Below are 206,603 nucleotides of genomic sequence, written 5' to 3' on the forward strand. Positions count from 1 at the left end.
CGTGCGGTTTCGTTCTTTCAAACTTTTCTTTTGCCATGATGCAAACTCCGTTAAGCAGCTTCCAGCCCGTTAAGACAAAGAACCACTTTGGTTAAAAAATGGAGCTTCCAACCAGGATCGAACTGGTGACCTCATCCTTACCATGGATGCGCTCTACCTACTGAGCTATGGAAGCGGTAACTAATATTAAAAAGGCCCTCCCATCAACCTGCAATTTGCAAATCAACCAAGAGAGCCTCTTTAAGAATTGGAGCGGGTAGGGGGAATCGAACCCCCCTCATCGGCTTGGAAGGCCGAGGTAATAGCCAATATACGATACCCGCAAAAACTGGTGGAGGGTGGTGGATTCGAACCACCGAAGGCTGAGCCAGCAGATTTACAGTCTGCCCCCTTTGGCCGCTCGGGAAACCCTCCGAATTGTGAGTGCGTATTTTATAGATTATTTAACGCCTGTCAATAACAAATTCCAGAAAAGTTCATTATTTTGTTTTTTTGTACTTTAGGCACTAACTTACNAAAACTGGTGGAGGGTGGTGGATTCGAACCACCGAAGGCTGAGCCAGCAGATTTACAGTCTGCCCCCTTTGGCCGCTCGGGAAACCCTCCGAATTGTGAGTGCGTATTTTATAGATTATTTAACGCCTGTCAATAACAAATTCCAGAAAAGTTCATTATTTTGTTTTTTTGTACTTTAGGCACTAACTTACCCACATTTTCACTGTTTTTATTTGCCCTTTAAACCCGTCTTGTTAAACTTCACGAACAATACAATATACTCAAAACAAAGGCATTAAATTGCAAACCCAGCTTGATTTAGACGCATTTAAAATCGTTTACCAAGACAGCCACCTTGTCGCAATACACAAACCGGCTGGCCTTTTGGTCCATCGTTCGCCTATCGACAAACACGAGACTTTGTTTGCAGTACAACTGACCCGGGACACTGTCGGACAAATGGTCTACCCGATCCATCGCCTCGATAAAGCCACATCCGGCCTACTCCTATTTGCACTCGATTCAAATACCGCTAGACAACTTGGACAACAGTTCACGGAGCACACCATTGAAAAGACCTATCTGGCCATCTGCCGCGGCTGGACAGAACCAACAGGACTGATTGACAAACCCCTTAAATATCAGAAGGACCGGATTGCGGACAAGTTAAAAAAAGAACAGCTTGAACCACAAACTGCAATTACCGCCTATAAAACATTGGCACACACCACAGTCGACCACACTATCGGTAAATTCGATCAGCAACGCTACTCTTTAGTCGAACTTAAACCCAAAACCGGCCGTAAGCACCAAATTCGCCGACATCTTAATCACATTAGCCACCCAATCATCGGTGACGTCAAATACGGTGATCGCCATCACAATCATTTCTTCAACGAATGGTTAGAGCAACACCGCCTATACCTTGCGGCCACCTCTTTACAATTCATCCATCCCAGCACAAAAGAAACCGTCACGATCGAAGCGCCTCTGGAAAAGTCATTTCAATATGCAATCGACCGCCTCGACTTCACTCAGCAGGAACAGAAAGAATCACAATAGTATCTATCACGCCTACCAAACGGCTGCCGGAAACACAAAATTCAGACATAAAAAAAGCCCAGCCTTCCCTGGCCGGGCTTTAAAACATTACCTCAACAAAAACATCCTATTTAAATGCTGAGGTAAAATAAACCATCAGATTCCACTGACTTTGGTCAACCCCATCCTTATCCAAACCAACGGACATATTCCAAGTCCGCCCCTCGGATAACAACATGGTTCTTTCTTGTAGACCGGGCTCCGCACGGTTAAGATGAGAATACCCGTTCATCCCTGAACCGGCATAACCATCCCGATACAAAGCACCGCTCTCGACACGATCAACTGCGTAATCCGCAGCCAACGCATCTGGCGCCATCAAGAGCAAACAACTGACGATCAACTCGATCAGATAGGTTTGCCCTATTTCCAATTTCTGGACTAACATTCACAGCCTCCTCGAGATAGACTCAAGCGAAACATGTAAAGAAGTCTGGTTCGAAATATCAAGCGTACCTACGCTTTTGCAACCTGGCGATCTCACATCCACACTGAGACCCATGGCTTTCCGTCCCTGCTTCACAACAAGTTTGGCAAATAAAGCGTTTATAAAAAAATAGAAATTTAGTTTACCGGTCAAACAAAACGGAAGGGATTGACACACCGTCAGAAAACATTGAGCATGCTAGAGCACCCAACATTTAGAGAAGAGTTCAATTTGGCAACCTGGCGATCTCACATCCACATTGAGACCCATGGCTTTCCGTCCTTGCTTCACAACAAGTTTGGCACAACAAATTTTCTACTTAGAACAGTCTTCGCAGTGCAACATCCATGGAACATCGCAAAGACTCAAACTTCATTCTACAAAAAAAACCCCATTTTTCAAGTTACTAATACAATTATTTTCTTATGGGCTCATAACTTCATCTATTGACGGATTGTTATCACTAACAATCAAATCAAGTGCAATATGAAATAACCGCCCGCGTTCTGTATCATATAGCAACCTATATCCCTATAAGACAATCCATAATAGCAAACAGGTAACCACCATGAGCAACTGGAAATCACTCCTTGAATTCGACCGCAATCACATTTGGCATCCTTATGCAAAAATGCCGGGACAAACACCTGCGATAGGAGTGGCTAAAACTCAAGGTTCAATCATCACGCTGGCAGATGGTCGTGATTTGGTTGACGGGATGAGTTCCTGGTGGGCCACCCTACATGGCTACAATCATCCTAAAATTCAGGAAGCGATGCACCGACAGATCGACACCATGCCGCACATCATGTTCGGAGGCTTAACACACGAACCAGCCATTGAGCTTAGTAAACGCTTAGTCGAACTCACCCCGAAAGGATTGGACAAGGTATTCATCTGCGACTCGGGTTCTGTAGCGGTCGAAGTGGCCATCAAAATGGCAATGCAATACTGGATCAGTCTCGACAGGCCTGGCAAAAATCGATTATTGACCGTTAAAAACGGTTATCACGGTGACACCTTCGCGACCATGGCGGTCTGCGACCCCGTCAACGGCATGCACAGTCTGTTTTCACAAATCCTGACCCAACACTTCTTTGCCGAAGCCCCTCAAATGGGCTTCGACATCAAAAGCGACGACACCGACATTGCATCAGTCCGCACCATGCTCGAAACCCACATCGAACAAATCGCCGCCGTCATCATCGAACCCATCGTTCAAGGTGCCGGCGGCATGCGCTTTTATCGACCCGACTACTTGAGACAGCTACGCCAACTCTGTGACGAATTCGATGTTCTATTGATTGTCGACGAGATTGCAACCGGATTCGGGCGCACCGGCAAGCTCTTCGCCAGCGAATGGGCCGGCATCAGCCCGGACATCATTACTCTTGGAAAAACTCTGACGGGCGGACACATCAGTCTGGCCGCCACACTTGCCACCAAAAAAATCAGCGAAACGCTCAACCAAGGTGATCCTGGCATCCTGGCACACGGCCCGACCTTTATGGCCAACCCACTTGCCTGTGCCGCAGCCATCGCCAATATTGACGTACTGCTTGAGTCGGACTGGCAGGCAAACATTCGACACATCGAAACCCACTTCAAGAAAACGCTATTGCCGTTAAAAGAACTGAATGGTGTAGCAGACACCCGCGTTCTGGGAGCAATCGGTGTAGTGGAATTAGAGAGAGATGATCTAGGCCCGCAAGTACAAGCCGCCGCCATTGAAAACGGAATCTGGCTGAGACCATTCGGTAAATTAATCTACAGCATGCCGGCCTATAACATCAGCGATCAAAACCTGGAAACATTAAGTAGCGGCATTACAGCATCCGTCACTTCGGTGCTCTAGACTGTTTTGAACAGGCCTGTTCAGAATTCCGGACAGGCTAAAATGCTTCAAACAGACTTCGTGGCAATCGCCACATAGGAATCCAAAGGTTCGGCGGACTGATGAATAATCGCCACATCCGAAAATCCAACCCGTTTCAATAAGGATTCAAGCTCCTCATCGCTATAACGGGCAAACACTTCATTATCCAATTGCATAGCATTGATTTGATCGGCACTGCGAAAACCCATCACTAACTGTCCGCCAGGTTGAAGACAACGCAGTATTTCGGACAAATGCGGTTCCGGTGGCTGCCAGAAATACAAAATGTTAGAACAACAAATTTTACTGAAGTAGCTTTCCGTATAAGGCATGTTTGAGGAAGAACCCTGCTGTAGATGCAAAAGACCGCTTTCGATGAGGTTGCGATTACGCCTTTGCGCTTCCGCAAGCATGGTCGGTGAAAAATCCAGACCAAACACATTATTGGATCGGTTAACTTTTTCGGCAATTTGTCCCAAAAGCGCGCCAGGACCGAAACCGACCTCAAGCACAACGTCATTGGAAGATAAGTCCAGCTTATTGAAAATAAGCTGGTTAAGAGCAGCGTTGCCGCTAAGGAACATCGGCTGGGCAATATATTTACCGTACCAGCCTGAAGGTTTACGCGCCTGTTTAGCCAGGCCTTTCGGGGTCATCACCATTCGCAAAAAAGACATGCTGAACTTTAACAACCAACCTGGCATAAGACGCGCTCCCTTAAATCATAGGAAAGGAATATTAGGCTTCGATGATTTCAAAATCGTGGGACATCTCCACCGTAGCTTCCAACATTTTAGAAACCGAACAATACTTCTCTGCAGACAGACCAACGGCACGTGCGACTTTTTTCTCGTTAAGGCCCTGTCCATATACTTTGAAAAGTACATGGATTTTGGTGAATACCTTAGGAATCGAATCGGCACGCTCGGCAGTGACTTCAACCTGGCAATCTTTGACCAGACCCGGTTGGCTCTTGTTCAACATCATAATGATATCGATACTGGTGCAGCCACCCAAGCCCAGCAAGACCATCTCCATCGGGCGCGGGCCGCGGTTTTCACCGCCTACTTGAGGCGCTGCATCCATCAATACCGAATGCCCGCTCTCCGTTGACCCTTCAAACGCCATACCACCTTGCCATTTAATCTCTGTCTTCATCACTTATCCTTTACTCATCATCGGTATGGTCGATCAAATCTTCGACCACTACTACTTTGGGCTTAGGATAATAGTTAAATTCGGAAGCAGAAGCAATGGTGTATGCCCCCATTTGTTTGGCAATTAGGATATCGCCAATCGCCAGATCCGGCAACTCGATGTCTTCATCCACCACGTCAATGCTGTCACATGTCGGGCCAGCCAAAACACTCGGGAAAAAGTCCCCCATCGGGTCAAACGGTTTCAAAGGCGCAATCGGATATTTGGCATGATCGTACATCTGGCCACTCAAAGCACCATATACTCCGTCATCCAGATAATACCAGGTACGCGCCCCGCGCTTAGCCTTACCGACGATCTTGATGACTTCGATCATCGACGGCGCCGAAATGAAACGGCCCGGCTCGGCAAAGACACGGATCGATTCCGGCAGATCCGCCAAAGCTTCAACGATCGGCGCACAGAAATCCTCTATCGGCATCACAGGACCCTGGTAAGAAACCGGGAAACTGCCACCGATATCCAGCCACTTCCAATCGACGTGACTCATCTCTTTCATCGCCGCAATCGAAGCCTGTACCGCGTTCACCTGCGCAAACGGCGACAAAGACTGAGAGCCGACATGGAAAGACAAGCCGGAAACGGTCAAACCGTTTTCCACAGCCAAATTCACCAATCCAGGCAACTCTTCCAAAGCCGAACCGAATTTACGTGACAAATCCACAATCGCATCCTGACTACGGAAGCTGACGCGAATCATCAACTCGACCTGGTCCTTGTACGGAATGAACTTCAAGACTTCATCCGGGTTGTCCACGACGAAACGCGTACAGCCGAACTCCAGTGCATGACGGATTTCCTTATCTTTCTTGATTGGATGGGTATGGATACATTGTGATCCTTCGACACCCAATCCTTTCACAAGATCCACTTCCCCGGAGGTGGCCAAGTCGAAACTGCCACCCAATTTTTTCAAACGTCGAATCACTGCCGGGTGAGCCAGTGACTTGATCGCATAAAACAACTCAACACCAGGCAACGCATTTTTCAAAGCGTTGTACTGATATTCAACTTCTTGTAAATCCAAAACCAGAAAAGGCGTCTCATGCTGCTTAAGCAACTCCCTTAACGTCGAGCGGTCAAACTGCTCAAGTTCGTCAGGGTGCGTCTGTTCCGCAAAATGTTGGACAAGTTCTTCGTTGTTCAATTTCTCTCATTCTCCAAAAGGCCGTCGGGCCTGATTATGCCATTGCATCTTGGACGTATTGTGGCAATGCAAAAGATCCCACATGCAATTCAGGCGTGTAGAAGCGGGTTTGAATGCCCGAAGCTTCAAAACGACCACGAATCACATCTACGCTCTGTAGTTTCAAAGACAGATCATCCGTTGCCCAAGCAAACGTCATGATTCCGCCCACATAAGTTGGTACTGCGCCCGAGTAAAAACTCGCCTCTTCAAACAAAGGAGACAAACGCTTGAAGGTGGTGGTCACTTCATCAGTTTGCATAAAGCTCACCCCGTTCTGCGCCACAAACACGCCGCCTTCGTTCAAACAGTTTTTAATCCCCTGATAGAAACGCGAGGTAAACAACACCTCTCCCGGCCCCATCGGGTCAGTGGAATCCGAAATAATGACATCGAATTTCTCTGTACATTCATTTACAAAATCCACTCCGTCGGCAATTACGATGTTCGCTTTCGGATTATCGTAAGCACCGGCGGAGTGGTTCGGCAAATACTGCACGCACATGTCGATTACCTGCTGGTCGATTTCAACCTGAGTCACCGATTCGACACCTTCGTGCTTCAAGACTTCACGCAAAATACCGCCATCACCGCCACCGATGATCAATACTTTCTTGGCATTACCATGTGCCAGCATCGGCACATGCGTCATCATTTCATGGTAGATGAACTCATCTTTTTCCGTGGTCTGAATGACGCCGTCCAGCGCCATCACCGTACCCCATTGTCCATTCTTGAAAATGATCAGGTGCTGGTGGCCGGTATCGACCTCAAACAGCACTTCATCCATCACGAATTGCTGTCCCCAGGTCGGGTAAAGCGTTTCTAAATACGTATCAGCCATTATTTCTCTACCTCTCCACGCAAGATGGTATCGACTTTAACATCCGTCGGTGTGAATGCGGCTTTCAATACCTCGATCGCCTTCTCAGGTTCGGAGTCGCCACACATAAACACGTCAAATGCCGCATAATTTCTTTCCGGCCAAGAATGCACACTGATGTGAGATTCCGCCAATACCGCAACACCGGAGATTCCGCCGTTCGGAGTGAAGTGGTGCAAATGGATGTGCAACAACGTCGCTTTTGCTTTTTCCACGCCTTCACGTAGGGCGCTTTCCATTAATTGCAGATCGTCCAAACGATCCGCGCCCCAAAAATCCGCAATCAGGTGCGTTCCGGCGAACGTTTTACCATCGCGACAAATAAAATGATCCAGAGTTTGATCTTCTACTGCCTGATCGTGTGTCGGCCAGGTGTCGTCGATAATGGTGGTTTTTTCAATAACTTCAAAGTGTTCGTTCCCGGTGACCAGGATATTTTCTGAGTTTGGCATTTGTAGTGAGTACCTTACTAAAACACCCGCATGAAAAAGGATTGAATGCGGATGAATGATTAATGAAAATTCGACAAGACAAGGCTAGCTTGCCGAACCCCAGCCACGTTAATTTTTAACGTGAGGTTTAACCATTTTTCTTTTGGAAAAAAGGAGAAGCGTATTATTCTCCTTTTGTACAGATTTGCAAGCGTTTTTTGTCGCTTTTTAAACGTTTTTTATTACTTCGAAATCAACAGGTTATTGGAACAATTCCGCCAACTTTTCTCCCGGGTTCTCAGCGCGCATGAACGCTTCGCCCACCAAGAAGCTATTGACCTTGTGTTCACGCATTTTTTTAACGTCTTCCGGCCCTAAAATCCCGCTTTCGGTAATCACGATTCGATCATCCGGAATTTTATCCAACATGCGGATTGTGGTTTCCAATGATACGTCAAAGGTATGCAGGTCACGATTATTGATTCCGATCATCGGCAGCGGCAACTGCAACGCGCGTTCCAGCTCTTCTTCGTTATGGACTTCGATCAGAACGTCCATACCTAATTGCATGGCCGTTTGGGTCAACTCATACATCTGAGCATCACCAATCGCTGCCGCAATCAATAGAATGCAATCTGCCCCAATCGCGCGTGCTTCATAGACTTGATAGTCGTCAACGATAAAATCTTTACGGATAATCGGCAGATCGACCGCTTCACGCACCTGCTGTAGATATTCGTTCGAACCCTGAAAAAAATCACGATCCGTCAACACCGACAAACAGGCCGCGCCATTTTCCGCATAACTTTTGGCGATTTCGACCGGATCAAACGGATCACGCAAAATGCCCTTACTTGGAGAGGCTTTCTTAATTTCTGCAATCACGGCAGACTTACCTTCATCAAGTTTCGCCTGTAACGCATCCGCAAACCCTTTGGCCGGAGGGGCCATGATGGCCTTTTGCTTCATCTCTCGCAACGAGATCTTTTCACAACCTTCCTGAATCTCTTCCAGCTTACGGAAAATAATTTTTTTCAAAATGGTAGGTGTACCACTCATATTGTTATCCCTTTATTTGCGCAGCCATCCCACACGGAATGTTGCACATCCTATATCAAACATTTAATTCTTTTGTTTCAGCAGAAGCCTGTTCCTTTACCCGCCACAGGAAAAATAGCAGGACACCGGCTATCGCCACGAGCATGAGTTGCAACCAGGGCTTATCCGCAAGAACAGCAATGGAAATCGAAAACATCACGACAATGACCCAAGTCGCTTTCTTTTTGGTCGAGCGTAACATGGTTCGCTCCTGTTCCCAACGCCGAAGATCGGCGCCGATCCAACGGTTGTTCAATAAAGCCTGGTGGAAACGTGGGGAACTTTTGGCAAAACACCCTGCCGCCAAAATCATAAACGGGGTGGTCGGCAAGACCGGCAAAACAACTCCCAACAGGCCTGTCAGAAAAAACACACCGCCGGCCACAAAATAAAAGTGTCTTTTCAATACCGCCGTCATCTAATAAAACCAACCGGCCTGTTCAAAACTGAATCAGCTGAAAGACTGGGTCTTTGCGATAAATTCGTTGAATTTCTGATGCGCCAAACCGTCGGCAATTACTTTGCGTGCCAGATTGACGCCATCGGAAAACGTATCGGCCAAACCGCAAACGTAAATCGAAGCACCGGCATTCAAACAGACGATGTCTTTCGCTGCGCTGTCGCTATTAGCAAAAACAGAACGGATGATATTCAAACTTTCCTGAGCGGATTCCACTTTCAGTTCACTCAAATCCGGATGATCCATATCGTAATCGGAAGGGTCGATTTTCCACTGACTGATTGTGTCGTCTTTCAATTCCGCCACATAGGTTTCGCTGGCGATTGAAATCTCGTCCAATCCGTCTTCAGCAGCCACCACCATGACATGCTTCGAACCTAGGCGTTGCAACACTTCCGCAAACACCGGACCCAAATCTTTATTGAACACGCCGATTACCTGATATGGCGCACCAGCCGGATTCGTCAAGGGCCCCAACATATTGAAAATCGTACGGACCCCCATCTCTTTGCGGGCGCCTATCACATGCTTCATGGCACTGTGGTGTGCAGGTGCAAACATGAACCCCACACCCAGTTCGTTGACACATTCGGCGACCTGTTCCGGCGTCAATGCCAGATTCACTCCGGCCGCTTCCAGCACATCTGCACTGCCTGACTTGCTCGAAAAGGAACGGTTACCATGCTTGGCGACACGTCCGCCAGCGGCAGCTACCACAAACGCGCTGGCCGTTGAAATATTGAAGGTGCTGGCACCGTCACCGCCGGTTCCGCAGGTATCAACCAAGTGCGACTTGTCATCAACCGACACCGGAGCCGCCAACTCACGCATGACCTTGACGGCAGAGGTGATCTCCGTGACGGATTCGCTCTTCATACGCAAAGCGGCTAGAATCGCGCCGATCTGAGCTTCCGAGGCCTCGCCCGACATCAGCTTACGCATCACGGATTCCATCTGTTCTTCCTGCAAATCCTGTCGGTTCAACAACTGCTCTAAAGCGACGTTCAATTCCATAATCTTTTCCGTCTTTTACTTCTGATCCAAAAAGTTCTGTAACATCTGGTGCCCCTGCTCGGTCAGAATCGACTCAGGGTGGAACTGCACACCTTCAATCGGTAGCGTTTTATGACGCACACCCATAATTTCATCCATATTCCCTTGTTCGTCCTGAGTCCAGGCAGTCACTTCAAGGCAGTCCGGCAGAGAGGCCTGCTCAATTACCAACGAATGATATCGGGTTGTCTGAACAGGATTCGGTAGACCTGTGAACATACCGATGTCTTTATGATAAACCGGCGAAGTCTTACCGTGCATAACCTGTTTCGCGCGAACGATCTTACCGCCGAACGCCTGACCGATCGACTGGTGTCCAAGACAAACACCCATAATCGGAATCTTCCCGGCGAAATGTTTGATCGCCTCGACCGAAATTCCGGCTTCGGTCGGTGTACACGGGCCAGGCGAAATCACCAGAAACTCGGGATTTATAGTCTGGATCTCTTCGATCGTAATCTGATCGTTACGATACACCTCTACGTGCTGACCCAACTCGCCAAAATACTGAACGATGTTATAGGTAAACGAGTCGTAGTTATCAATCATCAACAACATATCTTTTAATGTCCTTTACTCGTTTATCGATGTCCCGCATCGGGGTTTTTGGTCTGCAAGCCTTCGGCGACGAATTCCGCCGCACGGAAAACCGCACGTCCTTTGTTCATGGTCTCGTCCCATTCCGACTGCGGGACGGAATCGGCAACGATTCCCGCACCGGCTTGCACAAACAAACGTTTATCTTTAATGACCGCTGTACGGATTGCAATCGCCGTATCCATATTGCCGTGCCAACCCAGATATCCAACCGCACCGGAGTAGATACCTCGTTTAACAGGTTCGAATTCGTCGATGATTTCCATCGCGCGAATCTTCGGTGCACCTGAAACCGTTCCGGCCGGGAAAGTCGCACGCAACACATCCATGGCGGACATGCCTGGCTTTGCGATACCGTTGACGTTGGAAACAATATGCATGACGTGCGAATAACGCTCGACCACCATCTTCTCGGTCAATTCCACAGAACCGACTTGAGCGATGCGACCCACATCGTTACGCCCAAGATCAATCAGCATCAAGTGCTCCGCGATCTCTTTCGGGTCGTTAAGCAGGTCTTCTTCGAGCGCGCGGTCCTTTTCGGGTGTCAAGCCACGACGACGGGTACCGGCAATCGGGCGAACCGTCACCTGGTTATCCTCCAGGCGGACCAAAATCTCCGGCGACGAGCCAACAACTTGCAAGTCGCCCATATCCATGAAGAACATATACGGTGAAGGGTTCAGATAACGCAATGCACGGTAAAGGTCAATCGGTGCCTCTTCATACGGAAGAGACATCTGCTGGGAAATGACCACTTGCATGGCATCACCAGCGAAAATATATTCTTTGATTTTGGCGACTGCGTCCTTAAAGGCTTCCTCACCAAAACTGGAGACGAAGTCTTCCTCTTCAACAGTACGATCGCTCGGTTTATCTTCCGGCAACGGCATCGGCTGACTCAACAAGCCCTGTAGTTCGTCCAATCGAACTTGTGCTTGAGAATACCCGTTAGGCTTTGAAAGGTCCGCATGTACAATCACATGCACCTGACCACTCAAATTATCGAACACCACCAACTCTTCAGAAACCAACAGTTCGATATCCGGAGCGCCGATATCGTCACGCTGAGGAGCGGTCTTCTGTAATCGTTTTTCCACATAACGGATAGTATCGTAACCGAAATAACCGACCAATCCGCCGCTGAAAGCTGGCAGGCCCGGCTGATCATAAACCTTGAACTGATTCTGGTAGGCTTCGATCCATGCCAACGGATCGTCGGCGACCTGCTTCTGTACCAGCTCGGAACCGTTCCATTCCTCAATCTGGTTACCGCGGATCAATAAGCGACGCTGACAAGGCAAACCGATGATAGAGTAGCGACCCCACTTGTCCCCGCCTTGAACTGATTCGAACAGGTAGGAATATGGGGCTTTGGCTAGTTTATGATAAACGCTTAAAGGAGTATCGTAGTCAGATAGAACCGTACGCATTACCGGTGCGCGGTTATAGCCCTGTTTTGCTAAATTTGCAAAGTGAGCATCACTCATGGTTTTGTTTTGCCTTTGTCAATTTTCTAAACAACAATGCCCGGCGGATACCGGACAACGCACAAATCAGTGGACGAAAAATCTCTAGTAACAGCGCTTTTAAAAAAGCCATTTAAGTCATCACCTGTTAATACAGATCTCTCAACCGGAAAGATATCGTTTATATAAAATGAAAATGAGCAGGCCTGCTCATTTTCATTTCCACTATTCCCGGCCGCCTGCAACACAGACGCCCATAGGAATATTAAGGCTAATTAGGCCTTGGCTTCAAGATAATTCGGTAACTCTGCAAAAGAGTCCATCACGACATCCGGCTCATAATCACGGATATCTTCCCCATGGTTGTAGCCGTAAGTCATACAGAAGATGTGGAATCCAGCCGCACGAGCCGCTTTCACATCCGACTTGGAATCACCGATCATCAAAGCGTTTTCAGGCTCAACACCCAACTGCTTCGCTGCGTGCAGCAACGGCATTGGATGTGGCTTCTTCTCGGCACACGTGTCACCACTGACAATCACTTCAAAGTAATCGTGCAGACCTTTATCCTTCAATAACGGAACCGTAAAGGCTTCTGCCTTGTTTGTGACACAAGCCACACGGTAGCCTTGAGCGATCATCCATTCGATCCCTTCGACGACGCCGTCGTAAACACGACTACGCTGGGAAGTATTATCTTTATACAGTTCCAGAAAAATCGGGTAGGCTTTTGCCATCAATTCAGGATCCGGCTCACCGTCAACAGCGTTGATCAAAGCACGTTCGGTCAAACGCTCAACACCGTTACCGACCCAGTTGCGTACTGCGTCTTCGCCACGAACTGGCATATCCAGTTTCTTCATCATTTCGTCTACGCAGTAGGCCAAATCCGGCACACTGTCAATCAAAGTACCGTCCAAATCGATCAGCACAAATCCTGGCTTAAACTTTTCCATAATAATCTCTTTAATTCTTATTTACCGTCACCCTAATACAACAAAACGCCGAGGTTCACACCTCAGCGTTTCGCATTAGGCCGTGATTAATTCTCTGTGTAATTAAGCTTTAGCCAGCTCTTCACGCATTTGTTTGATGATGCTGTCGTAACGGTTAGGATCGGAAGCATTCGCCTTACCGAAGATACCTGAACCGGATACGAAAGTGTCACAACCCGCGGCTGCGACTTCAGCGATGTTCTCAGCCTTGACGCCACCATCGATCTCCAAACGGACGTCGCAACCTGACTCGTCAATCATCTTACGAGCTGCACGCAATTTGTTTAAGGCTTCATCGATAAACGCCTGACCACCGAAGCCAGGGTTAACGGACATAATCAGAATCATATCGATCTTATCCATCACGTGCTCAAGGTAGCTTAAAGGCGTTGCAGGGTTGAACACCAAACCGGCTTTACAACCTTCTGCCTTAATCAACTGCAAAGAACGGTCGATGTGCTCGGAAGCTTCCGGGTGGAAAGTAATGATGTCTGCACCGGCAGAAGCGAAATCACCGATTAGACGATCAACCGGCTTCACCATCAAGTGAACGTCGATCGGCGCTTTAATGTCTTCTTTAACCATGAAGTTCTTCAAAGACTCACAAACCAAAGGCCCGATTGTCAAGTTAGGCACATAATGGTTATCCATTACATCAAAATGCACCACATCAGCACCCGCTGCAATCACATCTTTAACATCTTTACCCAATTGCGCGAAATCTGCTGATAGAATTGACGGGGCAATCCAGTTTTCTTGCTTAGCCATGCTACTTCTTTCCTTAATTAAATTTTTGAAAAATTAATTCGTGCATTTTAACAGTATCCTTTAAAATGGGCAAAAAAAACGATGGGGAGAAACGCCCTCATCTAGAGAGCTCTGATCGAGCCCTTTTTATATAACCGTATGATTTTCAATCATCATGAGCGAGTCCAATGAGCACTGAAACGACAGACACCTCTTTGAACACCACTCCCGCGAGAACTCCAAACAAGGCGGAAAGCCTACTCGGAAAAATGATTCATTTCTTCGAGTTCGTGGGATTGACCGTGATTGCCATTGCCACCATCTACGCCGGTGGTCAGGAAGTCATGCATATGATCAATAACGCAAAAGTAACTCTGGGCGACCTGTTATTGCTGTTCCTCTACCTTGAGGTTCTGGCCATGATCGCAATCTATCTGGATTCCGGTAAACTGCCGATCCGATTCCCACTCTATATTGCCATCGTCGCCTTGGCGCGTTACCTGATCCTAGAACTAAAAGGCCTGTCGGAGTGGGAGATGATTGCCATCGGTGTCACAATCACCTTGATCACGATTGCAACACTGATCTTACGTTACGGACACATCAAATATCCGTACGGCAACACAAATACTGCCGCACAACGCCGTCCAAAAGACTGAACCGAATTATTACGTTAGGAAAGCTTTATGCACCCACTATATGAGTCAAATCTAACCAGCTTGCCTTTGATCAACAAAGGTAAGGTACGTGACATTTACGATATAGATGAAAAACATCTGTTAATTGTAACGACGGACCGAATCTCGGCGTTCGACGTCATACTGCCGACGCCAATTCCTGGCAAAGGGCGCATCCTGACGGAAACTGCACAGTTCTGGATGAAAAAAACGGCGGACATCATTCCTAACCAACTCGTCACCGACATCAGTCTTGCGGACTATCTGACGCCTGAGGAACTCAAACAACTTGACGGCCGAGGCATGGTCGTTCGCAAATTGAAACCATTACCGGTCGAAGCCATTGTTCGTGGCTATCTGGTTGGTTCCGGCTGGAAAGAGTACAAAAAGACCCAAAGCGTCTGTGGAATCCCGCTTCCTTCCGGTTTGAAAAAGGCTCAACAACTGCCTGAACCACTATTCACCCCTTCCACCAAAGCGGAAGTTGGCGATCATGACGAGAACATCAGCTTTGAACAACTGGTGGAAATCATGGGGCGTGAAAAATCAGAAAAAGTACGCGACTTCAGTCTGCAGCTATATCAGTTTGCTGCCGATTTTGCTCTTGAACGCGGAATCATCATAGCCGACACTAAATTCGAATTTGGTGAAGATGAAAACGGCACCATCCACCTGATCGATGAAGCCTTGACGCCAGACAGCTCACGCTTCTGGCCTGCAGCTCAATACGTGGTCGGAAAAAACCCGGAAAGCTTCGACAAACAGTACATTCGTGACTATCTGGAGTCGCTTGACTGGGACAAAAACTCTCCTGCACCTGAACTGCCGGAAGAAGTCGTTCTCAAGACACTGGAAAAATACCAGGAAGCTCAGGCTCGTCTAACCGAGAACATGTAATTCCGATGAAATACCGCCTTGAAAAACTCAACAGGCCTGCCTGGAGATCATTTTGAAGGTTGGTTTCTTCGTTACAGGTACCGATACAGACGTCGGCAAGACCTATGTCAGCGGCTGCATCGGCAACACCCTTACTCAACTTGGTATTCCAGTCAGCCCTCGCAAACCGATCGCCTCTGGGTGCATACCTCAAGCAGACAATTCCTTATATTGCGAAGATGCGACGTTTCTGAAACTGGCTTGCCATTCCGATGAGCCGATCGAGCGAATCTGTCCACATCAATTCATACCGCCCGTTTCACCACAACGCGCATTGCAGCAGGCTGGAATCACATTAAAAACCGAGGATTTGGCAGAGGCCTGTCAAGTTGATGACGAGAAGATTGCTTTAGTGGAAGGCGCCGGTGGATTCTATTCCCCCTTGTCCAGCGATGGTTTGAATTCCGACCTTGCCAAACAGTTACGATATCCGGTTATTCTCGTAGTCGGAAACCGCCTCGGCTGCCTCAATCACGCCCTCTTGACCATTGATGCGATTGAACATGCCGGGCTAAGTTTGCACTGCGTCATTGTCAACGACATTGCTCCCGAAGCCGATCAGGCCAACTTCGAAGACCTTAAACGCCTACTGGCCGATAAGAATGTGGAATGTTATCACTTGGCATTCAATCCGGCTAAGCAACCGGTCACCATAGAAAAGTTCAGAATCTAACTATTTTCCTGCTTTCTGCGCCGTCTCTCATGCCACATTGACCTGAACCTGAAAAACAACAATATAAAGAAAATCCCAAGCAGGAAAAACAACAGTAAAAGAGGCCAGATCTCAAGTGCGATCTCCCATCCTTGTGCGATGAAAACATCCTGCTGCTCAATACTTTCCGCCAGTTTAAGCACAACCATCGTCGCAAAGGAGTAATACAGCAAAACCAAAATGAGACCGAGAATAATCACGCACATACCAAACCCACCTATCACTCGTTATCAATGAACAACGATACGCCGATTATCAAATTTTTTCCAATCCGCGTTTATCGGGTATCCGTCATCGCCAACAACTTATTGATATCTACCGAATTCAGGAAGTTCAAAAAAGCTTCGGCCGCTGGCGTCGTGGATTTGCTGGATAACTTGGCGACATACCAGTGACGCGTAATCGGAAAACCTTGCACATCGAGAACGTCCATATGCCTATAACGGGTCTCCAGACGGATAGACTGCTTCGGCAACACCGAAATCCCCAAACCGGCCATGACTGCCTGTTTGATACTTTCCGTACTACCCAATTCCATATAAGGTTCGACTTCAATCCCGTTTTCGATAAAACGTTCTTCCACAGAATCGCGTATCCCGGAACCCTTTTCACGCATTAAGAAACGTTCATTGGCCAACTCTGTGATGGGTATATTCTTTTCTTTTGATAATCGATGTTTAGGCGGCGCAGCAACCACAAGTTCATTTTCAAAAAACGGAAACGCTTCCATTTTCCGTTCTTCTGGAACACGCCCCATAATAGACAGATCGTATTGATTCTGCTTAATTTCATCCAAAATGCGACGTCGGTTGATAACCGTAATCAATGGTTTCACATCCGGATAGCGATTGAGAAACGCCTTCAATATATATGGCATGAAATATTTCGCGGGTGTCACCACCGCAATACGCAACTCACCTTCGACTCTTTCCTGACCGGATTTTATATCAACATTGAGCTCTTTTAACTCATCCAAAATCTTCTGACAGCTCTTAAACATCCGCTCACCGGCACGAGTCAAGTAGAGTTTTTTACCGACAACTTCGATTAATTTAACGTCATTATTCTCTTCCAAACGCTTCACTTGAATCGACACGGCAGGCTGGGAAAGGTTCAATTCTTCAGCCGCTTTGGTATAACTCAAATTGCGCCCAACCGCCTCAAATATGCGGATTTGCTGGGATGTTATGTGCAACTTATGCATGATTTTTCCCCTCATCACGACCTAAAAAGATGTACAAAGCCTTTCAGGATGTATAAACAAATGTATATAAACAGTATAACCAACGTTGTCTTGTATGCCACGTTATTTCTTCATTAAGATAGCCTCCAATGAAACGAGCGAGGTTTGAAACAAAGTTTTCGAACCGAGGATTTTCAGAAACTCTTTACTTAATATCCTTCAAAATGAAAAGAGGTAAAAACATGGCTAAGACTTACAATGCCGGTGTTAAAGAATACCGCGAAACATATTGGATGCCAGATTACGAGCCAAAAGACTCAGATTTTCTAGCATGTTTTAAAGTTACTCCACAGCCAGGAGTTCCACGTGAAGAAATCGCTGCTGCGGTAGCTGCAGAATCTTCAACTGGTACCTGGACTACTGTTTGGACTGACCTATTGACTGACCTTGACTACTACAAAGGTCGTGCTTACAGAATCGAAGACGTTCCTGGTGACGATTCTTGTTTCTACGCATTCATCGCATACCCGATCGATCTTTTCGAAGAAGGTTCCGTTGTATCTGTTATGACATCTTTGGTTGGTAACGTATTCGGATTTAAAGCACTACGTGCTTGTCGTCTTGAAGATATCCGTTTCCCACTAGCTTACGTTATGACTTGTGGTGGACCTCCACACGGTATCCAGGTTGAGCGTGACAAGATGGATAAGTACGGTCGTCCGATGTTGGGTTGTACTATCAAGCCAAAGCTTGGTCTATCTGCTAAGAACTACGGTCGTGCAGTATATGAGTGTCTTCGTGGTGGTCTTGACTTCACTAAAGATGATGAAAACGTAACTTCTCAGCCATTCATGCGCTGGAGAGACCGTTTCCTATTCTGTCAGGATGCAATCGAAAAAGCACAAGCAGAAACCGGTGAGCGTAAAGGTCACTACTTGAACTGTACTGCTGGTACTCCTGAAGAAATGTACGAGCGTGCTGAGTTCGCTAAAGAGATCGGTACTCCGATCATCATGCACGATTACCTAACTGGTGGTTTCACTGCGAACACTGGTCTTGCTAACTACTGCCGTAAGAACGGTCTGTTGTTGCACATTCACCGCGCAATGCACGGTGTAATCGACCGTAACCCACACCACGGTATCCACTTCCGTGTATTGACGAAAGCTCTTCGTCTATCTGGTGGTGACCACCTACACTCTGGTACGGTTGTTGGTAAGTTGGAAGGTGACCGTGAAGCGACTCTAGGTTGGATCGACATCATGCGCGACAGCTTCATCCCAGAAGATCGTTCACGCGGAATCATGTTCGACCAAGACTTCGGTGCGATGCCTGGTGTTATGCCGGTTGCATCTGGTGGTATCCACGTATGGCACATGCCTGCACTTGTTACTATCTTCGGTGATGACTCTGTTCTTCAGTTCGGTGGTGGTACGCTAGGTCACCCATGGGGTAACGCTGCTGGTGCAGCTGCAAACCGTGTTGCTCTTGAAGCGTGTGTACAAGCACGTAACGAAGGTCGCGAAGTTGAGAAAGAAGGTAAGGACATTCTTACTAACGCTGCTAAATCTAGCCCAGAACTTAAGATCGCAATGGAAACTTGGAAAGAAATCAAGTTCGAATTCGACACAGTTGACAAGCTTGACGTTAAGCATAAGTAATTGATGAAATTAGGAGAATATAACAATGAGTATTCAAGATTACCCATCTCGTCTTTCAGATCCACAATCTCGTAAGGCTGAGACGTTCTCTTACCTTCCGAAGATGACTGATGATCAAATCAAAGCTCAAGTTGAGTACATCATCAGCAAAGGTTGGAACCCTGCGATCGAGCACACTGAGCCAGAGAACGCTTTCTCTTACTACTGGTATATGTGGAAGCTTCCAATGTTCGGTGAAACTGATGCAGACGCAGTACTTACGGAAGTAAACAACTGTATCGCAGCTAACCCAAACAACCACGTTCGTTTGATTGGTTACGATAACTTTGCACAGTCTCAAGGTGCAAACATGCTTATCAAGCGTGGTGACATGTAAGAGAGCATAGATCGGCTTAGGTGATTCCTTGGCCCGTAATCCGGCCGGGCCTGGTCGGATTATGTTGGAATCACTTTAAACAGATCAGGTTGGAAATTCGTTTCCAGCCGACCCAAATTCTGAAAATGCCTGAGCCAATGGGCTTAAGGGGTTTTTAACCAGGTTTACTGAATCGATTCTTACCTCTCGGTTTAGTGACGCGGTCAGTCAGCCCCGAAACTGACTGGCCTTTTTTTTATCTTCTTTAGATTTGCTTGCTTCGAGCCAAGTAAATAAATCTAAAGATTTTAAATTCCCTTTTGAATATGAGCTGTTAACGGAGAAACGATCATGTCAGAAATCAACGCGTTAGACCCAACACAATATATTATTAAAGAAGAACCTTTTTATCAGCCGGTCGCTGATGAGGTTGAACTGTTCGAATCCGGTTACGAGTCACGCATGCCGATCATGCTTAAAGGACCTACCGGGTGTGGTAAGTCTCGTTTCGTAGAGTACATGGCCCACAAACTTGGCAAGCCATTGATCACTGTTGCATGTAACGAAGATATGACCGCTTCGGATTTGGTCGGACGTTACCTGATCGACATCAACGGTACGCGTTGGCAGGATGGTCCTTTGACCGTTGCGGCTCGTATCGGTGCGATCTGTTATCTGGATGAGGTGGTTGAAGCTCGTCAGGATACCACGGTTGTTATTCACCCGTTGACTGACCACCGTCGAGTTCTGCCTTTGGATAAGAAAGGTGAATTGGTTGAAGCTCATCCTGACTTCCAGTTGGTTATTTCCTACAACCCGGGTTACCAGTCGATGATGAAAGACTTGAAGCAATCCACCAAGCAGCGTTTTGGTGGTTTCAAGTTCGACTATCCTGCTGAAGAGATCGAAGCGGAAATCGTAGCAAAAGAAGCGAACATCGATAAAGCAACCGCAGAGAAGCTGGTTCAAGTCGCTCAACGTTCACGTAACCTGAAAGGTCACGGTCTAGATGAAGGTATCTCTACCCGTCTATTGGTCTATGCAGGACAGTTAATCAATAAAGGTGTTCCGGCTAAGAAAGCTTGCACGATGGCATTAATTACACCTTTGACTGATGACGACGACATCCTTGACACCCTACTTACCACGGTCGATACATTTTTTGAATAAGTAGCCTGGCCTGGTGAGTGTCGCCAGGACCCGACCAATATAAAAATGTATAGGATAATGTTATGAGTTTTGATCTAGAAGAAATCAAGGCATCGTTGATCAAAAGCGTTCCTCAACTGGAGGACATGTTTGATTCGCTGGTGCAGGAAGCTTCTCATTCTATGAATGAGGCTTCTCGTGAAACTTGGTTAGAAAATGCCAATGCCATTGCGTACCTTGGTAAAGGGCAAAATGTGGTCGTGAGCTATCTAGAAGCGATTCCGCAGGTCATCGCCTTAATTGACGATGACATTCTGGATGACATCCATGAAAACGTCATGAAGCTCTCTTCGGTAACGTCCGGGGATGTTGTTGCGTTGGTTTTGGATTCATTACCGACCGTAGCGGATAAAACTCGCGACATTGATTTGATGCGCCAATATTTAGCACTGATCTATCAAATCGGCTCCAAGACCCCTCGCGGTATGCGCCCGATGTTGGCCAACATGGATTACATGATGTCCAAGCTGACCGTTTCAGGTCTTAGACGTTGGGCCCAATGGGGTGCGCAGGCACACGCCCGTGATTTTGCTGTCCAAATTAAATACTTCGCCTTGGAATCAGAAGACTCTAAGGCCGTATTCCAGCAGCAGCGTAAAGGTTCTTTGTTCATCGATTACCATCGACCAATCAACTTTTACCTTCGCGCCTTCTGGGCACGTGATTTTTTTATTCGTCCGGCTGCGGCCGACTTTGAAGATTTCAAGCCGTATTTTGAGAATCTTGCGATGCACCTACCGGATGCATTGAATGATTTGGGCGAAAACGTAAAAGGGGCGGAACTTTACCGTGCGATGGCGGCTCACATGGCTTCCCACCTTGCTTATACCAAGGCGGCTATCTCAATGGAACAGCTGACACCTCAGCAAATGTTCTTTATTGAGATCATGGAAGACGCGCGTGTTGAATACAATGCGGTCAAGAACTTCCCTGGGTTGAAGAACCTGTGGATGAAGGTCATTCGCGCCAGTCAGGAAGCTACCGATCTGTCCGAAAAAACGACAGCTTATCGTTTGGAACAATTAATGATTAAGCTTTTGGATAAGGACTTTGAACTTCAAGACGATCAAATGAACTTCATTGCCGATCGTTTCTATGAAGAAATCGAAGACAACCTGGACAATGAACAATGGTCTTGGACAATGGGAATTCTCCTGTTCAACACCATGAACATTGCTACTAACAAGTGGGTTTCCTTAACCGAACTTCGTCAACAACGTTTCGGCTATCGTGACGACAACCGTCTGATCTGGGCATCTGACGAATGGGCAGATATGGAAGCCGGCTCGACCGGTTACAAAGAGACCGTGCGTAAACACGTGTCGGTTATGGAAATGATCAATGAACTCGATTCCGAATTAGTTGACGTAGACCATGATGAAGTCTGGGTACTGGGCTCCGAATTGTACCCTTATGAAGACAATGGTGTCTCCTACAATGAAATGGAAGGAATCGAACCTATTTCCGATCCGTTCCATTATCCGGAATGGGACTACCGTGTGCAACTGCACCGTCCGAGCTGGGTTACCCTTTACGAGCACCGGGCCAAGAAAGGTGATCCGGAGCTTTACGACAGTATTTTAGATGCCAATAAGGGCATCGCGCACCGCATCAAACAAATCGTCGATAAGCTACAGGCCGTCGGCCTGCAGCGTATCCGCCGAATTGAAGACGGTGACGAGTTGGATCTAAACGCCTGCGTTGAAGCGATCACTTCCCTGAGAATGGGACAGGAACCGGATCCGCGCATTACGATGAAAAACGTTATCCGTTCGCGTGAGGTTTCGGTAGTCATCCTGCTGGATCTGTCCGAGTCGACCAACGAATTGGTAACTGGCGAAGACAAGACGATCTTACAGGTGACTCAGGAAGCCGCAATTCTGGTATCCCATGCCATCAACGGTATCGGTGACCAGTTTGCAGTCCACGGCTTCTCATCGGATGGTCGTCATGATGTTCAGTACACCCGCTTCAAGCAGTTCGACGAACCGTTTGACGCTGAGGTACACGCTAAATTGGCAGGTATGCAAGGTGGTTTGTCTACCCGTATGGGTGCGGCTATGCGTCACGCAGGTGCTTACTTGGATAGACAAGCCAGCAAGCAAAAACTATTGTTGGTTATCACCGATGGAGAACCGGCGGATATCGATGAACAAGACAGTCAGTATCTGAAGCAAGATGCTAAGAAAGCAGTCGAAGAACTACAAACCAAAGGTATCTATTCGTACTGTTTGACGATCGACCAATTTGCCGATAAATACGTGCAGAACATTTTCGGTCAAAACCGCTATGCGATTGTCGACAACGTCATGCGCCTGCCTGAGAAACTGCCGACACTGTTTGCGAATTTGACGACTTAACATTCGTTGACGCTTTTACCGCATTTCGGTTTAATGAGCCTTAGTCGGTTAGCTGACTAAGGCTTTTTTTATCTTTACTGATAATTATGCCGGTCATATGATATTTAAAATTAGGAACCTACTATGAATGCAGAACAATTCAAACAAGCCCTTAATGATTATTCCGACGAGCAATACCAAGCTATCTTGGATGGTGCTTCCATGGTGCTCTTTCAAGACCGTGAGTTAACGGTAGGTAAATCGGAAGATGCTTACGTTATCTTTGAGCTAGGGGACGAATCTTTCGATTCGATCAATGACCTGAAATCTTCATTATTGGATCGCGCGGATGATCTTATCCAGGAGTACTATCAATACAATCCTGTTAGCCGACAGGCATTCGACAGTGCCTTATCCGCACTGATCGCAGAACATGGAAACGAAGCCTTTGTGGCCATGCCTGGTAAAGAGGCTGAGCTCAAGATCTTCGTAGACAACGACCAAGTGATTTGTGAAGGTCCTGACAGCCCACGTTTCAAATATGGCATTGAATTACATCTAGAAGATAAGATGCCACCTTTGGCTATTTCGAACAAGGTCAAGAACTGGATCCAATCCGGTAGCGCCTACGGCGACTATATCAGTGTCAACGTCTGCCGTTTCAGTAGCACGGACATGGAAAACATCAGTCAGAGTGAATACATTTAATTTCTGCTCTGACAGTTTTTGAACTGTTTTATTTCTGGCAGGCCGGTTAAACCTGTCATTTTAAAGACAAAAAAAGCCCGCATAAGCGGGCTTTTTTATCTCTAAATGAAACTGTCGATTAACGTACAGTCTGATCTAGTGAACCTGAAGCGTAACGAGCTTGCATCTCTTCAAGACCAACAGACTTGATCTTAGAAGCGTGACCAGCACAACCGAATGCTTCGAAACGTGCTTTACAGATTTCCATCATCGCGTTTTCAGCAGCGTTGAAGAACTTACGAGGGTCGAAGTTAGCTGGGTTGTCGTGCAAGTGCTTACGGATAGCACCAGTAGACGCCATACGTAGATCAGTATCGATGTTTACTTTACGAACACCGTACTTGATACCTTCAACGATTGCTTCAACAGGAACACCGTAAGTTTGACCCATATCACCACCGTAGTTGTTGATGATTTCTAGCCATTCTTCAGGAACAGAAGAAGAACCGTGCATTACGATGTGAGTATCAGGGATACGAGCGTGAATCTTAGCGATCTGGTCGATCTTAAGAACGTCGTCAGAAGGCTTGGAAGTGAACTTGTAAGCACCGTGAGAAGTACCTACCGCTACCGCTAGAGCGTCAACGTTAGTGTCTTTTACGAACTGAGCCGCTTCTTCAGGATCAGTCAAAAGCATTGAATGATCTAGTTCTTCGTCAGAACCGTGACCATCTTCTTCACCCATCTTACCAGTTTCAAGAGAACCTAGGCACCCTAGCTCACCTTCAACAGAAACACCGCCAGCGTGTGCAATCTTAACAACTTCAGCGGTGATTCCAGCGTTATACTCGTAAGAAGCTGGTGTTTTCATATCTGATTCTAGAGAACCATCCATCATGACCGACGTGAACCCAGACTGGATAGCACGCAAACATACACCTACATCAGAACCGTGGTCTTGGTGCATAACAACTGGGATGTGTGGGTACATTTCAACCGCAGCCGCAACCATGTGACGAAGCATTGGCTCACCAGCGTACTTACGAGCACCAGCAGAACCCTGAAGGATTACAGGAGAATCACAAGCATCAGCAGCACGCATGATCGCACGAACCTGTTCCATGTTGTTTACGTTAAACGCAGGCATACCAAAACTGTTTTCTGCTGCGTAGTCCATTAATTCACGAAGTGTAATCATCGCCATGTGCGTGACTCCTCTAGTTAGTTTTCAAAAAATATCTAGCTATTTTAACAACCTTTTAAAGGCTATCCAAATAATAATTCAATCCTCAAATCCTTTAGATTCAAGGAACTTTAACGATTTCCATTCGGTTGGTTCCGCCCATTAATCCACGTGACTCACCACGGGTTAACAGGACAAGGTCACCCTCTTTAGCAATACCAAACTCTTTGATACGGTTCAGAATCATGTCCTGAATTTCTTCATCGTTTAAACCGGTGTAATCGATCGAAGTCGGATAAACACCACGATAGATAGTTACCTTACGGCGAGTGTTCAAATGCGGCGTCAATGCGATAATCGGCATACCGGAACTGATACGAGACATCAGAAGTGGTGTATTACCGGATTCCGTCAAGGTCGCGATACATTTCACGCCGAAGTGGTTGGCTGAATACATAGCAGCCATCGCAATAGTCTCATCCACAGCAGTGAACGATTCATCAATACGGTGAGTAGATTCACGAGTCGAACGTGCTTTTTCAGCTTCACGACAGATACGGCCCATGGTTTCGATAACCAAACTCGGAGACTTACCGGTTGCAGTTTCACCAGACAACATAACCGCGTCAGTTCCATCCATTACCGCGTTAGCAACGTCGAATACTTCTGCACGTGTCGGAATCGCATTTTCGATCATGGTTTCCATCATCTGGGTTGCAGTGATCGTAACACGGTTCAACTGACGAGAACGCTTGATCATTTTCTTCTGCAATGCAGGTAATTGAGCATCACCGACTTCAACACCCAAATCACCACGGGCGATCATAATTACGTCAGAAGCCAAAATGATTCCATCCAATGTCTCGTCATCGGCTACCGCTTCCGCTCGTTCGACTTTCGACACGATGCTACAATTCAAACCGGCTTGCTGCGCCAAAGAACGACAATACTCGACGTCTTCGGCAGTACGAGGGAAAGACAATGCAAGGTAATCCGCATTCATTTCCGCTGCCGTGATAATGTCTTCCTTATCTTTATCGGTCAAAGCCGCAGCTGAAAGTCCGCCGCCCTGAAGGTTAATACCTTTGTTGTTAGACAAGGTTCCACCAACTATAACCGTACAGTTAACGCGTTCTCCATCGACATTATCCACTTCGAAGACCAAGCGACCGTCATCCAATAACAACTTGTCACCCGCTTTCACGTCATAAGGAAGGTTCTTGTAGGTCAAACCAACTTCGTGTTGGTTACCTTCATTTTTGCCGACATTGTTATCAAGTGCGAACTTATCACCCTTTTCAAGGAAGATTTTATCTTCCGCAAAACGCGCAATACGGATTTTCGGTCCTTGAAGGTCAACCAAAACACCGACTTCATGGTCGTATTTTTCAGCCAAGTCACGAACAGCCTGTGCACGAGCCTTATGCTCTTCGGCACTACCGTGTGACATATTGATACGAACAACGTCGACGCCAGCCTTGATAATGCGTTCCAATTCGCCTTCGCGATCGGTAGCAGGACCCAAGGTTGCAACAATTTTTGTTCTTCTTAAACCAGATGGCATAATTTTTATTTACCTTTTCTTGAACTTATCTTGTTTATACATGAAAAGATGTCTCGCAAAATAAACTGCCTACCAACACCGAAGACAGCCAATTCTTTTTGGCTGCTGTGTACAGAAGAGTTTACTTACCGAGGCACCCTTTGGTGATTATCACTTTTTACAAGTATAAATAAGATGAAACATTAAAAATTAAACTTGCCCCATCATCACAGATGATCGGGCAAGTCGTGAAAATAAATCGTCAGACTTATTTTGCTGCTGCTTTTTCCAGCATTTCAACTGCAGGCAGCTTCTTCCCTTCAAGGAACTCAAGGAAAGCACCACCACCGGTAGAGATGTAAGAAACCTTGTCAGCGATGTCGTACTTATCGATTGCAGCCAAAGTATCACCACCACCAGCAATTGAGAATGCAGATGATTCAGCGATAGCCATAGAGATTGCTTTCGTACCTTCACCAAACTGATCGAATTCGAAAACACCTACTGGACCGTTCCATACAACAGTACCTGCATTTTTGATGATCTCTGCCAATTCTGCTGCAGAATCAGGACCGATATCAAAAATCATATCGTCATCTGCTACATCTGCAACATTCTTTGTTTCCGCCGCTGCTGTTTCAGAAAATTCTTTACCGCAAACAACATCTGAAGCCAAAGGAATCGCCGCTCCGCGAGCTTCCATGATTTCATTCAACTTCTTACAGGTAGGAACCAAGTCAGTTTCAGATAGAGACTTACCAACGTTATAACCTGCTGCTTCGATGAAAGTGTTAGCGATACCACCACCAACAACCAACTGGTCAACTTTCTCAGACAGAGACTCAAGAACAGTCAATTTAGTTGATACTTTTGAACCACCAACGATTGCAACCATTGGGCGTGCCGGGTTATTCAAAGCCTTACCTAGCGCATCCAACTCAGCTGCTAGAAGAGGACCTGCACACGCAGTATCAGCGAATGCACCTGCACCGTGTGTAGAAGCCTGTGCACGGTGAGCCGTACCAAAAGCATCCATTACATAAACGTCACAAAGAGCTGCATACTGCTTTGATAGCGCTTCATCGTTTTTCTTCTCACCTACGTTGAAACGTACGTTTTCAAGAAGAACAACTTCACCTTCTTCGATATCGAAATTTCCGTCTAGGTAATCTTTAACAAGACGAACTTCTTTACCCAACTTGGCAGACAAATCAGCTGCTACTGGCGCCAAAGAGAACTCTTCTTCGTATTCACCTTCAGTCGGACGACCCAAGTGAGACATAAGCATAACCTTAGCTCCTGCTTCCGCAGCCATTTTAATGGTAGGAAGTGAAGCACGGATACGTGCATCTGAAGTTACTTTACCGTCTTTAACTGGTACGTTTAAGTCTTCGCGAATCAATACGCGCTTACCAGCTAGGTCTAGATCAGACATCTTGATAACAGACATAATTAGTCCTCTTTCTTAAGGTTTAAAAGCCACCTCCAAGAATCGGAAGGGCATTAGATTTAAAGTAATTAAATTTGCTTTTCGATACTCACAACCTAATTCGGCCACAAATACGGAGAAGGAAATTTAATTTGAAGGGGCGCGAACCGCCCCTTCAAACATAAGAACCGATAAAGCCCACTTACTAAGTGGGCAGACGATTACTTACCTACGTGCTCAACAACACGCATCATGTTACAAGTGTAACCGTACTCGTTGTCGTACCAAGCAACTACTTTAACGAAAGTTGTATCTAGAGCGATACCTGCTTTAGCGTCGAAGATAGATGGGTGAGAATCACCACGGAAGTCAGTAGAAACGTTCGCTTCTTCAGTGTAACCCAATACACCAGCCAACTCGCCTTCAGAAGCTTTCTTCATAGCGGCACAAATGTCGTCGTATGAAGCTTCTTTTTCCAACTCAACAGTCAAGTCAACAACAGAAACGTCAGAAGTTGGGACGCGGAAAGCCATACCAGTCAACTTACCGTTAAGAGCCGGAAGAACTTTACCTACCGCTTTAGCAGCACCAGTTGAAGATGGGATGATATTCTCAAGAATACCACGACCACCGCGCCAGTCTTTCATAGAAGGACCGTCAACAGTTTTCTGAGTAGCCGTTGCTGCGTGAACAGTAGACATCAAACCACGCTTGATACCGAAGTTGTCGTTCAATACTTTAGCAACCGGAGCCAAACCGTTAGTAGTACAAGAAGCTGCAGAAACGATTGCCTGACCAGCGTACTCTTCGTGGTTAACACCGTATACGAACATTGGAGTGTGGTCTTTAGAAGGTGCAGACTGAACAACCTTCTTAGCACCTGCTTCCAAGTGAGCCTGACAAGATTCTTCAGTTAGGAAGAAACCAGTACATTCGATAACTAGGTCTGCACCTACTTCGTCCCACTTAAGGTCAGCTGGGTTGCGCTCTGCAGTAATACGGATAGTTTTACCGTTTACAACTAGGTTTCCGCCTTCAACAGAAACTTCACCGTCGAAACGACCGTGAACAGAATCATACTTAAGCATGTACGCTAGGTATTCAGGATCTAGAAGATCGTTAATTGCAACAACTTCGATGTTTTTGAAGTCTTTCGCTGCAGCGCGGAAAGCCATACGACCGATACGGCCGAAACCATTGATACCAACTTTAATTGTCATCTTTTTTACTCCTAAAATGATCAGGCCTGCCAAGTTCCAGGCCCGACAAACTAAAATCTATTACTTAGCTAAAACCGCGTTTGCAGTCGCAACAACGTTTTCTACTGTGAAGCCGAACTCTTTGAATAGTTCACCAGCTGGAGCTGATTCACCGAAAGACTTCATACAAACAACGTCGCCTTCTAGACCAACGTACTTGTACCATGACTCGGCAACACCGGCTTCAATCGCTACACGCTTAACACCAGGAGTCAACACAGAATCCTTGTATGCTTGATCTTGAGCGTCGAATGCACAAGTAGATGGCATAGAAACAACACGGACGTTCGCATCCATTGCTTCAGCCGCTTCTACCGCTAGACCTACTTCAGAACCGGTTGCGATGAAAATGATGTCTGCTGTACCTTCACAATCTTTTAGTACATAACCACCTTTCTCGATGTTCTTAACCTGCTCGGCAGTACGTGCCATAGGTGTTAGGTTCTGACGTGAGAACACCAATGCAGTCGGAGCATTGCCACGCATCATAGCCATCTTCCAAGAAACCGCAGATTCAACCGCGTCACAAGCACGCCAAGTTTGGAAGTTAGGGATAACACGCATTGTCGCCAACTGTTCAACCGGCTGGTGAGTAGGACCATCTTCACCCAAACCGATTGAGTCGTGAGTGAATACATAAATCGTACCGATCTTCATCAATGCAGACATACGCAAAGCGTTACGCATGAATTCCATGAACATGAAGAAAGTACCGCCGTAAACTTTAAATCCACCGTGAAGAACCATACCGTTCATCATGTGAGCCATACCGAATTCACGTACACCCCACGATAGGTAGTTACCGTTCGCGTTTTCATGATTTACCTTAACCGTACCAGACCAGTTAGTCAGGTTAGAACCTGTCAAGTCAGCAGAACCACCGAACATTTCAGGTAGCAATGGACCCATTGCTTCGATTGCGTTCTGAGATGCTTTACGAGAAGCGATGTTTGGCATTTCTTCTTGCGTGTGAGCAATGAACTTATCCATTTCAACTTCGAAGTTAGCTGGTAGATCACCTGCCATACGACGTTCGAATTCAGCAGCCAATTCTGGGTGCTCTGCACGGTATGCTTCAAAACGTGCATTCCATTCCGCTTCGTCTTTAGCACCCTGTTCTTTGTGGTCCCAACCAGCATAAATGTCATCTGGAACTTCAAACGGTGCATGTGGCCAGTTCAAGAATTCACGTGCCGCCGCGATCTCTTTATCTCCAAGAGGCGCACCGTGACAATCGTGAGAACCACATAGGTTCGGAGAACCGAAACCGATAATAGTACGAGTACAGATCAAAGTAGGCTTATCAGTAACGGCTTTCGCTTCTTCGATCGCTTTGTTGACAGCTTCTGCATCGTGACCGTCTACGTTGCGGATAACGTGCCAGTTATAAGACTCGAAACGGCCTGCAACATCACGCTCCATCCAATCACCGATGTGACCGTCGATAGAGATGTCGTTGTCATCCCAGAATGCGATCAACTTGCCTAGACCCAAAGCACCGGCCATAGCGCCCGCTTCGTGAGATAGACCTTCCATCAAACAACCGTCACCCATGAATACATAAGTGTGGTGGTCAACGATGTCGTGACCTGGACGGTTGAACTGAGCCGCCAAAGTACGCTCGGCAATCGCCATACCTACGGCGTTGGTGATACCTTGACCTAGAGGACCGGTTGTTGTTTCGATACCATCTGCATAACCATACTCAGGGTGACCTGCTGTCTTAGCGTGCAACTGACGGAACTGCTTGATATCTTCGATGCTTAGGTCAAAACCTGTAAGATGCAACAAAGAATAGATAAGCATAGAACCATGACCGTTAGACAATACGAAACGATCACGATCTGCCCAGTTGGCATTGGTTGGGTTAAATTTCATGTGGCTGTTCCACAGAACTTCAGCGATATCCGCCATACCCATTGGTGCACCTGGGTGACCAGAATTTGCTTTTTGAACAGCATCCATGCTCAAAGCACGAATCGCGTTTGCAAGATCTCTACGAGTTGTCATACAACTTCCTCAACTTTGTAAAAAATTCGGTTTCTGTGGGGCTCAAACAGGGTCTAAACAAGGCCTTAAACACCCTTAAATCAGGCTTAAAATTCAACCTAAAATAGCCCCACAATATAAATTTGGACGATTATTCTCTCCTAAAACTGTAAATTCATCAAGTTTTCTTATGTAAATATTAGCCCTGGATATCCTTTCGGAAACCACTCTCCGTCCGCAGAAGCCATTGTAATACGGGGAGTTTTTCAATTCCGATCAAGAGAGCTCAAGCCTTTCGGCCTCGTTCAAATGAGCCCGGCGAATGCAAATCCGCCGAGAATTGTATTCTCGTATTCAAGAATGATTACCCAAATACAAATTTATGAAGATTTTGTGACAAGCTTTTCCTTCCGCGAACTGAATCGTTCATAACTGAGCTCATAGAAAGAAAGCAGGGCCGGAATGACCAACAAAATCAGGAAAGTCGAGAACATCAAACCGAATGCGATCGCGGTTGCCATCGGAATCAAGAACTGAGCCTGCAATGAAGTCTCAAATAACAACGGAGTCAATCCTGCAATGGTCGTCAAAGACGTCAACATAACGGCACGCACCCTCTGCACAGCCGCCTCCTCAAGCGACTCGTTGACACCCAACCCGGATTCGCGGAGACGCTTATAGAAACTGACCAAGATGATTGAATCGTTTACCACGATACCCGACAAACCGAAGAACCCGAATAGCGAAAGGATCGTCATGTCCAGCCCCATCCACCAGTGCCCCATGATCGCCCCAACCAGTCCGAACGGAATCGCCATCATCACCACCAGCGGCCAACCGTAGGAACCGAACACCCAGGCCAACACAATATAGATAATTGACAAGCCCAACAAAAGGCCAATCTTCATATCTGCCATCGTCTCTGCCTGACGTGCATTTTGCCCTTCAAGCGAATAACTCAAACCGTATTTCTGCACCAACTCCGCCAAAGTGCTTTGCTGAAGCTGAGCCAAAATTCGGTTGGCGTTATTCACAGTCTTATCCACTTCGGCAACCACTGTTACCGCCAAACGACCGTCCACATGGCGCATCACATCAAAACCGCGCTGGGTATGCCAGGCTGCGACGGAACTTAAAGCCACACGTTCTCCCGAAGGCACAACCACCTGCATCCGATTAATGGTGGCCAAAGTAGCCTGCTCCGCTCTAGGGAACTGAACACGGACTTCGACTTCATCCTCGTCGTCGGTAAATATCTGCACCAGGCGTCCTGAAAACGCATCCGATAACTGTCGACCCAAAGAGACATAGGTCAGACCCAAAGCCTTCCCTTGAGGGGTCAACTGATAAACCAACTGATCACGACCATACGGCAGATCATCCCGGATCCCACTGACCCCCGGAATCTGATTCAACACTTCCTGAAGATCGACCGAAGCCTGCTTTAACTTCATAGGCTCCGCGCCGAACAAGCGGATATCGACATCACTTCCCGGCGGCCCCATTCTTGGAGCCTCCATGGTCAAAACATCCATGCCAGGCACTGTGCCCGCCTTTTCTTTCCATACCCGAATGAATTCTGTATTACGAGTGTGCCTCTGATCCGGTTCCGCCAACTCGATATTAATGCCACCGAAATTCGGACCTTTTTCACGGCTAGTCTCGTTGAAGTGAACAACGGCCGTTTTCAGAATACCTGGCTCCAGCTCCTTCTCGGTTTCCAACAGGGCTTCATACAAATGCTGAACATATTGACCTGTCACGTCCGCAGGCGTTCCGGCGACAAACCGCACATCCGCATTGATCTTGGTCGACTCAGGGGAAGGGAAGAACACAAATCCGAGGCGTCCGCCGGCCAACAAGCCAATCACAAATATCATCAGCGCCAACGCACTTGCCAACGTTGCAGCCCGGTTTCTCAAAACCCAGCGTATCATCATTCGGAACTGATGATGACGAAGATGATCGATACCGCGTTCCAAACGGTCACGTAAAGAACCTTTCACCGTCGGCTTCACTTTGGCTAACGCATGTCGCAAGTGCCCTGGAAGAATAGTGAAACTTTCGATCAGTGATGCAAAAATGACCGCAATAATCACCAGTGGAATCGCAAACAGAATATTCCCCATCTCTCCGCCGATCATCATCAACGGCAAGAAAGCGGCCACAGTCGTCAAGGAAGAAGCGGTCACAGGCCAGAACATTCGGTGAGCACCCCCTTCGGCCGCATGCAAATGACTCTCCCCCATCTCATGATGCGCCAACGCATCTTCACCGACCACTATGGCATCATCGACGATGATCCCCAGCGCCATGATCAGTCCGAACAGACTGACCATATTGATACTGCCGCCCGCCAGATACATGATCATCAAGGTCGTCATGAATGAAACCGGAATCCCGATGGCAATCCAAAAAGCCACGCGGCCGTTCAAGAAAATATAGAGAATCAACACAACCAAAATCAGACCGCCGACCCCGTTATTCACCAACAGCATGATACGTTGATTTACCAGCGACCAAGTTTCGTCATAGACTTTCAGACTGATGCCTTGAGGCAACTGCGGGATTGTCTCCTGCAACCACTCATCCATAATCTTGGATGACTTCAAGGTATCGCCGCTTTCTGCCCGCATCAACTGCAGTTCGATCGTCGGCTTTCCATCCACTTCCAGATAGGGCGAATCTTTTGTCGCGCGGCGCTCGATATGACCGATGTCACCCAACGCAATATTTTCAGAAGTATTCACCACCAACGGCATCTGTGCGAACTGCGTTTCGGTACGCTTCTGCTCCAGTGCCCGGATATCGCGAATACTGTCCTGATCCCCTACCGAACCGGCCGGATAATCACGACTCATTCCTGCAACCTGATTACCGACCTGCTCCAATGAAAGTCCGTAATGCTCCAATGCTTGCTGAGGCACCTCAACCGCCATCTCCTGAGTCGGCAGCCCCTTGAAATTAATCTTGTCGATTCCTCGATCCAGCAACTGACGCTCAAACTCCCTCGCCAAAGGGCGTAGCTCAGCCGCCGAACCGTCTTCACTCATCAACAAAATGCGAGCAATCGATTCATAGCGGATCACCCGCTCCACAATCGGCCTTTCCGAATCCTGGGGAAGGTTGCGCAATTCACTTATCCGCTGATTGATCTGATTCTGCGCCTCAATCATGTCGGTGCCTTCATTGAACTTCAATGAGATCGAGGACAGCCCCAAGGCTGAAGTTGACGTCATCTCATCCAGCCCATCCAGGTTTCGTAAAACCCGTTCGATCGGATCGGTAATGCTTGTCTCCACATCCTCTGCGTTGGCTCCCGGCCAAACCACCCTGACAGTAGCGTAATCCAACTCGAAATTAGGAAAGAACTGCACATTCAGCTTCAACAAAGCCACGATGCCCATCAGAATCATGATCAACATAAGCAGATTGGGAGCAACCTTGTGGCGTGCAAACAGACCGATCAAACCATGTGATTTGAACTTTTTTTCATTGATGTGGTAATCCTGATCCAGATCACCACTTTGAGAAGGGCTGGAGGCCATAGAGGCCTGTTCATTCACTTCCGACGAACTCATTCGGTCACCTCTGCCACTTTCAGGCCGCTCACCGCATTCGGTAGATGGGTAATACTGATTTTGCTACCTTCCGGGAAGTTCGGTTCGATCAACGCCCACAAAGCACCATTCACCGTCAAATCGCCCAAAAGTTTCACCTTAACCACTTTGAGTCGGCCGTCCTCAACCAGATAAACCCGGTCATTGCCATATATCGCAGAATATGGAACCGCCACCACACCATCGCGCTCGGAACCTTGTAACTCGACATCTAAAAGATCGCCAGGACGTGAAGACTTCATTTGCTCAGGCAATTCAAAGAACAGGTCGACGCCACTGGTCGTCGCCTCCCCTGCCATTCGATCCACTCTCAAGACAACCGGCTCCGCAGAGGAAGACTCGTGGTAAAGCGCAGTCACTTTCTCACCACTGTTTAAACGTCGATTAATTTCATGAAATTCGGAGACGGGCAGCTTGGCTCGTAACTCCATACTGTCTAGAGAATAATATTCGACTAATACCGCCCCCGCATTAACGTGATTTCCGGCACTAACCTTGACGCTGGCGATACGGCCATCATATGGCGCCACAACCGTGCCGCGCTTCAAATTCAATTTCGCCTGCTCCAATGCCGCTTTCGCCTTATCCAGGCGGGCTTGGTTCTGCATGGATTTCAACTTATGCTCTTCAACTGCCAACTGGGCGCCGACCACGGTATATTCCTGCCTGGCCAACGCCTCTTTGGATTGCTCCAAAGCCGTTGTCGAGGTCAGATCCTTCTTCAGCAACTGCTCGGTACGCGTCACATCCGATCTCTTGAACGCCAGCACTTTCTTCTCATGAGCCAAACGCTCGACATTCGCCTGATAGGCCAATTTCTCCAAACGCAATTGGGCCTCGGCATCCGCCACTTCCGCCTTAGCCTGCTCCAATGGAATCTGCAAATCCTGCACGTTCATCGCCACCAGCTTATCACCGGCTTTTACAGTTTGACCTTCCTTAACCCAAACCTCATCAACCACACCGGAAATGGGCGCTGAGGCAGAAACCATCGAATTAGATTCAACCTGCCCGTATAACCTCAACATCGGAGCCAGTCTTTCAGGCTTGGCTTCAATCACCTGCACCATCCAAACTTTTTCTTTTACCTGAACCGGAGGCTGCTCTGGCTTGGTCGACTTCATATAAACAAACACAACAATCGCCAAAACAATGATCCCGATTGGAAGTAGCGCCCGCTTGATTTTTGTCATCCACATGTTTTCGTTATCCGGTTATTTACTGAGTGACTCATCATTCTAAATGAATTTAAGGAAATTTCACCCCTTAATGAACCGCTCTTCATCCGGCGATTCAAGACTAAAAGAGTCTTATTATCAAAACAGATAAATCAGCAGGTGAACTAAATCCACTTACGCAATAATTACCACGACTATTTTAATGTTGTTATACCCCATCCAAGTTGCTATATTTCAAGACATAAAATCAAGTCATAAGCCTATCAACAGGAACAAACTCTAACCAACAGAAGGAAACAACATGAAAAAGCTTATTATTGCCGTCGTGCTTGGGGCCGTCTCTCTTAGCGCCGCCGCTCAAGACAATTCCATTTCCGAAAAACAACTGGAAGCACGCCAGATTGCCAAACAATTCTTGGGCTCATTGAAACCCGAACTCGGCAAGGCGATGAAAAGTGGCGGCCCGGTTTTTGCTGTCGGAAAGTGCCATAAGATTTCACCTGAAATCGCACAAAAACTGACGGAAAGCACCGGTTGGAACGTAAAACGAGTCAGCCTTAAACCACGCGCCACTACGGCTAACCCTGACAACTGGGAAACCAGCACTTTGAAATGGTTCAATGAACAGGCCGCTTCAGGAAAGGATGTGACCAAACTGGAAAAATTCGAAATCGTAAAAGTGGATGGACAGGACACTTACCGCTACATGAAAGCAATCCCGACTGGAGACATCTGCTTGACCTGCCACGGAACCGCGGTACCGGCCAATGTCACTCAAAAACTGCAGGAACTTTATCCTTCAGACAAAGCCACCGGCTATCATAAGGGCGAGATCCGCGGAGCTTTCAGCTTTAAACAGCCTAAACTATAAACCGCTCAACCCCTTAAGATAAAAAAACCGCCTTCCGGCGGTTTTTGTTTAATAACACCTTTTTAAGAGTACGACACTCAATAAGACTTTAAGAAATCGGAAATCAACTGCAATCGTTTTCGCTCTATCGCCTCCGCGATTTCCGCCCCCTGAAACCCCTGTTCTATAATCTCACGGTTATTCACCTTATTAGCCGCATTCGCAAGTGCCATCCAAAATTCTGCTTGAGGGTAAACAGCATTTTCAAATCCCGTGCGACCTCTTGCGTCGGCCTCGCAAGCGAGCAATACCAACTGCAATATTTCAGGATTTTTAAAAAATGAACAGGCCTGTACCACTTTAAGATAGGTCTTAGGTTTAAGGGCTGGTCGCCCGTCGGAATCCAATCCCTTATGAACCAGACCGTGCCACTCCGTCACCTTCTCAGATAACTGTTGGATTTTCTTCGGAACACGATAACGCTGACACAATTTCGCCACAATCGGCACGCCCGCCGCTTCATGTCCATGATGCTTCGGCCACAACTCCTTCGGCGTCACCCCTTTACCTAAATCGTGCACCAAGGCTGCAAACCGCACATCCAAACTCTCCGACAATTCGGCTGCGGCATCCAACACCATCATGGTATGAGTGCCCACATCACCTTCAGGATGGTATTGCGGTGGCTGGGCCACTTCATACAAACAATCCAATTCCGGAAACAACACCTTCAAAGCCCCGACTTCCCGCAACACGGTAAAGAAAACACTCGGCTTGTCGCAACCGAGCGCCTTAACCACCTCTTGCCAGACACGTTCCGGAGTCAAACTCTCCAACTCACCCGATGCCGCCATACGAGACATCAACAACCGCGTATCTTCATGCAATTTGAACCCGAACCGGTTTAATTTGGCAGCAAACCGAGCCACTCTCAACACTCGCAAAGGATCTTCTGAAAACGCTGGAGACACATGGCGCAACACCCTATTTTTCAGATCTTCCAAACCACCATAAGGATCGACAATATCACCCGAATCATTCTGAGCCATCGCATTAATGGTCAGGTCACGACGCAACAGATCCTCTTCAAGAGATACCTCAGGAGAAGCACTGACTTCAAACCCGTGATAGCCGACCCCTGCTTTACGCTCGGTTCGGGCCAGCGCATACTCTTCCTTGGTTTTAGGGTGCAAAAATACCGGAAAGTCTTTCCCCACCTGCTCGTAACCTGCGTCAAGCATCGCCTGAGGTGTCGAACCGACCACCACCCAGTCACGATCGTAAACGTCGACGCCCAACAGGGCATCCCGCACAGCACCACCAACCAAATAGGCCTGAAATTCCATTAACCGTTTTCCTTAACGCTCTATACAAGCTACACAAACAAAAAAGCCGTCATATTCGACGGCTTTCATTCTTAATATTCATCGAATCGATTCGATTACTTTACACCAATTCGTCAGCGTTGCGTTTCGCCTCTTTACGGAAGAAGTTATAACGGTCACGAATGTTATGCGGTACTGCATAATTCGAAACCACCCACTCCAAGCTTGCCGGTACAAAACCAAACTGAGTCGAAAAGTCTTCGTCGGACACCATATCCTGTTCCAACATCAACAACTGAGCTTTTGAAACCGAAGCCACCGGTGCAAACGCCCCCATCATCGACATGATCTTAGCATTCATGCGACACATCGGGAACACCACAGCATCTTTCTGCATCAAATCGGAAACCAGTTCGCCCAATTCCTTCAAGGTCAAACGTTCTTCGCCCGCCACATCCAGTTTTTGACCGAACGTAGCAGAATTCTTGACCGACGCCACAAATGCCGCGGCAAAATCTCTTACCCAAACCGGCTGCACAACCGTTTCACCCTGGGCAACCATCAACAAACCGAAACGGTTCAACTGATTAACATAACGCTGAGTGGTATCGTCATTTTCACCAATCAACAGACTAGCTTTAAAAATCGTCACATCCGCGCTGGCTGTCGTATGCATCAATGCATCCGCTTCACCCAACTTGCACAGATAATCGTTTTCTTCCTGATTGGAAGATGCGCCGATCTGCGAAAGACTCAACACGCGCTTAACTCCGGTATGCTCCATAGCCGACTTGATTTTTTGATTGACGTGCACCAAGTCATCCAGGGCCACCATCTCGGTTCCGTTCAAGCGATCTGCGGTCAAATTGACAACAATATCCGCACCGTCAAGCACCGCATCCAACTGCTCGGCGTCATCGTAAGAGGCCAACATGGCAACTTTCGTGTTCGCAAACAATGCAAAATCGCGGTAACGCTCTGGTCGACGCGCACAAACGGTGATTTCATAACCCGCTTTCGACATCGCATTAACGATCTCACGACCGATATAGCCAGTACCACTAAAGACGGTAACTTTGTTTCCTAACATCATGCCCGAATCCAATTTCATTAATCAAAACCTGACAAGGATAAGGAATCACTGATTTAAGGTCAAGTTTTTAACGCTCGGTTTTTTGTTACAATACGCGCAATTTATTGCATTCAAATTTAAGGGAAACCTATGACCACGATTAACGTATCCGTCTTCAAAAGCCCCAAAAAAGAGGAACTTTACCTCTATGTTCCACAAGACGACGGTTTGGAAAAACTGCCTAAGGAACTATTAGTCATGTTCGGTGAGCCTGCACACGTCATCGACTTCGAATTGACTCCGGAACGCAAACTGGCCCGTGAAGACACTGCGTCAGTGATAGATTCTCTACAGAAAAAAGGGTATTTCATGCAAATGCCGCCGAATGAAGTCGAAAAGTTCAGCGACATCGCTCCACCTCCGGAAAGACTCGACAACATCTGCTAAACGTTTTCGGATAAAAAGCCTCACGTGCCGGTTTTTCAATACCGGCACTTAATACCCGATAAAATGACTCAACTATTTACAATCCAACAGGGTTGACTACAATATCAACGTCTACGAATTAAAACTTTCCAAATACTTATTACAACTTAAAAGGAATTTAACATGGCCTTTACACTTCCTGATCTACCATACGATTACGATGCGCTTGAAGTTTCCATTGATGCTCGCACTATGGAAATCCACCATACCAAGCACCACAACACCTACATCACTAACCTGAACAACGCAATTGCTGGTACTGAAAACGAAGACAAGTCTTTGGAAGAATTGATTGCTAACGCTGGTTCTATCTCACCTGCAGTACGTAACAACGGTGGTGGTCACTGGAACCACTCTTTCTTCTGGGAAGTCATGACTGGTGACAGCATGGGCGCACCAACCGGTGCATTGGCGGATGACATCAACGCAACCTTCGGTGGTCTAGATGCAATGAAAGAAAAGTTCAATACAGCCGGTGCTACCCGTTTCGGTTCAGGCTGGGCTTGGTTGACAGTTTCTGCCGACGGTAAGCTGGAAATCTCTTCAACACCTAACCAGGACAACCCATTGATGGACGTAGCCGAAGTAAAAGGGACGCCAATTCTTGGTTTGGACGTTTGGGAACACGCTTACTACCTACGTTACCAGAACCTTCGCCCAGCTTACATGCAAGCTTGGTGGGACGTGGTTAACTGGAATAAAGTTTCCGAACTATACTCTGCTGCAAAAGCTTAATCAGCGAACCGCAAGCACAAAAAAACCGGGCTTGTTCCCGGTTTTTTTATATCCTAAATAAACGAATTCCAATTTTAACCATTACGGCAATGTCTTAATCAGAACCTTATTTCCATTAAACGACGGAATCAACAAACGGTTGCGCTTGGTGTCGATATCGATATCCGCAGGCGAATCCAAACCGGAAAAGACCACTTCGGGCTCATCATCACCCTTCATCTTCAAAATCGCTTTCGCCGTCCAACTTGAGAAAATCAGATCGCCTTCCTTATCCACAACCAATCCATCAAGATTGTTGCTTTCCAACAGCATGCTATCGATCACTTTCCCATTCAAGTCAAAACGATAAACTTCACCGCTGGCAAACGACACCATGACCAATTGCTTGTCCGCTGTCTCCACAATGCCGTTTGGACGTCCCAAATCCTGCCCTTTTGTCAACGTCGTGACTTTACCGGATTCCGACACATGATAGATGGCGTCCTTACCGTTCGCGGCAAATCCAGCTCCCATACCGCTGTCGGTTACCCAAACACCGCCTAATGAAGAAGCACTAATGCCATTCAGAAATGAACTGCCCTCGATTTTATAATTCGCAACAGGCTTTCCGGAAGGCAAGCTGAAGACGCGTACCGTATCAATATCCGCCACATAAAGACGATCCTTGATCGACACCATGCCTTTTGGCGCATTCAACGTCACGCCATTTTGGCCGCCGGCAATCCACTTAAGCTGCAACACTTCGCTACTCGGTGACAAACGGGAAATAAAGCCGTTATTGTCTTCATCAAAAGGACTTCCGTTGATATTGGTTACCAGATACTCGTCCTGAGCCGCCGCATACTCGACCGATTCCGGCGTTGCGAATCCAACATTCTGAACCACCAAATCGTCCGCATAGACAGCCGAAGCCGATAAACTCGCCAGCCATAAAACCGAAGCTTTCAGCCCGTTATTATTCAAACACCACTTTTTCAAACCCATGACCTTCTCCTTTGATGATCGACAACATGAGAAGTCAAATTATACGAAAAATTACACATCAAGAATCAAGCAAGTTCACACATTCTCTAAAAATGAACAGGCCTGTTCAAAACAAAAGATGTCGCTCGAAACAAAAAAACCCGCAAAGCGGGGTTTTTCTATCTAAAATCTGAATCAACAAAAGCCAACCGGCCTGCCAATCCTTTTCATCAAACTTAGTCGATACGGCAAGGTTCTTTCAGCGTGATCGTCATATTCTCGTCGGAAGGCGCGACCATAGGGAACCCTTGAGACTGCCATGCATCCATTCCGCCAAGCAAGTTCGACACGTTATTGAATCCCATCTCTTTCAAGGTCTTTGTCGCCAGAGCGGCACGACCGCCGGAACGACAAACAATCAACCACTCTTCATCACGACCGTCGCGCAATTCAGGATTCGCCCCCGGATAATTGAAATCCGCCGCCGGCTCCAAGATGCCTCTCGGCACGTTGATCGCACCGGAGATCGCGCCAGACAAGTATTCTCCCGGTTCACGAACATCCAAAATCTTCACGCCTTTTTCAACCAAGTCACGCCCCTCTTCCAGAGACACTTCTTTAATTTCCTGCTTGGCTTCACCGATATAATCCATCAAACTTTTCAACGTTTTTCTCCCAATGGTTCTTTAAATCTTTAAAGTTATCGTTTCATTTCTATAAAATGCTAGATGAACGCATTTTAACTCCCTGAACAAAAAAAATAAGGAAAAATCATGGTAAGTTTGACCACTCCGGTTTGCGATTTCGACCAACCGGCCATCGACTTCGACCTTCCCGGCGTAGACGGACAAAACTGGACAATAGAAAAAGCAAAAGGCGAAAATGGTTTGCTGGTGATGTTTATCTGTAATCACTGCCCTTACGTCAAAGCGATTCATAAACGTCTTGTCGAAGACACCCGTATCCTGCGCGATGAGTTCGGCGTCAACAGCATCGCCATCATGTCCAACGACCCAAATGAATACTCGGAAGACTCCTTTGAAAACATGAAAAAGGTGTCCGACCTATGGCAGTTCCCGTTCCCTTATGTCATCGACGAAAGCCAAGCCGTCGCTAAAGCCTACGGTGCAGTCTGTACGCCGGACTTCTTCGGCTACAACGCCGATTTGAAACTGCAATACCGTGGCCGTCTGGATGAATCGCGTAAGGAAACCGCCCCAGAAGGCGTCCGTAGAGACCTGCTCGAAGCCATGAAACTGGTCGCACAAACCGGAAAAGGACCGTTGGAACAAATTCCCAGCATGGGCTGCTCCATCAAATGGAAAAACGACTGATTTTTACAAAATAGGCTTGTTCAGTTCCGAGCATCGGCAACTGAAGAGCCATTCCCTTTTTAGACAAAAGATTACAACCTCTTTTTAAATTCATCGACAGACCTTTTGCCCGAACGGAATTTATATTGACTTAAGGCCAAGGATAAGGCGCGACCGGCAACCCCTGTTCTTTTAGCTCCTTTGCTACTTTACGGCGGTATGCGACCACATCTCCAACATCATATTGTTTCAACTTATTCACCTCTTCTTCGGTAAATGGTTGATAAGTCTTAGGCAACGATTCCCCTCCCCATTTTTTCATGACGTAGTTCATAACCTCTGAGATTTCACTGTTCGACAAATTAGATCCAACAACTCCTGGAACATTCATCAAATACTTACGACCTGATTCAAGCGTTGAAAAAGACCCAACAAAATCTTGAAAGTTTGGAATACCGCCCTTTTCAGTACCTATACCTGCAGGACCATGGCATCCCGAACACCTTAAGGCATAGTTGGTTTCAGGCGAATATTTCACTGCCAAAGCTTCACCACTAGCCAGCAAAAACAACATGCCGACAATCAAATTTCGATATTTCATTCGACTTCTCTAAAAGTAATAGATTTTGAAAGGCATCACCCCATCCCATTAACCAAGAAATGGAGCGATGCCAATTACATGATGATTAACAATCGGTGGAAGATTAAGCGCCTTCCGCCAAACCAATCAACACAGCCACCGTACAGTGATAACCCTGTGATGTGTTAGCCATACACCAGTTAATATCGTTATGTAATCCCATCTGATAACCTGGGCGTTCACGCTCGCTCTTAAGACAGTATGTCCCGTTACACATGGCGCGACCACAGCAGTCGTTATATGAAACCAAATAGTCCTTGCCATCACTTGGATTGTGACAAGTTCCCACCCATGAAACTTTTGACGCTTCAGCCCCAGGAGGACAACTCGTTAGGGTTCCCCCACAGTCACTACATAGGTTCCCGTCAATCGCGCAATAGCGCCAATAGCTACAACTATTAGGATCCATAGGGTTTTCTTCCTCTTCGGAAGCATAGGCCCGACCGGCCTGCTCAAATGGCAACAGAGGCAACATGGCGCTACCAATCACCGCCGCACCGGCTTTTGCCAAAAAGCTTCTGCGTCCATGATTGTGAGCCATGTTGCGCGACATGCTTTCAGTTCGCTTATCAAACAAGGCAAACATTTGATCAATTAAATTTCTCATAAAGTAATCCTTTTAATTATGATTGCTGTAAATCAATATAGTTTTGAATGGACGAAACATTGTTATCGTGTGCATTAAACAGGCTTTCCAATTGCTCTCGGCTATTGATCAAACCTTTTGCACGAATGGTTCCATCCTGACCAATCAAAACAGCGAACGGCAATCTGGAAACACGGTAGGCAAGCCCAAGTTCGGTAGAAACAACATACGGAAACGATTTCAAATCCGCGTGCTCTATAAAACGTAAATGCTTATCGACTTCGCCATCACTGGCTAAGACAACATCTACCCAATCTTCACTGCTTTGAGTAGAACGAAGGATCGGTAACATTTTTTTACAAATCGGGCATGTCGGGGACAAAAAGAAAACTAATTTAGCTTTCTCCTGTTGATCCCCAATTTCAACATTCCCTCCAGTTAGGCTGGTCAGGCTAAATTTAGGGGTCTTTTCGCCCACTTTTGGTCCTGACTCATTCACCAAAGCTCCCATAGGAGCTATCCTTTCGAAAAGAATGCCGATCTGTCTAGAAAGCATAAAAAATGCGAATCCCAGCAGGATGACCGCAACAAAAAGAAAAATTACTGCAAAATATAAGGCAGTCATGAATTCAAGTTCCTATAGTTGTTTAGTTTTAATAAAAATCATATTGGCATTTGTCTGTTCAAAAAATTGGTAGAACACCCACAAAAATACACCGGCAGCCATCGCCAATAATGTTTCCATGAATGCGAACTCCTCTGGAAGACCGGAAAGAGGAAGCAGAGCAAAAACAATTAAAACAATATTGCGAAGAATCAATGTATAAGAGAGGGGTTGAGGTGTTCCCCCACAGCCACATTCAATACTGGTTTTTCCCCTAACTAAATTGACACCCATACTGAGGGCGTAAATTGAGAGTAGAACGATGGTTAACATCAACCCAAACTCTCTTAAAGTAGGCACCAGCATTAAAACGACCGCGCCGATCTCAACTGCAACAATGGCATACGACACGGGTTTTACCAGGCTTTCAGGAAGCACTTCATAGTCAGCAACAAACCCTTGAAATTCATGAATATCAAAAGCTTTATGCATCGATGCTCTTACCATTACTAAAATGATAAAGACAAAACTTGCCAGACTAACTAATGGGAGGATGTCATTCATTGGTCCACCTGCAGATTAGTCGACCATCCCGTCTTGTCATCACTTCCTGCTTTAGTGAATGTAAAGGCTTTTGCATCAGCAAGTGTATACTGATCAACCGTTTCATCCTCTTCGTTGGAACCGAATAGAATCGGGGTTTTACCCTGTGAAACAGCAAGGGCGACTAAGTTTTCTGCTGGCGAACGACTGATAATTTTTTTCTTATCCATGCTATACGCCCAGATTTCGCTGGAAGCATCTTTATGACTGCCCTCGTAAGCATCCGGATGCATCAATACAAAAATCATATCCAGTGATTTGTTGTAAGACATCACTTGGTAACCACCTGGCGCCCAATTCCCCTCAGTCCCCTTAGTGATTGAAATCTTTTCTACCAGCTTCGGTGCTTTGCCACTGTCATCCACCATATAAATATTTCCATTAAAGGATGGGATCATCAGTAGTCCATTTACATTTCTAATCGCTTGGACGTATAGGGCATCTTTTTTGACATCAAACAAACCTGATTTAGATTCGCTGATTTCATATTTGTTTCCATTAAAGGTAACTGACTTAATTGCTCCCGTTCCGCACAAAGTCGAAAACTTATTCGAATCCTTTGCCGGGAAAATCCCAAAACACCCTGGAACCGCGACTTCGTTGATCACTTTTCCTAGTTTTTTATCTACAACCGTGACAGACGTTGCCGGTGTAGCGTTTTGTACATAGATCCAACTATCATCATAGTTTCTTTCCAACAGACCCGGCATACCGATAGCATGCGCAGCCTTATTCGGAACAATGATCTCTTTCGCTTCAGTCAAAGTATTAATATCAAAAATCTGAACCGCAGACTCAACTGGTCCGTAGGTATATCGCTTCATATAATGAGAAAGCACATAAAGCTGTTTACCATCTTTGGAAGGCAAAGTCTGGGATACTAACCCAGCAGAAACACTGCCTTGATAGTTAAGCTCTTCCTGCCCGTAAATATGAATTTTACTGGCACCGTCCCAACTAGCACCATTTACGATAACATTCGGACCAGGCTTAATTGTTTGTTCAACAGTAAACTTCTCAGGAACAAACTTAGTTTCAGCCTGTGCAGATGAAAACATAAGAGTCCCGACGAGACACTGAAGTATTGCGGAATACATAACGCTCTTTTTAAAAGACATAAAATAATCTCACGTTGTTAAAATAGTGCACATTGCCTCAATTTGAAACAAGGCCACTGTGCATAGCAGAACACGTACCATAATAAGCACAATTCACCACAACGCCGTAAACACCGCCTCATACGAAAAGAACAAACCTTGATACGACATCCCGGAAACTGAATACGCACTTTTTTGGTGCCCGTGGGTTATTTATGTGCAAACCCCTTACCGTAAATAAAACATATAGTTAAGCTTTTCATTTAATGTCTTTAAGAAACATCTCTACACAAGAAAAACAAAATAACTGAAACCAGGCGGTCAAAAGAATGAGAACGTATTTGAGAATATGAAAAGACGGATCAAGCATAAACTGTTCAATCGAATGGAGAGCCATCGGTCACCCCCTGCTTCAATCGGGGCGCAATACCTGGCCCTCAGCCAATAAAATCAAACTGCCTTTCACCAGCTCGCTTTGATAAGATAGAATCTAACAAAAAATGGTAAGAACGGCGCAACGCTGCAACCATCGAACCGTTAAACCGTACAGCTCCCATCGCAACGTCGCGCGCTGACCCAATGTTTATACCATGCATTCAACAAGGATAACTCATGAACAAAGCGTTTAACGTTCTGCTTGCGCCGGACAGTTTCAAAGGTTCCCTTAGTGCGATCCAGTTTTGTGAAATCGCCACCCAGGTCATTCAGAGCATCCATCCGGACTCTCAAGTCATCTCTCGCCCAATGTCAGACGGCGGCGAAGGTTTCGTTGACAGTTTTGTGTTTGCGGGGCTGGCCGAAAAACAAACACTCTGGGCATCGAACGCCTTGGGACGAAAGACCAAAGCCCAGTTTGCTTGGCAGCCGGAAACCCAAACGGCGATGATTGAAATGGCTCAGGCATCAGGCCTGCCGGGAATCCGCCACGAAGAACGCAACCCTTTACAGACCCACACTTATGGAACCGGCCAAATGATTCAGGCGGCCATCGCCTTAGGAGCCAAAAAGATCATACTCGGGCTCGGTGGTTCTGCCACCAACGACGGCGGTGCCGGCGCACTCCAAGCCTTGGGAATTCCTCTTCTGGACGACAAAGGCAAAGAGATCAATCTGGGCGGACAGGCTTTGAGGCAAATAAAACAGATTGGAGACATACCAGCTGAACTTTTGGACATCGAATGGGAACTGGCCTGCGACGTCACCAATCCTCTATTGGGCGACGAGGGGGCAACCGCCATCTTCGGACCGCAGAAAGGAGTCACGGAGCACAACTTCGAAGCACTCGAAAGCGGCCTTGCAAACTGGGCACAAGTCATTGAGGAACACACTGGACGTCAAGTGGCCGAAATCCCCGGTGCCGGTGCCGCCGGAGGCATGGCGGCCGGATTCATAGGACTGCTGGAAGCCAAAGTCACTCCCGGGTTCGACATACTCAACCAAAACCTGAAAATCGAATCGCTGTTACAAGAACATTCAATCGACTGGATCGTCACCGGGGAAGGCCGCATCGATACACAGACCCGTTTCGGAAAACTGCCGATGCGAATCGCCGAGCTGGGATTGAAACACCAAGTGCCAACAATCGGAATCTGCGGCAGCTTGCAATGCGCGCCTCAAGACCTGCCGGAGTTTAAAGCGCTCTTCAGTATCATCAATTCGCCGATGCACGAAATCGACGCCTTCCAGAAGACACCGGAACTTCTGCATGACACCCTTTCCTCTGTATTTAATCTGATTGGTTAAAACAGCAATCTTCTCTTCTCGACAGGCCTGTTCGGTTACAACAAACCGCAAACAGGCCGATTTTCATAAAACTGTTACAAAACACCCGCTTACTGTCGTTAACGGTCATCAAGCTGTTATACAAGCTTCACAAATGGTTAAAAAACACCTTTTAAGATGAATGCCATATCAATGTATTTCCGTATTGAAGGCACAAAGGTTAACCGTTATGAGCATCAGCCCTACTTCTGTCGAACCCACTAAAACCAAAGACCTGCTGGATTCAGCCGTCAACAACACCTCGATTCTGAGCCGAAAAGGGCTGTTGGACCGTTTATTCACCGCCTGGTTCGACCGCTTGGTCTACCCGCAAATCTGGGAAGATCCCGAAGTAGACATTCAAGCTTTGCGACTCGATACAGACTCTCGCATTTTCACCATTTCGTCCGGTGGCTGCAATGTACTGAACTACTTGACCGAAAAGCCGAAATCCATCGATGTCGTCGACTTGAACGAAGCCCATATCGCGTTACTCAAACTCAAACTGGTCGCAGCCGAACACCTGCCGGATCAAGAATCTTTTTTCGACTTCTTCGGTAAGGCCAACCTACAAAAAAACATGGATCGTTACCACGCCTACATCCAGCCAAATCTAGATCTAAAAACCCGCGAGTACTGGGAAGGCAAAGCAAACTTCTGGGGTAAAAAACGCATCCAACTGTTTGCCGATGGTTTTTACCGCCACGGTTTACTCGGAAAATTCATCGGCTTGATTCACTGGATCAGTAAGCGCCACGGATACGACATCTCCAAAGTGATGCGCGCCCGCACTCAGGAAGAACAGCAGACTTTGTTCGACCAGCATGTCGCACCGGTGTTCGATACACCTATCGTCAAGTTCCTGTGCCACCGTTCGGTAGTCATGTACAGTCTGGGAATTCCGCCGGCTCAATTCGAAGAGATGCACCAAGAATCCAAAAGCGCCCGTCACGGCATGCACGACCTGCTCAAGGAACGTGCGCGCCACTTGGCTTGTGACTTCCCACTCAAAGACAATTACTTTGCCTGGCAGGCTTTCAATCGGGAATACGACATTGACCACCGACAAGCCGTTCCGCTTTATCTGAAAAAGGAAAACTTCGAAACCCTACAAGCGGAAATCGGCCAAGTACACGTACACCACCAATCGATGACCGAACGTTTGAAACAGATGCCGGACAACAGCCTGAACGCCTATCTGTTCCTGGACGCCCAAGACTGGATGGACGAGCAACAACTGAAAGAACTTTGGGAGCAAGTCAATCGCACGGCGATGCCGAACGCACGAGTCGTCTTCCGCACCGCAGGTACGCATTCGCCACTTGAGCAAAAGCTGCCTGCCGAGCTATTGCGTCACTGGACAACGGACGACATCGAAAACCATCACTGGACGCAAATGGATCGTTCAGGTATTTACGGCGGCGTTTTCCTCTATCGCCACAAAGCGGAACCTTAATCGTCAATGGAAACCGATTTCATGTCTACTTTTCCTCCGGAAATGGCTTGGTCCACAACCCAAAAATACGTTATGGAAGTCAACGCCATGCAACAACACGCCTCGCCGGGGGCTATCCGCAACGTTCAGACCGAACTCGAGAGTATGCTGATCGAAAACCAGGCCGTTCCGGTCACGCGCAATGAAACCGAATACGACAACAGTTATGTCTGCTCGCCTTATACCGCCTATATCCGCTATGCGCGCGATGAATTAGGGCTATTAAAAAGCCCAAAACTACAACGTTTCTTCAAAGGTGTCATCTGGCTTGCCGACGGCTTACTGCAACTTGGAAAAATCAACCAGACCATTTCCATCAACAACTGGATGTTCTCAACCAATCCGATTCCAAACTGGCAAGAAAACACGGTTTGCGAACTGACCCAGAAGCTAGCCCACTCCAATCCGCAACACAGCCTAAGCATCCGTTCTCTAAACCGGGAAACGAATAAAGAGTTAATGCAGCATTTGACATCAAACGGCTGGATACTGTTACCGGCACGTCAGGTCTACCTGTTTATGAAAGACGACCCGACGTGGTGGAGACGCAATAACGTTAAAAACGACCAGCGTCTGCTAAGAAACACCAACCTGAAATTGCTTGAACCCTACCAGCATCGCAGTTCCGATTTCTTTGAAATCGAACGTTGCTTCAACCAATTGTTCATTGAAAAACATTCCACATACAACCCTCAGTTCACGGCGGATTACCTTGAATTTCTGCACCGCCAACAACTTGTGGAATTTTTCAGTTTTCAGGATGAAACCGGACGGATTGTTGGCAGCATCGGTCTGTTTACCCTGCACGGCATCATCACCGCACCGATTGTCGGGTACGATACGCGACTTCCAAAGTCGCTTGGTCTCTATCGCTTATTGATGGCCGTACTGCTCAAACAGACCCATGAACGTAAATTGTCGCTCAACCTCAGTTCGGGCGCCGGCCATTTCAAGCGCCAACGCGGCGGTCGCCCGGTTGTCGAATACACGGCACTTTACGTCAAACACCTTCCGTGCACACAGCGTTTCATACAGACAATGTTTGCCAAATTACTCAACCGTTATGCGCCGGACCTTTTGCAGAAACACGAACTTTAAACCCGATTAACGACCGCCTTGAGAGAACCAATGAACTCGAATACCCCGACATGGATGCGACTACAAGCCGAAGAAATTCTCGCCAGCCCTCAGGAGAGCCAAGAAGAGGATTCCTCTTCCAGCAATCCGAAACGCTATCGAACCATCTGGATCTCGGACACACACTTGGGTTCCAAAGGTTGCAAAGCCAACTACCTGAGCGAATTCCTCAAAAAGCACGATTGCGAAACCCTGATTCTGGTTGGCGACATCATTGACGGCTGGCGCATGCGTAAGCGTGTCTTCTGGCCACAGGAACACACCAATGTCATCCGCCGCATCCTGACGCGTGCCAAACGCGGTACCAAAGTAATCTACATCACCGGCAACCACGACGACATGCTTCGCCGATACTCCGGCATCCAGTTCGGTAACATCGACCTGCTGGACGAGTACACTCACACGACCGCCGACGGCCGCAAAATCTGGTGCATTCACGGTGACCAGTTCGACGGCGTGGTGCAATGCCACCGCTGGATTGCGCTGTTCGGGGACTTCCTCTATGAGAGCATGTTGCATGTCAATCGTTGGTTCAACCAGGCACGCCACCGCTTGGGATTTGGCTATTGGTCTTTATCGGCTTACCTTAAAGCCCGTGTCAAACGAGCGGTCAACTTCATCTCCGACTTTGAGAATGCGGTTGCAAAAGAGGCTCAGAACAAAAACATGGACGGTGTCATCTGCGGCCACATTCACCACGCGGAAATCCGTCAGATCAGTCCGGACGTCACCTACTACAACTGCGGTGACTGGGTCGAGTCCTGTACAGCATTGGCGGAGGATTTCGACGGCAACATCCAACTGATCAACTGGGTAAAGCTGGATCACGAAACGGTTCAGACCACATTGAAAGAGAGCTCGGCCGGCGAATTACAAGGCGCAGAATAAACTCCGAACCACAGCCTACAGCTGCGCATTGCAACAACGCATGGATTCAGAAAACGAGCAGGCCTGTTGATTTTCCACATTTGCCCAACCAATCCCCCTTTCAACTGGTAGAATAGCCATTTTTGACATAAAAACTAAATATATCCATGAGTAACGCACAACTGATCCTGATCGACAAACGAAACCAACCCTTAAAAGAATATCTCGTTGCGGTTGCCGCTTCCGACGGTTTGAACATCAAAGGTGTACAGATCATGGCCTCTCCAGCCAAAGGCGAAAAGGCGTTGCTCAATGCGGACATCATTATTCCGCCACTGGAAATCTTCGACTTCAACGTCAAGAAACTGGTGGCCGAGACCTTGAAGAAACTGGTCGTAAAAGAAGAAACCATGGACGTCGACACCTTCATCGAACGCAGCAGCGAAGACGAAGCGGTTCGCAAATCTCTGAAAAAGTCGGTCAACCGCCTCAAGAACAAACTCGAAGCGTTAATGAAAGAGTTCACCTCCTCCGAAGTGATTCCGCTGATTCAGGAACGTCGCAACGACGCCCTGTTCAAACTTAAGGAACACGACCAGGAACTGAACGGCAAAAACGTCGTCTGCATCGACATCGAAGCCACCGACATCAGCACCAATCCGGAAGCGGACATCATTCAGGTTTCCGCCTGCGACATCGATGGCAACGAACTGTTCAACCAGTTGATCAATCCAGGTTACGACATTCCCGAAAACGAAAAACACAACATCACCACCGAGATGGTACAGGATCAGCCGACACTGGTAGAAGCCTGGGATACCATCCACCAAACCCTTAAGGATGCGGACGTGGTCTTGGCTTACAGCACGGAAAGTGACTTTGCCTATTTGGAAAAAAGTGCGGCCAAAAAGATGTTGCCATTCGAGCTGGACTACAACACCTGGTTGGATGCGGCAGAACTCAGCAAAGATTTGATCGGAGCGTTACGCTGGCAAAGCGAGAAAATGTACTGGTTCTACAAAACACCTAAATTGACCGATGCTTATGAACGCATTTTGGAAAAACCGTTTCCGGGCGACGCACACGACGCTTTGGCCGATGCGCGTGCAACGGTGGAACTGTTCAAAGCGATGCTTCAGAAAGGCCGTAAATCGCAGGTTGCTGTGAAAAAGCAGAAAGCGGTCAAGGAAGAGATCACCAACAACCCGTTTGCAGCCGCTTTCGCCAACGCCAAGCGAGGATAAGCCCATGTCCGAAGCCCCGACATTCAAGCAATTGGAAAAGGCCAAACAGGGCGATACTTTTGATTGGGAAACCCTTAAATCTCAGATCAAGTTCGATGAGAACGGTTTGATTCCGGCCATTGCCCAACAGTATGACACCAAAGAAGTGTTGATGATGGCATGGATGAACCTGGCCGCACTGGAAGAAACGTTGAAAACCGGGCGCGTTTGCTACTGGTCCCGATCACGCCAGAACTACTGGCGCAAAGGCGAAGAGTCCGGCCAGATACAAGTTCTAAAGTCACTGGCGTTCGATTGCGACGGCGACACCATCTTGTTACAGGTCGACCAGACTGGACCGGCCTGTCACTCGGGCCGCCGAAGCTGTTTCTACACCGCCGTGGAAGACAACCATGTTGAAATCCTCAGCAACCCGTTAATCGATCCAAGCGACCTCTATAAGAAATAAGTTTGAGTCAAAGCCTTAGAAAAGGCGCTCAACCTTTTCCCTGAAATCGAACAGGCCTGTTCGGTTTCATGCTTCTTACTTTTCAAAGCAAGACTCCAATCAGTTCTCCACCTTGTCGCTTTGATCAGGCCCCGACATCTTGAGTTCAGGGAACCATTTATACAATTTCTCCCTAAATTCTTCGACAAACAAAGGCTTCACTAACAAATCATCCATACCCGCGTTTAGGCAACGATTCCGCTCTTCTTCGTAGGCGTTGGCAGTAAAGGCAATAATGACCGCCTGATCTTTCGTATTCAGCTGCACCTCTTCATGGCGAATCAGCTGACTGGCTTCATAGCCGTCCATAATCGGCATCTGACAGTCCATCAAAATCAGTCCGAACTTGTCATGGTGCAAACGCCAGAACTCCAAAGCTTCAAGTCCGTTATTAACCACATCCACTTCCAATCCAAGCTTATGAATGAACGCTTCTGCAATCTGCTGGTTGGTCGGATCGTCTTCAACCAACAAGACCCTTTTCAGCGGTTTATCACCCTCTTCTTGAGACTTTCTCCGCTTTCTCTGCAACAAAGGCTCCGAAGACGCCATACGAGTGTCGTATTGGGCAACAATCGCCTCTGGAAGAGAGTCCACAGAATCGGCGTTGCTCACTTCGACGTCATCAGCCTTATGGAAAGGCAATTCAACAATAAAGGTACTGCCCTGCCCGAGTTCGGACACAACACGGATGGTTCCATCCATCAAGTCCACCAACTGCTTGGTAATCGCCAACCCCAAACCGGTTCCGCCAAAATGGCGCGAAGTCGAATTATCCACTTGGATAAACGGTTCAAATAGGCCTTTATGGTGCTCTTTCGCAATCCCGATACCGTTATCCTGAACACTGAACTGTAAGTAGTAGGACACCTCATCCTCTTTGAGAATCGAGACATTGAGTAACACTTGACCTTTCGGGCTGAATTTAATGGCGTTACCGACTAGATTGAGCAGAATCTGGCGCAATCGCAATGCGTCGCCCTTGACCCATACCGGGCAGTCGGCATCCAAAGATTGCTGTAATGCAACCTCACCCAATTTGGCCAATGGCGTCAACAGCCGAACACTGTTATTCACGGATTCGTGCAGATTGAACGGTTCTTCATAAATCTGAATACCGCCTTGTTCGAGTTTGGAAAAATCCAACACGTCGTTAAGGATCGAAATCAGGGAACGGCCACTTTCACGAATTGCGTCGAGATACGTTTGTTGAGTCTCATTCAAGGGCGTGTCAATCAACAGGTCAGCCATACCGAGGACACCGTTCATCGGAGTTCGAATTTCGTGACTGATCATCGCCAAGAAGCGGCTTCTTGCCAAGGCCAAAGCTTCCGCTCGGTCTTTGGCCAACATCATCTGTTCTTCTGCTGCTTTTTGAACCGAGACATCACGAATAACCGTCGCAATCACCACGCCTCCGGAAGTCTGCAGACGACTCAAGCTGACACCCAAAGCCAATTCTCGACCGGAACGCGTCTCACCGACGCACTCACGATAAGGCGTAATCTGAGGTTCAGACTGCCACTCCAAGGCGTCGGCATAAGAAGGAATCAGACGACTCATCGACTGTCCGATCAATTCATCCTTCAGATAACCAAACATGGATTCGGCCATTTTGTTAACGCTTTGAATCCGCCCACTGTCATCTGTCACCACCATGGCATCCGGCGCGTTTTCAATCAGTGTCGTTGCCTGCTGTTCCGCCAGTTTCTGAGCTTGTATAGAGGTAATATAACCTTGAACTTTCTGGACCTTCTCACGGCCATCGCGATTGAGATGCACCAAACTGTAAACCCAAATATAGTGCCAATCTGCGCACATGAGACGGTATTCCAACTCAAACGACGGCGCATGGTTTTGAATGGCCTGCAGCATACTGTATTTGAAGTTCTGCAGATCCTTTGGATGAATCAGGTCATAGAAACTTCGCTCGGCCATCAGCTCGGAATCTGTAAACCCTAACAATTGAAGCACGTTTGGTGAAACGTATTCGATAGACATGCCTGCCTGAAAATCCTTTTCGAACAGCACAGTCGGGCCGGCATTGAACAATGCACTGTAAGACGCTTTCTGTTCCGCATGGAAGCGAGCTTCATTCGCTCTCTTCAGGTAATACAAAAACGCCATGAATAAGAGAAGAGCGACCAGGAAAAGAGACCATGCTACGTAATTGACCTGTTCCGCATGTTTTGAAAACAGGCCACTGCTTGGCAATCCCAATAATAGCCAGCGTGTATGCTCAACCTTCTCAACGGCCAACGCTTTTTTTAGTTGCTTATCTGTAAATGAAACCAAGTCTTCATTGAGGGACATACTGGATGAAGATAAAACCGGAACCTTAGGACTCGCCGCCCTCACCAACACCAGCTCCAACTCCGGGCTGTCAAATTGAGATAGCAACTTCTGAAAACGCTCTAAAGAAAAGCTGACCAGCAGTGCGGCGTGCTGATTACCGCGATCGAGTTTCACAATCACATCAAAATGGTAGTGTTTTCCGTTTCGATGTAATTCAATCTCTCCAGTTGATGACGGGGTTTGAAATTCATTTTCAATCAGATGCTTGCACTGTGCACCCAACGGCTGCCCCTTGCTGACAACCATCGGCTTCCCTTTTTGATCTAAAATCGCAAATTGATCAACATCTCGAAAAAGCGTATCGAGATCATTGGAGACCTGGGTGACGTCATAAGGATAGCCTCCACCGGCAGCCAGTTCAAAGATACGTTCCTGATGATGATTGGCTACAGAACTGACCATAGTTCGATAATGGTTAAGGCGATCTGTAATCAAACTGGTGACGCCATTCGTTGTCACCAAAGCGGTTTCGGTTAAGCGGTTCTGGTAGCTCAATTTAAGGTACTGGCTTCCAAAATAAATGACCACCGCCGTCAACGCGATTCCTGCGATAAAAATCGGCGAGACCGTCCCGAGAGCCGGACGAATCATTTTAGATAACTTATTTATCAACTAACCAGTTCCTTTCTCTTGAGCCTAAAGAGTAAGTCAACTCCTTACCAAATGTAAACTCAATGTATTGAGAATCATTCGACCTTCTTTATTAAACGCACCCGCCATCTCTAATTAAACAACCATAGCGGGGTTTTCCTATGCATTCATTATACGCCGGAATGCTGTTCCATTTTTTTTGCTATCTGTGCATCCTGAATTTGGCAGATCTCGCGCAAAACCATGGTTGCATAAGACCCGGCCGGCAATGAAAAACTCACTTTCAATGCAGCCACCGCCTCTTCACCACTGCCGCCTTTGAGCCACTGCCACTCAAAATCTTTCGGTAATACCCTTAAAGACCGACGATCCTGCTTTAATCCTAGTTGCTCCAAACCTTGCAACCAAATGTCATACGGCTGGACAATCGATTCTTCCAAAGTACGCACCGACTCCTGACTGGGCAACTCCCCCCTGCCAACCAGTGGACCTGTAGGATGCAGGTCACCGCTCTCCACTCTTTCAGCCAGATCTTCCGATCCATCCTCTACAAACCAACGGGAAGAGCCTTCAAGTTGTAAAACATCACCAACTTTAAAACGATTCCAATTTTCCTGGCTCACCCGCTCGCTCAAAACCAAATTAAACAACCAGGAACGTGCCGCGGAAATATACAGACTTTTCTGATTGCGTTTGACCCGTTTCATTTTTCCTTGCAGAAAATCCGTGGCCTTGCAGAGATTATTGCCCTTGAACCCGAAACGCTGCTCTCCGAAATAATTCGGCACGCCAAACTGCTGAATTTGTAGCAAGCGGGTTTGCAATTCATCCGGTTGAGCTTGAAGTTGACGAAGCACCAACTCGAATCGGTTACCGCTCAACCCTCCGGTTTGCAACTTACGTTGATGACGCACCATCTTAAGAATCTTGACGTTTTCAAGCCCCAAATCCTCGGGATTGGGATCCGCTTGTCCCGGCAGCTGAATACTGAACCATTGACGGGTGACGGCGTGGCGGTCTTTTTGACCCGCCACACCAATACGCGCTGGGGAAACGCCCGCCCATTTAGCCAGTTGTTGCAACACCCAGTCGGTATTCTCGCCACGCTTCTCTACCCAGCACCACAGATGCTCCCCTTCACCACTCAATTCGTAAGCAATCTGCTCTTCGACTACAAAATCTTCAGGACTGACTTTATAGACGGCTGAACAAAACGGCTTGCCATAGGCGTAAGCCAGACTGTCCATTAATGGCTGGGGGAAGTCATACATACTTGATACTCAAAACAATAATATGCCAATAAAAAGGCCTGGTATGGTTCTTTTGCCATACCAGGCCTGCTGGTTTTTAAGCCGCGTATTTTATGTTCTAAACACACAGCTCACCGACCTTTTTGTTCATCTTATTAAAGATTCTTGAACACACGCTCGGTAATCGGGCGCTCCTTTCCTTCCGGTTCTGACTCATAAACTTGAATCAAAATCTGGCTGACATTGCCGGGAATCACGTAGTCACGAATCAATTCACGGGCCCCGATCGGCGAATCCTTGTTGATATAAGTATAAATATTTTTCAACTGACATTTATTGTCGGGATCGGATGCCAAAGGCCGCAACAAGCCTTCTCCGGAAATCTTTACGGACTCTTTGGTCAGAATCGTGACCTTATGGTAATAAGTATCGGTTAACGGATGATTGAAGCAGATCATCAATACTCGGTCGAAATTACCGGAACCCTTGTCCAGATTCTCTACGATCTGTGCTGACTGAAGCGTCACCGGCTCTTTGGAACACCCTGAAAGCCCCCCCGTCAGGACAAATAATCCCAAAAAAATACCGACTGCCTTGATTAGGTTAATACCCATCACTCCCCCTCGCTTATGCTTAGATAACTTAATGTTAAGTCCCGATCTAATGCATCTGCTGAATACCCGCAACCAACCAATTACCTTGATCGGATGCGTCTCTACGGATATGCCAAACTTCATTAAATGCATGCGCATCCGCTTCGGCTTCTTCCTGAATGAAGCCACTAAAACGAACACTCACAACAAAATAATCGCCATCAATGGCCATGTCGGCAATTTCCGCGTCCAATGTATCCACAACGGTCACATTATCTCCGGGAACACGTCCTTGTGCTTGCTGCTTAATTTCCGCGAACAATTCTGGTGTACAGTAGGATTCGACCTCTTTCAGATCCAAATCATCCCATGCTTTCTGTAGTGTAACAAAATGGCCTTTAGCCCCTTCTACAAACTGCTGCGCGTTAAACCAGGCTGGTACTTCATGTACTGTAACGGCCTGATCGGAAATTCCTTCACCTAACGCTGAGCCTATAATCGATCCTTCCTGATAAGGATCGTAATTCGGCTGACCTGAAAATTCGGAATAGGCTTGACGACGGCTGACGGTCTGATTGTCTGACTGGTAAGTTCCTTCAGACGACTGGCCGTAAATCGGCTGCTGACGGCTACGACTCGAGGCAAACAGTTTGAACAACATATAAGCGATCAGTGCAAAGATCAACATATCCATCAACTGAATTCCTTCAAAGCCATCGCCAAACAGCATCGCTGCCAGCAGGCCACCAGCTGCCAAACCGGCCAAAGGCCCCAACCATTTGGACGCGCCGCTTGTCGCCGTGGTTTTACCCGTGGTTGCCGCCGGTTTGGTCGCTGTGGATTTAGGGGCTGTGCTGTACGATTTGGAAGGGATTGTTTTAGAGTATCCGAAGCTGGAACCACCACCCAAACGAGCGGCTTCAGCGGCCTGAGACAGAGTAACCATACCGAATAAAAACGTTAACATCACCAACCAAGAACTTCTCACAGCACACTCCTAAATTTTATAAAACGTCTCATCAAGACTACCCCGTATTCTAGACAAGGCACTAAACAATAACAAGGCAATAAAAACACCAGCTTTTTTAATGCTTTCATATCACTCGTCTTACGCCGTTCACAAACGCCGGTATAACCCCAAAAAACCACGGGTTGACACCTAAAATTTAATACGTACAATTCCGCACGCTTTATGTAATAAAACTATACCTAGGGATGGGTTCACTAATTATAAGGTTTACAAAATGAAAAAAAGTTTAATTGCTGTGGCTATCTTAGCTGCGTCAACGTCTGCCGCAATGGCTGAGGATTCTACCAATGCAATGGCTGGTACTTATGCGGAATTGGGCTTCAGCCTGTACAAAGCAGAAAACTCAGGTTCCAGCCTGGAAATTCCGGTACTAACCGCTACATTCGGTAAGAATTTAAACGAATATTTTGCCGTTGAAGGTTTTTTGGGTACAGGCCTCTCTAAAGACAATGTTCCGGGTGATGCAAAATACGCAATCAACCATCTTTACGGACTAGACCTTAAAGGTACGATCAAAATTACTGAAGACCTTAAAGGGTTTGCCAAAGTCGGATATAAGTGGAGTCAAATGGAAGCTTCAAACGACAAATTCAGTCATGACCGTTATTTTGGAACACTTGGTCTTGAACATGACTTCAATAGCCAGGTTTATGGTTCTGTTTCTTATACCACTTATGAATCAAAATATGGCGTTGATGAAAACTCACTGAACGTAGGTGTTGGTTATAACTTTTAAGACGAGAATTAGATAAGAATAAGAACACTGCCCACACTTGCAAGGACAGTTCTATTTTTTTGTTTGTAGTTAGACTCAGTTAAGGGGCTATTCCGTAAAAAGAAAGCCCCTCTTTTTAACCCCCTCGTCCTAACAGCAGCTCAAACATCAACCATCCGTGAGCTACCGACTCTTCCTCACTCCTTAACGCAACGAGAGATGGTGTAATCTTTCCCCTGCTTTACCTTTTCGTAATTGCCGAACACTTCCACAAAGTTTCGCTTCATGTACTGACGCAACCCATTAATGGTCACGACGACAAATTGACCTCCCGGCGTTAGTTGCTGATGGACATCGTGCAACAGAATACTCAACATTTCCTTACCAACCTTAGCAGGAATATTCGACACCACCGTGGTGAATTCCATATCTTTTGGAACGTTGCTCAACCCGTTTGACAAATAAGCCTTGGCATTCGTCAGGCCATTCATTTCCGCATTCTTGTTGGCATATTCAACGGCCACGAAATCCTTGTCGACCATATGCACTTCGCCTTTTGGCGCATTGGCGGCAATCGCCAACCCAATCGGCCCGTAACCGCAACCGATATCCAAGGCAACTTCGTCATCCTTGATATCCAGATGACGTAAAAAAAGATCGGTTCCCGAATCGATTTCACGTGGACTGAAAATCCCCCATGTGGTGGCGAACCGTAGCGGTTTACCCATCAAATTCGCATCAATGTGCAGATCTTGCTTTAACTCATGAATGGTGGCCATACTGGTTTTTTCCTAAAGTAATTCGTCTCAATTTGAATTATCATATTGTACCTTTTCTGCTGATCGAATAATTCAAAAAGCATCAGAACCCAATAAGCAACTTTAGCAGCAGTTTTAGAAGTAGTTAAAAAAGAACCAGAAGCCAGAATGCATAGCCTAAACGAACGACAATATGAAGCGGTTAAACACATCGAGACCCCAGCGCTGGTATTGGCTGGTGCAGGTTCCGGAAAAACCCGTGTTATCACTGAAAAGATCGCTTACTTGATTCGTCAGCACGACTACAAAGCGCACAATATCTATGCTGTGACCTTTACCAACAAATCCGCCAAAGAGATGAAAGAGCGTGTCACCAAGCTACTCAAAGACGAAAACACCAAAGGCTTGAACGTTTCGACCTTCCACAACTTGGGTCTAAACATCCTGCGTCAGGAATATAAAGCGCTGGGTTACAAGCCGAACTTCTCGATCATGGACGCTACCGACAGTGGCCAGATTCTGAAGGAATTAATGCATAAACAGTCGCTTGACCCCGAAGTCTTGGACGGGGTGCAATGGGACATCTCAAACTGGAAAAACGCGCACATCACACCGCAACAAGCGCTGGAAACGGCCGAAGATGCCCAACAGCAAGCCCGTGCCCTTTTGTACCAGGCCTACCAGAAACAGCTACACGCCTATAACGCCGTAGATTTTGATGACTTGATCGGCCTGCCGGTAAAACTGTTCAATGAAAATCCGGACGTACTCGACAAATGGCAAAACAAGGTTCGTTATCTACTGGTGGATGAGTACCAGGATACCAACGCCTCACAGTATGAGCTGGTGAAACAACTGGTCGGTGTACAGGCACGCTTCACAGTGGTTGGCGACGACGACCAATCGATCTATGCCTGGCGTGGCGCCCAGCCGGAAAACCTGGCTCTTCTAAAAGAAGACTTCCCGGCACTGAAACTAATCAAGCTGGAACAGAACTACCGTTCCAGTAACCGTATCCTACAATCGGCCAACCAGCTAATCGCCAACAACCCGCACGTATTTGAAAAATCACTGTGGAGTGACATGGGAATGGGCGACCATCTTCGCGTCATTTCCTGCGCCAACGAAAACCAAGAAGCGGAACGTGTCGTCTCGGAAATCATCGTCCACAAATTCAAGAATCGCACCAAAAACAAAGATTACGCAATCCTATACCGGGGCAATCACCAGGCGCGTTTGATGGAACGCGCCCTGCGCGAACAGAACATTCCTTACGTGATTTCCGGCGGAAAGTCCTTTTTCGATCATGCCGAAATCAAGGACATCATGAGTTACCTAAAACTCATCGTAAACCCGGACGACGACGCTGCTTTCTTGCGAATCGTCAATACGCCACGCCGAGAAATCGGTGCTTCCACCTTGGAGAAACTGGCAACGTACGCCACTGGGCGCGGCATCAGCCTGTTCGACGCCACTCAGGAATTCGGCCTAACCACCATTCTTTCGGAAAAGGCCTTGAAACGAGTTCAATACTTTGGGCAACAACTTCTGGACTGGGTTCAAAAAGCCGATTCGGCTGAAGGCGAAGAAGTTGTTTCATTCGTGCGCCAACTGATCGAAACCTTGGAGTACGACAACTGGATTCATGAAACTGCCAGTAATGTCAAAACCGCCGAACGCCGTATCGCCAATGTACGCGAACTGGTACTGTGGATTGAACGCATCATCAACAAAGCGATTGAAGAAGACGGAGAAGAAAAGAAGCTTCAGACCATTGTCACCCACATGACCTTGATGGACATGATGGAGCGCAATGAATCTGAAAAGGAACACGACATGGTCAGCTTGATGACGCTGCATGCTTCTAAAGGATTGGAGTTCCCGCACGTTTTTCTGATCGGAATGGAAGAAGAGCTTTTGCCTCACAAACAAAACTTGGAATCGCCGGGACTGGAAGAAGAACGCCGCTTAGCCTATGTCGGAATCACTCGAGCGCAAAAGACTCTGACTATGACCTACGCATCCAAGCGCAGAAAATACGGTGAAGACATGGCTTGCGAACCGAGCCGTTTCCTTGAAGAACTGCCGCAGGACATCCTTAAATGGGAAGGTAAACCCGGCCAAGTGGTCAGCAAGGAAGAGCAGATGGAAGAAGGCAACGCCCATTTGGCGAATTTGAAATCGTTTCTTAAAAAAGATTAAACTTCTTAGTACCAATTGCGAGCAACCACTCAACCCAAACTATACGGATTCGCTTCATGCACCAAACCATTCCGCCGTTTCAATTCGCCCCCATGCCACATATTCATTTCGGCTGGGGAATTCGTCATCAATTGATCGAACACCTGAAAGAGAACTACCGTGGTCGGGTGGTTTTGATAACCGGTAATTTTTTGAGCAGGCCTGGTGAGTTTGGGCAAATCGTTCGCGACACGCTGATGGAAAACAATCGTCTGGTCGATCACTTCACCGTGTCCGGTGAACCTTCCCCTGACTTGGTCGACTACATTACCAGCCAATGCAAACCTGATACTGAAGCGGTCATCGGCATCGGTGGCGGCAGCGTTCTGGATGCAGCCAAAGCGATTGCCGGCCTGATTCCTAGCCAAACCTCGGTCATGGATTATCTGGAAGGTGTCGGTGCCGGCAAAGCGTTTGATGTTGAAACCTGCCCATTCATTGCGGTACCGACCACCGCTGGAACCGGCAGCGAAACGACGAAAAATTCCGTGCTGTCACGTTTGGGAGAATTCAAAAAGTCTTTCCGCAGTGACAAACTACTGGCCAAAGAAGCCTGGCTGGATCCGGAACTGCTACTGAGCTGCCCAAAAGACATACTCTATGCAACCGGGATGGATGCTTTCACTCAACTGCTTGAGTCCTACACCACACTTAAACCCAATCCGATTACCGATGCACTGGCCTGGCAAGGCATGACCCTATTCAAGGGGGCATTCGAAGCCATCGAAAGTGAAAACGAAGCTCTTCAACAACAAGGCTACAGCCGCTTGATGCTGGCTGCTTCGCTTTCCGGAACGACGCTTGCCAATGCGGGACTGGGCGCTGTACACGGTTTGGCCGGCCCGATCGGCGCCTTCTTCGAAGCACCTCATGGGATTGTCTGCGCGAAACTTCTGGCTCCCATTACCGAAATGAACATCGAAGCCCTACATCAACAGGATTCTGTACAAACCCGTCAATCATTGGAAAAATATGTCCAAATAGGCCGCCTGCTCAATCCGGATTCAAAACCCGGTGAAGAACTAACAGGCCTGGTGAAAATCTTGCAAAGATATGCTCAAACTTACACGCCGCAAGGCCTGGGAGAATTCGGGCTATCCACCGACAACCTAGAACCGGTCATCAAAAGTTGCCGAAGCGGCAGCATGTTAGGTAATCCGGTGATACTTTCCGACGAACAATTGCACAAGGCAATAACCCTAGTTCTATAAAAGAATTTAATTTAGGCATGCGCATCATTTGAGTTAGAATAAAAATATCTCATTTTCTACGCATTTTTAATAAAAATTATGCGAGACTAGGTTATTATGCAAAGATAAGTTTCAACTCACATTTATCAACCATAGGCAACTCACTCTTAAAATCCCTGGAGCCAGTCATGATACGCTTATCAAATCAGTCAAGAATTTACCTATTGCTTACTCTTGCTTTTATGGCCGGATTAAACGGCTGTTCCACGACGGAAGAAACTAAAGAGTACCCATCCGCTGCCATTAAGGTTCTGTATGAAGATGATCCTGAAGCGCTTACCCAAGAATATAAAGACTTAGACGAAGACGGCGTTACAGACAAGTTAGACCATTGCCAAAATACCGTCCCCGGCATCAAAGTCGACTCATACGGCTGCGAACTGGACAGCGACGGTGACGGCGTCTATGACAAAGACGACCAGTGCCCAGGCACTCCTCCTGGCGTAAAAGTCAACTCTTTGGGCTGTGAACCTGACGATGACCGTGATGGCGTTGCCAACTCAATCGATCTTTGTCCTGACACACCTCTAGGTACGCCAGTAGATGAAAAAGGTTGTCCTTTGGACATGGATGAAGACCGTGACGGCGTATTCAACGACGACGATCAGTGCCCTGGCACCCCACTAGGCGTGAAGGTCAACAAATACGGATGCCCTCCAGAAGTCCTTGTTCTAAGTAACATCGTATTTGACACCAACTCTTCGAAAATCCGTGACGATCAAGCTGCAGTACTTAAGCAGAACGCAAGTCGCTTAAAAACTTTGAAGAGCACAGAAGTTATTTTGGTTACCGGACATACGGACAGCGTCGGTTCAAACCAATACAACCTGTGGTTGTCATGGCGTCGTGCGGACAGCGCTAAAGAGTTCTTGTTGAATGCAATGCAACTAAAAGACGATCAACTTTACATTCTTGGTAAAGGTGAAGAAGCTCCGATTGCTGACAACAAAACGGCGGAAGGAAGACAGAAAAACCGTCGTATTGAACTTAAAGTCATCCCTCGTACTGAAGTGCCCGATGCAGCTAAAGCTCGACTTCCCGAAAACATCGGGAAATAAAGCAGTCGTTGAAGCATTTGAACTTCAATACCAACGAAATAACCTAACCCAACAGGTGGTTTATGACCACTTGGGTTAGGTTTTCGTTCATCCTGGCTATCGGCCTGACAACAAGCTTATTAAGCGCCAACGTACAAAATCCCACCAAGGTTTTTACCGAAAAACAGCTTGCCGCCGCCGGTCAAAAATATGGACCTCTCGCAGTCAAACGCTTGCAAGCATGGCAAGAGTTAGTTGACGATAATATCGGCCGTCCTGAAAAAACAGTCCTCAAAGCCGTCAATGACTTTTTCAACCAAGCGCAATTCGTTTCCGACCAAATTCACTGGAAAAAAAGCGATTACTGGGCTACTCCGATTGAATTCCTAGGCACGGATGCCGGAGACTGTGAAGATTACGTCATTGCCAAATACTTTACCCTCAAAGCCATCGGAATCCCGGAAGAAAAGCTTTATCTAACATACGTTAAGGCGATTCGACTCAATCAAACCCATATGGTTTTGACCTATTTTGAAACACCGAAATCCATTCCATTGGTATTGGACAACATCAACAAACGTATTTTTCCAGCCACAAAACGTAACGACCTCGTACCTATATACAGCTTTAACGGTGACGGCCTCTGGCTGTCCAGACAGCGAGGAAAAGGTAAAGAAGTCAAAGGCGGCACACAAAGGCTGAAAAAATGGAACATTCTGCTTAAAAAGCTGGAAAATAATTAAATAGACATACCTCACGACATTGAGGCCTATCCGGATAGAAAGGAAAAACATATGAGCTTAAACAAACAGATGATGATTTTTATCGCATCCATGCTTTTGATCTTACTCATAGGGACATTTGCACTCAACCTTTCAAACACCAAAAACTTTCTGCAGGATCAGTTAAGTTCGCACGCACAGGATACCGCGACCTCACTAGGCCTATCTTTAAGCAGCAATGCCGATCCGGACGATCTGCCGACAATGGAAACCATGATCAATGCGGTGTTCGATCGCGGCTATTATTCCAACATTACCCTGACAGACATGGACGGAAAGATACTATATGAGCGCACCAACCCGAAAGAAATGGAAGCTGTGCCAAGCTGGTTCATCCATTCAATTGACTTACAGACCCCACCAGCGGCCGCTGTAGTCCAATCCGGCTGGATTCCAACGGGCACATTAGAAGTTACCAGCCATACCGGCTACGCGTACATTGAACTTTGGAAAGCCTTCATCAATCTATCAACTTGGTTCCTACTAGCCGCAGCGGCCGCCATCCTGATTGTCGTTACCGCCCTTAGAATCATGTTGAAGCCATTGAAACAAATGGAAAAACAAGCTGAAGCGATTGTAAAAAAAGAATATCTGGTTCAGGATCACTTGCCTAATACCGTTGAATTCAGACGCGTGGTCTCGGCGATGAACGCCATGGTTCAAAAAATGAAAGAAGTCTTCGAACGTGATGCCAAGACAGCTGAAAGACTGCAAAAAATGGCCTACCAGGATAACGTAACCGGATTAAGTAACCGCCGCCACTTTGAAATGATTGTCGACAGCCTACTGGATCCGAAAGAAGACGCCAGCCCTGGCATCATCGCTTTAATCCGAATTCATGGTCTGAAAGAACTCAACGACCAATTCGGCTACTTAATCGGAGACCAACTGGTTAAAAACATCGCGGATAAAATGCAAGAAGGCATCACTTCACCTGACGCTTTGTCCGCAAGACTCAACGGAACGGAACTGGTTGCGGTCATTCCGTCAGAATCTCAAAATAAAATTCAACCCGGCCTGCAAGCCATTAACGACGCCATTCCAGACTTATTGTCGGAACTCAATGCCAGCCATGCGCCGGTTTCAGTTTCCGTCGCTTTCATGGATTACCAACCAGGTGACAGCCGAGGCAAGCTGCTTTCCTCCCTGGACTACGCCATTCAACAGGCCAGTGAGCAAGGTGAGAACAACGCATTCTATTATTCAGACCAAGCTCAGACAGATAACCAGAACTCAATTTGGACTAACCTGATCGAAAAAGCCATCCAGGAAGCCCGTTTCATCCTTTACCAACAAAGCGCTTATACGTTAGACGGAAAGATTGATGATAAAGAAGTACTGATTCGTCTAAAAGATGAAGAAGGCACAGTTCATTCGGCAGGCTACTTTATGCCTGCTGTTGAACAACTTGGTAAGACGACGGAAATCGACAAACTGGTCGTTGGGTTGGTTTTCGACTACCTAGCAACCCACTCAAGCACCCATCGCTTATCAGTTAACCTCACTCGCTCGATCATCTTGAACCGAGATTTGCAGTCTTGGCTTCTGGACAAATTGCAACATTCAGGCAGCTACTGTAAAAACCTTTCTTTTGAATTAACGGAGCAGTTAATTTCGGAGTCTCCTGAAACAACGTTTGATTTCATCCGATCCCTGAAAGCACTTGGCGTAGCAATCGGTATCGACCATTTCGGAAGCCGCTTTGCCAACTTGCGCTACTTACAAGGACTTCAACCCGATTATGTAAAATTGGATTCCGCGTTCAGTAAAGCGATTGAGAGCGACGATCAGACCCGCTCTTACGTTTCAAGCCTGTGTGAGATGGCGAAAAGCCTGGACATCAAAGTCATAGCCATGGCGATTGAAAACCAAGCCCAGCTTGATGCTTTCAAAGAACTTGGAGTCCCGCTTTTCCAAGGTTACTATTACGGTGCACCAACACCATTAGCCGAGTAACTCAAAGAAAAAACCGTGGTTTTACAAAAGACAACTTAATAGACATTGAATTATTATGGAATCTCGGATAAAGTCACTCCATTATGAATTTTACTAACGAATAGGAAGCTACGAGCACAATGACGGCCAGTTCCACACCGAATAATTTAATGGACAACGACGCCATTGACTATAAACCGGGAACGTCGTTCAGCGGGATTAACAGTCCGCTTTTGGAGTGCTTGGTTCTTTACAGCAAGCTCAATAGAAACCCTGTCTCCAAAGACTCCCTAACCGCGGGCTTACCGATTCAATCCGAAGAGATTTCTCCGGACATATTCAAACGTGCTGCCTCCCGTGCCGGGCTGGCTGCAAGCTTTAAAGAGAAAAAGCTCAACGAAATTTCCAGCCTGGTTCTGCCATGCATTCTACTGCTCAAAAATCACCAGGCCTGTCTACTTGAAAAAATCGATTTTGAAAAACAGCAGGCCACTCTCATCTTCCCGGATAACGAAGAAGGTAAAACCACCGTTTCTCTAGAAGAGCTACAAGAAGACTATATAGGTTATGCCGTCTATTTGACTCAAAAGGCTTTCTACGAACATCACGAAGAGGGTCTAGTCGGCTTTAAACAGGGGCACTGGTTCTGGAGTACGCTCTGGTCGGCGAGATCGATATATAGAGATGTATTGATTGCATCCATTGTGATCAACTTTTTCATTCTGGCCAACCCTCTTTTTGTCATGAATGTCTATGACCGGATTGTTCCAAACAATGCCGTCGAATCTCTTTGGGTACTCGCTATCGGCGTTAGTGTCGTCTATATGTTCGATATCCTTCTCAAGTTCCTTCGCTCCTACTTTCTGGAGATAGCCGGAAAGAAAAGCGACGTATTAATGTCCGCCAAACTTTTCGAACAAACCCTGGGGCTGACAATGGCCAACCGAGGGGGAAGTATCGGTGCCTTCGCAAACAACCTTCGCGAATTCGACAGCATTCGAAACTTCTTCACATCGGGAACTATCGCCTCTTTGGTAGACTTACCTTTTGTAGTCATCTTCCTATCGGTCATTTTTTACATTGCCGGTAACATCGTACTTGTACCAATCGGCATTATCTTGATCATCTTGCTTTACAGCATGATTCTAAAAAACCCGATTCAACGCAGTATTGAAGCTTCTTATGAGGCAACGAGCCAAAAAAATGCCGTGCTCATAGAAACCCTAACCGCTATGGAGACCATCAAAGCACTAGGGGTCGAGGCACATTCACAATGGAAATGGGAACAAGCCGTCGGTGAAATTGCCAGAGCAAGCATACGTTCAAAAATGTTACAAAGTTCAATCGGTAGAATGACCGGGTTCATGCAGCAAATGAGCACAGTTATCATCGTTCTGGCCGGCGTTTACCTGATTAAAGAGGGCGAATTAACAATGGGGGGCTTAATCGCCACCGTAATGATCAGCCAAAGAGCAATCGGACCGATGGGACAATTTGCGAGTTTGACCTCTTCATACCAACAAACAAAAGTCGCACTTACTACCCTTAATGAATTAATGAAAAAGGAAATTGAGCGCCCGGACTCCAAACGCTTCATTCAACACCCTAACTTTGAAGGTTCCATTGAATTTGTAGACGTCAGCTTTACTTACCCGGAAGAGACCAAACCGGCTCTAAGCCACGTAAGCTTTAAAATTAAACCCGGAGAGAAAGTCGGGATTATCGGACGCATCGGCTCTGGTAAATCTACGATCGAGAAGCTCATTCTCGGATTTTACCGTCCAACCGAAGGGAGCATTCTGATTGACGGCATCGATATCACGCAACTTGATCCTGCTGAGTTGCGACGCAATATCAACTATGTTCCGCAAGAAGTCACTCTGTTCAGTGGAGACGTTCGTGAAAACATAGCTTATCGTGCACCTTATATTGAGGACGACGTGATCATTAAAGCTGCTCGACTTGCAGGAGTTGACGACTTTGTTAAACAACATCCTTCTGGTTACAGCCTTAAAATCAACGAAGGCGGAAGTTCACTTTCAGGCGGACAGAGACAGAGCATCGGTGTCGCTCGCGCTTTACTGCTGGAAGCACCGATTTACTTATTTGATGAACCGACAAATTCTTTAGACGCGAAATCCGAACAGATGATGATTGACCGCCTCAAGAAAGGAACCATTAAAAACACCAGCATTGTCGTTACCCATAAAATGAGCCTACTTCAACTAACAGACCGGTTAATTGTCATGGATAACGGTAAAGTCATCGCTGACGGCGATAAGAGTACCGTACTGGAAGCCCTGAAGACAGGACGAATCAATAAAAGCAACTTATCATGACCGATGAAATCAAACCTAAAACCGTAATCAGACCAAACAAACGTGAAGACCAGAGTGATCTGGAGTTCATGTCTAGCTTGAGTCAAGCCGCCCTTGAAAAGCCGACTAAAAAGTCGCAACTGGTTGTATGGGTTGTTCTTCTAGTCGTAATCTGGCTCATCACGTGGGCCAATTATGCCGAACTCGACAAGATCGTCCGAGGTGAAGGGAAAGTAGTTCCCTCCTCGAAAATCCAAATCATACAAAACCTCGAAGGCGGGATTGTCGAAGACATTTTTGTACAGCCCGGTGATAAGGTAAGAAAAGGCGATACTTTAATCAAACTGGACAATACCCAATTCGCTAGCTCATTCGGTGAAAGTAAAATTCGAGCGATGCAGCTGCAAGCGCAAGCCAAAAGACTTCAAGCTGAAGCGTTTGATAAACCTTTAGCAGAGGAAAAATATCCTGACGATCCCGTTATGCAGTCCCTGTTTGACCGAGAATACAACTTGTACCAATCACGTCAAAAACAGTTATTAACCAACGATGCGATTCTTGCCGCGCAAATTGAACAACACAAACTCGATTTACGCGAAGCATACAGTCAAAAAACTCAACTGACACGCTCTCACACGCTTCTGACTCGCGAGATCAGCATGATGAAGCCTTTAGTTAAACAAGGAATCGCTTCAGAAGTTGATCTTTTAAAGACGCAACGTGAAGAAAACGATGCTTTAACGAAACTAAAAACAACGAACAATAGCATCCCAAGACTCAAATCCATCATTGCTGAAGCTGAAAACAAGCGTAAACAGGCTAAAGAAGAGTTCATGAACCAAGCTCATAAAGACCTGAATGATGTGTTGGCGGAAATGAGCCAGATTGAACAATCCAATACCGCCTTGGAGGATCGTGTCAGCCGCACGGCAATCAAATCACCTGTAAACGGAACCATTAAGCAGCTTCTGGTCAATACAATCGGCGGAGTCGTTCAACCGGGCAGCGACATCGTTGAAATCGTGCCAAATGACGACAGGCTTGTTCTTGAAACAAAAATATTGCCGGCAGATATTGGATTTGTCTATCCGGGTTTGAAGGCGAAAGTGAAGTTTACGGCCTATGATTTTGCGATCTACGGTGGACTGGAGGGGACTGTTACACGAATTTCCGCCGACACCATAACCGATGAAGAAGGAAACAGCTTCTACATTGCTCGTATTCAAACCGACAATAACCACCTGGGAACAAAGAACAATCCTTTGTACTTACTACCGGGAATGACAGCCAGTGTTGATATCGTTGTAGGGAAGCACACAATCCTGGAATATATTTTAAAACCGATCATAAAAGCGAGAGAACTCGCGTTACGAGAATCTTAAAATAAAGTAATTTAATGAAACTCATTAATACGCATTATTTGCTATAATTTTTTTGAGTGACTAGGATAACCATATAAAGAGTAATTTTAATAATGAAGCCCATTCTCATTTATGTACAAAATCCGAATGCTCTAAATACATGGTTAAGCGCGTGCGAGAGAGAACCGCAAATCCTATACAACTTGGACGACCTAGAATCACCGAGCATAGAGATTAATAACAGTTTACTTTTGTTACATAAAACCGAAGACGCTGCGGAATCCAGAATTGCTGACCTGTCAAAACGTGGACTGGACATTCTATTATTCAGCAACAAGCCTTCCGTAGAAGAGAGCATGCGCTTCTTTAAGCTTGGCATAAAAGGCTATTTAAACACGTTTGCCAATAAAAACAGAATTCAGCAAGCGATTGAAACCGTTCAGGTTGGTAACATTTGGCTAGGACAAAATATCATGCAAGCCATGATTGAATCCGTTACTCATGCACCAAAATCTGACGATGGCTGGAAAGATTTACTGACTGATCGAGAAATTGAAGTGACAAGCTGGGTTTTACAGAGTAAAACCAATAAGGAAATTGCTCAATCACTGGATATCACCGAACGAACGGTCAAAGCCCATTTGCAAAATATTTTTCAAAAGCTAACCGTAAAGGATAGATTAAGTTTAGTATTAAAAGTTCAAAACTGGTCAACGCCAGGGATGTAATGAAAAACCTGAAGCACAACCATCCACTTGCATAGTCTCTGATAAGGAGAGGAAAATGAATACATTTAAACAGAAAACATTTAAGCGATCTTATTTAACCCTCATCGGCTGTATGATTTTTCCTGTTTCCAGCCTTTTTGGTACGGCTTATGCGATGGAGCTGCAGGAAACCGTCGAAGACGCCATCATGCACAACCCTGAAGTCCGTGAACAGATCAAGGCCTACCGAGCGATTCAAGCAGAACTTGAAGGTGCAAAAGGTAGCTGGTATCCAAGAATCGACTTGTCAGCCGGTATCGGTTACGAAGAAGTCGATCGCCAAAGCATCCCTCTTGATAATACAGGGGGCGATGGCTTAACTCGAAGAGAGGGTGCCGTTCGCTTGACCGAAAATATTTTCGAGGGCTTTGCCACCGAGAATGAGATCAAACGTCAACAACGCCGTCTTGACTCTGCCTCTTATCAAGTAATTTCCAAAGCAAATCAGATTGCACTTGATATGACGGAAGCTTACATCAACCTTATCAAAGAAAAAGAGCTGGTCAAGCTCTCCGAAGATAATGTTGAGACACATCAGAAAATCCTCGATCAAATCATTCAACGCCGTGAGGCCGGAATCGGCAATCAAGTTGAGGTTGATCAAGCCCAAGCTCGTTTGGCACTGGCAAAGTCCAACTTAATGGCCGAAAAGAACAATTATTCTGATACGCTTTCGCGTTTCCAGCGAGTTTTAGGTCGCCTTCCCGATAGCGAATTGATTCCGCCAATTTTTGATGCCAAACTACCGGCTTCACAAGAGGAAGCGATAAATGACGCGCTGCTGAACCACCCTACAATCCGTTCTGCCAATGCCGATATCGCTCAAGCTCAAGCGCAATATGACCTGTCAAAAAGTGCTTACTACCCTCGCATTGATTTGGAAGTAGAAAAAACCTATGACCACAACCTGTCAGGGATCGAAGGCCGAGACGAACACCTTCAAGCCATGCTAAGACTTCGTTATAACTTATATAATGGCGGTAAGGACAAGGCGGAAAGAAGTCGTACAGCGAGCGCCATGCACCAAGCAATTGAAATTCGTAATAACTCTAGAAGACAAGCCATTGAGAATTTACGTTATGCATGGAATGCTCATCAATATGTTGGTGAACAGCTTGCCTACATCCAAGCGCATATCAAACTTACACATGAAACACTTGTTGGTTACCGCAAGCAGTTTAGCTTGGGACGTAGAACTTTGCTCGACTTACTTAATACGGAAGATGAGTACATCAGCGCCTTGAGAACATTGGTGACAAGCGAGAATGAATACAAAATATCCCAATACCGAATTCTGAACGGCATGGGTAACTTGCTCGAAAACCTGAATGTCAGTCTAGACATGGTCGGTTCAGAGGAAGAGTATACAGATTATTAAACCCCATTAAAGCCTAGTGGCCATCAAACCACTAGGCTTTAATATTCAATATAATTGCTAAATAAATCTGCCATACACCCATTGCCATCACACCTAATCCGGCAATTTTCCTAACCCAGTTCTTCCGAGCCAAGCGGGTGAAATAAAATGCGAACACCCCCATCAACATCAGATTAGGCAACGTACCCAAACCAAACGCCAACATCACCATACTTCCTTCTAAAGCGCCTCCGGCACTCAAGGCCATGATCAACATGCTGTAGACTAAACCACAAGGCAACCATCCCCATACCAAACCGTACCACCATGCCTGCGGTAACGATTCAACAGGAGAAAGCTTTTTGGCATAAGGCTGTAACCGACCCCAAATTCTCTGCCCCAGTTTTTCAACTGCAACAATACCGTACCACCAACCTGCCAAGTACAGACCCAGCCCAATCATAAAACTACCCGCTATCATTTGCAGTATCTGCTGTGCGGGAAGAAACGTGACTAAAGAACCTAATGTTGACCCTAAGTACCCAAACAAAGCACCGATCAGCATATAGCTTGAAATTCGTCCCAGATTGTAAGCCAGTTGATAAGGCAGCATTCTTAGCCAGCTTTGCTGAACATTAACATTAAGACCAAACGTCAAAGCCCCAACAACACCGCCGCACATACCTAAACAGTGAATTCCGCCCAAAAGACCAACGACTAACGAGGTGAGTAACATCGACTCCATCAAAAACTTCCCAAATTACGGTCAAAACTGCGGTAAGCAAGCGCCTCGGCCAAATGAACGGACTCAACCTGCTCACTGCCAGCCATATCCGCCAAAGAACGGGCTACGCGTAAAATTCGATGATAACTTCTGGCTGAAATACCCATGCGCTCAACGGCATTCTTAAGCAATCGATTTCCCGAATCATCGATTGTTATCAGCTGCTGAATCTGAACAGGTGTCAAATCGCCGTTTAAACACCCTTGACGCTCATATTGCAATGCATGCAACCTTGTCACTCGCCCTCTAATTGTTCGACTATCCTCAGACCCTTGATCTCTCTTATGCTGCAAGGAATCAATATCGACAGGCGGGATTTCTATATGCAGATCAATTCGATCCAAAAGCGGACCTGAAATCTTCTTTTGATAACGTAAAATTTGTTCAGGCGTATCTTTGCAACGGCCATAAGGATCGTCAGGGAAATACCCGGACGGTGTCGGATTCATAGCAGCCACCAATAAAAACTTGCTCGGGTAACGGATATGATGGTTCACCCTTGATATCTCGACATGGTGATTTTCAAGCGGTTCTCTAAGCGCCTCTAAAACGCCCCTCGAAAATTCCGGCAACTCATCAAGGAAAAGTACACCATGATGAGCCAAACTAATTGCACCCGGCTTGGGAATCGTACCACCTCCCACCATAGAGGCCGAAGAAGCAGTGTGGTGTGGACTGATCATTTTTCGTTGAAACCTGCCACGAACATCCACTTCCTGCCCAGATACCGACTGTATCGAAGCCAACTCTATCGCCTGCTCCTGCTTTAATTCCGGCAATAACGTCACTAAACGGGAAGCCAGCATGCTCTTGCCGGAACCAGGAGGACCTACCATCAAAACGGAATGCCCGCCGGTAGCACTTAACTCAAGCACTCTTTTAGCCTGAGTCTGACCAACAACGTCCGCCAAATCAAATGTATAATCCTCTACGAAATCGGAATGACCTTCCGGTGCAGTCAACGGATTCCTTCCTAACAAGTAACCGCACAACTCCAATAACGTCGTTGCACCCACCGCAACAGAAGCTTCCAGTTCAATCTGGGGTTTGACCAAAGAGGCCTCTTCAAGATTTGCAAATGGGACCACCGCCGTTTTACCGGCTTCCTTACAGTGCAAAACAGCAGGCAAAATACCCGGAACACTCCGGATTTCGCCATTCAAGCCCAACTCACCAAAAAACTCATAACCAGAAGCATCGACTTGAAGTTGCTCAGTAGCGATCAAGATTCCCAAGGCAATCGCAACATCGTATCGACCACCGGATTTAGGAAGATCCGCAGGAGCCAAATTGACGGTAATTCGCTTTGGTGGCAACTGGAAACCACTATTCAGGATTGCACTGCGTACACGTTCTTTACTTTCTTTGACAGATGCTTCCGGCAACCCGACGATCGCCAAAGCAGGTAATCCATTACTCGCATGCACTTCCACCGTGACCTGCGGAGCATTGATGCCTAAAGAAGCCCGGGTTAAAACAGAAGCAAACACTATAAATACTCAATCAAACCAGACTTACTTGTCCGTTAAATGAGCTTGTTCCAGTTCCGCAACCTTCTCTTCTAACGCTTCCAGTTTCGCACGCGTTTTTGCGAGTACGGCCATCTGTATGTCAAACTCTTCCCTTGAAACCAGATCCATTTTTTCAAAACTGGCTGTCAGGATGGCTTTCACTTGTGACTTGAAATTATCCGGCGTTTGACCAAAACCGTTTGGAATCGCCTGTGTGATTTTAAGAACCGTTTCTTCAATTTGCTTTGGATTTAGCATTTCAGCCCCTTATTTAATGTCTTCCCAGAGCGGGGAATTTTAATAACTCAGATAATTATCTGACTATACTATTTTTGACCTTGATTAACCAGATAAAGAAAATCACAAACAACAGTCAACCCCACTAAAATCAATGATTTTAGCTGATAGAACTGCCGTCTTTTTATGTTAAAATTCAGATAATTCTATTATTTTTTTGCCGACATTTTATTTGGATTCGATGCATGATCAATATTAATGATGCCCCTGAAAATGCAAAACGCATCTTTCTCGAACTGGTTGAGAGATTTAACGAACTGAACATCAATCCAACTCCCCTAAATTACTATGTCTGGTACCAGTATTTAAAGGGAGAAAATGCACAATTCCGCCAGGAAATGGAGACGATTCTCAACGATCCTTTCGGTTACGACGACCGTGCCGGTAAACGCCTATACCAAGAGTTCTTGCAAGACGAGAACGAAGACAGCTCTGAATTCGATCGCGCCCTTAGGCGTCTGATCAACCTTATGATTCAAAAAATGAATGTCTGGAGCGACAAACTGGAGCAACAGACAAAAGACTTGGACGACTGCGCAAAATCATTATCGAATCCGAACCTGAATCCCGATGACCTGAAACGCATTACAGACACCATGCTTAGTGCAGCACACTCAATGAGCGAGAACAGCAAGGCGATTCAACAAGAAATGATTATGAATTCCGATGAGGTTCAAAAGCTGCGTCATGACCTTATCACTGCGCAAGCTGCGGCCATGACAGACGAATTAACGGAACTAGGCAACCGTAAAGCATTCAATGAAACCTTGGAAGAGTTGATCCTTGAAAACGGAGAGCGGCCAAATAATCTATGTCTCATTCTAAGCGACATCGACCATTTCAAGGAATTCAATGACAGTTACGGTCACTTGATTGGTGACAGCGTTCTGCGTTATTACGCCAATATCATGAAGAGAAACCAGAGTAAAACGGAAACCATCTGTCGCTTTGGTGGAGAAGAGTTTGCAATTCTTCTACCCAATTCTACGCTTCAAGAGTCAAGAGCGCGTGCCGAACAGATTCGTGAAGCGATTGAATCGGCAGTATTAAAACGCAAGAACTCAAAAGAGCCGCTTACTCAAATCACTGCCTCATTTGGCATCGCGGAATTCGACGGGAAAAAGGACACCAGTGAATCCTTTATTACCCGAGCTGACAAGGCCTTATACCTCGCCAAAAAAAGCGGCCGAAACACCGTCAAAGACGAATTTGATCTGATCGAAAAATTTCATTAAACAATTCGCTCAATCAAATCAGAACCTTTTTTATCGATTCTCACCTTTATCATTGGCCGCTAACTTTTTAGGGGCCTTGACCAATAAGGTGTCTACGCCCAGTTGGCGCAACTCATTCCGCTTTTTGTTCATCTCCAAACGGTCGTCATAAGGTCCAACCCGAAGACGATAATAAACGCGTTGACCTTTTTGAACTCTGGATACCTCAACCTGTTGTCCCAAGCGGGCCAAACGCTGCTGCTCTCTTAAAGCGACTTTTTCAGAACCGAAAGTACCGGCATGAATATAGTAAGCATCGTCCAACTTGACTGAAATCGGTACAGCATCAACAATCACTTCCGTCTCTTTCAAACCTTGATAAAAACTATAAGAACGCTTTTCTGAAACGTTTTCCGCTTTTTCAGGGATGTCTTTAGGTAATTCCTGAGGCTTAACCGCTTCTACCGTGATCGTGGTTTGTTCCTCGGACTGGGATTGTTGCGCCGTATTAACTTCGTTATAAATTTTAGAAGGCGGTTGAACTTCGCCGTGCGCTTTATTGTTGATGAAGTGCTGAGCCACCCAGAAACCGCCCAGAAAGCTCAATGAAACGAATAAACCAACGCCCCAAACCTTTCCGACTGATCGACCTCGAGCATTACCGGATTCAGACTGCTGCGATCTTCGCTGAAATCCGGTTTTATTCCGGTTATGGCCGTATCGATAATCTCGAGACATTACATTTTCTCAGGAGCGGACACTCCCAAAATCGCCAAACCGTTCTTCAATACTTGCTGAACGGCCAGGATCAAAGTCAAACGTGCGTTTCTCACCGTATCGTCCTCGACGATAAACTGACAAGCGTTGTAGTAACTATGTAAGCCATGCGCCAGATCCTTCAAGTAATAAGCGATCTGGTGAGGCTCATACGCCACCGCAGCACGGGCAATAACTTCCGGATACTTAGCCAGCTGAACAGCCAAATCAGTTTCCTGATCAAGCTCTAGCTTATCCAGTGACGCCATACCGGCCTCTCTATCCAAAGCCATGCCCTTTTCAGCCGCTTGCTCCAAAACGCTTGAGATACGCGCATGCGCATATTGGATGTAATACACCGGGTTGTCATTCGATTGAGACTTGGCAAGATCCAAGTCAAAATCCATGTGCTGTTCGGACTTGCGCTGCACATAAAAGAAACGTGCCGCATCCGACCCGACTTCGTCTCTCAAATCTCTCAAGGTCACAAACTGACCGCTTCGAGTCGACATCGCCAACTTCTCACCGCCTCGATAAAGAATGGCGAATTGAACCAACAGCACTTCCAATGCTTCAGGGTTGGTATTCATGGCTTCCATCGCGGCTTTGACGCGAGGGACATAACCGTGGTGATCCGATCCCCACACATCGATCAAAATATCGTAACCGCGTTCCAACTTATTGAAGTGATAGGCGATATCTGAGGCAAAATAAGTTTTCAAACCGTTATCACGCACCACAACGCGATCTTTTTCGTCTCCGTAGTCGGTCGAACGGAACCATAAAGCGCCGTTTTGTTCGTAAATTTTTCCGGAGGCCTGCAATTTCTCAATCGCAGCATCCACCACACCGGTCTCCATCAAAGAACGTTCTGAGAACCAGTTTTCAAAACTCACATTGAAGCCTTCAAGGTCTTCTTTGATGTCTTCCAGAATCGTGTTCAATCCAATCGCAAATACCGTTTCATAATGCGCAGCGCCCAACAGGTTCTTACATTTTGAAATCAGGTCATCGATATGCTTCTCTTTATCCCCGTCGGTCTGTCCTTCATCTGCACAGACACCGGTGAATACTTCAAAAGCAGGCTTTCTCAACAACTCACCGTGCTCGCGTTTCAGCTCCGCACTGATTTCGAAAACATAATCGCCTTTATAACCGTTACTCGGGAAGTCAAACTCTTCGCCACATAAAGCCAAGTAACGCAACCAGACCGAGGTTGCAAGAATGTCCATCTGACGACCAGCGTCGTTCACATAGTACTCTTTGTCTACCTTGAATCCAGCCTCTTCCAAAAGACTTGCAACACTGGCACCATAAGCGGCGCCTCGACCATGACCGACATGCAAAGGCCCCGTCGGGTTGGCCGATACAAACTCCACAAGAACGGATCGCCCCTGACCGACATTGCAACGCCCAAATTTCTCCTTCTGGGCAAAAACCTGCTCGATCACGGCAAACTTGGCATCGTCTTTCACGAAAAAGTTAATGAAACCAGGACCGGCGATTTCCACTTTCTCCACCGCACCGCGATCTTCCATCGCCTCAATCAGTTCGACCACCTTCTCAGCCAAGGCTCTTGGCGGCATTCCAGCCGCCTTCGTCAACATCATCGCCAAGTTTGTCGCCAAGTCACCATGTGATTTATCACGCGTGTTTTCAACATTAATTCGAGGACTCGCATCCTCCGGAAGGATTCCCTGATCTTTTAACTGTTGAACAACGTTCATCAAAATCTGCACAATTTGCTGCTTCATGGAGCTCTCTCTTAAAACTGGATACGGTTGGGCGTAAAACACGAGCCGATGGCTTGGAAAAACACAAAAACGGTATTTTACTAAAATCCACCACAAGATGGAAAAGTGATTGCAATCCAGAACGACTGACATACCGGAACAAAGACAAAAAAGTCACGCCAAATGCCTTCCCGCCATCTCAGCAGGCCTGTTCAAAACACCTCCACCACTCAAGCCAAAATTTTACTTATACCCCTGTTTTAACAATCAATTACGCACAATATGCAAGGTATATATAATGATTCATCCGACTTGTAATAACGGATGCTTACAGTCATGCGCAGAATCATCTCATCATTTTCAATACAGCCCTTGCTGTTGATTACATGGAGTTTGTTGGCCGCATTCAGTTTGCACCTGATGCATCCTCTCCCTTTTTTGCAGCCTACAATCGAACAACTCCCTCTTTCCGTCCAAGAACAAATCATGCTGTTACTGCTGCTACTCGCCGTTTTCTACGGCGTCATGCTACTACAGAACCGACAACTTCAACAGCGCCTGAACGAACAGGAACAACGCTACAAAAAAACCGTCAAGGAATTGAAGTCGCGTTATCAAAATGAAGAAAATCAGATCATCACCCTGATGCAGAGCGATCAATTCGCCTATTGGGAATGGGATATCAAGAAAAACCAAGCGGATTTTTCACCGCAATGGAAGAGCATGCTCGGACTTGAGAAAGACCTTCCTCTCAACAGTCTGAACGATCTGAAAAACCGAATCCACCCGAAAGACCAATCAGCAGTCCAAAAACAAATGCTCAAGATACTGAGTGGCGAACATCAACGCTTTGAATGTACTCACAGAGTCCGCCACGAAGACGGCCATTACCTCTGGGTTCATGACAAAGGCCAGATTTTCTATTCACCTTACGGAGACATTGAAAAGCTCAGCGCCATCCGCTTGGACGTAAGTGAACAGAAATGGATCGAAGAAGAACTGGAGCTGGATGCAACTATCATCGAACACTCCTCCGAAGGAATTGTGATTGCCGACGAACAGCTAAAGGTGGTTCGATGCAACCAGGCATTGGCGAAATCACTGGATCTCGATCGAGATGCGATTCAGCACATGAGTCTGGAACAACTCCTCGAGTTGCTTCAAAATGGTCGTCCGTCCGACATCCTCAGCCAGCTTGAGCACAACAATCAATGGCGCGGCGAGCTTTCCGTACACCGTGCTAACGGCAAACTGGATCACGCCAGCATCGTCAACATTCAGAAAATTCTTCACGAAACCACCCAACGCATACACTACATCCTGACCCATACGGACATAACCGATCTAAAACGTACTGAACACGCCCTGAACAACCTTGCGAACCTTGATAGTGTGACCGGATTGGCCAACCGCAACAAACTGTACAATGAACTGGAAAAAACGCTCGCGCAGGATACGCCAACCACATTACTGTTCCTGGATCTTGACAACTTCAAGACCGTAAACGATACGCTCGGCCATGACATCGGCGACCAGCTTCTGCAAAACGTCGGTGAAATACTCACATCCTTAATTCCGGAATCAGCGCTCGCGGCTAGAGTGGGCGGTGACGAATTCGTACTCTTCTACGACCGTGATGAAACCGAAATGAGTGCGAGTGAATTGGCTAACAGCATCGGTAAACGACTTGGACAACCAATCACTGTCAATCAACATGAAATCCAAGTTGGTTCCAGCATCGGTATTGCCCACTATCCTGAAGACGCCGAGGATCGAAAATCACTTATGAAAGCTGCTGACACTGCAATGTACCAAGCAAAACGGGCGGGCAAAGGGCAATTCAGAGTCTTTTCTGACAATAGCCCGACTTCGCAGCTGGATTTGACTTTCCAGGTGCAAACCACGCACCCTGAAAAAGAACAGGCCCGCCTAGAATAAATCCAGACAGGCCTGTTCAGTTCACCTCAAATCCATCCCGGTTAAGATGTTTTCTTAGCCGTAGTCTTCTTGGTTGCGGTCTTCTTAGCTGTAGTCTTTTTTGCAGCGGTTTTCTTGGCCGGTGCTTTTTTAGCTGCTGCCTTCTTCGCAGGCGCTTTCTTAGCTGCAGGTTTCTTGGCCGCCGCACGTCCACGCTTCTTAGGTTCAGGTGCTTCGTCCAAACGCTTCTGGCACTCTTCCAAACTCAGCTCCAAAGCATCTTCGTCTTTAGCGATTTTCGCGTTCTTCTTAGTCGTCACATCAGTGATATAAGGCCCCCAACGACCTTTAAGGATTTTCACATCCGTGCCCGGGAAAGTTTTCACGATCTTATCGGCATCCGCCTGGATTTTCGCTTCGATCAACGCGACAGCCTCTTCCAACTCGATGCTTAAAGGATCAAACCCTTTGATCGGAGCATATTGTTTCGGCCCGTATTCCAGATAAGGTCCGAACGGCCCCTGTTTGGCGATGATCTTTTGTCCTTTTTCAACACCGAATACCGTTCCATCAACCGCCTTAGCCTCATAAGACTCCGGCATCTCTCCCACTTCCCGAGGAAGCTTGAACAGTTCCAATGCCTCGTCCAGGGTGATCACATCCATTTTCTGGCCAGGCATCAGGCTTGCAAACATCGGCTTCTCTTCGTTTTCACCGTCACCCAACTGGACATAAGGTCCGAAGCGACCTATCTTGACATACATCGGCTTACCGGTTTTCGGATCGTCACCCAACAAACGGGCCTGACCGGCCTCTTCACGGGAAACGTCTTCGGCCGAAACCACCTTAGGATGAAACTGCTGGTAGAACTCTTCCAGCATGGCCTGCCATTGGACTTGTCCTTGAGCAATATTATCGAACTTATCCTCAACTTTCGCCGTGAATTGATAATCCAATACATCACCGAAATGCTTAATCAAGAAGTTCGTAACAACACCCGCTATATCCGTAGGGAAAAGCTTATTCTTCTCGCTTCCGGCGATTTCGGTCAAGCTTTCCGCCTGAACTTTTCCGTCCTTTAAGGTGATCTGGCGATAAATACGTTCTTTACCTTCACGATCTTCCTTCACTACGTAACCACGTTGCTGAACGGTATCGATGGTCGGTGCGTAAGTTGAAGGACGCCCGATTCCCATTTCTTCCAAAGTACGAACCAGGCTCGCTTCGTTATAACGTGCCGGAGGACGGCTAAAACTCTGGCGAGCACCCATCTCTTCAATCTGCAACGCCTGACCGACTTTCATCGGAGGCAATAACCCCGAATCATCCGATTTATCCAAATCATAGACTTTAAGGAAACCGTCAAAGGTGATCACTTCACCTTTGGCCGTGAACTTATCGCCCGGCAGATTATCGATTCCGATTTCAACCGTAGTACGCTGAAGTTGCGCATCCGACATCTGGGATGCAATAGCGCGTCGCCAAATCAACTGATACAGACGTTGCTCGTTACGTTCTCCTTCTACATTCTGCATGGAAAAATCGGTTGGTCGAATCGCTTCGTGCGCCTCTTGCGCATCGGCGTTCTTGGTCTTATAACGGCGCGGATGGCTGTACTCTTTCCCGTAATCCTTATTGATCACATCTTCCGCCTGGGAAATCGCCAACTCGGACAAGTTCACGGAGTCGGTACGCATGTAGGTGATCTTTCCGGACTCATATAAACGCTGGGCGACCATCATCGTCTGCTTTACAGAGAAGCCAAGCTTGGAGGAAGCCTCCTGCTGCAATGTCGAAGTCGTAAACGGCGCTTTCGGGCTGCGCTTGGCGGGTTTCTCCTCCAGCGACATCACCGACAAGTTCGCCTTGGCGACTGCCTCCAGGAAGGCAGTGGCTTCTTCTTCCGTATCGAAGGTGGCCGTTCGCTTAACCTCCAGGTCTCCGACAGGCTTGCCGGAATCATCCAATAAATTCAAGACTCCCTGAACACGAAAAACGAACGTCGACTCAAATGCTTCTATTTCACGCTCACGCTCGACAATCAGACGCACGGCAACCGACTGCACACGTCCGGCAGACAGGCCTGTTCGGATTTTTTTCCACAAAATCGGCGAAAGTTCGAAACCAACGATACGGTCCAGAATCCGGCGCGCCTGCTGGGCGTTCACCAAATCCATGTCCACCGTTCTCGGTTCGGCAATCGCTTGCTGAATCGCCGGCTTGGTGATCTCATGAAAAACGATACGCTTGGTCGTGTCGATATCCAGATTCAAGGCTTCCGCAAGGTGCCAGGCAATCGCCTCCCCCTCGCGGTCCTCATCCGTCGCCAACCAAACGGAATCCGCCTGTTTAGTAAGCTTTCGCAGTTCCGCTACATTTTTTTTCTTATCGGCGGAAATCTCATAGTTCGGCTCGAACCCATTCTCCAGGTCGATTCCCATCCCTTTTTTCTGAATGTCACGAATATGCCCATAACTAGAGCGTACGGTAAAGTCCTTTCCCAGGTACTTTTCAATGGTTTTTGCTTTTGCGGGGGACTCGACTATCACCAAATTTGTCATGTAGTTAAAACTCTAAAATTTATCGGAAGGGCCGTTTTTTCTTTTTAAAAGGGTGCAAAAAATTTCTGTAATTTGCAAACTTAAAATTCACCTAACCTGTTTTTTTTATAAAACCTTTTCCCCTGTAGGTGAAAAAAGCTATACAATGAACAAAACCAAAGTACAAACTTTTACTTAGGTATGGCTATAAATAACATATTGATATAAATTAATTACTTATTAAAGCTTCGAGAAGCCGAACTCATGCTGCCAACCCAAACTGCCAATCAAAAACGCCACAGATTGTTGCTTGTCGACGACGACCCGACCAATTTGGCATTGATGTGCGCCTACTTCGATTCGACCAACTATGAGATCGTCACGGCAACCGACGGCGTCATGGCCAAACAGATCATTCTCGACCACCCTTACGACTATTTCAGTGCCTACGTCTTTGATTACCGCATGCCGTTCAAAGATGGCATCACCCTGCTGATCGAACTCAAAAACGATATTCACTACCGTCTGGTTCCGGCCATACTCCAGACATCAGCTGATAGCCATGAAGATATTCAGCGCGGAATCCAAGCCGGCGCATTTTATTATCTTCTTAAACCGTTTTCAAAGGCGCACTTACTTTCCATCGTAGATGCCGCTGTCAAAGGTTTCAGCAACCACTTGGAAATTACACGCCAAGCGGTCAGTCTCTCGGAAGCGCTTAACCTTCTTCAGGACGCCCACTTCACCTTCAAGACCATCGACCAGGCCAAACACCTGTCCAACATTCTGGCTTTTTTAACCCGGGATCCGCAAAAAATCGGGATCGGCCTATTCGAACTGATGCTCAATGCAATTGAGCACGGAAACTTGGGGATCGGCTATGAAGAAAAGACAAAACTGATCGAAAACGATCAGTGGCAAGCTGAAATTGCCCGCCGTGCTTCGCTTCCGGAAAACAAAAAGAAATTCGTCAATGTCGAGGTCGAACATCACACCAACCATCTGGACATCACAATCGAAGACATGGGGAAAGGTTTTGACTACCAGCCTTTTATGGACTTCTCCATCGACCGAGCAATGGACAACCACGGCCGCGGTATCATGATGGCGAATAAACTGAGTTTCGACAGACTCGAATTCTCTAAAAACGGCAGTCGTGTTACCTGCACGGTACAACTTAACTAAAGAGATATAACTGCAAGCAACGCCTATCGAATTCTTCGCCAGCGTCCTGCCGACATCGCTTCAATCTCCCCCGAAAGCTCCAACATCGTCAACTGACTTTGTATTTCATACACGGGCATCTTGCTGAGTACCACCAATTCGTCCAGGCCGACCGGTTCGTATTCCATATAACGCAAAATACCGTTTTTCGGCGACGTATTACTGTCTCCGGAAGCGCCTTCCGATAATGATTGATCCTTTTCACGTTCTGCCGTCCAATCGATGCCCAAAACCGAAACCAGCTCCTCCAGCACGTCTTGACCGGATTCCACCAGTTTTGCACCTTGTTTGATTAGCTGATGACACCCTTTCGCCTGAGGGTTATTAATCGAACCGGGAACGGCAAAGACTTCACGACCTTGATCCAACGCCGTCTTGGCTGTAATCAAAGAACCACTCTGTACCGCCGCTTCGATGACAAGCGTACCGACACTCAAACCACTGATAATGCGATTGCGTTTAGGGAAATTGTAAGCTAGCGGCTTGGTTCCCAAAGGAAACTCCGAAACCATCGCCCCCTCCTCGACGATCTGATGCGCCAGTGCCTTGTTGGCGGCTGGATAAATCCGGTCCAAGCCGGTGGCCACCACGGCAACTGTCTTACCGATTCCCAGCAGGCCACCTTCATGCGCCGCCGTATCGATTCCCAAAGCCAGACCACTGACAATCCCCAACCCTTGATCCGAAAGAAAATGTGCAAAATCCTTGGCCGTGTTAACCCCTTGCCTGGAAGCATGGCGACTCCCGACGATGGCCAACTGCGGATCATTCAATAAAGAAACGGACCCCCGCGCCGACAGCAAAACCGGTGGATCATCAATTTTCTTCAACATGTCAGGAAATTCGTCCGCACCAATCGCCAACAATTCCTGCCCCGATCCCTGCCCCCATTCGAGGGTTTCATCGATGCGTTTTTCCAAGGCGTCGTCAAATAAACCATCCACTTGCTTGTCACCGACGATTTTCGCATTTTGCCAGTCGGCTTGAGTTGCCTGCAAAGCGGTTTTCAAACTGCCGAAATGCGCCACGGTTTTCTGCAACTGCTTATACGAAAAAAAATTCAGATGAAAGGGAATGAGACTGGGTAAATCGGAAAAACTTGACATAGTCAGATATAATATAAGCAATGTGAATTAAACAAGTATAAACGACGCTATGGAAAAACTCGACATCGTTCTATATCCAGAACAAGGACTTAGAGAAATCTGCACTCCGGTGCCGGAGATGACGGACGAACTCGACAAGCTGATCGACGACATGTTCTATACCATGTACGATGCACCGGGAATCGGTCTTGCCGCTCCTCAGGTAGCGGTTCAGGAACGCGTGATCGTGGTTGATGTTTCCGAAAAGAATGATCAGCCGATCGCATTAATCAATCCTGAAATCGTCAAATCGGCCGGACAGATTACCTGGGAAGAAGGCTGTTTGTCTCTACCCGGCGTCTACGCCAAAGTAGACCGCCCGAGTGACATTCTGGTACGTGGCATGGACCGTGACGGCAAAATGATCGAATTCGAAGCGAACGACCTGTTGGCCGTTTGCATCCAACACGAAATTGACCACCTTAACGGAAAACTGTTTGTGGATCATCTTTCCGGCCTCAAACGCACCCGTGCATTGCAGAAGTTCCGCAAACTCCAACAAGAAGAACAGTAACCCCCGATTATGAGCCAAGCATTGAAAGTCATTTTTGCCGGAACGCCGGATTTCTCAGTCGCTCCGTTACAAGCGTTGATTGACTCGCAGCACGAAGTCATCGCCGTCTACACCCAGCCGGACAGACCGGCGGGGAGAGGGCGCAAGCTTACTGCCAGCCCAGTAAAGAATCTGGCTCTTGAGCATGATATCCCGGTCTTCCAGCCTGAAACACTGCGTGATGAAGAGGCTCAACAGACGCTGGCAGACTTAAATGCCGACATCATGATCGTGGTCGCTTATGGCTTGATTCTTCCGAAAACAGTATTAGAAACACCTAAATACGGCTGTCTCAACATCCACGCGTCGCTACTGCCTAGATGGCGCGGTGCGGCGCCGATCCAACGTGCGATTGAAGCAGGTGACGCAGAAACCGGCGTCACCATCATGCAGATGGATGTCGGATTGGATACCGGAGACATGCTGTACAAGGTCTACACACCAATAGACGAAAACGACACAGCGCAAACCCTGCACGACCGTTTGAGTACTTTGGGTGCCGAGGCGTTAATGCAAACCTTGGAACAAGTTCAAAACCAGAGTCTGAATCCTGAAAAACAGGATGAAACTCTAGTCACTTACGCTCAAAAGCTTTCCAAAGCCGAAGCGGAAATCGACTGGAACCAGCCGGCGGAAATTATTGTCCGGAAAATCCAGGCATTCAACCCATGGCCAGTGGCCTTCACTACTTTTCAGGAACAACCATTGAGAATTCTAGGTGCCCGCATGGCTGACGACTCCGAAAAACATTCGGACCGTGAAAAGCAGCCCGGCCTGGTTCTCGCCGTGGAAAAATCAGGGGTTCTGATTGAAACCGGAACGGCCTCCATCTGGTTGACACAAGTCCAACCCGCCGGGAAAAAAGCGATGTCCGCCTATGATTTCGCACAGGCTCGCCAACTTCTCGGGCATAGCTTCTAATGAGTCAGTCCAAACCGATCAACAGCCGTTTCGTCGCTCTCAAAATCTGCCTGACCGTCATCGTGGACGGTCGCTCTCTGAGTCAGACGCTCCCTGAAGGTCTGGCGCAATTCAGTGACCGCAGAGAACGCAATTTCACTCAGAACCTGGTACTGGGCACATTGCGTTGGCAAGAGCGCTTGGAAGCGATTCGCACCCACTTACTGAAGAAACCGATGAAAGCCAAGGATGAGGACGTCAACCAGCTGATTCTGCTCGGACTGTACCAGATTCTCTACATGGACACGCCGGAACACGCGGCGGTTTCCGAAACCGTCTCGGTCACTAAATCGCTTAAAAAACCGTGGGCTAAAGCGCTGGTGAACGGTGTGCTGCGCAATTTCCTGCGTGAAAAACAAGCCATCTGCGACGAAGTCGACCTCAAACCGGCCTACAAATACTCGCACCCTCAATGGCTGGTCAAGACATTGAGAAAAGCTTATCCGGATCATTGGCAAACCATTCTCGATGCCAACAACCAGCAGGCGCCTTTGACCTTACGGGTCAACACCCACTACCAGAGCCGCCAGCATTTTATGGAAACGCTTGAAGAAGCAGGCATCGAAGCTTTGGAACACCCTAGGGCACCGCAAGGCGTCTTACTACAGCAAAGTACCGACATCACCCAGCTTCCAAGCTATGACGAAGGTGGCTTTAGCGTTCAGGATGCCGCGGCTCAACAAGCCGCGAACCTACTACAGCCAAAGCCCAACGAACACATTCTGGACGCCTGTGCGGCACCGGGCGGCAAGACCACGCATCTGCTGGAACTGTCAGAGAACCAGGCCCGTGTATTCGCGCTGGAAAAAGAAGCGGAACGTCTCGACCGTCTAGGAGAAAACCTACACCGACTTAATCTGGAAGCCGAGTATGCGGCGGGAGATGCTTCGGTACCGGATGACTGGTGGAACGGAGAGTTGTTTGACAAAATCCTGTTGGACGCTCCCTGTTCGGCAACCGGAATCATCCGACGCCATCCCGACATCAAATGGCACCGTACAGAAGAAGACATTGAGCAGCTCGTTACGACTCAGAATGCCATACTGAAGGCACTCTGGCCCCTACTGAAACCGGGCGGGCGACTGCTTTACGCCACCTGTTCGATCCTGCCTCAAGAAAACACCTTGCAGATGCAACACTTCATCGACCAAGAATCCTCAGCCAAAGTCGTTCCGATTGAAGCAGATTGGGGCATCAGCTTTTCAGACACGCCGGGCAGACAAATTCTACCGGGCGAACACGGCATGGATGGATTTTTCTACTGTCTGCTGGAAAAGGAACAGTAAATGCAAGTGGCGGGGATCACTCACATCAAAACGTTCTCCAGCAACTTCATCCAGTTCATGCGTGCAAGAGAACAGTTTCCGCACTCGATTGCTAAGCGACTGCTTCCAATACTCTTTATGGCAAACTTCGGTCTGATGTCTAATGCCAATGCGTCAGACGAAATCCGCATCATTCAGGTCACTGATTACCAAGAAGATCAGATGTTGCTGTTCGACTCACATACACAATTTCATCTGCCCGATGTCATTCTGGAGGCCATTCAGAACGAAATCACCATTACATTCGAAACCGATATCGTATTCACAGAACATCACCGCCTTCTAGGCGTCAAATACGATCGCGAACGTCTGAATTTGGCCTATCAGACACAACTCCATTATTCGGGATTCAATAATCGATATACACTGATCAACAAACGAAACAACAACATCCAACACTTTTCCAGTTTAAGCAGAGCCCTCTCCACACTGGGAACTCTGATTTCCTTTCCGGTGCTCCCCTTGTCTGAACTGCACCCTGGGCAAAAGCACACGCTAAAACTGAGAATTCGACTGAATCGCTGGAGACTCCCGGCGCCACTCGTGTTAAATTCCTTCTTAGATTCGGACTGGAAGCTGGACAGCGGCTGGTTTGAAACCACAATCTACACTCCAAAGAGTTGGTTATGAAATTAACAAGTTGGCGTTTGGTAAAACAATATGGCTGGTTAGCGCTCCTATCGAGTGCACTGCTGATCGCTCTCATCATGATGAGCCAGATACTGCAGAATGCATCGGAATTTGCCGAGGCCTACTCGAGCCTGCTGTTTTTCAGCTTTGCCGGTATCAGCTTGCTGCTGGTCATGCTCGTACGTACGCTCCTCATGCTGAGAAAGCGTTATAAGCAGAAAAGTCCCGGTATCAAAATCACCCTCAGGATCACCACGATTTTTACGTTCCTGCTCGGGATTCCGATTACGATCATCTTCTATTTCGCCTTGAACTTCATCCATCAAGGGATCAACCAGTGGTTTGACGTCAAAACCGACACTGCCCTAAGCAATGCCGCGACCCTGGTTCGTACGACTTTAGACAACAAGACCATCGACAGCCTCAACCTGACACTAAGTGTTGCCAAAGACAACCGTCCGTTAATCGCTTCTTCACCGTTTATCGGCGTCAGTACCCTGCGTACCAAACTCAACGCCCAGGAAGTGGCGCTTTATCACTCCAACCAACAACTGATCGCCTTCAGCAGCCTTAACGACACAGATATCCTGCCGATTCCGCCGGGCGACAACCTGTTCCAACAAATCCGCCAGAAGAAAACCTATGCGGCCATCGAGCCTCTTCCGAACTCGACCCATGAACAGGAGATCATCCGAGTCATCATTCCTTTCTCGGATATCCAGCTGAACGGAAACTATGCCCTGCAGGTCATCTTCAACATCCCGAGCGGCATCTCCGAACTCGCGGAATCCGTCAAGGTCGCTTCCGGTCAATACAAAGAACTTTCTTATCTTAAGGGGCCGCTCACCACCAGTTTCACCATGATCCTGACCATGGTGTTGCTGTTGACCATGGTGACTGCACTGCTGTTCACCATTCAGGCCGTACACAACCTGACACGTCCTATGCGCACGCTTGGAAGAGGAACCGCTGCGGTATCCAGGGGGGATTACAGCATCAAGATGCAAGCCGACCATGATGACGAATTCGGCACACTGATCCAATCGTTCAACGACATGATTCAGAAAATCGCCCAGGCGCGAAACGACATCAAGATCGGACATCAACAGACCGAAGTCCAGAAGCTCTATCTGCAAGCGATCATCCAGAACCTATCCAGTGGCGTTCTGACTTTTGACATGAACAAACGTCTACGTACCACCAACGACGCGGCAGCAGCCATCCTTAACACCAATCTGACCAGCCATGTCGGAAAACGTTTCAGCGACTTGATCGAACATGAGGAAAATACCCACCTGAAAGCGCTGTTTGAACACATCTCACCGATGTTCGACAAAGGCGTCAAACCGTGGAATATGCAGTACAAATTCACCTGCAAACAGACTCAGAAGATTCTACTGCTACACGGATCAACCCTGCCAAGCATCGATCAAAAAGTTGGCGGATTCGTCATCGTCATGGACGACATCACCGAACTGGTTCAGGCCCAGTTGCATGCTGCATGGAGCGATGTCGCCCGCCGTCTGGCACACGAAATCAAAAACCCGTTGACGCCGATCCAACTTTCCGCCGAACGCCTCAACTACAAACTGCACAACAAACTGGAAGCGGACGATCAGGCCCTGCTGGAGCGCATGACCCACACCATCACCGAACAGGTCACCACCATGCAGACGCTGGTGCAGGCGTTCACGGATTACGCAAACACACCTCAGATCGAAACCCGTAGAATCAATATCAATCAACTAATCGAAGACATCATCCTGATGTACCGCGGCTCGGATGCCAAATGGACCATCAAACAGGCACTGGACGAACGTTGTCCGGAAATGATGGCCGATGCATCAAGACTCCGCCAACTTCTGCACAACCTGATTAAAAACGCCATTGAAGCGACTGAGAATACTCCGGAACCGAACATCGTCATCAGCTCGATCTGTAACGACGAGCTTTCCCAAGTGACTCTCACATTATGCGACAATGGAGCGGGGATCGGCGAAGAGGCACAGAACTGGATATTCGAACCCTACGCCACAGACAAACCTAAAGGAACCGGATTAGGTCTGGCGATCGTCAGGAAGATCGTCGAAGAACACAACGGCCAAATCAGTGTGGAGTCGTCCCCGGAACAGGGAACCTGTTTTATAATAAACCTACCGATTATCTTGAGTGAAGAGAGCGCATGAAGCCAGGCAAGATTTTGATTGTGGATGATGAAAAAGACATCCGCAATCTAATGCAGGAAATATTTGAAGAAGAAGGGTATCAAATTGAAACCGCCGCTAACGGTGTCCAAGCCAAAAGTAGCTGGAAGACCAATGTGCCTGATGTCATCTTTCTGGATATCTGGATGCCGGACATAGACGGCATCACTCTGCTCAAAGAAATGCAACAAGATCCCTTGCTTGAGCAAACCAGCATCGTCATGATGTCCGGTCACGGTACCATTGAAACGGCAATTGAAGCGACCAAACTGGGTGCCTACGACTTCCTTGAAAAACCGCTTTCACTTGCGAAACTGATTGTCATTGCCGAACGCGCCCTGGAGCACACCCGACTCAACCAGGAAAACCGTCAACTCAAGCAAACTTTGCCTGAACAGATTCTCCCAATCGGTAAGAGCAAGCTCATCATCGCTCTACGCGAATCCATCGAGCGACTGTCCAAATACAGCATGCCGATCTTGGTGCTGGGTGAAGCCGGAACCGGTAAAGAGCATTTCGCCCAAGCGGTCCACAAAACCAGTGACCGCAAAGAAGCAGGCCTGCTGACTTTTTACGCAAAAGATTTCAACCTGTTGGCCAAAAACGCGCTCGAATCCGAAGATACCGAACTGCTCAACCAACTAAGACGGATTGACGGCGGCACTCTGGTCATCGCCAATGCCGACCAACTGAACCCGCAGGCGCAGACCTTACTGGCCGGAATCATTCTCGACCACTGTTATTCCTGCGCCTACAACCGAGACGGTGTAAAACTGGATCTGCGCGTTATCGCCCTCAGCAAAAACGGTCTGGAAAGCGTACATAAGCAGGGCGATTTTCGTGACGACCTCTACCAACGCCTGTATGTCATGCCGATTCACATACCTGCGCTTAGGCAACATACCGAAGACATCCCGGATTTGATCGAACACTTCATCAACTACTTCGTCACCCACGATGGGTTGAATTACCGCCATTTCAGCGTACCGGCACAGAACATCATGCGTCAGTACAGCTGGCCCGGAAACATCCGAGAGCTGCAGAACATCGTGCAGAAACTGCTCATTCTCGGTAATGGCGACATCACCGATACCGAGGTCAAATCCGCCCTGACAAAATCCGAAACGGCGGAAGTCAGCGAACTCGGTGTCGACACCAGTATCAACCTCAAGCTGGCCAAAGATCAGTTTGAGAAAGCTTACCTGAGCCAACTGCTCAGGGAAACCGGAGGCAACGTCTCGGAAACCGCGAAACGCTCGGGCATTGACCGCACCAACCTCTACCGCAAACTGAAAACCTTGGGAATTGATCCGAAAAACCCGGTTTAATCCCTTTTAAAATCGCATTATCGGCGTAGAATAAGGCCAAAATATTGCACTAAGCTGAAAAGACCATTACCAAAAATGAATATCGTTATATTAGGAGCGGGTCAGGTTGGCTCATCACTCGCCGAACTGCTTGCCAACGAGAACAATGACGTCACCGTCGTCGACCTCGACCAAGCCAATCTCCAACGACTGCAGGACCGACTGGATATTCGGACCGTCTGCGGATACGCCTCCCATCCCGACATTCTGGAACAGGCGGGCCTTGAAGAAGCCGATATGCTGATTGCGGCGACTCAGAACGATGAAACCAACATTCTGGCCTGTCATATCTCTCACCTGGTCTACAAAACAGCCACCAAAATCGCCCGTGTGCGTAGCCGTTCTTACCTTGACCACCCGGAACTTTTCAGCCGTGATTACAATGCGGACACCCTACCAATTGACGTCCTGATCAGCCCTGAAACACTCGTAACCAACTACATCCTTCAGCTGATCGAGTACCCGGGCTCACTGCAGGTCATCGACTTTGCAGGCGGAAAAGTACGTTTGATTGCGGTTCGCGCCTTCAAAGGCAGTCTGTTGGTCGATAAGAAAATCAAAGAACTCAAAAACTACCTGCCAAAAGACGTCAAAACCCGAATCGTCGCCATCTACCGTAGGGGCGAAGTGGTTATGCCGAACGGCGACGCCACCATTAACGCAGAAGACGAAGTATTCTTCCTGGCGGAACCGAAATACATCCCTTCGATCGTAGAGGAGCTGCGTCGCCACAAGGAGCGCCCTTCTCGAAACATCATGATCGCAGGTGGTGGTAACATCGGCTTCAGTCTGGCTCAGGCACTGGAAAAGAAGCACCAGGTCAAGCTGATCGACCACAATATCCAACAGGCCCGCCACGTTGCGGAAACACTCGACAACACCATCATCATTCATGGTGACGTCTCCGACAAAGACCTGCTTCTCGAAGAGAATATCGACGAAATCGATCTGTTCGTTGCGGTCACCAATTCGGACGAGGCCAACATCATCTCCGGTATGCTGGCGAAAAAACTCGGGGTTAAGCGCGTCATCGCCCTGGTCAACAATCAGTCTTATATCGAACTGATTCAGCTGAACAGCATCGATGTCGCCATCTCGGCCGACCAGATCACCACCAGTAAGCTACTGCACTACATGCGACAAGGCGACACCGTTCAGGCGGCCACGCTACGACGCGGTGCGGCGGAGACCATGGAAGTGATTGCCCACGGAAGTGAAAACAGCTCCAAAGTAATCGGTCAGCGCATCGGCGATATCGACTGGCCTAAAGACATAACCGTCGGTTGCATCATCCGTGAAGAACAGGTATTGATTTCGCATCGCGATCTGGAAATTGAGGCGGAAGACCATGTCATCCTATTCCTGACCGATCCAAACAGCGCAACCGACGTCGCCAAACTCTTCACCCCGGCACCGGCCAAAGGCTGGCTCACTTAAACGGCGACGAATTCAAAGACTATGCATTCAAAAATCATCACTAAAGTCTTCGGTATCCTGTTGATGCTTTACAGCATCAGCCTGGTTCCGCCATTATTGATTTCCCTTCTGTACGGTGATGGTTCCGTCTTCGCATTCAGCAGTGTTCTTCTTGGCGTACTGTTAGTCGGTGTTTTCCTTTGGTATCCCACAAGAAACTTCAAACAAGAACTCAAGATTCGCGACGGCTTCGTAGTTGTGGTGATGTTCTGGAGCGTACTCGGACTGGTCGGTGCTCTACCGTTCTACATCGAACAAGATGTCCCGCTTAGCCTGACCGACGCGATTTTCGAATCTTTCTCAGGATTGACCACCACCGGCGCCACCGTCATCACCGGCCTGGATGATCTTCCTCACGGCATTCTCTGGTACCGCCAACAGCTGCAATGGATGGGCGGCATGGGTATCATCGTCTTGGCCGTCGCCATCCTGCCGATGCTTGGTATCGGGGGCATGCAGCTCTACCGAGCGGAAACCCCGGGGCCGGTCAAAGATTCTAAAATCGCGCCGCGTATTTCCGAAACAGCCAAAACCCTCTGGTATCTTTATCTGGGTCTCACCGTCGCCTGCGCCATCGGCTACTGGATGGCGGGCATGAACTGGTTCGACGCCTTCGGCCACAGTTTCTCGACAGTCGCTATCGGTGGTTTTTCGACACACGATGCCAGTATCGGTTATTTCGACAACACTTCGGTCGAAGCCGTGGCGATCGTATTCATGTTCCTGTCCGGTATCAACTTCGCATTGCATTTCACCGCTTTCCGCAACTTCAGTCTCACCCCCTACCGTTGGGATCCGGAGTTTAAGGCCTATGCGAGCCTGCTGATCGGCGGAACCGTGATCGTCACCAGTTACCTGTGTTTCAAAGGGATCTACCCAACTTGGGAAGAAGCCTTCCGTTACGGAATCTTTCAGACCGTATCCATCGCCACCACGACCGGTTTCGCCAATGCCGAATTCTCCGCTTGGCCGGCCTTCCTGCCAGTCATGCTGATTATGATGAGTTTTATCGGCGGTAGTGCCGGATCGACGGCGGGCGGAATGAAAATGATCCGTTTCGTATTGTTATTCAAGCAGGGAACCCGAGAAATCAAAGGGCTGCTACACCCCAACGCCATCATGCCGGTCAAACTCAACGGCAAGCCTATTCCGGAAAAGGTCATGGCGGCTGTCTGGGGTTTCCTGTCGGTTTATGTCTTCACCTTCGCGGTCCTGATGCTTATCATCATGGCGATGGGCGTCGATCAAATCACCGCATTCTCCGCCATCGCCGCAATGATGAACAACCTGGGTCCTGGTCTGGGCGAAGTGGCTTCGAACTTCGAAACCATGAGCGATCCGGTCAAATGGGTGCTGACCTTTGCGATGCTTCTGGGACGTCTGGAAATTTTCACCCTTCTGGTTCTATTCACAGCCGCTTTCTGGCGCAAATAATGGATTCTTAAGATCACGATGACGGTCGACAGCGCACAGAAATGGGATGCGAAATACGCTTCCGCCACACTCAACACCCCGGCCAACCCGTGCCACACCCTCAAACAGCACAGCCGCCTGCTTCCGTTCAAAGGACAAGCTCTGGAAGTGGCCTGCGGACTGGGTGGCAATGCGCGTTTTCTGGCTCAATGCGGACTCAAGACCCACGCCTGGGACATCTCCGACAGCGCCTTGACGGTATTGAACAACTGGGCAAGCCTGAACCAGCTACCGATTGAACCTTTGATTACCGACCTGGAACAGATGCTTCTGCCCTATCAGCAATACGATGTAATTGTCGTCAGCCGCTATCTGGACCGCAAACTATTCCCGCAACTGGAAAGCGCCCTGAAACCGGGCGGCCTGCTGTTCTACCAGACTTTTCTGGCACCCGTTCAGGACAATGCGCCGCGCAATCCCGACTTCTATATCAACACGGGTGAATTCAACCAGGCCTGGCCAAAACTGCAAACACTGGTTTACGGCGAAGGTTGGCTACCGAGCGAAAACGATTTCTCCGAGCAGCCGGAACGTCACCGATATGCCTGGTATATCGGCCGCAAAGTAAAATAGTTCGATTCAGTCGCCATGGCTTTTTTTAAACACGCCTCACCGAGAACCATCGGCTTCTTGCTCGCCATTTTCGGAACGGCGCTGTTTTCCATCAAGTCGATCTTCATCAAACTTACCTACGCCGAAGGGTTAGATACTGACAGCGTCTTGATGCTTAGAATGGCAATCGCCCTACCGATTTACCTGCTGATTATGGTTTGGTTAGTACGCGTCAAAACAACCACGCCATTACTAAGCGGTAACCTTATAAAAATCACACTTCTGGGATTCATCGGTTACTATCTTTCTTCCTTGCTCGACCTGAAAGGCTTGGAGATGATTTCCGCACAGCTGGAACGTCTGACCCTGTTTACCTACCCTATTATGGTCGCCCTGCTCGGTGCGCTGTTTTTCAAAACACCATTAACCCGAAAGATCCTGCTCGCGCTGGTAGTCACCTACGGCGGTCTTTGGGTCTCGTTCCATCAAGAACTGCAGTTCAGTGGTGAAAATACGTCCGTGGGTACTCTGCTGGTCTTCCTGGCCGCCTTGACGTTCTCTTTCTATGTGCTGTTCGGCAAAAAACTGATTCATGAAGTGGGAAGCCTGTGGTTCACCAGTCTGGCGATGGCGATCTCCAGTGGCTTTGTGCTGATCCACTATGTGGTGTTTAACGACTTTTCCAATCTCAACGTCAGCGCCATGGCTTGGCTCTGGTTGTTCTTGCTGGCGATTTTCAGCACCGTCATTCCCAGCTTCATGATCAGCGAAGCCATCGCCAAGATCGGCCCCGCTCAAACCGGCATCATAGGCACATTGGGGCCACTGGTGACCATCGTATTAGCGGTATGGATTCTGAACGAACCGTTCAGCATATGGCATGCGTTCGGGCTGGTGCTGGTCGTTGGAGGAGTGACCATACTGACTTACCAGCCGAAACCGAAGTAAGAACGTTAAAGCTGACAGAGGGGCTATACAAAATCACATAAACTCTGTTTCCAAACTCGCCATCATTTTATTTGAAAATTACAACTATTAGGCCACTCAGAAATAGGTTTACTTATAATTATTTGCCCGCCTAAATTTTTATTAAAACGAAGATGCTTTTGTGTTCTTAAAGAAGTATTTAAAACTTCAGCTTTAAGCTGTGCTGATAAATCAATTGCATTCCTTCCAGCAACAAAAAACAGACATTCCATCCTGCGATTAAATTTAACTGCCTCATGGTAAACGGCCAATCTATCATTAGCTACCACTAAATTTACCTGATACTGTTTTGCTAGTTGAGTTAATGCTGCTTGAACATTTAGATCTGATGAATAGTTAAAATAGATATATCTCTGAATATCATCACGAACACCATCATTATCACGATCAATTCCCAAAAGCGTTAATCTTCCTTCTGCCCCTCTGGATCAGGAGGCAAATCAGACTCTTCTGTTGCAGTAAATTTGTGTTCAACTGCTAGTTTTTGATGATTCCTATCTTTCAGGGGTTCAGCATATGATTTATATGACAAGAAGAAACCAACGACTATCAACAAAAAACTTTTAACAAATAACATAAATCTGATTTCTATCTAAATGAGCAAATGTTCAAGCTTTATAGATGTCTTCCACACCTTCCGGTGGGTGGCGATAACGCTTGTAAGACCACAGATACTGTTCGGGAGCGATACGGATACACGCCTCGACACCACGGTTCAACGCAGCGGCTGCAACCTCTTCATCTTCACTGGCCACTTCCGGTTCCGCAGGCAGTACATGCAGACGATAACCTTGCGCCTTCGGCAAGCGCTCCATCACCACAAACAGAAACGCACAGTCCGATTTCTGAATCAGTTTCGAAACCAATGTCATGGTTCGGGCCGGACGGCCGAAAAACGGTGCGTAAACACCCCCGCGTTCACCCGGGTCCTGATCGGGTAAAATCGCCGAAAGCTGTTGTGCCTTCAACCCCTTCACCAAATCACGTACGCCGCGCATATCGGTTGGAGACAATTTAGCGCCGTAACGACTGCGCGCCTTGACCATAAACGCTTCCACAGAAGGAATGTTCGGCGGACGGTAAAGATAGGTCGATTCCTGAGTTGTCGAGGTGTACATGCCGTTGACTTCCCAAGCTCCGATATGCGGCGCCAACAACAATATCCCTTTATTTTGCGCCCGAGCCTGATCCAAGAACGCTTGTCCCTTAACCTCTTTGATCAACGGCAACAGTTTGGATTCCGGCCAACACCAGGCCGGCCCCAATTCCGTGACCACCTGACCAAGGTGCATCAAGCTACGCTTGACCAGTTGGCTTTGTTCTTCCGCAGACAACTCAGGGAATGCGACCGCGATATTCTTTTCCGAAACCCGTTTATTGCTGTTCGGAATCCACCACATCAACAAACCGATCAAACTCCCGAACCAACGGTTCATTCGCAGCGGCATCCAACTGAACACCACCACCAAACCTTTCAACAGACCACCTAACCAGGCCTGTCGGTTTTGATTCGAATCGCTTTGAGCCCGCTTGCTCACATTTCCTCCTCATCGGTTCCGATCACCTTTTCCGGTACCGGCTCGGCCAATCCTGCCAATCCTTCATAGTTGTCGTCAGCAATCAACGGTTGCATTGCCGTCCACAGGTTAGCGTAAAGGTGTTTGTTCTTTTTCTCCTGCTCCAACAACAACTGCTTGGTTTCGGCACGCGCCTGAGGTTTGGCGTAACAGGCCGGGCAGTTATCCGGAATCACAGGAAGGTTCGCCGCTTCGGCGAAGTCGCGTGTCTGGTTTTCACGCACACGCACCAGCGGGCGGATGATACGGATGTCGCCGTCGTCGTTCAGGTAGTGCGCCTTCATGGTACGCAACTGCCCGGCATTAAAGGCCGACATTATGAAACTCTCCGCCAGATCGTCAAGATGCTGGGCCAATGCCAAAACGTTATACCCTTCACGGCGACAAACCGTATATAGGATGCCGCGTTTCTGGCGTGCACAGAAACTGCAGAACGAGTCGCCTTTCATGCGTTCTTCGGCCAAGCCAACCATGTCTTCGCTTTCATAGAAGTAAGGTACTTCCATTTTGGCGCACCACTCTTTCAACGGCGACGGATCAAATCCAGGAATTTCCGGATCAATGGTACAGGCGGCCAGCTCGAATTTGACCGGCGCATGGCGTTGCAGGTGTTTGAGAATCACCAACAGGCTCAACGAATCCTTCCCACCGGACAGCCCCAACAGCACACGGTCACCGTCACGCAACATCTTAAACTGCGCCATCGCGCGTCCGACCGGTTTCATGATCGCTTTCGGCGGTTTGATCCAGTCCTTAGTACGTTCTTTTTTGGTCAGTTTTTCGGGCGTTTGTTCGCTGTTTGTATCAGTCATTGTGTTACCATCCATTTTCATAAACGCTATTTTACACAATCCGCCTTAACCGCGTTTTGCAATATCGCCGGAAGCCCTATGATGAATCCAAACAGCCTGTTCCGTTTTCTACCGCTTTTACTTCTGCCTCTGTTCACGAGTGCAAGCGCATCGGATCGTCTGCCGATGGCTCAAATTCAATCCCAACAGACCTGGTCATTTTCACACACCTTGAAAATCGACAACCAAAACATCAGCGGCATTGTTGTCACGCCGGATTTCATGGCGCTTGCAACCGACGAAGGACACCAACTTGAACTGTTCGTTTCCAACAACGGACACTGGCAAAGTGCCAGTGTCATCACACTGACCCAATCCACCGACGAACTGGATATTGAAGGACTGGCCTGGCAAGAACCTTACCTCTACGCCCTCGGTTCCCACAGTCTGAAACGCAAGAAGCTCAAAGACAATCTCAGCCAGAAAGAAAACCTGAAACGTTTGCAACAGGTCGTTAAAGAACCGGCCAGACACCAGCTATTCCGCATAAAACTCAACGCAAAGCTCCAACCTAAGGCAATCGATTCCCTATCGCTCGATCCAATGCTGGAACAAGACCCGATCCTGAATCGTTTCATCCAAATTCCCAGTAAAGAGAACGGTATCGATCTGGAAGGCTTGGCAATCGACGATAAAGGACGCCTTTTGATTGGCTTCCGTGGCCCGGTCTTACGCGGCAACCATGTTCCAATCCTGCATTTGAAACTGAAAAAAGAAGGCTTTACGGTCAAGAAACCCAAGATGCTTTACATCCAAACACCAAACGGCGGCGGAATCCGCGGGATAAATGAAACCCCAGCAGGCCTGCTGATTCTGACCGGCGCGGTCGGCGACCAGCTTATGCCCTATCAGGTCCTGTTATGGAACGGGAAGAATGGATTGGAAGGAAACGATTCAGAAAAGGATATATTACAACCGCTGTGTGAACTACCGGATTCAAAAGGCAAACCGGAAGGCATCCAGTTCGTTTCGCAGTCCGGTAAACAGATTCAATTCGTCATCGTTCAGGATGGTTTAAGCGACGGTCAGCCGACCGTCTTTCGTTGCGACCTGCCCTAGAAGGCACCACTTACAATGAATGCTTGGCGTGGTCGGTAAGAAGGTTGTGAATACTTTTTTTCCAAGCCAGAGACAATGCCGGATGATCTTCGGCCGCACGTAAAAGATGCCAATCTTTTTCGGATTTATGAAACTGTCTCGCCAAAAACAGATCTTTGATGGAAATCCGACTGTAGCCATGAGAAAGTTCGACCTCCATCGGCAACCAGGTGACCGGATCGCCCTTCTGCAAGATGCCTTCCTGTAGCACACGGCAATAGAAGCCGACCCGGCCGCTTTCGGAATAGTTGTTCAGGAAGTTACCGGCCGCACTCCAAGTCGGAACGCTTTTGACGTGCTCGCCCAACTTCCAGCAAGGCGAACGCGGCTGAGTCACTTCCAGCAACACACTGCCCACCTGAAGATGGTCGCCAAGACAGATTTGAGTTTCGTCAATACCGGAAATGGTCAGGTTCTCACCCAGAAAACCATAGGGTTCATGAATATGGAACAGCTTGTAGTTGTCGGCGGGCATCACAAACACGGCTTTGTCGAAGCCGCCGTGATTTTTCAGATCAGCCTGTTCGTCTTCATCCAACCCCATAAGGCCGACATGAACCAAACCGTGAACCGGCGACTTATATAACCCCGAAGAGGTCGCATCACCGTCTTTCCATTGGTGACGCTCAACTTTACCGACATTAACTGAAATCAGCTCCATAACACCCCGCTTTCAGGGGCTTAGAAAAGCCCCGGTAGATTTTTGTAGAGGATAAACGCCCCCATCAGAATCAGGAATACAGCAAACCCTTTTTTGAGTTGCTCTTGGTTTATCTTACTGCTAATTTTGTGACCTAGCCAGCCTCCGACGATACCGATCACCGCAAAAATCCAAATGATCGACCAGTCCAAAGACAAATTCAACGAATCCAACACCTTCAGGTAACTGACGAAACCGGCAAATGATTTGATTGCAATGATCACCAGACTGGTTCCCACCGCCAGACGCATCGACAGCCCGCCAAGCAGCACCAACGCAGGAATGATCAGGAAGCCGCCGCCGACACCGACCAGACCGGTAATCGCGCCAACGACAAAGCCGTCCACGGCGATCTTACCCATCGCACGTTCGGTGTGCTCATGTTCGGCATCGCCCAACTTCATCGGTTTGAACATCAAGTAAGAGGCACTCAACAACAGTGCCGAGAACACCAACATCTGGATGGCGTCGCTGACATAGTGAGCACCCCAGGCACCCACAGCGGCACCCGCCATTCCCGGCACCCCAAACAACACCACCGTGCGCCACTTCACCAGCTTCTGCAACGCATAAGGAATCGCGGAGAACAGACTGATCACACCCACGATCATCAAGGAACCGGCAATCGCCACTTTGGTCTCTTGGCCAACAATGTAGGTTAATACCGGAACCGTCAGAATCGAACCGCCCGAACCGAGCAAACCAAGCGTCAAACCAATCAATAAAGCGCCTATCCAAGCTAGCATTGTTTATTCCTTATCGTTGTTTTTACGTTTCAAAAAGACACCGCTTTCAATATGGTGTGTATAAGGGAACTGGTCGAACAGAGCCGATTCCACCATGTCGTGCGTCGCCGAAATCGCTTCCAAATCACGCGCTAGCGTCTCCGGGTTACAAGAGATATACAGGATATGGTCGTATTCGGTCACCATCTTGCGCGTCAGGTCGTCCAGACCGGCACGCGGCGGATCGACCAGCATCGCCTGAAAATCATAGCTCGGCAAATCCACATCTTTAAGACGGTTGAAAGACTGACCCTGCAACGCCAGAGAAACCTCTTCCGCCGCCATTTTGAGAATGGTCAGGTTCTCCACGCCGTTGGCGGCGATATTGAATTGTGCCGACTGAACCGAAGTCTTGGAGATTTCCGTCGCCAAAACTCTGCGGAACTTGTCCGCCAACGCAATCGAAAAGTTTCCGTTACCGCAGTACAGCTCGATCAAATCGCCTTGACCGTCCAGATATTTGTCGCACATCTGGCGCGCCCAACCCAACATCTTCTGCGCCACAAACGCATTCGGCTGGGTAAAGCTGTTTTCCACCTGCTGGTAGATGAATTCCTTGCCGTCCACCTGTAGCTTCTCAACCACATAGTCCTTATCCAACAGAATTTTCTGCTTACGGGCACGTCCAATCACATGATCGATCGGCAAGCTTTGCTTAAGTTTGGCAACGGAATCCAACCAGGCCTGGTCACCTTCAATCTGGCGTCGATAGATCAACGTAACCAACATCTCGCCGCTCAAGGTCGCCAGAAAATCAACCTGAAACAACTTCAAACGCAACGCCGGATCGGCCACGATTTCAGCCATCAGCTTCGGCATCAGTTCGTCAATCGCCTTAATCGCCATCGGACACGACTTGATCGCCACCTTCTCGCGGGTCTCGGAGTTGAACATGATGTAATCGGTTTCATCCCCTTCATGCCAAATACGGAACTCGGCACGGGCACGATAGTTCGATGCAGGTGATTCAAACACCTGAAGATTAGGCAAACTCGGCAACAACGCGTTTAAGCGTGTGACTTTTTCTTCGAGTTGTGAGGCATACTGTTCCGGAAAGACTTGGCAGAGCATGGCGCATCCATTATTTCGTGATTAAAGCAAAATTAAAGGCGGCAATTATACTTGATTAAACAACGGCTTTCCGTCGTTTTATCCAGCAAGGCCGTTCCCGATTACGAGCGTCAACCGCGCGCTTTGAATACCTCCCCCTCAAGCCCGCTAAACTTTATGCAATTACCTTAAAGTATTCATGGTATTAACACAATCCAAATTCCACGCGCAAATTAGTGCTTACAACATAAATCGGTTAAAATACGCCGATTAAAATTTAAGCTATCTACGGAAACCCCAATGAGTCAACGAACAGAACGTCTTCAAAATCTAAAATCCCTTCTGCAAGAACGCATTATGGTGCTGGACGGTGCCATGGGAACGATGATTCAGGACAAGCACCTGAGCGAAGAAGATTTTCGTGGAGAGCGTTTTGCCGACTATCACATGGATATCAAAGGCAACAACGATATTCTGGTCATCACCAAGCCGGACGTGATTCGTGACATTCATCTTGAGTTCCTGCGCAAAGGCGTCGACATTCTGGAGACCAACTCCTTCAACGCCACCACCATCGCGCAGGCCGACTACGACATGCAGGAGTATGTCAGCGAAATCAACCTGGCGGCCGCCAAAGTGGCGCGCGAAGCGTGTGACATCGCCGAAGCCGAAGACGGCAAGCCGCGTTTTGTCACCGGGGTTTTGGGGCCGACAAACCGTACCGCCTCGATCTCGCCGGACGTCAACGACCCAGGCTTCCGTAACACCTCATTCGACGAACTGGTCACCGCATACAAACAGGCCACTCATGCTTTGCTTGAAGGTGGCGTAGACACCATTCTGATCGAAACCATTTTCGACACACTGAACGCTAAAGCGGCTATTTTCGCGGTTAAAGAAGTGGAAACAGAAGTCGGTTACGAAGTGCCGATCATGCTTTCCGGTACCATCACCGACGCGTCCGGACGTACGCTTTCCGGTCAGACCACCGAAGCGTTCTACAACGCCGTCGCTCATGCGGAACCTCTGTCCGTCGGTCTGAACTGTGCCTTGGGGCCTGAAGAACTGCGCCCTTACGTCGAAGAATTGAGCCGCGTTTGCGAAACCTTTGTTTCCGTTCACCCGAACGCCGGTCTGCCGAACGAATTCGGTGAATACGACGAATCGCCGGAACAGATGGCCGAAGAGATTAAAGTCTGGGCAGAAAGAGGCTGGATCAACATCATCGGTGGTTGCTGTGGAACCACGCCGGATCACGTTCAGGCCATGGCCAACGCCGCACAGGCATACCCTCGCCGTGCCCTGCCGGAAATCCAACCGGCCTGTCGCCTATCCGGTCTTGAACCTCTGAACATCGACGAAAGCTCGCTTTTCGTCAACGTCGGTGAGCGTAACAACGTCACCGGTTCGGCCAAATTCAAGCGTCTGATCATTGAAGAGAACTACGAAGAAGCGATTGAAATCGCCGTGAAACAGGTGGAAGACGGCGCCCAGATCATCGACGTCAACATGGACGAAGGGATGCTCGACGCCAAAGCGTGCATGGTGCGTTTCCTGAACCTGTTGGCTTCGGAACCGGAAGCGTCGCGCGTACCGATCATGATCGACTCCTCTAAATGGGACGTTATTGAAGCCGGTCTGAAATGCATTCAAGGTAAAGGGGTGGTCAACTCCATCTCTTTGAAAGAAGGTGAAGAAGCCTTCATCAAACACGCCAAGCTGGTCAAACAGTACGGTGCGGCCGCCATCGTCATGGCGTTTGACGAAACCGGACAGGCGGATACGCTTGAGCGCAAGATTGAAATCTGTGAACGCTCCTACCGAGTTCTGGTCGATAAAGTCGGCTTCCTGCCGCAGGACATCATTTTCGACCCGAACATTTTCGCAGTGGCGACCGGTATCGAAGAACACAACAACTACGGTATGGATTTCATCAATGCCGTCACCTGGATCAAAAAGAACCTGCCGCACGCCAAGATTTCCGGTGGGGTTTCCAACGTCTCCTTCTCGTTCCGAGGCAACAATCCGGTTCGTGAAGCGATCCACTCGGTCTTCCTGTACTACGCGATCAAGGAAGGTATGGACATGGGTATCGTCAACGCCGGACAGATGGCGATCTACGACGACTTGCCTGAAAAACTGCGCCTAGCAGTCGAAGACGTTATCCTGAACAAAGACCCAGACGCCGGTGAAAGACTGCTAGAAGTGGCCGAAGAATTCCGTGGCGACGGTACGGCCGCCGGCAAGGTGCACGACACCGCTTGGCGTGACGAGTCGGTCGAAAAACGTCTTGAACATGCGCTGGTCAAAGGGATCACAGACTACATCGAAGCCGATACCGAAGAGGCCTACCAGAAACTTGGTTCTGCCCTATTGGTTATTGAAGGGCCATTGATGGACGGCATGAACGTGGTCGGCGACCTGTTCGGTTCCGGAAAGATGTTCCTGCCGCAGGTGGTCAAATCCGCCCGCGTCATGAAGCGCGCCGTGGCCTATCTTGATCCGTACTTGCTGGCGCAAAAAGCCGAAGGTCAAGCCAACGGTAAGATTGTCATGGCAACCGTTAAGGGCGACGTTCACGACATCGGTAAGAACATCGTCGGCGTGGTACTGCAATGTAACAACTTCGAGGTTATCGACCTCGGCGTTATGGTTCCGGCCGAGAAGATTCTGGACACCGCCGTCGAACAAGGCGCGAACGTCATCGGACTTTCCGGTTTGATCACCCCGTCTCTGGAAGAGATGGTCAACGTCGCCAAGCTGATGAAAGAACGCAACATGGATCTGCCGCTGTTGATCGGTGGTGCCACCACGTCCAAAGCGCACACGGCAGTCAAGATCGAACCGCAATACGATCATCCTGTGGTCTATGTTAAAGATGCTTCGCGTGCGGTTGGTGTTGCGCAGAGTCTGATCTCCAACGACCTGAAAGTCGATTTCGCCGCCAAAATCCGCGCCGAATACGAACAGGTTCGTGAAGAACGTAAAGCGCGTGCCGCACAGGTCAAGCGTATTCCGGTAAACAAAGCGCGTGAGAACCCGGCACTAACTGAACAGGCCTGGTCAGAATTCACACCGGTTAAACCGACCTTCCTGGGTACAAAAGTGTTGGAAGACTTCCCGCTTGAGAAACTGGTCGAGCGTTTCGACTGGTCGCCGTTCTTCCAGTCTTGGGAACTGCACGGTTTGTACCCTCGCATTCTGGACGACAAGGTCGTCGGTGAAGAAGCGCGCAAGGTGTTCGCAGATGCGCAGGAGATGCTGAAACAGATCATCGACGAGAAGTGGCTGACCGCCAAAGCGGTCTACGGTTTCTATCCGGCCAACCGCGTCGGCGACGACATCGAAGTCTATACGGACGAATCGCGCACCCAAGTACTGCATACCTTCCACCACCTGCGTCAGCAGGCGGAGAAGAAACGCGGCGGCGCCAACAACTGTCTGTCTGACTTCATCGCACCTAAGGAAACCGGCGTGGCCGACTACATCGGTTTCTTCGCGGTGACGGCCGGTATCGGCATCGACGAACACATCGAACGCTTTGAAGCGGCGCACGACGACTACCGCTCGATCATGCTCAAGGCACTGGCCGACCGTTTCGCCGAAGCCTTTGCCGAAACCCTGCATGAGATCGTACGTAAAGAAGATTGGGGCTACGCGCCGGAAGAGAATCTGGACAACGAAGACCTGATCCGCGAACGCTATCAGGGCATCCGTCCGGCGGCCGGTTATCCGGCATGCCCGGATCACACCGAGAAAGGCACGATTTGGGAACTGTTGAAACCGGATACCGCCATCGGTCTGGACATCACCGAAAGCTTCGCGATGACTCCAACCGCCGCGGTTTCAGGGACCTACTTCGCGCATCCGGAAAGCCGCTACTTCGGTGTCGGTTCGCTTGGACGCGACCAAGTTGAAGACTACGCCCACCGCAAAGGCTGGACGATCGAAGAAACCGAAAAATGGCTTGCACCAAACCTGGGTTACGATCCGGAAGATTTTGCGCAGTAGGATTGAACCGGAGAGAACATAAAGGTTTAATACATTTGTGACGGTACGTTTTTGACTCCCATATTTATGCTTTCAAAAAGATTATCCCTTTTCAATTAAAGTTAAACATACAAACTAATCTTAGTTTGACTTAATTAAGCATGAATTTTATGGGCACAATAATTATTAGGAATTAAACATTGAGTGACCATAAATTAAAACCTGTTATAGACTCAGATCAACTTTCGGAATTGCGTCTTGAGGGATATAAATCGATAGCAAAATGTGACCTCGATTTATCTATGCTCAATGTATTAATTGGAGCTAACGGAGCGGGTAAGTCAAATTTTATTAGCTTTTTTCGCTTAATACGTAGAATCTTAGACGAAAGATTACAACTTACCGTCAGTGAACAAGGTGGACCAGATGCTTTATTGCATTATGGACGTAAGAATACAGAACAAATATCTGTCGAACTGCGATTTGGTGATAATGGATATAACTTTAAATTAAAGCCTACACAAGATAACCGAATGATGTTCGCGCATGAAGCTTTGTGGTGGACAGGCCATGGGGACTGGCGCGCAGCCTCTGGTCATTTTGAGTCTTATGCTGAAGATCAAAAACGTAAAACGCGTATTTACAAATTCGTGGTACCAGCAATGCGTGGCTGGCTTGTTTATCACTTTCACGATACAAGTGCGTCAGCGAAGGTTAAACAGATACACGGCATTAACGACAATATTTACCTTAAAGAAGATGCAAGCAATCTCGCGGCATTCCTTAATCGCCTTAAAACCCAACACGAGTCTCACTACAAACGAATTGTAAAAACGGTTCAGTTAGTCGCTCCTTTTTTCGGTGACTTTATTCTTAGACCTACTATTGCCAACCCTGAAATGATTCAATTGGAATGGGTTGAACGTAACCAAGACACCCCATTTACTGCTAGTGCTCTATCAGATGGAACATTGCGTTTTATTTGTCTTGCAACCGTATTATTGCAGCCTGATGAACTTTGCCCAGCGACAATATTGATTGATGAACCAGAGTTAGGGTTACACCCATATGCAATTACCGTTTTAGGTTCCTTAATGCGTACGGCCGCAGAAAAGCATCAATTAATAATTTCTACTCAATCTGTCGAACTGCTTAACCAGTTTGAAGTCGAAGACGTTATTATTGTGGACAAAAAAGAGGGGTCCTCTACCTTTAAACGACTAGATTCTGAGGAATTAGAAACTTGGCTTGAGGATTATAGTCTTGGTGAACTTTGGACTAAAAATTTACTAGGTGGGAGACCGTCTAGATGATTCGTGTTTATGTCATGGTAGAAGGTCAAACAGAAGAAACATTTGTTCGAGATGTTTTGTATGAACACTTTTTTAACATTGGTATATACATTGACGCAATCTTAGTTGAAACCAAAAAAGGGTATAAAGGCGGCTTGGTAAGTTATGCTAAAGTCAGACCACAAATAATTCGTCAATGCCGTGAAAAACATAGTGCTTTTGTCACAACACTTTTTGACCTTTATGCTTTGCCAACAGACTTCCCAAAAAAATCAGACCAAGAATACGGTCAACTTACTAATGGACATCATAAAGTAGAATTTCTAGAACAAGCTCTTTTAGAAGACATAACAGAAAGAAATTTTATTCCAAACATTCTTGTACATGAGTATGAAGCGTTACTATTTAGTAATGTTTCTGCTTTTTCAGATTGGACAGATGAAAAGACCGTAGAGTCGCTGCAAACCATAGCTGACTCCTGTGCCACCCCAGAACATATCAACGATAGCCCACACACAGCACCATCTAAACGAATTTTAAAATTAATGCCAGAATACGACAAAGTCGTTCAAGGAACTCTTATTGCAAATGATATAGGGTTGGATTTAATTCGTGAAAAATGTAGTCACTTCAATAGTTGGCTTAATAAACTTGAGAAATTAGCTGAAAAAAATAAATAAATTCAAAATATTGAATTTTGAATACAGCAAATGCTAGCCAAAAACTACCGTTTTCTTCCTACCGTTAAAAATTGGGGTATCGGCACAGCGTTAGTGCCCTAACAAACCAACCAACCTTGCGCCTTTGGTAATAGACGCACAAAGCTGCGTCAATTATTGATGCGTTACGTGCAATTTAGCGAGTAAAGATAAATTGAATTATGAGTAATCTGAAAACCCTAGGTTATAGCGACTGGTTTGAGAGCAAAGCGGATGATGAAAAAATCGCCGCTCATGATGTTGCTCGAGTCGTTTCCGTACATAAAGACAGCTACACCGTTACAAAAGGTGGAGAGGACATATTTGCTGAACTGTCGGGCAACCTTCTCTACAGTGCCGACTCTGCCATTGACCTTCCAACGACCGGTGACTGGGTTTATGCCGATTTTTTCGATGAGGATACCCACGCCATCATCTATGGCGTTTTCCCGAGAAAGACGCTTCTAAAAAGAAAGACCGCTGGAAAGTTGGTTGATTTCCAATTGATCGCAGCAAATATCGACGTCGCTTTCATTATCCAATCCCTAAATGAGAATTTTAATCTCCGACGCTTGGAACGCTATTTAGTCATGGTCAATGAAAGCGGGATTAAGCCGATTATTCTACTGAGTAAAAGCGATCTTATCCCCAATGAAGAGATTAATGAAATCAAAGAAAAAATCTTGGCTATCTCTCCGAAAACGACCGTGATGGAATTCAGCAATTTAAACCAAGAGAGCATTGATTCCATTATTGGTCTATTGAAGAGCGGATCCTCCTATTGCTTGTTGGGTTCTTCCGGTGTCGGTAAAACGACCTTGCTTAACAGCATCATCGGTGGCGATCAATTTGAAACACAGTCAGTGAGTAAAATACAAAGTAAAGGCCGACACACCACAACCAGTCGTCAATTGGTTCGCTTGGAAAACGGGGCGATGATCATCGACACCCCGGGAATGAGGGAACTTGGCAGCCTGTCTGTAGATGAAGGACTGGATGAAACCTTTTCAGAAATATTGGAGCTTTCCCAAAGCTGCAAATTTGCCAACTGCTCCCATACCAATGAAAAAGGCTGCGCGATTTTAGCGGCGATTGAACGTGGTGAGTTATCCGAAGAGCGCTATCAAAACTATCTGAAAATGAAGAGAGAATCCGATTTTAATCAGATGTCCTATTTAGACAAAAGAAAGAAAGATAAAGATTTCGGGAAGCTTGTTAAAGCAACCATGAAGAATAAGCGCAGATAACGCACTCGGCAATAAACGCCAAACCCAATAATCAGGCTCAAATTCCACTAGCTTCTTTTCGCACAAACCTTACAATAGCGCACACGACCGTTCTGGTCGTTTACTGGGAAAAAATAATGCCGCTTGCCCGTTCCACGCTTATCCAAACCGCCTTGTTTACGTTTTTGTCGATGGTCGCTTTCGCCACCAATGCGATTGTCTGCCGCTGGGCGCTTGACGATCATCTGATCGACCCTATTAGTTTCACCAATTTAAGGCTTGGCTCGGCGGCCGCTATGTTGTTTTTGGTGATGCTTTGGATGCGCCGACAACAAAAAACGCGCTCACCGGGTAACCAAACGGTTTCTGTGAGTAGAGGCAGTTGGCGGGCAGCGGTGTTTCTGTTTATCTATGCGATCACCTTCTCCTACGGCTATGTAGCCATCAGCACCGCAAACGGCGCCTTGATTTTGGCGGTGGTGGTGCAGCTGACCATGATCGGCTATGCGGTACGTAAGGGCGATAAATTACACCTGGCGGAATGGATAGGCGTGGCTTTGGCGTTATTGGGCTTGGTCTATTTAATGTACCCGAAACTCAGCACGCCTTCCTGGTGGGGAGTGGTCATGGTAGGTATCTCGGCCTACACTTGGGCAATGTATAGTTTGAACGGCCGCAAATCGCTTGATCCTTTGCACGACACGGCATTTAATTTTTATCGCACTCTGCCGATGGTGGCTCTGGCCACAGTCGTCAGCTTGTTTTTTCTGCCGAACGTCCTATTCACCGCCGAAGGGATTGGATTGGCAATTTTTTCCGGCGCGGTGACTTCCGGTCTGACTTATATTTTATGGTACAAGGCTCTGACCAATCTTTCCCCGAGCATGGCTTCCGCCTCCCAATTGTTGGTGCCGCTGCTCGCCGCATTAGGTGCAAACTGGCTCTTGGCGGAACCGATTACCCTGCGCTTCATCTTGGCTGCCCTTTTGATGCTCGGCGGTATCGGTCTGGTCATCCACGGCCGCAATCAACATCGTAAAGCGGCATTACGAAAACTCGAAGCTTAAACGCCGCCAAAACTCAGCAGGCCTGCTGAGTATCCGCAAAAATCATTGCCGCTATTGTTAAACCGCCTCTAATTACTCTTTTGCTTGTTCAAGCAACGTTTCCCAGCTGACTTCACATTCGCCTTTTGCGGTGGCAATAAAAGCAGAGTTGCCGCTGATGGTGACGGTGAAATCCATTGTGCGTTCGAGCATATTGGCAAACGTTTGGATGTCATTCCAATTAAAGCGACACACATCGACATCAAGGCGGCGAAATTGCGATTCGCCCTGCGCCCACCAGACATCGGATTTGGTATTAAAACTATAGACTTTGACCTGCTGGGCTCTACGAGTGGCTTTCTTGATTCTCTCCGGCTCGGGTTCGCCCACATCAACCCACAAGGCAATTTGATCGTCGAGTGTTCTAACGCTGATTGCAGGGTCGTCCGACTCGCTTAACCCGGCACCAAAGCTCAAGAATTCTTGCGCGTTAAGACAATAAGCCAACAAACGCACCATCATCCGCTCTTCGTTCTCGGACGGGTGTTTTGCAACGGTTAAACTAAGTGAATCGAAATAAGAACGGTCTAAATCGGAAACCGACATTTTGAATTTATATACGGTTGGTTTTAATGCCACAACAAGCCCTTTAAGGTTAAGTCTCTCGATAAATTGAGCAGGCGCACATCATGCCATAAAAACCTGTGACCAGTTGAAGTTAGAGAAAAATTTATTATTCCTAATCGACATACTCGCTACGACTGGGTAAACTCATAACCATGAAAAATTTATTACTAAAGCTCGCCTCCCCAATACTGACTCCTTTGGAAAACTCCGAAGGGGATTTTGAATACAGCCCGACGCACCGCAAGGTACTTAAGATCATGGGCTTTATGTTTATCTCACTTGGATTTGTCGGAACCTACTTTTCGCTTCTGGCCAATCAGATCGCAGGTCTGCTTCCGGTGGTTATCTTTGCAGGTACCGGTGTGGTTTGTTTGATTGTGGGATATTTAGGCAGTGATAAGGCGGTGTCCAAGCTATGGCGCAACCGCAACGAAACCTATCATAAGAAATAAGTAACACTTTTAACCACCCTGTCCGATTTCATATTGGGCGGGTGGTTTTCGTTTAGAAACTCAATTCGATTTCTCTCCAAATCATGCGCAAACACAGAACACCACAAGACTTACTGGATAACGTCAAAGCGATTCTTCCTATTATCAAACAAGGTGCGGAAGCTTCCGAACAGCTTGGGCGTTTGCAGGACGAGGTGTTGAATGCGTTGTTCGAACAACGCTTGTTCCGTCTGTTCATTCCAGAAAGATACAATGGCGAACCGACCGATTTACCGACGGCGTTACGTGCATTTGAACTGATTTCCTCCGCGGACGGTGCAACGGGGTGGTTGGCGATGATCGGCGCGGGCGGCGGATTGTTTTCAGGCTTTCTGGAAGAAAGCGCGGCCAGCGAAATCTTTTCGCCGGAACGTGCGGTGATTGCCGGATCAGGCATGCCTTCCGGCGTTGCGACTAAAAACCAAGATGATGGCTATGACGTTTCCGGACGTTGGTCTTATGCCAGCGGTTCGCACCATGCAACCTGGTTCACCGCCAACTGCCTGATTGACGGCACCGACAATGAAATCACCGCGGTGGCCGTGCCCGCAGATCAGGTGGCGATTCATGACACCTGGGATGTATTCGGCATGAAGGCGACCGGCAGTCACGATTTCAGCGTCGAATCCGTTCCGGTCAAACACGCTTTTACCTTTTCCCTTTTCAAAGAGCCGGTATTGGACGACCCGATTTTCCGTTGTCCGTTGGAAGTCCTTGCCAGTTTGACCTTTGCCAGCGTCGCCGTCGGTATCGCTCAACATGCGCTGGATGAATTCAACGAGTTTGCACAGCACAAACAGCCCTTTGGCTCTTCGAGTCCGCTTGCCGAAAACGAAGGCATCAAGCAACGATGCGACAAGGCAAACCAACTGATCTCAAATTCGCGTGACGAACTATACCGTTTGGCGGAACAGGTTTGGGCTCAGCTCGAAAACGGTGAAGCGCTGGAAGAAGCCTTGCGCCAACAGGTGCAACAAGCTGGCGTGGATATCGTGCGGGATTGCGTCGAGGCGGCCAATCTTCTGAAAGCCCGTGCTGGAATGATGGCGGTATTCAACAGCTCCGCATTCGGACGTGCATGGCGTGACCTTCACATTCTTAGTCAGCATGTGATGCTGGCACCATCCGAATAATTTTTTTCAGGCATTTCACCCTCACATCTTCTACGTTAAAAAATTTATCCATTACGTAAATAAGCGGTGAAAACCCTTATGCAAAGCCATTTCTTTATCACATCTTATTCAGAATATTTATTACCCATAAGAAAACTTTATCCGTGCGCAAAAAACCCTGTTTTGATTCTGTTTCTGTAAATCGACAGAATATTGTCACGTTATAAAAAATATTTATAAGGAAACACTTATGGAAATCGTTGTCTGGGCGGGATGGCTCGGAGGCTTGGCCATCGGTGGGTTTGTGATTCTGCATTTCTGGCTGATGGGCAAACCGGCCGGATGTTCCACCGGTTACGGGAACGTCTGCGGCCTGCTGAGCAAAAAGCTGACCTACTACCGCCAAGGTGAATACAGCAACCCGAACAACACCAAACTGTGGTTCCTGATCGGAATCCCGCTTGGTGGGTTTTTAAGCGCTATGAGCTCGCCGGAGCCTTGGCACCTAACTTTCGATATGGGCATGTATGAATCCATACTGCCGCAATCAGAGGCCGCCAAAGCTTTATGGCTGGTATTCGGCGGGATGCTATTAGGATTTGGAGCCCGCCTGGCCGGTGCCTGTACCACAGGGCACGCTTTGGTCGGTGGAGCCATGATGAATCCACCGAGCCTGCTGGCCGGATTCGTGTTTTTCTTGAGCGCCATGCTGACAACCCAGCTGCTGTTCAATTTTTAAGCGCACACTCAAGCGCTTATTAACAACCTAACCAAAACAATGTAACCAAGCATCGCGCTCAAAAGGCCGACGATGCTTAAGAGGTTTATAAAATGTATAAGTTTCCATTATTGAAAAGCGCAAAGCTGTTTCTTATCTCTTTCAGCTTTGTGTACCGCGCCAACTTCCTGGCTTTGGTGATGGGGGTCATGTTCGGCTTCTTGATGAGTCATGCCGGCGCAACCACCTATGACTACCACGCCAAGATGTTCCTGATGATCGATTTCCAGTTGATGGAAGTCATCGCCACCGCGGTCATCGTCTCGATGATCGGCGTATTTTTATTGAAACAATTCCATATCCGAGCCATCAGCACGGGAGCGGAAGTGGATTTCGTCAAGAAACCTTACCAGTCCGGCTTGGTCACAGGCGCGTTTTTGTTCGGGATCGGTTGGGCGATGACGGCGTCTTGTCCGGGAACGGTTCCTGCGATGATCGGGGAAGGAAAAGTCGGCGCTGTATTCGTTCTGGCCGGCCTGCTTCTGGGCACCATGGCGTTTGGTGTACTGCAAACCTTCATCGCGCACAACAAGACCATCAGCGACACATTCAAATAAAACCGAACAGGCCTGTTCGGTTTGAGCAGGCCTGCCGGGATTCCAATTTGGTCGGAATCATTCTGTTTTCTTGACGGGAATATCGGCTAAACGCAATAAATTAGTTTATTAACCTATAAATCCCTTTAAATTTCATTATAATACCTCTTTTTCAAATTCTTAGGGCTAACCTATTGTTTTGCATTGTTTTACATGCCATGTCAGACAATCCACAGCAATCACGCCTAAGCTAGTATAGAGAGCGCCTGCTTCATGAGCACACAACACATTCGCAACATTGCAATCATTGCCCACGTTGACCATGGTAAAACCACATTGGTTGACCAGCTGCTAAGACAGTCCGGTACCCTGGATGAACGTAAGGACACCGGTGAGCGTGTCATGGACTCCAACGACCTTGAAAAAGAGCGTGGGATTACCATCCTTTCCAAAAACACCGCAATCAAATGGAACGACTACCGTATCAACATCGTTGATACTCCGGGCCACGCCGACTTTGGTGGGGAAGTTGAACGTATTCTGTCCATGGTTGACTCTGTATTGCTATTGGTCGATTCGGTTGAAGGGCCTATGCCGCAAACTCGTTTCGTAACCGAGAAAGCATTGCAGCAGGGCTTGAAGCCGATCGTTGTCATCAACAAGATCGACCGTCCTGGCGCACGTCCTGACTGGGTTCTTGACCAGACTTTCGACCTGTTCGACCGTTTGGGTGCTACTGATGAGCAGATGGATTTCAACGTGCTTTACGCTTCCGGTCTGAACGGTTTCGCCGGTTACGACGATGACGTTCGTGACGGTGACATGCAGCCGGTATTCGAAACCATCGTAGAGAAAGTTTCTCCACCGGATGTTGATCTTGGCGGACCTTTCCAGTTGCAGTGTATCTCTCTTGACTACGATACTTATAAAGGCGTTATTGGAACCGGGCGTATCAAGCGCGGTTCAGTACAGCCTGGTATGTCTGTCGCGATCATCGACGCAAAAGGCAACAAGCGTAACGGTAAAGTGGGGGAAATCTTCGGTTACCACGGTTTGGACCGTATCAACGTTGACGAAGCCCACGCCGGTGACATCGTTGCTTTCACAGGTCTAGACCCATTGAACATTTCGGATACGCTATGTGATCCGAACCACCCTGAAGCTTTGCCTCCGCTAACCGTTGACGAGCCGACCGTAAGCATGACTTTCCAGGTTAACGACTCTCCGTTTGTTGGTCAGGAAGGTAAGTTGCTGACTTCTCGCCAGATTCGTGAGCGTTTGGACAAAGAATTGTTGACCAACGTTGCCCTACGCGTCGAAGAAACCGAAGATGCGAACAAGTTCCGTGTTTCCGGCCGTGGTGAGCTTCACCTTTCGGTATTGATCGAAACCATGCGTCGTGAAGGTTTTGAAATGGGTATTTCACGTCCTGAAGTTATCTTCAAGGAAGTAGACGGCGAAATGCAGGAACCTTACGAAAACCTAACCGTTGACGTACCTGAAGAATCTCAAGGTACGATCATGGAAAAACTAGGGATGCGTAAAGCTGAGATGGTTGACATGGTTCCGGACGGACACGGACGCGTTCGTATCGACTTCGTGATTCCTTCACGTGGTTTGATCGGCTTCCGTACTGAGTTCATGACGGCTACCCAGGGTAACGGTTTGATTTTCTCGAGCTTCTCGCATTACGGACCTAAGTTCTCAGGTTCTCTAGGTGAGCGTACTAACGGTGTATTGATCTCTTTGGGTCAAGGTAAAGCATTGGCTTTCGCACTGTTCTCACTTCAGGATCGTGGACGTCTATACATCGGTCACGGTGACGAGGTTTATGAAGGTCAGATCATCGGTCTGCACAGCCGTGCTAACGATTTGACGGTTAACCCTCTGAAAGGTAAGCAGTTGACCAACATGCGTGCCGCCGGTACGGATGAAGCTTTGACGTTGACTCCGCCAATCCGTTTCTCTTTGGAACAGGCTTTGGAATTCATCGATGACGACGAATTGGTTGAAGTTACTCCAGAAAGCGTACGTATCCGTAAGAAGTTGTTGACTGAAAACGAGCGTAAGCGCGCAGGTCGTCAAAAAGGTTAATACCTGCCTGATTGAAGAGCGACTTTAAAACCGGCCATTGGCCGGTTTTTTTATACCCAAAATTCGGGATGTTCGGTAAACTGTATGCAAAACTGTTTGTACCGGAAAAGGAAGACCGAGATCCATGATGCAGAATGATCCCCTATACCCACCTACCGAACCTTATGCACAACACAGTTTACAGGTGGATCACCAACACACCTTACATGTTGAGGAGTGCGGTAATCCGGACGGCATCCCGATTCTTTTCATTCACGGCGGGCCGGGAGGCGGTTATTCGCCGGTCCATCGTCAATTCTTCAATCCCAATGAATACCGAATCGTACTGTTCGACCAGCGCGGTTGTGGTCGCTCACGCCCGCACGCCTGCCTGACCAATAACACCACCGCTCACCTGATTGAAGACATTGAAAAAATTCGCCGCCATCTGGAAATCGACAAATGGGTGCTGTTCGGCGGTTCCTGGGGATCGACATTGGCTCTACTGTATGCACAGGCCTACCCGGAACGTTCTTTAGGACTGATTCTGAGAGGCATCTTCCTGTGCCGGGAAGATGACGTGAACTGGTTCTATCAGAAAGGCGCCGACCGTTTCTATCCGGAATACTGGAAAGACTTCATCGCCCCGATTGAGGAAGGCAAGCGTGACAACATGATTCAGGCTTACTATGACGTTCTCACCAGTGAGGATGAAGTGGCTCGAATGCGCGCCGCGGAAGCCTGGTCTGTCTGGGAAGGCCGCACCTCGACACTGGAAACCGACCCCAATCTGGTAAACCATTTCGGCGACCCGTTCCATGCGTTGGCGATGGCCCGAATTGAATGCCATTATTTCCAGCACAAGGCGTTTATCGAAGACAATCAGATACTGAAAAACCTGGACATCATCAAACATTTGCCGATCACCATCGTGCAGGGACGTTACGACATGGTCTGCCCGGTCAACCAGGCGATGGAACTGGCCGATGGTTTGCCTCAAGCAAAACTGGTCATCTGCAACCATGCCGGCCACTCGGCGTATGAGCCTGAAATCGCCCAGGCACTGGTCGATGCGACCGACGACTTCATTTCCATCGGAAACGGTCTATGATCTGTCTGATTCAACGAGCGACCTACGGCAAAGTGGAAGTTGCCGGCGAAACCATCGGCGAGATTGAAAAAGGCATGGTGGTACTGACCGGCTTTCAACCGGATGACGACTTGGAAACCGTTCGCAAGATGACCCACAAACTGCTTCATTACCGCCTGTTTTCCGACGCCGAAGACAAGATGAACCTCAACGTTCAGCAAGTTGCCGGAGACCTGTTGCTGGTACCACAATTCACACTGGCGGCCGACACCCGGAAAGGGTTGCGACCGAGCTTCAGCAGCAGTGCCCCGCCGGACAAGGCCAAACAATTGTTCGATCAGTTTGTCGCTGAGGTCTCATCCACTTATCTGCCACCGCAAACCGGACGTTTCGGTGCCGACATGCAGGTCTCCCTGACCAATGATGGCCCAGTCACATTCTGGCTTGAAATATAACCAACAGGAATCAGGAATATGCAATCCGTCTCTCTCTCCGGTGTACTTTCCCAAAAACGCCTTGATGAATTGAATGCCATGATTGGGGAACAGTTGCCAGTCATCCTGAATACGTACATCGAGACCAGCATTCAGAATGTCGAGGAACTCGAAACCGCTTTTCAATCATTGAATTATACGATTCTTTCGGAAGTCAGCCATAAACTGAAAGGGAGTTCTGCAAGCATCGGCGCCACGAATTTGCCGAACCAGTGCGTGGAACTGGAAAGTAAACTCCAGAACACAAGCGATATTAATGAAATCTCAAAAGTTCTTTCAATGATTAAAAGCGAAAATTCAGCGATAATACACAATCTCAAAAATTATCTTAATTCGCTGAATCCATAGGATAAGAAACAACTATGCACTATCAAGTTACCGAAGACGAAAAAAGAAGAGCGAAAACGCCCCATCACATTTTCAATATCAACATCATCATCACCCACCTTTTCATCTCCATGATCGTATTGGAAATCGGTGACACCATCGCACTGTTGCTGGTGCCGTTTATCTCGACCCTGGTGATTGCATGGCTGTATAGCAAAACCAAAAAAGTCATCGCCAATGACACTTGGTTCGTGGCCTCACACTGGTTCATGGCATGGCGACGCGGCCGCATCCTGTTGATAAGCTATGGCATCGCAATTGCAATGGTCGCAATCTATACATTGATCGACATGATTTTCCCTGGTGGTTTTTCAATGAACGACTTCTCGACAGAAGGCGGACAAACCAACTTGGGTGAAATCATCACAATCCGATTCGCCGCCGTCGTTATTTTCGTCGCCGTACTGATTACATTCATGCAGACAGGAATTTCTGTCTACGACGCCGGTAACGGCATTTCCAATCCTTCTTTGGAAAAATTCCTGCCGCGCACAGCCGATTCCAACGCAGAACTGGGTGAAGGCAAAGACGAAGTAAGCCACACTCAAACCAAACAAATGGAATCGTCAGACAAATGAGCCAAACTCCAACCAAAAAACGTGAAATCCCGCCATTTTTGATCGTTCTTGTCGGATCCTTCGTTCTATATGGCATCTTTCTGATGTTTCAGCCCGAGCGTGATCAGATCGCTGAAGACCGCCTTCCATGGAATTCGAAGTTCGACCAACAAGGTAATTTGCATGCACTGGGTATGACGTTAAATCAAACGACCCTGCGCGAAGCAATGGATATCTATGGAAAGGACGTTGAGATTCGCTTGTTCACCGATCATGACGGCAGTAACAAAACCGCGGAAGCCTATTTTCCGGTGATTTACATCGGATCGATCAAGGCGGCGATTGCAGTCAGACTGAAAGTGCCTGCGGATGAACTGGAAGCGGTCTACAACCGTGGAACCAAAATCAGCCCGACTACCTCCGGCGCAAAAGAGATCAAGCTTGCCTCACAGGACAACCTGGATTTCTTGGATAAGACCATCACCAGCGTCACTCTGATCCCAAGAAAAGATTTGGAAGAACGTGCGATTGATTTACGATTTGGCCAACCGGATCGTAAGGAAACTCAATCAGACAACCTTGAACATTGGTTCTTCGACCGATTGGGATTGGAGCTGATTATCGACCCTGAAGGCCCGGAAGCGTTGCAATACAGCCAACCCTAACCTTCCCCCTTCAGAAGCAATAAAAAAGCCCTGAATAGTCATTTTCGATTATTCAGGGCTTTTTTATTGATGCCTTTTAAACTGAACAGGCCTGTTCAGTTTAATTGACTTAATATTTCTGGTTCACTTCTAACCTGCTTTTAAGCTTCGGTCGGTTTCTTTTCTGTCTCGCCTTCCGGCTCTTCCGTCTTTTTCTCGTCCTTATCGGATTCCGTTTCGGATTGGGCTTCGGAGCTGGTCTCTTTTTTCACCGAGCGTTCTTCAGGGTATTCGTCATCCATAAAGATACGGTTAGCCGCGCCATCCAGATCATCGAAGTGACCGGTTTTCGCCATCCAGATGAACACCACAACGACTAGAAAACCAAAAAACAACATCATGGGAATCAAACCATAAACGACGTCCATCAGACACCTCCGCGCTTTCTTTTAGCAATTTCTTTCGGGCTGAAGAACCCACGAATTCTGGCTGCATTACCAATCACCACCAAACTGCTCAATGGCATGGTAATCGCCGCAATAAGAGGCGTTAAAACGCCACTCATCGCCAACGGCACCATAATCACGTTATAGGTGATCGAGCTGGCAATATTTTGCTTGATGGTTTTTAAGGTACGAGCTGAAAGTTCGATTGCGGTATCCACCGACAGAATGTCGTTATTGAGTAGAACGATATCGGCGCTGTCCATGGAAACATCCGTCCCAGACCCCAAGGCGATACCGACATCGGCCCGCACCAAAGCCGGCGCATCGTTGACACCGTCGCCGACCATCGAAACCTTTTGCCCCTTCTCCTGCAATTCGCGAATCACCTGGTTCTTGTCTTCCGGAAGCACTTCCGCGATAACGTCCATCCCCCCCAGCTTTTCAGCAACGCGCTGGGCAACAATCGTTTGGTCACCACTCAACAAGGTTACCTGCTTACCTTTGTCTTTCAGACGCTTGATCAAATCCAGAGCTTCCGGGCGGATTTCATCTTCAAGAAATAACACGGCCTGTACTTGACCATCCTTGGCGATCCATATGGACGTCTGAGCCATTTGAGCGCGCTCTTCCGCAATCGCGGACAGACTTTCAGGCACATCAACATCCATACCCTCTAGCCATTTGGCGGTTCCGATATGATAGCTATGATCGTCAATCTGTCCCTGCACCCCTTTTCCGGGATACGCCTTAAATCCTTGAACATCGAGCCAGTCACTGTTGTTGAATCGGTATTTTTCTCTCACCGCATCGGTTATTGCAATGGCAAGGCTGTGTTCGGATTTATGCTCGATTGAAGCGATTTCACGCATCAATTCTGACTCGTCGACGCCTTCAGCCAATTGACTGTCCATCAATTTCATTTGGCCTTTGGTCAAGGTACCGGTTTTATCGAATACAAAATGCTCGATGGTATTCAAAGTCTCAAGTACGGCACCGTTTTTGACCAGAATACCGTTACGGGCCGAAACACCGGAAGCCACGGCAATCGCCATCGGCGTTGCCAGGCCAAACGCACACGGACAGGTTATGATCAGTACCGCCGTACCTGTCATGACAGCGAATTCGATACCGGCATTGAAGAACCAGTACACGAAGCTCATGGCCGCCAACGTAATGGTGACACTGACAAACCAAGGCATGATCTTATCCGCGGTACACTGAATCGGTGCCTTGGAACCTTGTGCTTCTTCAACCATATGCATGATGCGGCCCAATTGGGTGTTCTGCAGAATGGCATCTACCGAAACCGTCAAGGTACCGTCGAGGTTAATGGTTCCGGCCGAAACCATGTCACCAACGTTTTTACTGATCTCTCTGGATTCCCCGCTGAGCATGGATTCGTTAACCATGCTCTGCCCTTCGACGACGTGACCGTCAACCGGGAACTGATCGCCGGGCTTGACGAGAATGTGATTGTCTTTAACCAAGGTGCGTACCGGAACAACTTTGGTCTCACCCTGTTGCAGAAGGCGAGCGACTTTCGGCTGCAAGTCCATCAATCGTCTTGACGCATCCAAAGCCTTGTTTTTAGAGATCGCTTCAAGATAACGACCGATTAACAACAGGAACATGAAGTCGATGAGGGTATCGAAATAGACTTCACCTACTCGCTCAGGATGAATTGTCACCCAGAACGAAAAGAAATAGGTCGCCAACATCCCCAGACTGATCGAGACATCCATACCGACCGATTTGGCTTTCAGCGATGTCCAGGCGCCCTTCAGGAACGGTTGCCCCGAGTAAGCCAAAGTAATGGTTGCGATAAAGAATTCGATCCAATGGAAATAGTTTCGAAACTCCTGATCGTCTGCGGCACCGGTATAAAGCGCAACCGAAAACCACATGACGTTCATCATGGCGAATCCGGCAAATCCTAAACGGTACAACAAATCACGATTGGCTTTTCGATAAGCGGCCTCACTGGCCGACGGGTCATATGGCGTGGCATCGTAACCGATACTGTTAAGCTTGGAGATGATTTCGGAAAGTTTGATTTTACTGTTGTCCCAACGAACCTTGATCTGTTTGTTGGTGAAGTTGACGGTAGCGAGCAGGATTCCGTCCATTTTTGCCATGGTGTGTTCAATCAGCCAGACACAGGCGGCGCAATGGATCGCTTCGGACATCAAGGTGATTTCCCTGCGATCTCCCAAGTCTCCAACATATTGGGATTGCACTTCGTCGTAATCGTAAAATTCGATGTCTTTGTTCGGTGGAGGTGGAGGTGCCAACAGCTCGCCGTCAGGCGTACGCTGATAGAAACTCTCCATTCCGGCTTCATGGATCACTTCGCAAACGGATGCACAGCCATGACAACAGAATTCGCGCTCTTCACCCTTGATGGGCTTCAGGATCACATCCCCTTCGGGAATGGCCTGTCCGCAGTGGAAACAGTCTTTAGCCATCGATTACTCGGGATCCTGTACCATAATGGATCGGCCGATATTGTAATGAAGATCCCCTTTATGGACCTCCATCATCAGGTCCCACTTACCTTTTAACGGTAACTGAAATGTCGCCTGATACTCCCCGGCATTACCGGTAGAAGTAAGTTTGACCTCTCCATCCATATTCTTATCGGATGGACGGTAGTAGTACAGCACGGCTGTATCAACATCAAAAGGCTTATTCTCTTTGTCCAGGACATTCAATTTGACTGTCTGATCCTTACCTTCCGACATGATCGGCAGGTCGACATTCAACTGCCAACCCAATTCTTCCATACGCTTTCGGTTGATAAGGACAGCTTCCATGTTTTTACCTTTTTCGTAAAAATCTTCAACGACCAGACCCGGGTTGGTTACGATCGCCATACTTACCATAAAGAAGTTCACAGCCAACACAATTGTCAGGATCACAAACCACGCGATAACAAATGGGTTTTTCCACGCAACACTCCAGTCACGCGTGTCTTGTTTAACTTGTGCCATCAACTTTTCTCCTGAAAATAAAAAAGCCCTTATCAAAAGGGCTTTTATTATACCGTATCAGTCTGTTTTTAATTAAGTCATCATTGAAACAGTATGACTGATAACCGTATCAACGTTTCTCAGGTCCGATGAACACGGTTTCATAGGTTTCAACAACTTGCGGATTATTCTCATCCACGACACGAATCAAAATCGGTGTACTCGCGCCTTCAAGTTGTTTCCTAGGGATACGAACAAACAGAGTGGTCGATCCCAAATTACCCGGCGCAATATCCAGTATGTGTCTATCAAGGTTATATTCCAGACCTTCCGGTCCTTCGACAGTAATTTTCGCTGCCATCGGCATATTACCCTTGTTGACAACTTTCATGACCCACTTGTTCTGAATGTTACCGTTACTCATCTGTACAAATACCGGGGCACGCTCGTGTAACGCCTTAACATCCATCGGAGACATGGTTGCCAGTCCCCAAAGAATCATCCCTGCCGCAAAGGCCATAATCCCGCTATAAACAATGACGCGTGGACGCTTCCAGATTGCAGGCAATTCCTTCCCGGCAAATTCGGATAGGGAAGCATAACGAATCAGACCTTTAGGCTTCTTGATTTTTTCCATGACGGAATCACAAGCATCGATACACAAACCACAGGTGATACAACCAAACTGCTGCCCAAGTCGAATATCCACACCCGTCGGACAGACGGCTACACAAAGGTTACAATCGATACAATCGCCTAGCTTCGGTGCTTCCTCACCCGGCTTGGCTCGTTTCATACGTCCGCGTGGTTCACCACGTTCATTGTCATAAGTCGGAACCACTGTCTCGGTGTCATACATAGCACCTTGAATACGAGCGTAAGGGCAAAAACCGATACACACTTGCTCACGCAGGATTCCGGCAAAGAAATAGGTCGCTAACCCAAGTACAAGGATAATCGTCGTTTCAGTCGCACCCCATTCAAATGAGAACAGACGTGACCATAGATCAAATGCATCTACGAAATAGGCGACGAAACTGAAAGAGGTTGCAAAACCAATGATGAGCCAAATAATATGTTTAGGCACCTTCACTTTCAGCTTACTGAAACTCATTGGCTGCTCGTCAAGCTTCATACGTTTGTTAGGCTGGCCTTCAATCTTCTCTTCAATCCAGGTAAAGACATCGGTCCAGACGGTATGGAAACAGAAGTAACCACACCACAGACGTCCTGCTATTGCCGTAGATGCAGCAAGCAGCAGTGCGAAGAATAGTAAGATCATTGCCAAAATCCAAATGTCCTGAGGAAGGATCGTCATACTAAATACATGGAACTGACGGTTAGGAAGATCAAATAAAATCGCTTGATGGCCATCCCATCTCAAATAAGGCCCTACGAACAAAATAATCCAGAAAGAAGCCGCCCACCATTTAAATGTACGGAACTTCCCGCCTATTCGTTTAGCATGCACCGTCCCACCGGTATGCACGGGAAGAAGCTCTACACCGATATTTTGTAAATTTTTATTGCTGGTATCCATCTCATCAAGAACGGATGCCGTGTGGCTAGCTTCTTGATGTGTAGATTGGTTTTCTGTGGTCATAACTACAATCCTTGAGATCCATTATTCCTTTCGGCGTACATTGTATAAAAATAACTTGGCCATTCATAAGTCATTATTTTTATCAAAACCCATAAACAAAAGTGGGCCTACATCTGTAGGCCCACTTTTGTTTATAAATTAAGAATTGGTTACTTCTCATTCTCGTCTTTTTCAAGGCCTTCCATGCCTCGAGTTGCTTTCCATGCAAATGCAATCAAAGCGACGATACTGAAAATTACAGCGCCAATAGAGCCCCAAAGAACCCAATCGTTGTTTAGATCACCCATTTTCAACTCCTCCATTCTTGATTTAAATCAAGTTTATAAATCACCAATACCAAAAAGGGAGAACACTAAGCCCTCCCTTTTCAGATCAGTTCATTCGTTGATTACCTCAACTACCACTATTACTGCCCACCACCAAGTGAGTGGACATAAACAGCAAGACGTTTGATATTCACGTCAGCATTAGGTAGACGTTCTTTGAACGAAGGCATAACCGCCTGTTTCGTACCTGCTACGTAAACACCGTTTTTCTTAACATTAACACCGTTGGTGATAACGTTGATAATCTCATCGCGGTTTGAACTAAAACGCCAAACTTGGTCAGTTAGGTTCGCTGCACCAGCTGGAGCAAGAGGCTTACCGGCAGGACCGTGACAAGCCAGACACATACCTTTGGTATAAACTGCCTTACCAGCTGCAACAGAAGCATCGTTTCCTTTGCCTTCTGAAAGTGCGATTACATAATCAGCAACATTTGAAATATCTTCATCAGTCAGATTACCCATCATACCTCTAGCTGGCATGTTACCGATACGTCCGTTTGTGATCGAAGCCTGGATTTGAGCTGCTTTACCACCCCACAACCAGTCATCATCAGCCAAAACCGGGAAGTTAGGGTTACCTTGACCACCAGCACCGTGACATGCAGCACAGTAATCACCGAAAAGCATTTTTGAAGTAGCAACTGCATAAGACTTCAAATCTTCGTCTTTAAGGATTTCATCCACAGACATAGAAGCCAATTTTTCTTCTTTGTCAGCGAACTTTGCCTTACGCCAGTCTTTCAAAACTTTGTAATCATCTTTGTACTCTTCAACCTGAGTCCAACCAGCCATACCTTTAGTATGCTCACCAGTGCCGTCGGTAAGAGGAATTACAGGATAGTAAAGAGCGTAAAAAACGATCATGATGAATCCTGCGTAGAAGGACAACATCCACCAAAGCGGAGGAGGGTTATCCAATTCTCGAAGATCTTCATCCCAAATATGACCAGTATTACCTTCGTCCGGCCATGGATTATGTAGTGCCATAGTTATTCTCCTCAGAATAATTTAGTCATCTTTCAATATCTTATATTTTTCTTCTTCCAACTCTTTACGCTTGCTCGGGCGTAGTGTCAGCCAGAATGTAATCAACATTCCGAAGAAAACCAATACTGTGATGATTAATCCAGCCCAGTCCTGGCCTGTCATTGCAGACCAATCTGTGCCTAGATGTTGTTCAAGATTGCTCACGCAAAATTACTCGCGATACGTTTTGCTATCGTCAAGCTTAACCATTGTTCCAAGAACTTGCAGGTATGCGACCATCGCATCCATTTCGGTATGGCCTTTAATAGCTTCGTTAGCGTTAGCAATTTCCTCATCCGTGTATGGAACACCCAAGGTACGCATTGCAGAAAGACGTGCTGTCATGTCACGCTTAGTACCGAAGAAATCTTTTTCGATACTGTTATCTGCTAGCCAAGGATAAGCAGGCATAACAGATTCCGGAACAACGTCCTGCGGACGCATCAAGTGCATTACGTGCCATTCGTTTGAGTATTTACCACCCAGACGAGCCAGATCAGGACCTGTACGCTTTGAACCCCATTGCATTGGGTGGTCATACATTGACTCTGTCGCCAATGAATAGTGTCCATAACGTTCACGCTCGTCACGGAAAGGACGAATCATTTGTGAGTGGCAAATATAGCAACCTTCACGCAGGTAGATATCACGACCGGCCAATTCAAGCGGAGTATATGGACGAACACCATCTCCAGCTTTCCAGTCAGCAACTTCCCACTTACCGTTTTTGTCTTGCTTATAAAGCGCCTTATCAGCGACTAATTTGCCATTCTCTTCGGAGAAAGTACGTTCCCAAACCAATTCAGGGAACTTTTCATTTTTAACGTTACCGTACTTATCCGTCTGCTCTGTATAGTCCATTGTCGACTTGAGATAGAACAGCGGTACGATTTCAACGATACCGGCAATCGAAATTGCGAATGCGGTAGCCAGGAAAAGAGCGAAGATATTACGCTCCAAACCTTCCTGGATATTTTTAGGTTCTTGATTGTCTGCCATGAGTTTGTGCTCCTCAACTCATTAGTTTCAATTAAGCGGCAACCTATACGTTACCGCTCTATGATTCAGATTTACTTATGCGTGCGCTTCAACCTGGCTGGTTGATTTTGCATTCGCCATGCGGATTGTCATCACAACGTTATACAACATGACAGCTGCACCGGAGAAGAACAACAAACCACCTAATGCACGCATTGCATAGTAAGGATGCATTGCAGCAACCGATTCCGCGAAGGTATAAGCCAAAGTACCGTACTCATCATAAGCACGCCACATCAAACCTTGCATGATACCGGATACCCACATCGCTACGATGTAGAACACAGTACCGATGGTCGCCAACCAGAAGTGGAAGTTGATCAATTTCATTGAATACATTTCCGTATTCCACAACTTCATCACCATATGGTATAGAGCACCGATCGAAACCATTGCAACCCAACCAAGAGCACCAGAGTGTACGTGACCGATTGTCCAGTCAGTATAGTGCGAAAGTGCGTTTACAGTTTTAGAAGCCATTACAGGTCCTTCGAAAGTCGACATCGCGTAGAAGGCCAAAGCGATGATCAAGAAACGAAGAATGTAGTCTGTACGCAATCTATCCCAAGCACCTGAAAGCGTTAGCATCCCGTTCAGAGCACCACCCCAAGAAGGAATGATCATTGCAAGGGAGATAACCGCACCCAAAGAACCTGTCCAATCTGGAAGAGCTGTGTACTGAAGGTGGTGAGCACCAAGCCATACATAACCGAACATCAAAGCCCAGAAGTGGATAACAGATAAACGATAAGAATAAATAGGACGCTGTGCTTGCTTAGGTACAAAGTAGTACATGATTGCAAGGAAACCGGCTGTCAGGAAGAAACCTACCGCGTTATGACCCCACCACCACTGAATCATCGCATCCTGAACACCTGAGAATAGTGAGTAGGAACGGAACAGTGAAACCGGGATAGCCAAGCCGTTAACAACATATAAATAAGTGATCGCAATCATCATCCCCATAAAGAACCAGTTCGAAACGTAAACGTTCGGATGAGTTTCTTTATTACGTGATGCAATTGTCATCATGAAGTTGAATGTATACAAAGTCCAAACAACGGCGATAGCGATCGCTAGAGGCCACTCTTGCTCGTGGTATTCCTTACCTGTAGTCATACCCAAAGAAATTGTGACAACAACTGCTAACAACCCAATAGTGAACAAAATCGCAGTCCACCAAGCCATTGCATTGCTCCACAGCTTCACACCATTGGTTCTTTGAACCGTGTAGAAAGCTGTTGCCATTAACGTCATACCACCAAATGCATAGATTACTGTATTCGTATGCATTACACGCAAACGTGCAAAAGTGATTTCAGCGATATCAAAATTTAACGCAGGCCATGCTAGCTGAGCCGCTGCAAAAGTACCCATAAAAGTACCCAGCACCAAAAAAGCAACAGCACCTACCGTTAAATACTGAACCACACCATTGTCATATTGTGGTTTTGCTGTAGTATCCATCAGTCGGATTCCCCTTTATAGTCTTAAAGTTTTACCCTCTTCCGCGTTGAAAATTGCATTTCATTTACGGAACAGGCTCCTCAATCGGCTTGTATTATACATTGCCCTATTGAAAACTCCCGCCTAAATGAAAATTAAACTTAATCCATATCAAGATTTTAGCTGGATTTTTGTTCAACAAACCAAAAGCACAGAAGACGACTTTTAATCAAATCTCGGCAATTATCCCAAACATAAAGCCCGGGCGGTACTAAAAAAATTTATATGGGTGCATTAGAATAAACTTATAACCCTTCTAAAAAAAGGGGAATAATTCGAAATTGTACGTACTCCAATCCAAGCTTAAGCACTTAGCCTTCAGTGGATCGGCCCCATAATTTAGATTCCTGCTCGATAACATTATCAAACCCTCGCGGATTCAGTTATCATATTGTGCAAATTTCGTTTAGTAGGAATTAAGAGATGCGCACCGCTAATATTGAACGCAACACTTTGGAAACTCAAATAAAAATTTCTCTTGACCTTGACGGCCAAGGGGAAGCCAAGCTGAATACCGGAGTCCCATTCTTCGAACACATGCTCGACCAAATCGCTCGTCACGGAATGATTGATTTGGAAATCGACGCTAACGGTGACACACACATAGACGATCACCACACGGTCGAAGACATCGGCATCACTCTTGGGCAGGCACTTAAAGAAGCGGTAGGCGATAAGAAAGGCATCACTCGCTATGGGCACGCCTACGTTCCTTTGGATGAAGCTTTGTCTCGAGTGGTTATCGACCTGTCCGGTCGCCCAGGCTTGGTTTTCAATGCAGACTTCACTCGTGCCAGAATCGGCCAGTTCGAAACCGAATTGGTATTCGAGTTTTTTCAGGGGTTTGTAAACCATGCTCAGGCAACGGTACACATTGATTGTCTTCGCGGACACAATGCCCACCACCAAGCGGAAACCATCTTCAAGGCTTTCGGACGTGCCCTTCGCATGGCCTTAAGCGCTGATGAACGTATGGCAGGTAAAATGCCGTCAACCAAGGGCAGCTTGTAATGAGTCAAAGATTAGTTGCCGTGGTGGATTACGGCATGGGTAATTTACGCTCGGTCTCGAAAGCGGCCGAGCATGCCGCCGACACAAACACAAAAATCATCGTTACCAGTCACCCGAATGAGATCGAAGAGGCGGATGCAATCATTTTTCCAGGCCAAGGTGCCGCCAAAGCTTGTATGAAAGCACTTCTGGACACAGGAATGATTCATCCAATCCAAAAAGCAGCCAAGGAAAAACCATTTCTCGGCATCTGCATGGGACTTCAGGTTCTGATGTCACACAGTGACGAAAATGATGGTGTTGACTGTTTGGATGTCATTAAAGGGAACGTCAAACATTTCGATCTTGACGCCAACCCGGAACTTAAAGTTCCCCATATGGGCTGGAACCAGATCCATCAAACCAACGAACATCCTTTATGGCATAACATACCGCAAGACAGTCGCTTCTATTTTGTACATAGTTATTATGTCCAACCGGAGAACACCGACTATGTTGCCGGGCTGACCACCCATGGCGAGACATTCGCTTCCGCCTTAAGCACAAAAAATTTATTTGCCATTCAAGCACACCCGGAAAAAAGTGCTGAACACGGCATCCAACTGTTCAAGAATTTCTTGCAGTGGAACGGACAATAAATTAAGGACACACAATGCTACTGATTCCAGCAATTGATTTAAAAGACGGACAGTGCGTCCGTTTACGCCAAGGCATCATGGAAGACGCGACCGTTTTCTCGGGCGACATCGTTGCCATGGCAGAACGATGGGTCAACGAAGGCGCACGACGCCTACACATGGTTGACCTGAATGGCGCCTTTGAAGGCAAACCTGTAAACGGTGAAGCGGTCTACCAGGTTCGGGAAGCCTATCCCGACCTGCCAATCCAGATCGGTGGGGGCATCCGTGACTTACAAACAATCGAAGCGTACCTGAATGCCGGTGTCAGCTACTGCATCATTGGAACGAAAGCGGTTCACAATCCGGAATTCGTCGCCGAAGCGTGTAAAGCTTTCCCTGGCCACATCATGGTCGGATTGGATGCAAAAGACGGCATGGTCGCCATCAATGGCTGGGCCGAAGTGACCGACCACGAAGTCACCAAACTGGGCAAACAATTCGAAAATGACGGCGTTGAAGCGATCATCTACACGGACATCGGACGTGACGGCATGATGCAAGGTGTCAATATCGAAGCCACCCAAGCGCTTGCACAAGCTCTGGACATCCCAATCATCGCATCGGGCGGGATCACAAACCTTGAAGACATCCGCCGATTGGCCACAATCGAAGCGGACGGCGTCACGGGAGCCATCACTGGCCGAGCGATCTACGAAGGTTCTCTCGACTTCAAAGAAGGACAGGCCTTGTCAGATCAACTTTCACCTAAACGATAAGAATCCGCATATGAGTTTAGCTAAACGTATCATTCCTTGTTTAGATGTAGACGACGGCCGCGTCGTTAAGGGCGTCCAGTTCGTCGACATCCGTGATGCCGGTGATCCGGTTGAAATCGCAAAACGTTACGACGAACAAGGTGCCGATGAAATCACATTTTTGGACATTACTGCCACCGCCCACGAGCGCGATACCATGGTGCATGTCGTTGAAGAAGTCGCCAGCCAGGTGTTCATTCCCCTAACCGTCGGTGGTGGGATCCGATCCATCGAAGACATCCGTACCATGCTAAATGCCGGTGCCGATAAAGTGGCCATTAATTCCGCTGCCATCTTCAATCCCGGCTTCGTCAAAGACGCATGCGACGCATTCGGCTCGCAGTGCATCGTGGTGGCGATCGACGCAAAAAAGGTCAGTCAGGAAGGCGAGCCTAACAAGTGGGAGATCTTCACCCACGGCGGACGCAAAGAAACGGGAATCGATGCTGTTGAATGGGCCCAAAAAATGCAGGAACTGGGTGCCGGTGAGCTTCTGGTCACCAGCATGGATCGGGACGGAACTAAAATCGGTTTCGACATCGAATTGACACGCACAATCTGCGACAGCGTCAAGATCCCGGTCATCGCTTCAGGCGGCGTCGGCGAACTGTCCCACCTGTCACAAGGGATTACAGAAGGACATGCAGAGGCCGTATTGGCAGCCAGCATTTTTCACTTCGGCCAGTTCACCATTAAAGAAGCGAAACAAGCCATGCAGGCAGACGGTATTGAGGTAAGATTATGAGCGACATCCTGAAACAACTCGACCAGGTTTTGGAACAGCGCAAACAGGATGATCCAAGCCAATCATACGTTGCCAGCCTATACGACAAAGGCTTGGAAAAGATCTTGAAAAAGATCGCCGAAGAATCGGCCGAGACCCTAATGGCGGCAAAAGACATCGAACACAACGGTGACAAAGACCACCTGGTTTACGAAATCGCCGACCTATGGTTTCACACATTAGTATTACTTGCTTCACAAGACCTGTCGAGCAACGAGGTTACGACAGAACTACAAAGACGCTTCGGACTTTCAGGACACGAAGAAAAGGCCAACCGTTCAAAATAAGGAAAACGATTCATGAGTACCGAAAAAACTATTTTCAGCAAGATCATTGACCGTGAAATTCCTGCAACCGTCGTTTACGAAGACGATAAGTGCATCGTCATTAACGACATCAACCCAAAAGCACGCGTTCATTTATTGGTGATACCTAAAAAACCGATCGCAACCTTATTCGACCTAACACCGGAAGATAAAGACTTAATGGGACACATGATGCTCCTTTTGCCTCAACTGGCTCAAGCACAGAATCTTGACGGCTTCAAAACTCAGATCAACACCGGTGAATCTGGTGGTCAGGAAGTCTTCCATGTTCATATCCACCTTTTGGGCAATTAAGTTCCTTACAGCTTTAAAAACGATAAAAACAGACCGTTTAACAATAACTAAAACCAATGCAGCAAAAGTTTTTTTGTGTAAAGCCATTAAGTTATTTGCTATTATTAGCGGTCATTAATATTTACCCCGATGATATCCACCTGTAATCCATGATATTTTCTGGGGAAACAACCACGAATTAACCACACGTTTTTAGACAAAAACGTGATGTAAACGGAGCAAAAAAATGGGCATTAGCATTTGGCAATTACTGATCATCCTAGCAATCGTATTGGTGCTATTCGGTGCAAAACGTTTGAGAAACGTTGGTACTGACTTGGGTAGCGCAATCAAAGGATTCAAAAGCGCCGTCAAAGAAGAAGAGAAGAAAGACGGTGAGCAAACAGCCGAACAGAAACTTGAAAAGAAAGAAGGCGAAAACGTTTTTGATGTCGCAGCAGAAGAGAAAAAGCCTGCTGAAGACAAAAAAGATAAAGCTTAATCCCCTTTTCATTCAATTTTCTAAATTAGGTTGTCACTGCGATGTTTGACATCGGTTTTCTCGAAATCCTCGTTGTGCTCGTCATCGCCTTATTGGTGATCGGGCCGGAACGCATGCCTGAAGTCGCCCGCAAACTGGGTGGCTTCATGGGTAAGACCAAGCGTTTCATCAATTCTGTCAAAGAGGAAGGTCACTGGCAGGAAACCGTTCGTGAACTCAAGGAAACGATTGATCTTCAGGAAGAAAAGAAGCAGTTGCAGGAAATTGAAAAAGACCTGAACAACAGCTTCGTTCAACCGACAGAAGACATCGATTTGGAAAATGTGACCCGTCCTACTTTCGGCGGACAGCAGCAGCCACTTGACGCGCCATCGCAAAGTCAATACTCGAAAGCGCCTGCACAACCGACTCTACCGAAAGAACAGACAACCACCGAACAACCTCAAGAAAGTCCGGCTTCGTCAACGACGGAGAGCGCACCCGCTCCAGAACCAGTTGCTTCGGCTGGTCAGGAGCCTGCGACTCCGGCCGCTGACACAGCCAACCGCCGCAATACGGAATCAAAAAGTTAAGCCATGAGCAATTCTGCGCTTCCTCCACACGACCAGGAAATGACGTTGGTTCAGCACCTGCTTGATCTTAAAAGCAGTCTGACACGTGGCGTCTTGGCCATCATTGTATTTTTCCTGATCCTGTTTCCGTTTGCCAACGAGATCTATACCTATATTTCGGAACCACTTTCAAGGTTCTTGCCGGAAGGTACCAGCATGATCGCAACAGGGGTGGCCTCGCCATTCCTGACCCCGTTCAAATTAAGCTTGGTATTAGCGATTTACCTTTCGATGCCGGTACTGCTGTACCAGCTATGGCGCTTCATCGCTCCGGCGCTTTATAAGCATGAACGTCAGTTGATCGCACCGATTCTGTTTTTCAGCTCTTTCCTGTTCTACGCAGGTGGTGCCTTCGCCTATTATGTGGTTTTCCCGCTGGTATTCGGATTCTTGTCCACCACCGCCCCCGAAGGCGTGACCATTGCGACCGACATCTCTTTGTACCTGGATTTCGTCATCAAGATGTTCTTCGCATTCGGTATGGCCTTTGAGGTACCGATCGTCACCGTTCTTTTGATACTGACCGGTATGGCTTCGCCTCAAAAAATGGCACATGCACGCCCTTATATCGTTGTTGGTGCGTTTGTCATCGGCATGTTGCTGACGCCTCCGGATATCGTCTCACAGACCCTACTGGCGATTCCAATGTGGTTGCTTTACGAATTAGGTGTACTGGTCGGTGCAACGGTATTGAAGCGTAAAGGCATTAAATCCAATGAGGAATCGGATGAGAATGAGGCAGCAGCTGAAAGTGGTAAGACCTCAGCGACCAAGACAACCGCTCAAACCGAACCGGAATACGAATTCGACAACCGCTATGCGGATCAAGTAGAAGACGATTTTGACTGGGATGATGAATTCGATAAAATCGATTCGGAAATGAACATTCTGGAAGAAGAATATAAAAAGCGTAAAGAAGCGGAGAAGCAAGCAAATGAAAAACCTGCTGACAGCCAATCCTCTTCCGACAAAGAAGACTCGGGCAAATCCGAAGAGAAGTCCGACAAAGCGTCTGATTCAGAAACGCAACCGGACGAGAACGCGAAAAAATAATTCGCAACTCCTTATATTTGCAAACCGGACAGGCCTGTCCGGTTTGTTGATTCGACATTTAAGCGCGTTTCTATTGTTATGCGCGCTGCAAGTGCCAGTTCTGGCATCTCAAACATCCGACACATCCAACCTGTCATCCAATCTTTTGCTGAAACATCCAAGTCCTTATCTGGCAATGCACGCAAAAGACCCGGTACATTGGCAAGTTTGGCGTTCCGAAACCTTAAAACAGGCTCAGCGTCTTAACCGACCTATTCTGATTTCCAGCGGCTACTTTGCTTGTCACTGGTGTCATGTGATGCAAAAGGAAAACTATCAAGAGCTGCAAGCCGCAGAACTCATGAACCGACTTGTGATTCCGGTCAAAATTGACCGCGAACTAACTCCTGATCTGGACGACTATCTGATTGATTTTTCACGCCGTGTGACCGGCAAAGCCGGATGGCCGCTCCACGTCGTGCTGACTCCTGAAGGTTATCCGTTCGCGGCATTCGGGTATCTGCCGAATAAAGAATTCAAAAACACCCTTATCCAAATCGACCGCTTATGGAACAGTCAACAAACCAAGATCCGTTCTTTGGCAAAACAATCCATGCCTGGGCATACCGGGAAAGCAACCAAAGCTATTTCTCTGAACGAATTTCAGCTGCACTTCAATCATCATCTTGAACAATCCATGGATGATCTAAGCGGCGGTTTGAAGGGCAGCCATAAATTTCCTCAAGCCCCCCTGTTGCTCGCATTACTGCATCAAAAGACGATCACGGAAACCCAACAGGCCTGGTTGGAGCTGACACTTAACCAAATGCAGTCTCAGCATCTCATCGACCATATCAACGGCGGCTTTTACCGCTATACCGTCGACCCGGAATGGCAGACACCTCACTTTGAAAAGATGGGTTATGACAATGCACTGCTGGCAAATGTCTATTTCGAGGCCGGTCGGCAATTCCAAAACCTGAACTATCTGCAAACGGGCGAAGCCACCTTGAACTATATGGAAAGACACCTTTATACACCCGATACAGGCCTGTTCAAAAGCAGTCAATCCGCATTGGACAAGCAAGGACGGGAAGGTGGTGACTACCTTTTCAGCAAACAACAGCTTCAGCAAAGACTTCCCAAAGCCGCTTTTATGGAAGTGGAAAAGGAATGGGGACTAGATCACCCCGCCCCCTATGAACTTGGATGGCATCCGATTCCGACCCAAAAGTACTGGCCAGAGATTCAACCCGCTTTGAAGCCCCCCGTTCAATCGATACCCAGTGACGACAAACACATCCTCAGTTGGAATGGCTTAGCTTTATCCGCCTATGCCAGCGCTTACCACGCTACGCAAAAGAAAACCTATCTGAACAAAGGAAAACAACTGGCGGAACGTTTGACAGCATTACTGATTCAACCCGATCCCCCGCGAGCCATAACAACACAATCTCAGCCTGTTGGACTGGCCAAGCTGGAAGACTATGCCTATATTATCGAAGGGCTACGAAACCTGAACCAGTTCATGCAAGATCCTAAACTCAGACAAACCATTCTCGACTTAACCGAGAAAACATCGAAACGTTTCCTGAATGCCGACGGCTGGCAGACCAATAGCGATTTGACCCTGCCGGGCCAAAAACGTATCGCCGCCCTGAAAGATACAGCGACTCCCAGCCCAACAGGCCTGCTGGAATGTTTGACCGGCAGTCGTGGCCGAAATCGCAATCCACTATTCGCAGAACAACTACGGCAGAACCCGCTGGATTTCGCCACTTATCTGAAAGTTCTGGAATGCCAAAGCGAATGACGACACTTCTCCGTGAATCCGTTAGAATAATTCACCAAACTTCGTAAATTCGCCAAACCATTGTTCAAAAGGATTTTCCATGGGGCTGTTAGTTGTCGGCTTTGTCATTCTATTCATTCTGACCACCTTGCCGAGCCTGTGGACCAAGTATATTCTGAACAAACACCGCGTCCCCCATCCTGACATCCCAGGTAGCGGTTTACAGTTTGCAGAGCACCTCATCAAAAAATACGGATTAGACGGCGTGCGTGTGGAAGAGACTACGGAAGGCGATCACTACGATCCGGTTGACAAGGTCGTGCGCATCTCCGGCGAGAATGCACACTCTAACAGTTTGACGGCCATCACCACTGTCGCCCATGAAATCGGCCACGCTTTGCAGGACAAAACCGGGTACCCTCAGCTTAAACAACGTACTGTCCTGATAGAACGCGCCTCCGTCATGCAGAAATTTGCCGGTATCGCTCTGATGGCTACCCCGATTCTGATCCCGCTAAGCCACACCCCAATCGTTGGATTGATGACGTTCGGTGCCGGATTCATCGCCATGGGTGTTCCGGTCATCATCCACCTGAGTACTCTGCCGGTGGAATTCGACGCCAGTTTTAACCGTGCCTTGCCGCTACTACAGGAAGGCGGTTACCTGAACAAGAAAGACCATAAACAGGCAAAAACCATTCTCTTCGCCTGCGCCATGACCTATGTGGCCGCGTCACTCTCCAGCCTGTTCAACTTATGGAAATGGCTAAAAGCCCTGAAGCGTTGACCGCGTTTACCCCTTAACCTCTGTCCAGTCGCTTTCCAGCTGCAAGGTCACATGATGCACCTTGTGTTCATCAAGCAGATACTGTTTGATTTCGGACAGTGTGGCATCGTTAATGTGTTCCAAATCGGTCTTGGCATGCAGCGTCATCATCACCTGGTCATCACTGATCGCCCATAAGTGAATGTGATGTACAGCGGTCAAATATTCGAAACGGCATTCAAGATCTGAGGCAATGTCTTTGATCTCGTAACCGGCCGGAACCCCTTCTAGCAGCACATGCGTCGCCTCGCGGGTCAAACGATAAGCCCCGATTCCAATGATCACCGCAATCAGCAACGAAAGAATCGGATCAATCGGTGTCCAATCCGTGAAATAGATCAGAATTGCTCCTGCAATTACGGCCACAGAACCGAGTGTATCTCCAAGGAAGTGCAGCGTTGCGCCACGCATATTCATATTATGCTGGTCACCGGAATGCAGAATCCAGAACACCACCAAATTGTTCAACAAACCGATCAACGCCAATAGAAACATCTCCTTACCGAGAATTTCCTGAGGCTCAAAGAATCTCTGAACCGCCATGACGACAATGCCGCCGACAATCAGTAAAAGAGTGAAACCATTGATGAACGCAGTCAGAACCTGAACCCTCTGGTAACCAAACGTCATGCGTTCGTTAGCTGGCTTCTTGCTCATATGGAAGCCCCACCAAGCAATCGCCAACGCCACGGCATCCATCAACATGTGAACCCCGTCTGCAACCAAAGCAATCGAATTTACCCAAAGTCCACCAATAATCTCCACCAGCATATAACTGCCGGTAATGATTGCGGCAATCAGCACCTTGCGTTGATTATGTTCGTTCGCCTCGGCGATATGGTTATGGTGATGGGAAACCGGTTGTACGTCCATTGACTTTCCTCTCGTTACGGTTCGTTGATTGGTTTCGATTGTATCACTTTGTTTTAGCGACCGCCCAAGCCTCTATCCATTCGATATCCGTCCTCGATTTGATCTCCGAGGCCAACTGCTGCATGGTCGCTCCGGTAGTAATGACGTCATCCACCAAGGCAATACGATTCACCGCCGAAAACGCTTCCGGAACCACCTTAAACGCCCCCTTCAAATTTCGACGGCGCTCATCTGCATCCAGATGAGTCTGGGATGGCGTATCCACCACACGTTCGATACCGTCCCGAATTAAAGGAATCTGCAAAATCCTCGCCATTTCCTGCGCGATCAGTTCCGCCTGATTATAACCTCGGCTGCGGCGGCGATTTAGGTGCAAAGGAACGGCTACGACCGCATCAACCGCTTCAGCATCCACACTTTTTACCAACAGTTCGGCTAAAATCCGGCTATACGCCAGACGGTTCTGATATTTCAGTCCATGAACCAGGCCGGCCAACTCTTCCTCGAAATAAAAACCGACTTGAGTACGATCGAAAGACGGCGTTTGCGTCAAGCAGGCTCCACAGACCTGTGAAGAAGGACTGGGTTCACAACACTGAGGACAAACCTCTTCCGGTTTGGACCAGGTATCGACCAAATATTCCGAGATATCGAGCAAACCACTGCCCTCGCCAGTCAACACGCATTTTGAAGGCAATAACCATCTTTCCAACCAATGCAATCGCCACACTCCTTTACCGCTCTGTCAAGGTTATAAGTTATAATATCTCATTAAAAGCAACTTTTAGAGACGTCTTACGCGTAAATACTAAAGACTGGAATAGAGCTATGAACACGGAAAAACTAGGGCAAATTCGACACGACTGGACGGTGGAGGAAATCCGCGAGATTATGGATCAGCCTTTCAACGACCTGATCTTCCAGGCTCAGACTGTCCATCGTCAATACTTTGATCCGAACGAAGTTCAAACCAGTACACTGGTGAACATCAAATCCGGTGGATGCGCGGAAGATTGCGCTTATTGTTCCCAAAGTGCACGTAACCAGACGGATATCGAAAAAGAACAGATGATGGAAGTTCAGGAAGTCATCGAACAGGCTCTGGTTGCCAAAGAACGCGGTGCGACCCGCCTATGCATGGGCGCGGCATGGCGAAACCCAACCAAGAAGGATTTCCCACGTGTTCTTGAAATGGTTCGTGTCGTTAAAGACCTTGGATTGGAGACATGCCTGACGCTGGGGATGTTGAATGACGATCAGGTTGCACAGTTAAAAGAAGCCGGGTTGGACTACTACAACCACAACCTGGACACCTCGGAAGCGTTCTATCCGAAAATCATCACCACCCGTAATTATCAGGATCGTCTGGATACCATCGACAAGGTTCAACAAGCGGGTATCAATGTCTGTTCGGGCGGAATCATCGGTATGGGCGAACAGCACAAAGACCGTGCCGAGTTGTTGCGCACCTTCTCGACCATGCGTGTCCATCCGAACTCGGTGCCGATCAACTTGTTGGTGGCTGTCGAAGGTACGCCCTTGGCGCACATGAAAGACAAAACCGATTCGTTTGAATTCATCCGTGTGATCGCAACGGCTCGTATTCTGATGCCTCAGACCTATGTACGTCTGTCGGCGGGGCGCATGAGTCTGACCGACGAAGCTCAGGCGCTTTGCTTCTTTGCCGGTGCCAACTCGATCTTCTACGGCGACAAGCTTTTGACCACCGACAACCCGGAATCGGATCATGACATGCAACTGTTTGCCAAACTTGGCATCCGCATGCAGCAAAACGTCAAAGCCGAAATGGCCGCCAAAAAACTTTCGGAACAAGTCACCGAATTAACAGGCTAAGGCTTAAACAGCCATGTCGATTGAAGCGCGTTTTAAGCCGCTATTGGAACAAAGGCGTGAAGAGCACCTGTACCGTCAGCGGCCTTTAAGTTTCAGTGCCCAACAGGCACAAATGCAGATCAACGGCATTCAAGTCGTCAACTTCAGTTCCAACGACTATCTTGGACTGGCCAACCATCCGGACATCAAACAAGCCGTTCTAGACGGCCTGGCCAACCAGGACATCAGTTACGGTTCCGGAGCCGCGCACCTGGTCACCGGACACTCCTTGCAACATCATCTTCTTGAAGACGAACTGGCCGACTGGCTCGGTGTCGAACGCGCCTTGTTGTTCTCGACCGGTTATATGGCGAACTTGGCCGTGCAACAAGCCCTTATGCAGCCCGGAGACACCATTCTTGCCGACAAACTCAATCACGCTTCTCTGATTGACGGAGCCCTGCACAGCGAAGCCACCCTGAAACGATACCCTCATCTGGACATGAAATCATTGGAACGCCGCTTGCAAGCCATCAAAGAAGGTCAGGTTCTGATCGTCACCGACGGCGTATTCAGCATGGACGGAGACATGGCGCCGCTTAAGGAAATCCAACAGCTGGCGGATTCCCACCAGGCCTGGCTGATGGTGGACGACGCCCACGGTTTCGGCATGCTGGGAAATCAGGGACGTGGCAGCTTCGACTATCTCGGCGTTCAACCGAACCAAGACACCGTTCTGGTCGGCACACTAGGCAAAGCTTTCGGCACTTCCGGAGCGTTTGTAGCCGGTAGCCAAACCCTGATCGAAAGCCTGATCCAGTTTGCCCGCCCCTACATCTACACCACCGCCATGTCGCCTCTCAATGCCCTCGCCACCCGAGCCGCCTTGAAGCTGGTTCAGTCGGCCGATTCGGAACGCTTCAGGCTACAACAACATATCAAGCAATTCCGGGACGGTGCACTTAAACTCGGCTTGGAATTATGGGAATCGCATACCGCCATTCAACCGATTGTATTGGGTGACAGCGAAACTGCGTTACAATGGAGCGAAGCACTAAAACAAAAAGGGTTCTGGGTGACGGCGATTCGTCCTCCAACCGTCCCCAAAGGCCAAGCCAGATTGAGAGTCACCTTGTCTGCCGGACACACTTCCGAGCAGATCGAGGCTTTACTCAGTGCTTTGAAAGAGATAAAAAGTCGACCGTAAATAAATTTGTACAGGGATGTCGCCATGTTCCATAGCTTATTCTCACTCCTCAAGCGATACAAATGGACCGCAGCCATTCTCAGTGTGACCGGCCTACTGTTAATTCTGCTTCCATTCGGCATCCAGCTCGGCATCCAGAAGGCATTGGAGCAACAAGGCGCTGATGAAGTCCGTATCAAAGACGTTGATTTCAACCTCTTCACTGGTCGTTTAAGCGTCAAGAACCTTGAAATCATAGACCAACAACATACGGTTCTGTCTGCAAAACAACTCAACTTGCACTGGCAACTGCGCGCCATATGGCAAAAGCACTTCCTGCTCAAACAACTTCAGCTTAAACACGGTTATATCCAGGTCACCCAGACCGACCCAAAAAGCATACAGATTGCCGGGATCGACATCCCTCTCTCTTCGGACAAATCCAAAACAGAATCAAAGGCACCTTTCATTCTTTTCGGTCTTGAGAACCTCGATATAGAGGATCTTACAATGGAATTGAACCGCCCGAACCATGCCATAAAGAAAACCTCTTATACACTAGACAGTTTGACTCTGAGTCACCTTTATATGTGGGACGATTCCCCTGCGCGCATGATCCTCAACAGCTACCTGAACCAATCGCGTATCGCTACGAACTTCCAACTGCACCTGTTCAGCGAACACCCGAAAGTAGTCGGAACCTTGAAGATCGATCATTTGAACCTGGCGAAACTGCCTTATCTTGCCGAACAGCCTGACATAAAGGCCAGTGGCGAGCTCACCACCGATTTGACCTTTACCGCACAGCTGTTCCCGCGGGGGATCAACTTCCAGCAACAGGGCAACATCCTGATTGACGACGTCAAAGCGGAGATGGCCCCTTATCAGGCAAGCTGGGACAGCTTCAATTGGTCTGGGGATTTCAGCTACATTGAAAGCGACCAAGATCCGACGATTACACTCCATGGTAAGGCTCTATTAAAAAACTTCACAGGCGAGGACGTCGAAAAGCAATTGTTCGTCCAGCAATCGTTGAATACCGACTTCAACATTGTCACGTTACTAAAACCTGAAGGTGTTGAAGTGACCCAACAAGGCGTCATTCAACTGAATGACGTCAAAGCCACACAGCCAGGCCTGGAAGCAAACTTACAGCAAGCCAAATGGCAAGGTGAGGTCAAATACGACAATCTGACAACGCCGAAAGTAAGCGCATTGGGGCAATTCACCCTTAAACAGGCTCACGTTGCGAATGAAGCGACCAAAACCGAACTCACTCAGGACCTAAAAGCGGATTTGAACGCCCAAGTCACCATGGCTCAAGATAACTTAACCGTAGCCCAAAAAGGCGGCCTGAACATCAGCAACCTGTCGGCCTCACAGCCCCCTTACCAGGCAAGTTTGCAATCGTTTGACTGGCGCGGGCAACTTGACTTTAAACAATCCAAGGAAATGCTGATTCAAAGCAGTGGTCAAGTCGATCTCAAATCCCTGCAAACACAAGATTTAGTCAGCAAGCAAAACCTGCTCGACCTGAACCATCTGACGATTGCCGACTTAAGCCTTCAACAACTGGATGCCATTCAATTAAAGGATCTGACACTGAAAGGGTTGGAAGTCTCTAAACAACCCAAATCCGAATTTATCAATTTGCATCAGGTTCATTTGAACCAAGCCAAACTGACACAACTTTCAAATCTTGAGCTGGGCACTTTGACGCTGAACGGCAGTCAAACCAACCTCACGATCAACAGAGATGGTGAAATCGTCCAACTTAAAACCCTTCTATCCAGCCTGCCTCAATCCGAGGAGTCCAAAACAGCGCAAACTGAAACGACCGCGAAAAATGAGGCTGAACCGGCTGAAATGACAGAAAAACCGGCCTTCCAATACAAGTGGCAGACTGTTCAGACCAAAGGGAAAAATCAGATTCACTTTACGTCGGAACAATTCAGCGAGCCGCTTGATAAGACCATCCTGGTAGATCAATTCAAACTCGGTGCACTTGATAGCCGCAAACCGGCGAAAGATACCCCAATTTCACTACAAATGAGTCTGGATGAATTCACCAAGTTCAACAGTGAAGGGCAGATTCAACCCCTGAATCCAAAAGCCACAGCCAACCTAAATACAAAATTGGACGGCCTGGATCTGGTCGCCCTAAGTCCGGTTGCCGCTCAATTCTTGGGGTATGACATCCAAAGCGGGCAACTGTCGGCAGACATGGAAACCAAGCTGGTGGAGAACAAAATCGACGCCCAAAACGACCTGCGACTGCATAAACTGGAATTGACTCAGGCGAAAGAATCCAGTCAGAACGAATCTTTCCAGAAAAGTCTCAACATGCCGATTGAACCGGCATTGGCTCTACTTAAAGACAAACAGGACAACATCAAACTCAAACTGCCGATCAAAGGCGACATCACCGATCCCAACTTTAATATTCAGGACGTGATCAACATCGCTTTAGGTAAGGCTATGAAAGCGGCAACCAAAACTTATCTGCTCCTGGCATTGCAGCCGTTCGGAGCGATTGCGGTGGCAGGGGACTATCTGATCAACCAGAACCTGTCGGTCAATCTACAGCCGATCGAATTCACAGCGGGACAAAGCGAACTGACACCACAAATGCAGGCCTATATGCAAAAGATCAATGCGATGCTGCAAGAACGTAAAGGTGTACAAATCAAGATTTGCGGCCTGGCTAACGAAGCGGATCGAAGCGCGCTACTGGCACAATTAGCCAAACAAATGGCAGGGACGGATAAGGACAAAAAAGAAAGTAAACAAGAGCAGGACAAACAACCGAAGAGAATCGAGGATCTGGTCAGTGACGAACAACTTCTGAAACTTGCAGAAGCCCGCAATGTCACAATCAAACGCTACCTGCTAAACCTGGGAAGCGCCAACAGTCAGGTGATTCTATGCCAGCCGAGCTTGACCAAAGACAACAGCGCACCGAAAGTCGCCGTCGGTATCTGATCGCAAACCAAAGAATGGTGGGCACAAAAAAAGCAGGATAAACCTGCTTTTTTATTCTGTTAATCTGCGGCCTTTAGAAGTTTTCCGAAGATGTATCCGAACGCCGCCTATAACACTTATAGGACGCTAACGTTAGCAGCCTGTAAGCCTTTTTCGCCTTCAACGATTTCGAAAGACACTGCCTGTCCTTCCGCTAAAGTGCGACGCCCTGTACCGTTAATTGCGCGGAAATGAACGAAGACATCCGGACCACTTTCCTGTGCTAGAAAACCAAAACCTTTTTCATCGTTAAACCACTTAACGGTACCTGTTACTACATCTGACATGATATACCTCAAATTAATCAAATCTTCACACCTTCCCCTTTTCAAAAGAATCCTGAAAAAGAGGTGTGACATTTGCATAGTAACAGGTTGATCTTTAAAAAGATAGTTAAAATCCCGTACTCCGATTAAAGTTTTATTACATTTGATTTTGAACGTCACAATCATGCATAAAAAAAGGAATACCGATAAAATATCCATTATCTGACAATCACTTAAATTCGACACACCCAATCAAAAGGACACCGTAAAATCATCATGGCGACACTTAATTACGAACAATTCGGAACCGGCCCAAATCTGACCTTCATTCATGGCTGGGGAGCACAAAACAGTGTCTGGAAACAATGGATTCTCGATCACTTTGCCTCGGATTACTGTGTCACCCTGATTGAACTGCCGGGTTTTGGAAACAGTCCGGAAATCAAAAAACCGGAAAATATCCAGCAGGCCTGGTTGGATGCTCTGGTTGCCGTCCTACCCGAACCCACACACTTGGTCGGCTGGTCGCTCGGCGGTCTGCTCTCGCAACAGATCGCCATTCGCCATCCGGAAAAGATTTTGAGTCTCACCTGCCTGGCCTCCACACCTCGGTTTATGCAAACCGACGACTGGCACTGGGCGGTCAATCCGAAATTGATGAACGATTTCATCCAGGCCTTGGGGAAAGACACATTGGCGACGCTACAGCATTTCTGGAAACTTCAAATTCAGGGATCAGACGGCGCCCGTAAACTGATCAAACACTACATGCAACAGATGAAGACCCGAAAAATCCCCAAGTTGGTCGGTTTAGCCCAAGGATTGCAGCTACTCAAGGAAATGGACAACCGACAGGCTTTGAATCAACTTCACCTACCCGTTTTATGGTTGCTTGGTGAAAATGATCCATTGATTCCAAAGGAATTTGTCTCGGAATTCAGTACAATACAGCCTCTTGGTGAGGTCAGCATCATCTCGGGCGCGGCGCACATGCCATTTTATTCACACCCCGAACAAACCGCTCAGGCCTTGCAGGAATTTTTGAACACAAAGCAGTGAAATGCAAAACGGAATACCATGTCGGATCAGTCAAACCTCTCTTCTCCCGCAGTTAATCGCAGCCATATAAAACAGCATTTCAGCCATGCTGCGCCTAGCTATGACGATGCCGCGATCCTACAGAAGACTGTGGCCGAACGTGTCGATGAAAGACTCTCGTTGACCACGCTCCAGCCTCAAGTGATTGTCGATGTGGGTGCCGGTACCGGACTGCTGACCAAAAAAGTTATTCAACGTTATCCACAGGCACGGACCATTGCTATTGACCTGTCGGAACAGATGCTTAAGCGCGCCGGACAGCGTCTGCAAAAACCAAGATTCAAATGGTTGCCACAATCGTTAGCCGCCAAAACCGCCGCCGAATTGATTAATGCGGACGCCTACGCGTTACCCTTGGCCGACGGTAGCGTCGACATTCTGGTAAGCAATCTGATGTTGCAATGGTGTGACGATCTAGACCGTGTCTTTCAGGAATTCCGTCGTGTCCTGCGTCCAGAAGGACTGATCATGTTCACCACTTTCGGGCCGGATACGCTCAAGGAATTGAAACAGGCCTGGGCTGCGGCCGATGCAGAGAACCCGCACGTCAACCATTTCGTCGACATGCACGATATTGGCGATGCCTTGATCCGTAACGGTTTCGGGCAACCGGTTATGGACATGGAAAACTACACACTCACCTATGACAAACCAATGGGCGTACTCAAAGACTTGAAGGCGATCGGAGCGACCAACGCCAGCCTCAACCGCAACCGCGGCTTAATGGGAAAACAAAAATTCCAAGCCATGCTGGATGCCTACGAAAGTCTTCGCGATCCAGGCCTGCATGATGGCAAACTGCCTGCCACGTATGAAGTCGTGCACGGTCACGCCTGGGCAGCGCAGGAAGTGTTTAAAGGTCCGAATCGAGACCGAGCAGGCCTGGTGGAAATCTCTCTCGACGATTTCGCTAAACAAACCAAACAGCTTTGATTCGATACATTTAAACCTCTAATAATGAAGCTTAACTTGTCAAATAGAAACCGGACAGGCCTGCCCGGAATCAGAATGTCGCTCTAAAACATCTCCTGAGGATCAACATCGATGCTCCAGCGAACCTTACGGCTCAACGGACTCTTATAGATATACGGCTCAACCCGTCCCAATACCGCATGCAGTTCCGAACGCTTTGCCGACTGCAACAGAAGCTGGTAACGATAACGGCCCTGACGACGCTCCATCGGCGCCGAAACCGGACCCCAGACATCCAATCCTCTTACGCCCTGCCCATCGGAAGAATCCGCAGCCTGCGCCAGCAAAGCGTGTTTCAACTCCGTCAGGAAACGCATCGCTTCCTGAGGCTGTAAGGCTTCCGCGCGGATCATGATCTGGTAACGGAACGGCGGCAACATCGCCTGTTGACGTTCCTGTAACGCTTTGCGGGCAAACGCGTCGTACCCTTTTCCAATCAAAGTCATCAACAATGGGTGGTCAGGGTGATGGGTCTGAATCAACACTTCACCCGCCTTTTCGGCACGCCCTGCACGACCCGCCACCTGAAGAATCAGCTGCGCCATTCGCTCGGAAGCGCGGAAATCGACGCCGAACAGACCCTGATCGATATCCAACAAGCCAACCAAAGTCACATTGGGGAAATGGTGACCTTTCGCCAACATCTGGGTACCGATCAAAATATCCGCCTCGCCGCTGCGCGCCTGTTCGGTGAGTTCCGCCATCTTTCCCTTCTGACGGGTCGTGTCCCGATCGATTCGAACCACCTTATGATCAGGAAACCACTCTTCGATGGTTTCCGTCAATCGCTCCGTTCCCTGACCGACCTTGACGAATTCCTCGCTTTGACAACTCGGACAAGCCGTTGGAGCCGCACACTGATAACCGCAATGGTGGCAGCGTAAATGACCGTGTGCCGTCCCCGATTGGTGAAACGTCATATTGGCATCACAACTCGGACACTGCGCCTGCCAACCGCATTCATGACACATCAGCACCGGTGCAAAACCGCGACGGTTTAAAAAAAGTAATACCTGCCCTTTGCGTTCAAGGTGCTTCTCCATCGCCACTTTCAAAGGACGGGAAACGCCTTCCTGAACCTTCTCACCACGCACATCCAGCAACTTGATTGTCGGGAGTTGCGCATTGGCGGCACGCTGCTTCAACACCAAATATTGATATCGACCACTGTCGACGTTATACAGACTCTCCAAAGACGGCGTTGCCGACCCCAGAACAACCGGAACTTTATTATCAAAAGCTCGGCGAATCAGCAGGTCACGGGCCGAATAGCGGAATCCTTCCTGCTGTTTGAACGACAGGTCGTGTTCTTCATCGATAATGCAGATACCCAGATCCGCAAACGGCGTGAAAATAGCAGAACGCGTTCCCAACAGCACCTTGACCTCGCCGCTGCGCACCAAATGCCAGGCACATAGCCGCTCAGAATCGTTTAATCCCGAATGCAGCGCCGCCACCGGTTGCTGAAGATAGGCGGTGAAACGCGACACCATCTGCGGCGTCAAACCGATTTCCGGCACCAGAACCAACGCCTGCTTGCCGCGCTTGAGCACTTCGTCGATCATGCCCAAATACACCTCGGTCTTTCCGCTGCCGGTCACTCCCTCCAACAAAAACGGCTTGAAGGTCTCTTCCGGCAATTGCGTGACGGCATCCACCGCCGCTTGCTGGTCAGCATTCAAGATATGATCGGGACGTTCGGCGTACGCCACTTCTGCCAAGCAGAGCCCGTGGGTTTCTTCGATCCAACCTTGCTGAATGAATTTCTTTAGACTTGAACGCCAATTCTCCAGCGCCGATGAAAGTTGACTGGCCGACTGAGAACCGGAAACGCTCTTAAGATGCGACAACAATGCATGCTGATGCTTGGCGTTTTTCGGTAAATCTTCCGGCGTCAAAGTCCGGCCCTGCTCAGTCAGTTCCCAAACCGGCTGTCCGGTGATTTCCACCGCGTCTCCGGCGCGCAGTTTTTTGGGCAGAGCCGCCTGAATGACTTCACCAATCGGTTCATGATAATAATGTGCCGCCCAGCGGATGAAATCCAGATGCGATTCCGAAAACAACGGCTGCTCATCAATGACGGACACCACACTCTTCAGTTTTTCGGCATCGTACTCCGACTCATCCGCCAACCCCATCACCAAACCAACCTGCTGCTTATTGCGGAACGGCACCCATACGCGGCCGCCGACAACGGGAGGTACAGAATCCTCCAGGTCGAAACGGTAATCCAACGGGAATAAAAACGGGCCGGCGACGGCGACTTGAACGATCATCAAACTTTCGTTTTAACTATACAATTTGAAATAAAACCGAATCTTACCATGCATTCCGAATGGACATGAAATATCCATCCAAACCACAGCAAAATTAAGAATCAGTTGAAATTTATTCGATGCGCCGCTTTTCAAAAAGTGCTATTGTTTGAAGGGTAATCTCATCGGGAGAAGGACATGAATAATCTATTCAAGGCCTCACTGGCCATCGTTATCCTCGGATTCATCAGCCTGTTGAACGGGTGTGCGATTCACCCTATGGGAACGCAAGGCTCCGTCCATGTACGTGACGATAACCTGAGCGTTCACCTCATGTTCAACGACTACGACCGCAACTACATCTACAAGTACTACGGTTACCCGCACAAGAAACGCTATAAGAAAATCCCGCCCGGCCACTACAAACGTTTGGAAAGACACCGTGCACTGCCGAGCAGCTACCACTATCGCCCCCTGCCTTGGGAGCTGGAACGACGTCTCTCACCGCTACCGGCCGGTTATATCCGGGTCATCGTCGGCAATGACATCGCCATCATGAACACCCGGACACGAGTGCTTTACGACATCCTTTGGGAGATCCAATAATCCCTCGGAGCAAAACCTGACAGGCCTGCCGATTTAATAAACCAGGCCTGTTCGGTTGTCAGGCATTGAACGAACACCTAAGCTTTAGATAGAAAACCTGCAAAATCGCTCGTAAAAGCCTTAAAATACATGGCAAATCAAGTTAATAGCACAGATAACCATGCAATTTGCCAAAACACTTCAACGTTTTATTTCACTGCAAAATCGTTTTCAAACCCAGCTCGGCCACGTCGTCGCTTGGGGAACGCTTAGCTTAGTCGTTCTAATGGCGGCCATCGTCATTCTTCGCTATGGGTTTAACAGTGGCTCGATCGCCATGCAGGAAGCGGCCATGTACAACCACGCCATCCTGTTCATGCTAGGCATCGCCTACACCTACCAGCAAGATCAACATGTCCGCGTTGACGTTTTCTATGCCAATGCTTCGCCAACCCGCAAAGCGTGGATCAACCTGATCGGCACCTTGCTGTTCGCCATTCCGAGTATGCTATTCATTCTTTGGAGCGGCTGGGATTACGTCAGTGCCAGCTGGGCAATCAAGGAAAGTTCCGCCGAACCCGGCGGACTCGCCTATCTTTATATGTTGAAAACCCTAATTCTGATCATGGCCGGCCTGGTACTTATGCAATCTCTGGCCATTGCGGCGCGTGCCTGGCTCGAAATCAGTGAGCCGGAGTCTCTCTCTCCACCTGAAAAACCGGAAGTGGAGGGCACACTTTAATGGAATGGTTATCCCTGCTTCTATTCGCGGTACTGTTTATCGCATTGTTGGTCGGTTTCCCGGTTGCTTTCACGCTAGCCGGTGTATCGCTAATATTCGCCCTCATCGCCAACCTGTTCGGCGCTTTCGACATGGACTTCCTGCAAAGCCTGCCTAACCGCATTTTCGGGATCATGCACAACGAAACCCTAGTGGCAGTGCCGTTATTTGTATTCATGGGAATCATGCTGGAACAGTCCAAGATTGCCGAACAGCTCCTCTCCACCATGGATGAAGTCATGCGCGGCGTCAAAGGCGGGCTTGGCATTGCGGTGATTCTAGTTGGTATGCTGCTCGCCGCCAGTACAGGGATTGTCGGGGCTACGGTCGTTACTATGGGACTTCTTGCACTGCCGACCATGCTAAAACAAGGCTATTGCCCGAAGCTGGCAAGCGGAACCATCTGCGCATCCGGGACCTTAGGGCAGATCATTCCGCCTTCAATCGTTCTGATCCTGTTAGGAGACGTTTTGTCTTCCTCATATCAGCAAGCACAATTAAACCAGGGGATTTTCTCGCCCGAAACACTTTCGGTCGGCGACCTGTTCATCGGCGCCCTCTTCCCCGGCATGTTGCTGGTTGTGCTTTACATGCTCTATATCCTGTTTAAAGCCATCACCCAGCCAGACACAGTTCCCGACAACGTCGGCAAGCCGGTCGATCCTGGTCTTTCCAAACGCGTTGTCGGCAGTCTGCTGCCGCCGTTGCTATTAATCCTACTGGTTCTGGGATCGATTCTCGGTGGTTTTGCGACACCAACCGAAGCCGCATCTCTGGGCGCATTGGGCGCAACGCTACTGGCCTTAGGGAAAAACAAACTGAGTCTGAGCACGCTGAATACGGTCATGCGCAATACCCTACAAGTATCCAGCATGATTTTCATGATTTTCATCGGTGCCGCTTTCTTCTCATTGGTTTTCCGAGGTTTGGGCGGTGACGACTTGATGCACGAATTGCTGGCTAACCTGCCGGGCGGCGTCTTCACGGCGATGCTGATCGTCATGGTTCTGATGTTCGTACTCGGCTTCTTCCTGGATTTCATTGAAATCACCTACGTCATCGTACCGGTGGTCGCGCCGGTGTTGTTAATGATGGGCGTCGATCCGATCTGGTTAGGCATCATGATCGCCATCAACCTGCAAACGGCTTTCTTAACACCTCCGTTCGGTTTCGCCCTGTTCTACCTACGCGGCGTCGCACCAAAGGAACTACTGACATCCGACATTTATCGAGGCACAATCCCGTTTATCGCCATCCAGCTTTTCGTGTTAGTTCTCATTGCGATCTGGCCGGAAATCGTGACGTGGCTGCCTAGTGTAATTTACTGATTTTTTCGCAGCCCATAGAGAAATTAGGAAAATTTTTCCATTTTTAGGAACTTTTGAGCGGGAATAGATTGGCAAGCCCGAATTTCTTGGTTAGAATCGTGGTTATTAGTTTTTTACCTCGGCGAATTGAATGAACTCAGAAAAACTCTATTCGCAACTCGAGCTTTCAGATGCTCGGTTGCGCGAAGAGAAAGAAAGCAAATCAGAAATCATCTGTGCCTTTCATGAAGCAGTCATCGTCTTCAAGCCGAACCTGACTCCGCAAATCATCAACGCTCAAGCCAAGCTGATGTTCGCCAAGTATCTGGATACCCAACAGCACATCCAGAACGTTCCGTTGTATAAAAACAAAAAAGCCACTGTCCGTTTCGACCTTCATCTCTGGCTTTCAAAACTTCTGGCCATCCCGACTGACGGCTCCGATACAAATACCCCGACAGAAGTCTCAGTATGGCTCAAAGATAGGGAAACGCTTAAGACCACGCCTTTGCTGCTTTCTGCCAAGCCGCTTCTGACACCGGAAAGGAACCTGAAGAATCTGTTACTGGTGGTCTACGACCGAACCATCCACGCACAGTCAGACGAACAAAAACGCCTCATGGAGGCCGCTTTCAACAGTTACCACGGCCAGTTCATCACCAATGAAAAAGGCTACATCACGCATCCGAACGATTCTTTCTGCACCTTGACTGGACTGGATGCCGAGACTTTGAAAAGCATGACCCTGACCGGCTGGTTGGATCAGCAGGTTTCGTTGAAAATCACCACTAACGAAGTGTTGACCACCTTATTAAGCACACGTTTCTGGAGCGGAGAGGTGGAACTTCATCCTCTGCCGAACGTGACCTACTACGCGGTACTGAGCATTTCACTGTTGGCGGACGAGCAGTTCAACATTGAACACTACGTGGTGAACATCCAGAACATTACCGAAATTCACGAAGCGCAAATGGCCATCGAACAGATGGCCTACTACGACGACCTGACCGGTCTCGCCAACCGTCGTCTGGCTTTCGAACACTTGGATCTTGCTTTAAAACACCACAAGCGACACGGGACGTTTGCAGCGCTGTTTTTTATCAACCTGGATCGTTTCAAAAGCATCAACGATGCCTTTGGCCGAAAAACCGGTGATGCGCTGCTCAAACAAGTGGCCAAGATTCTCAAGGATTCATTACGCGAGGAAGACACCATTGCCCGCGTCGGCGGTGACGAGTTCCTGGTACTGACTCAGGACAAAGCGTTTTCAAAAACGCAGGCTACCCAAAATGCCTACCACCTTGCTAAAAAGATCGCCAAACACCTGAACAAGAATTACCACATCAACGAAACCACCCTGAACAGCACGACCTGCATCGGAATCACGGTATTCCCGTTTCAGGAAGGCGACACGGCGGAAGACCTGATGCTGTACGCGGACCTTGCCATGTCTGCGGCTAAGAAACGTACTAACCAAAAGATCTATTTCTACGAATCTTCGCTCTCCGAAATCGTCATTGAACGCCGTTCGCTGGAGCACGCCCTGACAATCGCCGATCTGGACGAACAGTTCGAATTGCATTATCAGGCGCAAATCGGACCGAACGGTCAATTGCACGGCGCCGAAAGTTTGATTCGCTGGAACCACCCGGAACTTGGCACCATCCCTCCAAACAAATTCATTCCAATCGCGGAAGAGGGACGCCAGATTTTAAGGCTGGGAGACTGGATCCTGGCCAAGGCATTCCAACAATCCAAAGAATGGTGTCAAAAACAACCGGACTTCAACTTGTCCATCAACATCAGTCCTATCCAGTTCCATGAAGCCGATTTTGTGCAGCAGACCATCAAGATTTTAAACGAGTGTGGAGCCAATCCGAAAAACATCACTCTGGAATTGACCGAAGGCGTCTTGATTTCGGACACTCAGAGCGCCCTTAAAAAAATCGAAGATCTCACCAAACTTGGATTCAATATTTCAATTGACGATTTTGGTACCGGTTACTCTTCTCTAAGTTACCTACAGAAACTTCCGATTCATGAACTGAAAATCGATAAGAGCTTCATCTTCCGAGTTCCGGAAAGTCAGGACGATATCGCCATCGTCGAATCGATTATCAGCCTGGCAAGAAACAAAAACCTGCTGATCGTTGCGGAAGGCGTCGAAACCGAACAACAAGCCGATTTTTTAAGGCAGCAACCCGACGACATCATCATGCAAGGTTATCTATTCAGTGAACCTTGCAGCAAAACCGAATTCGAAAAGTTTTTTTCATCGGCCGAATAACGATTTTTATCGGGATGATCGGACCGAAATTAATTTATATTTTCGTTAAAACCCACATAAAAACTTAGTGTATTATGGTGGTAATTATTTGGTTTAAATTTGGATTAAAAAACCGTCGAGCTGTATGAAATCGCCCAATCACAGTACTGAAATTACAAAGCTGATCGCCGAACTCAATCATGCGCATAATTTTCAACGTCAGCAAATTGCCGATTCTTTTCAAGAAGGCCTTATTCTCTTCTCGACCGAACTCACCCCCAAACTAGTCAACGACAAAATCCAAAAACTCCTGTACGGCAACAATGAAGCCGATTCCCCGTTCACAAACCTCAAGCTTTACACAAAAAAACGCAATAGTGTTCGCTTTGATCTAAAGCACTGGATCGAAAGCTGCATCCAAAAGCCCAGCAACTCGGTTTGCGAACAGATGGTCTGGCTGAAACCAAAACAGAAAGACGACCACGACAACGCTTTAATTCCGGTACAACTCAGGGCTTACCCGATCATCAATCGTGAACGTACCTTAGACGGCGTCCTGCTCCACATCAAAGACCTCACGCTAGAAGTCCAGGCAGAAGCTCAACTGCGTTTGATGGAAGCCAGTTATGCCGGGCAGTTTATTACGAATTCACACGGTTACATCACCCAGCCCAATTACGCTTTTTCCGCTTACACCGGCCTGAAACCGGACACCCTCAAAACCATGACCTACCTTGACTGGCTGACCAAGCAGGTCACATTAAGTGTCCCGTTCGGCAGTGTGATGGAAGCGCTTATCAATGAAGGCTCCTGGAGCGGCGAGGTAAAAATCACAGCGTCGACGGATGCACAGTTCTATGCCGTCTTAAGCTTGACGATGCTGACCGATGAAAACCGAAACGTGGAACACTTCATCGGGGTGCTGCAAGACATTACAGACATTCATGAAGCCCGTTCGGAAATTGAACGTCTCGCCTATTACGACAAACTGACCGGTCTGGCTAACCGCACTTTGCTGCACAACCACATTGAATCCACAATTCAGAATGCGCCGGAAAGCCTGAGCTACTCCGCTCTGATTCTATTGGACCTGGACGGGTTCAAGATTCTAAACGACACCCTGGGGCATGCGATCGGAGACCAACTTCTGATCCTCGTCGCACAAAAGCTGACCAAACTGGCCGGCGAACGCAATTTAGTCGCTCGCCTGGACGGCGACGAATATGCCATCCTGATTCCCGAACTTAGCCAGGATCCGCAAATCGCCTATGAAGGTGTATTGGAACTTGCGAGCAAAGTGCAAGAGGAACTTGATGATCGCTACACCATAAAAAACCGCTCCCTGCACTGTTCCGCCAGTGTCGGCGTGTATATGTTCCCGCATCATCTTGAATGCGGCCAGACCGACCAACTGATCGGTTATGCCAACCTTGCGATGCACGAGGCGAAAAACCTTGGTGGAAACCAGGTGTTTGTCTTCGAAGACAAGCTTTGCGAAGTCGCCAAACAGCGATTGGAGATGCTTCAGGCCCTGAACCACTCCGAATTGGATGAAGAGTTTCAGCTTTATTTCCAGGCACAGGTCGATGCGAACGGACGAGCCGTCGCAGCCGAAACCTTGCTAAGATGGTTCCATCCAACGCTTGGGTTTGTTCCGCCATGCGATTTCATCCCGGTTGCCGAGGAAGGACGCCAGATCATCAAAATTGGTTTGTGGGTCATGCACAAGGCATTCCTGCAAGCCAAAGCCTGGAACGAGATGTATGACGATATCCGCGTCTCCATCAACATCAGTCCGATTCAGTTCCACGAGCAGAGCTTTGTCGAACTGGTCATCGGCTTGGTGAAGTTCACCCAGGTCAATCCACGAAACATCACGCTTGAACTGACCGAAGGCGTCCTGATCCGCAACACCAATCTGGCATTGCAGAAAATCCAGCATCTGGTCAGCTTGGGCTTCCATATCTCCATCGATGATTTCGGTACCGGTTACTCGTCATTAAGCTATCTTCAGCGTCTGCCGCTGCACGAGCTCAAGATCGACCAGAGCTTCATCCGTCACATCCCTGAAAACCCGGAAGACGTCGCCATCGTCGATTCCATCTTGAAGCTGGCGGAGACCAAGAACCTATCCGTCGTTGCCGAAGGGGTAGAAAGCGAAGAGCAGGCGGAGTTCCTGCGCCAGAGATCCAAAAACCTGCTAATTCAAGGATACGTCTATAGCAGACCTGTTCCGGGCGCCGAATTCGAGTCGACCTTCCTGGTTCCGCATAAAACCAGCGAAAAACCGGACTGAACAGGCCTGTTTAAATCCTGCCATAAGTTATTTTTGCAATACTATTAATAATTTAGTATAATCCGCGCTCGTTTGATAGAACCGGTTGAGAATCCCTCTCCCGCACAAACGAATACCACTGAGCCACTTGCCCGCATATTTATGCTTTTCAACTTCCCGTGACAATTCGAAGTTGACCCGACTGTTTTCTGCTGCAAAAGTGCTCACTTAAAAGAATTTTTGCCCCAGAATAACAACCTGACGCTCCTCCGTTGAAAATAAACGGAGACAATGACCCGCGTCTATCGTTACGATTACCTGATTCAAACTCAAATTGAACTCATGTCTTCCTTTATTCCAGGGCAAAGCACTCGCTCGACGAGCGACAAAGGATTATTGGATGACCACCGAAATTAAATTTGACCAACTCGGTCTAAGCTCTGACATTCTCAAGGCGATTACCGAAATCGGCTACGAAACCCCTTCCCCGATTCAGGCGCAAGCCATTCCGACCCTACTTGAGGGTGGCGATATTCTGGGTATGGCGCAAACAGGTACCGGTAAAACCGCGGCTTTCGCGCTACCGGTTCTGAGTAAAATCGATATCAAGAAAACCAAGCCTCAAGTCTTGGTACTGGCACCGACACGTGAATTGGCGATTCAGGTATCCGAAGCCTTCCAAAGCTTCGCACACCACATGAAAGGCTTCCACGTCCTGCCGATTTACGGCGGATCGGATTACGGCACACAGATCCGTGCCCTTAAGCGTGGCGTTCATGTCGTCGTCGGAACACCTGGCCGTGTTATGGACCATATCCGCAAAGGCACTTTGCAGCTTGACGGTTTAACTACCTTGGTATTGGACGAAGCCGACGAAATGTTGCGCATGGGCTTCATCGACGACGTTGAATGGGTACTGGAACACACGCCTAAAGAGCGTCAAATTGCCTTGTTCTCGGCCACCATGCCGAAAGAAGTACACCGCATCGCCAACAAGCACTTGCAGAATCCGACCGAAGTCATCATCAAACAGAAAACTTCGACGGCTACGACCATCGACCAGAAATACTGGTTGGTCAGCGGCACACATAAATTGGATGCTTTGACCCGAATCTTGGAACACGAAGAGACCGATGCGGTCATCATTTTCGTGCGTACCAAAACCTCTACGGTCGAACTGTCTGAAAAACTTGAAGCGCGTGGTTATGCATCCGCAGCACTGAACGGCGACATCGCCCAGAACCAGCGTGAGCGTATTGTCGACCAGCTTAAGAACGGTAAACTGGACATTCTGGTCGCCACCGACGTCGTCGCACGTGGTTTGGACGTTCCTCGTATCAGCCACGTCATCAACTACGACATTCCGCACGACAACGAATCTTACGTACACCGTATCGGTCGTACCGGTCGCGCAGGCCGTAGCGGTACCGCGATCCTGTTCGTCGCACCGCGTGAGCGCCGTTTGCTGCGTTCGATCGAACACTCGACCAAAAAACAGATTCCGATGATGGAACTGCCGTCGACGCAGGACATCAACGAAAACCGTGTAGCACGCTTCAAGCAACGCATCGTCGATGCAGCGCAACAGGACGACATCCAGTTCTATCAGGAATTGATCGAACAAGTTGAATCGGAACAGAACATTCCGGCACTTGAAATCGCCGCCGGTCTGGCTCGCCTGTTACAAGGTGATGTGCCATTCTTCCTTGATGAAAAAGCGCAACGCGAGCCACGCCGTGAATCTTCACGTGACGGAGATTCCCGCCAACGTAATGAGCGCGAGCCGCGTCAACGTCGTGAACGCAGCGCCACACCGGACGAAGGCATGGCACGTTACCGTTTGGAAGTCGGCCGCACCCACGGTGTCAAGCCGGGTAACATCGTCGGCTGTATCGCGAACGAAGCCGGACTGGACAGCGAATTCATTCGCCAGCTGAACATCGACGACACCTACAGCACGGTCGATCTTCCAGCGGATATGCCGAAAGAAGTTCTCGCGGATTTGAAAAAGTCGTGGGTATGCGGCCAGCAGCTGAATATCTCCAAGGTCAAAACCATTGGTGAAGCGCCTCGCAAGCGTCTATCGCGCAAAAAAGGAAGTCCCAAAGACAAAGGAAAGCCACGTCGCTTGACTAAATAACGGCCAACATCCTTTAAAAAACGCAACAGGCCTGTTCGGATATATTTCCGGACAGGCCTGTTTGCTTTTATAAGCCCCTTTCACTGCCTTCTGAGAAATTCTGCTCCCATCCGGGTTTCATCAATTAACCCAAAAATCTTTCATACACATTGGCCTAATTCATAAATCTTTAAAAAACAATACGATATAATTTGTAAGGAAATCGTAAGACAAATTCCATCGCGAGACCCATAAGGCTTGATTACCGACATGAACGACTCCTCTCCGATTAGATACCGCAACGCCGATCATCAAAAAGGTTTTATGGTACTCATGATCCTCATGATGCTGGCTCTGGGTACGGCTGTCTGGTTCGGAACATTGGGAGAAATCCGCTCCAATTCGATGAAACTGGAGAGTGAAGACCGAAATCTCTCACAGCTAAAAGCGATTAAAGACCGAATGCTGGCCTACGCGATCCTTCACCCCGAAATCTATTCGGATGAGAGCGTCGTCTCCGGTGTGGGGTATTTTCCTTGTCCGGACACCGATAATGACGGGAACCCAAACGAGCCATGCGGGTATGTTTCGGGCACAAACCAGTTGTATGTCATAGGAAGGGTGCCCACCCGGATTGCCAACCATTTCTTTTCATTTATTGACTCCAGTGTCGATTCTTCACGTTATTGGTTTGCGGTGGACAGCCGTCTGGTCAACTCGCACAGTTTCTACCAATTCAACTCCGCCTCCCGAATCCCCGAAATCAATACAACGCTGACACACGAAGTCAAAGACCTCTCAAACAAGGACGTTCCTCCGCTTCTGGTAGACGGAAAAGACGACATAGTCATGGCGCTTTTTTATGCCGGTGCGCCCTTGGCTGGCCAATCCAGACCCAGCAACAACATCGCAGACTATTTGGAACAACCTTCATCCACCCTCGGCTACAACATCAATTTTCAATCCATAGGTGTCAACCCAAACACCTTTAACGACTATGTCATCACCATTACCAGAAACGAATGGGAAGCCGCGATCCTGTCCAGAGTCACTCAAGATACCTTCCCTCAGGACGGCACGCCCGATCTGTGCAATTCCATAACGGATAACACGGAGCACTGGTTTAATGAATGCGCTTATACCAACCCGGTCAACAGACCGATTTTCGCCTGCAACGGTACCGCCCTCAACAACCTTGGAGGACAGGGCTGGCGAAACATCGTGTGCCCATAAAGTGAGTCCTAGGATATGACACAGCCTAACGCTATGAAATACAAAAAGCAGCTGGGAATTTCACTTTTGGAGATTGTGATTGCCTTAGCCATACTGGGAGTTTTGACAACACAACTGGTCAAAGTTTCAGCCGTTTCAAGGGAGTATGACCAGCACAAAGAAGACATTACCGAAGTCACCCATGCAAAAAAATTGCTTTTGAGCTTCTTACAGACCAATGGTTACCTACCTTGCCCGGATACCGACAGTGATGGCTGGGAGAACCGTTCAGGAAATCAATGCATTTCCGATTCCGGCAAACTACCGCATCTGATGCTTGGAATTTCCCTAAGCGACAATTCCGGCCAAACGCTTTACTACAAGGTCAATTCCGAAACGGTTACCGCCAACATCGACAACAACTTGTTTTCCGCAAGCTATTTCGGAATCGCAGCCTCTCCGCCTTTTGCGCTCAGCACACCTCCTACGGGAACTACCGCCGGTTCAGGCAACCTAACGGTTTGTTCAGAAACGGAGACAACCGGCTGTAATGCCTCGAGCCCCAGCTCCGACCTATTAGAAGAGGCGGCCATTGCCGTTGTCGTCAACTTTGGCAAGAATAGCGACCAAACCTGGAGCTACATCAATAGCGGCAACCTAACCGCCCTTTCATTGGTTGAAAAGGAAAATGCGGACGATGACAATTATTTCTGGCAATCGCCCGCCAACCAAGCGGATGACTCAATCGTCTGGATTACCGGCTACGAAGCGAAATATTCGCTACTCAAGTCGGAACAAGGTATCAATTAAGGATCACGCGGACATGAAAAAAGCGCCTTCAAACTATTATTCAAATGGCTTCTCCCTGATTGAGCTTACCATTGTTTTAGCCATTATCGCGCTCATCGGTGCCGGGTCTTTGATCTCCTATTCGGAATTTCATGACCATGCCAAATGGCAAGAGAGTCAGGCGAAACTGGCGGTGGTCAAAAAAGCCATCATCAAATTCACTCAAAAGAACAAATTTGTACCTTGCCCGGATACGAATCAGAATGGATTTGAAAACAGAACCTACACCAAGGGTAGAATTCCTGCCGTACCGGCGATTCCTGCTATTCCTGCGGTCCCGGGGACCGAAAGCCGTCCAACGATTCCAGCCATCCCGGCCATTCCGGCCCAAGCGGCCATCCCGAATATCGACGTCGGCACCTGCTCGGATTCCATCGGAACCGTCCCTTTTCAAATGCTCGGTCTAAGCAAGACTTCCATCGAAGACAGCTGGGGCAATCCAATTGTCTATGCAGTCGACCAAGGCGTCACGGACCCGGACTTGATGTTGGATTGTCCGCAAGATACGGCCTGCTTTTTCAATCGGGATCCGATTCCAAGCCTTCCGCCAAATAAAACCTATCCCGGCAGCGCACTGCCGGCGTTCGATTCATCCACCTTGCCGACAAAAACCCAGCTTGGCCCGAATAATTTACGTATCTGCTCGGACGCCGCCTGCTCGGACGTCGTTGCAACCGGCCAAGTCGCAATTCTCATAGCAAAAAATAAGAATGGAAACCTTGCTACAGATTTGGATGCCGATGAATCCGACAATATCGATGGCGATAGAAACTATGTGGCCACCGATTATTCGCACTCTCCGAGTTATGACGATTTGGTTGTGGGCATTGGCGCCTACGAATTAAAACTTCAAAACGACATGGAGACCTACGAAACCGTCAATACCATCAGCAGTAACAGCAACGCGACTTTAAAAACCGGGGAAAACGTGACGGATGTCGGCTCTGACAAAAGCATAGGAAATGTCGGGGACAACAACTCCTACAGTACCAATGTCACCACGGATATCTCTTCACAAACAATCGGTTTTGGCTCCGAGAATGCCGGAAAAACCGTTGTCATGACGTTGGACACGCTCGCGCAAGGAACCTGGGACCAACCCTCGCCCTCGCACAACTACACGAGCGACCAGGCCTTTATTGCCGCCAATGGCGAAATTAAAGAAACCATGGCATACGATTATCGAGCAGACGGCACAACAAGCTGGAGCGAATCGCATGAAGTCATATTCCAACTGGATGATAACGGTGACGCCAACGTAGAATTTGCCGTCGCCACGACCGGTACCGACGAAACGGTCGACTTCACCAACATCCAATTGATTCTCTACGATACCCCACCGATGATACCGAGTTTTCCGGGGGTTAAACCGATTGACGGCATCGACCAAACGCAAGGTTTACAATAATGTACACGCATGAAAACAAACAGGCCTGTTGCAAAACTCAATTCGGATTCTCTCTGGTTGAGCTTATGATCGTGACGGTAATCATAGGCATTGCACTGATTGGCTTCTCCAATCAAACCGGACCTTTACGCCACGGCCAGAAAATCAAAGAATCGCAAAGTTCCTTACAAAACATCAAACAGGAAATCCTGGATTACGGGCGTGTTCATAAATACCTGCCGTGCCCGGATTCAGACAGCGATGGTTTAGAAAACCGTTCCGGCTTTGCCTGTTCAACCAGTGTCGGAACAGTACCCTATTTGGATCTGGGCATACAGAAACAAGAAACACAGGATAACTGGAACAATGCGTTCCGTTATGCGGTCAACACCGATGTCACCGATGCCAACCTAATCTGTGACAAGCGCAGTTCTGCCAGCTTTTTCTGCAATCAGGGTGCCGATGTCACCCCTTGGTTCACATTGACAGACACCCCTCCGACCTCAAACAACCGGGGAAACGGTAACTATTACCTCTGCAATCAAAATACAACCACATGCAATGCTTCGACCGTTGCCAACAATACCAACACCGCCCTCAATACGGCGAGTGTCATCCTCGTGGCATACAATCAGGATGGTGAAGCCGCAGCGAGCCATTGTGCACAGCAAAACGCCGCGTCAAAGGAAAATTGCGATACCGACCTGTACTACCATCAAGCAGCCGCCTCCAACCAAGGCAACCAATTCTTCGATGACAGCATCGTGGCCATCAGCGGTTATGAAATCAAGTCGTACATCCTTTCTCAAATGGTCAATTGGGATAGCTTCAACTCGACCACCACCTCTTCCGGTTTAACAGCAACCTATGAAGATTTTGACATCACCGCCGACGATACCGTACCGGTCTCTAACAGCCCGGATACGCCGGATGTGATTCTGGTCAATCGAAATGTGGAAACAAATTTAAATCTCGGCGGCGGCGATGATTATCTGGCGATTGGCAATAATGTCGGCACGGGTGCTCAGATCGATACCGGACAGGGCGATGACCAGCTTTACATTGTAGGGCAAGCATTAGCCAATATCGACTTGGGCCGCGGCAACGATTCTTTTGTTTTAGGTACCGATTTGGTTGAAAACCTCAATGCGGATTGGGGCAACGATAAAGTGTGGATTCAAGGCAACGTCCTTTCGGGATCGAACCTCGACATGAATAAAGATGATGACGTGTTGTGGGTGGGGCTTCCGGGAAATGACCTGACAGGCCAAATCAATGAAGACATCAATGGCGGTTCCGGTTATGACATCCTTGTACTGGAAAACACCACTAAAGCCCAATGGGACAGCGATTTAACCCTTCAAAGCCATGTTATCAACTTTGAGCTGGTGATGTTTAAGGCCGACCCGTCCGGCAATCGGGAATACGTTGTCTACTAACGGATCGTTGATTGATCAGATTGCCTGACAAGCTCTTCTTTGAGAGGCCTTGATAACTGTTTGATCGCATACTCTCTCTGCAGGGCTTCCTGACGGCTAGCGGCGGTTTCTTTATAAACGAGTTCACAGGGGCGACGCGCTTGGGTATAGCGAGCACCGCCTTTGATCTCTCCATTATGCTGCCTTAAGCGGTTCTCCAAACGATTGGTGATGCCGCAGTACAGGCTGTCGTCCGAACAGCGCAGCAAATAAACCCACCAGGCCTGTTCGGTTTTTTCGGTCGGTTCGGAATCAGACCTCGTCACCCTGACGCACCCAATGACCCGATTTCCCGCCTTTTTTCTCAAGCAACTGTACCTGATCGATGATCATGCCTTTGTCGACGGCTTTACACATATCGTATAAAGTCAAAGCCGCCGCACTGGCCGCGGTCAAAGCTTCCATCTCAACACCCGTCTGACCGACCAGTTTGCAGATAGCCACGATTTCAACACAGCTTTTCTCGATATTTGGTGTCAATTCGACTTTCACAGAAGTCAGCATCAGCGGATGGCACATCGGAATGATATCCGGCGTCTTCTTGGCCGCCATGATACCGGCAATACGCGCGGTTGCCATGACATCGCCTTTTTTATGCTTGCCTTCGACAATCATCTCCAAGGTTTCCGGCAACATGCGAATCACGGCCATAGCACGCGCTTCACGCTCTGTATGCTGCTTACAGCTGACATCGACCATGCGAGCCTGCCCTTTGGCGTCAAGGTGGGTTAATTTATTTTCTGTGGTCATAACTTACTCATTGATCGGGTTGAATGGATAAAACGCTACTTTATCACCTTTTTGGATAACCGTATCCTCAGGAATCACGACAAAGCCTTCCGCCCAGACGGTTGACGTCAACACACCGGAACCTTGGTTCGGATAAATATCGACATAGGTCTTTTGATTCTTGTTGACCAGTTTTGCGCGTGCAAATTCCCGTCTGAAGCCAGGCTTAGGCCATGCAAACATCGCTTCCAACCAGATCGGCTTGGACTTCAATTCATTGGCACCCTGCATCTTCAACAGGTAAGGTCGTGCAAACAGATTGAATGTCGCAAATGCCGAAACCGGATTCCCTGGCAAGCCGATGAACGGTGTACCCTGAATGTCACCGTAAGCCAACGGTTTGCCAGGCTTCATCTTGACCTTCCACATATCCAGTGAACCCAACTGATCAATGGCCGGCTTAATATGGTCTTCTTCACCCACTGAAACGCCACCGGTCGTCACGACGACATCGGCGATTGAAGCCGCCTGCTTCATTGCCTCAATGGTGGCTTCCAACGTATCTTCTACCTGACCCAAATCGATCAGTTCAAAGCCGAGCGCGGGAATCAAACCGGCCAGTACATAGCGGTTTGCATTAAAGATCTTGCCCGGCTGTGGCGCTTCACCCGGCTCCAGCAACTCGTCACCGGTTGTGAAGGTTGCAATCTTAAGCGGCTGGTAGACTTCAACTTCACCAATACCAATCGAGGTAATCAAGCCAAGGTCTTGAGGACGCAATTTATGACCGGCTTTCAGGATTTCATCACCTAATGCAATATCTTCACCCAATTTACGAATATTCTGGCCTGGGCGCGTCTTCTCACTCGTGATTTTGACCTGCTCACCATCTGCTTCCGTCTCTTCCTGCATTACCACGGCGTTCGCACCTTCCGGAATCGGTGCACCGGTGAAAATACGTGCGGCCGTACCCGCTTTAAGCGGTTGCGGCTGGGAACCGGCCGGGATACGCTGACTGACCGTCAGGGTCGAATTATGTTCTAGGTCATAACTGTGCAAAGCGTAACCGTCCATCATGCTGTTATCATGCGGCGGTACGTTGACGTCGGAAACGATTCCTTTTGCCAGAACTCTTCCCAACGCTTCAAACACAGGGATGGTTTCCGTCTTCTGTGTGGTTTCTACCTGACTAAGGAGGTAATGTAATGCTTCATCAAATGTCTTCATAATCAATCTCAAAAAAATCCCCGCTATTGCGGGGAAATGACAGAATTCGTTAAAAATTTAAATACGGTTTACCTATACGTTATTGCCAACGCTTTTCAGCGTCTTTATCGCTCAAACGCGCATCGACCCAACGCTCTTCACCATCCGGTAAGGTCTCTTTTTTCCAGAACGGCGCGTTGGTTTTCAAATAATCCATAATGAAATGTGCGGCATAGAAAGCGTTTTCACGATGGCGGCTACTGACCGCGACCAGTACGATTTGATCGGTTGGATACATCTTTCCAATTCTATGAATAATTACGCTGGATTCCAACTCCCATCGTTCGTGCGCTTCCAGGCGAATCTTCTCTAAAGCCTTTTCAGTCATCCCCGGATAATGTTCTAATTCCAATACGGAAACATCATCGCCTTCGTTGATGTCACGTACGGTTCCGACAAATGAAACCACCGCACCGATGTCGGTATGACCTTCACGAAGTTTGGCAACCTCGGTTGTCAGATCGAAATCTTCCTTTTGAACCTTAATATAAGGATAGTTTGCCATCTAGCCTTAGCCTCCTGTTACCGGAGGAAAGAATGCAATTTCGTCTCCAGCACGGATTTCCGTCTGGCGGTTAGCAACATTGTGATTCACAGCGATCTGAAGGTTCTGATTATCCAATAATGCTTGCTTCCAGTTATCACCACGAGTCGCCAATTCTGAAATCAACGAATCAACGGTGTTATGATTGGCCGGCATCTGTTCATTTGCCTTGCCTAACATTTCCCGAAAACTTGCGAAATAAAGTACGTTTACCATCGTTTTTATCCTCTACTGGACTGGATACCAAATAATTTGTTCTACTGGTCGGTTTGACATTAACCGCCGAGCTGTACCATTTGTCTGAATTCGATATTGTGGACATTTTCATTAAAGAAATGTCTTTCCGGCTTCTTCAACATTGCATCGGTAATCAACTGTTCCAATTCTGCATCTGTAATGCCGTTTCTTAATGGCGTGCGCAGGTCAACCGAATCTTCCTGACCCAAACACAACGCCAGTACACCGCGCGCCGTCAAACGCACACGGTTACAGGTTTCACAGAAATGTTGTGAAACTGCTGAAATCACACCGATCCGGGTATCGGTCCCTGCAATCTGGAAGTTACGAGACGGGCCGTCGTGTGTTTTACCGGAAGAAGGCAATAGATCTGTTCCAACATGTTTTTTAATACGTGCCAGTATCTTTTCTGCTGGATAGTGTTGATCCATCATACTCACGCCAGCCGGGCCAATCGGCATAGTTTCGATAAAGCGAACTTCAACGCCTTTCTCAAGTCCGTAATCCACCATCGCCTCGATTTCGTCGTCATTGGTCCCTTTCATGACGACCATATTGAATTTGACCGGGCGCATGCCTACTTCCAATGCTTTGTCGACACCGGCTAACACCTTTTCCAGATTTCCACCTCGGGTTATCTTGTTAAAACGTTTCGGTTTCAATGAGTCGATTGAAATATTCACACGGCTGATACCGGCTTGATGCAACGCCAACGCTTCCCTTTCCAAGTGATGCGCATTGGTTGAAAGTGCAATGTCTTCCAACCCTTCATAGCTATTGATCTCTTCAACCAAAGAAGCCAGATTTTTTCTAACCAATGGCTCTCCGCCTGTTAGACGAACTTTAGCCACACCCAGGTTAACGAACGCTTTTATGATTCTCGCCAATTCTTCATAAGATAGATATTCGGTATGCTGGCCTTCTGGATGCACTCCTTGTTCCGGCATGCAATAACCGCATCGGTAGTTACATCTATCGGTAACCGAAACTCGTACATACTCGATTTTTCTGTTGAATGGGTCAATCAGTTCTTTTCTCATCAGCAGTTTTATCTCTATCTGTTTTGCCTAGCGTTATAGCCACGTGGGAATAACGCATTTTACACGAATAAAGCATTAGAATTCAATAATATATTTCGAAATAAAGGCAAAAAATTTACAGCGGAGAAAAAGATTTATTTTCAGCTGTTCAAAACGAAAAAAGCCCGCATAAAGCGGGCTTTTTAACAACGATGTAATCGGATGATTACATACCAGAGTGACCTACACCTGGTGGATCTTCATGCATACGTTGTGGAACGTTATACTGAGGAGTTCCGTCAGGAAGCTTACGAGCTTGACGATAGTTATGGATATCGCCTTTACCGTCACCAACTTCAGCGTCAGGACAGTTAGTCATGCAACGCTCGTTGTGAACAACTGGACGGTGGTCACAGAAGAAGTTACCTTGGTTCTTCATGTACTTATTCATCTTCATAAGTACTTCAGAGTTGAAGAAAGTATCGTCTGATAGTTCGGTACCTTCGTCATCCATAGGAACGTAGTTAGACTGAAGGATGTAACCAGTCATACCCATGTAACCTGCATCACCGATGAACGGAGCGTTAGGAGTCCAGAAAGGCATTGTACGACGGATGTAGTCGAACAAAGTAACCGCGTAAGGCCAGTAGTTACCAACTGCTTTCATTGGTGCTGGTTCGAAGAAGTCAGAAGTAGTCAACTTCTCGTCAACCGCTAGAGGTAGGTAACCTTTAGCACCTTCACCGAATTCACCGTGACACATACCACAGTACTGAACGTAAATCTTTGCACCTTTCTCAACAGTCATACCAACTGAAGGATCAGGAAGACCTTTACCGTCACCGTCTACAGTGATGTTCCACTTCTTCATTGCTGATTCAGCAATCGGAGTACCGAAGCCGTAAGCTGTGAAGTTAGCGTCGCTGTAGTAGTTCTTGTTTACACTTTCGTGAACTTCAGTGAAAGCTGCAGGAACTTTACACTGAGCGTTACCGTGGTTACCACCATCGATGCTGTCATCAACTTCGAAAGAGTATGGGTTAGCTGGATCCAGCTTACCTTCCAGGCCGTCACGACCGTAAGTAGCGTCTTTACCAAGAATTGCTTCAATAACTTTAGCGTCTAGGTATTTACCACCGTTTTCTTTGATAATTTCTGCGTAGTTCGCAGCGTATTTACCATCGATTTTCTCGCCAGAAGCAGCACCGTTCGAGCTATCGCTCATTGCGCTTGCAGAACCAGCAAATAGAGTTGCAACCGCTGCTGCAACGAATGTCTTTTTAGTACTGAACATTTTCAATCATGCCTCCGTTTTTGCCGTCTTCCCAAGCGTGTACGCGCCATGTAACCATAGCAGTACGGTGGTAAACGTTGTTTGTACCTTCTAAGCTACGCATTTGCGGCATAGGCGGCTGAACATAACCGGTTTCATCTGTAACACGGCTCATTAGGAACGCTTCTGAACCATCCCAATCCCATTCGATCTCGAAACGAGTCCAAGCCTTATCAAGAACAGGAGAAGTGAAGTGAGCTTCTTTCCAGTTTTTACCACCGTCGAAAGATACATCAACGTGAGCAACTTTACCGCGACCAGACCATGCTAGACCACGTACGAAGTACTTACCAGGACCTTGCATCTTGAAGTCTGGAGATGGGTAAGTGATTACTGAGTTTGGTTCCATGTACCATGAGAAACGCTGTGCAGTTCCATCAGGCATCAATTCAGTATACTTAGAGGTTTCTTCACGGTGCTGCATAGGCACATCGTGAACCATAATACGACGTAGGTATTTAACCCACATGTTCGCTTCACATCCAGGAACAACCAAACGGATTGGGTAACCTTGTTCACGACGTAGAGCTTCACCGTTCTGAGCGTAAGCTACAAAACAGTCATCCATCGCGATTTCAAGAGGGATCGAACGTGACATACCAGATGCATCCGCACCTTCAGGAATGATCCACTTACCTTCTGGCTTGATACCAGCTTCTTTCAATAGGTCAGATAGACGAACACCTGTGTACTCAACACAAGACATCATACCGTGAGTCCACTGAACAGAGTTCAACTGAACACCTTTCCACTCCATCGCACCGTTAGCAGGACACTCTACGAAGTGAATACGTGAAACAGATGGGAAACGCTTAAGATCATCCATAGTGAAGATCAATGGACGTTCTACAAGACCGTGAATTACTAAACGGTGATCATCTGGGTTGATTGTTGGTACACCACCGTGGAAACGCTCGAAGTGAAGACCGTTTGGAGTGATGATACCGTGCAAGCTTTGTAGCGGAGTCATGGTAATAGATGCCATTGAGTCAGGAGTCAACCACTCTAGAGTACGACGTTGAACTTCTTTCTCGAATGGAGAAGGCATACCATATGGATATTTACGAACACCGAAACCTAAAGACTTACGAGCTGCACCGTCTTGCAATACGGCTGTAAGTTCTTCTTTACCAGCATATGGTGCTACTGCTTTTTTAGGGTCGTAACCCGCACCTTCAGCAGCAGAAGCGGCCTTAGTGAAAAGCACACCTCCAGCTACAGCCGCACCACCTTTTAGAAAGGCACGACGGCTTTGGTTACGGCTATCTTCAGTTTGAACCGCAACCTTTTCTACGTTTTGATCTGTCATTTAATGCTCCTTGATTGATCTTGTTGCCTGGCAACAACACCCCAGATTCAAGAGTTTATTTATCTTTTAGTTAGCGTGTACTTGTACTGCGATACCGAGTACCGGCTATACATTTTTTGCTGACCAGTAATGATATGTTTTATAACTAAATACTTCAAGCCATGAACATCACAAAAATTAGAAATTACTTATATAAATTTTTTATGAGGTACATGCCCCCTTTCTATCAATCAGCAAAAGTACGTATATTCATAATTTCCATAATAAACGTATTGTTTTACCCCTGAGAACCCTTTCAAAGAACAGGTAGATCTTCCCGGCGGCAAATCGGTCCCGACTTGGGATTTTCAATATCTTCGGCCACTTGACTCAGAAACTTTTGCAACTCATCGACCGTCAATACTGACAAGATTTTATTCATGATCTCGGGATGGATCGCTACCGTCGTATACTCACCGGACTGCAACATTACCTGAACGCCGCAAGCGTCCGCAAGCGCACCGGAAGAATCGTTACCTTCTATTTGCGCCGCCTGTTCGCCAAAGAACATATCATTATAAGTGTCTTCAATCTGATCCAAAGTTTCGTCGTTCAGATCATCCGCAAACTTCACGCAATAGGAATTTTCTCCGGATGGCGTCTCTTCCACCTCCATTTCGGCTTGAATCGAATGAGTAGAACAAAAATCACTAAATCTTTGCGCTAATTCCTTATCGAAAAACAGGTATTCCATCTGCTCACTCACCGCTGCGCTCCTTTTCTTTTTTGGGATTGGATAGTATCATTCAAGCACTTCCACTAAGCGTTTCTCAGTTTCTTATTTAAAGGTTCTCGTTATGATTGATCGCCAATTTCCTATCACCCGCATGCGACGTATGCGTAAAGACAATTTTTCACGCCGCTTAATGTGTGAAAACGTATTGACCACCAATGATCTGATTTTGCCGATGTTTGTTATCGAAGGACACAACAAACGCGAACCTGTTAAATCCATGCCGGGCGTTGAACGCCTGAGTATAGACCTTTTGGTTGAGGAAGCCAAAGAAATTTCAGCCCTTGGCATACCAATGATCGCACTGTTTCCGGTCACGCCGGAAGAAGCCAAATCCCTGGATGCCGCAGAAGCCTATAATCCTGAAGGATTGGCACAAAGAGCGATTCGCGCGGTCAAGCAGGCCTGCCCGGAATTGGGCGTCATGACCGATGTGGCGCTGGACCCGTTTACCACACACGGCCAGGACGGCATTATCGACGACAACGGTTACGTACTTAATGACGACACCATCGACGTATTGATGCAGCAGGCTTTGTCCCACGCGGCAGCGGGTGCAGATGTCATCGGCCCATCCGACATGATGGATGGACGCATCATCGAAATTCGTGAATTGCTTGAAGACCACGGATATATTAATACCCGCATCATGGCCTACTCAGCCAAGTATGCCTCCTCTTTCTACGGACCTTTCCGTGATGCGGTAGGCTCGGCCGGCAACCTGGGCAAGGGCAACAAACACACCTACCAAATGGATCCTGCCAACAGCAACGAAGCCTTACACGAAGTATCTCTGGACTTGAACGAGGGTGCTGACATGGTCATGGTCAAGCCTGGCATTCCATACCTGGACATCGTCCAACGCATTAAAACGGAATTCAAAGCACCGACTTTCGTCTACCACGTAAGTGGTGAATATGCGATGTTGAAAGCCGCGGCCCAAAACGGCTGGATTGACGAACGCCCGGTCGTACTGGAAACCTTGCTGAGCTGCAAGCGTGCCGGCGCAGACGGGATTTTGACCTACTACGCCAAACTGGCCGCCATCTGGTTGAACGAAACCCCATAACGCAGGATTTGAACATACTATGACGGATGCATACGCCGTAGTCGGATACCCGATTGCCCACTCAAAATCCCCGCTTATTCACCGCCTGTTTGCAGAACAAACGGGTGAAGACATCAGCTATGAGGCTATTTTGGTCGATACCGATGACACTACTTTTGTCTGGGCGATGGCGGATCTCAAGAATCGCGGTTACAAGGGAATCAATATTACCGTACCCTATAAGCTGGACGCTTTTGAGTATGCCGACACGCTTTCCGAGCGGGCGCAGACCGCACACGCGGTCAACACGTTCATCTTCCACGAAGACGGATCAACGACCGGAGACAATACTGACGGCATCGGACTGGTTAACGACATCGAAATCAACGGTCAACGCGCGTTCAAAGGCCAGAAAGTACTGATTCTGGGCGCAGGCGGTGCGGTACAAGGCATTCTACAGCCTCTACTAGAAAAACAGCCGGCCTCAGTGCATATTGCCAACCGCACGGCCAAACGCGCTCAAATACTAGGTGAACGTTTCGATACCGAAATCCCGATCACAGCCAGCGGCTGGGAAGACATCCCTAACGGCCCCTATGACATTATCATCAACGGCACCTCAGCCAGTCTTGAAGGCAAACTCCCGCCAATTTCAAGCGACTTGATTGCTTGTGATTCATTAGTTTACGACATGATGTATGGTCAGGAACCAACCGTGTTCATGCAGTGGGCAAAACAACACCAACCGGACTGCAAAACAATGGATGGTTTAGGTATGCTGGTCGGCCAAGCCGCCGAAGCCTTCTTTTTATGGCGCGGAGTCCGTCCGCAAACGGCGGAAGTCATCGAAACCGTCAGAGAGTTGATGAACAAAGGCTGAAATTTCCACAATAAAAAACCCAACAGGCCTGTTGGGTTTGTTGTGATTGGAATTTGGTGATAATTAAACCTTATTCCTCTTCATCATAAGCATCTTCACTCTGATATTGCTGTTTCAGCTTGACGTAATGCTCGGCGGAATATTTAAAAAACGCCAACTCCTCTTCAGTCAAAGCTCTGGCCTGCTTTACCGGCGAACCAACATAAAGATACCCGCTTTCAAGCACCTTACCGGGCGGCACCAGACTGTTCGCGCCAACCAACACATGCTTTTTCACTACGGCATTGTCCAATACCACGGCACCCATACCAATCAGGCACTCGTCCTCAATGATGCAACCGTGCAGGACAGCATTGTGCCCAACCGTCACATCCTTACCGACAATGCATTTCGATCCTTTGGATACGGCACTTTCGTGTGTCGTGTGAACCACACAACCGTCCTGGATATTAGATCGGTCACCAATCACGATATCATTTACGTCGCCACGCAATGTCGCATTGGGCCACACACTCACCTGTTCGCCAAGCGTGCATTTACCGATCACAACAGCAGACTCATCCACCCAGCTCGTGAATCCCATAACCGGCAAGATGCCCTGATAACTTCGAATTGCCATAAACCTGTCCTATCTTTAACCTTTCTATAGAATGTTCGATTATAACGCAGCAGACCCTATTAAAAAAATGGCTATAACTCCACTTTATAGGTCGAAAAAATCATTCATGATAAACCTGCCCCCCGAGCCTTCACCACTCGCTATAATGAAATTCAATACCCATGTTAATCGAGGTAATTTCATGTCTCAGGTTGTCGAAAAACGTTTTGCGAAACGCATCCCCTCCAACCGTCCGGTATTGTTGCTGATCGGCAACCAAAGTATTTATGCCGTGATGACGGACTTTTCCATGCATGGAATCGGTTTACTGTCGGACATTCCTCTAAATGTTCAGGAGCGTATAGAAATTCATTTCGACATTCCGGGGGCAGGTGGATTGAAATCGTTTCAATTCAAGGCTGAAGTCAAACACTGCATACCGCTTCAAGAGAATACCCATATTGGTGTCAAACTTGATTTCCCGACCCAGGCCTATCTTTCTCTTTATGAAAAACTTGCTGCGGCATAATTCAAGGGTTTAAATTAATCAGAACATAATGATATGCCCATATAACGAATAAGTTATATTGCTTATATTATTTAGTAGCATTTCTGCTATAGTGATTTAAACTTTTTTGCAGGAGCCAACCTAATTAAGGTACTGATATGAATTCTGTTTTTAAAGACAAACGAATGGATGAGCGCTACCCCGCACACAAAGCCTCCATCCTAATGCAAGATGATAAACAGATATACACAACCATTATTAACTTCTCAGCCAGCGGAATCGGTTTTCTATGTGCCGTAGAGCTTCAAGCAGGCAACCTGGTTGAGCTAGTATTCGATGTCGACATCGACGACCAAATGATTTCATTCAGACTACCGATTGAGGTTGTCCGCTCCCATCAGGACGAAGACGAACATGTCATAGGCGCCAAACTTCAAAAAGTAACATTTGAATACCGACAGCTGCTCAAAAAACTGGCTGACATGTACACGACATTGGGAACGATCAAATCCCACGACCCAAACTATCCAAGCTCATTTTAGCTTGATTATGTTTCAGCCCAATCCTGAGCGGGCTACAAATGACTAAATAAAAAAGCCCGGATCAAACCGGGCTTTTTTTTGTTTAAAGCAGACCTTCTACAACCCACTTTTTAACGTTTTATTATTAACGCATTGTCACCAACTCTTCCGCACTGGACGGGTGAATCGCAATGGTCGCATCCAAATCAGCCTTAGTTGCCCCCATCTGCACGGCAACGGCAAACCCCTGAAGCATTTCATCCGCACCATCACCAACAATGTGAATGCCGACAACCTTCTCTTCAGGTCCTGCAACAACCAGCTTCAATGCCGTCTTGATCTGATGCTTTGTAAAAGCATAGCGCATCGGCGTGAACTCGGATGTATAGACCTTAATATTGTCATGGCCGTACTGCTTACGGGCATCGTGTTCGGCCAGACCAACCGTACCTACCGGCGGATGCGAGAAGATTACTGTTGGAACCGAACTCAAATCTAACTTCAAATGCGGTTTGTTATTATATAAACGCTCCGCCAAGTAACGTCCTGCGCGAATCGCAACCGGTGTTAACTGTGGTTGCCCGGTCACGTCTCCAATGGCAAAGACATTATCAACCGCCGTACGATGTTCGTCGTCAACGTCAATAAAACCATATCCATTTGCCTGCAAACCGATATTCTCAAGCTTAAGAGGCTCGATCAAAGTTTGCCTACCGACGGCCCAAACCACCTGATCGAACCCAGCAATCTCTTGCCCGTCTGTACTGTATACCGTTATTGTTCCGTCTTCAGCACGCTCTAGTTTTTTCACAGCGAAGTGATATTCTTTTTTACAGCCACTCTCCAACATGGCATCCGTCAGTGTTTCACGGATCATATCGTCAAACCCACGAAGCACAAGATCCTTACGGCTCACTAAAGTCGTCTCGGAACCTAATGCCTGGAAGACGCCTGCCAATTCCACGGCAATGTAACCACTTCCAATCACTGCCACCTTCTTAGGCTGTTCGGTTAGCTGAAAGAAACCGTCCGATGTAATTCCCAAATCGGCATTTTCGGTTTCCTGCGGAATTGAAGGAGTTCCGCCCGGTGCGATCACGATGGTTTCCGCAGTGTACTGTTTTCCATCCACCTCTACGGTGTGGTTATCGACAAAACTTCCCCAGCCTTGCAACACATCCACTCCCTTATCGGACATATAACCGCCATACCAGGTAGTAATATTATTGATGTACTGCTCCCGCTTCTCTACCAGGGCACTCCAATCAAATCCGTTTTGTTCCACGTGAAACCCAAAATCCGGCGCGTCGCGAAGTGCTTCGGCTATATGAGCCCCAAACCACATTACTTTTTTTGGAACACACCCGATATTCACGCATGTACCGCCGAGCTTTTTAGCCTCGACGACCGCACATTTCTTACCGTATTCCGCTGCACGTTCGGCAACCGAAAGTCCGCCGCTTCCTGCTCCGATGGCAATCAAATCATAATCGTACTTCATCATTTTTCCTTTATCTAACGACGCCCCAAACAGAAAAGGGCCTGTACTCAAGGAGCAACCTCCTCAAAGACCCTTTTGCATTTATCTTGTCATCAGTCTAAGCGACCGGTTAACGGTCGCTCTTAAACTTATTTATTTTGACAAAAAGACTTCTAGATCGTCCGAACCACCGATAAGCTCACCTTCTATGAATACTTGAGGTACTGTGCTCGCAGAAGCGACCGCACGCAAAGTTTTCGAGCTCGGGCCATGGTTGGAGATCGTGATCTCTTCATAAGAGATACCTTTCTCATCAAGCAGTTCCTTAGCCTTTTTACAGAAAGGGCAGCCCGGCTTGGTAAAGATGGTCGCAACCTTAGGTGGTTTTGCTTCCGGGTTGATGTAATCCAACATGGTGTCGGCATCGGAAACTTCAAATGGGTCACCTGGAACGTTCGGCTCGATGAACATCTTGTCGATAACACCGTCTTTTACCAGCATCGAATAACGCCATGAGCGCATTCCGAAACCTAGGTCCGTCTTATCGACCAACATTCCCATGCCATCCGAAAACTCACCATTACCATCCGGAATCAAGGTGACGTTCTCGGCTTCCTGATCTTCAGCCCATGCGTTCATAACAAACGTATCGTTAACAGATAGGCAGATGATATCGTCTACACCATTCTGTTTGAACACGCGCGCCAATTCATTGTAGCGTGGTAAATGGCTCGACGAACATGTCGGAGTAAACGCACCAGGAAGTGCAAATACGATTACGGTTTTACCTGCAAACAACTCATCCGTTGTTACATTGACCCACTCATCGTTCTGACGCGTGCGGAATGTAACTGCCGGTACCTTTTGACCTTCTCTATTTTCTAATGCCATTTTGAACACCTCTTCTAATGAATTTAACTCTTTCGTCATACAAGTGACTTGGAGGCTAGTTTATGGGAGACGCTATGATTAGTAAAATTGATTGTTTAAATTCTTTTGATAGCATTTAACTATCAATAAAATCACTGTAAAGTAGAACCCTGCAAAGCCCTCATGAATGGTTCCAGTAGATCTTTTTCCTGAGCGTACTTCATTAATAAGCCCAAGACCGCCTGATCTTCATGCTGGGAGGCGATACGTGCGCACAATTGAAAATCCCGATCGGTGACAGAGCCGCTGAAAGCATCCAGCTCCAACAAGGCGGCCGCCATCCCGACGTTCTGCAACAAGCAGGCTGCCTGCAACGGCTTGACCACCTCGCCTGCCGCATCCGTACCCACTTCCATCTGAGGTGAAACGAAGTGCTCTTGTACCAACACCATTGCCATCCAGTAATTCATTTCCGGCGCTTCCTGGCTTTCAAGTACATTCAGAAAAATTTCTTTAGGGTCAATCTTGTGCTTTTGGATCAAAGTCTGCACTGTTTTCGAGAACGGTTCACGGGTTTTCGGATCTAAATTCAATAAATTCATAAGACAGCCTTTGCTCAATAAAAGTTTCAGGTCATTATAACGCTTTAACCACCGAACATCAGCCCAGCCTAGAGAGACAAACCGCAGGCCACTCCCGATGCCCAGGCCCACTGAAAGTTGTATCCGCCAAGTTGCCCTGTCACATCCAAAACCTCACCGATGAAATACAATCCCGGCTGTTTTTTGGCCTCAAAGGTTTTAGAAGACACTTCGTCGGTGTCGACACCTCCCAAAGTAACTTCCGCCTTATCGTAGCCGGCCGTCGCTTCCGGATAGAGCTGCCAATTGGTTAATTGTTCCGCATAAGACTGCAGACTCTCGTTCGACTGATTGGACAAAACCGATTCCATCGGAAACAGTTCCAGCCACATCTGAGTAAAACGTTTAGGCCAAAACTGGTTCAACCATTTAGGCAAAGACTTGCCGGACCCCTTCAATGCCAGCAGTTCCGCATACACATCCTGCTTCGGCAGCAGATTAATTTCAATTGGTTGACCGGCCTGCCAATAGTTCGAAGCCTGCAAGATACCCGGACCACTTAAACCATTATGGGTAAACAGCATCGCTTCCGAAAACCGCCGGCCGTTTGCAGCCACCTCGACATCCATCGACAGGCCGCTCAAACTTGAAAAACGCTGCTGCCATTTGCCGGAAAACACCAAGGGCACCAGTCCCGGCGCTTGCGGAATCACATTCAAACCGAACTGTTCAGCCAACCGGTAACCAAAACCGCTTGCCTTGAGTTTAGGAAAAGACAAGGCACCGGTTGCCACCACGAGTTTGTTGCAGTGGATGCTTCCATCCTTAATCTGTACCTCATAACCGCCATCAATGCTCGCCACCTTGCTTACGGGCGTATTCAACATGAATTCAACACCTGCCCAATCGCACTCGGTTCGCAAAATTTGAATCAAATCTGAGGCACGATTCAGACAGAACAGCTTACCCAATTCACGCTCTTCATATTCAAGACCGTGACGATCCACTAATTCCACAAATGCGGTTGAAGGATAGCGCGATAACGCCGACTTAACGAAATGAGGATTACGACAGATGTAATTTTCAGGAGAAACATCCAAATTCGTGAAATTGCATTTACCACCCCCGGATATGCGTATTTTCGCGGCCGCTTTAGGGGCATGGTCGATGACCAGCACCCGCTTCCCCTGATAACCGGCTGTCGCCGCACACATCAATCCGGCAGCACCGGCGCCGATAATCAACACATCCACATGGTTTTGGTTACTATTTTGCAAAACTGACCTTATTAAAATTCATACGCAGAGCAAGGTGACGGCTATTGGGACAAGCGGCTAAACCAATTCCCATTCATGGGAACGACGACCAGCCTCTTCAATTAACACCTCAAGCCCCACCTCGGCTTCTTCCGCAACACCTTCGACACCCAATTCAATCGAGCGCCTATCGTTCTCGTCAATCTTGGGCAGACTAAACAACCTCAAATTAGGAAAACGCTCTTCAAACTGTTGCATGAATTCAACCCACTCCGACTCTTGGCCATTCAGAAGACGAATGGCCCTCTCGACGGTCGGTGTACCCACCAACTGATCGTAATGCGTCATTAGAACCCACTCCATCATGGGCTTCGCCATCATGGGAAACCCTGGCATAAAATGGTGATGTTTAATAGAAAATCCGGGAACCCGGTTATAGAAATTCGGAATGATCTCCGCCCCTTGGGGGTATTCAGCCATTCGGATACGTTGAGGGTAAGCCTCCTCCCCGAATTGGGCTTCGATCTCCTTGACCGCTTCCGGATGGGCCGCCAAAGGAAGTTCTAAGGCCTTAGCGGCACATTGGCGAGTACGGTCATCCGGCGTGGCTCCGATGCCGCCAAAACAGAAGACGAGGTCTCCAGAATCGAAACTCTGCTTCAACGTCTCGGTCAATAAGTGAGGCTCGTCTCCGAGAATTCGGACCCAACTCAAAGCCAATCCACGCGGTTTCAGCAACGCATTTGCCTGAGAAAGATGCTTGTCCTGTCGTTTTCCGGACAGAATTTCATCACCGATGATAATCAATCCGATCTTAGGCGTTTGCTGCATTTCAACCTCCCGCTCCGAAGACAAACATTCGTGCTTAGAATCCCTATCTTAAATCGCTAAAGCAATCGAACGCTGGGATTCAGAACCGGAAAGCTTCCGGCTTACCGGCATTAATTCAAGCTAACTTCGACACCGATATGGGCGTTCTTGTCGAATTCGTAATTAGAATCGGCCTTCAAATCACCCACCAAATAGCGGAAACCGACGAAACCAACCACGTTCGGCAAAATATGCAGATCAGCGCGAACGGACATTTCCGTCATCGAATTGGCATCACCTGAAGTAACGATTTCAGGTGCATACAAAGCTTCAACCGAAACCGATGCAGGCGACTGGGTCGGCAACCAATAGCGGCCTACCACCCCTAGCATTAAACCGAAACCATCCAAATTAAAGCTATCCTGAGTGAAGTAAAATCCCTTGCCTTTCAAGCCCAGCTCTAAATTCGGATTACCCGCCATTCCCTTACGTTGTACATCTGCCGATACCGAATACACTCGGTCACCCGGTTCATTGTAGAAATAATGCGCGGCATAACGGCTGGAATCAACCGGTGACTGCGATTGGGTAAAGATACCAAAGTTAGCCGTTTCATCCGAAACCGCCAGATCCAACCCCACGGAATCGGCATGGACAGGTGTTATCAATAAAGTACAAACGGATAACAGAGCGGCTTTGAGAGTGGATTTGGTGCGCATTAATTTATTTTCCTTCTTTTTCATTGATGGACTCGATAACGTCACTGACCTTATCGCCTGTCGATTCAAGGTGCTCTACGGCAACCTGGGCCTTATCAACGCCTTGCTTCGCCAATTCTCGGCTTCCGAACCAGTCAAACATAATGGCGAGAACAATGAAGATGACAACGATAAGGATAAAAGTGATTTTCCCGAACATAGATCCGTCTTTAATCTGATGGCTGATTATCTTTTTCATAAACCGTCTGCAACAAACGGCTCTTCAGCGCTTCGAAAACGCCTTTAGCGAACAATTGTAGCGCATTGTACTGAATCTCAGGCGTCAAAGTTTTACCGACTTCCATATCGGCACTGTAAGTGACGAAAGATTCCTGGTTTTTGTCCTGAAGATCAACTTCCGCAGCCAACCCCAACTGCTTATCTTCGGAATATTCACCCGTGGTTTCAATATTGTACTTTAAAATCAGATCCGGCTGTTTCGCGCTGATCAGCAACCCTTGTTGCTCAAGTGCATCCGCAAACTCCGCTTCGTACACCACCGCTTCCGGAATACTGTCATCCAGCATCAGTAAAAACTCATTGAACAGGATCGTAATCTTACGATCTAAAAGGACTGCCATCGGAGTCTTGTCCGTTTCCAGAGTGATGCCTATTGTCGTTAAATTTGCTGCCAAACGCGCATACTCTTCAATCAGAGGCAGATTCGGCAACAACAACTTAAGCTGCTTAAGACGCGAGTTCTTGTCTCCCATATGGCGCAACTGACTGAGCTTGGCTTCAATTTCCGCCATCCGTAATGCCATCTCCTGGGCCGCGGCCGCTTTCGAAATTCGCCCTTGAAGGAATACTTTTCCTTCCATTTCATTCACGGCCGCCTGCGTCTGTTCGAACGCCACGTCAGGCAACGTCACCTCCGGCAGCTGACTAACAACCTCTTGACGAATTGCCCGCTCTAAAACGGGTTGGCTGCGATCAGGCTCATACGGTCGGATAAAGGCTTTCTTGAAGGCTTCGCGAATCTGTTGTTGCGCCGTCTCCAAAGCCGCTTGTTTATCCGAACCAACATTGACTTCAATGCTTTCATAGAGAAAATTTTCATCCTGCGACGCCTGCACTGACGTTTCGGCGACATCCTCAGCATAAGACGGAGATGTCCACGCCAATCCGGATAAAAACATAGCGGCAGCAGCGGATAACGTCAAAAAAACCGATGAAGAGACACCCTTTGCTCTTTTCATTCTCACAACAATAACCTCAGTCAAAATATGGGTAGTTACTAATCATACCGAGTTCTACTTAATTATTCACTCGTTGTTTTAACATGATAATGGCCGCTACGCCACCGTCGAATCACAAATCTGGCCGGATGACTGGCCTGATACAAAGATAAAGGCTGCACTAATGGCTTACCCTGTAGGTCGGCAACAATACTCTCGGCCGCCAGAAAAACCGACATCAACCCTCTCGGACCATGCCCGTTGGAAACAAACAGGCCTGTCAGATATTTCTGCACAGGATAACGATAAACTGCATGAGTATGAGACTGCGACAAATAAGCCTGTTGTAACCACTGGGGATCCGCAACCGGTCCGATAATTGGCAGATGATCGGGAGTTGTCGGCCGGAAAGCAATCCTTCCGCCGACCTCTTCAGCACCGACATCAAGCCAATCCGGCAATGCTTTGGCGGCTTGTTTGAGATTAGCCTGATGCCCTTCCTGAGAAAGCTCTTCACTCATATCGGGCGCTTCAAAAGTCGCCCCCGTCACCGCCTTGCCCGCCTCACCGGGTGCAGAGTAGCCTTCATGCGTCAAAGCACACTGTAAAGACCAATTCTGCTGATCCGCTTCTAAATGGGTGACCTGGCCTTTAACCGGACGGATAGGCAACCCCAAACGTTCATTCAACCGGCTATTCAACGAACCCGTCGCGACAACCAAACTCTCTCCCCGGTAAACTTTATCTCCCGTCGTGACTTTCCAGCCTCCATCTTCTTGCTGAAAGTCCTCTACCGCCTGTTCATAGCAAACTTCAATATTAGGATGTTGTAAACAACGGCGGACAACGGACGGCGGATTCACCCACCCGCCCTGAGGGAAAAACAATCCCGGTACGGAAACCGGGCCTCCGACCTTTTCCTGCGTCTGGGCCAAAGTCAGTTGTTCGACAAACTCCGAAGGCAACCCCACTCTTTCGAATGCCTCTTCAACCCGTTTCGTGCCGACCTCCGTCACGGCCAATTGTACCAGGCCGGTCAGATCCCCCGTGATCTCGCCATTATGCAACCAAGGCAACAAAGTCCGCAACGTTGCTTCAAAGCCCTGCAAATACCATTGGCTACGCAAGTTCCAGTCCGCCGTCACCAAAGGGTGCACCGCCCCCGCCCAGTTTCCGGAGGCCTGGGTGGCCGGCTGTGCTTGTTCTTCCAAGACCGTCACCTTCCAGCCTGCTTCAGCAAGTTTATAAGCGACACTAGCGCCTGCCAGTCCTGCGCCAACCACAATTGCATGAACCGTCGTCAACGGTTCGGGCCGGCTGAACCAAGGCGCTTTTGAGCTGAATGGCCGTTGCTGGGCCAAACGGCCGAAACACATCTCGCGCTTTTTCCCGAATCCAACGTCTTTATCGACCTCAAATCCCGCTTTCTGCAATCCCCGGCGCACATCGCCCGCGGCCGTAAAAGTCGCAAACGTCGTTTCGGAATGACTGAGCCGAGCCATCTGTTGATAGAGTGATGGCTGCCACATCTTTGGGTTTTTAGCCGGGGTAAACCCGTCCAACAGCCAAGCGTCGACTTTCGATCCTTCGGAAGCATCAAACTCGGGAAGCCCGGCGAGAACATCCCCAAACCATAAGGTCAGACGAATTCGACCATCAAACAGCCAGACATCGTGCCAACCCGGCAAAAGCAACGGATAATTCTCCCTCAATTCTTTCGACCACCCATCCAAAGAAGAATAAGACTGATGGGCACGCTCCAAATCGGCAAAGGATAACGGATATTTTTCAAACGAGATGAAATGCAGCTGGGCATAGTCCGGCGCCGTTTCAAACCACAACTTTGCCACAGACAAAAAATTCAACCCGGAACCGAACCCGGTTTCGGCAATCCGAAACCACCCGTTAGGTTTCAATTCAGAAAAACGCTGCTCTAAAAAATTATGGCGAAGGAACACATACTCAACCTCTTGCAGGCCGTCGTCCGTCGAAAAATAAAAATCGTCAAACTGTTCCGAAAACGGGACATTTTCTTCGGTCCATTCAACTTGGGCTATGCTCAGTTTCGGAGTATGCATTTTAAAAAGGCTTCAGTTTTGTTCTTAGTGTTGGTGTTTAGGGGAAATTATATGGCTTATTGCTCAAAAGTTCGCTAATTCCTTTGCCATCGTCTCAGATCGGGTAAAAATCAGGCAATCCAATTACTCTCCCGGTACAAGCAAATGAATCAAGGCCGAAAGATAACCCGACAAGGCTTGACAAGGCATCGATCAAGGCGCCATTATTGTCGGTATGAATGCAATAAAACTATAAAAAACAAGGTCATTCAATTAGCGATAAAATCTATAAGCTAGAGGGGCGGATATGGCACGACGAAGACTATCTTGGCAAAGACAGGCATGCTTGGCATCATTACTTTTCTGCTTTAGCCTATCCGCTTCCGCCGGGCAACAGCTACGCCTCTCAGTCGAACAACTGCACCAAAAATTAAATTCGACAGGCCTGGTCATTTTGGACAGCCGCTCTCCCGAAGATTATCAGCAAGACCATATCCCTGGCGCCCTGAATTTTCCCGAAGCCTGGAGCTACAACGACAAACAAACCGATGGGCGTATCGTTCAACCAGCCCGCATACAGGCGGTTTTACAATCTCTCGGAATCAATATTGACACCCCCTTGGTGATTTATGATGAAGGAAAAATGGCCAACGCGGCCAGACTGTTCTGGACCTTAGAAGTCTATGGCTTAACCAATATCAAAGTACTGGATCAAGGGTACGACGCCTGGATTAACCAAAACTACCCCGTCAACGCTGATGTACCCAAAACCAAAAAAAGCGACTACATCCCTGCAATCAATCATGATCGACTCGCAACCAAATTAACGACATTAATCGCGACAAAAACCCCGAACCAAGTCATTATCGACGCACGGCCTAGCGATGCCTACAAAGGACTCGTCTCCTCCGCCAAGCGCTTTGGCCATATTCCTTCGGCAATTAACATACCGGCCTCACACAACCTGACACAAAACAATCAGGTCAACAGTCTGAAATCACCAGAGGAATTAAATAAGCTTTACACCACCATTCCTAAAGAAAATAAGATAATTCTTTACTGCGCCATTGGACGAATTTCCGCAACGAATTACCTGGCATTGAGGGAATTGGGGTACAAGGTAGCTAACTACGATGCCTCATGGAAAGAATGGGGCAATGACTTTACACTGCCAATTGAAAAATAATTCAACGACTAAATAAAAGGCTTTTTTGGAATGTGGCGATCACTCAGCATCCGCACGCAACTGTTTTTGTTGACCTCTTTAATGCTACTCGGCATTACGATCATCACCCTTTCTTTAGCCTATTTTCTTGACCAGAAAGAGCGAAAAGAACTGGCTATCGAACTGTCTCAGACGCTGAACAAAGCCATGAGCCACGACATGCTCAAGGCAGTCATCAGCGATCAGACCGATGTGTATTCCGATCTCTCTTTCCGACTCTCACAATTCGAATCCGTCGACCAGGTCATTCTCTATGATGAAAATAAAAAGGCCATTTTTGAATACGCCCGCAAACACCGTGATAAATACAACCGACTGATTGAGAAGGCCACGCCGGAGCCACGTTTCGAAGGCGAAGATTTATACGTCAAACACCCTCTCATCATTGACGAACATCGTTTCGGTGATGCCATTTACATCGTGGACATGCAAGACTTGACCACCCAGCTCAACCAGCATTTGACCTATCTAATCATCGCTTTTCCTCTCGAACTTTTAATCGGTTTCTTTCTAACGCTCTGGCTGAGCCGCCGCTATTCGAAGCCATTTGAAACGTTGGCACAGGCAATGAAAGAAAGCGAACCGACGCAAAACCGTTACCCGGTATTGGAAACCCAGTCTAAAAACGAGATCAAATCGCTCTTCGATGGGTTCAACCAGATGATGTCGCAGATTTCCGATACCACGCAACAAATGCGTTACCAATCGGAACATGACCTGCTAACAGGACTCTACAACCGTTACTATCTGGAAAGTCAGCTAGGGGAAGCTCTTAAAGATTCTAACGACAACACGCATGTTCTGATCCACATTGATCTGGACCAATTCAAACTGATTAACGACACCGCCAGCTATGAAGCGGGAGACGAGTTGCTGAAAATGATTGCGCTCGAATGTCAAAACGGCCTTCCTGAAAACGCCTTGATGGCCAGAACCGACGGTGACGACTTCTACATTCTTTTACGTAACACCCATGAAGCCCAAGGGTTGGAATTCGCACGGCAATACTTGAAGGGTCTAAGTGATTTCCGCTTCTCATGGCAAGGACAGGCCTTCTCGGTTTCTGCCTCGGTCGGTGTGGTCGTCTTCCAGCCGTTCGCCTACACCATCGAAGAACTGTTCAAAGCATCCAGCAATGCGCTTTACGCCGCGAAAGCCTCAGGTCGAAATAAACTCTACCTGTTCCATCCGGAAGACGACCTCTCATCGAGACGCAACCAAGAGGTCATCACCGCCGCCTATATCAAAGAGGCGCTTGCAGACGGACCATCGCGCTTTCAGCTTTATGCCCAAGCTATCGTACCGTTACAGAAGCAAAGCGAGCAGTTCAGTTACGAAATTCTGTTGCGTCTGTGGGACGGTGAAAACAATTTGATTCCGCCGGACAGCTTTCTGCCGACTGCAGAACGCTATCAATTGATGGCGGAAATCGACGGTTTTGTATTATGGCAATACCTCACTCAAGTAACAGAACATCCGGAACACCTGAACCAGCTGCACTCGGTTCACATCAACCTGGCCGGTTCATCTCTCAATCACCCGGATTTTCAGGCTCGCGTCAAAAAAGCGGTTCAAAACTTCAACTTCCCTTGGTACAAACTCGATTTGGAATTGACGGAGACGTCAGCCGTAGGAAATTTCAATCAGGCTAAAACCTTTATCGAATGGCTGAAAAATATCGGTATCGGCTTGGCTCTGGATGATTTCGGTACCGGCATGTCCTCTTTCGAGTATCTGAAAAGCCTACCGTTCGATGTCATCAAAATTGACGGCAGTTTCGTCAAGGACATGCATAAGGATCCTTCCGATAAAGCAGTCATCCGTTATATTCAGGAAATCAGCGCTCTGCGAAATCAGGAAACCGTGGCGGAATATGTGGAAACCGAACAGGATGTGCTTGAACTCACGCGCATCGGCATCACTTACGGCCAAGGCTATTTCCTAGGCAAACCGAAACCTTTAACCGATTGGCTCGATAATTCATGAATTCACCCTCTTTGTCCAACCTACGTTCATTGCTGAAAACCCATCAACATCGCTGTTTAGTGATTTTAAGCGGACAACCCGACTGGCAGCTTCGTCAACTCGAAAAACTGTGGAAACCGGACGAACGGGTATTGTGGATTGGCGAAGACGAAGCTGAAGCAACCGAAGGCTACCGACTGGAAACGATTCCCGGCAAGCGATTGCCTTATTATCTTGGACAGGAAGCCGACGGCGCCATCATCAACCTGAGAGAAGGCTTCAGCGCCAACACATTGGGGATTGTCTCAGGAGTGATTCGCGCAGGTGGATTGCTGGTACTGCTTGCGCCCGATCTTGAGCAGTGGCGTACATTGCCAAACCCTGAAAATGCCCGCTTCCTGAGCAGCCCTTACACAATCGACCAGGCCACCCCCTATTTCAACGAGCACCTGATTCGCCAGTGGCAAAACGGACAAAATGACCAAGTGGTATGGTGCCACCAGGCCTCCCCAGAACAAGATACGCTAACCGAGGTCTGTCAGCTGCTTGAAAAAGGCAATAAGGCTCCTGTAGCCCATTTACCGACCACAGACCAGAAACAGGCGATCGAAGCCATCGACTCGGTCGCTTTCGGACACCGCAAGCGACCTCTAGTTATCAGTGCCGACCGAGGCCGGGGAAAAAGCAGCCTGCTCGGTATTGCCGCCGTTGAATGTTTAATCAAAGGCAAACAACACATCGTTCTAACGGCCAGCCGGCTTGACCAGGCGCGCGTCGCTTTCGAACAAGCGGTAAACCAGATCAAAACCCGCTATCCGAAAGCCCAGTTAACCTCTCAACAGGCTGGATTAGTCTGCTTCGACTATCAAGGCGAAAGCAAGACCTTCGAATTCATCGCACCGGATCAGTTGGTTTTGCAACCGACCTCGGCCGACGTATTCATGGTGGACGAAGCCGCCCATCTTCCCACGCCATTGCTGACCCAGTTGCTTCAACGCCATCATCGTATGGTGTTTGCCACCACCTTGCATGGCTACGAAGGTTCAGGGAGAGGATTCGAGCTACGCTTCAAACAGACCTTGAACACCCTGACACCGGACTGGAAGAATCTCCATCTCAGCCAACCGATACGTTGGGCTGAAAACGATCCGTTGGAACAAGCAATCAACCAAGCCCTACTGCTCAACCCAGTGTCTCCTGAAACTGAGGAAGTTTCCCAGGAAGCGACCACCTCATACCAAGCCGATGCTCTGGAGCTCCAATCACACTCAGCCGCTTCCCTGTCGCGAGACTCGGAGCATCTGCATGCCGTTTTTAGCCTTCTCGTACAAGCGCATTACCAGACCTCGCCAAACGATCTGCAACAGCTGCTCAGCGCGCCGAACCTGAAAATCGTCACGGCCGTCTACAAACAGCAAGTCATCGGCGTCGCACTCTGTGTCGAAGAAGGCAAAATCATGCCGAACCACCATCGAGTGCACGGCCACTTGGTTCCTCAACTGCTGGTCAAAAACTACGCCCAACCCAATTTCCTAATGCTGTCGACCTGGCGGATTATGCGCATCGCCGTCCACCCTCAGTTTCAGCGACAAGGCATCGGAAAAAGACTCTTAGCGGAACTTAAAGCCAAAGCCCAGCTGGAGCGCGTGGATTACTTAAGCAGCAGTTTCGGCGCCAGCGAAGAGTTGCTGCCATTCTGGTTTCATCAGAATTACCGCCCTGTGCACGTCGGAGTGAAACGCGACAAAGCCAGTGGCAGCTATAATCTGGTCGTCGCTCTGGCGATTTCATCTATGGCACAACAGGCCATCGCCCAGATTCAACGCAACTTTCAGGCACAATTCCCACATACGCTGATGGAATCGCTGCCGTTCTTCTCCGCACCGATGATTCTGTGCGCCCTTCAAACTTTCCGCTTTAAAACCCAACAACCGCAACTGGAAGAGGCATTACGCTGTTTTGTGGATGAAAAACGCAGCTATGAAGCCATCAGTGCGCAACTTTGGGAATGGAGCATTCGCTCACCCATGCGATTGGCCAAAGTCTCCAAACTGGAACAGGCGATCTGGTGTGACAAGATACTGAAGAAACACAGTTGGCAGGAAGTTGCACACAACCACCATCTGGCCGGCAGAAAAGGCGTGGAATCAACCTTAAGGGAAATCGGACGAAAACTCTGATTCCGTAAAAACAAAAAGCCCGCATTCTATGAACAAATTCGGGCTTTTCAACAAACGGCTGTAACGGGGAATTAGACCTCGAACACCACGGTCTTATTACCGTGGATCAGCACACGGTCTTCCAAATGGAAGCGCAAACCGCGCGCCAGTACGGTTTTCTCCACGTCACGACCCAATCGTTTCATGTCTTCAATGCTGTGCGCGTGATTCACACGAATAACGTCCTGTTCGATAATCGGACCCGCATCCAACACTTCGGTCACATAATGACAAGTCGCCCCGATCAATTTCACACCGCGTTCATTAGCCTGGTGGTAAGGACGCGCACCAACGAATGACGGTAGGAAACTGTGGTGGATATTAATGACTCGGCCCGTATAATCCGAGCACATTTGCGGCGGCAGAATCTGCATATAACGCGCCAAAACAATCACATCGGCGTCGTATTTCTGAACCAGTGCTTCGGTTTCCGCAAACGCCTGAGGTTTGGTATCTGGAGTAACCGGAACATGATGAAACGGCACGTTGTACCACTCCACCATCGAACGCAAATCATCATGGTTGGCGATGACACACACCACTTCGCCCGGCAAATCCTTTTCGTGCCAGCGATAAAGCAGATCGGCCAGACAGTGAGATTCCTTGGAAGCGAAAAGTGCAATTTTCTTTGGTTTTTCAGAGTCCGAAATAAACCATTCCATCTCAAATTTATCGGCGATTTCCGCAAATCCGCTTTCGAATGTCGCCAAATCTTCTTTCAATGAAGACGCCAAAATTTCATGGCGCATGAAGAACCATCCGTTGACCGGATCGGTGTGGTGATTGGCTTCGACAATCGTCGCCCCCTTGTCCGCAATGTACTGGGCGACACTGGCAACAATACCGACCTGATCGGGACAGGAAATGACCAAACGATAAACTCGACTCATAACGACTTACTTCCAATTTAGAAAACAGTAATAAATTGAGCAATATCATAGCAAAATCAAGCTAAATAGCGAGTCTTAAAACGCCCCTTTCGCCCCCTCTCATTCTGATTGCATAAAACCGTTTATGAAAACCAACAAAACCTCCTATAAAATTTTGAACAGGCCTGTTCGGTTTCTGTCGATTAACCTTCTAATCCTGTACGCCATATAAAACACCTGCAAACTTAGTTATAATCTGAGGCAAATTTACAGTCTATGGATTAATCGATGAAAATTGTCTCGTTCAACGTCAACAGCGTACGTCTGCGCCTACACCAGTTACAAGCCCTAACCGACCAGATCGCGCCGGATATTATCGGCTTGCAAGAAACCAAGGTTCAGGATCACGAATTCCCGTTGGCAGAAATCGAAGCCATGGGCTATCAAGCAATTTTCATGGGACAGAAAACCCACTACGGCGTCGCTTTGCTGTTCAAAAACGAACTGGAACTGGTCGACTTTCAAAAAGGCTGGAAACACGATGGCGACGACGCCCAGAAACGTATGATCATCGGCGATTTTAAACTGCCAAACGGTGAGCAGGTTCGTGTCATTAACGGTTACTTCCCGCAGGGCGAAAACCGCGAACACCCTGTAAAGTTCCCGGCTAAAGAGAAATTCTACGCCGACCTGATGCAGTATCTGAACGAAGACTGCGATCCGAACCAAAACCTGAGCGTCATCGGTGACTTCAACATCTCTCCGGAAGACAAGGACATCGGTATCGGCGAACCGAACCGTAAGCGCTGGCTGCGCGACGGTAAGACCAGCTTCTTGCCGGAAGAGCGCGAATGGTGGGGCAAATTGTTGGACTGGGGACTTGTAGACACTTTCCGCACCATCCATCCGGATGAAGACAATCTGTTCAGCTGGTTTGACTACCGTTCTAAAGGTTTCGACCGCGAACCGCGCCGCGGCCTGCGCATCGACACAGTCCTTGCAACCAAACCGCTTAACGAGAAAGCCGTTGCTAGCTCCGTAAGCTACGAAGTGCGCGGCATGGAAAAGCCATCCGACCATGCTCCGGTATGGACTGAATTCAAACTATAAAACCACTTTACGCTTTTTATCACAGGAATATTCATGTCAAACACCCATACGCTAAAAGTGGTTCGTCTTGAACATTACACGCCACATATTATCCGTCTTCTGATGAAACCGGACTTTCCGGTCGTTTACGAGTCCGGACAATACATCATGCTCGGATTCGATACCGAAGACCTTAAACCGTTTTCGATTGCATCGGCTCCGCGCGAAGATGGCCTGATCGAATGCCACATCCGCAAACAGCCCGACAGCGAATGGATGGAAAAGCTGTTTGCCGTAGAAGTCGGCGATACGCTTGTGATGCAAGGACCTAAAGATCAGATGTCTGTGACACCGGCCCACACCCCCATCCTGTTTGTGGCCGGCGGAACCGGATTTGCACCGATGAAAGCCCTATTGGATGAATACCTGAGACAGCATACCGAGGTTCCGTTGCATTTCTATTGGGGAGTACGTCAGTCTCAAGATTTGTATATGCAAAAAGAGATGTTGGACTTGGAACGCTTACATGCTAATCTAATTTACGTACCGGTCGTTTCTGAAAACGATCCGGAATGGCATGGCCCGACAGGACTGGTGCATGAACAAGTGCTAAAAGACTACCCTTCTCTGGCTCATAAAACCGTCTATATGTGCGGTCCTTGGCCGATGATTGAAACAGCCAAAAAAGATTTCATTGAAGCAGGACTGGACCCAATTGCGTGTATTCACTGATGAAAAAAGGACTGAGTTTTTTATCCGCTCTACTGCTTTCCTCTACCGTATTGGCTGAGGAGAACATTCCCGTACCCGGCCAACAGGATCTCACCGAAGTCACACCCAGTAGTTACAACCTCTGCATTCATAACATGCTGCTCAACGGTTCCGACGAACTCACCGTCGGCGAAATCCGCCAAAAATGTGCTGCCATGGACGCTCCCGAACAGCCGCTCAGCAAACGCCGGTTAAGCGAAGTTCTCACTGAAAAGAATCCGTTCGTCATCACGCCGCATAGATTGAACTACGCCCTGTTCGGCTACTACATGCCGTCGGTCAATCAGGATCCGTTCCAGGAACAGAATCCCGACACCCCCCTTCACTATGAAAACATGGAGATGCAATTCCAGCTAAGTTTCAAATTTCCGATCGCCAAGAAGGTCATTTACGACAGTGTCGACATCTATGCGGCCTACACCAACCGATCTTTCTGGCAGTTTTTCGACGATAAAGACTCGATCCCTTTTAGAGAGACCAATCACGAGCCGGAACTCTGGGCCGAATTCCATGCTGACTGGGATCTATTCGACTTCAATCTTCACAAAGTTCTGGTCGGTATCAATCATCAGTCAAATGGCCAGTCCGGCAGCCTATCACGCGGCTGGAACCGCTTTTTCGTGCAAGGTCTATTCCAACGCCCGGAAGGTTACTTAAGCTTTAAAACTTGGCAACGCTTCAACGAACAAGACGAATTTGACAACAGTTTCAATTACGCCAAATATTTGGGAGATTACGAAATTGAAGCAGGTTATCAAACCGGCAAACACACGCTTGGCGTGACGTTACGCAACCGCTATGTATTCAACCAATATGGTTCACTTCAGCTCGACTATACCTATCCGTTGACCAAGAAAATCAAAGGCTATGTACAATGGTTCAGCGGCTACGGCGACAGCTTGATAGACATGGATTACTACACAAACAAAATCGGAATCGGTATCGTTCTGGCGGATCGGATCTAGTCGAAATTGACCAATAAGATCCGATATTGATTCAGACGGACAGGCCTGCCCGTCGGCTTATCAATGTTGGCTCTTTTCGAGTTGGAGAATGGCTTCTTTATAGGTCAAGGCGGCCTGGCGGTCTTCTCCTTCGGCCTCGTAACATTGCGCCAAGGCATGAAAGGTCTCGATCTCGGCGCGCAGGCTCAGGCTCTTCTTCAGATAACTCTGTCCAAGCCCCCAAAGTTGACTTCGACAAGCCAGACGGCCTAGGGTCAACAATAACACCGGATTTTCCGGTTGCTGTTTCAGCCAAGGCTCGGCTTTTTTCAAACGTTCAAACGCAGGCCCCAAGGTCAAACGCCCATATTGATAAACCAGACGGTCGTTCCACTGTTTTTTCAGGCCCTTTTCGATCCAGTCGGCCAATCCGACCTCCTGCTGCCATCCGATGCGTTGCTCGACATACTCGGCCAAAATCTGCGGCATCAGTTTCTGGCGGTTATTCAATTGTTCCCATAAAGCATCCAGCGTCTCTTCATTGGTGGCACTGGCCAATTTGCCTGCCCATAGCTGGTTTTCAATCTCTGAATATTCGTCACGAGCTACCGAACGGCTGCGTTTTAATTCCGGCATCAGAGCTTCAAGCATCTCCCACTGATTCAACTCGCGCAACAATCGCGAATACTCCTTCAACACCGTCTGCTGCTTAGGATGCTGTTCGTGTAACGCCTCGAGAATCGTCAAAGCCACTTCCGGCTGTTTGTCGGACAACAAACGCGCCTCGACCAAGCCGATGGTGACGTAATCCTGAGGAAATTCGACTCGCGCCTGAGCCAGATACTGATCGCGACGGTTGTAGGCATGCTGATTGTCCGCCATTTTCGCCGCACTCAAATAGTGAACCAGACCGGCCTCGCTGTGTTTGGCACTTTTAATCAGTTGGCGTTCGGCTCTCTGCCAGTCGCCATATTCCAAAGCGATCATGCCTTTAGCCATGGCATTTTCAGCTTTGGTGTATCGTTTGATTTTACGGTGCTTGCGCCAAAAACGCGGGAAACGCCAAACATTCAGCAATACGCGCACCACAGCATAAATCACTAGAAAAGCAACTACGCCAGCCGCCAGTGCAAAGCTCAGACTGGTTTCGATGACCCAGTCACCCCACACCATCGAGAGATAGCCCGTATCATGCAACATCAGGGTTGCCAAGACCGTACTTACTCCAAACACCAGCGCCCAAACAACGACTTGTTTCATGAAACTCCTAACCGTTTGCTGTTATATCTATCCAAAAAAGCCACACGCAGATTGCTATAACCAATCTGCTGAAAATCACATTCCGTCCGCACTGACGATTGCCAAGGATTTACGTACAGCCATCGAAGTTTGCCTGAATTTGTCCAATACGGCCTTAAACTGAGGTTCCTGAGCAGTGAAATTCTGCCCGACAAACTTCTCAATTTGCGCCAGGGCGGCTTTCATATCGCTCTCCGAACGAACCTGTAAGGCCCACTCCAATCGATCGATTAACAAATACAATCTCTGTACCAATACGTCATGCTTCAAGACCAAGTCCACCGAACTCAAGTCTTCTTCACTTTCACGTTTTTTCAGACTGATCAGACCACTTAACTTATGCAGTAATTCATCCACCTTTGAAGGTGTCTGAGCCGCTCCTTCGGTCGAATCCGTGATATCACCATGCGTTGATTGGACTGCAGTATGACGGCTCAAAGCCGGACGGGGCAGCTCTCCAGCGAGCGCTTTTAACTCTGCCAACCACTGCTGTTGCTCTGCCTTTTGTGCATCGACTTCGTCGGCATATTGGGACACATCGCGCAAATCCTCGCCGATAATGCGCCCCACTTCGATCTTATTCGCCAACTCACTCAATCCCAACGCCTGTTCCAAAGCCGTCAATTGCTGACTTGTCTGTGCAGCATTGCCGTTCAACAACCACTGCGTATTGATTTCGACGATCCACTGCTGAATCTGAACACTGCTCAAAGGCTTGGGTTGTTCCACTGTACCCGGTGGCTGTTTCTGTTGTTGCTCCTGCTGGTTCTTGAAATCCAACAATTTGCCGATCTCTTCACCTACCTTGCCGAGCTGAGTTTGGACTTTCTCTTCAAACTGTTTGAGATTTTGCAGATCTTGTTCGGAAGGCTGCAGTGCCTGTTGAGCTTTTTCAGCCAACGCATCCCATTTGCTTTCAGCCTGCTGTCCGATTTCATCCAACTGCTGTTGCAGCTGTTGCTGAAGACTTTGAATCTTTTGCTCCATATCCGACTTCAAACCGTCCAGATCCCCTTGGCTAACCAGCGGCTGATTTTCCGGACGGCTCAAGACTTCTTGGATCTTCTGATCGATGACTTTCTGCTGCTGCTCCACCTTGTCGACCAACAATTTATTGGTCTCATGCAACTGAACCACTTGGGTTTGTAATCGGTTAATGTGTTCGATCTGCCAGTCCTGATCAGGACGGGTATAGAACAGTACAGCCACCACGACAGCCAAGCTGACCAACCAAACGGTCGCTTTAGCCAACCAACCGGTAAGCTGGAACGACGATTTCGATCCGTTCTCCGAAGAAGGTTTTTCCGATGCCTGCCGACTGGCCTGTTCGGCGCGTTGGTGCGCCCGACGGCGTGCATTGGCGTCACTGTGATTGTTCAGGGATGCGTTTTGCGCTTCCTCATTCACCACTTCACCGTCAATCACGCGGCGATCCGCTTTAGGCGTTACCGGTTCTGTCATGATTCCTTCTTCCTTACAATCGTTGTAATACTTTGCATGATCCCTTCATCGCTTTGCGTCGGCACAATGACAATGGTGCCTTGCCAACCCTGTTTTAAAGCCCAAATTTGAATCCGTTCGCTGAAAACCACCAAAGTCTGCTTCCTCAACCAATCCGACCAGGCCTGTTGGGTTTTAGAAGACACTTTTTCCGAATGGGTGACCGCGTCCATCAAAGATTCCAAACCACTGATACTGGTTGCCAGAACAATCGGTTGCGAACTTTCAACAAACCTTTCCCACGCTTCATTGCATAAGGGTAATGGTTTGCGACGATACAGCTCCCAACCCGAAACCTGCGCGCCTCTTTCGACAAAGCTTGATTCCAACAGCTCGCGCCCGCCCTGACCTTTGACAATCAATACTTTCTGACCGTTCAGGTTCTGCAAATCCGGATGTTTCAACAACGCTTCGCTGTCAAAACGTTCACCTTCTGCGGTATGCATATCCAAACCGGCCTTGCTGCCCACCTTGAACGTCGCTTGGCCAATTGCAAACAACTGAACGGAATCCTTAAGCTTTCCGGCCGATAACGTCACAAACGCCTTAACGGCATTGGCGCTGATAAAGACCAGTTTATCAAAGTGCTGCAGTTCGGCGAGATCAGAAGGCTTTGGCTTTAGAATCTCTATTTCGATGCTCGGACAGGACAATGCCTGTCCGTCGGCCTGATCCACAAGCTGCTGCAATGCGGTGGCTTGGTCAGCCGGACGTGTATTCAGCAGAGTGAATTGCGGCATTTCAGCCCCCGAACCGATAACGGCCGCTTATGGGTTTTCAGCGGAATAAACCGCATCCAAGATTTCCTTGGCGCCTTGATCCAGCAAGTCTTCGGCCAAAGCAACGCCTAAAGCATGTGCGTCGTCACGCTTACCTTCAATCGAGGATTTGAGGATGGTTGAACCGTCCAAAGAACCGACCAGACCACGGATTTTGATCTGCTCACCGTCTAGTTCCGCAAAAACACCGATAGGCACCTGACAACCGCCTTCCAGACGATGGTTCATGGCGCGTTCCGCAGTCGTGCGGATTTCGGTTTCGTGATGATTCAACACCTTGATGATCTCAAGCGTTTCTTCGTCTTTCGAAAAATATTCGATTCCCAAAGTCCCCTGGGTTACAGCCGGCAAGCAGACCTCCGGTGCAATTTCATGACGAATGCGCTCGTCCAATTCCAGGCGCTGCAAACCGGAAGTCGCCAATACGATGGCGTCGTATTCACCGGCATCCAACTTTCCTAATCGGGTTCCGACGTTACCGCGCAGGTCACGCACATCCAGATCCGGACGCAACGCCATCAACTGCGCTTTTCGGCGCAAGCTGGATGTACCCAGAATCGCGCCCTGCGGCAACTCGTCAAAAGAGGCGTATTTGTTGGAAACAAACGCATCCGTCGGCGCGTGTCGCTCTAGAATGGCGCCCAAAGCAAAACCTTCCGGCAATTCCATCGGCACGTCTTTCATCGAATGTACGGCAATATCGGCCTCGCCAGCCATCATGCGATCTTCCAACTCTTTGGTGAACAGCCCCTTACCACCGATTTTGGCTAATGGGACATCCAAAATCTTGTCACCTTTGGTCGACATCGGCAACAATTCAATCTGTAATCCCGGATGCGCTTTTTCCAGTTCGGCTTTGACAAATTCAGCCTGCCACATGGCTAAGGGGCTTTTTCGAGTTGCGATACGCAAGGTTTTTTTCATAGTGTTTTCCAATTCTTCTACTTGCCGGGCAAAGGATTTGCCGGATATTTTAGGCTTCTTTTATGTTATCCGGCCATTTTACTGAAAATAGGCCGAAAGTTTTAGTTAAAATAAGGCCTTAATGCCAAGTGACATGAGTTTGCATCGATTGAAACACGCCGACTTGCCGATAATACGAAACTCAACGCAACCGATGAAGGTTTGGATGACGGCTTTCGTGCTTTGCACGAGCCTACTGGCAGGCTATTCAGGGAATGTCTATTCGAACAGGGATGGCGCGTTTAAAGAGTTGGAGAACCTCCAACAACTGGCCGAAGAGTCCAATCGGACGGGCCTGCCCATTCTGCTGATGTTCGGCGCCGAATGGTGCGAATTCTGCGAACAACTGGTCGAAGAGGTCTTCAACCCGATGGCCATGAGAGGCAACTACGACGGCAAAGTGGTATTGATGCGTCATGTCGGCGTGGATGAACAGGCCCTTATCCCAGGTCTTGACGGTGAACCCATCAAGAAATCGCGATGGGCTTACCAACTGGATGCCGATTTGACGCCGACGGTGATTTTCATCGACAGCCGCGGCCGGGAAGTGGCCCCGAGAATTGTCGGCATTTCCAACATCCACATGTATGCAGGCGTGATTCACCGTAACCTGAACATCGCTTACGAGAAAATGGGCAATCCGTTGCGCATACCGTCCATGCCCGAGCTGTACGAAAAACAACTCCGACAGAAGTCGCTTAACCCTTAAAAATTTGTAATTCTTTGAGAGAGTCATGACAACACAGAACAACCTACACAATCAGGAAAAACTATCCAGCGCACGTTTCAGCGAATCAACCGATGCGTTTGTGGAAGAGTTTACCGCGTCGATCCAGTTCGATAACCGTATGTACAAACAGGACATTCAAGGGTCGATCGCGCATGCCAAAATGCTGACCAAAGTCGGGATTTTGAATGAGCAGGAGTTGGAAGACATCATCAAAGGTCTGACTCAAATCCAGGCGGATATCGAAGCCGGCAAGGTCGAGTGGTCGATCAAGCAGGAAGACATCCACATGAACATTGAGTCGCGTCTGACCGACCTGATTGGCATCACCGGTAAAAAGTTGCATACAGGACGTTCACGTAACGATCAGGTTGCCACAGATATTCGCCTCTACCTACGTGACGAAATCGACGCCATCCTGCCGGAAATGAAACGCTTAATGGTTGGATTGGTTGAGCTGGCGGAACGTGAAGCCGATACCATCATGCCTGGTTTCACGCACCTGCAAACAGCTCAACCAGTCACGTTTGGACACCACATGCTGGCCTGGTTTGAAATGATCAAGCGCGACATTGAACGCCTTCAGGACTGCCGCAAGCGCGTCAACACCATGCCGCTTGGTTCTGCTGCTCTAGCTGGAACCACTTACCCGATCGACCGCGCCTACACGGCCGAGCTGCTCGACTTCGACCGCATCAGCGAGAACTCGTTGGATGGTGTTTCCGACCGTGATTTCGCCATCGAATTCACTTCTTTTGCAGCGACTTTAATGATGCATCTGTCGCGTTTTTCGGAAGAGTTGGTGTTATGGTCATCGGCACAGTTCCAATTCATCGATCTGCCGGACCGTTTCTGTACCGGTTCGTCGATCATGCCTCAAAAGAAAAACCCGGATGTACCGGAGCTGGTTCGTGGTAAGAGCGGACGTGTCTATGGGCATTTGATGAGCTTGCTGACTTTGATGAAGTCTCAGCCTCTGGCTTACAACAAAGACAATCAGGAAGACAAAGAACCTCTGTTCGACACCGTTGACACGGTACGCGGAAGCTTGCGTGCATTTGCCGACATGGTTCCGGCGATCATCGTAAAACGTGAAATGACTTACGAGGCGGCCAAACGCGGCTTCTCAACGGCAACCGATTTGGCGGATTATCTGGTCGGAAAAGGCTTAGCGTTCCGTGATTCTCACGAAGTCGTCGGTCTGGCTGTAGCGCACGGCATTAAAACAGGACAAGACCTGTCCGAAATGTCATTGGAAACCTTACAAGGCTTCTGCGACAAAATCACTGATGACGTGTTCGAAGTTCTGACCCTGGAAGGTTCCGTTGCAGCCCGTAACCACTTCGGTGGCACCGCTCCGAATCAGGTACGTGCAGCCGCGACGCGTGCTAAGGAATGGCTAGACTAATAAATACCGCACGATACACACTTCAATTGGCGTTTTACCGTTGCGTTAAAAACAAAAAAGCGGCCTGCATATTAAACAATGCAGGCCGCTTTTTTTATATTACGTTTTAAAAATCTGAACAGGCCTGTTCAGATTCCAACAGATAAGGCTAGGCGATTTTACTCTTCGTCTTTGTCTCCGGAAGCAAATCGGAATAGGCGACGATTCGGTTTCGACCGCCTTCTTTGGCTTGATAAAGCGCCTGATCGGCATGGTGAAGCAACTCCATCTCATCATCCACTTCCGATTTCGGGAACGAAATATACCCCAAACTCACAGTAAAATTGATTTCCTGATCGTTGATCTTCAAACGCGTGTCCTCGACCAGTCTACGAATGCGTTCAGCCGTATTCCAGCAGTTCTGTTCGGAAGCGCCCGGTAAAATTACCATGAACTCTTCCCCTCCGTAACGCGCCAACACATCGCCTTCGCGCAAAGTATTCAAAATGGTTTTAGTCACCAGAACAATCGCCTTGTCACCCACCAAATGGCCGTAAGCGTCATTGATGTTCTTGAAGTGGTCGATATCAATCATCAACACACCCAGCGGAGTTTCATTACGCTGAGTACGCTTAAACTCTTCCTTAAGGCGTTTCAGGCCGAAGCGGCGGTTATAGATGTTGGTAAGCCCATCCAACGCCGCAAGACGTTGCAGACTTTCATGCGCAATCGCATTGTTAAGAGCAAGCCCCATCCCCTGACGGAACATGTTAATCATACTGAGCGACTGCTCGTTGATATGCACAGGTGACGCCAATACAAACACGCCAAGATTACGCTGTTTGAACAGAATCGGGACCACTACGATCTCCTGAGGGCGGAAATGCGTCAAAAGGCCGTCTACCTCGATATTCTCGGGCAAGGTAATACGTTCAATACGGAAATCGTCCATCGCTTTGACAATGTAATCATGCTGAACGATCTGCTCTGCATTTACGATTCCCTGAGCGTAAATCATCTTCATATCGCTTTCATCTTCGACAAACAGGCCTCCGGCGCTGCAGACCGTGTGCTCAATCAACAAATGGATGGCTTCTCTGGCCAAGCCGTCCAGTTCAAGATTAGACGACAACGCTTTAGAGAAATTGGTATACACATATTCCACCTCATGAGCGCTCTGTAAAGCCTCAACCATTTCGTTGAAAGCTTGTGCACTTTCACCGAACTCATCATCCGAAACCGCTTCGATAAAACAGCTGTCACCCATACAATGAACGTCGGACTCCTGATAGGTTTTATCGTTTACGGTCTCTTTGATCAGTTTCATCCGGTCCGCCAATTCCTTCAGGTGAGGGCGAACCACAAAATGCACCAGTCCGAAGTTCATAACCCCCATGAAAAAACCGGCCGTCAACGATGCCGTGTAAAACAGCGGCGTCATCACATTGGCTTCCGGAATACCCAACAAAATCATGAATGGAGGAAAAATAAACCCGACAATCAAACCGAGCGTCACCATCCAAATAAATTGATCCGTAAAAATCTTTCTGGTAATTCTTGGCATATGCATATTCAGAGGGTTCCTGTTATTTAGGGACTTTAATCTTCCAATTGAATGACCGAACGCACCTTCATGTCCTTGTAGACGAAACTGTTCAACGCGGCCAAATCAATCAGACAGGCCAGCCCTACAACTTCATAGCCGACCTTTTCACATAGCTCTGCCGCCGCACCCATAGAGCCGCCGGTCGCAATCAAGTCGTCAAGCAATACAATACGGCTACCGTCACCCTGTTGCATTTCCAACGTATCCGAACCGTACTCCAAGCCGTACTCGATTTTAGCGCAGACATTCGGTAATTTCCCTGGTTTGCGGACTTTGATAAAGCCTTTGTTCAACTTATACGCCAAGGCCGAGGCAAAAATGAAACCGCGAGATTCGATTCCCGCCAGACAGTCGACTTGAGCCCATTCTTCTTCGCTGAACAATTCGCTCATCGCATCGATGGTTTCGACGAAATGCGTTTTTAGCAATGGCGAAATATCACTGAAAATAATGCCTGGTTTCGGGAAATCAGGAACTGAATCTAAATACTGAGCTAATGGATGTTGAGACATAAATGCTTCCTTCTGCTTCAAAGCCGTCTCGAAAAGGGAAGGCTTTAAAAAACTAAAAGCATTATTCTAACAATTACTTAAGAAAAACAATGAAATTTACTGATTGGCAGATAAAGAAACTTCACCCTAACGGGTGAAATGATTCTTTTTTTGATTATTGAGAATTTTTAAAAGTGATTAAGGTCTCTCTAGCCTCTTCACATCCATAATGAGCAGCCATCACTAACCATGAAATGGCTGTTGAGGTATTTTTCTCGGTTCCCTGACCAAACAGATACATCTGGCCGAGTTTTTTCTGGGCATCCAAATATCCTCTTTCTGCAGCGAATCGATAAAGCTTTAACGCTTTGGACAAATCCTTTTCAAGCCCTAATCCATTTTCATACATTTGGGCTAAATGAAAAGCCGCTTGGGGGTGGCCCTTTTTAACGGCTTCGCTGAAGAAGTGGGCGGCCATCGTGTAAGATCGTTGAACGCAACGACCATCTCTATACATACTACCAAGCTGCTCTTCTGCCAAAGAAAATCCTTTAAAAGCACCATTCTCATAGAGATTAAAGGCGGAGGGCAAATAGCCGTTCTTCGCCATCTGCAACGCTTTCAAATAGATTGGGTAAGCATAGTGCTCATCAGCTAAGGCTTCCAAGGTTTTTTTAGGGAAGTGTTTCGATGGCGTAAGCACTTGTTTTCTAACCCATCCCGGTACCGTGGTGTTTTCCAACCATTGCTTCAAATCTGATAGGCTAGGGCGATTCGAAGGATTTTTATCCGTCATCCATAGAATCAAATAGCGCCAAAAAATTGGAAGTCGATTGATCTTACGAATCGAATGATGGACATGCGCCCACATCTGATCCATAGGATCATTCACTTTATTCAATCTGAAAATATGCTTGCCGGTCAAGGCAAAATACAAGGTGCATCCGAGCTGGTAGATATCACCCTTTTCATCACATTGGCCGTTTAAACGCTCTGGAGGGCAATAACGGCAATCTTCAGGCAGTACTTCAGATTCATAGGAAGTTAGGGAAGGTATCGCATGCTCAAACCCCATCAGATAAGATTGCTTATCTCCCACAATGATATTATCAGGTCGGATAGAAGTATGGACAAAACCCACAGAGTGAAGTTTTTCTAAGCTATTCACCAAATCTTCAAGCAGTTTTTTTGTACCGTTTTCCGCCGGGCCAAATGGATTTATGAAACGGCGATCCAAAGTCTTTTTTCCGGCATGCTCAAAAAAAAGCAGGTAATGGAATCCTACTTTACGAATTTCATTAAAGTGTGCAAACTCTGAAAATGCATTGAGGTAATGCAGTAAATCTTTTGTTCGCTTAATCGCAAAATGATTCTGAATGTTACCTAATACTTGAACAATCTGTTTTATATCACCATCGTCGGTGCGTTTGACGACATTATAAAAACGAACAGGCCTACTCGTTTTTATCGGCTTGATTTTAATTAAATCCGGCTGTTGCTCTAAAATGGAACCAACCTCGTCAGACATCCTTTTCTCCGAATGATTTCAAATAATTAAGATAGGATAAAAACCCAAACAACATTACTGGTTATCATATCCCTTAAAATTTTTATTGACTACAAAAAAGAGATTGAATAAACACTTCTACCCAAAATAGGTTCTTAAAAAAAGGCCCCGAAAACAGGGCCTTTAAGAGAATCAATCCGCTATACGGATTAGCTAATTAATAGCATTACGTGTAATCAATATTCAAATCATCAATGGTTAGTGCATCGTTGTTCTCAAGAACAATTGTCTCGACATTGGTTGCTGCAGTATTGGTTTTATCACCATCTTTGAATACTTGCAATGTAGCGTCCGTTGTCGCCGGGTTACCATCAGGATCCGGATTAAACTCTAAATACTGATCCAACGTCGTAGCATCAACCGCGGTACCTTGTAACAATTCACTGATATCCAATACATCACCTTCTTGAGTACTGTAATCTGTAATCGTCGTGACATCGCCTTCATTACCATGCTCAATCACAAATCGATCAACCCCCAATCCACCAGTAAGCGTATCGTTACCCGTTCCTCCAATTAAGATATCGTCACCTTCACCGCCAATCAAGATATCATTACCCGCTCCACCGTAAAGCAGGTCATCGCCCACCCCACCATCAAGCGTATCGTTTCCACCTTGATCTTCACGAACCAGAATCGAACTCAAATTAGAGCTAACAAAATCGATTACATCTTGATCTGTTGGATTGGTATTGCCCGAGTCTGCCAATGCATCATAAATGCCTTGAGTACCAAGACCTTCATAGCCGGCGATTTCAATCTGATCCCCAAACAGGATATCGTTACCGGCTCCTCCGTCTACAATATCATCACCCACCGTATTCGCCTCTGCAAATATTGAACTACCTACCAACGCCGCCGATAATTCTTCGCCTGTATAAATAATTTGAGGTTCACCATAAGGCGCATTATAGTCCGTTGAAGTTACGCCATCACCAACCTGGATATTATCGATATAGAGCTCATCTGATCCATAATGCTCATCGCTCTCTATTTGGAAATACAAACGATAGGTACCAGAAGTCGTTACCGCATCCATAGACACTGTGGTAAATGAGTCCGGCGTTTTTAAATCAATCTTTGAGACGGTGCTCCAACTTCCGTCGTTATTTAGTATTTGCAAAAAGGCTGTCGAATCATCATCACTTTCATCAAAATCGGTTTTATATTCAAAACTGACAACTTGACCTTTTTTCACGTTAAAGCCATCACTGATTACGCCGCCCACACTGGAAGTGTTATCAATAACAAGATAATCGTTTCTATCTTCAGCACTGGTCACATAACTATTCGCCCTTACCGTAGACCACGAATCAATACTATCAAGAGCACCACTTGTTCCTTCAAAGTCAGCCAGCAACGTATTCCTGTCTTTACTGTCTGTACCATTGGCAACAACGTTCGTATTATCAAAATACTTAAGGTTGTCGTAAGGAATATCCGTTCCGATTCCTATGGCGTTGACCTGAGAAACTGCTGATAACCCGGCAAAAGCATCAATCGATTCAAGCATGATTGTGTCATCTGTTGATCGACCATCTCCAGCAACATCCCCTTTATTAGTCAGATAGTAAGTCGGTTCACCATCCGTTAAGAAATAGGTGACGTTTTCATATCCGTTACTTTGACTTTCCAGCCAGGCTTGCGCTTCGTTAAATGCTGCTTCATAGTTAGTACCGTTATCGGCCTTCAAAGCATCTATTGCCGCATACATTTGACTAAGCGCACTATCCGTATTGCTTACATCGTTTATTGTAAGTGCGGTTACCGCTCCAGTATCAAAATCAACCAGTTGTAAATTGATAATACCGTCATGATTAACCAGCTGATCTGCCAGATTCTTCAATGCATCCTTGGTAATGTCTAAACGGCTCAATGGGTCCCCATTAGCGTCAACTTCACCGCTATCCCAGCCCATACTGCCGGAAGTATCCACAATTAACGACATGTTATAGTTCTGGCCCGCAATGAAGTTAGTGTGTTCACCACCTTGGTCACCAATAAACAAATCGTTATCACCCGTTAAAGAATTAATAGTAGTGCTATCGTTTGCGCCAATGATCAGCTGGTCAGCCACATCATTTTCGACCAAAGCCACTTCCTTGATCGTTGTGCCGCCAATTCCGTCATCAACCTGAACTTGAATCGTATGAATATTACTATCCGTTTCAAAATCATTGGCAAATGAGTTAACGCCAGCTTGGGTTAGAGTGATTTCTCCAGTGCTCGAATCGATCGTAAACAAATCATTACTGTTTGCATCGGTAACATTCTGTGTAATCGTAAAGGTTGGAGTCGTACCATCTAAATCATTACCTGAAATCGTAGCCAATACGGTCGTCGTATCGCTATTTTCATCGTAATAAGCTTTATCAATAATCGTAGTAGTCACTACTTCGGCTGAATAATTAACCGCTTCGTATTGGGCAGCTTCACTCCAATCATTGCCTAAACTCAAGGTAAAGGTTTCGTCACCTTCGATCAACGTATCGTCAATCGCATCAATGGTAAAAACCGTACCCAGTGTTGCGGTAATCGTTGAATCAGAGGAATAGTCATCCCCGATTGTTGCACTATCACCGGAAGAACCAACATTAATAGTAATTGTTCCAACATTAGGCTGTTCGGCATCCGGAAGAGGATTGCCCTGAGCATCTACGGCAAGAACAACGTATTGGCCTTGTCCATTGTATTCAGAAATCCAATTCTTACTGCCATTGCTGTAACCAACCTCACCGTTTTCAACCGCAAACAATTGAAAAGTATAAGCACTGTCAGGATTCTGAATGTCATCGGTGATCGTGCTGTCGACGCTCGACGCCGCTG

Annotated in this window: 188 protein-coding genes, 4 tRNA genes and 2 riboswitches; of the genes, 97 read left to right on the forward strand and 95 right to left on the reverse strand. The window is 47.9% G+C overall.

Annotation, left to right across the window (positions count from 1 at the left end; genetic code table 11):
- Positions 1-99 precede the first annotated feature (99 nt).
- The 4 genes from QCB45_RS08685 to QCB45_RS08700 form a co-directional block, all read right to left on the reverse strand.
- A tRNA-Thr gene (locus tag QCB45_RS08685) sits at positions 100-175 on the reverse strand.
- A 73-nt stretch (positions 176-248) separates the two neighbouring features.
- A tRNA-Gly gene (locus QCB45_RS08690) sits at positions 249-323 on the reverse strand.
- 6 nt (positions 324-329) lie between these two features.
- A tRNA-Tyr gene (locus tag QCB45_RS08695) sits at positions 330-414 on the reverse strand.
- Positions 415-521: 107 nt separating this feature from the next.
- Positions 522-606 (reverse strand) — tRNA-Tyr (locus tag QCB45_RS08700).
- Positions 607-795: 189 nt separating this feature from the next.
- On the opposite strand from QCB45_RS08700, the gene QCB45_RS08705 reads away from it, so the two are divergent.
- Positions 796-1,557, forward strand: a complete 762-nt coding sequence (locus QCB45_RS08705) for a pseudouridine synthase (protein ID WP_279420549.1) — start codon at positions 796-798, stop codon at positions 1,555-1,557.
- A gap of 106 nt (positions 1,558-1,663) precedes the next feature.
- On the opposite strand, the gene QCB45_RS08710 is transcribed toward QCB45_RS08705, so the two are convergent.
- Positions 1,664-1,984, reverse strand: coding sequence for a hypothetical protein (locus tag QCB45_RS08710; protein WP_279420550.1), 321 nt, complete (start codon positions 1,982-1,984; stop codon positions 1,664-1,666).
- A gap of 74 nt (positions 1,985-2,058) precedes the next feature.
- A riboswitch (cyclic di-GMP riboswitch) is annotated at positions 2,059-2,141 on the reverse strand.
- Between the two features lie 112 nt (positions 2,142-2,253).
- A riboswitch (cyclic di-GMP riboswitch) is annotated at positions 2,254-2,336 on the reverse strand.
- A gap of 255 nt (positions 2,337-2,591) precedes the next feature.
- Between QCB45_RS08710 and QCB45_RS08715 the strand changes: the two genes are divergently transcribed.
- Positions 2,592-3,878, forward strand: a complete 1,287-nt coding sequence (locus QCB45_RS08715; protein ID WP_279420551.1) for an adenosylmethionine--8-amino-7-oxononanoate transaminase — start codon at positions 2,592-2,594, stop codon at positions 3,876-3,878.
- Positions 3,879-3,925: 47 nt separating this feature from the next.
- Here QCB45_RS08715 and QCB45_RS08720 read toward each other — a convergent pair whose 3' ends face one another.
- The 12 genes from QCB45_RS08720 to rpe form a co-directional block, all read right to left on the reverse strand.
- Complete coding sequence (locus QCB45_RS08720; protein WP_279420552.1) at positions 3,926-4,603, reverse strand: class I SAM-dependent methyltransferase; 678 nt, start codon at positions 4,601-4,603, stop codon at positions 3,926-3,928.
- Positions 4,604-4,637: 34 nt separating this feature from the next.
- The gene (locus QCB45_RS08725) at positions 4,638-5,057 is read right to left on the reverse strand and encodes an OsmC family protein (protein WP_279420553.1); all 420 of its coding nucleotides are present in this window, start codon (positions 5,055-5,057) and stop codon (positions 4,638-4,640) included.
- Between the two features lie 10 nt (positions 5,058-5,067).
- Positions 5,068-6,264: a type III PLP-dependent enzyme gene (locus tag QCB45_RS08730; RefSeq protein ID WP_279420555.1), complete on the reverse strand. Its 1,197-nt coding sequence runs from the start codon at positions 6,262-6,264 to the stop codon at positions 5,068-5,070.
- A gap of 34 nt (positions 6,265-6,298) precedes the next feature.
- On the reverse strand, positions 6,299-7,147 hold the full coding sequence (gene speE, locus QCB45_RS08735) for a polyamine aminopropyltransferase (protein WP_279420556.1): 849 nt from the start codon (positions 7,145-7,147) through the stop codon (positions 6,299-6,301).
- Entirely contained in the window at positions 7,147-7,638 is a 492-nt protein-coding gene (speD, locus tag QCB45_RS08740; protein ID WP_279420557.1) for an adenosylmethionine decarboxylase, read from the reverse strand. Before speD ends, speE begins: the two co-directional genes overlap by 1 nt.
- A gap of 240 nt (positions 7,639-7,878) precedes the next feature.
- On the reverse strand, positions 7,879-8,676 hold the full coding sequence (gene trpC / locus QCB45_RS08745; RefSeq protein ID WP_279420558.1) for an indole-3-glycerol phosphate synthase TrpC: 798 nt from the start codon (positions 8,674-8,676) through the stop codon (positions 7,879-7,881).
- Between the two features lie 55 nt (positions 8,677-8,731).
- Positions 8,732-9,133: a YbaN family protein gene (locus QCB45_RS08750; protein ID WP_279420559.1), complete on the reverse strand. Its 402-nt coding sequence runs from the start codon at positions 9,131-9,133 to the stop codon at positions 8,732-8,734.
- A 33-nt stretch (positions 9,134-9,166) separates the two neighbouring features.
- Positions 9,167-10,189 carry an anthranilate phosphoribosyltransferase gene (trpD, locus tag QCB45_RS08755; protein WP_279420561.1) on the reverse strand — a complete coding sequence of 341 codons (1,023 nt, stop codon included), beginning with the start codon at positions 10,187-10,189 and terminating at the stop codon, positions 9,167-9,169.
- A 15-nt stretch (positions 10,190-10,204) separates the two neighbouring features.
- On the reverse strand, positions 10,205-10,786 hold the full coding sequence (locus tag QCB45_RS08760; protein WP_279420562.1) for an aminodeoxychorismate/anthranilate synthase component II: 582 nt from the start codon (positions 10,784-10,786) through the stop codon (positions 10,205-10,207).
- A gap of 23 nt (positions 10,787-10,809) precedes the next feature.
- The gene (gene trpE, locus QCB45_RS08765; protein ID WP_279420563.1) at positions 10,810-12,315 is read right to left on the reverse strand and encodes an anthranilate synthase component I; all 1,506 of its coding nucleotides are present in this window, start codon (positions 12,313-12,315) and stop codon (positions 10,810-10,812) included.
- Between the two features lie 254 nt (positions 12,316-12,569).
- A complete protein-coding gene (locus QCB45_RS08770) occupies positions 12,570-13,250 on the reverse strand; it encodes a phosphoglycolate phosphatase (protein ID WP_279420564.1) in 681 nt (226 codons plus the stop codon).
- Positions 13,251-13,352: 102 nt separating this feature from the next.
- Positions 13,353-14,057, reverse strand: coding sequence for a ribulose-phosphate 3-epimerase (rpe, locus tag QCB45_RS08775; protein WP_279420565.1), 705 nt, complete (start codon positions 14,055-14,057; stop codon positions 13,353-13,355).
- A gap of 167 nt (positions 14,058-14,224) precedes the next feature.
- Here rpe and QCB45_RS08780 point away from each other — a divergent pair, with 167 nt between their 5' ends.
- From QCB45_RS08780 to bioD, 3 genes are read left to right on the forward strand one after another with little or no spacing between them, the layout of a single operon-like run.
- The gene (locus QCB45_RS08780) at positions 14,225-14,695 is read left to right on the forward strand and encodes a phosphate-starvation-inducible PsiE family protein (RefSeq protein ID WP_279420567.1); all 471 of its coding nucleotides are present in this window, start codon (positions 14,225-14,227) and stop codon (positions 14,693-14,695) included.
- Positions 14,696-14,722: 27 nt separating this feature from the next.
- Positions 14,723-15,610 carry a phosphoribosylaminoimidazolesuccinocarboxamide synthase gene (locus tag QCB45_RS08785; protein ID WP_279420568.1) on the forward strand — a complete coding sequence of 296 codons (888 nt, stop codon included), beginning with the start codon at positions 14,723-14,725 and terminating at the stop codon, positions 15,608-15,610.
- Between the two features lie 52 nt (positions 15,611-15,662).
- Positions 15,663-16,322, forward strand: coding sequence for a dethiobiotin synthase (gene bioD, locus QCB45_RS08790; protein WP_279420569.1), 660 nt, complete (start codon positions 15,663-15,665; stop codon positions 16,320-16,322).
- On the opposite strand, the gene QCB45_RS08795 is transcribed toward bioD, so the two are convergent.
- The gene (locus QCB45_RS08795) at positions 16,319-16,567 is read right to left on the reverse strand and encodes a hypothetical protein (RefSeq protein ID WP_279420570.1); all 249 of its coding nucleotides are present in this window, start codon (positions 16,565-16,567) and stop codon (positions 16,319-16,321) included. The genes bioD and QCB45_RS08795 overlap by 4 nt on opposite strands.
- A 71-nt stretch (positions 16,568-16,638) precedes the next feature.
- Positions 16,639-17,565, reverse strand: a complete 927-nt coding sequence (locus QCB45_RS08800; protein WP_279420571.1) for a LysR family transcriptional regulator — start codon at positions 17,563-17,565, stop codon at positions 16,639-16,641.
- Positions 17,566-17,786: 221 nt separating this feature from the next.
- On the opposite strand from QCB45_RS08800, the gene QCB45_RS08805 reads away from it, so the two are divergent.
- From QCB45_RS08805 to QCB45_RS08825, 5 genes are all read left to right on the forward strand, one after another.
- Positions 17,787-19,205, forward strand: a complete 1,419-nt coding sequence (locus tag QCB45_RS08805) for a form I ribulose bisphosphate carboxylase large subunit (protein WP_279420572.1) — start codon at positions 17,787-17,789, stop codon at positions 19,203-19,205.
- Positions 19,206-19,230: 25 nt separating this feature from the next.
- Entirely contained in the window at positions 19,231-19,581 is a 351-nt protein-coding gene (locus QCB45_RS08810; protein WP_279420573.1) for a ribulose bisphosphate carboxylase small subunit, read from the forward strand.
- Positions 19,582-19,911: 330 nt separating this feature from the next.
- Positions 19,912-20,730 (forward strand): CbbQ/NirQ/NorQ/GpvN family protein, encoded by an 819-nt coding sequence (locus QCB45_RS08815; RefSeq protein ID WP_279420574.1) that lies wholly within the window; start codon positions 19,912-19,914, stop codon positions 20,728-20,730.
- A 62-nt stretch (positions 20,731-20,792) separates the two neighbouring features.
- The gene (locus QCB45_RS08820) at positions 20,793-23,129 is read left to right on the forward strand and encodes a VWA domain-containing protein (RefSeq protein WP_279420575.1); all 2,337 of its coding nucleotides are present in this window, start codon (positions 20,793-20,795) and stop codon (positions 23,127-23,129) included.
- Between the two features lie 123 nt (positions 23,130-23,252).
- The gene (locus QCB45_RS08825) at positions 23,253-23,816 is read left to right on the forward strand and encodes a hypothetical protein (protein ID WP_279420576.1); all 564 of its coding nucleotides are present in this window, start codon (positions 23,253-23,255) and stop codon (positions 23,814-23,816) included.
- A gap of 118 nt (positions 23,817-23,934) precedes the next feature.
- Here the strand turns inward: QCB45_RS08825 and fba are convergent, their stop codons facing one another.
- The 7 genes from fba to QCB45_RS08860 form a co-directional block, all read right to left on the reverse strand.
- Positions 23,935-24,999 (reverse strand): class II fructose-bisphosphate aldolase, encoded by a 1,065-nt coding sequence (gene fba, locus QCB45_RS08830; protein ID WP_279420577.1) that lies wholly within the window; start codon positions 24,997-24,999, stop codon positions 23,935-23,937.
- Positions 25,000-25,099: 100 nt separating this feature from the next.
- Complete coding sequence (gene pyk, locus QCB45_RS08835) at positions 25,100-26,542, reverse strand: pyruvate kinase (protein WP_279420578.1); 1,443 nt, start codon at positions 26,540-26,542, stop codon at positions 25,100-25,102.
- 247 nt (positions 26,543-26,789) lie between these two features.
- Positions 26,790-27,971, reverse strand: coding sequence for a phosphoglycerate kinase (locus QCB45_RS08840; RefSeq protein WP_279420579.1), 1,182 nt, complete (start codon positions 27,969-27,971; stop codon positions 26,790-26,792).
- Between the two features lie 200 nt (positions 27,972-28,171).
- On the reverse strand, positions 28,172-29,170 hold the full coding sequence (gap, locus tag QCB45_RS08845) for a type I glyceraldehyde-3-phosphate dehydrogenase (RefSeq protein WP_279420581.1): 999 nt from the start codon (positions 29,168-29,170) through the stop codon (positions 28,172-28,174).
- 60 nt (positions 29,171-29,230) lie between these two features.
- On the reverse strand, positions 29,231-31,219 hold the full coding sequence (gene tkt, locus QCB45_RS08850; protein ID WP_279420582.1) for a transketolase: 1,989 nt from the start codon (positions 31,217-31,219) through the stop codon (positions 29,231-29,233).
- Between the two features lie 359 nt (positions 31,220-31,578).
- Positions 31,579-34,779 (reverse strand): efflux RND transporter permease subunit, encoded by a 3,201-nt coding sequence (locus QCB45_RS08855; protein WP_279420584.1) that lies wholly within the window; start codon positions 34,777-34,779, stop codon positions 31,579-31,581.
- Positions 34,776-36,017: an HlyD family efflux transporter periplasmic adaptor subunit gene (locus tag QCB45_RS08860; protein WP_279420585.1), complete on the reverse strand. Its 1,242-nt coding sequence runs from the start codon at positions 36,015-36,017 to the stop codon at positions 34,776-34,778. Before QCB45_RS08860 ends, QCB45_RS08855 begins: the two co-directional genes overlap by 4 nt.
- A 280-nt stretch (positions 36,018-36,297) precedes the next feature.
- On the opposite strand from QCB45_RS08860, the gene QCB45_RS08865 reads away from it, so the two are divergent.
- Positions 36,298-36,867, forward strand: a complete 570-nt coding sequence (locus QCB45_RS08865) for a DUF3365 domain-containing protein (protein ID WP_279420587.1) — start codon at positions 36,298-36,300, stop codon at positions 36,865-36,867.
- A 77-nt stretch (positions 36,868-36,944) separates the two neighbouring features.
- On the opposite strand, the gene QCB45_RS08870 is transcribed toward QCB45_RS08865, so the two are convergent.
- Positions 36,945-38,192 (reverse strand): multifunctional CCA addition/repair protein, encoded by a 1,248-nt coding sequence (locus tag QCB45_RS08870; RefSeq protein ID WP_279420588.1) that lies wholly within the window; start codon positions 38,190-38,192, stop codon positions 36,945-36,947.
- 100 nt (positions 38,193-38,292) lie between these two features.
- On the reverse strand, positions 38,293-39,282 hold the full coding sequence (locus QCB45_RS08875) for an NAD(P)H-binding protein (RefSeq protein ID WP_279420589.1): 990 nt from the start codon (positions 39,280-39,282) through the stop codon (positions 38,293-38,295).
- 111 nt (positions 39,283-39,393) lie between these two features.
- On the opposite strand from QCB45_RS08875, the gene QCB45_RS08880 reads away from it, so the two are divergent.
- Both QCB45_RS08880 and QCB45_RS08885 read left to right on the forward strand, forming a co-directional pair.
- Entirely contained in the window at positions 39,394-39,690 is a 297-nt protein-coding gene (locus QCB45_RS08880) for a YcgL domain-containing protein (RefSeq protein ID WP_279420590.1), read from the forward strand.
- A 162-nt stretch (positions 39,691-39,852) separates the two neighbouring features.
- A complete protein-coding gene (locus QCB45_RS08885) occupies positions 39,853-40,464 on the forward strand; it encodes a superoxide dismutase (protein WP_279420591.1) in 612 nt (203 codons plus the stop codon).
- Positions 40,465-40,545: 81 nt separating this feature from the next.
- On the opposite strand, the gene QCB45_RS08890 is transcribed toward QCB45_RS08885, so the two are convergent.
- Together QCB45_RS08890 and QCB45_RS08895 are read right to left on the reverse strand one after the other, a co-directional pair.
- A complete protein-coding gene (locus QCB45_RS08890; RefSeq protein ID WP_279420592.1) occupies positions 40,546-41,448 on the reverse strand; it encodes an SMP-30/gluconolactonase/LRE family protein in 903 nt (300 codons plus the stop codon).
- Between the two features lie 215 nt (positions 41,449-41,663).
- On the reverse strand, positions 41,664-42,092 hold the full coding sequence (locus QCB45_RS08895; RefSeq protein ID WP_279420593.1) for a rhodanese-like domain-containing protein: 429 nt from the start codon (positions 42,090-42,092) through the stop codon (positions 41,664-41,666).
- Between the two features lie 108 nt (positions 42,093-42,200).
- Here QCB45_RS08895 and QCB45_RS08900 point away from each other — a divergent pair, with 108 nt between their 5' ends.
- Positions 42,201-42,761: a thioredoxin family protein gene (locus QCB45_RS08900; protein WP_279420594.1), complete on the forward strand. Its 561-nt coding sequence runs from the start codon at positions 42,201-42,203 to the stop codon at positions 42,759-42,761.
- A gap of 130 nt (positions 42,762-42,891) precedes the next feature.
- Here QCB45_RS08900 and QCB45_RS08905 read toward each other — a convergent pair whose 3' ends face one another.
- The 5 genes from QCB45_RS08905 to QCB45_RS08925 all read right to left on the reverse strand — a co-directional run bounded on the left by QCB45_RS08905 (position 42,892) and on the right by QCB45_RS08925 (position 46,231).
- Entirely contained in the window at positions 42,892-43,341 is a 450-nt protein-coding gene (locus QCB45_RS08905) for a cytochrome c (RefSeq protein ID WP_279420595.1), read from the reverse strand.
- A gap of 103 nt (positions 43,342-43,444) precedes the next feature.
- Positions 43,445-43,987: a methylamine dehydrogenase light chain gene (locus QCB45_RS08910; protein ID WP_279420597.1), complete on the reverse strand. Its 543-nt coding sequence runs from the start codon at positions 43,985-43,987 to the stop codon at positions 43,445-43,447.
- 16 nt (positions 43,988-44,003) lie between these two features.
- A complete protein-coding gene (locus QCB45_RS08915; RefSeq protein WP_279420598.1) occupies positions 44,004-44,591 on the reverse strand; it encodes a redoxin domain-containing protein in 588 nt (195 codons plus the stop codon).
- A 12-nt stretch (positions 44,592-44,603) separates the two neighbouring features.
- Entirely contained in the window at positions 44,604-45,134 is a 531-nt protein-coding gene (locus tag QCB45_RS08920; protein WP_279420599.1) for a MauE/DoxX family redox-associated membrane protein, read from the reverse strand.
- Positions 45,131-46,231, reverse strand: coding sequence for an amine dehydrogenase large subunit (locus QCB45_RS08925; protein WP_279420600.1), 1,101 nt, complete (start codon positions 46,229-46,231; stop codon positions 45,131-45,133). The genes QCB45_RS08920 and QCB45_RS08925 overlap by 4 nt, the downstream gene beginning before the upstream one ends.
- Before the next feature lie 651 nt (positions 46,232-46,882).
- Between QCB45_RS08925 and QCB45_RS08930 the strand changes: the two genes are divergently transcribed.
- From QCB45_RS08930 to hisI, 6 genes are all read left to right on the forward strand, one after another.
- Positions 46,883-48,013: a glycerate kinase gene (locus QCB45_RS08930; RefSeq protein WP_279420601.1), complete on the forward strand. Its 1,131-nt coding sequence runs from the start codon at positions 46,883-46,885 to the stop codon at positions 48,011-48,013.
- 208 nt (positions 48,014-48,221) lie between these two features.
- Positions 48,222-49,487, forward strand: coding sequence for a BtaA family protein (locus QCB45_RS08935; RefSeq protein WP_279420602.1), 1,266 nt, complete (start codon positions 48,222-48,224; stop codon positions 49,485-49,487).
- A gap of 21 nt (positions 49,488-49,508) precedes the next feature.
- Entirely contained in the window at positions 49,509-50,624 is a 1,116-nt protein-coding gene (locus QCB45_RS08940; protein ID WP_279420604.1) for a GNAT family N-acetyltransferase, read from the forward strand.
- 30 nt (positions 50,625-50,654) lie between these two features.
- Positions 50,655-51,551: a UDP-2,3-diacylglucosamine diphosphatase gene (locus QCB45_RS08945; protein ID WP_279420605.1), complete on the forward strand. Its 897-nt coding sequence runs from the start codon at positions 50,655-50,657 to the stop codon at positions 51,549-51,551.
- Positions 51,552-51,697: 146 nt separating this feature from the next.
- Entirely contained in the window at positions 51,698-52,774 is a 1,077-nt protein-coding gene (locus QCB45_RS08950; RefSeq protein ID WP_279420606.1) for a 3'-5' exonuclease, read from the forward strand.
- Between the two features lie 4 nt (positions 52,775-52,778).
- Positions 52,779-53,222, forward strand: coding sequence for a phosphoribosyl-AMP cyclohydrolase (gene hisI / locus QCB45_RS08955; protein ID WP_279420607.1), 444 nt, complete (start codon positions 52,779-52,781; stop codon positions 53,220-53,222).
- Between the two features lie 99 nt (positions 53,223-53,321).
- On the opposite strand, the gene QCB45_RS08960 is transcribed toward hisI, so the two are convergent.
- From QCB45_RS08960 to QCB45_RS08975, 4 genes are all read right to left on the reverse strand, one after another.
- Entirely contained in the window at positions 53,322-56,207 is a 2,886-nt protein-coding gene (locus QCB45_RS08960; RefSeq protein ID WP_279420608.1) for an ATP-binding protein, read from the reverse strand.
- Between the two features lie 170 nt (positions 56,208-56,377).
- Positions 56,378-57,478 (reverse strand): tRNA pseudouridine(13) synthase TruD, encoded by a 1,101-nt coding sequence (gene truD, locus QCB45_RS08965; protein ID WP_279420609.1) that lies wholly within the window; start codon positions 57,476-57,478, stop codon positions 56,378-56,380.
- A 134-nt stretch (positions 57,479-57,612) separates the two neighbouring features.
- On the reverse strand, positions 57,613-58,071 hold the full coding sequence (locus QCB45_RS08970; protein WP_279420610.1) for a hypothetical protein: 459 nt from the start codon (positions 58,069-58,071) through the stop codon (positions 57,613-57,615).
- A 46-nt stretch (positions 58,072-58,117) separates the two neighbouring features.
- Positions 58,118-59,038 (reverse strand): Tim44-like domain-containing protein, encoded by a 921-nt coding sequence (locus QCB45_RS08975; RefSeq protein ID WP_279420611.1) that lies wholly within the window; start codon positions 59,036-59,038, stop codon positions 58,118-58,120.
- Positions 59,039-59,294: 256 nt separating this feature from the next.
- Between QCB45_RS08975 and QCB45_RS08980 the strand changes: the two genes are divergently transcribed.
- Positions 59,295-59,816, forward strand: coding sequence for a porin family protein (locus QCB45_RS08980; RefSeq protein ID WP_279420612.1), 522 nt, complete (start codon positions 59,295-59,297; stop codon positions 59,814-59,816).
- Positions 59,817-59,992: 176 nt separating this feature from the next.
- Here QCB45_RS08980 and QCB45_RS08985 read toward each other — a convergent pair whose 3' ends face one another.
- Positions 59,993-60,574: a methyltransferase gene (locus QCB45_RS08985; RefSeq protein ID WP_279420613.1), complete on the reverse strand. Its 582-nt coding sequence runs from the start codon at positions 60,572-60,574 to the stop codon at positions 59,993-59,995.
- A 147-nt stretch (positions 60,575-60,721) separates the two neighbouring features.
- Between QCB45_RS08985 and rep the strand changes: the two genes are divergently transcribed.
- The 9 genes from rep to QCB45_RS09030 all read left to right on the forward strand — a co-directional run bounded on the left by rep (position 60,722) and on the right by QCB45_RS09030 (position 73,622).
- Entirely contained in the window at positions 60,722-62,755 is a 2,034-nt protein-coding gene (gene rep / locus QCB45_RS08990; protein WP_279420614.1) for a DNA helicase Rep, read from the forward strand.
- Between the two features lie 56 nt (positions 62,756-62,811).
- Positions 62,812-64,005: an iron-containing alcohol dehydrogenase gene (locus QCB45_RS08995; RefSeq protein WP_279420615.1), complete on the forward strand. Its 1,194-nt coding sequence runs from the start codon at positions 62,812-62,814 to the stop codon at positions 64,003-64,005.
- 167 nt (positions 64,006-64,172) lie between these two features.
- Positions 64,173-65,102: an OmpA family protein gene (locus QCB45_RS09000; protein WP_279420616.1), complete on the forward strand. Its 930-nt coding sequence runs from the start codon at positions 64,173-64,175 to the stop codon at positions 65,100-65,102.
- A gap of 62 nt (positions 65,103-65,164) precedes the next feature.
- Positions 65,165-65,824: a transglutaminase-like cysteine peptidase gene (locus tag QCB45_RS09005; protein ID WP_279420617.1), complete on the forward strand. Its 660-nt coding sequence runs from the start codon at positions 65,165-65,167 to the stop codon at positions 65,822-65,824.
- Positions 65,825-65,875: 51 nt separating this feature from the next.
- The gene (locus QCB45_RS09010; protein ID WP_279420618.1) at positions 65,876-67,819 is read left to right on the forward strand and encodes an EAL domain-containing protein; all 1,944 of its coding nucleotides are present in this window, start codon (positions 65,876-65,878) and stop codon (positions 67,817-67,819) included.
- Between the two features lie 119 nt (positions 67,820-67,938).
- Positions 67,939-70,137: a type I secretion system permease/ATPase gene (locus tag QCB45_RS09015; RefSeq protein WP_279420619.1), complete on the forward strand. Its 2,199-nt coding sequence runs from the start codon at positions 67,939-67,941 to the stop codon at positions 70,135-70,137.
- A complete protein-coding gene (locus tag QCB45_RS09020) occupies positions 70,134-71,498 on the forward strand; it encodes an HlyD family type I secretion periplasmic adaptor subunit (protein ID WP_279420620.1) in 1,365 nt (454 codons plus the stop codon). Before QCB45_RS09015 ends, QCB45_RS09020 begins: the two co-directional genes overlap by 4 nt.
- 92 nt (positions 71,499-71,590) lie before the next feature.
- Positions 71,591-72,205: a response regulator transcription factor gene (locus tag QCB45_RS09025; protein ID WP_279420622.1), complete on the forward strand. Its 615-nt coding sequence runs from the start codon at positions 71,591-71,593 to the stop codon at positions 72,203-72,205.
- Between the two features lie 55 nt (positions 72,206-72,260).
- The gene (locus QCB45_RS09030; RefSeq protein WP_279420623.1) at positions 72,261-73,622 is read left to right on the forward strand and encodes a TolC family outer membrane protein; all 1,362 of its coding nucleotides are present in this window, start codon (positions 72,261-72,263) and stop codon (positions 73,620-73,622) included.
- A gap of 31 nt (positions 73,623-73,653) precedes the next feature.
- Here QCB45_RS09030 and QCB45_RS09035 read toward each other — a convergent pair whose 3' ends face one another.
- Genes QCB45_RS09035 through QCB45_RS09045 form a run of 3 tightly spaced genes read right to left on the reverse strand, consistent with a single transcriptional unit; the run spans position 73,654 to position 76,154 of the window.
- Positions 73,654-74,346, reverse strand: coding sequence for a sulfite exporter TauE/SafE family protein (locus QCB45_RS09035; protein WP_279420625.1), 693 nt, complete (start codon positions 74,344-74,346; stop codon positions 73,654-73,656).
- Positions 74,346-75,878: a YifB family Mg chelatase-like AAA ATPase gene (locus QCB45_RS09040; protein WP_279420764.1), complete on the reverse strand. Its 1,533-nt coding sequence runs from the start codon at positions 75,876-75,878 to the stop codon at positions 74,346-74,348. Before QCB45_RS09040 ends, QCB45_RS09035 begins: the two co-directional genes overlap by 1 nt.
- Positions 75,879-75,899: 21 nt before the next feature.
- Positions 75,900-76,154, reverse strand: coding sequence for an accessory factor UbiK family protein (locus QCB45_RS09045; protein ID WP_279420627.1), 255 nt, complete (start codon positions 76,152-76,154; stop codon positions 75,900-75,902).
- Positions 76,155-76,378: 224 nt separating this feature from the next.
- Between QCB45_RS09045 and QCB45_RS09050 the strand changes: the two genes are divergently transcribed.
- Complete coding sequence (locus QCB45_RS09050) at positions 76,379-77,428, forward strand: GGDEF domain-containing protein (RefSeq protein WP_279420629.1); 1,050 nt, start codon at positions 76,379-76,381, stop codon at positions 77,426-77,428.
- 30 nt (positions 77,429-77,458) lie between these two features.
- On the opposite strand, the gene QCB45_RS09055 is transcribed toward QCB45_RS09050, so the two are convergent.
- Positions 77,459-78,145: an SPOR domain-containing protein gene (locus QCB45_RS09055; protein WP_279420631.1), complete on the reverse strand. Its 687-nt coding sequence runs from the start codon at positions 78,143-78,145 to the stop codon at positions 77,459-77,461.
- Complete coding sequence (gene argS / locus QCB45_RS09060; RefSeq protein WP_279420633.1) at positions 78,145-79,917, reverse strand: arginine--tRNA ligase; 1,773 nt, start codon at positions 79,915-79,917, stop codon at positions 78,145-78,147. The genes QCB45_RS09055 and argS overlap by 1 nt, the downstream gene beginning before the upstream one ends.
- 315 nt (positions 79,918-80,232) lie before the next feature.
- Here argS and QCB45_RS09065 point away from each other — a divergent pair, with 315 nt between their 5' ends.
- The gene (locus tag QCB45_RS09065; RefSeq protein WP_279420635.1) at positions 80,233-81,834 is read left to right on the forward strand and encodes a sensor domain-containing diguanylate cyclase; all 1,602 of its coding nucleotides are present in this window, start codon (positions 80,233-80,235) and stop codon (positions 81,832-81,834) included.
- Positions 81,835-81,875: 41 nt separating this feature from the next.
- Here QCB45_RS09065 and topA read toward each other — a convergent pair whose 3' ends face one another.
- Positions 81,876-84,374 (reverse strand): type I DNA topoisomerase, encoded by a 2,499-nt coding sequence (gene topA, locus QCB45_RS09070; RefSeq protein WP_279420636.1) that lies wholly within the window; start codon positions 84,372-84,374, stop codon positions 81,876-81,878.
- A 243-nt stretch (positions 84,375-84,617) separates the two neighbouring features.
- On the opposite strand from topA, the gene QCB45_RS09075 reads away from it, so the two are divergent.
- A complete protein-coding gene (locus QCB45_RS09075) occupies positions 84,618-85,538 on the forward strand; it encodes a response regulator (protein WP_279420638.1) in 921 nt (306 codons plus the stop codon).
- 23 nt (positions 85,539-85,561) lie between these two features.
- Here QCB45_RS09075 and dprA read toward each other — a convergent pair whose 3' ends face one another.
- Positions 85,562-86,617, reverse strand: a complete 1,056-nt coding sequence (gene dprA / locus QCB45_RS09080; RefSeq protein WP_279420640.1) for a DNA-processing protein DprA — start codon at positions 86,615-86,617, stop codon at positions 85,562-85,564.
- A 115-nt stretch (positions 86,618-86,732) separates the two neighbouring features.
- Here dprA and def point away from each other — a divergent pair, with 115 nt between their 5' ends.
- The 10 genes from def to QCB45_RS09130 all read left to right on the forward strand — a co-directional run bounded on the left by def (position 86,733) and on the right by QCB45_RS09130 (position 98,210).
- Positions 86,733-87,236: a peptide deformylase gene (def, locus tag QCB45_RS09085; protein ID WP_279420641.1), complete on the forward strand. Its 504-nt coding sequence runs from the start codon at positions 86,733-86,735 to the stop codon at positions 87,234-87,236.
- 9 nt (positions 87,237-87,245) lie between these two features.
- Entirely contained in the window at positions 87,246-88,196 is a 951-nt protein-coding gene (fmt, locus tag QCB45_RS09090; RefSeq protein WP_279420642.1) for a methionyl-tRNA formyltransferase, read from the forward strand.
- Positions 88,196-89,521, forward strand: a complete 1,326-nt coding sequence (rsmB, locus tag QCB45_RS09095) for a 16S rRNA (cytosine(967)-C(5))-methyltransferase RsmB (RefSeq protein WP_279420643.1) — start codon at positions 88,196-88,198, stop codon at positions 89,519-89,521. The genes fmt and rsmB overlap by 1 nt, the downstream gene beginning before the upstream one ends.
- Entirely contained in the window at positions 89,522-90,190 is a 669-nt protein-coding gene (locus QCB45_RS09100) for a DUF4390 domain-containing protein (RefSeq protein WP_279420644.1), read from the forward strand.
- Positions 90,187-92,376, forward strand: a complete 2,190-nt coding sequence (locus QCB45_RS09105) for an ATP-binding protein (protein WP_279420645.1) — start codon at positions 90,187-90,189, stop codon at positions 92,374-92,376. Before QCB45_RS09100 ends, QCB45_RS09105 begins: the two co-directional genes overlap by 4 nt.
- A complete protein-coding gene (locus tag QCB45_RS09110) occupies positions 92,373-93,722 on the forward strand; it encodes a sigma-54 dependent transcriptional regulator (RefSeq protein ID WP_279420646.1) in 1,350 nt (449 codons plus the stop codon). Before QCB45_RS09105 ends, QCB45_RS09110 begins: the two co-directional genes overlap by 4 nt.
- Before the next feature lie 75 nt (positions 93,723-93,797).
- Positions 93,798-95,198, forward strand: coding sequence for a Trk system potassium transporter TrkA (gene trkA / locus QCB45_RS09115; protein ID WP_279420647.1), 1,401 nt, complete (start codon positions 93,798-93,800; stop codon positions 95,196-95,198).
- Between the two features lie 21 nt (positions 95,199-95,219).
- Positions 95,220-96,671 (forward strand): TrkH family potassium uptake protein, encoded by a 1,452-nt coding sequence (locus QCB45_RS09120; RefSeq protein WP_279420648.1) that lies wholly within the window; start codon positions 95,220-95,222, stop codon positions 96,669-96,671.
- 18 nt (positions 96,672-96,689) lie between these two features.
- A complete protein-coding gene (locus tag QCB45_RS09125) occupies positions 96,690-97,283 on the forward strand; it encodes a class I SAM-dependent methyltransferase (RefSeq protein ID WP_279420650.1) in 594 nt (197 codons plus the stop codon).
- Between the two features lie 15 nt (positions 97,284-97,298).
- On the forward strand, positions 97,299-98,210 hold the full coding sequence (locus tag QCB45_RS09130; RefSeq protein WP_279420651.1) for a DMT family transporter: 912 nt from the start codon (positions 97,299-97,301) through the stop codon (positions 98,208-98,210).
- Between the two features lie 62 nt (positions 98,211-98,272).
- Here the strand turns inward: QCB45_RS09130 and QCB45_RS09135 are convergent, their stop codons facing one another.
- The 3 genes from QCB45_RS09135 to QCB45_RS09145 form a co-directional block, all read right to left on the reverse strand.
- On the reverse strand, positions 98,273-98,647 hold the full coding sequence (locus QCB45_RS09135; protein ID WP_279420652.1) for a hypothetical protein: 375 nt from the start codon (positions 98,645-98,647) through the stop codon (positions 98,273-98,275).
- 210 nt (positions 98,648-98,857) lie between these two features.
- A complete protein-coding gene (locus tag QCB45_RS09140; RefSeq protein WP_279420653.1) occupies positions 98,858-99,787 on the reverse strand; it encodes a lysophospholipid acyltransferase family protein in 930 nt (309 codons plus the stop codon).
- Complete coding sequence (locus tag QCB45_RS09145; protein WP_279420654.1) at positions 99,784-100,638, reverse strand: ATP-binding protein; 855 nt, start codon at positions 100,636-100,638, stop codon at positions 99,784-99,786. The genes QCB45_RS09140 and QCB45_RS09145 overlap by 4 nt, the downstream gene beginning before the upstream one ends.
- A gap of 78 nt (positions 100,639-100,716) precedes the next feature.
- Between QCB45_RS09145 and QCB45_RS09150 the strand changes: the two genes are divergently transcribed.
- Positions 100,717-101,736: a DUF3616 domain-containing protein gene (locus QCB45_RS09150; protein WP_279420655.1), complete on the forward strand. Its 1,020-nt coding sequence runs from the start codon at positions 100,717-100,719 to the stop codon at positions 101,734-101,736.
- A 10-nt stretch (positions 101,737-101,746) separates the two neighbouring features.
- On the opposite strand, the gene QCB45_RS09155 is transcribed toward QCB45_RS09150, so the two are convergent.
- The 3 genes from QCB45_RS09155 to trmA are packed head-to-tail and all read right to left on the reverse strand — an operon-like array spanning position 101,747 to position 104,331.
- Positions 101,747-102,436 (reverse strand): MOSC domain-containing protein, encoded by a 690-nt coding sequence (locus QCB45_RS09155; protein ID WP_279420656.1) that lies wholly within the window; start codon positions 102,434-102,436, stop codon positions 101,747-101,749.
- Between the two features lie 20 nt (positions 102,437-102,456).
- Positions 102,457-103,221 (reverse strand): sulfite exporter TauE/SafE family protein, encoded by a 765-nt coding sequence (locus QCB45_RS09160; RefSeq protein WP_279420657.1) that lies wholly within the window; start codon positions 103,219-103,221, stop codon positions 102,457-102,459.
- Positions 103,222-103,224: 3 nt separating this feature from the next.
- The gene (trmA, locus tag QCB45_RS09165; RefSeq protein ID WP_279420658.1) at positions 103,225-104,331 is read right to left on the reverse strand and encodes a tRNA (uridine(54)-C5)-methyltransferase TrmA; all 1,107 of its coding nucleotides are present in this window, start codon (positions 104,329-104,331) and stop codon (positions 103,225-103,227) included.
- Between the two features lie 279 nt (positions 104,332-104,610).
- Between trmA and metH the strand changes: the two genes are divergently transcribed.
- From metH to QCB45_RS09190, 5 genes are all read left to right on the forward strand, one after another.
- The gene (gene metH, locus QCB45_RS09170) at positions 104,611-108,321 is read left to right on the forward strand and encodes a methionine synthase (protein WP_279420659.1); all 3,711 of its coding nucleotides are present in this window, start codon (positions 104,611-104,613) and stop codon (positions 108,319-108,321) included.
- A gap of 179 nt (positions 108,322-108,500) precedes the next feature.
- Entirely contained in the window at positions 108,501-109,613 is a 1,113-nt protein-coding gene (locus tag QCB45_RS09175) for an AAA family ATPase (RefSeq protein WP_279420661.1), read from the forward strand.
- Positions 109,610-110,272, forward strand: a complete 663-nt coding sequence (locus QCB45_RS09180) for a DUF4276 family protein (protein ID WP_279420662.1) — start codon at positions 109,610-109,612, stop codon at positions 110,270-110,272. The genes QCB45_RS09175 and QCB45_RS09180 overlap by 4 nt, the downstream gene beginning before the upstream one ends.
- A gap of 200 nt (positions 110,273-110,472) precedes the next feature.
- The gene (rsgA, locus tag QCB45_RS09185; protein WP_279420663.1) at positions 110,473-111,537 is read left to right on the forward strand and encodes a ribosome small subunit-dependent GTPase A; all 1,065 of its coding nucleotides are present in this window, start codon (positions 110,473-110,475) and stop codon (positions 111,535-111,537) included.
- Between the two features lie 116 nt (positions 111,538-111,653).
- On the forward strand, positions 111,654-112,583 hold the full coding sequence (locus tag QCB45_RS09190) for a DMT family transporter (RefSeq protein ID WP_279420664.1): 930 nt from the start codon (positions 111,654-111,656) through the stop codon (positions 112,581-112,583).
- A 72-nt stretch (positions 112,584-112,655) separates the two neighbouring features.
- Here the strand turns inward: QCB45_RS09190 and QCB45_RS09195 are convergent, their stop codons facing one another.
- Positions 112,656-113,201: a YaeQ family protein gene (locus QCB45_RS09195; protein WP_279420665.1), complete on the reverse strand. Its 546-nt coding sequence runs from the start codon at positions 113,199-113,201 to the stop codon at positions 112,656-112,658.
- Positions 113,202-113,341: 140 nt separating this feature from the next.
- Here QCB45_RS09195 and QCB45_RS09200 point away from each other — a divergent pair, with 140 nt between their 5' ends.
- The 10 genes from QCB45_RS09200 (at position 113,342) to QCB45_RS09245 (ending at position 121,372) form a co-directional block, all read left to right on the forward strand.
- Positions 113,342-113,641 (forward strand): hypothetical protein, encoded by a 300-nt coding sequence (locus tag QCB45_RS09200; protein ID WP_279420666.1) that lies wholly within the window; start codon positions 113,342-113,344, stop codon positions 113,639-113,641.
- Positions 113,642-113,724: 83 nt separating this feature from the next.
- Positions 113,725-114,813 carry an acyl-CoA dehydrogenase family protein gene (locus QCB45_RS09205; protein WP_279420667.1) on the forward strand — a complete coding sequence of 363 codons (1,089 nt, stop codon included), beginning with the start codon at positions 113,725-113,727 and terminating at the stop codon, positions 114,811-114,813.
- Between the two features lie 229 nt (positions 114,814-115,042).
- Positions 115,043-115,531 (forward strand): YeeE/YedE thiosulfate transporter family protein, encoded by a 489-nt coding sequence (locus tag QCB45_RS09210; protein ID WP_279420668.1) that lies wholly within the window; start codon positions 115,043-115,045, stop codon positions 115,529-115,531.
- A gap of 92 nt (positions 115,532-115,623) precedes the next feature.
- The gene (locus QCB45_RS09215; protein ID WP_279420669.1) at positions 115,624-116,127 is read left to right on the forward strand and encodes a YeeE/YedE thiosulfate transporter family protein; all 504 of its coding nucleotides are present in this window, start codon (positions 115,624-115,626) and stop codon (positions 116,125-116,127) included.
- A gap of 252 nt (positions 116,128-116,379) precedes the next feature.
- On the forward strand, positions 116,380-118,200 hold the full coding sequence (gene typA, locus QCB45_RS09220) for a translational GTPase TypA (protein ID WP_279420670.1): 1,821 nt from the start codon (positions 116,380-116,382) through the stop codon (positions 118,198-118,200).
- A 127-nt stretch (positions 118,201-118,327) separates the two neighbouring features.
- On the forward strand, positions 118,328-119,290 hold the full coding sequence (pip, locus tag QCB45_RS09225; RefSeq protein ID WP_347710076.1) for a prolyl aminopeptidase: 963 nt from the start codon (positions 118,328-118,330) through the stop codon (positions 119,288-119,290).
- Entirely contained in the window at positions 119,287-119,724 is a 438-nt protein-coding gene (gene dtd / locus QCB45_RS09230; protein ID WP_279420672.1) for a D-aminoacyl-tRNA deacylase, read from the forward strand. The genes pip and dtd overlap by 4 nt, the downstream gene beginning before the upstream one ends.
- 18 nt (positions 119,725-119,742) lie before the next feature.
- Entirely contained in the window at positions 119,743-120,111 is a 369-nt protein-coding gene (locus QCB45_RS09235) for an Hpt domain-containing protein (protein WP_279420673.1), read from the forward strand.
- Between the two features lie 14 nt (positions 120,112-120,125).
- Positions 120,126-120,728: a hypothetical protein gene (locus tag QCB45_RS09240; RefSeq protein ID WP_279420675.1), complete on the forward strand. Its 603-nt coding sequence runs from the start codon at positions 120,126-120,128 to the stop codon at positions 120,726-120,728.
- Positions 120,725-121,372, forward strand: a complete 648-nt coding sequence (locus QCB45_RS09245) for a hypothetical protein (RefSeq protein ID WP_279420676.1) — start codon at positions 120,725-120,727, stop codon at positions 121,370-121,372. The genes QCB45_RS09240 and QCB45_RS09245 overlap by 4 nt, the downstream gene beginning before the upstream one ends.
- Positions 121,373-121,512: 140 nt before the next feature.
- Here the strand turns inward: QCB45_RS09245 and ccoS are convergent, their stop codons facing one another.
- The 9 genes from ccoS to ccoN form a co-directional block, all read right to left on the reverse strand.
- Positions 121,513-121,779 (reverse strand): cbb3-type cytochrome oxidase assembly protein CcoS, encoded by a 267-nt coding sequence (ccoS, locus tag QCB45_RS09250; RefSeq protein WP_279420677.1) that lies wholly within the window; start codon positions 121,777-121,779, stop codon positions 121,513-121,515.
- The gene (locus tag QCB45_RS09255) at positions 121,779-124,262 is read right to left on the reverse strand and encodes a heavy metal translocating P-type ATPase (RefSeq protein ID WP_279420678.1); all 2,484 of its coding nucleotides are present in this window, start codon (positions 124,260-124,262) and stop codon (positions 121,779-121,781) included. The genes ccoS and QCB45_RS09255 overlap by 1 nt, the downstream gene beginning before the upstream one ends.
- Before the next feature lie 3 nt (positions 124,263-124,265).
- Entirely contained in the window at positions 124,266-124,787 is a 522-nt protein-coding gene (locus QCB45_RS09260) for a FixH family protein (RefSeq protein WP_279420679.1), read from the reverse strand.
- A gap of 109 nt (positions 124,788-124,896) precedes the next feature.
- Positions 124,897-126,369: a cytochrome c oxidase accessory protein CcoG gene (gene ccoG / locus QCB45_RS09265; RefSeq protein WP_279420680.1), complete on the reverse strand. Its 1,473-nt coding sequence runs from the start codon at positions 126,367-126,369 to the stop codon at positions 124,897-124,899.
- Between the two features lie 149 nt (positions 126,370-126,518).
- Positions 126,519-126,656, reverse strand: coding sequence for a hypothetical protein (locus QCB45_RS09270; RefSeq protein ID WP_279420681.1), 138 nt, complete (start codon positions 126,654-126,656; stop codon positions 126,519-126,521).
- Positions 126,657-126,775: 119 nt separating this feature from the next.
- Positions 126,776-127,684 (reverse strand): cytochrome-c oxidase, cbb3-type subunit III, encoded by a 909-nt coding sequence (gene ccoP, locus QCB45_RS09275; protein ID WP_279420683.1) that lies wholly within the window; start codon positions 127,682-127,684, stop codon positions 126,776-126,778.
- A 21-nt stretch (positions 127,685-127,705) separates the two neighbouring features.
- Positions 127,706-127,888: a cbb3-type cytochrome c oxidase subunit 3 gene (locus QCB45_RS09280; RefSeq protein ID WP_279420684.1), complete on the reverse strand. Its 183-nt coding sequence runs from the start codon at positions 127,886-127,888 to the stop codon at positions 127,706-127,708.
- Positions 127,889-127,894: 6 nt separating this feature from the next.
- On the reverse strand, positions 127,895-128,722 hold the full coding sequence (gene ccoO / locus QCB45_RS09285) for a cytochrome-c oxidase, cbb3-type subunit II (RefSeq protein WP_279420685.1): 828 nt from the start codon (positions 128,720-128,722) through the stop codon (positions 127,895-127,897).
- Between the two features lie 75 nt (positions 128,723-128,797).
- A complete protein-coding gene (ccoN, locus tag QCB45_RS09290; protein WP_279420686.1) occupies positions 128,798-130,228 on the reverse strand; it encodes a cytochrome-c oxidase, cbb3-type subunit I in 1,431 nt (476 codons plus the stop codon).
- A gap of 462 nt (positions 130,229-130,690) precedes the next feature.
- Here ccoN and hisB point away from each other — a divergent pair, with 462 nt between their 5' ends.
- The 11 genes from hisB to QCB45_RS09345 all read left to right on the forward strand — a co-directional run bounded on the left by hisB (position 130,691) and on the right by QCB45_RS09345 (position 138,820).
- On the forward strand, positions 130,691-131,278 hold the full coding sequence (hisB, locus tag QCB45_RS09295; protein WP_279420687.1) for an imidazoleglycerol-phosphate dehydratase HisB: 588 nt from the start codon (positions 130,691-130,693) through the stop codon (positions 131,276-131,278).
- Positions 131,278-131,916 (forward strand): imidazole glycerol phosphate synthase subunit HisH, encoded by a 639-nt coding sequence (gene hisH / locus QCB45_RS09300; RefSeq protein ID WP_279420688.1) that lies wholly within the window; start codon positions 131,278-131,280, stop codon positions 131,914-131,916. Before hisB ends, hisH begins: the two co-directional genes overlap by 1 nt.
- A 14-nt stretch (positions 131,917-131,930) precedes the next feature.
- Positions 131,931-132,674: a 1-(5-phosphoribosyl)-5-[(5-phosphoribosylamino)methylideneamino]imidazole-4-carboxamide isomerase gene (hisA, locus tag QCB45_RS09305; RefSeq protein WP_279420689.1), complete on the forward strand. Its 744-nt coding sequence runs from the start codon at positions 131,931-131,933 to the stop codon at positions 132,672-132,674.
- Between the two features lie 10 nt (positions 132,675-132,684).
- Complete coding sequence (gene hisF, locus QCB45_RS09310; protein WP_279420690.1) at positions 132,685-133,458, forward strand: imidazole glycerol phosphate synthase subunit HisF; 774 nt, start codon at positions 132,685-132,687, stop codon at positions 133,456-133,458.
- Positions 133,455-133,784 (forward strand): phosphoribosyl-ATP diphosphatase, encoded by a 330-nt coding sequence (locus tag QCB45_RS09315; protein ID WP_279420691.1) that lies wholly within the window; start codon positions 133,455-133,457, stop codon positions 133,782-133,784. The genes hisF and QCB45_RS09315 overlap by 4 nt, the downstream gene beginning before the upstream one ends.
- A gap of 12 nt (positions 133,785-133,796) precedes the next feature.
- A complete protein-coding gene (locus tag QCB45_RS09320; RefSeq protein WP_279420692.1) occupies positions 133,797-134,117 on the forward strand; it encodes a histidine triad nucleotide-binding protein in 321 nt (106 codons plus the stop codon).
- 226 nt (positions 134,118-134,343) lie between these two features.
- Positions 134,344-134,598 carry a Sec-independent protein translocase subunit TatA gene (locus QCB45_RS09325; RefSeq protein ID WP_279420694.1) on the forward strand — a complete coding sequence of 85 codons (255 nt, stop codon included), beginning with the start codon at positions 134,344-134,346 and terminating at the stop codon, positions 134,596-134,598.
- 41 nt (positions 134,599-134,639) lie between these two features.
- Positions 134,640-135,170 (forward strand): Sec-independent protein translocase protein TatB, encoded by a 531-nt coding sequence (gene tatB / locus QCB45_RS09330; RefSeq protein ID WP_279420695.1) that lies wholly within the window; start codon positions 134,640-134,642, stop codon positions 135,168-135,170.
- Between the two features lie 3 nt (positions 135,171-135,173).
- Positions 135,174-136,262: a twin-arginine translocase subunit TatC gene (tatC, locus tag QCB45_RS09335; protein ID WP_279420696.1), complete on the forward strand. Its 1,089-nt coding sequence runs from the start codon at positions 135,174-135,176 to the stop codon at positions 136,260-136,262.
- Between the two features lie 91 nt (positions 136,263-136,353).
- Positions 136,354-138,054, forward strand: a complete 1,701-nt coding sequence (locus QCB45_RS09340; RefSeq protein ID WP_279420697.1) for a DUF255 domain-containing protein — start codon at positions 136,354-136,356, stop codon at positions 138,052-138,054.
- A gap of 79 nt (positions 138,055-138,133) precedes the next feature.
- Entirely contained in the window at positions 138,134-138,820 is a 687-nt protein-coding gene (locus QCB45_RS09345; protein ID WP_279420698.1) for a zinc metallopeptidase, read from the forward strand.
- A gap of 6 nt (positions 138,821-138,826) precedes the next feature.
- Here the strand turns inward: QCB45_RS09345 and QCB45_RS09350 are convergent, their stop codons facing one another.
- A complete protein-coding gene (locus QCB45_RS09350) occupies positions 138,827-139,732 on the reverse strand; it encodes a cation diffusion facilitator family transporter (protein WP_279420700.1) in 906 nt (301 codons plus the stop codon).
- 43 nt (positions 139,733-139,775) lie between these two features.
- Positions 139,776-140,453 carry a ComF family protein gene (locus QCB45_RS09355; protein ID WP_279420701.1) on the reverse strand — a complete coding sequence of 226 codons (678 nt, stop codon included), beginning with the start codon at positions 140,451-140,453 and terminating at the stop codon, positions 139,776-139,778.
- A gap of 107 nt (positions 140,454-140,560) precedes the next feature.
- Here QCB45_RS09355 and bioB point away from each other — a divergent pair, with 107 nt between their 5' ends.
- The 3 genes from bioB to QCB45_RS09370 are packed head-to-tail and all read left to right on the forward strand — an operon-like array spanning position 140,561 to position 145,733.
- Positions 140,561-141,586: a biotin synthase BioB gene (bioB, locus tag QCB45_RS09360; protein WP_279420703.1), complete on the forward strand. Its 1,026-nt coding sequence runs from the start codon at positions 140,561-140,563 to the stop codon at positions 141,584-141,586.
- Positions 141,587-141,599: 13 nt separating this feature from the next.
- Positions 141,600-142,772 carry an 8-amino-7-oxononanoate synthase gene (bioF, locus tag QCB45_RS09365; RefSeq protein ID WP_279420704.1) on the forward strand — a complete coding sequence of 391 codons (1,173 nt, stop codon included), beginning with the start codon at positions 141,600-141,602 and terminating at the stop codon, positions 142,770-142,772.
- A gap of 24 nt (positions 142,773-142,796) precedes the next feature.
- A complete protein-coding gene (locus tag QCB45_RS09370) occupies positions 142,797-145,733 on the forward strand; it encodes a DUF748 domain-containing protein (protein WP_279420705.1) in 2,937 nt (978 codons plus the stop codon).
- Between the two features lie 116 nt (positions 145,734-145,849).
- Here QCB45_RS09370 and QCB45_RS09375 read toward each other — a convergent pair whose 3' ends face one another.
- Positions 145,850-146,059, reverse strand: coding sequence for a cold-shock protein (locus QCB45_RS09375; RefSeq protein ID WP_279420706.1), 210 nt, complete (start codon positions 146,057-146,059; stop codon positions 145,850-145,852).
- A gap of 255 nt (positions 146,060-146,314) precedes the next feature.
- Here QCB45_RS09375 and bioH point away from each other — a divergent pair, with 255 nt between their 5' ends.
- Positions 146,315-147,097: a pimeloyl-ACP methyl ester esterase BioH gene (gene bioH, locus QCB45_RS09380; protein WP_279420707.1), complete on the forward strand. Its 783-nt coding sequence runs from the start codon at positions 146,315-146,317 to the stop codon at positions 147,095-147,097.
- 18 nt (positions 147,098-147,115) lie between these two features.
- A complete protein-coding gene (bioC, locus tag QCB45_RS09385) occupies positions 147,116-148,069 on the forward strand; it encodes a malonyl-ACP O-methyltransferase BioC (protein ID WP_279420708.1) in 954 nt (317 codons plus the stop codon).
- Positions 148,070-148,152: 83 nt separating this feature from the next.
- Here the strand turns inward: bioC and QCB45_RS09390 are convergent, their stop codons facing one another.
- Positions 148,153-150,384 (reverse strand): primosomal protein N', encoded by a 2,232-nt coding sequence (locus QCB45_RS09390; protein ID WP_279420709.1) that lies wholly within the window; start codon positions 150,382-150,384, stop codon positions 148,153-148,155.
- Between the two features lie 177 nt (positions 150,385-150,561).
- Between QCB45_RS09390 and QCB45_RS09395 the strand changes: the two genes are divergently transcribed.
- From QCB45_RS09395 to QCB45_RS09440, 10 genes are all read left to right on the forward strand, one after another.
- Positions 150,562-150,969 (forward strand): hypothetical protein, encoded by a 408-nt coding sequence (locus QCB45_RS09395; protein WP_279420710.1) that lies wholly within the window; start codon positions 150,562-150,564, stop codon positions 150,967-150,969.
- A 160-nt stretch (positions 150,970-151,129) separates the two neighbouring features.
- The gene (locus QCB45_RS09400; RefSeq protein WP_279420712.1) at positions 151,130-151,690 is read left to right on the forward strand and encodes a TRAP transporter small permease subunit; all 561 of its coding nucleotides are present in this window, start codon (positions 151,130-151,132) and stop codon (positions 151,688-151,690) included.
- A complete protein-coding gene (locus QCB45_RS09405) occupies positions 151,690-153,057 on the forward strand; it encodes a TRAP transporter large permease subunit (protein ID WP_279420713.1) in 1,368 nt (455 codons plus the stop codon). The genes QCB45_RS09400 and QCB45_RS09405 overlap by 1 nt, the downstream gene beginning before the upstream one ends.
- Before the next feature lie 130 nt (positions 153,058-153,187).
- Positions 153,188-155,323: an EAL domain-containing protein gene (locus tag QCB45_RS09410; protein ID WP_279420715.1), complete on the forward strand. Its 2,136-nt coding sequence runs from the start codon at positions 153,188-153,190 to the stop codon at positions 155,321-155,323.
- A 124-nt stretch (positions 155,324-155,447) separates the two neighbouring features.
- Entirely contained in the window at positions 155,448-157,598 is a 2,151-nt protein-coding gene (locus QCB45_RS09415; RefSeq protein ID WP_279420716.1) for an EAL domain-containing protein, read from the forward strand.
- A gap of 379 nt (positions 157,599-157,977) precedes the next feature.
- A complete protein-coding gene (locus QCB45_RS09420; RefSeq protein WP_279420717.1) occupies positions 157,978-159,717 on the forward strand; it encodes a DEAD/DEAH box helicase in 1,740 nt (579 codons plus the stop codon).
- Positions 159,718-159,966: 249 nt separating this feature from the next.
- Complete coding sequence (locus QCB45_RS09425) at positions 159,967-160,929, forward strand: hypothetical protein (protein ID WP_279420718.1); 963 nt, start codon at positions 159,967-159,969, stop codon at positions 160,927-160,929.
- 15 nt (positions 160,930-160,944) lie between these two features.
- Positions 160,945-161,718: a prepilin-type N-terminal cleavage/methylation domain-containing protein gene (locus tag QCB45_RS09430; RefSeq protein WP_279420719.1), complete on the forward strand. Its 774-nt coding sequence runs from the start codon at positions 160,945-160,947 to the stop codon at positions 161,716-161,718.
- A 13-nt stretch (positions 161,719-161,731) separates the two neighbouring features.
- Positions 161,732-163,165, forward strand: coding sequence for a type II secretion system protein (locus QCB45_RS09435; RefSeq protein ID WP_279420720.1), 1,434 nt, complete (start codon positions 161,732-161,734; stop codon positions 163,163-163,165).
- Positions 163,165-164,583: a type II secretion system protein gene (locus tag QCB45_RS09440; RefSeq protein WP_279420721.1), complete on the forward strand. Its 1,419-nt coding sequence runs from the start codon at positions 163,165-163,167 to the stop codon at positions 164,581-164,583. The genes QCB45_RS09435 and QCB45_RS09440 overlap by 1 nt, the downstream gene beginning before the upstream one ends.
- On the opposite strand, the gene QCB45_RS09445 is transcribed toward QCB45_RS09440, so the two are convergent.
- The 9 genes from QCB45_RS09445 to QCB45_RS09485 all read right to left on the reverse strand — a co-directional run bounded on the left by QCB45_RS09445 (position 164,580) and on the right by QCB45_RS09485 (position 171,804).
- Positions 164,580-164,888: a GIY-YIG nuclease family protein gene (locus tag QCB45_RS09445; RefSeq protein WP_279420722.1), complete on the reverse strand. Its 309-nt coding sequence runs from the start codon at positions 164,886-164,888 to the stop codon at positions 164,580-164,582. The genes QCB45_RS09440 and QCB45_RS09445 overlap by 4 nt on opposite strands.
- Positions 164,875-165,372: a cyclic pyranopterin monophosphate synthase MoaC gene (gene moaC, locus QCB45_RS09450; protein ID WP_279420723.1), complete on the reverse strand. Its 498-nt coding sequence runs from the start codon at positions 165,370-165,372 to the stop codon at positions 164,875-164,877. Before moaC ends, QCB45_RS09445 begins: the two co-directional genes overlap by 14 nt.
- A 3-nt stretch (positions 165,373-165,375) precedes the next feature.
- Positions 165,376-166,578 (reverse strand): gephyrin-like molybdotransferase Glp, encoded by a 1,203-nt coding sequence (gene glp, locus QCB45_RS09455; RefSeq protein ID WP_279420724.1) that lies wholly within the window; start codon positions 166,576-166,578, stop codon positions 165,376-165,378.
- Between the two features lie 79 nt (positions 166,579-166,657).
- Positions 166,658-167,122 carry a molybdopterin synthase catalytic subunit MoaE gene (gene moaE, locus QCB45_RS09460; protein WP_279420725.1) on the reverse strand — a complete coding sequence of 155 codons (465 nt, stop codon included), beginning with the start codon at positions 167,120-167,122 and terminating at the stop codon, positions 166,658-166,660.
- 6 nt (positions 167,123-167,128) lie between these two features.
- Complete coding sequence (gene moaD / locus QCB45_RS09465) at positions 167,129-167,377, reverse strand: molybdopterin converting factor subunit 1 (protein WP_279420726.1); 249 nt, start codon at positions 167,375-167,377, stop codon at positions 167,129-167,131.
- A gap of 59 nt (positions 167,378-167,436) precedes the next feature.
- Positions 167,437-168,438: a GTP 3',8-cyclase MoaA gene (gene moaA / locus QCB45_RS09470; RefSeq protein ID WP_279420728.1), complete on the reverse strand. Its 1,002-nt coding sequence runs from the start codon at positions 168,436-168,438 to the stop codon at positions 167,437-167,439.
- 205 nt (positions 168,439-168,643) lie between these two features.
- A complete protein-coding gene (locus QCB45_RS09475; RefSeq protein WP_279420729.1) occupies positions 168,644-169,711 on the reverse strand; it encodes a cytochrome c in 1,068 nt (355 codons plus the stop codon).
- Positions 169,698-171,059: a sulfite dehydrogenase gene (soxC, locus tag QCB45_RS09480; protein WP_279420730.1), complete on the reverse strand. Its 1,362-nt coding sequence runs from the start codon at positions 171,057-171,059 to the stop codon at positions 169,698-169,700. Before soxC ends, QCB45_RS09475 begins: the two co-directional genes overlap by 14 nt.
- Before the next feature lie 295 nt (positions 171,060-171,354).
- A complete protein-coding gene (locus QCB45_RS09485; protein ID WP_279420731.1) occupies positions 171,355-171,804 on the reverse strand; it encodes a hypothetical protein in 450 nt (149 codons plus the stop codon).
- A gap of 91 nt (positions 171,805-171,895) precedes the next feature.
- Here QCB45_RS09485 and hemB point away from each other — a divergent pair, with 91 nt between their 5' ends.
- Together hemB and aroE are read left to right on the forward strand one after the other, a co-directional pair.
- Positions 171,896-172,900 (forward strand): porphobilinogen synthase, encoded by a 1,005-nt coding sequence (hemB, locus tag QCB45_RS09490; RefSeq protein ID WP_279420732.1) that lies wholly within the window; start codon positions 171,896-171,898, stop codon positions 172,898-172,900.
- A gap of 19 nt (positions 172,901-172,919) precedes the next feature.
- The gene (gene aroE / locus QCB45_RS09495; protein WP_279420733.1) at positions 172,920-173,759 is read left to right on the forward strand and encodes a shikimate dehydrogenase; all 840 of its coding nucleotides are present in this window, start codon (positions 172,920-172,922) and stop codon (positions 173,757-173,759) included.
- Positions 173,760-173,829: 70 nt separating this feature from the next.
- On the opposite strand, the gene QCB45_RS09500 is transcribed toward aroE, so the two are convergent.
- On the reverse strand, positions 173,830-174,378 hold the full coding sequence (locus tag QCB45_RS09500) for a gamma carbonic anhydrase family protein (protein WP_279420734.1): 549 nt from the start codon (positions 174,376-174,378) through the stop codon (positions 173,830-173,832).
- 181 nt (positions 174,379-174,559) lie between these two features.
- On the opposite strand from QCB45_RS09500, the gene QCB45_RS09505 reads away from it, so the two are divergent.
- Together QCB45_RS09505 and QCB45_RS09510 are read left to right on the forward strand one after the other, a co-directional pair.
- Positions 174,560-174,886 (forward strand): PilZ domain-containing protein, encoded by a 327-nt coding sequence (locus tag QCB45_RS09505; protein WP_279420735.1) that lies wholly within the window; start codon positions 174,560-174,562, stop codon positions 174,884-174,886.
- A 137-nt stretch (positions 174,887-175,023) separates the two neighbouring features.
- Positions 175,024-175,407, forward strand: coding sequence for a PilZ domain-containing protein (locus QCB45_RS09510; RefSeq protein ID WP_279420736.1), 384 nt, complete (start codon positions 175,024-175,026; stop codon positions 175,405-175,407).
- A gap of 124 nt (positions 175,408-175,531) precedes the next feature.
- Here QCB45_RS09510 and gorA read toward each other — a convergent pair whose 3' ends face one another.
- The 9 genes from gorA to mnmC form a co-directional block, all read right to left on the reverse strand.
- Complete coding sequence (gene gorA / locus QCB45_RS09515) at positions 175,532-176,887, reverse strand: glutathione-disulfide reductase (protein ID WP_279420737.1); 1,356 nt, start codon at positions 176,885-176,887, stop codon at positions 175,532-175,534.
- Between the two features lie 132 nt (positions 176,888-177,019).
- Positions 177,020-177,757 (reverse strand): glutathione peroxidase, encoded by a 738-nt coding sequence (locus tag QCB45_RS09520; protein WP_279420738.1) that lies wholly within the window; start codon positions 177,755-177,757, stop codon positions 177,020-177,022.
- Between the two features lie 131 nt (positions 177,758-177,888).
- Positions 177,889-178,338 carry a hypothetical protein gene (locus tag QCB45_RS09525; RefSeq protein ID WP_279420739.1) on the reverse strand — a complete coding sequence of 150 codons (450 nt, stop codon included), beginning with the start codon at positions 178,336-178,338 and terminating at the stop codon, positions 177,889-177,891.
- Between the two features lie 68 nt (positions 178,339-178,406).
- Positions 178,407-179,594, reverse strand: a complete 1,188-nt coding sequence (locus QCB45_RS09530) for an NAD(P)/FAD-dependent oxidoreductase (protein ID WP_279420740.1) — start codon at positions 179,592-179,594, stop codon at positions 178,407-178,409.
- A 57-nt stretch (positions 179,595-179,651) separates the two neighbouring features.
- Complete coding sequence (locus tag QCB45_RS09535; protein WP_279420741.1) at positions 179,652-180,404, reverse strand: competence/damage-inducible protein A; 753 nt, start codon at positions 180,402-180,404, stop codon at positions 179,652-179,654.
- 110 nt (positions 180,405-180,514) lie between these two features.
- Entirely contained in the window at positions 180,515-181,102 is a 588-nt protein-coding gene (locus tag QCB45_RS09540) for a YfaZ family outer membrane protein (RefSeq protein ID WP_279420742.1), read from the reverse strand.
- 4 nt (positions 181,103-181,106) lie between these two features.
- Entirely contained in the window at positions 181,107-181,340 is a 234-nt protein-coding gene (locus tag QCB45_RS09545) for a hypothetical protein (protein ID WP_279420743.1), read from the reverse strand.
- The gene (locus QCB45_RS09550) at positions 181,312-182,340 is read right to left on the reverse strand and encodes a hypothetical protein (protein ID WP_279420744.1); all 1,029 of its coding nucleotides are present in this window, start codon (positions 182,338-182,340) and stop codon (positions 181,312-181,314) included. The genes QCB45_RS09545 and QCB45_RS09550 overlap by 29 nt, the downstream gene beginning before the upstream one ends.
- Positions 182,341-182,402: 62 nt before the next feature.
- Positions 182,403-184,397 (reverse strand): bifunctional tRNA (5-methylaminomethyl-2-thiouridine)(34)-methyltransferase MnmD/FAD-dependent 5-carboxymethylaminomethyl-2-thiouridine(34) oxidoreductase MnmC, encoded by a 1,995-nt coding sequence (mnmC, locus tag QCB45_RS09555; RefSeq protein WP_279420745.1) that lies wholly within the window; start codon positions 184,395-184,397, stop codon positions 182,403-182,405.
- 286 nt (positions 184,398-184,683) lie between these two features.
- On the opposite strand from mnmC, the gene QCB45_RS09560 reads away from it, so the two are divergent.
- From QCB45_RS09560 to QCB45_RS09570, 3 genes are read left to right on the forward strand one after another with little or no spacing between them, the layout of a single operon-like run.
- Positions 184,684-185,562: a sulfurtransferase gene (locus QCB45_RS09560; RefSeq protein ID WP_279420746.1), complete on the forward strand. Its 879-nt coding sequence runs from the start codon at positions 184,684-184,686 to the stop codon at positions 185,560-185,562.
- A gap of 30 nt (positions 185,563-185,592) precedes the next feature.
- Entirely contained in the window at positions 185,593-187,587 is a 1,995-nt protein-coding gene (locus QCB45_RS09565) for an EAL domain-containing protein (RefSeq protein ID WP_279420747.1), read from the forward strand.
- Positions 187,584-189,746 (forward strand): GNAT family N-acetyltransferase, encoded by a 2,163-nt coding sequence (locus QCB45_RS09570; RefSeq protein ID WP_279420748.1) that lies wholly within the window; start codon positions 187,584-187,586, stop codon positions 189,744-189,746. Before QCB45_RS09565 ends, QCB45_RS09570 begins: the two co-directional genes overlap by 4 nt.
- 71 nt (positions 189,747-189,817) lie before the next feature.
- Here the strand turns inward: QCB45_RS09570 and purU are convergent, their stop codons facing one another.
- The gene (gene purU, locus QCB45_RS09575; RefSeq protein ID WP_279420749.1) at positions 189,818-190,675 is read right to left on the reverse strand and encodes a formyltetrahydrofolate deformylase; all 858 of its coding nucleotides are present in this window, start codon (positions 190,673-190,675) and stop codon (positions 189,818-189,820) included.
- Positions 190,676-190,942: 267 nt separating this feature from the next.
- On the opposite strand from purU, the gene xthA reads away from it, so the two are divergent.
- Genes xthA through QCB45_RS09590 form a run of 3 tightly spaced genes read left to right on the forward strand, consistent with a single transcriptional unit; the run spans position 190,943 to position 193,479 of the window.
- Positions 190,943-191,764, forward strand: a complete 822-nt coding sequence (gene xthA, locus QCB45_RS09580; protein ID WP_279420750.1) for an exodeoxyribonuclease III — start codon at positions 190,943-190,945, stop codon at positions 191,762-191,764.
- Between the two features lie 33 nt (positions 191,765-191,797).
- On the forward strand, positions 191,798-192,475 hold the full coding sequence (locus QCB45_RS09585) for an FAD-binding oxidoreductase (protein ID WP_279420751.1): 678 nt from the start codon (positions 191,798-191,800) through the stop codon (positions 192,473-192,475).
- Entirely contained in the window at positions 192,475-193,479 is a 1,005-nt protein-coding gene (locus QCB45_RS09590; protein ID WP_279420752.1) for a phospholipase A, read from the forward strand. The genes QCB45_RS09585 and QCB45_RS09590 overlap by 1 nt, the downstream gene beginning before the upstream one ends.
- Before the next feature lie 60 nt (positions 193,480-193,539).
- Here QCB45_RS09590 and QCB45_RS09595 read toward each other — a convergent pair whose 3' ends face one another.
- The 4 genes from QCB45_RS09595 to hemC form a co-directional block, all read right to left on the reverse strand.
- Positions 193,540-194,718, reverse strand: a complete 1,179-nt coding sequence (locus tag QCB45_RS09595; RefSeq protein ID WP_279420753.1) for a heme biosynthesis HemY N-terminal domain-containing protein — start codon at positions 194,716-194,718, stop codon at positions 193,540-193,542.
- Between the two features lie 75 nt (positions 194,719-194,793).
- Entirely contained in the window at positions 194,794-196,218 is a 1,425-nt protein-coding gene (locus QCB45_RS09600) for a hypothetical protein (protein WP_279420755.1), read from the reverse strand.
- Entirely contained in the window at positions 196,215-196,997 is a 783-nt protein-coding gene (locus QCB45_RS09605; protein ID WP_279420756.1) for a uroporphyrinogen-III synthase, read from the reverse strand. Before QCB45_RS09605 ends, QCB45_RS09600 begins: the two co-directional genes overlap by 4 nt.
- 27 nt (positions 196,998-197,024) lie before the next feature.
- A complete protein-coding gene (hemC, locus tag QCB45_RS09610; protein ID WP_279420757.1) occupies positions 197,025-197,960 on the reverse strand; it encodes a hydroxymethylbilane synthase in 936 nt (311 codons plus the stop codon).
- A gap of 133 nt (positions 197,961-198,093) precedes the next feature.
- Here hemC and QCB45_RS09615 point away from each other — a divergent pair, with 133 nt between their 5' ends.
- Complete coding sequence (locus QCB45_RS09615; RefSeq protein ID WP_279420758.1) at positions 198,094-198,708, forward strand: thioredoxin fold domain-containing protein; 615 nt, start codon at positions 198,094-198,096, stop codon at positions 198,706-198,708.
- A gap of 25 nt (positions 198,709-198,733) precedes the next feature.
- Positions 198,734-200,134 carry an argininosuccinate lyase gene (gene argH, locus QCB45_RS09620; protein WP_279420759.1) on the forward strand — a complete coding sequence of 467 codons (1,401 nt, stop codon included), beginning with the start codon at positions 198,734-198,736 and terminating at the stop codon, positions 200,132-200,134.
- 148 nt (positions 200,135-200,282) lie between these two features.
- On the opposite strand, the gene QCB45_RS09625 is transcribed toward argH, so the two are convergent.
- The 4 genes from QCB45_RS09625 to QCB45_RS09640 all read right to left on the reverse strand — a co-directional run.
- The gene (locus QCB45_RS09625; RefSeq protein ID WP_279420760.1) at positions 200,283-201,683 is read right to left on the reverse strand and encodes a GGDEF domain-containing protein; all 1,401 of its coding nucleotides are present in this window, start codon (positions 201,681-201,683) and stop codon (positions 200,283-200,285) included.
- Positions 201,684-201,712: 29 nt separating this feature from the next.
- Positions 201,713-202,231 carry an adenine phosphoribosyltransferase gene (locus tag QCB45_RS09630; RefSeq protein WP_279420761.1) on the reverse strand — a complete coding sequence of 173 codons (519 nt, stop codon included), beginning with the start codon at positions 202,229-202,231 and terminating at the stop codon, positions 201,713-201,715.
- Positions 202,232-202,385: 154 nt separating this feature from the next.
- Complete coding sequence (locus QCB45_RS09635) at positions 202,386-203,738, reverse strand: Sel1-like repeat-containing protein kinase family protein (RefSeq protein WP_279420762.1); 1,353 nt, start codon at positions 203,736-203,738, stop codon at positions 202,386-202,388.
- Between the two features lie 205 nt (positions 203,739-203,943).
- Positions 203,944-206,603: VWA domain-containing protein (locus tag QCB45_RS09640; protein WP_279420763.1), on the reverse strand; the 2,660-nt coding region annotated here is incomplete at its 5' end.

The sequence above is a fragment of the Thiomicrorhabdus sp. ZW0627 genome, assembly GCF_029767005.1.
Classification (GTDB): domain Bacteria; phylum Pseudomonadota; class Gammaproteobacteria; order Thiomicrospirales; family Thiomicrospiraceae; genus Thiomicrorhabdus.

Coding starts and splice junctions, on each gene's coding strand:
- QCB45_RS09020 (WP_279420620.1), top strand. CDS start 70,134: ATGACCGATGAAATCAAACCTAAAACCGTAATCAGACCAAACAAACGT.
- fba (WP_279420577.1), bottom strand. CDS start 24,999: ATGGCGATGATTACACTTCGTGAATTAATGGACTACGCAGCAGAAAAC.
- QCB45_RS09325 (WP_279420694.1), top strand. CDS start 134,344: ATGGGCATTAGCATTTGGCAATTACTGATCATCCTAGCAATCGTATTG.
- QCB45_RS08910 (WP_279420597.1), bottom strand. CDS start 43,987: ATGAGAAATTTAATTGATCAAATGTTTGCCTTGTTTGATAAGCGAACT.
- QCB45_RS09430 (WP_279420719.1), top strand. CDS start 160,945: ATGACACAGCCTAACGCTATGAAATACAAAAAGCAGCTGGGAATTTCA.
- QCB45_RS08840 (WP_279420579.1), bottom strand. CDS start 27,971: ATGTCTGTTATCAAGATGTCTGATCTAGACCTAGCTGGTAAGCGCGTA.
- speD (WP_279420557.1), bottom strand. CDS start 7,638: ATGCCAAACTCAGAAAATATCCTGGTCACCGGGAACGAACACTTTGAA.
- topA (WP_279420636.1), bottom strand. CDS start 84,374: ATGACAAATTTGGTGATAGTCGAGTCCCCCGCAAAAGCAAAAACCATT.
- QCB45_RS08865 (WP_279420587.1), top strand. CDS start 36,298: ATGAAAAAGCTTATTATTGCCGTCGTGCTTGGGGCCGTCTCTCTTAGC.
- QCB45_RS09615 (WP_279420758.1), top strand. CDS start 198,094: ATGAGTTTGCATCGATTGAAACACGCCGACTTGCCGATAATACGAAAC.
- QCB45_RS09015 (WP_279420619.1), top strand. CDS start 67,939: ATGACGGCCAGTTCCACACCGAATAATTTAATGGACAACGACGCCATT.
- hisH (WP_279420688.1), top strand. CDS start 131,278: ATGAGTCAAAGATTAGTTGCCGTGGTGGATTACGGCATGGGTAATTTA.
- QCB45_RS08785 (WP_279420568.1), top strand. CDS start 14,723: ATGCACCCACTATATGAGTCAAATCTAACCAGCTTGCCTTTGATCAAC.
- QCB45_RS09125 (WP_279420650.1), top strand. CDS start 96,690: ATGACGGTCGACAGCGCACAGAAATGGGATGCGAAATACGCTTCCGCC.
- QCB45_RS08890 (WP_279420592.1), bottom strand. CDS start 41,448: ATGGGTTTGAAAAAGTGGTGTTTGAATAATAACGGGCTGAAAGCTTCG.
- QCB45_RS09435 (WP_279420720.1), top strand. CDS start 161,732: ATGAAAAAAGCGCCTTCAAACTATTATTCAAATGGCTTCTCCCTGATT.
- moaA (WP_279420728.1), bottom strand. CDS start 168,438: ATGAGAAAAGAACTGATTGACCCATTCAACAGAAAAATCGAGTATGTA.
- QCB45_RS09630 (WP_279420761.1), bottom strand. CDS start 202,231: ATGTCTCAACATCCATTAGCTCAGTATTTAGATTCAGTTCCTGATTTC.
- purU (WP_279420749.1), bottom strand. CDS start 190,675: ATGAGTCGAGTTTATCGTTTGGTCATTTCCTGTCCCGATCAGGTCGGT.
- QCB45_RS08985 (WP_279420613.1), bottom strand. CDS start 60,574: ATGGCCACCATTCATGAGTTAAAGCAAGATCTGCACATTGATGCGAAT.
- QCB45_RS08930 (WP_279420601.1), top strand. CDS start 46,883: ATGAACAAAGCGTTTAACGTTCTGCTTGCGCCGGACAGTTTCAAAGGT.
- QCB45_RS08770 (WP_279420564.1), bottom strand. CDS start 13,250: ATGGAAAAGTTTAAGCCAGGATTTGTGCTGATCGATTTGGACGGTACT.
- rsgA (WP_279420663.1), top strand. CDS start 110,473: ATGAGTAATCTGAAAACCCTAGGTTATAGCGACTGGTTTGAGAGCAAA.
- ccoS (WP_279420677.1), bottom strand. CDS start 121,779: ATGGACGTCGTTTATGGTTTGATTCCCATGATGTTGTTTTTTGGTTTT.
- trpC (WP_279420558.1), bottom strand. CDS start 8,676: ATGAGTGGTACACCTACCATTTTGAAAAAAATTATTTTCCGTAAGCTG.
- moaE (WP_279420725.1), bottom strand. CDS start 167,122: ATGGCAAACTATCCTTATATTAAGGTTCAAAAGGAAGATTTCGATCTG.
- truD (WP_279420609.1), bottom strand. CDS start 57,478: ATGTATGACTTCCCCCAGCCATTAATGGACAGTCTGGCTTACGCCTAT.
- hemB (WP_279420732.1), top strand. CDS start 171,896: ATGATTGATCGCCAATTTCCTATCACCCGCATGCGACGTATGCGTAAA.
- QCB45_RS08885 (WP_279420591.1), top strand. CDS start 39,853: ATGGCCTTTACACTTCCTGATCTACCATACGATTACGATGCGCTTGAA.
- QCB45_RS09025 (WP_279420622.1), top strand. CDS start 71,591: ATGAAGCCCATTCTCATTTATGTACAAAATCCGAATGCTCTAAATACA.
- tatC (WP_279420696.1), top strand. CDS start 135,174: ATGAGCAATTCTGCGCTTCCTCCACACGACCAGGAAATGACGTTGGTT.
- QCB45_RS08720 (WP_279420552.1), bottom strand. CDS start 4,603: ATGCCAGGTTGGTTGTTAAAGTTCAGCATGTCTTTTTTGCGAATGGTG.
- QCB45_RS08880 (WP_279420590.1), top strand. CDS start 39,394: ATGACCACGATTAACGTATCCGTCTTCAAAAGCCCCAAAAAAGAGGAA.
- QCB45_RS09200 (WP_279420666.1), top strand. CDS start 113,342: ATGAAAAATTTATTACTAAAGCTCGCCTCCCCAATACTGACTCCTTTG.
- ccoN (WP_279420686.1), bottom strand. CDS start 130,228: ATGGATACTACAGCAAAACCACAATATGACAATGGTGTGGTTCAGTAT.
- QCB45_RS09160 (WP_279420657.1), bottom strand. CDS start 103,221: ATGCTAGCTTGGATAGGCGCTTTATTGATTGGTTTGACGCTTGGTTTG.
- QCB45_RS09420 (WP_279420717.1), top strand. CDS start 157,978: ATGACCACCGAAATTAAATTTGACCAACTCGGTCTAAGCTCTGACATT.
- QCB45_RS09180 (WP_279420662.1), top strand. CDS start 109,610: ATGATTCGTGTTTATGTCATGGTAGAAGGTCAAACAGAAGAAACATTT.
- gorA (WP_279420737.1), bottom strand. CDS start 176,887: ATGAAGTACGATTATGATTTGATTGCCATCGGAGCAGGAAGCGGCGGA.
- hisA (WP_279420689.1), top strand. CDS start 131,931: ATGCTACTGATTCCAGCAATTGATTTAAAAGACGGACAGTGCGTCCGT.
- QCB45_RS08950 (WP_279420606.1), top strand. CDS start 51,698: ATGAGTAACGCACAACTGATCCTGATCGACAAACGAAACCAACCCTTA.
- QCB45_RS09255 (WP_279420678.1), bottom strand. CDS start 124,262: ATGGCTAAAGACTGTTTCCACTGCGGACAGGCCATTCCCGAAGGGGAT.
- typA (WP_279420670.1), top strand. CDS start 116,380: ATGAGCACACAACACATTCGCAACATTGCAATCATTGCCCACGTTGAC.
- bioH (WP_279420707.1), top strand. CDS start 146,315: ATGGCGACACTTAATTACGAACAATTCGGAACCGGCCCAAATCTGACC.
- QCB45_RS09415 (WP_279420716.1), top strand. CDS start 155,448: ATGAAATCGCCCAATCACAGTACTGAAATTACAAAGCTGATCGCCGAA.
- QCB45_RS09005 (WP_279420617.1), top strand. CDS start 65,165: ATGACCACTTGGGTTAGGTTTTCGTTCATCCTGGCTATCGGCCTGACA.
- QCB45_RS09045 (WP_279420627.1), bottom strand. CDS start 76,154: ATGCTAAATCCAAAGCAAATTGAAGAAACGGTTCTTAAAATCACACAG.
- QCB45_RS09110 (WP_279420646.1), top strand. CDS start 92,373: ATGAAGCCAGGCAAGATTTTGATTGTGGATGATGAAAAAGACATCCGC.
- QCB45_RS09625 (WP_279420760.1), bottom strand. CDS start 201,683: ATGCATATGCCAAGAATTACCAGAAAGATTTTTACGGATCAATTTATT.
- QCB45_RS09105 (WP_279420645.1), top strand. CDS start 90,187: ATGAAATTAACAAGTTGGCGTTTGGTAAAACAATATGGCTGGTTAGCG.
- QCB45_RS09605 (WP_279420756.1), bottom strand. CDS start 196,997: ATGCCGCAATTCACTCTGCTGAATACACGTCCGGCTGACCAAGCCACC.
- QCB45_RS09505 (WP_279420735.1), top strand. CDS start 174,560: ATGTCTCAGGTTGTCGAAAAACGTTTTGCGAAACGCATCCCCTCCAAC.
- QCB45_RS08970 (WP_279420610.1), bottom strand. CDS start 58,071: ATGGGTATTAACCTAATCAAGGCAGTCGGTATTTTTTTGGGATTATTT.
- QCB45_RS08800 (WP_279420571.1), bottom strand. CDS start 17,565: ATGCATAAGTTGCACATAACATCCCAGCAAATCCGCATATTTGAGGCG.
- dtd (WP_279420672.1), top strand. CDS start 119,287: ATGATCTGTCTGATTCAACGAGCGACCTACGGCAAAGTGGAAGTTGCC.
- QCB45_RS09260 (WP_279420679.1), bottom strand. CDS start 124,787: ATGGCACAAGTTAAACAAGACACGCGTGACTGGAGTGTTGCGTGGAAA.
- aroE (WP_279420733.1), top strand. CDS start 172,920: ATGACGGATGCATACGCCGTAGTCGGATACCCGATTGCCCACTCAAAA.
- QCB45_RS09215 (WP_279420669.1), top strand. CDS start 115,624: ATGTATAAGTTTCCATTATTGAAAAGCGCAAAGCTGTTTCTTATCTCT.
- xthA (WP_279420750.1), top strand. CDS start 190,943: ATGAAAATTGTCTCGTTCAACGTCAACAGCGTACGTCTGCGCCTACAC.
- QCB45_RS09525 (WP_279420739.1), bottom strand. CDS start 178,338: ATGAATTTATTGAATTTAGATCCGAAAACCCGTGAACCGTTCTCGAAA.
- QCB45_RS09065 (WP_279420635.1), top strand. CDS start 80,233: ATGCGCAGAATCATCTCATCATTTTCAATACAGCCCTTGCTGTTGATT.
- QCB45_RS09390 (WP_279420709.1), bottom strand. CDS start 150,384: ATGATCGTTCAAGTCGCCGTCGCCGGCCCGTTTTTATTCCCGTTGGAT.
- ccoP (WP_279420683.1), bottom strand. CDS start 127,684: ATGGCACTACATAATCCATGGCCGGACGAAGGTAATACTGGTCATATT.
- bioB (WP_279420703.1), top strand. CDS start 140,561: ATGAACACGGAAAAACTAGGGCAAATTCGACACGACTGGACGGTGGAG.
- QCB45_RS09510 (WP_279420736.1), top strand. CDS start 175,024: ATGAATTCTGTTTTTAAAGACAAACGAATGGATGAGCGCTACCCCGCA.
- bioF (WP_279420704.1), top strand. CDS start 141,600: ATGTCGATTGAAGCGCGTTTTAAGCCGCTATTGGAACAAAGGCGTGAA.
- QCB45_RS08820 (WP_279420575.1), top strand. CDS start 20,793: ATGAGTTTTGATCTAGAAGAAATCAAGGCATCGTTGATCAAAAGCGTT.
- QCB45_RS09120 (WP_279420648.1), top strand. CDS start 95,220: ATGCATTCAAAAATCATCACTAAAGTCTTCGGTATCCTGTTGATGCTT.
- QCB45_RS09205 (WP_279420667.1), top strand. CDS start 113,725: ATGCGCAAACACAGAACACCACAAGACTTACTGGATAACGTCAAAGCG.
- QCB45_RS09535 (WP_279420741.1), bottom strand. CDS start 180,404: ATGCAGCAAACGCCTAAGATCGGATTGATTATCATCGGTGATGAAATT.
- trmA (WP_279420658.1), bottom strand. CDS start 104,331: ATGCTCTGCCAAGTCTTTCCGGAACAGTATGCCTCACAACTCGAAGAA.
- QCB45_RS09150 (WP_279420655.1), top strand. CDS start 100,717: ATGATGAATCCAAACAGCCTGTTCCGTTTTCTACCGCTTTTACTTCTG.
- rpe (WP_279420565.1), bottom strand. CDS start 14,057: ATGGCTAAGCAAGAAAACTGGATTGCCCCGTCAATTCTATCAGCAGAT.
- QCB45_RS09145 (WP_279420654.1), bottom strand. CDS start 100,638: ATGACTGATACAAACAGCGAACAAACGCCCGAAAAACTGACCAAAAAA.
- QCB45_RS08795 (WP_279420570.1), bottom strand. CDS start 16,567: ATGTGCGTGATTATTCTCGGTCTCATTTTGGTTTTGCTGTATTACTCC.
- QCB45_RS09410 (WP_279420715.1), top strand. CDS start 153,188: ATGAACTCAGAAAAACTCTATTCGCAACTCGAGCTTTCAGATGCTCGG.
- soxC (WP_279420730.1), bottom strand. CDS start 171,059: ATGACAGATCAAAACGTAGAAAAGGTTGCGGTTCAAACTGAAGATAGC.
- argH (WP_279420759.1), top strand. CDS start 198,734: ATGACAACACAGAACAACCTACACAATCAGGAAAAACTATCCAGCGCA.
- QCB45_RS08815 (WP_279420574.1), top strand. CDS start 19,912: ATGTCAGAAATCAACGCGTTAGACCCAACACAATATATTATTAAAGAA.
- QCB45_RS09425 (WP_279420718.1), top strand. CDS start 159,967: ATGAACGACTCCTCTCCGATTAGATACCGCAACGCCGATCATCAAAAA.
- QCB45_RS09560 (WP_279420746.1), top strand. CDS start 184,684: ATGGCACGACGAAGACTATCTTGGCAAAGACAGGCATGCTTGGCATCA.
- QCB45_RS09375 (WP_279420706.1), bottom strand. CDS start 146,059: ATGTCAGATGTAGTAACAGGTACCGTTAAGTGGTTTAACGATGAAAAA.
- QCB45_RS09585 (WP_279420751.1), top strand. CDS start 191,798: ATGTCAAACACCCATACGCTAAAAGTGGTTCGTCTTGAACATTACACG.
- tkt (WP_279420582.1), bottom strand. CDS start 31,219: ATGACAACTCGTAGAGATCTTGCAAACGCGATTCGTGCTTTGAGCATG.
- QCB45_RS08825 (WP_279420576.1), top strand. CDS start 23,253: ATGAATGCAGAACAATTCAAACAAGCCCTTAATGATTATTCCGACGAG.
- metH (WP_279420659.1), top strand. CDS start 104,611: ATGAGTCAACGAACAGAACGTCTTCAAAATCTAAAATCCCTTCTGCAA.
- fmt (WP_279420642.1), top strand. CDS start 87,246: ATGAGCCAAGCATTGAAAGTCATTTTTGCCGGAACGCCGGATTTCTCA.
- mnmC (WP_279420745.1), bottom strand. CDS start 184,397: ATGCATACTCCGAAACTGAGCATAGCCCAAGTTGAATGGACCGAAGAA.
- speE (WP_279420556.1), bottom strand. CDS start 7,147: ATGGCTGATACGTATTTAGAAACGCTTTACCCGACCTGGGGACAGCAA.
- hisI (WP_279420607.1), top strand. CDS start 52,779: ATGTCCGAAGCCCCGACATTCAAGCAATTGGAAAAGGCCAAACAGGGC.
- hisF (WP_279420690.1), top strand. CDS start 132,685: ATGAGTTTAGCTAAACGTATCATTCCTTGTTTAGATGTAGACGACGGC.
- QCB45_RS09035 (WP_279420625.1), bottom strand. CDS start 74,346: ATGGAGTCGATGTTACTCACCTCGTTAGTCGTTGGTCTTTTGGGCGGA.
- ccoG (WP_279420680.1), bottom strand. CDS start 126,369: ATGACCACAGAAAACCAATCTACACATCAAGAAGCTAGCCACACGGCA.
- QCB45_RS08760 (WP_279420562.1), bottom strand. CDS start 10,786: ATGTTGTTGATGATTGATAACTACGACTCGTTTACCTATAACATCGTT.
- QCB45_RS09395 (WP_279420710.1), top strand. CDS start 150,562: ATGAATAATCTATTCAAGGCCTCACTGGCCATCGTTATCCTCGGATTC.
- QCB45_RS09590 (WP_279420752.1), top strand. CDS start 192,475: ATGAAAAAAGGACTGAGTTTTTTATCCGCTCTACTGCTTTCCTCTACC.
- QCB45_RS08810 (WP_279420573.1), top strand. CDS start 19,231: ATGAGTATTCAAGATTACCCATCTCGTCTTTCAGATCCACAATCTCGT.
- QCB45_RS08925 (WP_279420600.1), bottom strand. CDS start 46,231: ATGTTTTCATCTGCACAGGCTGAAACTAAGTTTGTTCCTGAGAAGTTT.
- QCB45_RS09520 (WP_279420738.1), bottom strand. CDS start 177,757: ATGGCATTAGAAAATAGAGAAGGTCAAAAGGTACCGGCAGTTACATTC.
- QCB45_RS09210 (WP_279420668.1), top strand. CDS start 115,043: ATGGAAATCGTTGTCTGGGCGGGATGGCTCGGAGGCTTGGCCATCGGT.
- QCB45_RS09550 (WP_279420744.1), bottom strand. CDS start 182,340: ATGAAAAGAGCAAAGGGTGTCTCTTCATCGGTTTTTTTGACGTTATCC.
- QCB45_RS08860 (WP_279420585.1), bottom strand. CDS start 36,017: ATGTGGATGACAAAAATCAAGCGGGCGCTACTTCCAATCGGGATCATT.
- QCB45_RS09270 (WP_279420681.1), bottom strand. CDS start 126,656: ATGGGTGATCTAAACAACGATTGGGTTCTTTGGGGCTCTATTGGCGCT.
- moaD (WP_279420726.1), bottom strand. CDS start 167,377: ATGGTAAACGTACTTTATTTCGCAAGTTTTCGGGAAATGTTAGGCAAG.
- gap (WP_279420581.1), bottom strand. CDS start 29,170: ATGACAATTAAAGTTGGTATCAATGGTTTCGGCCGTATCGGTCGTATG.
- QCB45_RS09400 (WP_279420712.1), top strand. CDS start 151,130: ATGCAATTTGCCAAAACACTTCAACGTTTTATTTCACTGCAAAATCGT.
- QCB45_RS09635 (WP_279420762.1), bottom strand. CDS start 203,738: ATGTCTGACGAGGTTGGTTCCATTTTAGAGCAACAGCCGGATTTAATT.
- def (WP_279420641.1), top strand. CDS start 86,733: ATGGAAAAACTCGACATCGTTCTATATCCAGAACAAGGACTTAGAGAA.
- QCB45_RS09500 (WP_279420734.1), bottom strand. CDS start 174,378: ATGGCAATTCGAAGTTATCAGGGCATCTTGCCGGTTATGGGATTCACG.
- ccoO (WP_279420685.1), bottom strand. CDS start 128,722: ATGGCAGACAATCAAGAACCTAAAAATATCCAGGAAGGTTTGGAGCGT.
- QCB45_RS08980 (WP_279420612.1), top strand. CDS start 59,295: ATGAAAAAAAGTTTAATTGCTGTGGCTATCTTAGCTGCGTCAACGTCT.
- hisB (WP_279420687.1), top strand. CDS start 130,691: ATGCGCACCGCTAATATTGAACGCAACACTTTGGAAACTCAAATAAAA.
- QCB45_RS08715 (WP_279420551.1), top strand. CDS start 2,592: ATGAGCAACTGGAAATCACTCCTTGAATTCGACCGCAATCACATTTGG.
- QCB45_RS09570 (WP_279420748.1), top strand. CDS start 187,584: ATGAATTCACCCTCTTTGTCCAACCTACGTTCATTGCTGAAAACCCAT.
- QCB45_RS09240 (WP_279420675.1), top strand. CDS start 120,126: ATGCACTATCAAGTTACCGAAGACGAAAAAAGAAGAGCGAAAACGCCC.
- QCB45_RS09030 (WP_279420623.1), top strand. CDS start 72,261: ATGAATACATTTAAACAGAAAACATTTAAGCGATCTTATTTAACCCTC.
- QCB45_RS09075 (WP_279420638.1), top strand. CDS start 84,618: ATGCTGCCAACCCAAACTGCCAATCAAAAACGCCACAGATTGTTGCTT.
- hemC (WP_279420757.1), bottom strand. CDS start 197,960: ATGAAAAAAACCTTGCGTATCGCAACTCGAAAAAGCCCCTTAGCCATG.
- pip (WP_347710076.1), top strand. CDS start 118,328: ATGCAGAATGATCCCCTATACCCACCTACCGAACCTTATGCACAACAC.
- QCB45_RS09320 (WP_279420692.1), top strand. CDS start 133,797: ATGAGTACCGAAAAAACTATTTTCAGCAAGATCATTGACCGTGAAATT.
- QCB45_RS08855 (WP_279420584.1), bottom strand. CDS start 34,779: ATGAGTTCGTCGGAAGTGAATGAACAGGCCTCTATGGCCTCCAGCCCT.
- QCB45_RS08870 (WP_279420588.1), bottom strand. CDS start 38,192: ATGGAATTTCAGGCCTATTTGGTTGGTGGTGCTGTGCGGGATGCCCTG.
- QCB45_RS09055 (WP_279420631.1), bottom strand. CDS start 78,145: ATGTCTCGAGATTATCGATACGGCCATAACCGGAATAAAACCGGATTT.
- QCB45_RS08995 (WP_279420615.1), top strand. CDS start 62,812: ATGCACCAAACCATTCCGCCGTTTCAATTCGCCCCCATGCCACATATT.
- QCB45_RS08780 (WP_279420567.1), top strand. CDS start 14,225: ATGAGCACTGAAACGACAGACACCTCTTTGAACACCACTCCCGCGAGA.
- argS (WP_279420633.1), bottom strand. CDS start 79,917: ATGAAGCAGCAAATTGTGCAGATTTTGATGAACGTTGTTCAACAGTTA.
- QCB45_RS08915 (WP_279420598.1), bottom strand. CDS start 44,591: ATGACTGCCTTATATTTTGCAGTAATTTTTCTTTTTGTTGCGGTCATC.
- QCB45_RS08725 (WP_279420553.1), bottom strand. CDS start 5,057: ATGAAGACAGAGATTAAATGGCAAGGTGGTATGGCGTTTGAAGGGTCA.
- QCB45_RS09010 (WP_279420618.1), top strand. CDS start 65,876: ATGAGCTTAAACAAACAGATGATGATTTTTATCGCATCCATGCTTTTG.
- QCB45_RS08940 (WP_279420604.1), top strand. CDS start 49,509: ATGTCTACTTTTCCTCCGGAAATGGCTTGGTCCACAACCCAAAAATAC.
- QCB45_RS08710 (WP_279420550.1), bottom strand. CDS start 1,984: ATGTTAGTCCAGAAATTGGAAATAGGGCAAACCTATCTGATCGAGTTG.
- QCB45_RS08875 (WP_279420589.1), bottom strand. CDS start 39,282: ATGAAATTGGATTCGGGCATGATGTTAGGAAACAAAGTTACCGTCTTT.
- QCB45_RS09245 (WP_279420676.1), top strand. CDS start 120,725: ATGAGCCAAACTCCAACCAAAAAACGTGAAATCCCGCCATTTTTGATC.
- rep (WP_279420614.1), top strand. CDS start 60,722: ATGCATAGCCTAAACGAACGACAATATGAAGCGGTTAAACACATCGAG.
- QCB45_RS09190 (WP_279420664.1), top strand. CDS start 111,654: ATGCCGCTTGCCCGTTCCACGCTTATCCAAACCGCCTTGTTTACGTTT.
- QCB45_RS09540 (WP_279420742.1), bottom strand. CDS start 181,102: ATGCGCACCAAATCCACTCTCAAAGCCGCTCTGTTATCCGTTTGTACT.
- QCB45_RS09235 (WP_279420673.1), top strand. CDS start 119,743: ATGCAATCCGTCTCTCTCTCCGGTGTACTTTCCCAAAAACGCCTTGAT.
- QCB45_RS08960 (WP_279420608.1), bottom strand. CDS start 56,207: ATGATTCGTCCGGCTCTCGGGACGGTCTCGCCGATTTTTATCGCAGGA.
- QCB45_RS09100 (WP_279420644.1), top strand. CDS start 89,522: ATGCAAGTGGCGGGGATCACTCACATCAAAACGTTCTCCAGCAACTTC.
- trpE (WP_279420563.1), bottom strand. CDS start 12,315: ATGAGTGATGCTCACTTTGCAAATTTAGCAAAACAGGGCTATAACCGC.
- QCB45_RS09350 (WP_279420700.1), bottom strand. CDS start 139,732: ATGGACGTACAACCGGTTTCCCATCACCATAACCATATCGCCGAGGCG.
- pyk (WP_279420578.1), bottom strand. CDS start 26,542: ATGCCATCTGGTTTAAGAAGAACAAAAATTGTTGCAACCTTGGGTCCT.
- bioC (WP_279420708.1), top strand. CDS start 147,116: ATGTCGGATCAGTCAAACCTCTCTTCTCCCGCAGTTAATCGCAGCCAT.
- QCB45_RS08805 (WP_279420572.1), top strand. CDS start 17,787: ATGGCTAAGACTTACAATGCCGGTGTTAAAGAATACCGCGAAACATAT.
- QCB45_RS08935 (WP_279420602.1), top strand. CDS start 48,222: ATGAGCATCAGCCCTACTTCTGTCGAACCCACTAAAACCAAAGACCTG.
- QCB45_RS08750 (WP_279420559.1), bottom strand. CDS start 9,133: ATGACGGCGGTATTGAAAAGACACTTTTATTTTGTGGCCGGCGGTGTG.
- QCB45_RS09050 (WP_279420629.1), top strand. CDS start 76,379: ATGATCAATATTAATGATGCCCCTGAAAATGCAAAACGCATCTTTCTC.
- QCB45_RS09600 (WP_279420755.1), bottom strand. CDS start 196,218: ATGACAGAACCGGTAACGCCTAAAGCGGATCGCCGCGTGATTGACGGT.
- glp (WP_279420724.1), bottom strand. CDS start 166,578: ATGAAGACATTTGATGAAGCATTACATTACCTCCTTAGTCAGGTAGAA.
- QCB45_RS09155 (WP_279420656.1), bottom strand. CDS start 102,436: ATGGAGCTGATTTCAGTTAATGTCGGTAAAGTTGAGCGTCACCAATGG.
- QCB45_RS09345 (WP_279420698.1), top strand. CDS start 138,134: ATGGGGCTGTTAGTTGTCGGCTTTGTCATTCTATTCATTCTGACCACC.
- QCB45_RS08920 (WP_279420599.1), bottom strand. CDS start 45,134: ATGAATGACATCCTCCCATTAGTTAGTCTGGCAAGTTTTGTCTTTATC.
- trkA (WP_279420647.1), top strand. CDS start 93,798: ATGAATATCGTTATATTAGGAGCGGGTCAGGTTGGCTCATCACTCGCC.
- QCB45_RS09370 (WP_279420705.1), top strand. CDS start 142,797: ATGTTCCATAGCTTATTCTCACTCCTCAAGCGATACAAATGGACCGCA.
- QCB45_RS08900 (WP_279420594.1), top strand. CDS start 42,201: ATGGTAAGTTTGACCACTCCGGTTTGCGATTTCGACCAACCGGCCATC.
- tatB (WP_279420695.1), top strand. CDS start 134,640: ATGTTTGACATCGGTTTTCTCGAAATCCTCGTTGTGCTCGTCATCGCC.
- QCB45_RS09595 (WP_279420753.1), bottom strand. CDS start 194,718: ATGAAACAAGTCGTTGTTTGGGCGCTGGTGTTTGGAGTAAGTACGGTC.
- trpD (WP_279420561.1), bottom strand. CDS start 10,189: ATGGAATTGAACGTCGCTTTAGAGCAGTTGTTGAACCGACAGGATTTG.
- moaC (WP_279420723.1), bottom strand. CDS start 165,372: ATGACCACAGAAAATAAATTAACCCACCTTGACGCCAAAGGGCAGGCT.
- QCB45_RS08905 (WP_279420595.1), bottom strand. CDS start 43,341: ATGAAATATCGAAATTTGATTGTCGGCATGTTGTTTTTGCTGGCTAGT.
- QCB45_RS09405 (WP_279420713.1), top strand. CDS start 151,690: ATGGAATGGTTATCCCTGCTTCTATTCGCGGTACTGTTTATCGCATTG.
- rsmB (WP_279420643.1), top strand. CDS start 88,196: ATGAGTCAGTCCAAACCGATCAACAGCCGTTTCGTCGCTCTCAAAATC.
- QCB45_RS09545 (WP_279420743.1), bottom strand. CDS start 181,340: ATGAAAAAGATAATCAGCCATCAGATTAAAGACGGATCTATGTTCGGG.
- QCB45_RS09565 (WP_279420747.1), top strand. CDS start 185,593: ATGTGGCGATCACTCAGCATCCGCACGCAACTGTTTTTGTTGACCTCT.
- QCB45_RS08945 (WP_279420605.1), top strand. CDS start 50,655: ATGAACTCGAATACCCCGACATGGATGCGACTACAAGCCGAAGAAATT.
- QCB45_RS09440 (WP_279420721.1), top strand. CDS start 163,165: ATGTACACGCATGAAAACAAACAGGCCTGTTGCAAAACTCAATTCGGA.
- QCB45_RS09000 (WP_279420616.1), top strand. CDS start 64,173: ATGATACGCTTATCAAATCAGTCAAGAATTTACCTATTGCTTACTCTT.
- QCB45_RS09130 (WP_279420651.1), top strand. CDS start 97,299: ATGGCTTTTTTTAAACACGCCTCACCGAGAACCATCGGCTTCTTGCTC.
- QCB45_RS09475 (WP_279420729.1), bottom strand. CDS start 169,711: ATGTTCAGTACTAAAAAGACATTCGTTGCAGCAGCGGTTGCAACTCTA.
- QCB45_RS09315 (WP_279420691.1), top strand. CDS start 133,455: ATGAGCGACATCCTGAAACAACTCGACCAGGTTTTGGAACAGCGCAAA.